A 230686-nucleotide genomic window follows, 5' to 3' on the forward strand; every position below is an offset into this window, starting at 1 on the left:
GGTAATTTTGGTAACTTTGGTATTGTTGTTCTTCTTAGGTGCAAGAAACGCAATGTTCGTTGGGGTTGCAATTCCACTTTCTATGCTGATGTCATTTATGATTCTGCAAGTGATGGGAGTAACTTTAAATACAATCGTATTGTTTGCTTTGGTTCTCGCACTGGGAATGTTAGTGGATAATGGTATTGTGGTTGTGGAAAACATTTATCGTTTCATGGACGAGGAAGGTTATCCGCCATTCAAAGCTGCAATTCATGGTGTAAGTGAAGTGGCTTGGCCAATTATCGCTTCAACAGCAACAACTTTAGCAGCCTTTGTTCCCTTGGCAATTTGGCCAGGAATATTTGGTGAGTTTATGAAGTACCTGCCCATAACTCTAATTATCGTTCTAGGTTCTTCTTTGTTCGTTGCATTGGTGATTAATCCAGTGTTAACAGCGCTTTATATGACTGTAGAGCAAAAGAAACCTAAGAAAGTAAAATCACTTATTATTGGTGTTTCATTTATTGGAGTAGGATTTTTAATTGTGATGTTGGGTTCTGTTCTTTTTGGAAATATCCTTATGCTGATTGGGATTATAATGTTGCTGAATACTTTTGTGTTCTTCCCTGGTACAGTGGTGTTTCAAGGAAAGATTCTGCCTGTTCTTGAAGGGTGGTACAAAAACTTCTTGACATTTGCGTTAAAAGGTGCAAGACCCATTTACTTTATCATCGGGACGGTTGTAATGTTAATTGGTTCAATAGCTTTGTTTTATGTGAATCAACCAAAAGTTGAGTTTTTCCCTTCAAACCAAGCTAAAATGGCGAATGTTTTCATAACGCATCCAATTGGTACGGATATCATGGAAACGAACAAGTCTGCATTGATAATTGAAGCGAAAATCAATGAAATTCTAGCTCCATACATGGAAGGAGTTGATCCTAACAATGTGCAGAAAGCAGACCTTGTTCAATCGATTATTGCACAAGTTGGAAAAGGTACAAGTGAGCAAGGAATGGACATGGGGAATACACCGCACAAAGCGAGAATCACCATTGACTTTACTGAGTTCCAATACCGAGATTCTATTAATACAACGGGTTATGTCCTTAAAAAACTACAAGACGAATTAAAAGGGATTCTTCCTGCGGATGTTCAGATTTCGATTAAGAAAAATGAGATGGGGCCACCTCAAGAATCACCAATTAATATTGAATTAACCAACCTTGCTAAAGGAGATTACAAAGCGTTAATTTTAGTAGCAACTGACGTAAAGAAATATTTGGATCGTCAAAATGTTGAAGGTGTTGATGAGCTAAAATTGAATGTTGAAGCAACTAGACCAGAGATTCCAATTATTGTGGATAGAGATCAGGTTAGAAAACTGAATTCTTCTACCACACAAGTAGGTATGGCGATTAGAAAGGCACTTTTAGGTCAAGACATTGCAACGTATACGAAAGATGAAGAGAACTACGACATGGTCATGAGGTTTAAACAAGACTCTCGTTATGACTTAGACGCGTTGTTGGATCAAAAGTTAATGTTCAGAAATAACACAGGAGATATTTTAAATATTCCTATTCGAAGTGTGATTGAAGATCCTGAAGAGAACATTTCTTACACAGGTGTTGCAAGAGAAGATCAAACTTCAAAAGTGATTATTTCTTCTGATGTTACAGAAGGATTTAATGGTAATGAGGTTGTAGCAGTCCTGAAAGAAAAAATGTTGGATTACGCTAATGATGGAAATCTTCCAAAAGACGTAAGCTTTAGTTTTACTGGTGCGCAAGATGAACAAGCTGCTGAAATGGCGTTTTTAACAAATGCTTTATTGATTGCTGTATTCTTGATTTTGCTGATTATTGTAGCGCAGTTCAACTCGTTCTCTACTCCAGCAATTATACTTTTCTCAGTTCTACTTTCCTTCATTGGAGTATTCTTAGGATTGGCATTGAGCGGTCAAACATTCGTAATTATGATGACGATGATTGGAATTATATCACTCGCCGGTGTCGTGGTAAACAACTCCATTGTATTGATTGATTACACGAATCTGCTAAGAAGAGAAGGCCGCGATAAAGCAGGTCTTGAAGAAACAGATTTAGAATCTGACGAAGAAGTTGTAGCTGCGACAATCAAAGGTGGAGAAGTACGTTTGCGTCCTGTTTTATTAACAGCGATTACAACAGTACTTGGTTTACTACCATTAGCAATCGGATTAAACATCGATTTCGTTGGATTATTAAACGAATACAAACCAAATATTTTCATTGGTGGAGACAACAACATGTTCTTCTCACCAATGGCATGGACAATCATATACGGATTAACATTCGCAACGTTCTTAACCTTGGTTATCGTTCCGGCAATGTATTTAAGTTTGTACAGATTTAAAGTTTGGATTTACAAGAAAATGAAATGGACGTTGAAAACCAACGTGTAGTTCAAGAGTTTAAGTTTATAGGTTAAAAGTTATACTCAAAAATGCGGTGCTTCGATTCGGAGTGCCGCATTTTTTTTGAAAATTATCAATTATCAATTATCAATTGTCAATTACCATTTACCAACTACTATCTCGCATAAACCATGCTGATGAAGGCAATCGAAACCTTTTGAAATCCTACTTTTTGTCCGCTTTCTCAAAACCAGTAAAATAATCTAGTTTTTTGTTTGTCATATACCATTAATTGGGTATTTTTGCACAAGAAATATTGTTATTTAGATTTAATATAAATAACTAGAAAGGAAGTTTCAACTATGATAAAAGTAACAGAATCTGCTAAAAAACAAGCCATTCGATTAATGGAAGATTCGGGTGAACCGAACAGTTTCATTCGTGTTGGTGTACAGGGTGGAGGATGCTCAGGGTTAATGTATGAGCTGAATTTCGATACCGTAGCACAAGAAGATGATAAATCATTTGAAGATAATGGTGTTCGAATTGTCGTAAATAAAAAGAGCTTTTTATACCTCGTGGGTACAACCTTAGATTATTCTGGAGGATTGAACGGGAAAGGATTTATTTTCGTAAACCCTAATGCAGACAGAACTTGTGGTTGTGGAGAAAGTTTCTCTATTTAACAATTAAAAATTTCAATGATGAGTAATACTTATACAGAAGAAGATTTAGCAAAGAATCTTGAAGAACAAGATTATAAATACGGATTTACTTCAGATTTTAAATCAGATACAATTCCTGTTGGATTAAATGAAGATGTCATTCGTTTAATTTCTTCAAAAAAAGAGGAGCCACTTTGGTTGCTTGAAAAACGTTTGCAAGCCTATCGTGCTTGGACTACAATGGTGGAGCCAGATTGGGCTCACGTAAATTATAAAAAACCAGATTTTCAAGCTATTTCATATTATTCTGCACCAGGACAGACAAAGAAATACGAAAGTTGGGATGATGTTGATCCAGAAATGAAAGAAACCATGAAAAAATTGGGGATTTCAATGGATGAACAACAACGTTTAACTGGAACTGCAGTTGATTTTGTTGTCGATTCAGTTTCTGTGGCTACTTCGTTTAAGAAGAAATTGGGTGAATTAGGAATTATTTTCTGTTCATTCTCAGAAGCGGTAGAAAATCACCCGGAATTAGTTAAGAAATACATGGGAACAGTTGTTCCGCATACCGATAATTTTTATGCTGCTTTAAATAGTGCAGTATTTACAGATGGTTCATTCTGTTATATTCCAAAAGGCGTGCGTTGCCCAATGGAACTTTCTACATACTTCAGAATTAATGAAGGTGGAACAGGTCAGTTTGAACGTACTTTAGTTATTGCAGACGAAGGTTCTTATGTTTCTTATTTAGAGGGTTGTACAGCGCCAATGCGTGATGAAAATCAATTGCACGCTGCAGTTGTTGAGTTGATTTCACTTGATGATGCTGAAATTAAATATTCAACAGTTCAAAACTGGTATCCTGGAAACAAAGAAGGGGTTGGTGGAGTTTTTAACTTCGTAACAAAACGTGGATTGTGTGAAAAGAATGCTAAAATTTCTTGGACACAAGTTGAAACGGGTTCTGCAGTAACATGGAAATATCCTTCTTGTATATTAAAAGGAGATAATTCAATTGGAGAATTTTATTCAGTAGCCGTTACAAATCACTTTCAACAAGCTGATACAGGATCAAAAATGATTCACCTAGGAAAGAATACAAGCAGTACAATTATTTCGAAAGGAATTTCTGCTGGACAATCTCAAAATACGTACAGAGGTTTAGTTCAAATTCATCCAGGAGCTGATAACGCAAGAAATCGTTCAGAATGTGATTCTTTATTATTGTCTGATAGATCGGGTGCACATACTTTCCCATATATCGAATGTAAAAACAGCACAGCGAAAATAGAGCATGAAGCAACAACTTCAAAAATTGGTGAAGACCAAATCTTCTATTGTCAGCAGAGAGGAATTAATGAGGAAAAGGCAATTGGGCTAATTGTGAACGGATACTGTAAAGAAGTATTGAACAATATGCCAATGGAATTTGCTGTTGAAGCTCAAAAACTATTGGAAATTTCATTAGAAAATTCAGTAGGATAATACAATTAGTAAAAACGTTTAATTAGAAAATTACAGTATATGTTAACAATAAAAAATCTTCAAGCTTCAGTAGAAGACGGAGCAGAAATATTAAAAGGATTAAACCTTGAGGTTAAAGCAGGAGAAGTTCATGCGATTATGGGGCCAAACGGTTCAGGGAAATCAACTTTAGCTTCAGTTTTAACGGGTAGAAACGGTTATGAAGTAACTGGAGGTTCTGTAGATTTTGATGGAGTTGATTTATTAGATCTTGATCCAGAAGACAGAGCCAAAGAAGGTTTGTTCTTGGCGTTTCAATATCCTGTTGAAATTCCTGGCGTATCGAATGTTAACTTCTTGCGTACTGCAATGAATGAAATTCGTGAATACCGCAAAGAAGATAGACTTTCAGCAAAAGATTTCTTAGCAAAAGTAAAAGTTGCAGGTAATCTTGTTGAATTAAGCGATAAACTTTCTGGAAGATCAGTTAATGTTGATTTCTCAGGAGGAGAAAAGAAAAGAAATGAGATCTTCCAAATGGCGATGCTTGAACCAAAGTTAGCTATCCTTGATGAAACAGATTCAGGATTGGATATCGATGCTTTGCGTATTGTTTCTGAAGGTGTAAATAAATTACGTACGAAAGACAATGCAATCATTTTGATTACGCATTACCAAAGATTATTAGAATATATCAAGCCAGACTTTGTTCACGTTTTAAGTGATGGAAAAATCATTAAAACAGGAGGTGCAGAATTAGCCTTAGAATTAGAAGAAAAAGGTTACGATTGGATTAATGAAGAAATTGCTCAATAATTATGGAGGTAGTTGTAGATAATAAAGTACTAGCGTTTGTTGCTGATTTTAAGAAACCGGAAACGATTTCTGATGTTAGAAAACAAGCAATGGATGCTTTAAGTGGGATGGATTTCCCTACGACACGGGTAGAAGAATGGAAGTACACACGTGTAGCGAAATACGTAAAGAAAAAATATAAGCAAGTTCAAGCTTCAGCAAATGTTGGAGAATATACAATTGCTGATTTGAATGCACATCAATTGGTATTCGTAAACGGATATTATGATGAAAGTTTATCGACAATTTTAGAGGACGACGCTGTTTCAATTCATAAAATTGATGATTTGAATGAAGAATATTACGCTGATATCGTAGATGGTACTTCAGAAAATGTTTTTTCATTGATCAATAAAGCATATCAAACTGGAGGTGTTTTTATTCAAATTAAAAAGAATAAGAAAGCAAATCACCCAATTCATTTGATGCATATTTTGGATGGAGAAGAAGTGATTGCTAATGCACGTCATTTCATTCAATCAGAAACAGGATCTAAGGCTGAAGTTGTAGCGACATATCATTCAAAAAACTCTGAAAATAGTTTTACGAATATTGTGCTTGAAGGTCATATTGAAGCCAATGCAAGTTTGACAATCAATAAATTTCAAACAGAAGCAAAGAATGTTTTACATATTTCTAATGAATTATTTATTCAGGACGAATCAAGTAATTTCTTAATCAATACGATTACAACTGGAGCTCTTTTAACGAGAAACGGATTAGATGTAATTGTTGAAGGAGAAAACTGTCATACAGAAATGAATGGCGCTTATCTTGGAACAGAAAAACAACATATCGATAACCATACGATTATTGACCAGTTATATTCTCATTGTACTTCAAGTGAAGCATACAAAGGAGTGATGGATGATAAATCTGTTGGAGTATTCAACGGAAAAGTTATCGTTCGTCAAGACGCTCAAAAAATTGCAGCTTATCAGTCCAACAAAAACATCTTGCTTTCAAAAACAGCAAGTGTGAATTCAAAACCAGAATTAGAAATTTATGCAGATGACGTTCGTTGTTCGCATGGTTCTACCATTGGTGAATTGGATGAAGAAGCGATGTTCTACTTGCAATCACGTGGTATTTCTGCGGCAAGTGCAAGACAATTGCTAATTGCAGCATTTATTGGTGACATCTTGGATAAAGTTCAGAACGAAGCGCTAAGAGCAAACATTGATAAGTTGTTTTTAGAAGATTTTGGTTGGAAGTTTTAATCCATCCATTCGAATTTGAGCAATTAATTGAAATTGTAACAAGATTTAGGATTTTTTAAATCTCTTGACTGTACAAGCTGACTTTAATTCTTTATATTTGAGTAAACAGATTTATTAACTTAAAAACACAAAACAATGGCATTTGAATTACCAAAATTACCTTACGCATTTGATGCATTAGAACCAAATATTGACGCTAAGACAATGGAAATCCACCATGGTAAACACCACCAAGGATATACAAACAACCTTAACGCTGCAATTGCAGGAACTGATTTAGAAGGTAAATCAATCGAAGAGATATTAGTTAAAGGAAAAGATAAGCCAGCAGTTAGAAATAACGGTGGTGGATTCTATAATCATAACTTGTTCTGGACAGTAATGTCTCCAAACGGAGGAGGAAATCCAACAGGTGATATTAAAGGAGCAATTGATTCTGCTTTTGGTTCATTCGAATCATTTAAAGATGAATTTGCTAAAGCTGCAGCAACAAGATTCGGTTCTGGTTGGGCATGGCTTTGTGTAAAAGATGGAAAGTTAGAAGTATGTTCTACACCAAATCAAGACAATCCAGTAATGGGAGAAGGATGTGGAGGAACTCCAGTTCTTGCACTTGACGTTTGGGAGCACGCATACTACTTGAACTACCAAAACAGAAGACCAGATTATATCAATGCATTCTTTAATGTAATTAACTGGGACGAAGTAAACAAAAGATTCAACGCAGCGAAATAATTTAGGTTTTTTGGTTTGTAGGATTGCCCTAATAGGGCATCCTAAAAAAAACCAAAAACATAATACTAAAATCCTCAATAGACTTTTCTATTGGGGATTTTTCTTTGCTTTATTTCTTCCTCTTCACCTAAATTGCACTTGTGCAATTTTCAAGCGCATTGGATGTGCTAAGTTGGCTGGGTGGAGTCGAAGCCAACTTAGTTAAAAGGCTCAATAGGAATTCCTGTTGAGCCTTTTTCTTTTCTTTTTTCTTGTTCACCTAAATTGCACTTGTGCAATTTTCAAGCGCATGGTACGGACGGTTTGCAACCGTCCACATGACTAGCGCGTCCATAAATCCAAAAACCCCAGCAGATGTATCTGCTGGGGTTTTTGTTCGTATAACCTATAACTAACTACTAAAAAAAACTTTTTTACTCTTCCAATCCTGAGCATTCAGAATGAGAAATCAACCTCACCTATTGAAACAACTGCGTCACATTCGAAGCGAACAATTTCACTGCAATTGCCAATAATATAATACCAAATACTTTCTTTAAAATTGCAACTCCTCCAGGACCAAGTAGTCTCTCGATTCTTCTGGTCAACTTCAATGTGACAAAAACAATAATCATATTGATTAATATGGCAATAAAGATATTGATCATTTCATATTCTGCACGCAGGGAGATCAATGTTGTCATAGAACCAGCACCAGCGATGATTGGAAATGCCAAAGGAACAATTCCTACACTTTTACCTTTAATTGGAGTTTCCTTAAATAACTCAATACCCATGATCATTTCTAATGCCATTGCGAAAAGAATAAATGCACCGGCAACAGCAAATGATTCTACGTTCACTCCGAAAAGCATAAGAATACTTTCTCCAGTAATTAAAAATGCAATCATGATTACCAAAGAAACCAGTGTAATACGATTTGCATGAATATCTCCAGAAGTTTCTTTAATTTTAATGATGATCGGAATTGAGCCGATTATATCAATAACCGCGAACAAAACCATCGTTGCTTTAAATATCTCTGTGAAATTAAATGCTGCGAAAAACTCGTTCATAATCAATCGTTTTTATTGTATTTTCCCTTAAAAAGTGTGCAAAGATAATGGCTTTTTATGGCATACAATAAGATTTGTATTTAATTATGAAATATATTCTTGGATGTGTTTTGAAACACCCAATAGGCTTGATGTTAATCGAATAATAGTGTTTTAAGATCAGGACTTAAAATCGCATGGTCTTGTTTTATTATAAAAATATTGGCTATTCAACTTACTCCTCATAAAACCTCAATCGATTGCGCAACTCTAAAACTTCTTCTTTCAATTGTAATTCTTTCTGTAGTAAATTAAATACTACATCTATTCCTTCGATATTTACATTGAGTTCATGGTGCAAACGAATCATTTTTTCTAAATCGCCAATTCTCGTTTCATGAATGAATTCGTCATCTTCAAGTTGTTCAATTTCTATCAAACCAACATTGTCTAATTCCTTAATGAAAGAGACTTCAACTTTATAATGAATACAAAGCGTTTTAATCAATATATAATTTTGCTTTTCCATCTTATCTTAATTTTTGAAGTTCTTTAAATAAGTCTTTTTCTTTATCACTCAATTTTGTTGGAATTTCGATTTGATAAGTAACAATTAAGTCTCCAAATTTTCCTTCTTTCTTATATATCGGAAATCCTTTTCCTTTCAATTTAACCTTTGTGTCATTTGCTGTTTCAGGAGCGATTTTTAGTTTTACTTTTCCATCAAATGTATCTACAGTGATTTCTCCACCTAAAAGTGCGGTATATAAATCAAGGCTTACTGTCGCATACAAGTTTTCTTTATCTCTCTTAAAAGATGTGTTGTTTAAAATGCTGAACCTAATGAGTAAATCTCCATTTGGACCGCCACTTGCACCTTTTGCACCTTTTCCTTTGATCCTAATGACTTGACCATTTTCAATTCCAGCTGGAATAGTTAATCTTATTTTTGAGCCATTAACAGTCAGGACTTGTTTGTGTGATTCATAAACATCTTTTAGATTCAATTCTAAATCAGCATTAAAATCTTGACCTTTAAATTGAGCTGAACTTTGTCGAGAAGAACCTCTAGCACCTCCAAACATAGATTCAAAAAAGTCCGAGAAATCTCCTTCTGAAAAACCTTGCTGAGCACCACCTTGTTGTCCTTGATATTGTCTTTGTGAAGATTGCTGCTGTCTGGCTTTTTCATATTCTTCGCCATGCATCCAGTCTTTACCATATTTATCGTACTTCTTACGATTCTCAGGATGACTCAATACTTCATTTGCTTCATTGATTTCCTTGAATTTCTTTTCAGCATCTTTATTATCAGGATTCAAATCAGGATGATATTTTCTTGCCAACTTACGATAGGCTTTCTTAATTTCCTTTTCGTTGGCTCCTTTATTTACGCCTAAAACTTTATAATAATCTACAAATTCCATTTATAGTATTTTTAATAGGATGTTCATTTAATTGATAATTACACTCCAGTATAATATCCTAAGTTAAGGTTTTAAAAGAGAATAAAAATAGATTTTCTAGTTAAATTGTTACTTCGATAGGAGATGTTGGTAAGTTTTTGATTCAAAATAATTTATGGGCTAAACAGTTGATTGTCGATGTATTTATTCGTTTCGTAAAAAGTTGAGAATATGCTCCCGATAAGCCATCGGGATTAGTGCATCTAGCTTTAGCTTCTAAAAAGTTTATGTCAATCAATAGATATTAGACAAAATGTCAAAAGTCAAAAGTCTAACATCTAATGTCTAACATCTAACATCTAAATATTTTATTCTCATTTGAACCTATAGTACTTTCAGCCCATAGTGGTTCAGTTATGATTTTTTAAGAAATGCTTTAATTTTTTTTAACATCACATTCTTTTATTGAATTGGCTTTGTCCTTACCTTAGTATCAACAAACAATTATTAATTTAAAACAAACAGACATGAGCTCAACAGAAGACAAAATTAAAGGAAATTGGAATGAATTAAAAGGTAAAGTGAAGCAGAAATATGCTAACCTTACTGATGACGATTTAAAATACCAAGAAGGGAAAGAAGACGAACTTCTAGGTAGACTTCAGAAGAAAACTGGGGAAGCGAAAGACACAATCAAAAAATATATTGATGAACTGTAGTTTTTCGATTTAATAAAAAGATTAAAGGTGAACAGAAGAGTTCACCTTTTTTTTGTGATTAAAGCTTATTTCTAAAATAAATTGGGCAGTAAATTTATTGGTCGATCCTCATTTAGGAATACAATAATGATGGTCTTAAAAGTCTGTTAATTCCTATGATGTTTCCACTTTAAAACAACTTAAGCGTAATTTTGTGGATTGAAATTAATAACCAATAATATAAAATGATATGAAAAAAACATTACTTTTTTTAAGTTTTTTAATGATTGCAACGGGTAGTATTTTTGCTCAACCAACTACTTCTTGGGATGATAATGCAGATGTGCTTTGGTACAATGCCCAAGCTTCAGATTTCACACTAACGACTGAAGCTGAATTAGCTGGTTTGTCAGTTTTAGTAGCTGGCGGAAATGATTTCTTAGGATCTACCATCTCTATTGATGGAGCTATGGATTTAAGCACTCACCTTTGGTCACCGATTGGTGTAGATGCTACAAATCCTTTTTCTGGAACTTTTGATGGAAATAATCACCCTATCAACGGAGTTTATGTTGATTTGCCAACAACTTCAATGGTTGGTTTCTTCGGTCGTGCTATTAATGCAACGATTTTGAATGTGAAATTGGAAAATCCTACAATTAAAGGAGACGACAGTGTTGGTTCATTGGCTGGAAATGTTTGGCAAAATGGAATTATTGATAATTGTCACTCAACTGGGGTAATTATTGAAGCAACTGGAGATAATGTTGGTGGATTAGTTGGAGATCTAGTTGAAAATGGATCAATATTTCAATCATCCGCTCAAGGTTCTGTAACTGGTGGTAGCCAAGTTGGTGGATTGTTAGGTTCGCCTTACAACAACAATACAATTTCAAAATCTTTTGCTACTGGAACTGTTCATGCAAATCACTTAGCTGGTGGTTTAGTTGGAGCCTCTGTAATTGGTTTCCCAGGAACACTTGAAAATGTATTTGACAATTGCTATTCACGTTCAAACGTAACCGTTGTAAATGGTTATGCTGGTGGATTTGTAGGTAGTGCAGCTGCTTTGTTGTCAATCAATAACTCTTATTCAACAGGAACTGCAATTGGACCTGAATATGATGGTGGATTTGTTGGCGGAGGAGGAAATTTCCAAACAGCTAACAATTACTGGGATACTGAATCTTCACAACATGCAAACGCTGTTGGTGATTGGCAAGGCGCTCCAGGTACGCCTGATATTACTGCTAAAACAACAACAGAAATGAAAACAGCAGCAATGGTTTCTCTTTTGAATGCTGGTGACGTAAACGGACCATGGAAGATGGATGCTAACATAAATGACGGTTATCCTTCATTTGAACAAGGGACTTCTTCTGTAACTCAATTCAGTAAGTCAAATGTTTCAATGAATGTTTATCCAAACCTATTTAACGGAAAGATAAACATCGATGCAGATGCAGACTTGAATAGCTATGTTATTTATGAAATTTCAGGAAAAGTAATCCAAGAAGGAACTTTAAAAGGAAAACAAACAACAATAAATACGCAATCAATTAATTCTGGTATTTATTTATTGATGGTAAATACATCAGAAGGAATGATTTCAAAGAAAATTGTGAAGTAATATCCATAACCAATTTAGATTTAAAAGGGTTCTTCAATCGAAGAACCCTTTTTTAATGTCCTATTTTTATGTTTTCGATGTGGTTAAGCATCAAGTATTTTTTAGAGTAACTGATTATTAAATTGATGGAGTTGCAATAATACTTCGGAACTTATAATTACAGATGAATAGGAGAAAAACTATGGATTCATCTAGAATTGCCATTCGCTAGCTGAAATTGTATGTTCGTCCTTGTAGAGTAGACGCTTGATAAGTAACTAAAAATGGGGAAATTCAATTGCTACCTTTGTAGAAACTAAAAACAATTATTTATGAAAAACTTGTTATTACTTGCTTTAAGCAGTTTATTATTTACTTCATGTTATCACAGAATTGGTGACTTAACTTTGGTGTCTAATCAGAATTATGATTCTAGTGAGGAATATGTTATGATTGCACAAAATGTTGAAGGAAAAGCAAAATCAAAAAAAGGCGATCCTTTAGAAACTGCTATTGACAATGTGGTAATAGAAAACAATGGTAACCATTTGAGGAATGCTAAAATATTTGTAAAGAAAAACGGACAAGTTATTAAGGTTGTTGGTGATGTTTATGGTGATAAAAGATACCTTGTAGATGTGGTTACTAGCGTAGTGAAAGATGTTAAGCTTGAAATAGGTGATACTGTTAGTTTTAAAAGTCATGGACGAATATTGGAAGGCAAAATATTAGGTCTTAATTCAGAAGCGGCAATAGTTGAGTTTACAAACTCTATGAAAAAGACCGTCAAAAAGGAAATTAAGTTTGCTGATTTGACCAAATTAGGAAAGTAGCGTCTCCGAGTAACCCTCATACAGTTGCCCTATACTCTTGTATGGGGCTTTTTCTTTTTAGTTCTACCCTGTTTTTAGTGAAGAATTATTTTTCGTATTGATTTTGAAGGCATTTTCCGATAAAAGTGATGCATTAATTTGATTTACTGGCGCATATTAAAACAAAAAAAAATCCAGTAATCTGATGAACAGTTTACTGGATTTTTCTGGTGGTGATGGAGGGAATCGAACCCCCGACACAAGGATTTTCAGTCCTTTGCTCTACCAACTGAGCTACATCACCATTGTTTTTACAAACAAGTTATTTGATTAGGTGGGTGCAAAGATATAAACTAATTTTATTCCGATGTCATCATTTTGAATTATTTTTTCAAAATCTTCTATTAACTTTGTAATGTGAAGGAAGAAAAGGAAAAATACTGTGTGGTTGATGCGGGGAATACACGTGTCAAAGTTGTTGATTTTGAGAATGGTGATGTAATCAGTCAAACCTCTTTTTCTATCAATGACAAGGAAAAAATAAAATCAATTATTTTTTTGAAAAAAGATACAATTAGCATTTTATCTTCGGTTTTAGAGGAGAAACAGCGTGATTGGATAGTGGAAATACTGAAACCAAATGTTGTTTTGAGTAATAAAACACCATTACCCATTAAACTTGACTCTTATAAAACTCCTGAAACGTTAGGGGCGGATAGAATAGCAAATGCCGTTGCAGCAAATCATTATTCAAAAACACCAAGCAGTTTGGTTATCGATATAGGAACTTGCATTAAGTTTGACTTTGTACACAACGGAAACTTTAAAGGAGGATCAATTTCGCCAGGCTATGCTATGCGATTAAAAGCGATGCATGAATTTACAGGCGCTTTACCCATGCTAGATTTAGAAGATAATTCTCCATTAGTTGGAGATTCTACAAAATATGCGATGCTATCTGGCGTTATTAATGGAATTCACGCAGAGATAGAAGGTTTTATCAATCAATATACTCAACAATATCAACCATTAACAATTTTTTTGACAGGTGGTGACCTCAAAAGATTTGATAAGGAATTAAAAAATAGCATCTTTGCGGATTGTAATTTGACCGTTAAAGGTTTGTATTTAATACTAAAGCACAATGTTTAGAAGTTTATTAGTTGCACTATTTATCGTTATAAGTGGAAATGCACTAGTACAAATTAACACCAATAGTCCTTACTCTTCAAGAGGACTTGGAGATGTTGGTTTCTACGGTAATGCTTATATCTCGGCGTTAGGAGGGGCAGCAACGGCTTTAACAGATTCTAGTCAAACGAATTTGTTTAACCCATCTACCTATTCGCTAACAGCAAAACAATTGCCTCTTTTCTCTATGGGGATAACTCATTTTGAAAAACGTTTTACCAATAACGGCATGGAATCAAGTGGACGTTATTCTGGAATCACGCACATGGCTTTAGTTATTCCTTTTGCAAATAGATTGGGGATTGCTGCAGGATTAAAGCCTTTAAGTAGAAGAGGATATGAAATTAATGACCACGAAGTTGTAGGCGGAGACAGTATTTTCTATGATTACACTGGAGATGGTGATATTCAAGAATTCTTGTTGGGGTTTTCAGCAAACCTTATAGATGCTAGAAAACAAAGCCTTTCAGTTGGTGTTAACGGTAAATATTATTTTGGTAAACTAAATAATATGCGCCGAACTTTTACAAAAAGCAATCTAATTGAGTCAGGTGGAATGGATATTCAATCGCTACGGGCTAACGATTTCGGAGTTGAGTTTGGATTGAATTATGATTTCCGTCCTACTTTAACACATAGTTTTCGCGTTGCAGGAGTTTTTCGTCCTAGCAAAGCAATGAACTTTGAGAAATCACAAACACGTATTCAATTCTCAAATTACCTTAACAAAGGAATTTATGATACTTTGATCAAAACAGGTGATGTGAGTGGAGATGTTTTTCTTCCTGCAAAAACAAGTTTCGGATTGACTTATACCTTTACACCTCAAAACGACTCTTCATCTAGAAGTTCTAAACTTCCTTCATTAATGGTGACAATGGAATATTCGATGGAAAATTGGTCAGATTATAAAGAAACATTTAATTCTTTAGCCCAAACTGGACAATATGTAAATTCAAATTCTTTCCGTGTTGGAGTTGAATTTGTTCGTCACAGAATTTCAGCTGACCGCTCTGCATACATCAACGTTTTTGATAAATTGAGATACAGGGTAGGAGCTTATAGTGTAAACACACCTTACGAAGTAAATGGAGAGCAATTAGTTGATCAAGGATTTACTGCTGGAATAGGTTTTCCAATTATAATGAATAGAGCAACTTCAACTTTGAACATATCAGGAAGTTACGGTGCGATGGGTCGAAATGGTGGTCCAACAGTAGTGAAAGATAGCTATTACGGATTTAATCTCGGCATAAATATTGCTCCCGGGTATGACAGGTGGTTTAGAAAATACAAACTTGATTAATATATATAAAAATGAAAATAGGAAAATTAATTTTAGGAGCTCTGTTTACTTTGAGTTTTGGGCTTGTTAACTATGCACAAGAAGGAGGTAATGAGCCGGACGAGTGTACAAGATACAAAGCAATTGCTGGGAATGCATACAAAGCAAAGGAATACGAGAAAGTAACAAGATCATACGTTAGAGCGCAGAAAGAATGTGGTACTTTAGAAATGATTTTCTACAACCCTTTTATTTATTCTGTTCAAAAATCTATGAATGATGCAACTAACGATACAACGAAAGCTGCGTATTTAGATACTTTAATCATGGTTTATGAGTCAGCACAAGAAACGCACGGGATGCAAAAAGACTGGCAAGCTTATCTTGGGTATTACTATATGATGCAAGGTACACCAGGAAACATGAAGAAAGCTGATGCTGCTTACCAAATAGGAATTCACCATGAAGCTGAAAAAGTAAACAAAGGATTTTTACAACAATATTATGTAAACCTTTATAACCTTTGGGTACAAGAGCAAGACGAAAAAGAGAAAGCGAAGTATAAGAAGAGAATTATTACTGAGTATTTCAAATTGTCTGATTACGCAAACAAAGGTGAAATGGGTGCTGAAATAATTGATTTCGTTTCTGTTTACATGAATAGAGCAGTCACTGATTGTGAGTCTATCTTACCTGAGATTACTAGCTTTATGAAAGAATTGCCACAAGAAATTGAAGCAAAGAAATCTACAGTAAAGAACTTTATGGCCTTACTTGAAAAGCAAGAATGTACAAAAAGTAAAGTTTACGCACAGTTAGTAGATACGATCATTGCAATTGATCCTTCAGTTGATGCAGTTTTAGCAAAAGCGAAATTGCAAATTAGCCAAGGAAATACAAGTGGAGCAATAACTACATTTAGAAATGCTTTAGGTATGGCTGAAAATGCAAATCAGAAAAGTGATATTGAATTTGAAATAGCAAGTGCGTATTTCCGTACTAACAATTATAATTCTGCTTATACTGCAGGTTTAGCAATTACTGGGAAAAACTCAGGAAAAGGATATGAAATAGCTGCTCAAAGTGTGAGTGCAACTTCAAATGATTGTGGAGTTTCTACTTTCGATCGTAAAGCGAATTATTACTACGCTGTTGAATTAGCAGAGAAGTCTGGAAACGGAGCTTTAATTGCTGCTATGAAAAGCAAATGTCCTTCTAAAAGTGATATCTTTAACGAAGATAAAGCAGAAGGCGAAACTGTAGAGTTAAGCTGTTGGGGGAACAGAACCTTTACAATAAAAACATACTAAAACATTGAGCAACATAACGCGCAATATAATTTTGATTCCTGTCATGATCTTCATGACGGGAATCTTTTTTTCATGTGTAAACGATTTGGATAAGGTGAAGAAGATTACCACACATCCAGAGAATCCTGACGAAACAGCTGAAATGTTGCACGTTATTATTACAGATTCAGGATATGCACAAATTGAAATTTTCGCCACTATTGCTGAAACTTATGCTGCTCCACAAAACGTTAGAAAGTTTAAAGATGGTTTGAAAGTGAATTTCTACAAAGATGATGGAACAATTGGTTCTGTATTAACTTCTTTATTTGGTGAAATTGATGATGAAACCGGAAACATTACTGTTCGTGACAGTGTGAAACTGGTTAACTTAGAACAACAGAAAATATTAGAAACTGAAGTGTTGTACTTTAATAAAAAAGGAGATTCTATTCATACCAAAAAACCTGTTGTGATTACTTCACCAGATATGATTTTAACAGGAATTGGTGCGTGGACAACACCTTTATTCGATACCGCACAATTTTATAAGCCAACGGCAAAAATATTTATTAAAGATTAGAAGATGGGAACGTACAATAAAGTAATGCAGATGTTTTGGTTGGTTGTTGGTGTTGTAACCATTATTGCTGTAACATTTTTAGGATTCAGAGATGGATTTGAAAGATGGTCTTCCTACTATATTTTTGGTTTTTTCGCAATTCTTTTGTACTTCGTTCGTCGTTATATGATGAAAAGAATGGAGAAACACCAGCAGTTTTTGAATGAGAAAAACAAAGGAAAGAGATAATTACGAATTGAAAATTATGAATTCGTGGAGGTTTGGAATGTACTACTCTCACGATTTTCATTGCGATGGTTGGCACAAAGGGAGAATTAATCAGTAGTGAGTGTGAGTAGGGAGTCTTAAGGCAAAAATATAATGTTTTGGTTTCAGACCTTTATTGGTGCTTTTATTTAGGGGGAAATAGTTTTTCTTTAGAACCAAAATTAGGACAAAGACTAATTCATACCGATTATCCGTATAACTGTCTTTTTAATTGTCGTTTATTCCTTTAAGCCTTTTTCTTTTGTTGCTTCATTCAATTCCACTTATATTTGACAAGTATTTGTATAAATAATCTTTGCTTACTTACTTTCATTCAATACTATGAATAAACTTCATGTTTAAATTCCTCCAATACTTTGTTCTTACTGCGTGTTTCCTTTTTGGAAGCAATGCCTTTGGACAATATGTTTTAAAAGGAAAAGTACTTGATGAAAGTAATCTTGGAATTCCGTATGCCGATGTCTATGTGAAGAACAATGCTGATTTACGCACCAGGGCAGATATTGAGGGGAATTATCTAATGCGCCTTGAAGTGGGAGAGTATTACATGGTTTTTTCAGCTTTGGGCTATGAAACCAGGGAACATTACATGATTGTTCGTGAGACTGAAAACATTCAAAACATTCAGCTTTTTCCAATAAAAATAAAAGATCTCGAAGAATATGATTTTTCTGTGAAAAGAAGGAATGTTGGTCGCGATATAGTGTTGCGAACAGTTGAAAAGAAAAACCAATTCGATTACAATCAATTTCCTTACACAAGTGATGTTTATATTCGAGCGAAAGATGAAAGAACACTCACTTCGAAAGGAGAAGACACCAGCGAAAAAGATCAAGAAAAACAAGAAGAAGATGCCCGATTCGATGATGTCGAAGAAATGAAAAGGAAGAAAATGCAGCAACTCAATAACCTTAATATGGTAGAAGTTGAGATGCAAAGAAGTTATGCTCCTCCCAATAAAATTAAGGAAATTAGAACAGGTTATGAAAAGAGAGGAAATGATAGAAATCTGTATTTTACCACCACAGCCAAGTCAAATTTTAATTTCTTTCAAAACACTTTATACCTCGATGATTTAAGTAAGTCGCCAATCCAATCTCCTATCTCTACCGCTGGAATCTTGTCCTATAAATATCAACTCGTTGAGAAAATTGAACGAGAATCTTTACCAACCCTGAATAAAATTCAAATTTCATCCCGAAGTAGTTCTATTTCTACATTAGAAGGATTTATCTATATCCAAGACAGCACGTGGTTGGTTGAGAAAATTGACTTCACCATTGTTAAAGGAAATCTCTATATCTATGATAATTTTTCCATTGTCCAAGATTTTGAAATTTTAGGAGATACAATGTGTGTATTGAAAAACCAATACATGAATTACAATGTAGAATATCGAAAAGAAAAATTTGTAGGAAGTACAGTTGTCAATTATAAAAACTACGATTTTAAACCAGATTTTGAAAAAGGATTCTTTGGAAATGAATTGGCTGTAACAACCCAACAGGCCTACGAAAGAGATTCTAGTTATTGGTCAAGCACACGATTAACGCCCTTAACATTAGAAGAGCAAAAATTTATTCAGCAAAGAGACAGTATTGAAAACTTATTTTCTAAATCTACTTACTTAGATTCTGTCGATTCGGTTTTCAATAAAGTGACCTTTTGGAAAGTGGCTTGGTTTGGAATTGATCATAGAAATAGAGTAAAGAAAACGCAATGGACAATTAGTTCTGTGGCTGCAATGGTAAGACCAATTTATATTGCAGGACCAAGAGTAGGGCCAGATTTTGATTTCTTTAAAAAGTGGGATAATGAGAAAACAGTGGATGTATATATGCGTGCAGATGTTGGGCTTTTGAATGGTGACGTTAAAGGATATGCCAACATCAAATATCTATACAATCCGTTCAAACAATCACGAATCGGAATTAATTTCACGCACAATTATGATTTAATTCGCTCTTTTGATGCCATAACGCAAGTATTTCTCCGTGATAACTTTATAGAACGTACTTCGACTACATTATATCATGATTTCGAAATTTTCAATGGATTGTATTTAGAATCGAATTTCACCTATATAAATCGCCGTCCTTTACCAGATGATACTAAATTTATTCGATGGTTCGACAAAGCATTAGAGAATACTGAACCACCAAAGTTCAATGCCTATAATGCGTTAATTGCTGATTTTACACTGCGTTATACTCCATTTCAAAAGTACATGAGAGAACCCAACCGAAAAGTGATTTTGGGTTCGAAATGGCCAACAATTTATGCCTATTATGAGAAAGGTGTTCCAAGTTTAATAGGAAGCGAAGTCAATCATGATTATATCCGTTTTGGATTAATGCAAACTTTCAAAGTTTTAACTTTAGGAACTTCAAAATATCACATTACCTCAGGGAAATTCTTGAATCAAAAAATTCTGCGTCCGGAAGACATGAAATATCACCGCCGAGCAGATCCTATTTGGTTCTCCAATCCGATGTATTCTTATCAAGATTTAGACTCTACTTTACCCACTATGGATTGGTATTTTGAATCGCATTATATTCATCACTTTAATGGTGCATTGATCAACAAAATTCCATTCATGAAGAAAACAAGAATCTCAACCGTTGTTGGAGGAGGTTATCTTTGGGTTCCAGAACACAAATGGACACATTATGAAATGTTTGGTGGATTAGAACGCGTATTCAAATTTTCCCGAAGAAGATTGAGAATCGGAGTTTATGCTGCATTCTCAGACGGAAATCAAATCAAACCGAGAAGTACATTTAAAATTAGTTTCGCCATTCTGGATGAACGAAGTATGAAGTTTTCTTTTTAGAATTCATCATAATATTTAGGGCGTGCCCCTGTTTATTCTTTCCCCAATGAATTTGGAAAGAATAAACAGCGTCAGGCTATCCACTGTATCTTTTTATTACCGCGAGTTTTTACTCGTGGCAATAAAAAGGATGCCGTTGCTATCCTTCACGCAAGAGGGGATTAGGATTTAAAATGAAATTAGGTAATTTTTTCGGATAAGTTCTTATTTTTGAAGTCACTAAAAAACCGATTTCTTATGAATAAAACAATTATTGCATCTGTAATGATGCTGAGTATAGGATTATTTGCCTTTGCTCAAGACCTAACTCCGAACTCTGTAAAGCTGAAAGTAAAAAGCTCAAATGGACTTTTCCAATATAGTTACTTACCTGTGTATCCTGAATATTCAGAGTACGAGGATTATTCTGTGACTTTGAAAGACGTAGATGGAAAAGAGTACACCACAAGAACAAATATTGGGGAAAAGCGTGATGTGCCTTTCTCAATGTACTATCTCGAAAATCTAACTCATGTCGTTTCTGACGGAGATTTTCATATCAATATAACTAGACTAGATACACGTATTGAGAAGCTCACTAAAAAAGAGTATTCTTCAGGTGGAGATAATGCAACTAAACGTTTTGGCTATACCATAGAGCATAAAGATAAATACGCAATTTCAATAATTGATGCTAAAGGCGATAAAGGAGTGATCTATGATACAACGCTAACGATTTTAGGCAAATCTGTATTTCCTAAAGATTATAGCGAAAAAATACATTTTAGTAATGCGGGCTTAGCTTTGAAAGGCTTAGATCAATTTATTTATAACTCACCCACGAAGGATGTCAATATTAAAAAAACCAGCAATGTGATTAAAAAGCATAATTCGGGTAAAAGACAATCCCCGCAATTTGCTAAAAAGACTTTGTACATATTAATTAATGGTGGAGTAAAAAACAAACTTAGGGGGACAATTTCGCAAGGATGGTATCTCAAAAGAATTGATGTTTTTGAAGTGAAAACCAAGGAAAAAGCCTACGAAGAAATTAACGAGGCTGCCAGTCTTGTTAATGAAGCGATTAAAATAATGAAGCAGAATTATAAAGATGAGGTTGTAACCAATTTTCACGATGAAAAAGTTTTCTTAATGATGGACCAAGCTTATATGATGCTTGAAAAATATAGAGACGAGAAGTACATTAATGCACTAACGGAAGATGTTCAAGATTTGTTTGAGATAGGAATGAACATAAACATCTTTTTCACTGCAATTGCTACGAGTAGATTCGATGAGGCCAATAATATCTTAAAAGATATAAAGGCATTTATGGAGGGAGTTTCAGATACGAGCTTGAAACGTACTGAACTTAGGGATGTAAATCATTCTATTGATGTTATGGTTTTTATTCTTGAAAGAGAAGAAAGGTTGTTTGAAAAACATAAAGACATATATAACTTCTATAAATAGAGGGTTTTATTATTGATTTTAAGAGGATAGAACTTAAGAGTTCTATCCTTTTTAAGTTTTTACGAATAAGCAAGTTCATCTATATGAATATCCCATTCTTTTAGTGCCTTCATGAAGTAGAGTTCTAAATCTTCAAAGTCATCTTTGTAGTCGTATCTATAAACAGATAAGGCAATTATTAAAGTGGATTTTTTCAAGTTAGCGCTTTCTAATTGTGATTTAATCAAGGCAATAAAAGAGTCATTTAAAATTCTTTCTGGAGCATTCTGAAAAATATGAATCAAAGTTCGTCCAATTGCAATCTCAATATTTCTTTTCTGTCTTTTGGAATAATTCCCTTTCTCTATTTCGAAATCGGCACAATTCATTACTTTAATTATCGTATCGAAATTTTTATGAAAATCTTTTTCTCTGATTTCTGGTTGGTCAATGTTTGAAGCGTCTGTTTTATTAATGTGTTTAAATAAAGAAATCACTTCTCTTTCCGTGTAATTACAATCATTTTGACTAAGGCCAATAGAACTGGAAATGAGGAAAATCGCAAGTAACAATCTCATAAGTATTATTTTAATATTGAACAAGATAATATGTTTTAGTCATTTTCCACCACCTCAACCAAGTCAAATTCTATTCGAACTCCGCTTTTAAATTTATAATGCATTTTAATAAAACCGTATTCCATGCAGAAAAGTGCTTCAAGGGTTGAAGAGTAAAAATCAACCTCTTCTAAAACATACTTCTTTTTTGAAATTAAATCGGATGAAACTTTAACTTGATAAATAGTTATTGAGTCTCCTAAAAATTTATCATTTCCAATACTTTCATATATGTATTCCTGTTTGAAATATCCTTTCCCATAAACCTTTTGGTTGGTAACAGATAGCGTATCATTTTTATTTTCTAATGCAGAATAAACAAATATCGGGTGAGCTGCATTAAATAACATGCTATACTGATTCTGTCTAGGTGGATGCATATAAAAATACCCATTTCGTTTACTTACCAAACCGCCAGATGTTGATTTTTGGACTAACCGAAATTCTCCATGCTTTTTAAAATAATCTTCATTCATTTCCTGATAAATGGCATTTGGATCAATGTAGTTTTTATATCCTTTTATATCAGTTTCGTATATATAAATCAAAGATTTTTGTTTCCAAGGTTGAAAAATCCATCTTTTATCAGGAATCCTAATTATCAATGTTTCATTCGTAATCGTATCTCCAATACTGTCAATATACAAAGCATTATAAATGTAATCTCGCTTGGTTTCGAAGTATTTGAAATTTTGCGAAAAAGCAGTAAATATTGTCAGGATAAATCCTAACCCGATTATGAATTTTGTCATTTATATTTTTAATTTTTATTCTACCCTCTATTTCTCCATCATCAAAACAACAGAAGTTTCATCAGTAAAAAAATATGCCATTTTGGTAAACCCTAACTTTGAATTAAACTCAAACTCTACATTACAAATCTTATTCTCGCTGATTTCTTTTCCCCAATTAGAACTTCCGCTGATTTTAGCTACAAAAGACGAATCAGCATTGTAAATAACATCCTCAATAATAAGTTCTCTGAATACCTCATTCATATTGTGCTCGCCATATCCAGCAACAATATTGTTTATTGTACTCCATTTATACCCTTTTATAACGGGTAAATTAATTTCTGGAAATGGTGCTATTTCTAATTTTGTAAGGGTGTAAGATCGTGGTGGATGTAAATGGAATTCAGCTGTGTTTTCATGAGCACTCGTTATGTCCCATTTGTAGAATTTAACTGTATCGACAAAAAGCTTCTTCTCTTCTTCCGTTAAAAATGCTTCACTATAATAGTGTTTGTATTTTATTTTCGTTCCGAAACTGTAGTTTCCTGGAATCACTTTTAAAGCTAAATCGAAATTGAGCGTTCTGTCCTTGTCTTTCTGAACAACCTTGTATGAAAATTCTTTTCCAGTAATAAGAATGATGTTATCGTCGTTGTATTTTGACTTTACATCAGTTCTGTTTTCAGTATTAAGTCTTTTAGCATGATTCTTTCTGATTGGTGCGCAGGAAGTGGCAGTTAGAACTATGACGAGTAAAGCGATGAGGTTATATTTCATAATTATGATTTGTCTGTTTTGAAGTAAATATTTTGCTAATTTATTTATATAATTGACTGTTGTTTGGTGGGTTTGGTTTTTTTGTGATTTTAGGAATAGGTGTTTTTCGGGTTTTGCTAGACTATTTATAACTCCCCAATCCTCAGTGCCTTCAAAACTCATTCATTATAAACCGCACAATATTCTGCTGCTTTCTAATTTCATCCATCATTGAACCACCTTTGTGGCCAGAATTCATTTCTAAATTCATTAGAATTATTGAATTAGATGAATTGTTCTCACGATATGCAGCTGCGCTTTTTACGATTTGCCAATATGGAATTTGATCATCATGAAAACCTCCTAAAAACAGCATGTTTGGATAGTTTTGTTTTCCGATATTCTGATAAGGAGAATAAGACTTGATGTTTTTGTACGCTTCTATTTCTGCAGGATTTCCCCATTCATTATATTCTACTTCTGTTAAAACATTTGAAGCATCACTCATCATAATTAGTGGATCTAAAAATGGTCGGTCAAAAATTAGCGTCCCGAAGAGTTCTGGATGATTATTTGCTACAAATCCCATGATTAAACCTCCCGCGCTGGCACCAATTCCTATCATTTGATTTCTCTCTGCATTGTATTTCGATTTTAGAAACTCAGCGCAAGCCACATAATCTGTAAAAGTATTTCTTTTTTGCAGTTCTTTTCCTTGCTTGTGCCAAGGATAGCCCAATTCTCCGCCACCTCTCACATAAGCGAAAGCCACAACATATCCCATTTTTGCAAAAGTCTGATCAAAGTCGTCAATACTTGGTTCTGTTGGGTAGCCATAAGCTCCATAAGATTTCAAAATAATTCCCTTGATGCTGTCTTTATGAACGGTTGGATTTGATAAAACCATCAAAGTGATTTCTGTTCCATCTTCAGCTTTTACTTTAAACATTTCCAGTTGTGGAGTTTCACTTCTAAAAACAACATGATGCAATAATTTTAAACTTTTGTTAGCCAAATCAACTTCATACTCTTTGAATGGCAGAAGGGGAGACGTTATAATTGTTTTAATTATGTCCTCTTCATAAATCGTTTCAGAAATTCCAACTTGTTGAATTGAATCATTCATAAAGTAATGACTAACTTCTTTTGTAGTTTTATTAATTGCTGTAATTGAATATTTATTCAACCAATATTCAGTAAAAATCAGGAAGTTTTTGGTGAGTTCGGCATCTCCAATGTTCCGCTTTGTGGTATAAATTGGTTTAGATTTTTTAGCTGTATTATTTTCATAGATTTCACTTGCTCCATTTGGAAGATTGAGAATCACATAAGATTCACCGTTATTATCAGTAACGAAATTTACGTATTGACCTTCAATTGATTCTCTAATCAATTTTGGAGTTGGAAAAGCCCTTTGTTTCGATAGAATTTGAATTTTATTATCAGATAAGCCAAACGATTCAACGATAATGCTTTGTGCTGATTTATCTTCCGAAATTTGTAAGATATACCAATGATTGTCTTCTTGATAAATCAATGAATCAATTCCAGAATTTATGTTTCGAATGCGAATTTGATAACTTCTTAATCGGTCGTTTTGCTTTGCATAAATTATGGTTGAGTCACTAAACCAATAAAAGCCATCTGTGGAATCAATTTTCGCTAATGTTTCTTGTCCTTTGGCATCGAAAATTTGAGTAGCTTGTGAATAACCTCCTTTTTCGGAATAGGCTACACCCAATAATTCTTTGTTGCTAAATTTAATATCTTCAAGCACAAAGTTGGTTTTTCCTTCTGCTAATTTGGCTACGTTTAGCAAAGTATCTTCTTTCAGATATCCGGTTTTCTTCATCATTAATAAACCCAAATCGTAATCTGTGAAGAACCTGTATTCAACCCCGTTATTTTCGAAGTAATCCTTTTTATTCTCTTGTTGAACTATCGTTGAATCTTCATAAATTTCATTGTATAAAGTATTGTTTATATAATTATAACGTCGATTGTATTTCTTGTCAATTTTATTGAGAACACTCTCCGAATACTTGTTTTCTAATTCAATATAGTTTTCCACTAGCGAGTCAGATTTATTCTCTAACCAGCTGTAATTATCCCAAAGCGTATCCTTGTGCATGATTTTAAAAGAAGTTTCAATTTTAGCAATTGGTTTTTCAAAATCCTGAATCGTTTGATTTACCAAATTATATTGTTCTTCTAAAGAAACCGTTTTTTCAAATTCAATTTTTATGTCTTTTGCTAGCGGAATATAAGTTGATGACAGCTCAATATTTCTCCATTGTTCTGGATTATAAGTTGGTGAAAACTGATAAATATGAAAAGACTTGGTTAAGTAACTCAAACTGTCTTCAGGGAAATCTTTTTTTATGTGAGCGAAATTATCCAGCTTCAAATATCTATGACATTCATATTCGCTTATTTCCTTCAAGTTGTCATAGTAGGAATGCTCCCTGGCTTGATATGTTTCAACGAAATCTAAAATGTACTTTTCTTCAAATTCAGTATATTTAACTTTCACTCGAATATCTTTTGGTGGGCCCATTAAAGGTGAAAAACCGGAGTATCTCGAGTAATCTATCTTTTCTACAAATTCATATTCAAAATTTAAAACAGTAAAGTTTCCACCTGAAATGAAGACAGTACCAACGTAATATGCCGAATTAGTTTCATCACCATAATTTGAATTGTATCTTATTTCTTCATCACTCTTAGGATGAAACTTTATAACATAGCATCTTTTACCATCAATCATTATTTGACCGTAGTTAATATAAGTGTATTCTTGGATTAATTTAGGGTCTAGAAAATCTCTTTTGTATTTTACTTTGTCTAGAGCAATAAGGTCGAAGTGGGCACCAACAGGAGAGATAAATTTTTCATATTTACTTTTATCTAAGGAACTCCTAGTTGATACGATTTTTACTTCGTCCTTCTTTGGATGTATGTAACTAGGGAAATAGACCAAATGTTTAAATACTGACATCTTTCTAAGATTCCAAGGTAAATAATCTTTATCATAGTAAAACCTCATGCCTTTTCTAGCAATATAGTTTTGAGGATATTTCGCGTAATTCATTTCAAAAATTGCCTCATTCATTAAGATCCATTCTTTGTCTTCTTTCATGATTTCACGATAGAATCCTTTCATAAAAGTGCTCTCTCTTTGATAATTCTTGTCGATATTTTTAATCGCCATTTTTACTATTTCCTCTGCTTCATAATTTTTCAACGCTTGAACAGTTACTTCTTCAAACTCGGTAACTTTTTCAGTTAAAACTATTTTTAACGGTTTTGTCAGAGACTTAGAATTTATTGATTTTCTATAAGTTTCATAGCCAATTAAAGAAATAATAATGACTTCATTAATTGATTTATCCGAAATTCTAATCTTGAATTCTCCATTTAAGTTGGTACGAGTCCGTTGTTTTTCGTTTTGTAATTGTACCATAGCAAACGGCACAGGTTCGCCATTCGTTGAATAAACTTTCCCAATAATATCTTGTCCAAAAAGTGAATTAAGGAATGTAATTTGAAATAGAAAACTGAGAAAGAATATTTTGCTTGATTTCATAGTTGGGTTACAAATAAACGAGTTCTCTAATATAAGTGAGTTATGGGATTTAGTTACTGGATTTTGGAGATTTAAAAATTATTGTTTTACAAATGGAGGTGCGTTTCAAATTGTACTGGATATTATATTTTCACTAAAAAATGGTTGTGATTTTATTGGAATTCGAATTCCATTTCCCCGCATTGTAGAGACGCACAGCAGTGTGTCTCTACAATACGGGGAAACGATTCCATGATTAAAAATAGACCAGTCCAACGAAATTTAATAACGGTTCTAAACGCTAAAAAAAAACGAATCCCACAAAAAATATTCAGTTTACCCTTTTACAATTAGAGTCAGAAATGATTTTTTTCTATGGAATTTTTTTTACTATAAATGCGAACTGTCCGAAAATAGCGGACATTTGAAATATTCTTTTAATTTTTAATGTTCTGATTTTCAACACCAATAACAAAATCTATCTCCCAAGCTTCTCCATAAAATCACAATACTCCTCAGTTGAAACCTTCAAATATCTAGGATTTCCATACAGCAAACTCACATCACTAAAGAAAAGATGATTTCTAAGCTTGTTAATTTCCTCTTCCGAAAATAAATGATGAATTGGCGGCAAAATAGTCGCTTGTCTTTCTGAATCTCTCAGGCCACCATAGCCAACGAAAATATTGGAATAATAAGTGTCATTGCACAGTCTAGATTCTAGATTTTGTCGTGCAGCGATTTTTTGATTTACAGAATCAATGGTAAAAATATATCCATCATACAATGCACTTCTTTCTATTATGCTTCCAAAAACATCTCGGTGAATTAAACCTTTTTTTGTTAAGCTGTAAATTTTATCCTGAACTGATTCTAGGTTTTTCCATCCGGAATGAATCATCAAAATACCAATCATTTCAGAACTGTAGTAGTTAGTTTCAAATCGATTAAAGAGATGAGGTTTCTTGACCATCCATTTTTTAAGTTTTACTCCTGTAATACTATCTGCTTTAGAGATATCCCCGTTCTTTTTAGATCGTGAGCGTTGATCTCTTATCATAGCGAAATGAACAGGTAAAGCACTTTTTTTCTTTTTTAGCTTATTTTTTCTGTAGATTTTCTTTAATTTTCTTTTCGAATAAGGAACATTATATTGTTCTAATGAATATTTTAAATCTCTATACAATAGGCCATTGCTGAATCCTGATTTTATTAAATAGAAATTCAATTTATTATGGAGTACGTAATTGTTTAAGATTGCTTTATCATAGTCATTTGGAAAACCACTGTATGAATTAAGTCCTTCTTGATAATAGTAATCACCCTTAACATAATCTTCATTGGCGATAAAGTATTTAGCGGAATCTATTAGTTGATAATAACGTGTGTAATCTTGGGCAAACGAAGTTTGATATATGAGAAATAAGGAGAAAATAAAAATGTTATGTTTCATAAATGAGCCTTGCTAAAATTGGTTGTTCATTATAATTAAAAACTCTTATTTGGTTACTTTTTTTTGTTGAAAATAAATTGAATCGGTTTCAAATTATAACCGTTTGGATATATTAATTCGGTTTTGTTGGTAATGTAGAGACGCACGGCCGTGCGTCTCTACATTACCAACAAAACGGTTTCCACAATGAACAAAACGATTTCCACGATAAACAAAACCGTTATCGCGTTGAAAAATTTTTAATCACAACAAACAACATATTTAACCCAAATAGAATCACGGTTCTAACGTTTACAATTTTTAATCCCACAAAAGAATCCATACCACATAAACCACATCCAAAATTAGTCAAACCCATTTCATCTCAAACCAATACCCAAAAAAAAAAGGAACGCCTTTTGGCATTCCTTTTCATTAAATATATTCTAAATCCTGATTTTGTGGAGTAGAATTTTTGTTAGCAAGGCGCTAGTTGTTTCTTTACAACTGTAAGTTGACTTTTGTCAATGTCAGTTTAAAAAACATCTAGCAACGCCGATAACGGAAATTATAATCCCAACAAAATTTCGTATGGATCTTTCCCTCCAAATATCATTCTCTCCGGATTCTCCAACATCTCTTTAACTTTCACCAAGAAACTTACAGATTCCTTACCATCGATAATTCTATGGTCATAAGAAAGTGCTAAATACATCATTGGACGAATTTCAACTTTTCCATCAATTGCAACTGGACGCTCAATAATGTTGTGCATTCCAAGAATCGCAGATTGTGGTGGGTTGATAATTGGTGTCGACATCATCGAACCAAATACACCTCCGTTGGTGATTGTAAATGTACCACCAGTCATTTCGTCTGGAGTGATTTTACCGTCACGTGCTTTAATTGCTAATCTTTTGATTTCAGCTTCTATTTCAGCTAAAGTCATTTGCTCTGCGTTACGCACAACAGGAACCATTAATCCTTTTGGAGAAGAAACTGCAATTCCGATATCTGCATAATCGTGCAAGATCATGTCTTTACCGTCGATTTGTGCATTCACAGATGGGAATAAGTTTAACGCTTCCGTTACCGCCTTAGTAAAGAAAGACATAAACCCTAAATTCACTTCATGGTGATCAGCAAATGCTTTTTTGTATTTCGTTCTCAAGTCCATGATTGGCTTCATGTCCACCTCGTTGAAAGTCGTTAACATTGCTGTTTCGCTTTTTACAGCTACTAAACGCTCTGCAACCTTACGACGCAACATTGACATTTTCTGTGGTGTCTTGTTACGCGTTCCACCCCAACCAGAAGTAGATTCAGCATCAAAACCAGCAGCCATTGCATCAACAACATCTTGTTTAGTTATGCGACCATCTTTTCCAGTTCCAGAAACTTGTTTAGAAGAAACATTGTTCTCCTTCATTATTTTTGAAGCAGCAGGAGAAGAAGTTCCTTTAGCGTAAGAATCTTTCGACTCTGCAACAGGTGTTTCTTTCTTTTCCTCTTTCTTCTCTTCTTTTTTGTCTTCTTTTACCTCTTTCGCAGGCGCTTCTTTTTTATCTTCATTTGGAGTTTCCTTTTTTGCAGGAGCTTCAGCAGAAGTATCAATTAAACATACTACTTGTCCAACAGCAACAGTTTCACCTTCTTCAGCCTTTAGGGTGATTATCCCTGCCGCTTCAGCTGGTAATTCTAAAGTCGCTTTGTCAGAATCAACTTCTGCAATAGTCTGATCTTTTTCAACGTAATCTCCATCTGCAACAAGCCACTCAGCGATCTCAACTTCTGAAATCGATTCTCCTGGGCTTGGTACTTTCATTTCTAGCATTGCCATCTGTTCTCTATAATTTTATTTAGCAGCTACTGCCGCGTATTCAAATAAGGTATCGTATAATCTTTTTAATCTTCTCAAATGGATTTCTTTTGCTCCAGCTGCTGGTGCTGCAGAAGCTAAACGTGAAACGCATTTTAAGTCAATATGTCGCAAATTCATTGCCATGAAAACCCATGCTCCCATATTTTCTGGTTCCTCTTGTCCCCAAATAATATTTTTAGCATTTTTATATTTTGCTAAAACTTCATCGATTTGTTTTTTAGGCAAAGGATAGAGTTGCTCAACACGAACGAAAGCCATGTCTTCAATTCCGCGTTCTTCTGCTTCTGCAATAAAGTCGTAATAAACTTTACCAGAACACAACACAACGTTTGTTGCAGTTTCATGAATGTTTCTTGGATCGTCATACACTTCTTTGAAGCTTCCTGACGCCAAATCTTCCAATGTAGAAACAGCTTTCGGGTAACGCAACAACATTTTCGGTGAAAACACAATTAAAGGTTTTCTGAAATTACGCTTCAATTGTCTACGCAATGCATGGTAATTATTTGCAGGCGTTGTCGGGTTGATCAATTGCATGTTCAAATCTCCACAACTTTGTAAATAACGTTCCATTCTCGCTGAAGAATGTTCTGCTCCCTGACCTTCATAGCCATGAGGCAATAACATCACCAATCCTGTTTGCACATTCCATTTATCTTCCCCAGCTGAAATAAACTGGTCAATAATAATTTGTGCACCATTCATGAAATCTCCAAATTGCGCTTCCCAAACCGTTAAACCATTTGGTTGTGCAATTGAATATCCATATTCATATCCTAAAACTCCATACTCAGAAAGTAGAGAGTTATAAATTGTCATTTCTGCTTGGTCTTTTTCTAAATGATTAAGCGTAATAATCTCCTCTTCTTCGTCTTCAGTTTTAACCACTGCATGACGGTGAGAGAAAGTTCCACGTTCAACATCTTGACCAGAAACACGAACAGGATGACCTTCTACCAATAAAGTTGCATAGGCTAACATTTCTGCCATTCCCCAATCCAATTTATCGTTTTCAATCATTTTTAATCGGTCTTTAAACAGCTTTAAAACCTTTCTGAAAATCTGTTTTCCATCTGGTAATGTTGCTATTTTCTTCCCGAGTACGATTAATTTATCCTTTGGAAATTTTGTATCGATGATTTTATCGAAATCTTCTTCCTCAGCATAATCAAAGTCTTTCCAAATTTCGTCCAAGAAGTTAGTAACGACTACCTTGTCTTCATTTTTTGAAGTTTCAAATTTAGAATCTAACTTACTTTCTAACTCCTCTTTCATAGATTCATCGAAAGCTTCATCAATTATACCTTCCTTAATCAATTGAGACTTATAAATCTCTCTTGGATTTGGATGATTTGCGATTTTTTCATACAATTTTGGCTGCGTGAACTTAGGCTCATCACCTTCGTTATGACCATATTTCCTGTATGAAAGTAAATCTATAAATATATCTTTATTAAATTTCTGTCTGTATTCTAAAGCAATGATAAAAGTTTGAGCTACTGCTTCAACATCGTCACCATTTACGTGGAATACTGGACTTAATGTTGTTTTTGCAATATCTGTACAATAAGTACTTGAACGACCATCTTTATAATTCGTCGTAAAACCAACTTGGTTATTTACAACAATATGAATTGTACCTCCGGTTTTGTAACCATCCAATTCAGACATTTGAATTACTTCATAAACTACTCCTTGAGCAGCAATTGCAGCATCTCCATGAATGATAATTGGAACAATTTCGTTTTCTGATTTTAAATAATCATCGATTTTCGCTCTTGTGATTCCTTCTACAACTGGACCAACTGCTTCTAAGTGAGAAGGGTTTGGAGCCAATGTTAATTGAAGATTTTTATCTCCAATCTCTATGCTTCTAGTTAATCCTAAGTGATATTTAACATCACCATCAAAAGTATCGTCATCATCGAATTCTTTCCCTTCGATTTCTCCGAAAAGTTCTGTAAGGTCTTTATCAAAGATATTCACTAATGTGTTCAAACGACCTCTGTGTGCCATTCCAACAACAAATTCTTTAATGTTAAGATCTGCTCCACGACGAACCATTTGATCCAATCCAGAAATCAATGACTCACCACCTTCAATAGAAAAACGTTTTTGACCAACGTATTTTTTCTGTAAAAACTGTTCGAAAAGCGTTGCTTCACTTAGTTTTCTGAAAATAGCTTTTTTGTCATCACTTGTGAATTTAGGACGGTTGTCTAACTCCAATTCATCCAAAAACCATTGCCTACGCTTTGGATTTCTGATGTAATGGAATTCTAAACCAATACTCTCACAGTATGCACTTTCCATGTGAGCCACAATGTCTTTCAATGTCGCTGGACCTAAGCCAATGCGGCTTCCAGCTTGAAAAACTGTGTTTAAATCACTTTCTGAAAGTTCGAAGTTTTCAATAGAAAGATTCGGCGCATAATGTCTCCTTTCTCTCACAGGATTAGTGTGAGTGAATAGGTGGCCTCTTCTGCGATAACCTTCTATTAGATTTATTACTTTAAATTCTTTCTGGAAATTCTCTGGAACTTCGCCACTATCTTCATAGTTGGTTTGTCCAAATTCGAATCCTTCGAAAAATTTTCTCCACCCTTCGTCTACACTGCTTGGGTCGTTTTTGTACGTGTTGTACAAGTCGTCAATTGCATTAACGTCGGCGTTACCTATATATGATACTTTGTCCATGTCATTTTTTAACATTATCCGGATTAGCAAATTTACAATATTATTAGACTTTAAACAGTAAAATCATCGAAATTGTTCAATTTATCGATGATTAGAAATTATAATAAACCCATTTTATACTGCCTTCTAAAATTCACTTTTTGAGCTGTACGCATTAAAAGCATTTTTGATAATTCAGCAACAGGATTCTCATTTTCGCTGAAGACCGCTTTCACTTTACCTTCTGGTAAGTCAGTGACATACAAAAGTTGATCTATACGATTTGGAGAAGATCTCATAATGAGTTCAATTTCATCAGATAATCTATTTCTAAAAGATTCAAATGATATCAATTCTTCTTCCTTAAATTCGATTAGGACTCCAACCTTAGCGAATTCTTTGCTTAATTGTGAAAACACCTCTGTTGCAAAATCGTTTTCGATGAACGCTTCTATTAATTCTGAATTCTCTACTTTCTTTAAGTCTTTCATCCTTAATTTTTTAGTCTTTCGTTTGAATTTTTCACTAAATGAATCATTCATCTAATGTACCAATAAGAAACGTTTATTGTGAAATATTTTGAGAAAATGTATTTGGTGGATTTGTATTTTTTCAATTTAGATTTTGTTTTAATAATGGAGAAGGGACGATTTACAAAGCATGCCAACGTTTATGTTTTTCCGATTTGCATTTATGAATGATTTTCACGCGTGGTACGGACGATTTGCAAATCGTCCCTGCGTTATGCTCATCGAAAAATGTTTAACCATTTGATTTCTTCAATCATTGGATTTTTTGATTTTTAAATTTTCACGAATTGCATTTTCGAATGATTTGGGCGATTTGCCAATCGCCCCTACATCCATCGAAAAATGATTATTCCATTTAAATAATTCGTATTTCGTAATTTCATCATTCGTAATTGACTATTTACCGAATCAAATTCACGCTCCCAACAATCTCCGCATTCTCATCATCCCTCAAAATCTTATAACTAATTTTCCAAACATAAACGCCCTCTGGGGCGAAAATCACATTGCTCGAACCATAACTCCCATCCCAACCATAATATGCATCATTACTTTCAAAAATCATTTCTCCCCAACGATTAAAAATTTCTAATTTATAATCCAACGGATCAAATCCTGTTGTGAAAATTGGTCTAAATGTTTCGTTGAATTTATTTCCATCTGGCGTAAATGTATTTGGAATAAAATAAACCAATTCTTCAAAAAACGGCAAATCTAAATTGAATGTATCTTTACAACCCAAATTGCTCGTTGCGATTAATTCTAGATCAAAAATTGCTTTTTCTTTGATAGAATTTACTGAATATTCATGCGTTGGATTGATTTCATTTGAGAAACTTTCATCACCAAAATCCCATTCGTAATTCGTTGCTCCAGTAGATTCGTTTATGAAATCTACTTTGTTGTAAATGTTGGTAATTTCTTCTGGATTTACCTTGAAATCAGCAATTGGATAATCGTCTATGCAAATGTAATCTGAAACGGTGAAATCGTCGATGCAGCCATTTGTTAATTCAACTTGCAGCGTAACATCGAAACAACCTGCATCTTTGAAAATGTAATTTACGTTGCATCCTGAAACTTGATCTACACCATTAATAGTATAAAGACACTGATTTCCAATGCCCGACGAAGTACTTATTAAATTGATTTCTTGAGGCGAGCAACCAACAGTTTGGTTTGCTGTAAACGAAATATCTGGTGAAATGATTACTTCAACATCAACTTGATCTGTGTTTACGCAGCCAAAAACAGACGTTCCAACAACGATGTAAGTTGTAAGTCCCAAACTTGGCGTAAATGGAACATTATCAATTACGCCATTATCCCATAAATAAGTATCTGCTCCGCTTCCAGAAAGTGTAGTTTCATCGCCATCACAAACTGTGTAGTCTGGACCAGCATCTACATTTGGCAAAGGATTTATCGTTACTTGAACTTGATCCGTTGTAAAACAATTCACTCTTTCTGCAGTAACAGTATAAGTTGATATTCCAACAGGTGGAGAGAAAATGAAACCATCAATTACTCCATTATTCCAAGAAATATTTGCGTTTTCAGGATTAAACGCTGTTAATGTAATTAAATCATTTTCACATGCTGCAATGTCAATTCCAGCGTTTACAATTGGTGGAATTGGATCAGTCAGCGTTATCGTGATGTTTTCGTTTGTGCTGCACGTTAAACATGTTCCTTCGATAATTGTAAAATCAGTATAATTTCCTTGCACAAGTCCCGTGATTGTAAATTCTCCAACGGCATCAGTCGTAATTGAAAATGGAGTTCCGCTGTCATAAGTTAATTCATAATTGAAATTAGGCGCCAATCCTGAAATTGTAATTGTTCCCTCATTTCCATCGCAGGTTGTTGGATTTGTGCTTGACACAGTAAAAACTGGATTAAACAATTCAATTTTTATAATTTGCGAAACATTTATCGTGTTTCCACAATCATCCGCAATGCTGTAAATTCGTGTGATTTCTTCGCCATTACACGTATTTCCGTCGGAATTATCTGAAACAAATGCGACCGTTGGGTTTGCAGTGCAGTTGTCTGCTTCGTTAGTTACCACTGCAATATCTGGAAGTGGAACATCAGCCAAACAAGCTACAAAAATCGTATCAGGATTACTCGCTGTTGGCAAAATATCGTCGTTAATTGTAATTGTTTGAATAACATCAATATTATTTCCGCATTTATCTTCAATGTTGTAAGTTCTTGTAATACTTTCTGGACAAGTATTTCCATCAGAAACATCGCTTACGTGCGTCACAATAGGAATTGCAGAACAATTGTCGGCTTCGTCAGTTATTGATAAAACATCCACAATCGGAACATCACCAATACATTGAACTGTTGTGTCGTTCGGTGGTGTTGCTGTTGGGAGGATAATTTCGCTGATTACAATTTGCTGGGTACAACTTAGAGATACCCCACAAGTATCTGCAATTTGATAAGTTCTTGTAATGGTTTCTGGACAAATAATTCCATCAGAAACTTCGCTCAACAAAGTAAAAGAAGCAGAATCAATTACTCCTCCAACTGGAATTGTTGCAGAACCTCCAGCGGAAATAAATGCATTAAAATCAGCATAAGGCGCTTGTTCTGAAATTTCGCACAAAGCTGTTAAATCTCCCGGACAAGTTATTCCTGTTATCGCCGGAGAAACTGTGATACTCATTTGATCTGAAGAAAAACAGTTTACTCTTTCAGCGGTAATGGTGTAAAAAGTTGTTCCCACTGGTTGAATAAATCCAACTCCATCAGTAATTCCGTTATTCCAAGTAATGTTGGCATTTTCAGGATTAATTGCATTTAAAATGATGGTTTCACCTTCGCAATATTGTTCATCTGGACCAGCATTAATAATGGCAGCAGTTGGGTCATTTATGTTAATTGAAACATTTTCTGTTGTGGTGCAGGCTGAACAATCAGCATCTGAAACCGTGTAGTTTGTGTAAGAGCCCGCTGGAAGTCCTGTTATTACGTAATTTCCTGCTGCGTTTGTTGTGATAGCATTTGTTACTCCAAAATCATAACTCATTTCATAATTTGTATTTGGCGATAATCCTGAAAGTGTTATTTCTCCATCCGTTCCATTACAAGAATTTGTTCCTTGTCCTGAAACAGTGAAATTGGGCGTGTAAGAATCTACAAGAATCGTATGATTCACATTTATGCTATTTCCACAATCGTCAGTAACGCTGTAAATCCTCGTAATGATTTCTCCGTTACATGAATTTCCGTCAGTACTTTCTGAAACAAAAGCAACAATTGGAATTGCAGTGCAATTGTCTGCTTCGTCTGAAACTACAGAAATATCAACCGCAGGAACATCAGTTAAACATTGAACTGTCGTTGTGACGGGATTACTTGCAGTTGGGTTTATATCATCGTTAATTGTAATGGTTTGAATAAGGTTAATATTATTTCCACAGTCATCAGCAATATTGTAAGTTCTTGTGATGATTTCTGGACAAGTATTTCCATCTGAAACTTCTCCAACAAAAGTAACCGCGGGAATTGCTGTACAGTTATCTGCTTCATCAGTTATTAAATTAATATTGGCCGGCGGAAGATCCCCAATACATTGAATTGTTAAGTCTGCAGGCGCAGTTCCTGTTGGATTTATGTCATCATTAATTGTAATGGTTTGGGTAACATCAATATTATTTCCACAGTCATCAGCAATATTATAAGTTCTGGTAATGATTTCTGGACAAGTATTTCCATCTGAAACATCGCCAACAAAAGAAACAACTGGATTAACTGTACAATTATCAGCTGCGTTGGTAATTGACGTAATATCTGCAGCAGGGAAATCACCAATACATTGAATTGTAGCATCAGCAGGTGCTGTTCCAGTCGGAGGAATATTATCATTGATTGTAATTGTTTGAGTTACATCAATATTATTTCCACAATCATCGGCAATATTGTAAGTTCTTGTAATTATTTCTGGACAAGTATTCCCATCCGAAACATCACTAACAAAAGAAACTATTGGATTTACTGTGTTATTATCAGCTTCATCGGTAATTAGAGCAATATTTGCAGGAGGAAGATTACCTATGCATTGAATAGTAATATTAGTTGGTGCTGAACCAGTTGGGTCAATATTGTCAGCTATATTGAAAATTTGCGAACAAGTTTCATTTACACCGCAACCATCTGTTACTTGGTATGTTCTCGTTATTGTTTCTTGACAACCATTCACCGTTGTAACATCACTTAAGAAAGTGAAAGAATTTATCACTGCAGCAGTTCCAAATCCAAAAGATATTGTTCCCCCTCCAGAAATAAAGGCGTTAAAATTGGCGAAAGGGGGAGGCAATAGACTAGAGCCACTAAGACTTGTTGCCGGTGGACAATTTAAAACAGTAGAGGAAACACCAATAGTTATGTTAAACGAATTTTGAACTTCACAAGATAGGCCTGTTGAGAAGCTATCATAAATATACATTAAGGTTGAAGCTGTAATTGCATCACCCGCATTAAATTGAGTTCCTGTTCCATTAATTCCCGTGTAATATGCTTGATTTCCGCTTAAACTAGAACCTGTAATCACAGGAAGGATATAGGGTACACATTGTGTAATATCAGGTAATGCATCAATACTGAGTGATTGGACATTTATGCAATATGTTGTATCATAGACACAACCAAAATTATCTGTTGCTTCATAAGTATAACAGGCGTTTCCACTTGTAGCTGGCACAACAGTAATAGGATTTGTTCCAGAAATTATTGTTGGATCTGGCTGCCAGCTTTCGGAAATAATGGTTGGTGTAAAGGTTGTGGAAGGAGGAATAATCGATGGGTCAAAATCAATAGACCAATCAAAAAAGTGTCCATTGTCAATAGTTGTGTTATCGGTAATTGTGAAGGTCCATAGTCCATTTAAATCACAACCGACCAGTGCACTCATTGGATTGTCTGATTCGTATACACCCGAAGGCAGAATTGAAGTTCCATTAGTATTACTAGCCCAAGTTCCACCTGTTGCATTGGGAGTCCAGCAGTAGTTAAACCCAATTCCTTGAGGGTATCCTGGGGCATAAGTAACACCTAAATTACTCGTACTTCCACCAAGAAATTCTTTCAAAATAACACTCTGTCCGGAGGGACATTCAATTCCAATTTCTAAATCACCAATTGTTGAATGATTCATATTCACGCAAATTGAACCTAGTTCACTAATATTTGTGAACGTTTGACCAGTAATAAAGCATTCTAAATTTACTGAGTTGACAATCGATTGGCCATTCCCGCCATTTATAAAGATTGGGGAGAAGTTAGGCTGAACACATGATTTGTCAAAGGTTACAGGAGAAACCACTCCGTTTAAAGTAGCTTGATCACCCAAGCAAATTGAATTTGGGGTTCCAACAGTACCGCTAAAATCTGGAGTTGTTGAAACATGTATTTCTTGTGTAAAGGGAGCATCATTGGCACAACCTGTTAAATCTTCAATTTCGAGATCAACAAAAAATACTCCTTCATTGCTAAAAGTATGTGATGCGATTTTACCAACTGGATTACTTCCGTCCTGAGTGTTCCAAGTAAAGATTGATGTAGCATCAGACTGTGCATAACTGTTGTTGTTTTGAGGATATGTTCCACTTCCATTAAAGTTTACAGTATTTCCTTGACAAATTCGAATAATTCCATCAGGGTCTGGACTTGGCGAGAAAGTAGCATTGGCTATAATTTGCTGACAGGAATTGACACAACCAATTGTCGCTGCCCAGCCTTGTTGCGGTGCAATAGGGTTTGATATAAATACAAATGTAAGACATCCAGAAATATTTGTTGAAGAGGCCACGATAAAATTAGGTGCAGTTGCACCTCCGTATATTCCAATTACGGGGGCAGATGTGCTATTTCCATCATATATTGTTAGATTATCCCAAATAATAAAATCTATATCAAAAAATGTAAAATCAACAGTAGCTGAACTTCCATTACCGGGACATATTGTAAAAGTAATATTTTCATTATTGGAATAATCTCCGGTAGGACCGCCAGAATCATAGAATGTTCCTGTGCAAGTAGTAACTGTTGCCCCATTAGTCATAATGAAATTTTGAGAATGAGATCTATTGATTCCAAAAATTATTACAAAAAGAAGTATAGAAAAAAAGGTTTTCATAAACTAAAATTAAAATATTTATTTGAAAAACAGTTATTTATCTTTGTTTATAAACGCTTAGTGTCCAAAATACAACATAGGAAATCTGATTGATGAGTTTGAATTAATTCAAACTGAACGCTAATAATTAAACTTCATTAGTTTTAGATTATGGTGATATTTAAACTGCTGCAACTATATCCCAGAAGCAGAATCTTTTTGATTTCTATGCTTTAGATTTTTGCCATCGTCGCCTTCGACAGGATCAGTCACCGCACTCAACGGATTACTATCTGGAAATGAAGATTTCGTTGGTGACTGAGTCCGTCGAAATCACTGCAGGTGAATAAATCCACGATTATCCAATCCAATCCAATCTAATCCAATCCAAACCCAACAAAAAATCCGCGATTTTCCGCGCTGCTTGCATCCGTGTCATCCGCGTTCCATTACAGCGCAACCCAAATCTCACTCAAATTACATAAACCTTAATTTAAAAACATTAAATTCGCAATGAAAATCTGGGAGAATGAAAGTGTTTAAATTTGGTGGTGCTTCAGTGAAAACAGCAAGTGCAGTGAAGAATGTAAAATCGATTTTAGATCAGTATAAAAACGACGATTTATTTGTTGTGGTTTCCGCAATGGGGAAAACTACAAATGCAATGGAAGGAATTGTAAAAGCACTTTACGAAAAAAACACCGATGATTTTTGTGCTCTAGTAGAAGACAGAAAAGATTTCCACTTAGATATCATGAATGGACTTTTCGATGATAATTCTCACCTGATTTTCGATGAAGTAGAAGAGATTTTTACAGAGTTAATTGCTCAAAAAGACGAACGCTTAGTTGAAAACTACAATTATCAATACGATCAAATTGTTTCGCTAGGAGAGGTGCTTTCAACCAAAATTATCGCAGCGTATTTAACTCTTTATGAAAATGATGCGTGTTGGAAAGATGCAAGAACTTTCATCAGAACAAACAATGCCTACAGAAAAGCTGAAGTGGATTGGGAGAGAACCCAAAAACTTATGGATTCTGAATTGAAATCTAAAAAATGTAGAATTTCTGTTACTCAGGGTTTCATTGGACACACCAAAGAAGGATTCACCACAACTTTAGGAAGAGAAGGATCAGATTTTACTGCTGGAATTATCGCTTATTGCACCAACGCAGAAAGTGTAACGATTTGGAAAGACGTTCCTGGAATGTTGAACGCTGATCCAAAATGGTTCGAAAACACAGTAAAACTGGATAAAATTTCATTTCGAGAAGCAATTGAATTGGCGTATTATGGCGCCTCTGTTATTCACCCAAAAACAATAAAACCGCTTCAAAATAAGAATATACCTTTATATATAAAATCATTTTTGGATCCTGAAGCGTCTGGAACCATTATCCAAACTTCAACAGAAAATGATGATTTGGTTCCCTCTTTTATATTTAAAGTAGACCAAGTATTGCTTTCCATTACACCCAAGGATTTTTCGTTTGTAGTTGAAGAAAATTTGAGCGATATTTTTAAAAAGCTAGCCTTATCGGGCGGACATATTAACGTAATGCAAAATTCTGCCGTAAGTTTTTCTGTGTGTTTGGACATCAACAAAGATGAATTGAATCATCTAGTAGAAATGTTGAGCGATGAATACGAAGTGCGCTACAACGATAATTTGGAATTGGTAACGATTCGTCATTATGATCAGCACACGATTGATAGAGTAACGAAGAATCGAGAGATTTTGATGGAGCAGAAGACGAGACAAACGGTTAGGATTGTGATGCGGAATATGGGAGTGGAAGTCGAAGGTGACGCAGATATACGCTGAGTTTTCGCAAAGTTTCGCAGAGAAAGAAAAGTAGGATTATGCCGGGATTCGCAAGAGTCTCGCCTCACCACTCACTACTCAAATCTCTCTTATTACTGCTGATAAGCCCTGCAATTTGAAAAACTCCAACACCTTATCAGCCAATACATCACTCAATTTAAAATAACTTTCAACAGTCCAACCTCCAACATGTGGAGAAAATAAAACCTTATCAGAAGCTAAAAGTGCATTGAACTCAAGATTCTCATCTCCAGAGATTGTTTTTTCAAACGAAGCACTTTCATATTCTAAAACATCTAAACAAGCTCCTTTTATTTTTCCTAAGTTTAGTCCTTTGAGTAGGGCAGAAGTGCTTACAATTTTTCCTCTAGCTAAATTGATGACATAAATTGGATTAACAAAAGTATTGAAGAAGGCCTCATCCGCCAAGAACATTGTTTCTTCGTTTTGTGGAATGTGAAATGAAATTACATCTGCTTCCATAAAGATACTTTCCATGGTTGCCGCTTGTGCATATTGATTTCCGTAATCTTTTTTGTATTTATCGTAAGCCAAAACTTTCACATCAAATCCAGCTAGTTTCTTGGCGAATGCTCCACCGTTATTTCCGTAACCGATAATTCCAACAGTTTTTCCATCGAGTTCAATTCCACGATTTCCTTCTCTGTCCCAAATTCCCTGACGAACTTCCTTATCTCCTTTTTTTAGATTATTGAATAAAGAAAGTAACATTCCTAAAGCATGTTCACCAACAGCATTTCTATTTCCTTCCGGCGCATTAAAACATTGGATGTTGTGTTTTTCGGTGTAATCTAAATCGATGTTTTCCATTCCCGCTCCACTTCTTGCAATGAATTTTAATTGCGTTCCGTGTTTCAAAAAATCTTTATTCATCGGAAAACGTGAACGAATCACAACACCATCCATTTTTGGGATTTCTGAAATGCATTTTTCACGCGTCCAAGATGTTCCATCAATACATTTGAATCCTTTTTCTGTTAAACGTTCTTCTAAAATTGGGTGAACTGTGTCTATGAATAGTACTTGCATGATGATGTTTTATTGTTCTTTTTTCGCTTCAAAAAAGAAGGTTGTTTTGCCCGAAATTTAATGATTTATATTCAATTTTAGAGCTTCACTTAATGAAAAGTCAGTTGGTGTTTTTAGGTTAGAAAATCTATTGGATTATTTATTTCTGAAACAAAAAAAAGTTGGCCAGAATTTCTTCCGACCAACTTTAATTCAAATATGATATTAATTTGAGTTATTTCTATTTATTTTTTCTCATTATAGAAAATACCTTTACTTGCTGGTTGGTCATAAAGTCCAGGCATAAAATACTTTCCTTTTTGACTGTCTTTTTTATCCAATTCAACTTCACGATTTTGCGGATGCTTTTGCAAGAATTTGTCATTTCTTTCTGCGTAAACTGTCCAAGATACTTTCAACCCTGATGTTCCTCCAGCGATAACGAAAACACCGTTGTTTAACTCTTCTTTAATATAAAGTTGAGCATATCCACCAACAGGAGTTAAGTTGTAGCTTGGGTTTTTATTAATCGCTTCATAGTAGTCAGGCATTGTGATAATCGCTTCACCATTTGCGTCAAAAACAGCGTTTCCTCTGTAAATATTTAACACTTCATTTGATTCTGTAGAGAAGTGACGTAACACTTTGTTTTCAGGATCTGTTGGGTGATCTATTTGGAAAGTTTTTGTTCCAGATGCACCAAGGTTTCCATTTGCGAAAACACCGAATGTATTAGGATCTGCGCCTAAATCATGATCTTGACCAACTACACCATTGTCTCCAATACCTAAAAGTCCTTGACCACCAACAGTTCTTAGGTTTTCACCATAAATAGCTGCATCAGAACTGCTTCCAGTACTTGCTTGGCCATGGATAGCATAAGCTGCTCCAGTTGTTTTTCCAGCTATTGCAGATCCAGTTGCAGCTGTTGAATTTGTAGTTACTTCAAATGCTCCAGCGTCTGCGGTAATAATTCTACCACTTCCCGCTCCGCCAAAATCATAAGCTTGGTCTAAAGTTCCAACTGGAGGTAGTGTAACAGTGTTACCACCTGTGATTGTTAAATTATTTCCAGTCACAGATAAAGTCTGTGCATCGGGTCCAGCTATTCCTTGTTGTCCCATAGGTCCTTGAATTCCTTGTGGTCCTTGTGATCCATTAGATCCCGAAGGTCCTTGTGGTCCTGTCATTCCTGTTGCTCCAATAGGTCCAGAGGTACCTTGAGATCCTTGTGGTCCCTGAACACCTTGTGGTCCCATATTTCCTTGAGGACCTTGTGGGCCTTGGGGTCCAGTAGCGCCAGTTGCACCATCGTTTCCATTAACACCAGGCATTCCTTGAGCACCTGTATTTCCTGTTAAACCGATTGGTCCTTGTATTCCTTGTGATCCAGTAGTACCGTTATTTCCATCTTGAGCAACTATCTGCCAAGCAGTATTGTTCCAAACATAAGAAATTCCGTTTGTGCTGTTATAATATCCGTCATTTAGTGCTGGATTGTTAGGAGCAGTTGCAAGAGTACCAATCCAGTTGATGCTGATTCCATTTGTGCCGTTTATTCCATTTGTGCCATTGATTCCTGGAGTTCCTTGGGCACCAGTATTTCCTGTTAAACCGATTGGCCCTTGAGGTCCTTGTGCACCAGTTGCTCCTGTTGCACCGTCGTTTCCGTCAGCGCCATCAAATCCTGGTATTCCTTGCGCGCCAGTATTTCCTGTTAATCCAATTGGTCCTTGCGGTCCTTGTGAACCAGTTGCTCCTGTTGCACCGTCGTTTCCATCAGCACCTGGTATTCCTTGAGCACCCGTATTTCCTGTTAAACCGATTGGTCCTTGCGGTCCTTGTGAACCAGTTGCGCCTGTTGCGCCGTCATTTCCATCAGCTCCTGGTATTCCTTGAGCACCAGTATTTCCTGTTAAACCAATTTGTCCTTGCGGTCCTTGTGAACCAGTTGCGCCTGTTGCACCGTCATTACCATCAGCACCCGGTATTCCTTGCGCGCCAGTGTTTCCTGTTAAACCGATTGGTCCTTGCGGTCCTTGCGAACCAGTTGCTCCTGTTGCACCATCGTTTCCGTCTTGCGCAATTATTTGCCAAGCAGTATTGTTCCAAACATAAGAGACTCCGTTTGTGCTGTTATAATATCCGTCATTTAAAGCAGGATTAGTAGGAGCGGTTATAAAACCACCAAGCCAATTTATTCCAACTCCATTTGTTCCATCAATTCCATTTGTACCATTTGTCCCCGAATTTCCTTGTGCACCAGTGTTTCCTGTTAAACCAATTGGTCCTTGCGGTCCTTGTGAACCAGTTGCACCAGTTGCTCCGTCGTTTCCGTTTGTACCATTTGTTCCCGGATTTCCTTGCGCACCAGTATTTCCTGTTAATCCAATCTGTCCTTGAGGTCCTTGTGAACCCGTCGCACCAGTAGCACCGTCGTTTCCATCTTGCGCAATTATTTGCCAGGCAGTTCCGTTCCACACATAAGAAACTCCGTTTGTGCTGTTATAATATCCGTCATTTAAAGCAGGATTAGTAGGAGCGGTTATAAAACCACCAAGCCAATTGATTCCAACTCCATTTATTCCATTTGTTCCATTTATTCCATCAATTCCATTTGTACCATTTGTACCATTTGTTCCCGGATTTCCTTGTGCACCAGTGTTTCCTGTTAATCCAATTGTTCCTTGAGGTCCTTGTGAACCAGTCGCACCAGTTGCTCCGTCGTTTCCGTCTTGAGCAATTATTTGCCAAGCAGTATTGTTCCAAACGTAAGAAACCCCGTTTGTGCTGTTATAATATCCGTCATTCAAAGCAGGGTTAGCAGGAGCAGTTATAAAACCACCTAGCCAATTGATTCCAACACCATTTGTTCCGTTTGTACCATTTGTTCCCGGATTTCCTTGCGCACCAGTATTTCCTGTTAATCCAATCTGTCCTTGAGGTCCTTGTGAACCAGTTGCACCAGTAGCACCGTCATTTCCATCTTGAGCAATTATTTGCCAGGCAGTATTGTTCCAAACATAAGAGACTCCGTTTGTGCTGTTATAATATCCGTCATTCAAAGCAGGGTTAGCAGGAGCAGTTATAAAACCACCTAGCCAATTGATTCCAACACCATTTGTTCCGTTTGTACCATTTGTTCCCGGATTTCCTTGTGCACCAGTGTTTCCTGTTAATCCAATTTGTCCTTGGGGTCCTTGTGAACCAGTTGCGCCAGTTGCGCCGTCATTTCCGTTCGTACCATTTGTTCCCGGATTTCCTTGCGCACCAGTGTTTCCTGTTAATCCAATTTGTCCTTGGGGTCCTTGTGGTCCTGTAGCACCAGTTGCACCGTCGTTTCCGTCAGCGCCATCAATTCCTGGTATTCCTTGAGCACCAGTATTTCCTGTTAAACCAATTTGTCCTTGAGGTCCTTGTGCGCCAGTTGCTCCTGTTGCACCATTATTTCCATTTGTACCATTTATACCGGGAATTCCTTGCGAACCTGTGTTTCCTGTTAAACCAATTGGCCCTTGATTTCCTTGAGGTCCAGTAGCGCCTGTAGCGCCGTCATTTCCGTCTGTACCATCAACACCAGCAATTCCTTGCGAACCTGTGTTTCCTGTTAAACCAATTGGTCCTTGAATCCCCTGTGGTCCAGTATTACCAGTAGCACCATCGTTTCCATCTTGAGCAACTATTTGCCAAGCAGTTCCATTCCACACATAGGAAATTCCATTTGTGCTGTTATAATATCCATCATTCAATGTTGGGGTAGCGGGAGCAGTTGTAAAACCACCAAGCCAGTTGATGCTTACTCCATTTGTACCATTAACACCCGGAGTTCCTTGAGAGCCTGTGTTTCCTGTTAAACCGATTTGACCTTGAACTCCTTGAGGTCCAGTAGCACCAGTCGCCCCATCGTTTCCATCTTGAGCAACTATTTGCCAAGCTGTTCCATTCCACACATAGGAAATTCCATTTGTGCTGTTATAATATCCGTTATTGAATGCAGGATTAGCAGGGGCAGTTGTAAGATCACCAAGCCAGTTGATGCTTATTCCATCTAAACCGTCAACCCCATCTTCACCACCTGTAGGTACTGTGTAGGTTTCACCATTTTCTAAATTAAATGTAATAGAAGCTCCTTCATTATTAATTATTTCCTTTACACCATTACCAGCTTTTTCAGAATATAAAGCATAAGGAACACTCCATATTTGTTGGGTTCCCATAGTATTGTAATTCCCACTAATATCAAGATCTACTTTTAAGAAATGTAGTCCAGTATTCCAATCAATAGAAGGGAAGTCAGCAGCACTTAGTTGAAAACCGTTTCCAATAATTAGATTAAATAATCCATTCTCATCAGTATCCGTGGTGTGTTCTTCACTGTAAATTACATTTCCGTTGGCTTGATCTTTAACAATCGTAAATCGTACCTTGATGGTTTGATTTGCTAGAGGAAGAGAAGATATATCTGATCCAGGAACCTCTATACTTGTTGTGTTATAAGCAACTGCTTGATAATTCACCCCTTGTGGTGGGGCTTGTGCAAGCGTCATTGTGGCAAATAAAAACGCTGTTAGTCCTGTTAATATTAATTTTTTCATAGTAATAAATATTATAGTGAAATTCCTAGGCTCAGCATTACACCGTGGTATAGATTTCTAGTTTTTTGATTATTTGCATCATTTTCAATATGGTTTAGTCCTATCCCGTAACGGTATTCAAGTCCAATATATAAGGTGCTTGAAATTTTTACCGTACCATTTAATATTCCCATTCCACTAAATTCATATGGAATCATTGAAGCTTCTTCTTTAATGTCTAAACGGACGTTTCCGTATTCCTGTTCACCATTTAGCATATATCCAACACCAAAAGCAATTCCTGACTGAAGTTTGAAGTCTTCGATATCGATAATGGAATACAGATAACCAATATTGAAATTCATATAATTCATTTTCCAATTCATCTGATTTCCATTGAATATTGTTTTTGCTCCAGCTTGACGGAATATAGCCTCAAGTCGAATATTGTGACGTCCATTTTCTAAGGCACCATTTATTCCAAATGCATTTAACATTACATATTTTAATGTCTCATCTTTTTGATTTTCAGAATTTTTGAAAGTAAAAGTGCTAAATTGCTTTCCTCCGATTAAATTAACAGTGTACATGTTGAAGTCTTGAGCTATAGCTGTATAGCTTAGAAGGAAGGCGAAAATTATGAATAGTTTTCTCATAAGTTAAAGTATAATTATTTTTGTTGTTCCAGTTTTACCTATTGAATCCTTTAGTTGAAGAATGTAACTTCCTGCAGGGAGATTGAAGTTAAATAGATGTGTTCCTGCAGTTGAAAGTTTGTTTTCAGAATAGATTCGACCCTGATTATCAAATAATCGGTATTTTATCTCGCCATAAATTCGTTCATCAAATTGAATAGAAAAAGATCCGTGGTTTGGATTTGGATACAAAATGAATTGCAAGCCTTTTTTGTCGTGAATAAGGTGGTTATTGGTTTGCTGAAACCCTTGACGTAACTCAATGGATAGCTCTGTAGAGTTGAAAACAGAATAGTTACTCGACTGTCCAGCAGTTTGAGTTAATCTAATTCCATTCTTCTGAACCGAGTTCCCAAAGGAGTTTAAGCTACTTCGGGCAATGCTTTGAGCGTAAGATGTTGATGCAAAGCAGAATATTGTTATTAATGATAGTAGTTTAAATCCCATGGTAGTAATATTGTAGACTAAAGTATGAATTTTTTCTAAAATGGAACAATAAAAAAACAGTAGGTTTTAAAATACTTAACTACCCTGTGAATATAGGTAAGTGAAGTGTGTTTTGTTAATTCTTGTTAACTAGGTAATTGCTCTTTACTGTTGAAATGATTTAGCAATATTTTAGCTTTTGAGTTTCCAATAATGGCTGTTAATTCTTTTTCACTCGCCGCTTTAATTTTTGAAACAGTCTTAAAATGTTTCATTAAATCTTCTTGGGTTTTGTCTCCTATTCCTTTAATTTGAATAAGCTCAGAAACCAATGCTCCTTTACTGCGGCGATTTCTGTGGTGTTCAATTCCGAATCTGTGCGCTTCGTTTCGCATGTGCTGAATCACTTTTAGACTCTCACTTTTCTTGTCAATATACAGAGGGATGTTATCTCCTGGGAAAAATATTTCTTCTAGTCTTTTCGCAATTCCTACAATTGGAATTTTTCCACGCAAACCTAGTTTTTCAAGAGCATCTAATCCTGCACTTAATTGACCTTTTCCACCATCCACAATTACAAGTTGCGGTAAATCTTGACCTTCTTCAACCATTCTTTTGTATCGGCGATAAAGTGCTTCACGCATGGATTCATAATCATCTGGACCTTCAACGGTTTTGATGTTGAAATGACGATAATCTTTTTTGCTTGGTCTTCCATTTCGAAAAACTACACATGCCGAAACTGGATTCGTTCCTTGAATATTTGAGTTATCAAAGCATTCCATGTGAACAGGCAATTCTTTCAATCTAAAATCAGATTGTATCGTTTTAAGTAGTCTTTCAACCTTTATTTCTGGGTTTTTAAGTGCTTCTTGTTTCTTTTGCTGTAACTTGAAATATTTTGCATTTCGCTGAGAAAGATCCAACAAATGTTTTTTATCTCCTCGTTGCGGAGTGAAAAATGTTAATCCATCCAATTTGAAATCCTCTGCATTTTCAATCAATATTTCTGTCGACTGACTATGGAATTTCTCACGCATATCTAACAACGCGAAAATCAATATTTCTTCGTCTGTCTCATCTAATTTCGTCTTGACTTCAACCGTAAAACCATTAATGATTGTTCCATTATTAATTACCAAGTAATTGACGAAAGCTTTGTTCTCCGATCTTTCTATGGTAATCACATCTACTTGATGAATGGTAGGAGAAACAACGGTAGATTTCGCTCTGTATTTTTCTAATGCTAGAATTTTCTGTTTCGTTTCTTGGGCCTCCTCAAAAGCAAATCGCTCAGCTGAATCTTGCATTTTGTCTTTCAACATGCGGATAACAGAAGAAATATTTCCTTTTACAATGTGTTCGATTTGATCAATATATTCATTGTAATCGGATTCTTTTTCCTTTCCAACGCAAGGAGCTTTACAATTTCCGATATGATATTCTAAACAAACTTTATATTTTCCATCATCGATTTTGCTTTGACTTAAATCATAATTGCAATTGCGCAAAGGATAAAGTTCACGCATCAATTCCAATAAAGTATTCACCACATAAACCGAAGGATAAGGTCCAAAATATTTAGAACCATCTTTAATTACTCTTCGCGTAGTAAAAACCCTTGGAAATCGTTCGTTTTTGATACAAATCCAAGGATAAGTTTTGTCGTCTTTAAGTGCAATATTGTACTTGGGTAAATACTTTTTTATGAGGTTGTTTTCCAATAACAAAGCATCCGTTTCGTTATCCACAACAATGTAATGCATGTCGTGAATCTTACGAACTAAAATTCTTGTTTTGGCTGTGTCGTGATTTTTAGTAAAATATGAATTCACCCTTTTTTTAAGGTTCTTCGCTTTCCCAATATAAATGATTTTTCCAGTATCATCAAAATACTGATATACACCAGGCTTTTCTGGTAATGTTTTAATCTTCTCGTTGAGTTTGTTTAACCTTTCTGACACTTTGTAAAGATATTGATTATATGAGAATGGGTTGTGAATTAGATTGGGACATTTTTAATTTTTTGGTATTTGAACTATTGTAGAGACCCACGGCCGTGCGTCTCTACAATAGTTCAAATTTTCGTTAGTTTTTCTTTCTTTTATATACCGGTACCGTAGAACAAGGCTCACCATACATTATACTTTTCGAAACTGGCTGTAAGTGTTTTACCAATTCAGACATCGCAAAAGCAGGATGCGCAACATCAGAACAACCTTTAATAATTAATCTTCCATCGGTATATTCTTCCAAATCTAACTTTGAGATATTTTGAAGTATTAATTGCTTCTCCACTTCAGATTTATCACCAACAAAAGCAGTAACGCCATGTTCTTGAAGTTTTGAAATTACCAACATAAAAGCCCAAGTTGGAATAATTGCATCAGCAGAGCAAAAAACACCAATCATCTTTCCTTCGTATTGATTCCAATCATTTTCCTTGACAAATTCACGAAAGTCTTTTTCTTTCAAAGCCAAGCCTTGCCATAAATTTTCTTTCAAGTCGATAGTTTCGATAGTTTCTTTTGGCTTGAAACTCGCTAAATCAAGCTGTATCAAACCACTTTGCTGAATCTTATTTACAATCTCTGCCATTTTATTTTTGTTATCTGTGCTTTCTGTGAATATAGACAAAATTAGGAGAAGTTTGTTTAAAAGAGAGTGAATCACATGGTAAGTTTTAGGAGTTAGAAAAGTTGTTTGTCTCCCGCAGATTTTCGCAGATTCCGCAGATCATTTTTTTGGTAGGGTTGGCAGGGCTGGTAGGTTTCCCGCAGAATTTCTTGTATAAATTATTCTTTTCTTGCTGGCTATCAGCACTCTTCTCACTAAACCTCTTTTTCTTCTTCTTCTACTTCTTTCTTTTTCCCTGCGAATCTCTGCACCTCTGCGTATCTCCGCGTAACTTTTCTATACCACCGGCATTCCTCTCTCCTAAAACTTTAAACCCTTTATCTTCCTTTCTTTAATTTAAATTGTGATTTTTGTATCATGGAAATAAAAAGTTGGATTCACGCAGCTCGATTAAGAACTTTGCCGCTGTCACTTTCTGGAATTATAGTAGGGAGTTTTGTTGCATACAAACAGGGCTTTTGGGATACGCGTATTTTTACTTTGGCTATATTAACTACCTTATTCCTTCAAATACTTTCCAACTTCGCCAACGATTTAGGGGATAGCTATAAAGGAGCAGACAATGAAGGACGTGTTGGACCAATGCGAGCAATTCAATCAGGAAAAATAACACAAAAAGGAATGATAATCGGCTCGGTTATAATGTCGTTACTTTCCTTGGTAACCGCAATTCCATTGATCATTATTGGTACAACAGAAATGCCATCTTCCGTACTTTGGGTTTATGTTGTACTGGCATTATTGAGCGTTCTCGCTGCTATCACTTACACGGTAGGTAAAAAAGCTTACGGCTACAGCGGAATGGGTGATGTGATGGTTTTCATCTTTTTCGGATTGGTTAGCGTGCTAGGAGTTTACACTTTATTTGCTAAAGATTTCGACTGGAGTTTACTCGGATTAGCTTACGGAATAGGGTTCTTAAGCATAGCCGTTTTGAATTTAAACAACATGCGAGATCACGAAAACGATAAATTGGTTAATAAAAGAACCATCGTTGTTGCCATGGGATTCGAGAAAGCAAAAATCTATCAAACGACATTAATTATAGGTTCATTTGTTGGAATTTTGACCTTTATATTGGTCAATCAATGGTGGTTAAGTTTAATCGCTTTATTGCCTTATATTATTCTCATAAAACACCTGACTAAAGTTTGGAAAACAAACATTCCTCAAACACTAGATCCTGAATTAAAGAAAGTGGCCTTATCTACTTTTGCGATTTCTATTCTCTTTTTAATTTCCACAGTAATATGAGTTTAAAAGCCAGTTTTGAAAAAAAAGTATTTGAATTTAAACGTCCAAGCGGAACAAGCAGAGGAGTTTTAACCAAAAAAAAAGCATGGTTCATTACTGTTTGGAATCAAGATAATCCTGATGTCAAAGGAGTAGGAGAGTGCAGCATTATCCCTGGACTTTCACCAGATTATGAAAACGATGAAGCTTACGAGAAAGTCATAAAAGCTGTCGCAGAAGATGCCGATAGTTTCTCATTAAATATTGAAGAACTCAAAGATTTTCCATCTATCTACTTCGGATTAGAAATGGCGCTCTTAGATTTAAAAAACGGAGGAAAAGGAATCTATTTCGACACACCTTTCACCCAAGGAAAACAAGCGTTGCCAATCAACGGATTAATTTGGATGGGAGATGAGGAGTTTATGCAATCTCAAATCACCCAAAAACTAGAAGAAGGATTCTCCTGCATCAAAATGAAAATTGGAGCAATAGATTTCGAAAAAGAATTAGAAATTCTAGCTGGAATCCGAAAACAAGTATCTGCAAAAGAAATAACATTAAGAGTCGATGCCAACGGAGCATTCACCCCAGAAGATGCACCAGGAAAACTAGAAAGATTAAACAAATTTGAATTACATTCAATAGAACAACCAATAAAACAAGGTCAGGTAGAAGAAATGCAAAAACTCTGCGCTAAAAACATTCTACCAATAGCATTAGATGAAGAATTAATAGGAATGAATGATTTAGAAGAAAAAAAACAGCTCCTAGACAAAGTCCAACCTCAATACATAATCCTAAAACCAAGCCTAATAGGAGGGTTCAAAGGATCAAAAGAATGGATCAAACTAGCCGAAGAAAGAAATATTCCATGGTGGATAACTAGCGCCCTAGAATCAAATGTAGGACTAGATGCAATTGCACAATTCACCAGCACATATAAAATAACTCTACCCCAAGGACTAGGAACCGGAGCACTTTACACCAACAACACACCAAGCCCATTAAAAGTAGAAAACGGAGAACTAAGAAGAGGTCGGAGGCGAGAGTGAGAGTAAGGAAGAGGAAGAGAAAGAGAGCGAAGGATTCAACAATACAGAAACAATTTATTCAACTAACCAACTAACCCAAACCAACCCAAACCAACATCCCCCCCCCCAAAAAAAAATAAAAATCTGCGAAATCCGCGAAAATCTGCGTGAACCCAGAGCCACAGGCTCCTAATAATACCTATCCAACAACCACAACAGCCCACTCAAACTCCCAGCCCCCAATTCCAACTCCCTCTTATTCACATTCTCAAAAACATCATTCGCATTATGATGAAAATCAAAATAACGCTGACTATCCGGAACAAAACCAATCAAACCAATCCCTTCAAATTCATTCTTCAACGGCCCAATATCAACCCCACCATATCCAAATTCAAAATGATGAATCAAATAAGGCTTAAACAACTTCTCAAACGAACGAATCAAATCCAAATGCTTTTGTTTTCCATCAACAGAAAATCCACGAGGCGAAAAACCACCACGATCACTTTCAATTGCCAAAATATGATGCTCTCCACTCGCTTTTACCTTCTTGGCATAAGTTTTTCCACCCATGTTTCCATTTTCCTCATTCATAAAGAAAACAACACGTAAAGTATTTTTAGGCTTATAATTTAACTCTTTTAAAATCCTTAACGCCTCCATCGAATGAACAATTCCAGCACCATCATCATGTGCGCCTTCGCCAATATCCCATGAATCCAAATGTCCACCAATTGTGATAATATTATTCGGATTTTCTGATCCTTTCAATTCTGCAATCACATTATGAGATTTTTTATCAGGTAAAACTTTGCAATCCATTTCAAAATAAAAAGTCAATTTACCTTTACTTTCATTTAATAGATTCTCTAAAGCAGTTGCATCATTTGTGGATAAAGCCGCCGCAGGAATCTTCTTCAAGCCCTCTTCATACTGCATCGTTCCCGTGTGTGGATGATCATGTTCGCTTAAACTCAAAGATCTGATGATAACAGCTTTTGCACCTAATTTTGCCGCATCAATTGCACCTAAACCTCTAATTGGATAACAAGCTCCATAAGCACTAAAAGTGGTAATCATTTTTTGATCCATCGGTTGAGAAATAAAGACGATTTTTCCTTCTACATCCTTTTTATTGGCTTTCAATAATGCGTCTCTATTTTTAAACATTACTATTTCACCTTCCATGATTCCATTTGTTGGAACAGATCCACCCAAAGCAAGAATATTAACTTTCGTGATTTTACCATCCTTAGACTGATAATAACCATTTTCCTTCGTTCCTCGCTCCCAATGTGGAACCATAACTTCTTGAAAATATACGGTATCAAAATCATATTTTTTCAGTCGGTGATATCCCCATTGAACAGCCATTTCTGCACTTACAGAGCCAGAAAGTCTTGCGCCAATGTCTTTACATAAACTGCGTAAATCTTCATAAGCATGACCATTTTCTAATGCTTCTGAATAAATCTTGCGCAGCATAACGCTATCTTCCGCATGATTATTTTCTTGCGCATTGTGAACTGTGAAAAAACTCAAAGTTATAAATAAAGTAAGGACTATTTTGAATTGCATTTTATGTGTTTTTTAGATGCTGAAATTAACAATAAAAAATACAAGGTCGTTTGTCTGATCAATGTGTAAATAACGTTTTTCTAACTAATTATTTTTTAATACATTCGTTATTAAATACTTGTGCTCTTTTTGGTTTTCTATTCGGTTATAGTATCTTGTTAATCGAATCCTTTTGATTTCATGCAGATTCACTTAACTTTGTAACGTAATTAAATTCTAGAATTGTGAAGAATAAATTGAATAAAGGACTGCATTATTTATTATTGGTTGTGCTTATGGCCTCAGCATTATATGTGTTTGTTTATTACATGTTAGCAGATGAAATTCTTGATTTACGTACTTTGCCAACAGGATTTTTAATTGCTGTAATTGTTTACATTTTAGCTCAGTTGATCAAACGTTTTCTTCAAAAGAAAATGCCTTGGTACAACTGGTTATATTACCTAGGGTTAATTGCAGTTATTGTTCCGCTACCACTTTTTTCAGTGCAAGGAAATTGGGTTTTTTCTGTAACAAGATGGGGCTCTTTGTTTTTACTCATTCCACCTCTAATTGAGTTTTTAATTTTGGTTAAATCTAAACCCTCTGTGATAAGATAAACTTATTTTCACCTACTATTTTCTATAATTACTTAAGAATTTCCTTTGTTGAATTGGACTGATTCTCGGCTTGATTTATAACGTGAACAGGGTTATTAAAACACATTTTCGTTATATAAACTGTTGTACAAATCTATACATAAAAGTGTACAGAACGAAGAAAAAGTATAGTTGGTCGAATTTATTCGTATTATCATAGTTTTTGATGCGGTTAAATTTTAGTAATTTCTTACATTGCCGCTTATTCTGAACTATTTATGGTTGACGGACTCTTAAAAAATATGAAAAAAAAGGCTTTAGTGAATCAAGTAAACTTGTCACTACTTATAGACGTAATTCATAAATTTAGTCAGGATATTATATCTGCGAAAACAGAAGAAGAAGTATTTAAGATACTTGCGAATGAAGTATCCCAACAGATGGATTTTTTAGATTGTGTTATTTATAAAGTAGACAATCACAAAAATATACTTAGACAAGTTGCGGCATACGGACCTTCAAAAATTACCAATTCAGGATTCGAAAACCCATTAGAATTGAAATTTGGTCAAGGTCATGCTGGAAAAGTCGCTCAAACCGGACAAACTCTTTTAGTTGATGATGTTACAACAAGTAAGGATTATTTTCTTGATGTTGTTCAAGCGGGTTCTGAGCTAATTGTGCCTGTAAAGATTGACAATGTTGTATATGCTGTCATAACAAGTGAACATCCTGATAAATATTTTTATAAAGAAAATCATAAAAAATTACTCGAAGTTATCACTTCCATAGCCGTTGGTGCATTGGTTAAAATTCATGAAGCCGAGGAGTTAGGAATGGTTAAAGAAAAACTTGAAGTTGTTTTAGAGAGGAAAAGTTCTGATTTAGACATGGCTATTGAAACTTTATCAACTCAATATTCCAAGCTTAAATATCAACATGATAAACAAGAATCTTTATTTCAGGAGGTTCACCATCGTGTAACTAATAATCTTCAAATTATTTCAAGTATACTTCGTTTGTACATGAATCAAGATGATCCAAAATCGATAAATTCGCTTCAAGAAGTACATAATAGAGTACAAGCAATGGCTCTTATTTATCAAAACATCTATAAATCTATGGAGGTGAATATGGTAAATATCAACTCTTATCTTTATGATTTGATTAATTATCTAAAAAGTTCATCTTCTGGTAAAACGGTTTTCATCGAAGTAGATGTTGAATTTGATCATTTCGGGTTAGACGTATTAGTGCCCTTAGGACTTTATATCACCGAAGTATATTATTATTGGTTAAAACAACTTGGTGAAACAAATGAAATTAATCTTCGAATAAAATTATTAAAAGATAAAGGTGATTTCTCTTTCTGTTTTATAATTGAAGATGATGAAGCCAAACCATTTAAAGAGAAATTAGATTTAATGGAAGCAGAGGATGTTAGTTCAACTCTAATATCAGCATTAATTGAACAATTAGAAGGGAAGTTTACACAAGGTTTTCAAGATGGAAACTTCATGAGGCTTAGGTTTAATGCATAACAATTAGCAGATAAATTAAATCAGCTGATTTTCTATTTCCTTTTTCTCAACATATGTTTTATAGAAGTATTTTAATCGCCTTTTCATAAAAACCCTACAATTGTAACTTCGATCAGTGGTTATCTCAATTGGTAAAACCATTTTCCTTTTCCTTTTTTTTATTTGTTCATATTCTAAAAAGTTTAATTTTGCAACTCATTTTACTGTTAAATAATAAACTATGAGGGTACTGTACTTTCTAATGAGTTACATTTTGAAAATCACCATTTGGGTTTATTATCCAAGGTTTAAAAATGTCAACAAACCAAAAAAACGATTTTCAAGAACAATATTCATGAGTAATCATGCTGCTTCATTTATGGACCCTTTAACTATCGTGGGGAGTCAACCACCCATTATATTTTTCATGACAAGATCTGATATTTTCAAGCCTTATCTAAAACCAATACTTTGGGCTTCGCATATGTTGCCCATCTATAGAAAGCTTGATGGTGAGGATACTAAAAAGAAAAATGAAGAGGTTTTTATAAAATGTGCTAAGATTTTAAGAGGTGGCCGTAGTTTGATTGTTTTTGCCGAAGGCTTTACGGATAATGAGTTTATACGCCGTTTAAAACCTATTAAAAAAGGGGCGGTAAGAATTGGCTTTTTATCTCTAGAAAAAATCAATTGGAAGAAGAAAATTTACCTTCAAGCTACAGGAGCAAACTATTCTGATCCTAATAAATTAGGAAGTGATTGTGTTGTCTCAAATGGAGATCCCGTTTGTTTAAACGATTACAGAAAAGCTTATGAGAAGGATCCTAATAAAACTATTTTAGATTTAACATTGCGCATGGAAGTAGAAATGCGCAATCAAATTACTGATGTTAGGAATGAGAAAATGGCGCCATTTCATGAGAATATAATGCGCATTACGAGAAAAGGAATGAATGCTGTAGATTCAGATTTTAGAATTCCGTTATTAGAAAGATGGGAATACTCTAAAAATCTTGCGAATTGGTTCAATGAACAACATGTAGAGAAAAACGAAATGCTCTTGGCGCTAAAAAAACGATTAGAAAATTATTTTTTATCCCAGAAACAAGAGAATATTGAAGAAACTCCATTATATAATGTGCTCTCAAATAATAGAAGAGAAGGAAGAGATCGTTTGTTTTTGATAACCATTTTTCCTTTCATGCTATTAGGAATGATTCACTGTTTTCTTCCTTACTATTATATTAAATCATTCGTAGAAAAATCGTTCAAGAGAAAAGTGTTTTGGAGTAGCGTGAAAATGCTGCTTGGCTTAGTTGCAATTGCTTTGTTTAATGTTCCGATAATTATTTTAATAGTAATGTCGTTTCAAATCCCTACTGTAATAGGTGTTCTTTATTTCGTTACTGTCTTGCCTATTTGTGGGTTGTTGGCTTACCGGTGGTTTGAAGTAAACAAGAAGCATAAGAAAATGAAAGTCTTGTCAAAAATGAATGTTTCTGAACTTGGTTTAGAAAGAAGCCGTATTCATGACGAAATTATAAGATTGATTCCCGTTGCTTAATAGGAGTAGAGGGGTGAGTGTAGCCTGCCAAATGAAGTCAAATTTTTAATAAACTATTGCATTTTACCACTATTTTAATGGAGACATTAAATAATTCAGCCAATCAAAATATTTAGTTGTTTTATGGGTTTGAATCTTTGTAATGAATATACTTAGGTCCATCCTTAGGGCATGTCGTCCTCTTGGTCCTAGAGTTATAGGTACCTAAATAACAGTAGTTTTTGTGGTATTATTGAAAATGGTTTGAAATTTATTTTGACTTGAAACAAGTTCACTCGTTCTATCGATTAGTTTATCTCGATTTGAAAAACAAATATTTAATTCTAATATCTTCCATTAAACAATGGTCGAACTAACTATGATAACCAATAAGGTAATAGTATTTGTGCTTCCAAGAATTTCTGTTTTGCAAAAATAGATTATACAGTCTTTAAAATCGTCTTTCTATATATCCAATGGAACAATAACGCAATTCCTGATCCCCATAATGCTCCGCCTATTATATCCGTAGGATAATGAACGCCAAGATACATTCTGCTGTAACAAACGATTAACGCCCAGAATAATAATATAGGAGTAATGAATTTTATTTTAGGTTTCAATTGCTGAATAAACATTACGGCAATTACAAATGAATTTGTTGCATGACCAGATATAAATCCATATTGACCGCCTTTGTAAAATTCACTAGGTTTCATTTCATAGAAGCGCAGTTTTTCTCCCAACGTTAAATGATGCGAAGGTCGATAACGCATAAAAGTGTGCTTAAAACCAAAATTAGCTGTAAAATCAGCAAGTCCGACCGCCGCGAAGCCAAATACAGTAAACCACAAAGCATGTTTTAGTGAGTATTTCAAATAAACAAGAACGAAAAGTAGAAGGTAAAAAGGAAACCAAATGAATTTATCACTAATCCACCACATTAACCAATCTAAAAAAGGAGAATGTGTACTGTTAATACTTATAAGTATTGTTTGCTCAATTTCCTTTAACCATTCAATCATGATCCAATGTATTCCAAATTAAATCTTTTAATTCATTCAGGTTTTGTCTTGCAACTGAAGAAATAAATATTGTTTTTAAATCAGGAAGTTGTTTTTTAATTTCTTCCATTAATTCTTCATCCAACATGTCTGATTTTGAAATAGCTAAAATTCTTTCTTTATCTAATAATTGTGGATTATATTGTCTTAGTTCATTCGATAATATTTCATATTCCTTAGCGATATCATCACTGTCTGCTGGAACAAGAAATAACAATAGAGAATTACGTTCAATGTGTCTCAAGAATCTTAATCCTAGACCTTTCCCTTCGTGAGCACCTTCGATAATTCCTGGGATATCCGCCATTACAAATGAGCGATTTCCACGGTAATCAACAATTCCTAAATTAGGTCGAAGTGTTGTAAATGGATAGTTAGCAATTTCTGGTTTTGCAGCAGAAAGAACAGAAAGTAAAGTACTTTTTCCAGCATTAGGGAAACCTACAAGACCAACGTCTGCAAGCACCTTTAATTCTAAAATTGTCCAGCCTTCTACTTCGTCTTCTCCTGGTTGTGCATAGTCAGGAGATCTATTGGTAGAACTTTTGAAATGCGTGTTTCCACGTCCACCTTTACCCCCTTTTCTTACAATTTCTTCTTGTCCATGTTCATCAATTTCAAAAAGAATTTCGTTGGTTTCCGAATCTCTAACGATAGTACCAACTGGCACATCAATATAAGCATCGTCTCCCTCTCCTCCAGTTCTTTGTTGACCTCCACCACCTTTACCGTGATCGGCTTTGGTGTGCTTCTGAAATTTCAGGTGCAGTAAGGTCCACATTTGTTTGTTTCCTCGAATGATAACATGCCCACCGCGACCACCATCACCACCATCAGGACCTCCTTTTGGGATGTGACGTTCTCTTCTCATGTGACGAGAACCTGCACCTCCTTTTCCTGAGCGGCAAAATATTTTTACGTAATCTACAAAGTTATCTGAGGCCATTCAATTAATCTTTAAGGGATTCTATTGTTTTTATAATTTCATTCGTAATCTCGTCAATTCCACCTAATCCATTGATTTTATGAAATTTATTTTGCTTACTATAGAAAACCTTTACAGGTGCAGTTTCATTATTATAAACTGAAATTCTATTTGCAATAATTTCTGGGTTGGCGTCGTCTGTTCGACCAGAATCGATTGCTCTTTTACGCAATCTTTCTTTTAATTCGTTTTCTGGAACTTCCAATGCAATCATTCCAGCGATTCTTTCTCCTTTATCTGCTAAAAATGCATCTAAAGCTTCTGCTTGTGGCTTAGTTCTTGGGAAGCCATCAAAAATAAAACCTTTTGGGCTTACATGTTTGTTGACTTCAGACTTTAGCATGTTGATCGTTACTTCATCAGGAACCAATTGTCCTTTGTCAATATATGATTTAGCTAATGTTCCTAATTCTGTTTTATTTCCAATATTAAATCTGAAAATATCGCCTGTTGAAAGGTGAATTAATCCGTATTTACTAATAATATTTGCTGACTGTGTACCCTTTCCAGCTCCTGGAGGTCCAAATAATACTAAATTTAACATATTGTCTTTATTCTTTTATCTGATAAATGTCTCTTGTATTCCTGCCTAACTCTAAATAGTCTAAACCATATCCAACAATAAATTTGTTTGGAATCTCTAAACCAACATATTTTGGAGGGTATTTCCCCTTAAATGCATCGGGCTTATATAAAAGTGTAGCAACCTCAACTGATTTAGGCGAGTTGTGGTCTATCATCGAATATAATTTACTTAAAGTAAGTCCTGAATCTACTATATCCTCTAAAATAACCACGTGTTTGTCTTTGATGTCTGTGGTCAATCCAATTAATTCATGAACTTTCCCAGTACTTGAAGTGCCTTTATAAGACGTCACTTTAACAAATGATATTTCACATTCTAAATTAATGTCCTTCATAAGGTCAGCAGCAAACATAAATGCACCATTTAAAACACCCACGAAAATTATCTCCTCGCCTTTGTAATCAGTGTTTATTCGCGCTGCTACTTTTTGTATAGACTTTTGAATTTCATTTTCAGAAATGTATAGTTCGAACTTCTTATCTTTTATTTGCACCTTTTCTAAATTTGTACTTTCCACAAAGATAATATTTTTAAAACATTTTTATTGTTCCTAAAGTTTTTTATGAAACAAGTATTATTCTCCAAAAGGCTTCTGTATCTTCGCATTGATTTTGAAAACTAGATTATGATGAAAAAACAGTGGTACGGAGAAGCATTTAAATTAGGTGTTTTAGGTGGTGGTCAGCTAGGTAGAATGATGATTCAATCAGCGATGGACTATGATGTTCATATCTATGCAATGGATTCTTCAAAGTCAGCGCCATGTGGGACTTTGGCCTATGAATTTACTGAAGGGAACATCCAATCTTATGCAGATGTTATGGCTTTTGGGAAAGATAAAGATGTGCTAACAGTAGAAATTGAACACATTAATGTTGAAGCGCTCGAAGATTTAGAAAAACAAGGCGTTAAAGTTTTTCCTCAATCACGCGTTTTAAAATTAATTCAAGATAAAGGACTGCAAAAAGATTTTTATAAAGAAAATGGAATTCCAACAGCTCCTTATCATCTAATCAATGATAAATCAGAATTAAAAAATTACACCAATCGTTTACCTTTCATTCAAAAAATGAGAAAAGGTGGCTATGACGGTAAAGGTGTGACTTCAATAAAATCTATTTCTGATTTTGAAAATGCTTTTGATGTTCCTTCATTAATAGAAGAAAAAATAAATTTCACAAAGGAACTATCTGTTTTAGTTGCTAGAAATGAAAGTGGAGAGGTGAAAACTTTTCCAGTTGTAGAATGTGAATTCAGTGAAGAATTAAATTTAGTTGAATTTCTTTTTAGTCCAGCGAATATTTTACCGGAAATTGAAAATAAAGCAACTGAATTAGCAAAAGATGTTATCGAAAAACTCGATATGGTAGGACTTTTAGCTGTAGAATTGTTCTTGACTGAAGAAGGACTTTTATTGGTGAATGAAGTAGCGCCTAGGACTCACAATAGCGGTCATCATACTATTGAATGTAATTATGTTTCTCAATTTGAACAACATCTGCGTGCTATTTTGGGACTTCCATTGGGAGATACAGCAATCAAAACAGCTGGTGTTATGATTAATTTACTGGGAGATGAAAATCATGAAGGTCCTGCCAAGTATGAAGGTATGGAAGAACTCATGAAAATGCAAGGAGTTTATGTCCATTTATATGGTAAACCTACAACAAAGCCCAATCGTAAAATGGGGCATGTTACAATCACAGGAAAAGATATTGAGGAGACAAAAGTAAAAGCGCGAAATGTTCAAAACTCAATCAAAGTTGTAACGTTTTAGGTAATTATATCACTTTTCACAGTATTTTTAGTAGATTTAGGAGTTCGACTCTTTAAAGTGTATGAAACTACAAAGATTGTTGCTTCTTATATTTGTAATTGCTACCAGTTCGTTTGTATCTGTAGCTCAGTTATACACGTTTAAAAACTTCAATTATGAGGAAGGACTAAACCTAATCTCAATTCTCACAGTTGAAGAGTCTGATGATGGCTATTTGTGGTTTGGAACAGATGGTGCTGGTTTGATCCGGTATGATGGACAAGCATTTGATTATTTAGAAGATATCCAAGGTCGGAATAACCGACATGTAAATGATATTTTCTTTCATGAAAATAGAATCTTGTTTTCGACATTGTACAGAGGAGTATTCTCATTAGAAAATAATTCCATAAATCGACTTTCTTATATTGCGCGCTTAGGAAAATGTCATGCTATATTTCAACACAATAACATTCAAATTGTTCTTCAGAATAGCGGATTAAGGACTTTTAAAGATAGTTCATTGGTTCGAGAGAAATTATTCTCTCCTGTGATTCCAGATTTGCAATACTACGGAAGTTGTAGGTTAGATGAAAAATTATTGATTTTTACCTCAGGTTTAAATTATTGGGTAAAAGAAGGTGGTATTCAGGAAATGCATGATTGGCTTGGAGTGAGTAAAGATCAATTAAAAGATTTTGTAGTTGGCTATGAAGCCACTGATAGTTTACTTTTGATTGATAAGTATTTGACAAAAATATTATCCGTTCCTTTAAAAAAAGGAGCTACAGTAAATTTAGATATAACGAATATCTCTGAGCCACTACTTTTGGCTGGTGAAGAAATAGTAAAATGGGATAAAAGAAAAGAGATAATTGCTTTTATAACAAATAAAGGACGAATTGTAACTTATGATATCAACACTTCTCAATTCCACCTAATAGAGAATAATTCTAAACTTCAAATAGTTAAACCTACCAATATTTTAATTGATAGAAATAATGATATATGGGTAACGACTTCCTCAAGTGGTGCTTATCGAGTTTCTCTTGAGCCATTCACCAAACTTAGCAGTAACAAGTTATTCGCTCAACCAGAAATTTCTTTTATTGGTAAAACATTGAACAATGATTTTATAATCACAGTAAATGGAAAAGGAACTTTTATTGGCAAAGGTCCTGTTGAAACTGATTTTGTTGAAAATGCAGACATCTATTTAACTTCTAAAGATTATATAGGAGACACACTTTTAGTATCAACTAACAAAGGTGTTTACCAAATAAGAGACAAGAAACTAGAATTATATCCACCTCTTAATTTTCTAAAAGAGGAAAGAGTAAGCTTGATAAAGAATGCCTTTGGATATCTGTGGTTTTCTGTTATTAGTCAAGGACTTTTTAGGAAGGATTTAATATCAGGGAAAGTGGACAGTTTTACTACTGCTCCAGCCTATTACTATAATGGAATTATAAATAAGGATTCTACAGCACTGTATTTTGGTACCAACTTTGGCGTAATGAAATACGACCATGCAAAAGAACAACTGCTTCCTGTTCAAAGCAAAGTTAATGGGAAGACTATGGGTGCTTATGTAGGGAATTCAATAATGGACTCCTACGGAACAATTTGGTTTAGCTTTGATGAAGGTTTAATGGGGATAACAGCAGAAAAAAAGTTTGTAGCCATTACTGAAGAGCAGTTTTTACCTTCTCTACTTATTTATACTCTTAACTCCGACAAGTTTGGTCACCTTATCATCGGAAGTAATAAAGGAATAACAGTTATAAATGTCGATAAAAACGGAAAAGCCCTTTCGAGCAAAACATACAATAAGGAGAGTGGATTTTATGGACACGAAACCCACATGCGATCCTCTTTTCAATCTGCAGATGGCTCTATTCTTTTAGGAACTCTTGGCGGAGCAGTTTTAGTTCGGCCTGAATATCTTGACAGAAGGAGTAGGTTGAGTAAACCAATTATTCACTCTCTGAAAAATAAAAACATTGAGAACTTAATTGACAATAAGAATCCAGTTACAATAAATACGGAGGATAATAACTTATTAATAGAGTTTGAGAGTGTAAATACCAAATCTACTTTTGTTACGTACAGTTACAAATTAGAAGGAGCCGATGAAGAAGAGTGGGTAAATTGGTCCAATTGGTCTCCAAAGCAAGAAGCTATTTTTAATAACCTTAAAGCGGGTAGCTACATTCTGAAAGTGAAATCTTCTATTGATGGAGCAAATGAAAGTGAAGAAAGTACGATCAGTTTTGACGTTATTATTCCATTTTACAAAAACAAATGGTTCATTATAGGTGTAATCAGCATAATTGTACTGATCAATATTAGTTTTTTAGACAGTACAAAAAATTTCAATCGTGAAAATATTATCATTTCAAGAGATGTTGTGGCAAATAAGTCAACCGCTAAAAGTTTATTGGCTTTTGGTGCTGTTGCAAATACGTTAGGTCATTTATTTGCACCTCGTGTAGATGATAGTTTACAACTTCATGATTTCAGTGCAATCGTCACTGGTGCTTTGTTAATGATGCTGTTTTTAGTCGTCACTTTTGTGAAAAGTAGCTCACGGAAAGCGGGGACTTATCTTGTTATAGGGTTTCTTATTTTATTAGCTTACAATTTGATGTTTACCTATATCTCGGATATCCATCCATTTTATTTCACATCTGCATTGTTAGTCACTTTTGTTGCTCCTTATACATTGAGAAGACTGCGTTCTGCGGTAGTTGTGAGCCTGGCCATGGGAGCAGCTTCTGTTGCCATAATTTTTTTAGTTGAAGATGCAAAATTCAATCAATATCTATTTCTTATGGGAATTGCCATTGCCTGTTTCTTGATGATTTTTAAAACATATATGCGTAATAATTCCCTTGAACAATTGATTTTCGCCTCTGGAATAGTGAATAAAGGAAATGCGCTAGTAGTTGCTTTTGATAAGAATGGGAAAATATCATTTGTTAGTGAAAATATGGAATCACTTCTTGGTGTTGATGAAACGCTGAAAGGAGAGAGTATTCTACTTTTAAATGAATATCAGCCTTCCTATAATGAAATGCATAATTTTAGTGATGATCATTTAATAAGTGAGTTCAAAGAAGGCGCAATATTCGTTACTCCTTTAATTACAGAAAAAGATGAGGTTGTTTACTATCAATGGTCTTGTAAAAAGTTTTCAGAAGAACTGCGTATTATTTTAGGTCAAGATGTTACTGAAAAAATAAACCTAGAAAACTACTATGAACTTATTGTAAAAAACGCAGATGATTTAATTTTCCAAACTGATACCAATGGAAATTTCACTTTTGTAAATGAGAAATGCTGTGAAGTTTTTGAAAGATCAAAAAGTGAATTATTAGACCTTTCAATCTTGAATGTTGTAGAACCAGCCTATCAAAAAAGAGTAAGATACTTTATTGATGCTACTTTGAAAGAACGCCAAAAAGGAAAATATAAAGAGTTTCCTATTCTAACTCCAAATGGAGAAACTAAATGGTTGGGACAAAATCTATCAACTATGACCACTCCAGGTGCGGAAAATGTTGTTAAAGGATTTTTGGGATTGGCGCGAGACATAACCAGTAAAAAGAAAGCAAACTCATTAATCAAGGAGCAGAATAAAGCCATAATGGATTCGATTAATTATGCGCGTAGAATTCAATTCAATATGCTGCCCCGTTCCTCTGAATTCGCTGATTCATTTGATGAGCATTTTATATTATATAGACCAAAAGACATCGTTTCAGGAGATTTTTTCTGGCTTAAAGAAATAGGCGATAAAACAATTCTAATTCTTTCAGATTGCACAGGTCATGGAGTTCCTGGCTCATTTATGACGCTTTTAGGAATCAATATTTTAAAACAAATAGTTGAAGAAGCTAAAATTATTGATCCTGGTGAAATTTTAAATCAACTCGATGAACATTTGTCTGAATTACTTCCAAGAGATGGTCAAAATCGAATCCAAGATGGGATGGAAGTAGTCGTTTGTTCGTTCGATAAAAATAGCGAAAAAGTAGAATACGCTTTAGCGGGAGGTCGATTCTTGATAAAAGACAACAAAGAAGGAACGATGAAAGTGGTTAAAGGTCAAATTAAGCATATTGGTGATGAGCCAGTAATAAATGATTTCATCTACGATACAGAAAGTGTTACGCTCAATGAAAATCAAATTCTGTATCTCTTTACTGATGGATTCCCAGATCAATTTGGAGGAACGAAAAATAAAAAGATAACAATCAAGAAATTCCTTGCCTTGATTGATGCGATTTCGTATCAACCTATGAACGAACAAAACTCCATTCTTCAAGAATATCACAAAGAGTGGATGGGTGATTTTGAACAAACAGATGACATGACCGTAATTGGTGTACGTGGTAGAAAATGATATTTTTCTTCCTTTTAATTTGGTGATTACTCTAAATTTTCACTAACTTAATTTAGTAACCAATAAATCACCAAATCATGCAAGAAGAATATTTGCATTATCTCTGGCGTATGAAACGCCTAAATTTCAACCAATTAAAACTCACTAACGGAGCACCAGTAAGCGTTCATGAAGTCGGATGGTATAATCTCGATGCTGGACCAGATTTTTTCAATGGAACAGTTTCTATCGATGGAATTAAATGGTCTGGTAATATCGAATTACATATAAAATCCTCAGATTGGTATGCACACAAACACCATTTAGATGAGGCTTATAATAATGTTGTTTTACATGTTGTGTTCGAACATGACAAGGAAGTATTTGTTAAAGGAATCCAACTGCCAACTATTGAACTCAAAAATCAAATTGATTTAGCACACTTAAGAAATTATGAGAAAATCATTTCAAATTCTTATAAAGTTCCTTGTTCAAATGTGGTAATGGATTATAAATTGTCCTTACTTCAGCAAATAGATGTTTCCTTTCTTCACCGCATAGAAAGAAAAGGAATTGAGCTTTTGGATTTAGTGAAAATTGAGCAACGAGATAAATATTCGATTTTATTGGCAGCCATTTTACAAGCCACTGGCGGGAGAGTGAATAAATTACCAATGCAAGAATTGGCGAGTATTTTACCTTATAAGTTAATTGCAAAAGAACAATGGGACAAAACCCGATTAGAAGCACTGGTTTTTGGCTCTGCAGGCTTCCTAAATGATGAAGTTGAGGATGAATATTATCAAGAACTAAAACAAACTTGGCGTTTTCTAAAGCACAAACACCATTTGTTAGAAATGAATAAGAGCTCATGGAAGTTTAGTGGTATCCGTCCATATAGTTTTCCTACCTTAATTTTGGCCCAAATAAATGGGTTCCTTTTACAATTTGATCTTCAAAACTTATCAGATTTGAAGGCAGAACAAATTATTTCAAAAATCAATAAACTTTCAGCAACTTATATTGATGGGTATTGGGAGAATCATTTTGTATTTGGAAAACTAAGTAAAAAACGAAAGCTAAACTTCTCAAAGTTGTTCAAACAGAATTTAATCATCAATGGTTTAGTGCCTTATTTAATTTCATTAAAACATTTGTACAGTGATTTTTCATTTAGTGATATGGCAGTTGAGTTAATGGAAAAACTTCCGTCGGAGAGCAATAATGTGATCAATTATTGGAAAGAAATAGGTTTTTCACCTCAAAATGCATTAGAAAGTCAAGGATTGTTAGAATTAAACAATGAATTTTGTAATTTTAAGAAATGTTTGTCCTGTAAAGTAGGTACAGAAAATTTAGAAAAGTAATTATGCGAAAGTTTATTCAAAAAATCGTTTTTTTCTTTGAAATGCGCTCATTTGGTGTGAGTGAATGGTGGGCGAAAAAATTAGGCGTGAGAACAACTAAAGTTCGACTTTTTTTTATCTATAGTTCCTTTATTGCTTTAGGATCTCCCTTAATCATCTATTTAGGAATGGGATGGATATTAGAAAACAAACATTTTTTTGGATTACGTAAAAAAAGAAAGTCAATTTGGGAATTATGAGTAAATCAACGGAAAAAGTTTTAATAACTGGAAGTAATGGTCTGTTAGGACAGAAATTAGTAAAATATTTTCAAGAGCACAACATCGAATTCTTAGCCACTGCACCAAACGAAAATAAATTGTCTTTCTGTCCAAATAAAAATTTTGCTATTCTGGACATTACGAACATGGTGAAAATTGAAGAGGTAATCCAATCTTTTAATCCAACACATATTATTAACACTGCTGCCATGACCAACGTGGACGCTTGTGAAGAACAAGAAACGGAATGTTTTAATGTGAATGCAATAGGTGTAGCCAATATTATTGAAGAAATCGAAGGAACAGATATTCATTTAATCCAAATATCTACAGATTTCATCTTCGATGGAAAAAAGAAATTGTATGCTGAAGAAGATACGCCAAATCCATTAAGTAATTACGGTAAATCTAAATGGAGAGGTGAAGAAGTCATTTTTGAAAGCGGATACAATAATTTCACAATTCTTAGAACATCCATCGTTTATGGAGTGGGTGAAAAATTAAATAAAGGAAATATTTTTAGTTGGGCAATTAATGAATTACGAGCAGGAAAAGATTTGAATATAGTAAATGACCAATTCAGAACTCCAACTTTTGTAGATGATCTTGTTCAAGCTTGCGCAAAAGTTGTTGATTCAAACGAGTTTGGAGTTTATAATATCGCTGGAGGTGAGTTGCTTTCAATGCATGAATACATTGTCAAAGTAGCTAATTATGTAGGTGCCGATGTTAAAAAAGTTCATGCTATCACATCAGAAAAGCTCAATCAAAAGGCACAACGTCCTATTTCATCTGGGTTAGATATTGATAAAGCCAAGACTGAATTAGATTATATTCCTACTGAATTTGTTTTAAGCTTATCTAAGATAGACCTCGACAATTAAAATAATATTTTTAAATTAGCGAATCTGACCCTTAAAAAGGTGAGGTATTCGAAAGGTTATTAATTTGAACACAAAAAAATATATTTATGAGATTAGCTAAAATTTTGGCTACCCTATTTCTGTTTTCTAGTTTTGTTTATGGACAGGATGTACCATTATCAGCAGAACTAACAACCAAAGATAAATCGCAAGCAATTGATGATGTTTCAGTTCAAATAGATGTTAAAGGGGGTAAGAAACCTTATAAATATGTTTGGAATAATGAAAACATATCAATCTATAATAAAAAATTTGACGGTTGGTCTGAAGGAGATTCCGTAATCGTTACTGTAATTGATGCAAATTTTGATTCAATTGTAGTAAAAGGATATGTGAAACCAAATAGCTTCTCTGAACATGTTAATAATGGTATGAAACCAGCTGTTTCAATATTAGATAAGATTTTATTCGCTAATGTTTGGTCAGATACCGTTAAAGTAAATGAGTTTGTATTAAAGGCTCCATTTGCGTTAGCACCAGAATCTGAAAACTATACAATAAAAGAGTGGTTAAGAAAGGATGGAGAGGTAGTGAAACACCTTGATATGATTGCCATTTTAAAAGATGGAGATAAAGAATTTCCGTTTTTCGCAATGGGTGATGGTACACTTATTTACGGTGAGCATAAAGGACAGAAGGTTGGTGCAGGAGACAAGGTTTCATTCATTAATAAAAGAGGAAATAAATCCGAAAAGATTTTAGGAAAGATAGACTATTCATCTCCTCAACCATTTTACTTTAAAAACCTCACCAATAAATCTCAAGGCATCCCATTAATTGTAGTTTGGCTTGTAGCCGGAGCGTTTTTCTTTACTTTTAAGATGGGGTTCATCCAATTTAGAGGTGTTAGACATGCAATTGATTTAGTACGCGGAAGATACGATGATCCTTCTAAAGAGGATGGAGAGGTCACACATTTTCAAGCACTTGTTACTGCACTTTCAGCAACTGTTGGACTAGGAAATATAGCCGGTGTTGCAATCGCAATTAGTATGGGAGGTCCAGGAGCAACATTCTGGATGATTCTTGCTGGACTAATTGGAATGGCTTCGAAATTCGTAGAGTGTACGCTTGGTGTTAAATATCGTATTTTAAAGGAAGACGGAGAAGTTTCAGGTGGACCTATGTATTATTTGAGTCGCGGTTTAGCAAAACGAGGTCCTGGATTTAAACAATTAGGAAAGGTTTTAGCAATTATCTTTGCAATACTTTGTGTTGGTGGATCTCTTGGTGGTGGAAACATGTTCCAAGTGAATCAAGCATTTAATCAATTGTCAGAAATTCCTGGTTGGGAAGGGTTCTCCGCTTATGGACTGTACTTCGGAATCGGAATGGCAATTCTAGTAGGAATCGTAATTGTTGGTGGAATTAAAAAAATTGCTAGCGTAACAGATAAAATTGTACCAACAATGGTTGGTATTTATGTGATTTCAGCATTGGTAATTATAGGTTTTAATTATGATAATTTAGGTCATGGTTTTAATACAATTATAACTGGAGCATTTAGTCCAGATGCAATGTATGGAGGTTTTATTGGAGTACTGATTTTAGGATTTCAACGTGCTGCATTCTCAAATGAAGCCGGAGTAGGTTCTGCACCAATTGCACACGCTGCTGCCAAAACTGATGAACCAGTGAGTGAAGGAATCGTCGCGATTTTAGAACCATTTATTGATACAGTGGTGGTTTGTACAATGACCGCTTTAGTAATTATATTTACTGGTTATGCTCAAGATCCTGAAGGTCTAGAAGGTGCCGCTTTAACTTCTGCAGCATTCTCATCTTCTTTGGGTGATTGGTCTTTATATGTCCTTTCTTTCGCTGTGGTATTGTTTGCATTCTCAACTATGATTTCTTGGTCTTATTACGGATTGAAAGCCTGGACTTATGTTTTTGGAGAAACAAAAATATCTGGATTAATCTATAAATTCATCTTCTTAGTATTTATTGTAATTGGGGCATCTGTAGGATTAGGAGAAGTAATTAAATTCTCAGACTTAATGATTCTTGGTATGGCATTCCCAAATATCCTTGGACTTTTGATTATGTCAGGAGAAGTAAAAAGAGATCTGAAAGATTATTTTGTACGTGTAAAATCAGGAGCAATTAAAAGATTTAAATAGAAATATTGACGAAAAAAAGTTGGGACAGTGATTGGATTCATTTTTCTAAACGAGCCCGTAGAGGAATTATCGTTTTGTTAATTCTATTCATCGCTATTGCAGTAGCTCCACGTTTATATTACAACTATTTCTATTCTCCTCCTCACTATGATGTTGAAGTTCGATCATTATTAGCTTCAACTAATAAGGCTGATTCAATTGAAGCGAAAGTTGCGAAAGTAACCAGTCGTTATACTCAACCTTCTGCTCTGTTCAATCCAAACGAGTATTCTTTGGAAGAATGGATGGCAATTGGATTGTCTGAAAAACAAGCGGCTTCTATTCTGAAATATTTGAAGAGTGGAGCAGTTCTCAAGATAAAATCAGATCTTAAAAAACTCTATGTTATAGACGAAGATTTGTACGTTTTATTAGAACCAAAAGTGGCTTTGCCTGATTCAATTGAAAAGCCATCCTATATTGCGTCATCAAAATATTCATCTACTAAGAATGAAAAGTCATTTGAACAAAACCAAAAAGAAACTGTAAAAGAAGAGCTCGCTCCGATTTCAATTAATACCGCCACAGCTTGGGATTTAAAGAAAATCCCAGGAATAGGACCTTACTTTGCTAAAGAAATCATCAAAGTTCGTGAGGCTTATGGCGGAATAATTTCTTACGATCAACTTTTTGATGTGTACTTAATGGATGAAGAGAAAATAGAAGCGATGAAACCTTTTCTAATTCTTGACGCAACTGATATAAAGAGATTAAATATTAATACAGCGTCAGAGAAAGAATTAAGAGATCATCCTCTGATTAGTTATGATATGGCAAAATCTATTGTTTTCTTCCGAGAAAATCACCGACCATATAAAAGAATCGATGAGGTGATTTTATCTCCCTATATTGATCATGAAAAATTTAAAGCTTTAAAACCTTATTTAAAGGTGGAATGAGAATAGAGTACTGAAGCAAATAAAAAATATACTATATTTGCAAATTGCGATTACGAAAACAAAACATAAGAACTTAAATTATATAAAAATGAACTTTGATCTAAACGAGAATCAATTAATGATTCAACAAATGGTGAGAGATTTTGCTGAGAAGGAAATTAAACCACATTTATTAGAATGGGATGAAAAAGAGCACTTTCCTGTTGATGTAATGAAAAAACTAGGTGACTTAGGTTTACTTGGAATTTATGTTCCTGAAGAGTATGGAGGAAGTGGTTTTTCCTATGATGAATACGTTACTGCACTTATTGAATTAGGAAAAGTTTGTGGTGGAATTGGTCTTTCAGTAGCAGCTCACAATTCATTGTGTACAGGTCATATTTATTATCACGGATCAGAAGAGCAGAAGAAAAGGTTTTTACCAAAATTAGCATCTGGTGAATTTATTGGAGCATGGGGTTTAACTGAGCCAAACACAGGTTCTGATGCCATGAGAATGAAAACAACTGCAGTTAAAGATGGTGACGATTGGATCATTAATGGTGCAAAAAACTGGATTACTCACGGACTTTCTGGAGATGTATCTGTAGTTTTAGTGCGTACAGGAGAATTGTTAGACAGTAAGGGAATCTCTGCATTTATCGTAGAAAAAGGAACTCCTGGTTTCTCTGCAGTGCAAATCAAAGGAAAATTAGGTGTTAGAGCAAGTGAAACAGCTGAACTTATTTTTGATAATGTTCGTGTTCCAAATGCAAATCTAATTGGTGAAGTCGGAATGGGCTTTGTTCAAGCAATGCAAATTCTTGATGGTGGACGTATTTCTATCGCAGCATTAAGTTGTGGTGTTGCTCGTGGTGCTTATGAAGCTTCAGTAAAGTACGCTAAAGAACGTGAACAATTCGGAAAACCTATCGCACAATTTCAAGGCATTAGCTTTAAATTAGCTGATATGGCAACAAACGTAAAAGCATCTGAATTATTGACATTTAATGCTGCAGCTTTGAAGAATAAAGGAGCTAAAATGACAGAGGAAGGAGCTTATGCAAAGTATTTTGCGAGTGAAACTGCTGTGATGTGTGGTAACGAAGCTGTGCAAATTATGGGTGGTTATGGTTACACAAGAGAGTATCCAGCTGAGAAGTTTTTACGTGATGCAAAGTTGATGACCATTGGTGAAGGTACCTCTGAAATTCAAAAAGTAGTTATTTCAAGAGAAATTTTGAAATAAGTATTGTTCATAAGATTTATCTTATTATCTTTGCCAACCTGTTTATAGAATTAGAAAACGAAATTAAATATAGAATATGTTAGTAGTACCTGTAAAAGAAGGAGAGAACATAGAAAGAGCTCTCAAGAAATATAAGAAGAAGTTTGAAAAAACTGGACGTATGCGCGAAATCCGTAGACGTAAAGAATTCGTTAAACCATCTATCTTAGGACGTCAAGCACGTATCAAAGCGGCTTACAAACAACGTTTACAGTCTAAAGAAATATAAAATATTCTTTAAAAGAATACGTTAAGGAGTCTAGTAATAGGCTCCTTTTTTCATTTTATATGGTTGAACAATTCATTATATATCTCAATACAGAGAAAAGAGTATCGGAACATACCAGTACTGCATACGAAAAAGATGTTAAGTCTTTTTTAGAATTTGTTGCCGTGGATAATGAAGAAGATTTAAAAGAACTGACCTACCAAAACATTAGAGCTTGGATTGTTGAATTAATAAATAACAATCATTCCAATAGAACAGTTAATAGAAAATTATCTTCTTTGCGTACGTTTTTTAAATGGGCCCAAAAGAATCATATCATTGAGGTTGATCCAATGTTAAAGGTTAGAGGTCCGAAACAAGAAAAACGATTACCTGAATTCGTAAAACAAGAAGAAATTGAAACCGAAGATCTTAATAAATTATTTCCTGATGGATTCTCGGGATTACGTGATCGTTTAATTATTGAAGTATTTTACCAAACAGGAATTCGTCTTTCAGAATTGATCAATTTAAAACAAGTTGATTTCGATAACGAAAAAATAAAAGTCCTTGGTAAAAGAAATAAAGAACGGATCATTCCTATAACCACAGCTCTTTCTGATCAAATCAAAGACTATTTAATATCTCCAGTGTATCAAGGGGCGAATATTGAATATATTTTCATTACTGACAAAGGGAATAAGTTGTATCCTAAGTTCGTTTATAGAAAAGTGAACTACTATCTTTCTTTGCTTACTAATCTATCCAAAAGAAGTCCGCATGTGTTGAGGCATACCTTTGCAACACACATGTTGAATAACGGCGCAGGACTAGAAACGCTAAAAGAGATTTTAGGACATGCCAATTTAAGTGCTACACAAGTGTATACCCACAATTCTTTTGATCAAATTTCTAAAATTTACAAACAATCACATCCAAGGGGAGGGGAAGAGTAAGTATGTTAATGGTGACGAGTAAAGTTGAAGGCATTATTCGCCTTCCAAATTCCAACTATTCAATCAGAAATTAATTACATCTCAATAGCAAGATCCCAAAAACGATATAATGTCCATTCATATTTTATAGATCTAAACCGTGGTTATTAATATTTCGCATCGTTTTTTATCTCTAATTTAAAAATAGTTCATTTTTTTTTAAAATATTTTCATGTTGCGTTTTTAGTGAAATCCTTTGTTTCACAATAGGTTAACAGTAGGTAAGGAAGAGCTTGTTAAACAAAAGAGAAAATAAATTAAAAATATTTCAAAAAAACGCTTGTCAGAGTTTATTTATTTAATACATTTGCAACCCCGAACGAGTTCAATAAGCTAGTTAGGGAGTTCTTTAAAAGGTTATAATTTACCAACAAAAGTGCCGATGTAGCTCAGCTGGCTAGAGCAGCTGATTTGTAATCAGCAGGTCGGGGGTTCGAGTCCCTCCATCGGCTCACAAACTTTATATTGGGGGGATACTCAAGCGGCCAACGAGGGCAGACTGTAAATCTGCTGATTTTATCTTCGAAGGTTCGAATCCTTCTCCCCCCACACTAAGGTTTAACTTTTATATTTTAAGCGGGAGTAGCTCAGTTGGTAGAGCGTCAGCCTTCCAAGCTGAGGGTCGCGAGTTCGAGTCTCGTCTCCCGCTCAATATAACCTTTTATTGGCTCGCTGCCGGTGTAGCTCAGGGGTAGAGTGCTTCCTTGGTAAGGAAGAGGTCACGAGTTCAATTCTCGTCATTGGCTCGAATTACACAGGGGAGTCACTCATGATTATGAGTGAATTTTCTTGTATGTACAAGAAAATAATTAGTAAGTATATTAACAAGTAACAAATAAAACATGGCTAAGGAAACATTTAATCGTTCCAAACCACACTTGAACATTGGAACAATCGGTCACGTCGATCACGGTAAGACAACATTAACTGCTGCTATTGCTGCAGTTTTGTCGGCAAAAGGTTTTTGCCAAGCACGTAGTTTTGACTCAATCGATAACGCTCCTGAGGAAAAGGAACGTGGTATTACAATCAATACATCTCACATTGAGTATGAAACTGAAAATCGTCACTACGCACACGTAGATTGTCCGGGTCACGCCGATTATGTTAAGAACATGGTTACGGGTGCTGCTCAAATGGATGGTGCGATTTTAGTTGTTGCTGCAACAGATGGACCAATGCCACAAACACGTGAGCACATTCTTTTAGGACGCCAGGTTGGTATTCCAAGAATCGTTGTTTTCATGAACAAAGTGGATTTAGTGGATGACGAAGAATTATTAGAATTGGTTGAGCTTGAAATTAGAGAGCTTTTATCATTCTATGATTATGATGGAGATAACTCTCCAGTAATTCAAGGTTCTGCTCTTGGAGCTCTTAACGGAGACGAGAAGTGGAGTGATATTGTAATGGAGCTTATGGCTGCTGTTGATACTTGGATTGAATTACCTCCTCGTGAGGTTGACAAACCATTCTTGATGCCTGTTGAAGATGTATTCTCGATCACTGGTCGTGGTACTGTTGCAACTGGTCGTATCGAAACTGGTGTTATCAACTCTGGTGAAGAGGTTGATATCCTAGGAATGGGTGATGAGAAACTTAAATCTGTAGTTACTGGAGTAGAGATGTTCCGTAAGATTTTGGATAGAGGTGAAGCTGGTGATAACGTTGGACTTCTTTTGAGAGGTATTGACAAATCAGTTATCCGTCGTGGTATGGTTGTTTGTAAACCTGGTTCTACAACACCACACGCTAAATTCAAAGCAGAGATATACGTTCTTAAGAAAGAAGAAGGTGGACGTCACACTCCATTCCATAACCGTTACCGTCCACAGTTTTACTTCCGTACAACTGATGTGACTGGTGAGATTCATTTAGGTGAAGATCGCGACATGGTTATGCCTGGTGATAACGTAACAATTACTGTTGAACTTATCGTTCCAATCGCAATGAACAAAGGTTTACGTTTTGCAATCCGTGAGGGTGGTAGAACTGTAGGTGCTGGTCAGGTGACTGAAATCATAAGCTAGAATAAAATAAATTAGAAAAAGGGGAGTTTTTTAAAACTCCCCTTTTTCCACTACGGGCGTAGCTCAGTTGGTAGAGTACTGGTCTCCAAAACCATTGGTCGTGGGTTCGAATCCTACCGCCCGTGCAAAATAGAAAGAAATTGGCAAATATTGTAGAATATCTTCAGGATACATACCATGAGTTGGCTCACAAAGTGAGCTGGCCAACATGGACAGAGTTACAGAACAATACTATTATTGTAGTAATTGGTTCTGTTGTATTTTCCTTACTTATATTTGTAATGGATTTTATCTTCGGAATAAATCCATCAACATATTTCTGGAAAGGAATTCTTGGATTAATTTATCCATAATTAATAATACGTTTTAACGGGATTACTATGGAAGAGGTTAAAAAAAGATGGTACGTTGTTCGCGCAATTAGCGGAAAAGAAAACATGGTTAAGGAATACCTTGAAATGGAAATTAATCGACAAAAGTTGAATGATTTCTTTGGTCAAATCCTTATTCCAACAGAAAAAGTGTTTCAAATAAGAAATGGTAAGAAAATTTCTAAAGAGAAAACATTTTTACCTGGTTATGTTCTGATCGAAGCTGCTCTTGTAGGAGAGGTACCTCACGTTATAAAGGGTGTTCCAAATGTAATAGGTTTTCTAGGTGCAGAAAAGCACGGAGATCCATTACCGATGAGAAAAACTGAAGTTAACCGTATCCTTGGTAAGGTTGACGAAATGTCGGAAAACGAAGAAGAAATGAAAATTCCTTTCGTTATCGGTGAATCAGTTAAGGTAGTCGATGGTCCATTCAATAATTTCAACGGTACAATCGAAGAAATTAACGAAGAGAAAAAGAAATTGAAAGTTATGGTGAAAATATTCGGTCGAAAAAACTTGGTCGAATTAAGCTATATGCAAGTAGATAAAGAGAATTAATAAGTTTATTTAACCAGTAGGAGTGGTGGTGATGATTAAAGCTTCCCATCTATACGATCACGTTAGGACTACACAAACTATATATAAATGGCTAAAGAAGTAGCAGGTTTGATCAAATTACAGATCAAAGGTGGTGCAGCAAATCCTTCTCCGCCCGTTGGTCCCGCACTTGGTGCAAAAGGGGTTAACATCATGGAGTTCTGTAAGCAGTTTAACTCAAGAACACAAGATAAGGCTGGAAAAGTATTACCTGTTGTAATCACTGTCTATGGTGATAAATCGTTTGATTTTATCATCAAAACTCCACCAGCAGCAATTCAATTATTGGATGCAGCTAAACTTAAAAAAGGTTCTGCAGAGCCTAACCGCTTAAAAGTGGCTAGTGTTTCTTGGGATCAAGTTAAAGCAATTGCTGAAGATAAAATGGCTGACCTTAATTGTTTTACAATTGAATCAGGTATGAAAATGGTTGCTGGAACAGCAAGAAGTATGGGAATCACCGTAAAAGGTACATTTCCTCAAAACTAAAAAACATTAATCATGGGACGTATTTCTAAAAAAAGAAAAGAAGCGTTATCAAAGTATGACTTTGATAAAACGTATTCGTTGACTGAAGCGTGTGATTTAGTTAAGACAATCACAAATTCAAAATTTGATGCTTCTGTTGACATCAGTATTCGTTTAGGAGTTGATCCTAGAAAAGCGAATCAAATGGTAAGAGGAACTGTAGCTTTACCTCACGGAACTGGAAAGGATATTAAAGTACTTGTACTTTGTACTCCTGACAAAGAAGAAGAAGCGAAAGAAGCAGGTGCTGATTACGTTGGTTTAGACGAGTACATTGAGAAAATTAAAGGAGGTTGGACTGATATCGATGTGATTATCACAATGCCATCTGTAATGGGTAAAGTAGGTGCCTTAGGTCGTATATTAGGACCAAGAGGTTTAATGCCTAACCCTAAAACTGGTACTGTAACAATGGATGTCGCGAAGGCAGTTCAAGAAGTTAAGGCTGGTAAAATCGATTTCCGTGTTGATAAATTCGGTATTGTTCATACTAATATTGCTAAGGTATCTTTCGATGGTAGCAAGATTAAAGACAATGCAGCAGAATTATTGAATACATTGATTAAGATGAAACCATCTGCAGCTAAGGGAATGTACATCAGAAGTATTTACATGAGTTCTACAATGAGCCCAAGTATTCAAATTGACGCTAAATCTGTTGTCGCTTAAAATTTTTAAATATGAATAGAGAAGAAAAAGCGCAGTACATAGACAATTTAACAGCAGAATTAAAAGAAGCAGGTATTTTTTACCTAGCTGATACATCTCAGTTGTCTGTAGCAAAAATCAACGATTTAAGAGCTAGATGTTTCAAAGCAAACGTTAGTCTAAGAGTAATCAAAAATACTCTTCTTGCAAAGGCTATCGATCGTATTGAAGACAGAGATCTTAGTGAATTGAAAAAAGCGCTATCAGGACCAACTGCAATTATGTATGCTGAAGTAGGTAATGCGCCTGCAAAAATTATTAAAGATTTCCGTAAGAAAACTGAAAGACCAATCCTTAAAGCAGCTTATGTTGAAGAAACAATATACATCGGTGATGAAAATCTTGATGCATTAGTTGAAATCAAAAGCAAGGATGAACTTATCGGAGATATTATCTCATTGTTACAAAGCCCAGCGAAGAATGTTATTTCTGGACTTAAAGGACAAGGTGGTAAAATCGTTGGAATCCTTAAGACGCTCTCAGAAAGAGCATAGATTAAATATTATTTATTAGAACCTTTTTTAAACAAAAAATAAAATGGCTGAATTAAAAGACATCGCTGAAACATTAGTTAACCTTACAGTAAAAGAAGTTAACGAATTAGCAACTATCCTTAAAGATGAGTACGGTATCGAACCTGCTGCTGCTGCTGTTGCAGTTGCTGGAGGAGGTGCTGCTGCAGAAGCTGCAGAAGAAAAAACTGAGTTTGACGTAATCCTTAAAGCTGCCGGTGGTAGTAAATTGGCTGTCGTAAAATTAGTTAAAGAATTAACTGGTCTTGGATTGAAAGAAGCGAAAGCAGTAGTTGATAGTGCTCCTTCTCCAATTAAGGAAGGTGTTTCTAAAGACGAAGCAGATAGCTTAAAATCTTCATTAGAAGAAGCAGGAGCTGAAGTTGAAGTTAAGTAATAACTATACTTATTATACAGTACAGGCATCCTCGATTTTCGGGATGCCTTGTCCTGTTTTTATGCATTTATACGCATCTGGTTCTTTTTTCATAACAAAATTTCGTAGTCTTGGCAACATCAAATAATATCGCTACAAGAATTAATTTCGCTTCTAGCAAAAGTGTTTTTGAATATCCTGACTTTTTGGATGTTCAACTAAAATCGTTCCGTCAGTTTTTTCAACTTGAAACGACTCCCGAGAACCGTGAAAAGGAAGGTCTTTTTAAAGTTTTTTCTGAAAACTTTCCTATAACTGATACAAGAAATCAATTTGTCCTTGAATTTTTGGACTACTTTATTGATCCGCCTCGCTACTCTATTGAAGAGTGTATAGAACGTGGATTGACGTATAGTGTCCCATTGAAGGCTAAATTGAAACTTTATTGTACTGATCCAGAACATGAAGATTTTGAAACGATAGTTCAAGATGTTTATTTAGGAACTATTCCTTACATGACTCCTAAAGGATCATTTGTAGTGAATGGAGCCGAACGTGTTATTGTATCTCAGTTGCACCGTTCACCTGGTGTTTTCTTTGGTCAATCTCGACACGCAAACGGTACAAAACTATACTCTGCAAGAATAATTCCTTTTAAAGGTTCTTGGATAGAGTTCGCAACTGACATTAATAATGTCATGTATGCATATATCGATCGTAAGAAAAAGCTTCCTGTTACAACTTTGTTCAGAGCTATTGGATACGAAAGTGATAAAGACATTTTAGAGATTTTCGACTTAGCAGACGAGATAAAAGCAACCAAAACTAATCTTAAGAAAGTTTTAGGTCGTAAGCTTGCTGCTAGAGTTCTTAAATCTTGGATCGAAGATTTCGTTGATGAGGATACAGGAGAAGTTGTATCTATTGAACGTAACGAAGTAATCTTAGATCGTGATACTGTTCTTGATAAAGACAATATCGAAGAAATCATTGAAGCAGGAACTAAAACTATCATCCTTCATAAGGAAGATGTAAATTCTGCTGATTTTACAATTATATATAACACCCTTCAAAAAGATACTGCAAACTCTGAAAAAGAAGCAGTAGAGGTAATCTATAGACAATTACGTAATGCTGAGCCGCCAGATATTGAAACTGCACGTAGTGTATTCGATAAATTGTTCTTCTCAGACACGCGTTATGATCTTGGTGAAGTAGGTCGTTTTAGAATAAACAAAAAACTTAAAATTTCTGACGATGAAGAGTCAAGAGTTTTAACAAAAAGTGATATAATTAAAATCATTAAATATCTGATTGAGTTAATTAACTCAAAAGCAGAAGTTGATGATATTGACCACCTTTCTAATCGTCGTGTTAGAACGGTAGGTGAACAATTGTATTCTCAATTTGGTGTTGGACTTGCACGTATGGCTCGTACAATTCGTGAAAGAATGAACGTTAGAGATAACGAAGTATTTACTCCAATTGACTTGATTAATGCGAAAACACTTTCGTCAGTAATTAATTCTTTCTTTGGAACGAATCAGTTGTCTCAGTTCATGGATCAAACCAATCCTCTTTCTGAAGTAACACACAAAAGACGTTTCTCTGCACTAGGACCAGGTGGTCTTTCTAGAGAGCGTGCTGGATTTGAGGTACGTGATGTTCACTACACACACTATGGTCGTCTTTGTACGATTGAAACACCAGAGGGACCAAACATTGGTTTGATTTCTTCTCTTTGTGTATTTGCGAAAGTAAATAAACTTGGTTTTATCGAAACTCCTTATAGAAAGGTAGTAAACGGTAAAGTTCAATTAGACGAAGAGCCAATTTATTTATCTGCTGAAGAAGAGGATTCAATGATGATTGCGCAAGCAAACGCTCCATTGAATGACAACGGTGAATTTATAGGTGATGTTGTTAAAGCACGTGAAGAAGGAGATTTCCCAGTTGTTGAACCAAGTCAAATTAATTTGATGGACGTTGGAGCAAATCAAATTGCTTCTATTGCGGCTTCTTCTATTCCTTTCTTGGAACATGATGATGCCAATCGTGCTTTGATGGGATCAAACATGCAGCGTCAAGCACTTCCGTTATTGAAGCCTGAATCTCCAATTGTTGGAACAGGAATCGAACGTTTAGTAGCGCGTGACTCTCGTGTATTGATTAATGCTGAAGGAAACGGAATTGTAGAATACGTAGATGCCAACCAAATTGTGATTAAATACGATCTTTCAGAAGAAGATCAAATTGTATCATTCGATGGTAGCACAAAAACATACAGTTTAACAAAATTCAAGAAAACTAACCAAGGTTCTACAATGAACTTGAAACCTATCGTAAAGAAAGGTGACACAGTTGAAGAAGGACAAGTACTTTGTGAGGGTTATGCAACGCAACAAGGTGAATTGGCTTTAGGACAAAACATGAAAGTTGCTTTCATGCCTTGGAAAGGGTATAACTTTGAGGATGCGATTGTAATTTCTGAGCGTGTAGTGCGTGAGGATGTATTTACATCTATCCACATCGATGAATATTCTTTAGAAGTGCGTGACACGAAACGTGGAATGGAAGAGCTTACAGCTGATATTCCTAACGTAAGTGAAGAAGCAACTAAAGATCTTGATGAAAACGGATTAATCCGTATTGGAGCAGAAGTTAAAGAAGGAGATATTTTGATTGGTAAGATTACACCAAAAGGTGAAACTGACCCATCTCCAGAAGAAAAACTATTGCGTGCAATCTTTGGTGATAAAGCCGGAGATGTGAAAGATGCTTCATTAAAAGCTGGACCTTCTTTAAGAGGTGTAGTTATTAATAAGAAACTTTTCTCAAGAGCAGTAAAAGACAGAAAAACTAAAGCTCAAGATAAACCAATTCTAGAAAACCTAGATACGGATTATGAAAAAGATTTAGGAGACTTAAAAGGTATTCTTGTTCAGAAATTATTGGTTATTCTAGAAGGTAAAAAATCTGCTGGTGTAACAAATAACTTTAGAGAGGAAATCATCAAAAAAGGATCTAAATTCTCTGAGAAAGCTTTAAGTATAGTTGACTATGTGATTGTAAATCCAAGTAAATGGACTGAAGAAGATGATACTAACTCAATGATTCAGCGAGTTATTCATAACTTCACTATTAAGGCCAATGATTTATTAGGAAATTACAAGCGTAAAAAATTCCATATCTCTGTAGGAGATGAGTTACCAGCTGGTATCGTTAAATTGGCTAAAGTTTACTTGGCTAAGAAACGTAAATTGAAAGTTGGTGATAAAATGGCGGGTCGTCACGGAAATAAAGGTATTGTGGCAAACATTGTTCGTCAAGAAGATATGCCTTTCCTTGATGATGGTACTCCAGTAGATATCGTGTTGAACCCATTGGGTGTACCTTCACGTATGAACTTAGGTCAGATTTATGAAACTGTTCTTGGATGGGCAGGTCAAAAACTGGGTGTTAAGTTTGCTACACCAATTTTTGATGGTGCTGAACCTTCAGAAGTTGCTGAGTACTGTGATAAAGCTGGTATTCCACGTGCAGGTAAAACTTACTTGTATGATGGTGGAACAGGAGAACGTTTCCATCAACCTGCAACTGTAGGTGTAATCTACATGTTGAAACTATCGCACATGGTAGATGATAAGATGCACTCTCGTTCAATCGGACCATACTCATTGATTACGCAACAACCACTTGGTGGTAAGGCACTCTTCGGAGGTCAGCGTTTTGGAGAGATGGAAGTTTGGGCACTTGAAGCATTCGGTGCAGCTAACATTCTACAAGAAATCTTGACTGTTAAATCTGATGATGTGAACGGAAGAGCTAAGGCTTACGAAGCAATCGTAAAAGGCGATAACATGCCGCAGCCTGGTATTCCAGAATCATTTAATGTTCTTCTTCATGAATTAAGAGGACTTGGATTGAATATCAAGATGGATTAATAGTCAAAGTTTAATTGAAAACACTTGTTTAAAATGGCGTATAAAAAAGATACTCAAAATACGGTGAAAGATTTTAATAGAATCACCATTTCATTGGCTTCTCCAGAATTAATTCTGGAGCAGTCAAGTGGAGAGGTTTTAAAGCCGGAAACGATAAACTACAGAACGTATAAACCAGAAAGAGACGGTTTGTTCTGTGAACGTATTTTTGGACCTGTTAAAGATTACGAATGTCACTGTGGTAAATACAAACGTATCCGTTATAAAGGAATCGTGTGTGACCGTTGTGGTGTTGAAGTAACAGAGAAAAAAGTTCGTCGTGAGCGCATGGGTCACATCCAATTGGTTGTTCCAGTTGCTCATATTTGGTACTTTAGATCATTGCCAAATAAGATTGGTTACCTTTTAGGTCTTCCGACTAAAAAGCTTGACCAAATTATTTATTATGAAAGATATGTCGTGATTCAGTCAGGTCTTGCAAAAAATGCTGAAGGTGAACCTTTAGATCACATGCAATTCATTACTGAAGAAGAATATTTGGATATCCTTGATGAAATTCCTCAAGACAACCAATATTTAGACGATACTGATCCAAATAAATTCATCGCTAAGATGGGAGCTGAAGCTCTTTATGACTTGTTAAAAGGTCTAGATCTTCACGAACTTTCTTACGATTTAAGACACAAAGCGAATCATGAAACTTCAATGCAACGTAAAAACGAAGCATTGAAACGTCTTCAAGTAGTTGAAGCGATGCGTGATTCTCAGGATAGAATTGAAAACCGTCCGGAATGGATGATTATTAAAGTTGTTCCTGTAACTCCACCAGAATTAAGACCATTAGTTCCATTGGATGGAGGTCGTTTTGCAACGTCTGATTTAAATGATTTATACAGAAGAGTAATTATCAGAAACAATCGTTTGAAACGATTGATTGAAATTAAAGCTCCTGAAGTAATTCTACGTAATGAAAAACGTATGCTTCAAGAATCTGTAGATTCATTGTTTGACAACTCTAGAAAATCTAGTGCTGTTAAAACTGAATCAAACAGACCTTTAAAATCTCTTTCTGATTCATTGAAAGGTAAGCAAGGACGTTTCCGTCAAAACTTACTGGGTAAACGTGTGGATTATTCAGCACGTTCAGTAATTGTTGTTGGACCTTCTTTGAAATTGCACGAATGTGGACTTCCAAAAGATATGGCGGCAGAGCTATACAAACCATTTATCATTAGAAAACTAATTGAAAGAGGGATTGTAAAAACTGTAAAATCAGCAAAGAAAATTGTTGACAAAAAAGAAGCAATCGTTTGGGATATTTTAGAAAACGTAATTAAGTCTCACCCAGTGTTACTTAACCGTGCACCAACGCTTCACCGTTTAGGTATTCAGGCTTTCCAACCAAAATTAATTGAAGGAAAAGCAATTAGACTTCACCCATTGGTTTGTACGGCATTTAACGCCGATTTCGATGGTGACCAGATGGCAGTTCACTTACCTTTAGGTAATGCTGCAATTTTGGAAGCTCAGATTTTGATGCTTTCTTCTCACAACATTTTGAACCCTGCGAATGGGGCTCCAATTGCTGTACCTTCACAGGATATGGTCTTGGGTCTTTATTATATGACTAAGGGAAGAGTTACTGATGAGGAAAAAGTAATGCAAGGAGAAGGATTAACTTTCTATTCCCCTGAAGAAGTTCAGATTGCATTGAACGAACGTCGTTTAGATTTACACGCGCACATCAAAGTTAAAACGGAAGTTTTAAACGAAGAAGGTGAACCAGTTCTTAAAATTATTGATACTACTGCTGGACGTGTTGTATTTAACGAAATGGTTCCAAGAGAAGTTGGTTACATCAATGATGTATTAACTAAAAAAGCGCTTCGTGATATTATTGGGGTTGTTTTGAAAATATCAGGAACTTCACGTACAGTTCAATTCTTGGATGATATCAAAACAGTTGGTTATGACATGGCCTTTAAAGGTGGATTGTCTTTCAACTTAGATGATATTATCATTCCAGTAGAAAAACAAATATTAGTTGATAAAGCTAAAGTTAGTGTTGCCGAGGTTATGGACAACTATAACATGGGTCTTATTACTAATAATGAAAGATACAACCAGATTATTGATATCTGGACACGTACCAATTCTCGATTAACAAATACGTTAATGGAGCAATTGAAAACAGATAAGCAAGGTTTCAACTCAATTTACATGATGTTTGATTCTGGTGCACGTGGATCTAAAGAGCAGATTCGTCAGCTTTCTGGAATGCGTGGTCTGATGGCAAAACCTCAGAAATCTGGTGCTTCAAGTCAAGAAATTATTGAAAATCCAATTCTTTCTAACTTTAAGGAAGGATTATCAATTCTTGAATACTTTATATCTACACACGGTGCTCGTAAGGGTCTTGCCGATACAGCTTTGAAAACTGCCGATGCGGGTTATTTAACGCGTCGTTTGGTTGACGTTGCTCAAGATGTTGTAGTAAATCAATTTGATTGTGGTACTTTAAGAGGTATTATTGCTGTTCCATTGAAAAAGAACGATGATGTTGTTGAACCATTATATGACAGAATTGTAGGGCGTAGTGCTGTACATGATGTATTTGATGATAACGACAACCTTATTGTTGAAGGTGGAGAGTTAATTACTGAAGATGTTGCTACGGCAATTGATAAAGCAGGTATTGACGAAGTTGAAATTCGTTCAGTACTTACTTGTGAACTAAGAAGAGGTGTATGTGCTAAGTGTTACGGTCGTAACCTTGCTACAAACAGAGAAGCTCAAATAGGAGATGCTATTGGAGTAGTTGCTGCACAATCTATTGGTGAACCAGGTACACAGTTGACACTTCGTACATTCCACGTTGGGGGTACAGCGTCTAACATTGCTGATGATAGCGACATTAAAGCGAAAGCTTCAGGTCGTTTAGAAATTGATGAGTTAAGAACAATCACTAAGATTGATAAAGACGGATCAAAACATGAAATCGTTGTAGGTCGTTCGGCTGAAATGAAAATCATTGATAAGAAAACTGGTTTGGCAGCAATGACATCTAACATTCCTTACGGAGCTGAGATGGTTGCTACAAATGAAACAGAACTTAAAAAAGGTGATATCATTTGTAAGTGGGATCCTTATAACGCAGTAATTATTTCTGAGTATAGCGGACTTATCGAATTTGATAACGTTATTGAAGGAATCACTTACCGTGAAGAGGTCGATGAGCAAACAGGATTTACTGAAAAAGTAATTACTGAAACTAGAGATAAAAAGAAAAACCCAACGATCCTTATTAAGGATAAGAAAGGTGAAATCTTAAAATCATACCCAATCCCAGTTAACGCACACGTTTCTGTAAAAGAAGGTGAAGAAATGCAACAAGGATACAGTTTGGTTAAGATTCCACGTATTGGTGGTAAAGGGGGAGATATTACAGGGGGTCTACCTCGTATTACTGAGCTTTTCGAAGCACGTAATCCTTCTAACCCAGCAGTTGTTTCTGAAATCGATGGTATTGCTAGTTACGGTAAAATCAAACGTGGTAACCGTGAGGTAATCATTGAAGCGAAAACAGGTGAAACTAAGAAATATCTTGTTCCTCTATCTAAGCACATTCTTGTTCAAGAGAACGATTTCGTTCGTGCAGGTCAATCTCTTTCTGATGGAGCAATTACTCCAAAAGATATTTTAAATATTGAGGGACCAACAGCAGTACAAGAATACTTAGTAAACGAAGTACAAGAGGTATACCGTTTACAAGGTGTGAAGATTAATGATAAACACTTCGAGGTTATCGTTCGTCAGATGATGTTGAAAGTTGAAATTACTGATGCAGGAGATACTAAATTCTTAGAAAATCAAGCAATTCATAAAGCTGATTTCATGGAAGAAAATGACCGTATATTCGGACAAATGGTTGTGATTGAAGCAGGAGATTCTCAAGAATTGAAAGCTGGTCAAATCGTTTCTTCAAGAAGATTACGTGATGAGAATACACAATTGAAACGTGAGGATTCTAAATTAGTTGAAGCACGTGAGGCAATTGCTGCAACATCTAAACCGATGTTACAGGGTATTACTCGTTCTTCATTGCAGACACAATCGTTCATCTCAGCTGCTTCTTTCCAGGAGACAACTAAGGTTCTTAACGAAGCTGCTATTGCAGGTAAGGTAGATCATTTATTAGGATTGAAAGAAAACGTTATCGTTGGACACAAAATACCAGCTGGTACTGGTGTTAGAGAGTTCCAAAATGTTAAGGTAGATTCAACTGCTAATTATGAGGAGATTTAATCTTAATTAGAACAATATATTATAGGCTATCAATTTTTATTGATAGCCTTTTTTTATTACCTTTATTATTATGGAAAACAACAACACAAAAGAAAATAAAATCAATATTGAATTACCAGAAGAAGTAGCAGAAGGAATTTATTCTAATCTAGCACTCATTAATCATTCTCCTTCTGAGTTTGTATTTGATTTCATTCAAGCTATGCCAGGAATGCCCAAAGCAAAAGTGAGATCTCGTGTAATTATGACACCTGAAAACGCTAAGAGATTACTTGTTGCATTGCAAGATAACGTTCGTAAATTCGAAGAGAATATGGGGACAATAAACATGGGCAAATCAGATATGCCTCCAATTAATTTTGGAACGCCTCCAACTGAAGCTTAAACTGATATATCATTAAAAAATAAAATATATTTATCATGAGTAAATACGATGTAACTATCATCGGGTCGGGACCTGGTGGATACGTAGCAGCTATACGATGCGCTCAATTAGGATTGAAAACAGCAATTATTGAAAAGTACGACACACTTGGTGGGACTTGTTTAAATGTTGGTTGTATTCCATCTAAAGCATTATTGGATTCAAGTGAGCATTATCACAATGCAAAAGACAACTTTGAAGAGCATGGAATTTTATTGAAAGATCTAAAGCCTGACTTTAAGAAAATGGTTGAACGAAAAAATAAAGTCGTGGACCAAACTTGTAAAGGAATCGATTTTCTAATGGACAAGAACAAAATTGATGTTCACCATGGAGTAGGTTCTTTTGTTGATAAAAATACGATTAAGGTAGTTGATAGCGAAGGAAAAGAAACTGAATTAAAATCGGATAAAATAATTATCGCTACTGGATCTAAGCCAAATTTCTTTAAAGGAATGGAGCCAGATAAAAAGAGAATTATTACTTCAACCGAAGCACTTTCATTAGGAGAAATCCCAAAAAGAATGATTGTTATTGGTGGTGGTGTAATTGGTCTTGAGTTAGGATCTGTTTATGCTCGTCTAGGAACCGAGGTTGAAGTTGTTGAATTTGCTGACTCCATTATCCCAACCATGGATGAATCTATGGGGAAAGAATTGACAAGGGTGTTGAAAAAGTTGAAAATGAAATTCAACATGAAGCACAAAGTTCAAAAAGTTGAAAACACTGGAAAAGGTGTTATCGTAACTGCACTTGATAAAAAAGACAAAGAGGTAACTTTTGAAGCTGATTACTGTTTAGTTGCGGTAGGAAGAAAACCATATACTGAAGGTTTAGGTTTAGAAAATGTAGGAATTAAAACTACTGACCGTGGTCAAATCGATGTGAATGAAAACTTACAAACTTCAGCAGATAACATTTACGCAATTGGTGATGTTGTTCGTGGAGCTATGTTAGCGCACAAAGCAGAGGAAGAAGGAACTTTTGTTGCAGAGAAAATTGCAGGACAAATTCCACATATTAATTATAATTTAATTCCAGGAGTTGTTTACACTTGGCCAGAAGTGGCGTCGGTTGGGAAAACTGAGCAAGAAGTAAGGGAATCAGGAATTGAATATAAAACTGGATCATTTCCAATGAAAGCATTGGGTAGATCAAGAGCTTCTGGAGATATTCAAGGATTAGTAAAAATCATTACCAATAAGGAAACTGATGAAATATTAGGATTCCACATGATTGGTGCGCGAGCAGCTGACTTAATTATGGAAGGTGTTGTAGCAATGGAATACCGTGCTTCTGCGGAAGATTTAGTGCGTATGTCACACCCACATCCAACGTATTCTGAAGCAATTCGTGAAGCAGCGATGGATGCAACAGGTGATCGTTCTATCCATATTTAGTCTTTGCAAGAAAACTCCAAATACTGCGTTATGCTTGTTTTTAATTGCAGTCATTTATAAAGTAAACTCGTGACAATTTAAAATTGCACAAGCCTTGTCTTTAAAGTTTTCTTATCAAAGAATTAGAAATCACGAGTTCTTGTGAACACCTTTAGAATAACTTTTTTATATTTATACGTGAATATATTAAAATGCCTCAAGTGACTTACTTGAGGCATTTTTTTCAATATCCTTTAAATGAGTAAGAACAATAATCATATCGCTTATTTCTGTCCTTCATTGAGTTGGGGTGGTTTAGAGATGAATCAATTGCGGAATGCAGAATGGATGCACAATCGCGGACATCAAGTAATGATTTTTGTTCAGGAAGAAAGCAAAATTCACCAAGAAGCTAAATCAATTGGAATAGCAGTAGACTTTGTTAGTTCACACAAGAAATATTATGATTTCGTTAAAGCTTCAAAGCTAATAAAAAAGATAAAGGAGCACAAAATAACTCATCTGATCGTTAGAGATCCAAAGGACATGAGTATTTGTGCATTGGCAAAATCTTGGTCAATAAAAAAGTTCTTCTTGGCCTATTTCATGGAAATGCAAATTGGAATACCAAAAAGAGATTTGCTTCACTCTTTAAGATACAGCAGCTATGATTTGTGGTCTTGTCCATTGCCTTGGTTGAAACAACAAGTAAATGAATTAACTAAGTTTCCTGAGAAAAAGACTGTTGTTATTCCTTCGGGTTTAGAATTGGATAAGTACTTTAACGCTCCAAATAGTCAGGTAGCAAAGCAAATGTTGGAGCTCAACATAAACAAAAAATACATTGGTTTAGTGGGTCGTTTTGATGAACAGAAAAGACAACTTTTACTTTTGGAATCATTCAATCAAATAAAAGAAAAAGTTAGCCATGATCTTGTTTTTCTTGGTGAATCTACGCATGGAGAATTAGATGATTATTTTGATAAACTAAAAGCTTTTGTCAAACAAAATAGCATCGAAGACAGGGTTCATTTTAGACCTTTTCGTTCTGATGTTGAAACATTTTATGCTGCAATTGATGTTTTTGTAATGGCAACCAAATCAGAAACTTTTGGAATGGTTACTATTGAAGCAATGGCCGCTGGTTGCAAAGTTGTTGGAAGTAATAAAGGAGGTACAGTTGAAATCCTAAATCATGGAGAATTTGGAGAGCTCTTTGAATCTGGAAACGCCATAGATTTATCCAATAAATTGTTAATTGCTATTTCTAATCAAAATTTTGATGCGAATGTCATTAAAAATGAAGCCGCAAGATACGATGCTCAAATAGTTTGTAATAAAGTAGAATCAGCACTGGAACTCTAACATTTTCCTACCTTTAAGCAAGAAACCCCAACAGAGAACGTTATGCTATTGGAATGAATCCAAGCTCAAAAATAATAATACTGCTTTTATTGCTTTTAATGGTGTCAATTGTACCATTAAGAAGTCAAACTTCTAATTTAAGATGGAAAACAATAACACCCGAAAATGACACTTTAATTATTGACAGTTTAACCATTTATCAAAATAGTTTTAAGGTTTTTTGTGGTGATTCATTACTCGATAAATCTGCTTATTATTTTGATGGAAATAGCAGAAAGTTCCTTTCTAAAACTACTTGCTTAGATACACTTCAACTAAGGTACCGAGTTTTTTCTATTGATTTTCAAAAACCTTATCAGACAATTGATACTTCTATGATTTATCAAAATGTTGGAAAAATAGATGATTTCTTCTTTAGAAGTGAAGATAAACCGTTGAACTTTTTCTCTGATGAAGGAATTAAAAAATCGGGAAGTATTTCAAGGGGAATTAGCTTCGGAAATTCACAAGACCTTTCTGTAAATTCGACATTGAACCTACAGCTTTCGGGTGAGATTTCTAATAATATGAACATCCTGGCTACTGTAACAGATGACAATTTGCCTATTCAACCGGATGGAAATACCAATCAAATACAAGAGTTTGATCAAGTTTTTATTCAACTGTACGGAAAGGAGTATAAAATAATTGCAGGAGATTTTTGGTTGAAAAAACCAACTGGTTATTTTACAAATTACAATAAAAGAGCCCAAGGTTTATATGGACAATATTCTTGGGGTGAAGAAAAAGCAAAATGGACAATTCAAGGCGCAGGTGCGCTTTCAAAAGGGAAATTCTCTAGAAATGAAATTCAAGGAATGGAAGGAAGTCAAGGACCTTACCGATTAAAAGGAAATGAAAATGAGCCATTTATAATGGTCTTATCCGGAACAGAAAAGGTTTATTTGGATGGTAGGTTGCTTGAACGTGGTCAAGAATACGATTATGTGATTAATTACAATAGCTCAGAATTAGTTTTTACCCCAAGAAATCAAATAACTAAAGACACTCGAATTGTGGTAGAATTTCAATATACAGATCAAAATTATGCACGTTCATTATTTCAAGCAAGTGCAACTTACGAAAGTGAAAAATTTGATTTCTGGCTTAATATGTTCAGTGAACAAGATGCTAAGAATCAATCCTTACAACAAAAACTCAGTAATAAGGATAAATTGCTCTTGAGTAAAATTGGGGATAGCTTAGATTTAGCAAGAACACAATCCATTGATAGTGTTGGTTTTTTAGACAACCAAGTGACTTATAAATTAATGGATTCATTGGGAATTGATTCTGTTCTGGTTTATTCTGTGAGTCCAGATTCTGCATTTTATAGGGCAACTTTCACTAACGTAGGCATAGGAAATGGGAACTATATCTTTGATCGATTTACTGCCGTTGGAAGAGTTTATAAATGGGTAGCTCCAATTGGAGGAGTTCCACAAGGGGATTTTGAACCAACAAGACTCATCGTTACTCCAAAGAAAAATGCCATGATTTCTGCTGGAATAAACTACCGTTTCAATAAGAAATGGAAAATAATGACGGAAATGAGTACCACCAACAACGATAAAAATACATTTTCTAGGGTCAATAATGAGGACAATAGAGCTTTTGCCAATAAAACTACAATTGATGGTTTGTTTAATCTAAGGAATGATTCCACTTCAATGTGGGAATTGTCTACAGGATTGGACTTTGAATACAGAACACAATATTTTAAAGAAATTGAAAGGTACCGAGGAGTAGAGTTTGATCGTGATTGGAATGTAAGGAATAGAAAATATGAAGGACAAGAAGTGTTGGCTCATATTTCAGGAGGAATTAAACACAAGAAATTTGGAGGAGTAGAACTAAAAGCTCAAAACTTCACATTGGGAGAAGAATATCAAGGAAATAGAGGTCAGCTATTGGGAGATTGGAAAAAAAATGGTTTTGAAGCTTCTCTAGATGGAAGTTATTTAAGAGCAAATGCTGACGGTAAAAACACCTATTTAAGGCATAAATCTAAACTAAGTCAAGAATTCGGTAAGATTAAAATTGGTTTTGAAGATGATCATGAACTCAATCAATTTGAATTAGGAGATACTTTATTGAGAACAAATTCTTATCAATGGTATGATTGGAAAGTTTACTTGGCCAATGCGGATACTTTACAGAATAAATTTACCGTTTTCTATCGAGAAAGATACGATTGGAAAAGTGATTCTTCACGATTAGTAAATGCTGCGAAAGGAAGAAGTGTTGGAGCTGATTATAATTGGGTAACCAATAAAACTTCATCTTTAACTACTTTGATGAGTTATAGAATGTTGGAAATTAAAGATGAAAAATTAATTGATCAACAACCAGAGAATACTTTCTTGGGTCGAATAGATTACAGATTAAATCTTTGGAAAAATGCATTAACGGCAAGTACCTTTTATGAAGTTGGATCAGGATTAGAATTGAAAAAAGAATTTCTTTATATTGAAGTGAATGCAGGTCAAGGAGTATATACTTGGATAGATTATAACGGTGATGGAGTAAAAGATTTAAACGAATTTGAAATTGCACAATATTCAGACCAAGCAAAATACATTCGTGTTTTTACACCCAGTGATGAATATGTGAGAACTTATTCAAATGAATTTAATCAAACTTTATTTTGGAGACCAGAACGCATTTGGAAAAGTAAAGGGAAAGTCTTAAAACTTTTATCAAGATTCTCGAATCAAGCAAGATTTAGGGTGAATCGAAAAATGTCAAATCAATCTACTAGAACCTATAATCCATTTGATAGAAAAATTGCAGATACTAATTTAATAAGCTTTAATTCTACCATTCGAAATACCGTATTTTTCAATAGAACAAATCCAGTTTTCGCAGCCGATTATACTTACTCGGAAACTGGTTCTAAAACATTGTTAGCAAGTGGTTTCGATGCCAGAGATGTTCGTTTTAATGCTTTGAATTTCCGATGGAACTTGTGGCGTAAATTCACCATAAACTTAGGAACTGAAGAGGGTTTAAAATCTTCTTCGGCAGATTATACATCAGGTAGAGATTTCTCAATTCAATATCACAACATCCAACCAGAGCTTATTTTTCAACCCAGTACAACTTTCCGACTTTCTTTAAAAGGAAGATATGAAGAGAAAAGCAATGGTCCTGAATTTGGAGGTGAAAAAGCATTTATAGGAGATTTAGGATTGGGTTTAAAATGGAATCAGGTTGAAAAAGGAAGCTTAAATGCAGAAGTAAAAATCGTATCAATAAATTATTCTGGCAACCAAAATAGCGCTTTGTCCTATGAAATGCTAGAATCGTTAAAACCAGGACGAAATTATACTTGGAATGTAAATTATCAACGAAACATTTCTAAAAACCTACAAATCAGTCTACAGTACAATGGTCGTCGCTCCGAAGACAGTAAGACAATTCATTCTGGTGGAGTCGAAGTTCGAGCGTTTTTCTGAGGTAATGCCAATTGATAATTAATAGCCTATGGCTAACGGATTGATAATTAAATAGTGTTATATTTGAATGTGTATTCAAATTAAACACCATGAAAAATTCACTTTTTTTATTATTCTCACTGACCATTGGAGGGCTTTTCGGACAGCAAACTCCCGAATTTTCATTCGAACTGTATTTTGAAGATGCTATAGGGAATAAGGATACAATTACTTTAGGGTATGATGAATTAGCGACAAATGGAATCGACGCTCCTTTCGGAGAGGTCGACAAACTTAATGATGCATGGAATACTACTTTGGAAGCAAGGGTTGGTGATAAAACATATTCAGGTTTAAATACATCCTCAGTTTGGATCAATTCAAACTCATATTTGTCAAAAAAACAAATTTTGAATTCTTACTGTCAGGATATTGATTACCCTGAAAGAATTTCTATTCAATTTACCACGGACAATTATCCAATAAAAATAAAATGGGATAAAAAAATCTTCGATGAAGATTGCCAAAAATATTCCTTTCTATTTGGACAAGATGATCACTATCATTTTGATGCTACTGGATTCTTAATGTTAAGAAGTGCTGATAGTTTAGTTATAGATTCGTCTTTTGTCTTTCTTGGCCGAGAATTGGCGAGTTATGAAACGAATGGAAATATTATAGGTGTTCTTCAATTTGTGTTTCATCGATATTATAATTTGAATATTGAAGTGAATCAAATAGATCTTCCAAATGTATTCCCTAACCCAATAAATGGTGATTATATTAAAGTAATGTTTGAAGGGCAATATGAAATAAAAGATATGACAGGAAAAATTATACAAAAAGGTATAATTGAAAATGACAGGATTCTCTTTCACAACCACCAAAATGGTATTTTCAACTTGTTACTATTTAACAAGAGTAAATCTTACAACCTAAAAATTATTAAATTATGAAAGCAATAAACTTTATTTTTAGATTAATATGTTTAGCTTCAGTTAATTTGCTTTATGGGTAAACCAACTTATTTTGCCCTACTGTTTTTCCTGAAAACGAGTCAAGTTCAACGCGCTCTGCAACATGTGATGACTTGTCTGGAATGTATAACAATTATTATGGGAGGTACCAATTTTCTGAAGATATTTATGATATTAGAAATATAATAGAAATTCCAATTGATGTTCATATTTGGCAGAAGGATAATTCTACAGGTAACTATATTGATAACGTTTTCAATAGAACAGTAATTGAGGATGCAATGGTTAAAATTAATGAAATATTTACAGATATAACTACTCCATCTGATGTAATTCCAGGAGTGGTGAACTATGAAAGTTCGAAAATTATAATCACTCTAGGTAATATTTTTTTTAATCAAAACACTTCTTGTTGGAGTGCAGGCGATATTGCTGGACCTTCAACAGGTGAATATTTGAATTCAGAAGCTAATATCTTACATCCTGGATCAAGCAAAAATTTCAAAATTCATTTTACTGGAGCTTCTCCAGCATGGTCGGGTTTTGGACGGTTCCCTTCATTTACCCAAGATCATGAGCATTATGTCGTAACTTATAACTCTCTCCCGATGTTTGGTAATGATGTAAATGTGCCTAATGCCTTAGCAGTACATCTAGCCCATGAACTTGGTCATAACTTAGATTTGTATCACACTTATCAAACATCTTTTGACGCTTGTAATGAAAATAATCCAGATTATTTAGATGATGTTTTTGGATCTGGAATTAATAAAGTATGTCCTCATGACGCTGGTTGGGAATGTATTACAACATCACCTCTCAATTCATGTACCAATAATATTATGGGTGGGTCAAGCGGCGCAAAATATATTTCACCGAATCAAGTCCATAGAATGCACAGAGCTCTTTCCATGGGTTCTATTAGGAATTATGCAAAGGTTCATAGTTTTGATGAAAATTTGATATTAGAAGTAAATCAAGATGAAACATGGGATTTTAGTGTTAAACTCTTTAATAGTTTAAGAATTAAATCAGGTAATACTTTGATTATTAGGTGTGAAATTCAATTTGTTCCCGAGGCGAAACTTATAATTGAACAAGGTGCAAAAGTTATTTTGGACGGTGGAACATTGACAAATGAAAAGTTCCAAAGTCAATACTGGCAAGGAATCCAAGTTTACGGAACATCAAACCAACACCAATATCCAGTCAATAACCCTACCCATCAAGGAATGTTAGAAATTAAAAACGGCGGAACTATAGAAAATGCTCATAAAGCAGTTACCAATTGGAAAGAAGGTTCTTGGAATGAAATTGGTGGTGTGATTAAGTCAACTGACGGATTTTTTAGAAATAATAGAAGAGGGGTTGAGTTTATGGTGTATCAAAATTTCCACCCATCTAACTCAAGCATAAAGAGAGACAACACTTCTAGTTTTACAGACACAGACTTTTTGACAGATGATGATTTTATTGAAGGACATCCTCAGCAACCACATGTTTCTATGTGGAAAGTCCAAGGTATAAACTTTACAAATTGTCATTTTGCAAATAATGTTACCTCAAGTAAATCATTGAGCAGCTCTCCAAATGAAGGTATTACTGCGCTTGACGCTAGTTTTAGAGTTCTTCCAAGGTGTGATTCTCCTCCGTTACCAGTAGGTCAATCGTGTCCATCAGGTTCATTGTTAAGGTCAAGTTTTAGTGGTCTTGAGTTTGCAGTTCAAATTGCAGGAGCGGGTATTACAGATGCAGTAACCGTAACACAGGCAGATTTTACTAATAATAATATGGGAATTTATGTTGATGAATTTGACAATATCAATCTTAACAGAAATGACTTTATCATCGGCAATAGTGGTTATTTAAATAGTGTGTATCCAGGAAATGGAATTACGCTTGATAACTCGACAGGTTTTATAGTTGAAGAAAACTCAGTGTTAAGTAATATGAATGGAGGTAAAACATCTGGAATAGTGGTGATAAATAGTGGTTCAGCTAATAATCAAGTGTATAAAAACAGCCTAAACAATCTTTATTTGGGTACGCAAGCCAGTAAAATTAATCGAAAATTAGATTTGCATTTAAATACGGGTCTTCAATTTTTATGTAATGATTATGTTCAAAATAGAACAGCAATTTCCGTTAGCTATCCATCTCCAGGCAACGGCATTAGATATTATCAAGGAGAGTTTTACCCAAAAACCTCTGCTGGAAATACATTCCTGCTTAATAATATGGATATAACAAATAATACCAATAGTCATTTTAATTACTATCATTCAGGAGGAAATACGCTACCAAATGTCGTTACAGGGCCAGTTGATCCTATTCCAAATAGTGCGTTAAATGCTTGTCCAACAAGTTTTACAAGTGGGATCTCTATGTTTAGTCAGCTCGTAACAGAATTGTCAGATTATGAAATCGAACTAGCAAATCATAAAACAGCTTACAATATTCTCAATTACAATTATGTCTCTTTAATTGATAATGGAAATACAGAGATATTTCAAGGACAAATTGAAAACAACTGGTCTAGCGATGCTTGGATTTTGAGAAATGAGTTGATGCAAGAATCTCCTTATTTATCATCCGAAGCCTTATTAACTGCAGCTGGTGAGAATATTTTACCAAACGCCATGTTGTTAGAAGTGCTTTTAGCTAATCCTGATGCAACAAGAGGTGAGGATTTCATTAATAAATTAAATGAAGTTACAGGTAATGCCTTGCCAGAATACATGCTTAACTATGTCAGAAATAACTGGGATACTGAAACAGTGAGAACTACTTTGGAAGGTGAGATGATGTCTTATCAGGCTAAAATTGCATCAGCAAATAGTTTTATCAAGTATTTAGAGAAATCTAAAGAGGAACATACTTATGCAGAAAGACACAACACTGTTTTAATGGGAGAAGGAGTTTCTAATAAAATAGGATTAATGGACTTCTTTATTGAGAACAGTGAGTGGTCTAGAGCAGATTCTGTATTGCAAGCACTTAATAGCGACGAAAGTTTAGAGGGCGACCTAGGTTTGCTTGACGATTTTGATAACTATATCACTTTCAGATCTAGTCTTGGTGAAAGAAGTGTTGCAGAACTTGATTCATCAGAAATTAGTTATTTGGAAACTTTAGCTGAGAAAGGTAGTAGAGCATCGGGTTATGCTGAAAATATTTTATGTTTCTTCTATGATATTTGTTACGAGAAGGAAATACCAGAAGGTGGGTCAATGGCAAAAATGTTAACAATTCCAGCTCCATCAGGTAACGAACCATCTTTAGAAGAGATAATGTACAACATCACAGTTTATCCAAACCCAGCAAGTGATTTCACAAGCATCAAATGGGAAGTTTATGATGAACTGAATAATGCCCACTACAAAATCTTCGATTTGAATGGTCGCGAAATGGGGTCAGGAGCAATTGAGAAAAATGAAGGTGAAAAAGTTGTTGACACAAGAAGTCTTACCAACGGAGTTTATATTATCAATATCTACAACGACGGAATTATGAAAATGAATTCTAAGTTGATTGTGAGTAAAGAGAAGTAAACAATAGCTTTTAGCTTTATGAGAAATGCACATTCCTTAATTGGGATGTGCTTTTTGTTTTAGGCAAAATTATGAATGCTATATCGGATGTTTTTATCAATTCCAGCTCAAAATCAAATCGAAAAAGGAAGTTTAAATGCCGAAGTAAAAATAGTATCTATAAATTATTCGGGACCTCAAAACAGCGCTTTGTCCTATGAAATGCTAGAATCGTTAAAACCAGGACGAAATTATACTTGGAATGTAAATTATCAACGAAACATTTCTAAAAACCTACAAATCAGTTTGCAGTATAACGGTAGACAGTCAGAAAACAGCAAAACTATTCATTCTGGTGGGGTAGAAGTAAGAGCATTCTTTTAAATTCCTTGGATTATTGAAAAAAGTTTTTTAGCTTAGCTTACGACAATTAGAAATAAAGGATTTTCTTTTCGCAAAAATAAATTGCAACCTTATTTTAATTGTCACGTTAAAAAAGAGACCCTACTCAATTTATTACTACGATTATGAAGAATTCAAGTTTTAACGCTTTGGCATTTATATTATTATTGTTTAGCTTCTTCTTTTTTACTAAAGAAGTAAAAGCTTCGCACGTTGCAGGGGGATATATTCAAATAGAATGTACTGGTGTGCCAGGAGTTTATAATGTGAGTTTAGTACTTTACCGGGATTGTTCAGGTGTTAATTTAGGAAATAACGCAAATATTAACTTTACTAATACTTGCGGTCTGAACAACATCAATGTTAATCTTACTAGAGTTTCTCAAACGGAAGTTTCTCAGGTTTGTATCCAACAAGCTGGAAATACTACCTGTAATAATGGACCGCTACCGGGTTATGAAGAACATGTTTTTGAAGGAACCGTTAATCTTGGTGATTGTGATACTTGGACCGCTAATTATAATCTTTGTTGTAGAAATACAGTGATTAATCTTGTAAATGATGATCCTTTTAATGTTTCAACACAAATAAATACAGCCACAGATAATTGTAATGATACACCAAGTATAACTGCTCAGCCAGAACCTTATGTTTGTATAAATCAGCCTGTTTCTTACAACTTAGGAGCCTTTGAACCAAACGGTGATTCAATAGTATATTCTTTAGTTGATGCCGTTCAGGGGATAAATAATCCAGTACCTTATACACCAGGTTATACCGGTGCAATTCCAATTACCGGTGCTGCAATAGATCCGGTTTCTGGAACCATTACTTTCACACCTACAATCGTTGGAGCTTTTGTTATCGTTATTCGAATGATTGAATACAATTCCAATGGAGATATTGTTACCATTACAGATTATGAATATCAGACTTATGTTGAGAACTGTAACAATCAAACTCCTCAACCTCCTGCTGCTGGTGTTACTAATGTTACGGGAAGTATTGTTCAAAATGGTCCAAATGATTTAACACTTTGTCAAGGTAATAATGGATGTTTTGATATTATTTTTAATGACCCAGATGGAACCAATGCTTTAACGGTTCAATCTAATATAGCGCAAGTACTTCCTGGAGCAACAGTTACGACATCAGGCTCTAATCCTTTAACATTAACCATTTGTTGGACACCAACAGTAACCCAAGGAACAGAAACTTTAAACTTTTTAGTTCAAGATGACGCTTGTCCAATTGTGGGTCAGAATAATTATGCTGTTACCATTAATGTTGTAGACCCTGGAATAACATCCGTTATTACAACTACAGAATTGTGTTTAGGAACTGATTTAGGAACTGCTACGATTTCCATGACAGGTGGTAATCCACCATTTGTTTATACTATTTCAGGAACTCAAACAGGAACAAATTCCACAGGTTTATTTGATAATCTACCACCTGGTAACTATAATTATACCGTAAATTCTGGCGGAGGTTGTGATGTTAATGGAACTTTTGTGATTGATCCTGGAGCTCCTCTTCCAGTCACAACTTCTTCAATTAATTTAACGTGTAATTCTTCTGGAGATGGATCAGCAACCATTACACCTTCAGGCGGTATTGCTCCTTTTACTTATGATTGGTCTCAAGGTGGAACTCCATTAACACAAAATACGCAAACGATTTCAGGTTTAACAGCAGGAACCTATGATGTTACTTTAACAGATAATATTGGGTGTACAACAGATGAGATAATAACAATCACTGAACCAACCGTTTTAACTGGAACTTTATTGCCAACTCCAGCAAATTGCAATGGAAGTTCGGATGGTGAAATCAATGTAAATACTGTTTCAGGAGGAACTTCTCCTTATGGATTCAGTTTGAACGGAGGAACTTCTCAATCAGGAACAAGCTTTAATGGTTTAACAGCTGGAAGTTATGAAGTTGAAATTTCTGATGACCATGGTTGTAGTTTAACATTAACGAGTGTTGTTACAGAACCAACAGCATTACTTATTAATATTGATATTAGCGAAGATGCAACTTGTGGTGCAAACTCAGGTTCAATCAATCTTTCTGCAACAGGAGGAATCTCTCCTTATACGTATTCCATCGGTGGAGCAAATCAGTCAACTGGCGTATTTACAAACTTAGCACCAAATACATATACGGTAACAGTAACTGATGGAAATGGATGTTCAAATTCTACAACAGTAACTATTGCAGATGTTATTGTTCCAACAGCAATTATAGATAATCAAATAAATTTAAGTTGTTTCGGAGGAAATAATGGGCAAGTAATTATTGGGACAACTAATGCAGTTGCTCCAATTACTTATTCTTTAAATGGTGGAACGCCTCAAGCATCAAATTCATTTGCTGGTTTAACTGCTGGAACTTATACAGTAGAAATGATTGATGGAAACGGATGTTTTGCAACGACAAATGTTACAATTACTCAGCCAGCTGTTATGAATTATACTACAACTCCAACCAACGCGTCTTGTCAAGGCGATTGTAATGGACAAATCGTTGTTGCTGCCTCTGGAGGAACTGCTCCTTATACTTTTTCAAGTAATAATGGAGTTTCATTTGGACCCAGTGCAACTTTAAATAATTTATGTGCTGGAAATATTCAAATCGTTGTAAGCGACCTCAATGGTTGTCTTGCTAATTCAGTAGTGAATATCGCAGAACCAACAGGATTAACCGCAACATTAACAGGAACAGACCCGGATTGTAATTTAGGTACAGATGGTGAAATTCAAGTAGCAGCATCGGGAGGAACATCACCGTATTTATATAGTGTAAACAATGGGACACCTCAGTCAAGTAATTTACTTACTGGTTTGAGTGCTGGAGTTTATAGTGTACTTGTGGAAGATGCAAACGGTTGTCAATACACAATTTCGCAAACGTTGTTTAACCCTCCAGGAATAACTCTTAATCAATTGTCAAATACTTCATCAAATTGTGGGAATAATGACGGTGAGTTAGAAGTTGGAGCGGTTGGAACAAATGGACCTTTTCAATATTCTATTAATGGTTCGGTAAATCAAGCAAGTGGAATATTTCCAAATATTACGGGAGGAAGTTACCAAGTTATAGTGACTAACACAATTGGATGTCAAGATTCATCTTTTTTTGGAATCAATGATATTCAAATGACAGGTACTTTAGTCAGCACAACAGATATTTCATGTTTCCAAGGTAGCGATGGTGCAGTGGAAGTAATAAATGTTGGTGGTGCATTGCCTATCGTATTCGAATTAGATAATAATGGTGCAACACAATCTACAGGAGTTTTCACAGGACTTTCTGCAGGTGGACATATTGCTACAATTGTGGATAACGGACTTTGTGTATTCACTATTCCTTTTACATTAATTCAGCCTGATAAAATTAATTTTGATGGAACTATTCAGAATGTAGATTGTAATGGAGCATCCACTGGACAAATAGCCTTAATAAATGTAGTTGGCGGAACAGGACTTTACGAATACAGTATTGATAATGGAAACACCTATCAACCTACAAGTACCTTCACTGGTTTGGCAGCAGGAACTCATACAATTACTGTTAGAGATGATGAAGGATGTACGGTTGATAAAGACTTCATAGTTCAAGAATCTTCATTAATAACGTTTACTGAAACGGTATTTGATTTGAATTGTAATAATGACAATACGGGTGTTATTCAATTGGCCGCTTCTAATGGTAATCCTGGATATACTTACAGTAACGACAATGGAATTAGCTTCCAAAATTCTTCAAGTTTCTTAGGGTTGTCAGCAGGTGCTTATACTATGTTTGTGCAAGATAATTTAGGTTGTCAAGTGTCAAGAAGTATCGTCGTGAATGAACCAGCACCAATTACTGCAACTTATGCTCTTCAAGATGCAACGTGTTTCGGAGTGTGTGATGGCGAAATTCAAATTACTGCGAACGGCGGAACACCTGGTTATACTTACAGTATTGACAATGGAATAAACACTACTGTAAATAATACAATTACAGGTATTTGTGCAAGTAGTTTTGATATTATAATTAAAGACGCCAATGGTTGTGTTAATACTACTAATCAAGCCATTAATGAACCTTCGCAAGTGGCATTTACAAGTGTTGAAACGCCTTCAACTTGTGAAGATCCAAACGGTGAAATTTCAATAACTGCAACAGGTGGAACGCCAGCCTATACTTATAGCATCAACAATGGAGCGTCATTTGTCGCTGGAAATTCTTTTACTGGATTATTAGCTGGAACTTTCAACTTAGTTGTTGAAGATAATAATGGTTGTCCTGCTACTGGAACGCAAATAGTAACCAATGAAGCGTCACCAACTATTTCAATGGCATTAGGAACTGATCCTTCTTGTAATGGAGGAGCAAATGGTCAAGTTATCGTTACAGCAATTGGCGGAACTGGAGGTTTGTTTTATTCAATTAACAGTGGCGCTCCTCAAGCGAGTGCAACTTTAACTGGATTAACTGCCGGGTCTTATAGTGTAACTGTAGAGGATGCAAATGGTTGTACAGATACAGAAACAGTTGTTTTGGGAGAGCCGACACCATTAACCTTTACATCAGTTCCAACAACATTGGCATGTTTCCAGAATTCTTCAGGAAGTATAGCTGTTACTGCATCTGGTGGAACTCCAGTTTACCAGTATTCGTTTAACGGAGGTTCAACTTTCAATGCTTCATCTTCAAATAACTTTATTGCGGCAGGCACTTACAATATTGTAGTTAAGGATGCTAATAATTGTCAGATTACTGGAACAGAAACAGTAACAGAGCCAACACAATTGGTGCTAGATAATGCGACAGTTACAGATGCGAATTGTAAAAGTGCTTGTGATGGTGAAATTCAATTGTCAGTTTCTGGCGGAATGGCTCCTTACACTTATGACTGGTTGCAAGGAGTTGCAGGTGTAAATGATGATTTGGCTACGCAATTGTGTGCTGGAACTTATGACTTTGTTATTGAAGATGACAACGGATGTCAAGTGATTGACAATGCTTTTGTAGATGAACCAGATTCAGTAATTCTTACAGACATATTTGAGACAAACATTACTTGTAATGGGGATTGTGACGGAGAAATTGAAGTAATTTCAGCTACTGCAACAGAATTCTCAATAGATGGAGGTACTACTTTCCAAACTGGAAATGTTTTTAGTAATATCTGTGCAAATGTTTACAATCTTGTTGCTAAGGATGCAGATGGTTGTTTGGTTGAACGTACAGTAGATATTTGGGAAGCAAATCAAATATCATTGGAATTAACAGATGATACTACCGTTTGTAATAACTTTAATTTCAAATTAGTGGGTACAGGATTGGGTGGAATTCAGCCTTACACATATCAGTGGAGTAACGGTGGTTCACTTACAGATACTTTAGATATTGTAGCTGCGCAAACAGATTCTTATTCGCTTGCAATATTTGACTTTAATGGGTGTACTGTACCCGCTGAAAATGTTACAGTGACTGTTATTCCATTGCTTGACATGAATATCGTTACAGATACTACAATTTGTCGAGAAGGAGTTGCTACAATTTCAGCGCAAGGAATTGATGGCTTACCAGCTTACGCGTATACTTGGAGCTCTGGTCAAACGACAAGCTCAATTGATGTTACTCCATCAGTCAATACTACTTATACAGCAACAGTTACTGATCAATGTGGTGACCAAGTTTCAATGGATGTAATCGTTGAATTATACCCTACACCAAGTGCTAATCTTGTCGCAGATAAGCTGAGTGGTTGTGTACCTTTAGATGTAAACTTCTTAAATATTACAAACCCAAGTGACGTTGGTTCAAATTGTGTTTGGACAATCAACGAGCAAACATTTAATGGTTGTACAGGTATTAATTACACTTTTACGGAGGGCGGTTGTTATGATGTTAACTTACAAATAGAATCACCATTTGGTTGCATGGGCGATACTACTTTCTTCGATTATATTTGTGTTGATGAATATCCAACAGCAAGTTTTAATTACTCACCAGATGCACCAACGACTATAAATAATATTGTTGACTTTACGAATACATCTGAAGGAGCAACAAATTATGAATGGACTTTCGAGAAAGAAGGTACTTCAAGTTTGATAAGCCCAACAATCACTTTCAGTAATATTGAGATTGGACAAGAAGTTACCGTTTGTTTAATTGCGACTTCCAGATTCGGATGTGAAGATGAAGTTTGTGATGACATCTTGTTTAAAGATGAGTTTATAGTTTATGTTCCTAACTCATTTACTCCTGATGGAGATAAATATAATCCAATGTTTAGCCCAAGATTTCCGCCAGATAGCGACATCATAGAATATCGCATGCAAATCTACAACAGATGGGGCGAAATCATGTTTGAGTCTTTTGATAGCCAAGTGGGATGGAGAGGAACTTATGGAACTGGTTCATCAAACATTGTAAAGGAAGGAACATATATTTGGAAAATTCAGATTGTTGAAGGAAGAGATTTAAAACAAAGAGAATTTATTGGTCATGTTACTTTATTGAAGTAAAACAAATAGAAATATCGAGATAAATTATAAATTATACCTACCTGCATCTAAATAAAGAAATTTCATTCATTCTCAGTAGTAGAAAAATCTACTGAGCATGAATGATAGGATTTATTGATAGAATTTATGATGCAAAAATGCTACTATATAATACTCTTTGCGCTTCTCTTATTTCAGAGTGGTTTTGCACAAGATGCCGCTATAACGACTGGAACTAGTCCTTTAAATGGCTGTAATCTTACCGCTACGGAAGATGTTAAACTCATCATTCTGAATAATTCGTCACTTGTAATTCCTTCAGGAAGTATTACAGTTAAATATACGGTAAATGGAAGTATTCCAATTGCTGAGGTTTTAACAACAAATTTATCTGGAGGAGCAACTTGGAATTTTACATTCAATGCAAAAGCAAATTTATCTAATTGTGGTGCATATACCTTGAAGACTTGGATAGAATATGCTGCAGATATTAATCTTATTAACGATACATTGGTTTGGTCAGTTCAAAATGATTGTACTGTTGTTCCTGGCCAAGTAGTGAATGACGAATTAGTTTGCCATGGAAATAATTCGAATACGCTCAACTTTATTAATTCACAAAATGGAAGTATTAGCAATTGGGTGTTCTCTGAAAACAATGGAGCTTCATGGAATCAAATTACGAATTCAACTTCAAATCACACATTTAATAATTTAATAACTGATACAAAATTCGCTGTCGCAATAGATGGTGGATTTTGTCCAAATGATACATCAAGCGCAGCAACAATTACGGTTCAACCCTTGCCGTTTTTAGGAACATTGTACGGTCAAGATTCACTTTGTGCGAGTAATCCAACTGGTGTTGTAGCACTTTCTGGAGCTTCGGGATCGATATTGGATTGGGAAAACAGTACCGATAACGGTAATACTTGGACGACAAGTGGAAATAATTCTACCCTTGAAAGCTTTTCAAATTTAAGCGGAACAACTTGGTTTCGAGCAATTATTGAGGATGGAATTTGTCCAAATGTTTACTCCGATACTTTTGTAGTACACATCGTTGAAGAAACGAATGCGGGTATTCTGGAAACAGACACTTTGATTTGTCAAGATGAGGTGGTAGATTTAACTTTAGGAACTTCGATTGGTGATGTAAGTCAATGGGAGAAGTCTGCTGATGGAATAACATGGACGACTATTTTACAAAGTAATCCAGTTTTTTCATACAACACAGGTGTTTTAACTAACCCAACTCATTATAGAGTATCGGTGAAAAACGGTATTTGTCCAGCCGAACTCTCCAATAGTATAATTGTTGATGTGCAAGACAATCCGTTTGGTGGCTCAGTTGCTGGCACAGATTCAGTTTGTGCTTCAGCAGCGAATGGAGTAATCGCATTAAATGGTAATTCAGGTGGAGTTATAGAATGGAGTTCATCAATCGATCAAGGACAAAACTGGATAATATTTCCATCAACGAACACCGTTTTGAATTATACGAATTTATCACAATCAATTTTATATAGGGCCTTAATAAATGGTGGAGCTTGTCCAAATATTTATTCTGACACAGCAGAAATAACCGTAATTGATGTTTCAAATGCTGGAAGTTTATTTGCGGATACTTCCATTTGTGAAGGAGAAGAATTAACACTATCTCAAATCAATATAAACGGTGCAATTGTTTCTTGGCAAAGTTCTCCAGACTTTACGAACTGGTCAAACATTAACAATACGGATAGCACTTATTTTATTAACTCATTAAGTGCATCTGGTCATTACCGTGTGATAGTTAAAAATGATATTTGTCCCAGTGATACTTCTAATTCCATTTTTGTAGAACTATTGTCTCTTCCGATAGCAGATGCAGGAATTGATGTTGAAATTACTTCGGGAGAATCTGCACAATTAAATGGAAGTGGCGGTCAATTTGGAATTTGGGAACCCGGTACAACTTTGAATGATTCAATAATTTATGACCCACTAGCAAATCCATTGAAAACAACAGAGTATTCTTTATTTGTGATTGGTAATAACGGATGTTTTGCTGCTGATCAAATGAGTGTTATCGTAAATGATCCAATTCCAGCTATTGAAATAACTAATCTTTTGACACCAAATAATGATGGGTTTAATGATTTTTGGTTTATTAAAGGGATTTCTTTTTATACAAATACAGAAGTTGAAGTTTACAATCTTTATGGTCAACAAGTTTATGTCAATAAGGATTATAAAAACAATTGGAATGGTGAATATAAAGGAAAGAGATTACCAGATGGAACTTACTTTTACTTTGTGAAGATAAAAGATGAGGTGATTAAAGGAGACTTAACAATTTTAGGAAATGACTAAATTAAGCACGCTTTTCTTAATGTTGAGTTTGGTATCTACTATTATAGTTGATGCACAACAGCTTCCATTCTATAATCATTCAATTATAAATCCTGTTGTTTACAATCCTGCTTATGCCGGTGAATCTGGAGATGTTAATGCGTATTTAACAAGAGGACAAAGATACATGGGACACGGTTCAGGAGCTGTCAACAATGCTTTGTCTTTAGAAGGAATGTCATTTATTCCCAATTCTGGATTTGGATTATTTATCGGTCAGCAATCTATTGGAGTTTATGACCAATTGAGTGCTCAATTAAGTTATTCTTATCATTTAAAATTGAATGAAAATCAGAAACTTAGTTTTGGATTAGCGGGTGGAGTTTTAGATAATAAAATTAATTTGGGTGAATTAAATATCATGCATGAAGATGATCCATTTCTCGTGGGAATGAAAAGATTTAAACCAACTTACGATTTTAATTTCGGAATCGCTTATGCTTTTGATAAGTTGAAACTTGGACTTTCAATTCCCCAACTTATTGGTCAGAAAGTAAGATTTAACAGACAAAATACCAGAGGATATTATTCTTTGTCTAGGCAATTAATGGTAACCGCTTCTTATGATGTGATTCTTAAAAACATCCCAAAAGTGAAGTTGGTTCCTTATTTAAAAATGCAATACACCAATGGAGCTCCAATTCAATATGACATTACTGCACAATTCGAGTATGAAAATGTAGGCTGGTTTTCAACTACCTATAAATCGGATTACGCTGTGCAATTTAATCTCGGAATACATGTGAAAAAGAACTTTCATGTAGGATATAGTTATGAATTAGTAGTGGGTTCGCTTAGGAATAATTACGCTGGAACAAATCATGAATTTCTATTGGGTTATACTTTTAAAAGTGGAGTAAGTAACGAAAAAATGATTCGAGCTGAGAAAGCAAATATCGACTTGCAAAAAGAAAATGAAAAGCTAAAACACAAGATTGATCTTCAGGAAGAAGAGCTAAAAAGTAATGAAGAGAATTACAAAAAACGTTTGAGAGCGCTTTTGTCAAATAGAAAAGATGCAAAATTCGAAGATAGTATGGCGATTGAGCAAGAAATGTTGACTTCTGATGATTTCAAGGGCACGGAAGATCGTTTCTTTATTGAAATGGACGGGTCTGAATCACCTGCTGGATATTATGTTGTGGTTGGTGTTTTTGCTATTCAAGACAATGTTGAAAAGAAAATTAAAAAAGTAAAACCATTATTTCCTGATGCTTATCAGGTAAATAATGAAAAGAACGCTTACAGTTATGCCATTATAAAATATTCAACCAACAAACAAGAAGCTTATCTAAATCTAAAAAAATACCGTAGCCAAACGCAGGATGAAGTTTGGTTGTTTAGTTATAAAATAGAAAAGTAAAATAATGAATATGAATAATAATCGCTTCACATTAGTTCTGTTGGGAGTCTTTTTATTAATTGGTTTGCCAACCTTGAGAGCACAATTTGATTTTGTCTATAACGACTCTATTTTAGTTGTGAAAAACAATGACACCATTTCTATGGCATGGTCTGGCGGTATGAGTCATCCACAATTTTCAACAATGGATATTGATTTTGATGGGAAGGAAGAACTCGTGTCTTTTGAACCAGAAAACGGAATGATCTTCGTCTACGAAAAATCATTAGTCAACGGATTGATTGTTTATAATTATATGCATGATAAAAGTAAACTTTTTCCTGCTGATGTAAGATACAGAATGAAATTGGTCGATTTTAATGGAGATGGCAAAAAAGATTTATTCACCTATGGTGTCGGTGGAATAAAAGTATATAAAAATACCGGCGATGCAAGCAACGGTTTGTCATGGGATTTATATCAAGATCCAATTATGACAGTCACCAATGGTGCATTGGTGAATTTATATTCTGCTTCTAATGAAATTCCAGCTTTTGTAGACATCGATGGTGACGGAGATATCGATGTGCTTACTTTTCATTCCTATATTTCTAGAGTCGAATGGCATAAAAACTTATCTATGGAAACTTATGGTCATTCTGATTCTTTAATTTTTGAATTAGAACAAGCATGTTGGGGAGATTTTATGGAAGACCCATCAGGAAATACAATTGACCTAAATAGTACTTTTGCTCCATGTGGAACATCTTTTAAGGTGATTGAAGAAGGTGGTCCTCGTCATTCTGGAGGTTCAATCTTGGCCCTGGATATAAATGGTTCTGGATTAAAAGACCTCATCATTGGGGATGTTTCTTACAATAACCTAACAATGTTGGTAAATGGTGGAACTACTCCAAATGATAATGCGTTAATGGTGAGTTTTGACGACACTTATCCGAGTACTGATGTTCCAGTCAATTTATCTAATTTTTTAACTGCTTATTACGAAGATGTAGACAATGATGGAATCAAGGATTTAATTGTTTCTACCACATCAAAGGGCGGTTCCGAAAACACAAAAGGCGTTTGGCTTTACAAAAATAAAGGAGCGAATGATCATCCAGATTTCCAATTCGTTGAAGAAGATTTTCTACAAAACGAAATGATTGACAATGGTAAAGGATCTATTCCTGTAATTGTTGATGTGAACAATGATGGATTAAAGGACTTATTGGTAGCCAATCACTATAATTTCCATGCTACACAAGGTAATTCCTCTCGCATGAATTATTATGAAAATATTGGCTCGCCTCAACAACCAGAATTCAAATTGATGAATGAAAATTGGGAGAATTTTCAAAATAGCGGTTTCTCTGGTAGAGTGAGTCCCTCTTTTGCAGATTTAGATGGAGATAATGATCAAGATATGATTGTTGGATTGAGCAATGGTAAACTTTACTTTTATGAAAATAGTGGAGGTACAGGAGCTATGGCTTTTAGTATTCCTCAGGTTCAATTAAAGGATAATAATGGCAATTTTATTACTGTTCCAAATTATTCTACTCCTGAGTTGTTTGATTTGGATAATGATGGATTAACAGATTTAATTATTGGACAAGGAAATGGGCCGCTTTTGTATTACAGAAACATTGGCACAGCGAATAATTATTCTTTTGAATTATCAAATCCTGATTTAGGAATGGTAGACCTTTCTACTGTCAGCTACCAGCAAACTATAGGAGTTCCTCGTTTTGTTCGAGAAAACGGAATTACCTATTTATTTACGGGTTCTCGCTCAGGTAATATTTCACTTTATTCGCGTATTGACGGATTTTTAGCACCTGGATTTTCTTTTCAATTGATCTCTGACAATTACGCAGGAATTAATACAAAAAGTTTTTCAGCACCATTCATAGCAAATATGAGAGATGATGATTCTTATGACCTATTTGTCGGAAATGAAGTGGGAGGATTGTGGAGTTTTAGACCTGGAGATACAGCTTCTCTTGATTTATCAAATGAAATTATGCAAACTCCTGTTGAGTTAATTATTTATCCGAATCCATCAAAAGGAGAGTTTGCGCTAGAACTATCAAATCTCAATGGACAAACTTATAATTATCGTGTGCTAGACCCGTTGGGTAGAATGATTAATTCAGGACATAATATAAATGAATCTAAACTTAATGTTCAATTACTTTATCCAGAATCTGGGATGTATTTTATCGAAGTAATTATTGTAAATAGTAATCTTAGAATAGTTAAGAAATTGTTGGTTAAGTAAATGTGGCTTCATTTTAATTGTCATTTCGCTATGTAAGGGAGGTCAATCCCTTTTTACTGGTTTAAAAGCGACCTCGTTTTCTCAGAGTCAACATCTACAATAAGGAGTAGTGAAAAAGGAGATTCTCAGTCGTTTTACTCCATCCGGAATGACAATGTAGGTTTGTTGGGGTGGTAGAAAGATGCAAAAGCGAAGCTTTTGCATCTTTCTACCAAAAAACGACTCAACTAATTGTCATTCCGACAATGCACAGCATTGAGGAATCCCTTTTTACTGGTTTAAAAAGTGACTTCGTTTCCTTAGAGTCAACATCTACAATAAGGAGTAATCAAAAAAATAGATTCTCAATCGTTTCACTCCAACTGCCTTCCTAGACACCGCGACGTGGAATCTGTTTTGAAGCCTTTTTTCATAGATATTTATATTTTGTTGAATTTTAAACCCTGGCTAAGAATTACGACTTAGCTTAATAAAACAATCTTTTTGCCCCTGACCAAATTAATCATTGTCATCCTGAAGCGAAAACATAAAAAATTATTTTTGTGTTTTGCGAAGGATCTCTTTATTTGATGAATTAGAGTTAAACTCAAAATATCAATCATAAAAAAAATGCTGTCTCATCACGAGACAGCATTTCATTCTTAATACAACTTATTCTTTTACTTCAATACTTTAAATGTCTTTACACTATTGGCAGATTGGACATTTACAAAGTAAACACCACTGCTCAGATCTGAAACATTAATTGCAAATTCACTTGATGTGATTTTTGAAGAATATACTATTTTACCTGTTGCAGTAACTAATTCTACAGATACAAGCAATCCATTCTCATTTGATATTTTTAAAACATCATTTACTGGGTTTGGATATACAGATACTCCATTGAAATCATTTTCATCAAGTCCAACACTAGTTACCGATGTACAAGCAGAAGTGTCAATGCATGGGCCATCAGTAATGATTACTGCATAATCTCCATTCACTGTTGCGGTGAATGAAGCGTTTGTCTCGCCAATAATATTTGTATTCGAGCTACAATCCATCCATTGGTAACTTAAACCAGCAGCATTTGCTGTAATGACCACTCCATTTGCAGTTACAGATACGTCAATATTACATTCTGGATATGTTTTACCAGAAAGTGCAACCAATTTATCGTTAGAACCTGTTGTCGATATCACAAGGTTTCCAGCTTGATTAAGATTTGCAATTGGTCCGTTTAATCGAACATAAACCTTTGTCGAAGCAACTGAGCCACCAGTTTGTGTTAAAGTTAAATTCGACATGTAAGGACCAGCTAATGTATTTGAAATTTCAAAGTTTGCAGGTGCAGTTACCGTGATGTCACTGGTAAGGTTTGTACCCGTTATATTTAATGAATCAGCAGTGGAAGGTGTTCCAATAATGTGAATTAATCCACTAATTGCTGATTTTGATGAGCTTATAATTGAACCAAAATTCATACGTACAACAGGAGTCGAAGTTGTATAATACCATGTCGCGTCACTCGTATAATAAATAAATGATGTTTGAGGTGCACTTTTTCCGGCAGTCGCAACGGAAAAATCTGATTCAAAACTCTTCACTGAAATAATATATGTTTCTCCTGCAATAAGATTTATTGGAGAACTGAATACTAAAGTTTGATAAGTACCTTCATCTCCTACAGCTACTGTATAAGGAAGAGTTTCGCCATTGATGACTGGGTCTAAATTATCATCAAGAATTTCTCCGAAAACCAAGCTACCTGGTGTGATTAAACTACCAAATTGAAAGTCAACACCAGTTATACCTGCATTTGCATTTGGAATAAATATGTTTCCAATCTGAATTGCAGATGCTGGAGTTTGTGTAGAACCTGATGTTTCGCTATAAACGGTACCAGTTTCTGCTACGGTTGAACTATCTCTAGCAAATATTGATGTACCCACAGAGAATTTATAAGGTTCTAAAATGTTGTTCGATGGATTGTCATCTATATTATTGTAGGAAATAGAATAATTCATCTGATAATCGCCAATAGAACCAGGTGAAAAGGTAGTTGAAACCACAACTGAATCACTAGCACCTGAAACAATTGTTGCTGGAGTTGAAGTTCCCGTATATGTACCGTTTATTGATTCTGCTGCCGTAAATACTACATTTAATTGATCTTGTGAACCAATGTTGTTTAGTGCTGCAGAAGCTTCGATTGGTGCAACTTGTGACAACGGAATCTGGTGATAATAAAGTATATCTCCAAGTGTTGTCGTTCCATAAAGATAGTTTGAAACCGAGATGTCATGATCAGACAATGTGGTAACATTTACATCATCAACTTGCCAAGCATATCCTGAACCAGCTGTATTGCTTGGGTTGCTGCTTTCCCAACGAAATCTGAATTTTACAGTAGGAGATTGATTAACATTGAAGTTTCTTGTAACAATCATTTCTGTTGCACTTGTATTGGCAGGAATTGTTGGATTAATATCTATAGTTTGTTGCCAAGTCGTTCCGCCATCTAAACTAACTTCTACATATGTTTTGTCATAATTAAATGCACGGTATGCTTGTTCGAATTTAAGCGTAACAATACTTTCCGATGAGCAGTTGATACTGTTGGTCATTGTTATCCATGAATTTTGTGGACTAACAGAGTTAGCAAGTAGGTAACCAATTCCTTCGAAGAAGGCAAAACCATTTGTTACTGTTGTAGAAGTAATTGTTGAGAAAAAAGTAGGGTTTTGAAAATCAGCTTCTACACCAATTTGCCAAGCTCCTTGACTTCCATTTCCACCAAATGTCCAATCAGTTGCTGTAGAAAAATCACTCGACCATATCGAAGTACCTAAAGCTTTTGGGGTATTGATGTTTGAAGTGGTTAATTTATCCGCTTTTTTGATTGTTTCGAAAGTCGGAGCTTTTTGTAATGCTTGTGAAAAAGCAAAACTCGATGCCGCAACAAATGCAACAATTAATTGAATTCTTTTCATAAGTGTGTTTTTAGTGTTCGTTCAAACTTAAGGAATATTTTACTCATCTCTAGTAAAGTATAGATTTTTTTATTGTTGAATTGACTTTTTATTATTGCTTATCTATTGTTTTGTCGAAAAAGGTAACTGTCTATATAGCAAGATATCTTTTGAAATCTAAAAATAAATATAACAAATAAAGCTGTCTCATTTCGAGACAGCTTTATGTATTTTAAATCACTTTTATACCAGTTATTTTATCACTTTAAATGTCTTGGTGCTATTCGCAGATCTTACATTTACAAAGTAAATACCGCTGCTAATGTGCGCAACATTTATTTCGAACTCAGTTGAAGAGATTTTAGAAGTGTAGACTATTCTTCCAGCCGCAGTTACTAATTCAACAGATTCAAGTAGGCCATTTTCATTCGTTATTTTTAAAACATTTTGAACTGGGTTAGGATAAACTGAAACTCCTGAGAATTCATTTTCATTAAGTCCAACTCCCACAACAAAATTACAAGCAGAAGTATCAACACAAGCTCCGTCAGTTATAATTACAGCGTAACTTCCATCTATTCCAAATCCACTGAATACTTGGTCTGTCTCACCAGCAATCTCTGTGCTGTCAGCACAGTCGATCCATTGGTAGCTTAATCCCGAAGCGTTTGCAGTAATGGTTTGACCAGATACTGTAACTGATACATCTGTGTTACAAAATGGCCCAACACCACAAGGGAATATTTGATATCCTGAATAATATGGAGAGCTACTGTCAAATTGTTTCCCAATACCCGTTAAGTAAAATGCTCCTACCGGAGTCGCTGTTCCTGCTAGCGGTGAAGTCGCTGTTATTCTAACCCGGAATGTGGATGTCCCATTCGTTACTTCAACATTTCCATTGTTTGGCCAATTTGCTTCTCCGTTTATAAGGTTTAATCCTTGTAATTCTATAAACTGACTTTCAGTTACTTCATTTATGTTGTTCACTATTGTTGGTGTTTGCAGAGCTGCTCCTTGAGATAGAACAGTTATCGTGCTCGGTACAATCTGCAATAATCCGTAGTATTGTTCAATTTGACCTTCAACGTTTATTTCATCACCTTCCAGAGGCACATAACCATTTAAGTCTGTAATGTTATAAACGCTGATTCCATCGTTGTTGCTGTCTATCAAAGTAAGATCGTAACCACTATTGCTAAAGTTTCCGCAATGAAGAACACCTGTTAAACTAACAAAGTCACCAACTGATGTTCCTTCTCCATTTGCATTAGTATTCGTTACAGATCCAATGGAAGAGACTAAATAATCATAAGTCTGTCCTTGAAGTGAAATCAATTTATCTATTGCTCCTGCAGAAGAAATTACAATATCACCGGCTTGAGCCAAATTGATAATTGGGCCGTTCAAACGGATATAGACTTTTGTTGTAGCGGCAGTTCCATTAATATTTGCGATTGTTAAAGAGGAGGAGTATGGTCCAGCTAATGTAGTTGAAACCTCAAAATTGGTTGGTGCTGTTACAGTAATGTCTCCTGTTAAGTTAAACCCTTCAAGGTTAAATGAATCTGCTGGAGAAGGCGCTCCTAATAACTGATCGAATCCTGAAATTGAAGTTTCAGATGAAAGTGTCGCTGGAGCAAAATTCATTCTAACTACTGGTGTAGCCGTTGTGTAATACCATGTAGCATCAGAAAGGTAGTAGATGAAAGAGGTTTGTGGAGCACTTTTACCCGCTGTGGCTAGAGAAAAATCTGAACTTGTGCTTTTTACTACAACGACATAAGTTTCGCCAGCAATTAAATTTACAGCACTGTCAAATTTTAAGGTTTTATGTGTTCCTTCATCTCCAATTGCCATAGTGTAAGGTGCTGTTTCACTATTCGGAATCACTGTAAGGTTATCGTCATATAATTGTCCATAAACCAAAGATCCAGGATTAATAGTGTTTCCAAATTGAAAATCTATTGCGGTTAAATTTGCATTTTGGTTCATTATGAACGCGTTTCCTGCTTCCATTCCATTGAGCGGTGTCATTGTTGCTCCACTCGTTTGTCCATAAACAGTTCCTAAAGCAGTTTGGGTTGAGCTATCTCTAGCATAAATTGCTTCTCCCACGGAAAACTTATAGGATTCTACTGTATTGTTTAAAGGATAATCATCTGTATTGTTATAAGAAATGGAATAGTCTAATTGATAATCGCCAATTGTACTGGGAGTAAAATTAGTTGTAACTGCCACTGAATCTTCGCCATTGGTTAAAATTCCAACTGGAGCTGTGCTGCCTATGTAAATTCCATTTACTGATTCTGTTGCAGTAAAAACCACATTGGTTTGATCTTGTGATCCTCTGTTTTTTAAGACTGCAGAAGACTCAATTCCTGTGGTTTGGCTGAAAGGAATTTGATGGTAATATAATGTTTCGCCAAGAGTAGTAGATCCGTAAATATGCTTAGTAATTGCAATGTCGTGATCAGATAAAGCGGCGATTTTCACATCATCAATTTGCCATGCATAACCTGAGCCTGTAGTGGCTGTGCTTGTGTTTTCCCAACGAAATCTAAATTTTACTGTTGTTGATTGGTTAACAGTAAAGTTTCGAATAACAGTGGTTTCGGCTGTAGATGAGTTTGCTGCAATGTTTTGATTAATATCCGTTGTCTGTTCCCAAGTTACTCCATCATCTAAACTTACTTCAACATAAGTCATGTCGGAATTGAATGCGCGATAAGCTTGTTGAAACTCGAAGCTAATAATATTGTCGCTTGAACAATTTACGCTATTGGTCATCTCAATCCATGCATTTTGCGAAGTTACAGTTCCCGTCAGTAGGAATTGGATGCCTGTAAAATAGGCAATTCCGTTAGCTACAGTAGTCGACTGAATAAACGTGTAATATTGTGGCGAAGGCATTGATGCAGTAGTTCCTAAGACCCATGCTCCCTGAGCGCCGTTTCCTCCTATAGTCCATTCAGTAGCTGCTGAAAAATCACTGGACCATATCGTAGTACCAAGTGCTTTGGCAGTTCCGTTGTTATTATTAGAGTTAATTGATTTATCCGCTTTTTTGATTGTTTCGAAAGTCGGAGCTTTTTGTAATGCTTGTGAAAAAGCAAAACTCGATGCCGCAATAAATGCAACAATTAATTGAATTCTTTTCATAAGTGTGTTTTTAGTGTTCCTTCAAACATAAGGAATATATTTTTCTTTCCCCAAGTATCAAATAGTTTATTCTTTTTTAAGGAGATTTATTGGCCTCATAAATAGTTGAAAATATGCGCTTTAGTACGACTAGCGTTAGGTTCTAATATACTTTGTATCAAATAATAGATTTTAGAAGTTAGACAAAAGACAAAAAGTCAAATCTCTAAATTCTAACCTTTAAATAAAAGACTAGTTATAGAATTTACATTCTCATTTGAACCTGTTTTACTTTTAGTCTATAGGGGTCGTGTTTTGTTGAGAAAAGGACTTTCTTATTAACATTGGTAATATTCTCCCACATTTTACCACTCTATTCTTTTTCCTTATATTTGCTGCTATTAGTTGGCTTGGGTAAAAATAAATGTAACTTTTATCTGCGGTTAAACGTAAATAGTTTTCAACACTTGTTTTAAAGTGGTAAAAAGTGGTAAATTTTCCATTATTTTTACGCATTATAAAGTACATGGCAGGATTAGTAGGAGAATATGAAGTGAAATTGGATGCCAAAGGGCGTTTCTTATTTCCATCTCATTTGAGAAGGCAACTTTCTCCTGCTGCCCAAGAAAGTTTTATGTTGAACAAAGGTTTTGAAGAGTGCTTAACGCTCTACCCAATGAATGAATGGGAGAAGTTGAGTGAATCGCTTTCTAAAATCAATTTGTTTAAACCAAAGAATCGAATGTTCTACAGATTGTTTCATCAAGGTGCAAAAGATGTATCGCTTGATAAAACAGGACGTGTTTTGATTCCAACGTCACACATGGAGCGCGTCGGTCTAGGTAAGGAAGCAATGCTTATAGCTTACAATGACCGAATAGAAATTTGGGATAAAACTGCATACTTCGAAATGATCGAAGGTAGCATGTCAGATTTTGCTGATTTAGCAGATGAGGTAATGGGTAATATGGAAGATGGAGGAGAATAAAGACCAATACGAATACCACGTTCCGGTAATGCTTCAAGAATGCCTTGATGGTTTGGATATTAATCCAGATGGCATTTATCTTGATTTAACTTTTGGAGGTGGTGGACACGCACGTGAAATGTTTAAATTACTTTCTGATAAAGGAAAGCTAATTGTTTTTGACCAGGATGCAGACGCCAAGAAAAATGCTTGGACTGCACCAAATTTCCATTTTGTAGCTTCTAACTTTTCATTCATGAAAAACCAATTGCGTATGCTGGGTATTTCAAAAGTGGATGGAATCTTGGCAGATCTTGGCGTGTCTTCTCATCAATTCAATATTCCTGAAAGAGGATTCAGTATTCGCTCTGACGAAAAGTTGGACATGAGAATGAATCAAAGAAGTGGCGAATCGGCTTACGATGTGGTCAATGAATATTCTGAGGAACAGTTAGTAACAATGGTTGGGAAATATGGTGAAGTGAAATCTCCTCGCCGCATTGCGCAAGCTATTTGTTTAAAACGTCAATCTACTCCAATTGCTACAACTGGTCAATTAATAGCAGTGTTAGAACCAATTGCTCCAAAATTCAAAGAAAATAAATTTTATGCTCAAGTTTTTCAAGCCATTCGCATCGAAGTTAACGATGAAATGAATGTATTGGAGAGAATGCTAGAGCAAACAGCAGAAGTTTTAAAACCAGGAGGAAGATTAGTGGTAATGTCTTATCACTCATTGGAAGACCGATTGGTGAAGAACTATATAAAAAGCGGAAGTTTTACCGGGAAAATTGAGAAAGACTTTTTCGGAAATATTTTAAAGCCATTCAAAGGGATTACAAGAAAACCATCTGTGGCTGATGAAGAAGAGTTAGAAAAAAATTCTAGAGCGAGAAGCGCTAAGTTGAGGGTTGCAGAGAGAAATGAAGGGGAATAATTACATATCAGATACGCCGTCCAAAGCGAAAACGAAAAAGAAGAAAAAGAAAAGTCGTTTCGCTGCAGCAAGTAAAAAGCAATCACAATCATTGGTGCAAATCATGAATGGTGACTTTTTAACTAAGGACTTCGTGATGAATAATTTCAACTACATCTTCTTCGTGATTTTCTTGATGATTTTAACTGTTTCGAAAGGATATTATGTTAACCAATTGTCAAATGATATTGCAAAAGAAGAAAAGGCGGTTGGAGATATCACAGCTGATTATGTTGAAACGAAAGCAAAATTGGAAGAGTTGACAAGAAGGACTAAAATGATTGAAAAATTGAAGCCTTTGGGATTGAAAGAGACAATTAATCCAACAAAAGTAATTCGAATTAAAAAAGATAAAAAATAAGTTTAGAAAAGATGAAATTGCCAAAAACAGTCATAATAAGAACGTATCTGATCTACTTTTTAGTAGTCATTGCTATGCTTGTGGTAATTGGTAGAACCTTTTCTATTATCATGGATGGCCGTGATAATATTTTCACAACTACTTCAGATAAATTACAACAACGTTCAGCTATTGTTGAGCCACGCAGAGGAGAAATTTTAGATATTCACCTCAATCCATTGGTTACTTCTGTTTCATTTTACGATATCTATATGGATCCTGTTACGGTGAAAGAAGATATATGGACAAAAGGTGTGGGTGGACTTAGTGTTGGGTTGTCAAAAATTTTTAAAGATAAATCTGCTCGCGAATATGAAGAATACCTTCGTGAAGCCAGAGCAAGAAAAAGAAGATATGTCTTGATTCAAAAGAAAGTAACCAATGAAGTGAGAAAGCAACTTCGTGAATTACCAATTTTTGAAAAAGGAAGATACAAAGGTGGAATCATTGATAACAATGCAACGATTATTCGTAAACGTCCAAACGATGATTTACTAGCACGTACTTTAGGATACGTAAAAAACAACAAGAACGATACTTTATTGGTTGGAATTGAAGGAGCTTACAATAAATACCTATCAGGACAAAATGGAGTTGTTGTTGAACAATTGATTTCTAACTCATGGAAACCAACAGGAACAATCGTTCGTGAAGCAATAAACGGATATGATGTTGTTACTTCTATTGATAAAGATATTCAAGAAGTAGCGCATACGGAACTTGAAAATCAGTTAAAAACGAAAGGTGGACGCTACGGATGTGCGATTGTAATGGATGTAAAAACAGGCTTTGTAAAAGCAATGGTAAATCTTCAAAAGACCAGTTCTGGAAATTACGCTGAAATTTATAATCACGCTATCGGAACAAGAGAAGTTCCGGGCTCTACAATGAAATTGGCTTCTTTAATGGCGGCGTTAGAAGACGGTAAAATCAAAATGACGGATACCGTGAATGCGGTGGGAAGATATGAGTTTTATGATAGAAGCTTGCGTGATTCGCGTCCTTGGGGTTATGGAAAAATTACCATCAAAGAAGCGTTCGAACATTCTTCTAATGTGATTTCAAAAGTGATTTTCAATAGCTATAGAAGTGAACCGCAACGTTACATCGATAGAATGAAACAGTTTGGTTTGACGGACAGAACGGGGATTAATATTTTGGGAGAAGTAGACCCTTCTTACTCAAAACCTGGAAGTTCTCAATGGTGGGGTGGATCTTTAGGTTGGATGGCAATTGGATATGAATTTCAATTAACGCCTCTTGAACTGCTTGCATTTTACAACGCTGTGGCAAATGACGGGAAATACATGAAGCCACAATTTGTCACTAAAGTGATCAATAACAGAAAAGTCATTCAAGAATTTGAACCAATTGTAGTACATGAAAAAATCAGTAGTCAAGCGACAATCGATGTGATGAAAGAAGCACTTGAAGGAGTTATGATTAACGGAACAGGGAAAAGATTAAGCTCTACTTTCTTTAAAATCGCCGGTAAAACTGGAACTGCTCAAATTGCAAACAGAAACAAAGGTTATGGTGCCGAAGGAGAGAAGAAATACATTGCCTCTTTCGCAGGATTTTTTCCTTCTGATGATCCAATGTATTCATGTATCGTTGTAATTGCAGCGCCAACTGATGATATTTATGGAGCTTCTGTTTCTGGAACTGTTTTCTCTGCAATCGCAAATAAAGTTTATGCATCAAGTTACAATTACCATAAAGCGGTAAACGAAAAACCATCCATCGCAAGTGTTCCTTATGTTCAAAACGGAAGCCGATATGATATCAATACGGTGCTGAATCGCTTTGAGGTAAAAAAGGAATTTAAAGGAAATCAAAGTTGGGTAAAAACGAGAACAGCAAACGGAAATGCGGTTGCTTTTTCTGATTACGCGATTAAAAAGAACAGGATTCCAGATGTTAAAGGAATGGGGTTAAGCGATGCAATGTATTTATTAGAAAAACAAGGAATGGTAGTCCATTCGCAGGGATACGGAACTGTGGTGAGTCAATCATTAGCAGCGGGCACAAAATCAGCCCCGGGTGGACTCGTCGAATTGAAATTAAAACAGAATTAGAAAGTGAAAAGTGTACGCGACATATTATATGGGAGTTCCATAAAAGAAGTAGTGGGAACAACTGCAATTGAGATTGAACAACTTGTTTTTGACTCTAGAGAAGTCAGTGATAATGATCTGTTCGTGGCTATAAAAGGCGCTGCGGTGGATGGTCATAATTTTATCAATAAAGCAATTGAAAAAGGTGCTTCAACTATTATTTGTGAGGATAAACCAAACGAATTGAAAGAAGGAATCAATTACATTGTTGTCAATGATGCACACAAAACACTTTCAGTTTTAGCGAATAATTTCTATGATCAACCCTCAAAGAAGATTAAGCTAATCGGAATTACAGGAACAAACGGAAAGACCACTACAACGACTTTGTTGTACAATCTTTTTATGAAAATGGGAATTCCAGTTGGACTGATTTCTACTGTCGTAAATAAGATAAACGATGTTTCAATTCCAACGGAAAGAACAACGCCAGATGCAGTGAGTTTGAATAAACTACTTTCTGAAATGGTTGAAGCTGGATGTGAATACTGTTTTATGGAAGTAAGTTCACATGCAATTCACCAACACAGAACAAGCAATTTGCACTTTGCAGGTGGAGCGTTTACGAATATTACGCATGAACATTTAGATTACCACAATACATTCAAAGAATACATCAACGTTAAGAAAAAATTCTTTGATGAATTGCCTTCTTCAGCTTTTGCTATTACAAATGCAGATGATAAAAATGGAGACGTAATGCTTCAAAATACGAAAGCACATAAAGTGACTTACGGTTTAAAAAGTGTTGCGGAATACAAAGCGAAAGTTTTGGAAAATAACTTTGCTGGATTGGTACTTTCCATTAACGGAACAGAATTATACACGCAGTTAATTGGAGATTTTAACGCATACAATCTTCTTTTGGTTTATGCGATTGCAGATCAATTGGTCGATAATCAATTGGAAGTAATGCGTGTGATGTCAGAATTAAAATCTGTTGAGGGTCGCTTCGAATATTTTAAAAGTGAAACAGGTGTAATCGGAATTGTAGATTATGCACATACACCAGATGCGTTAGAAAATGTTTTAAAAACGATTAAAAACATCCGTACAGGAAACGAAACAGTTTTTTCATTGGTAGGATGTGGTGGAGATCGCGATAAAACAAAGCGTCCAACAATGGCGGCAATTGGTTGCGAATTTAGCGATAAACTGATTTTAACTTCTGATAATCCAAGAACGGAAAATCCTGAAACTATCATTGAAGAAATGATGGTGGGAGTGGGTGGAGAACATTTCAAGAAAACCATCAGCATTACCAATAGAAAAGAGGCCATAAAAACAGCTTGTAGCATGGCTGAACCAGGTGATATTATTTTAATCGCTGGAAAAGGTCATGAAACATACCAAGAAATTAACGGAGTAAAACATGACTTCGATGATTTAGAAATATTGAAAGAATTACTAATCAAATTTGAGAAATAATGTTGTACTATTTATTTAATTACTTAGATACATTCGATTTTCCAGGAGCGGGATTGTTTCATTACATTTCGTTTAGATCGGGAATGGCACTAATCATGTCGTTAATTATCTCTATCCTTTTTGGAAATAAACTGATTAACCTTTTGCGTAAAATGCAAATGGGCGAAAATGTTAGAGATCTGGGATTAAAAGGACAAAAAGAAAAAGAAGGAACACCAACAATGGGTGGACTAATTATAATTGGTGCAATCTTAATTCCTACGCTGCTTTTTGCAAAACTGCACAATGTCTATGTTTTAACAATGATTATTGCTACAGTTTGGCTAGGAGTAATTGGTTTTCTTGATGATTACTTGAAAGTTCTAAAGAAAAATAAAGAGGGTTTAGCTGGTCGATTTAAAGTAGTTGGACAAATTGGTGTTGGAATCATCGTTGGTGCAATGTTGTACTTTCATCCAGATGTAAAAGTGCACAAAGAAGTTTCAGCGCAATATGAATTGAAATCAGGGGAGACTTTTGTGACAGATTCTCATAGAAACGCACCTGGTGAGAATGCACAATGGATTGAAACACGTGATATGACAACGACAATTCCATTTGTGAAAAACAATGAAATCAATTACAACTGGTTCTTGGGTGAAGACTCAACTTCTTGGGGTTGGTTGATCTTTATTCCTATCGTAATCTTTATTGTGATCGCCGTTTCAAATGGTGCAAATATGACGGATGGACTCGATGGGTTAGCTACCGGAACCTCCGCAATCATAGGAATCGCTTTGGCAGTATTGGCCTACGTCAGTGCCCACGTTCAATTCGCCGATTATCTCGATGTCATGTACATTCCTCATGCCGAGGAACTCGTGATTTTTATCTCCGCATTTGTTGGAGCTTGTATCGGATTCCTTTGGTACAACGCTTATCCAGCAAAAGTATTCATGGGAGATACTGGAAGTTTAGCAATCGGTGGAATTATCGCAGTATTTGCAATCGCTATTCGTAAAGAATTATTGATTCCTGTTTTATGTGGAGTTTTCTTAATCGAAAATTTATCTGTAATCATGCAAGTCGGCTGGTTCAAATTAACAAAGAAAAGATTTGGTGAAGGAAGAAGGATATTCTTAATGGCACCACTGCATCATCATTATCAGAAAAAAGGAATGCACGAAGCAAAAATCGTTGCGCGTTTCTGGATTGTCGGAATTTTATTGGCTGTAATTACCATCGTTACTTTGAAACTGAGATAAGTGGAAACGAATAAACAACATATCGTGATTTTGGGTGCTGGCGAAAGTGGAGTCGGTGCTGCACTTTTGGCGAAAGCGAAAGGATATGATGTATTCGTAAGTGACGCAGGAAAAATTAAAGATAAATACAAAACTGAACTTGAGGAAAATGCAATTGCATGGGAAGAAGGCGGACATACAATGTCAAAAGTTTTATCAGCGGATGAAATTATTAAAAGTCCTGGAATTCCTAACAGCAGTGCATTAATTAAAGAAATCCATAAAGTTGGACTAAAGCCAATTTGTGATATTGAATTCGCTGCCAGATATACTTCTGCCAAGTTGATTGCAATTACAGGAAGTAACGGTAAAACAACAACTACGCATTTAATTCACCATGTTTTTGAAGGTGGGGGACTGAAAGTAGAAATGGCTGGAAACGTTGGAATTAGTTTAGCGAGAAGCGTAATTAAAGACGAAGCGGATTATTACATAATAGAATTGAGTTCTTTTCAATTGGAAGATATGTACGATTTCAAAGCTGATATCGCAATTCTGTTGAATATCACGCCAGATCATTTAGATCGCTATAATGAAAGTATTACAGAATACGGAGAAGCGAAAATGAGAATTATCCAAAATCAATCTGCAGATGATGTTTTTATCTACAATGCAGATGATAAAGAGATTAAAAAGCAATTGAAAACGCATAAGATTAATGCGAAAACACTTCCTTTTTCACTGATAGATAATTCAGTTGAAGGAGGATTTTATAATGACGAAGATAAAACAATAACAATAAAAAATAAATTAACTATGTCGATTCATGATTTGGCCCTAAAAGGCAAGCACAATGTTCAAAATTCTCTGGTGGCTGGTATCTCTGGGAGATTGGTTGAATTACGTAAAGATAATATCCGTGAAAGTTTAGCTGATTTCACGAATGTTGAACACCGTTTAGAATTTGTTGCCAAAGTAAACGGTATAGAATTCATCAACGATTCAAAAGCGACTAATATCAACTCTACTTGGTATGCATTAGAAAGTATGTATAATCCAACAGTTTGGATAGTTGGTGGAGTAGATAAAGGAAATGATTATGAGGAGTTAATTCCTTTAGTGCAAGAGAAGGTAAAAGCAATCATTTGTCTTGGGAAAAATAATTCAAAAATCATTGAAGCATTCACTGGAATTGTAGATACGATTATTGAAACGCAATCACCTATTGAAGCAGTTAGATACGGATACCAATTCGCCAAAAAAGACGAAACTGTATTGCTTTCACCAGCTTGTGCAAGTTTCGATTTGTTTGAAAATTATGAAGACCGTGGTCAGCAGTTTAAAAACGCTGTTCGTTCACTATAAAATTCGAAATGATGCGCAATTCAGTTGAAGATTTAATAAGAGAAGCCCGCGGAAATGCAGTTGAAGATTTTAAACTTCGCTTCATGCAAAAGTGGTATGACACAACACCTTGTTTTCATTGGAGAGAATTAAATCTTTCTAGTGAATTAAAAGATCTTGTCTTGTCAGAAAATCCTTCTATTTGGCTATTTAATTATAACGAAAATGAATTGGATTTAGACGACAAGCATTGGGCGAAAAATGAACTCCACAAGGTTTTGGTTTTCGATTGGATAAATGACGGAATCGCTCCATTAAATGAGAATGAACAAAGTTCATGGTTAAAAAATAACATTGCAACAGCTATGCAAATGTTTGATATCGACCAGGAAGATTTGATTTTGTGTTACAGTGAGGGGAAAGCTTCATTTTCTAAAGAATGGAGAATCCATTTTGAAAACCGGCTCAAAGTTTAGAGGTAGGGAAAAGTTTTGTTGTTGAATAGAGTTATCAAGTAGAAAAAAGTTATCAAGTTATCAAGTTGAAAAAGTTATCAAGTTGAAAAAAGTTATCAAGTTATCAAGTAGAAAAAAGTTGTCAAGTTATAGAGTTATCAAGTAGAAAAAAGTTGTCAAGTTGAAAAGTTATAGAGTTGTCAAGTTTAGAGTGAAAAAAGTTGAAAATTTTTAAAGTAGAGGATAGTTATAAGGTCTAAATAAGGCGTGAATTTATAAAGTTGATAATAGAGAAGCGTAAAGTTAAAGAAGTAAAAGATTTAAAGTAAATAAGTATAAGTGCAAAATATATTCAAATATCTAAAAGGAGACAGGGTAATCTGGATCGTCACCATTCTATTTTTGGGATTATCCATGGTGAGTGTCTACAGCTTTGTTCCCATTCTTGTGAAAACAGAAGGAGGGACGCCATTTAGCTATTTGTTTAAGCATACCATATATATTGTTATTGGGTTTTTGACAATGTATTGGGTTCATCGACAGGACCCTAAATACATTGAAAAACTGTCTAAATTTATTTTTATTATTGCCATTGCCCTTCTGGTCTTCACTTTCTTCTTCGGCGTACGTGTCAATGATGCATCGCGTTGGGTAAGGGTTCCAATCATTGGACTTACCTTTCAAAGTTCTGATTTTGCCAAGCTTGCATTAGTAATCTTGCTCTCTCGTCGTTTGGTCAGTAATCGTGATTATTTTGATTCATGGAAGAAAAGTCTCTTCTCTGTAGTTGGTCCGATTTTATTAATTTGTGGATTAATTGCCAAAGACAACTTCTCAACCGCAGCCATAATTTTTATGGTGAGTTTGCTTTTGTTGTTCGTAGGAAAATTTCCAATGAGCAAAATATTTACTGTCATTGGAAGTGGAATAGTTTTAGCTGGAGCACTTGTTTTGACTCATATTGCTCTTCCAGCTGCTAACCTTTTACCGCGTTTTGATACTTGGGTAAATCGTTTCTTTAAAGCGTATGGTAGTGAAGGTGCTTCTGTAGAAAATATGCAAGCCATTAATGCGAAATTAGCCATTCATAACGGTGGATATACGGGTGTTGGTGTTGGTGATGGAGACCTAAAGCATTACACACCTGAAGCCTATGCCGACTTCTATTATTCTTCATTCGTTGAGGAATTTGGATTAATTAGTGCCATATTTTTAATCTTTTTGTACTTGATTTTATTTTACCGTATCTTGAGAATCGGATTGAACGCTAAAAACTTATTTGATACGTATTTATCTATAGGAATTGGATTGTTGTTATTGTCCCAAGCCATGGTAAACATGTTTGTTTGTACGGGAATTATGCCTGTCACCGGTCAAAATATGCCTTTCCTAGCAATGGGAGGATCAGCCATGGTAATGAGTTGCGTTTCTTTGGGTATTGTATTGAGCATTGCGCACAAGAATAATCCTAAAGGTGAATCTTTAAATTCAAACTTAAAATCGGAATAAGATGAGCATCAAAAAGGTAATCATTTCGGGCGGTGGAACAGGCGGACATATATTTCCAGCTATTGCCATCGCTAATCGCATTAAGAAAGAATATCCAGAAGCTGAAATTTTGTTTATTGGAGCTGAAGGAAGAATGGAAATGACGCGTGTTCCTGCTGCAGGCTATAAAATCGTTGGTTTATGGATCAGCGGATTTCAACGCAGAATTACAGCAAAGAATTTATCATTGCCTTTTAAAGTTTTGGCTTCTTTAATGAAGGCCAGAAAAATCATTAAGAATTTTAATCCTGATGTGGTCATTGGAGTAGGTGGCTATGCAAGTGCTCCAACTTTGAAGATTGCCAGTATGTTGAATATTCCAACAATTATTCAAGAACAGAATTCTTATCCTGGTAAAACAAATAAATTTCTATCTAAAAAAGCAACAAAAATTTGTGTAGCTTATACTGGATTAGAAGAGTTTTTCCCTGCTCATAAAATTGAAATCACTGGAAATCCTGTAAGGGCAGAAGTGGTTCAAATTGAAGGATTAAAAGACAAAGGAATTGCACATTTTAAATTAGATCCAAACAAGCAAACTGTTTTAGTTGTTGGAGGAAGTTTAGGAGCGAAAACACTTAACGAAAGTTTTGTGGATAAAATAAAATTGCTTCAAGAAAACAATGTGCAGTTGATTTGGCAATCCGGAAGTTATCAATACGATGAAATGCTTGCCAGAACCAAAGATCTCGATATGACAGGAATTGTGCTCACGAAATTCATCAATGAAATGGAAATGGCGTATGCTGTTGCAGACATTATCATTTCTCGTGCAGGTGCAATAGCGATTTCAGAATTGTGCATTATTGGTAAGCCGATTGTTTTGGTTCCTTCTCCTCATGTAGCAGAAGATCACCAAACAAAAAACGCAATGGCTTTAGTTAAAGACAATGCTGCGATTTTAATAAAAGATGTTGAAGCAAGAGAGAAATTAGTTCCACGTTTATTAGAATTAATTAATAATCCGGAAGAACAAAAAGAATTGGCAACAAACATTCAAAAGAAAGCAATTGCTAATGCAGATGAACGAATTGTAAATGTGATAAAAAGTATATTAGCGTAATGAGATTAAATTATTCAAATATCTATTTTATTGGAATCGGAGGAATCGGAATGTCTGCGCTTGCACGCTATTTTAATGCTAAAGAAATTCGTGTTGCTGGTTATGACAAAACAGAAACTCCGCTAACCAAGCAACTTTATTACGAAGGAATCGATATTCATTATAACGACCTTGGAAAAGATGTAAAATTAGTAGTCGGAGATCCATCTTCAACATTAATCGTAATTACACCGGCTGTTCCTGCAAATATGGAGGAATTACAATATTTAAAAGAACAAGGATTTACCATTAAAAAAAGAGCAGAAGTGTTAGGAAACATAACTGCTGATTTCACAACTTTAGCAGTCGCTGGAACTCATGGTAAAACAACAACTTCTACCTTGCTTGCACATGTTCTTACCTCAACTGAGCATAAATGCAACGCTTTTTTAGGTGGAATTAGTGCTAATTTTAATTCAAATTTATTAATTGAAACTTCTAGTCAAATAATGGTTGTTGAAGCAGATGAATATGACAGAAGTTTTCATCAATTAAAGCCTTTTTCATCCATTATAACTTCTACAGATGCTGATCATTTAGATATTTATAAAAGTAAAGAAGCATTAGTTCAAGCATTTGAAGAATACGGAAATTTGATTGCGCCAAAAGGAAAGTTAATTGTGCATCATTCAGTTGATGTTTGTCAAGATTTACCAAGAATTACTTACGGAGTAGAAACCAAAGTTAAAACAGATTATAAAGGAAGTGGCTTGAAAATGGAAAACGGTCAATTCATGATGACCGTGGAAACACCAACAAAAATTTTTAAGAATGTTGTTTTAGGCCTGCCAGGAATTCACAATGCTGAAAATGCACTTTCTGTAATTGCAATGTGTGAATCAATCGGGATTAAAATGGAGGAAATTCAACCTGCTTTGGAAAGCTTTAAAGGTGTGAAAAGAAGATTTGAATTAGTAGCCCAAAAAGAAAACCTCATTTATATTGATGATTATGCTCATCATCCAACGGCGATAAATAGTTTACTAGATTCTGTAAGATTAATCTACAAAGATTTACCAATTCATGTTGTTTTTCAACCCCACTTGTTTTCTCGTACACAAGATTTTATGAATGAATTTGCAGCTTCTCTGAGTAAGGCAGATAATGTAATTTTATTGCCTATTTATCCAGCCAGAGAAGAGCCAATTGAAGGTGTAACAAGTGAAGCCTTGTCTGAAATGATGTCTGTTAAATCTCAGGTTTTATCTCCTGAAGAAGCTTTGAAAGCATTATCAAAAATAAATAAAGGAGTGATCTTAACAGTGGGTGCTGGAAATATTGATCGACTTGTAGAACCAATTGCTGAAATGATTTTATGATTAAATTCCTCAAAATAGCGCTTTTAATATTCATCTTCGGAGGAACAGTATTTTTGTTGATTGCTGCCAATGAGAAGATTGCAGAACAACGTTTACAAAGTCCTATAATTGAATTAAATGTTCAAGACGGAATTACTTTGTTGACAGAAGAAGAGCTTTTGAATGAATTACGCGTTTTGCATTTATTTCGAGATAGTTTACAAAAATCGGAATTAAAAATCGAAGCAATTGAAAGCTATTTAGAAGAAATGAATGAGGTTTTAACCGCTGATGTTTATATGCAATTAGACAATAAGTGGCACATTGATGTAAAAACAAGAAGGCCAATTGCAAGGGTTATTGCCAGCGGAGTTGATGATTTTTATATTGACAATGATTATGAGTTAATGAGACTTTCACCCTATGCAAAACCAAAAATACTTGCATTCACAGGTTTAGAACAACTCATTAGTAGTAAGCTGGGTTACGACGAAATAATTAACAATGATAGTTTGAAAACTATCTGTAAGATGGATCAGATCTATCGTATTTCAAACTATGTTTGTAAGGATGCTTTTTATAATGCACAAATTGTTCAGGTTCATTACACGAAAAAGGACGGTTTTATTATGATTCCAAGAGTAGGTGAACACAAGATCATTTTTGGAGCAGCAGATTCAGATGAGATGGTTGCAGATAAGTTTAAAAAACTAACCACCTTTTATGAAGAAGTTATACCGTACGAAGGTTGGAGTAAATATGAATCAATCAATTTGAAGTTTAAAGATCAAATTGTTGCCAAGAAAAAAGAATAGGATGTCAGAAATAATTGTAGGAATCGATATTGGAACAACAAAAATAGCTTGTTTTGTTGGACGCAAAAATGAACATGGAAAGATCGAAATTCTTTCTATGGGAAAAACCGAATCTCATGGGGTAACGCGTGGAATGGTTTCCAATATTGAAAAAACAGTTAATTCTATAAGAGAAGCTGTTAATCAAGCGCAAGAACAAGTCGAAGGCGAATTAACAATTGGCTTGGTGAATGTCGGAATCGCTGGTCAGCACATTAAAAGTTTACAACACCGCGGAATTTACACACGTAATTCAACGCATGAAGAAATATCTCAAGCGGATATTGATGCTTTGATTGATGACATGTACAAATTAGTGATGGAGCCGGGTGAAGAAATTATTCACGTACTTCCTCAAGAATATATCGTTGATGGTGAACAAGGAATTATTGATCCTATTGGAATGTCTGGTGTTAGAATGGAAGCAAATTTCCATATTATCGCGGGTAGAATTGCAGCAGCCAAAAACATTCAAAAATGTATTCATAAAGCAGATCTTGAAGTAGATGAAACTATTTTAGAGCCTTTAGCAAGTGCTGCGGCTGTTCTTTCAGATGAAGAAAGAGAAGCAGGTGTTGTTTTGGTAGATATAGGTGGTGGTACAACTGATATTGCAATTTTCCATGGTGGAATTATTCGTCATACTGCAGTTATTCCTTTTGGAGGAAATGTAATTACGGATGACATCAAAGAAGGATGCACAATTTTACAACGTCAAGCAGAATCTTTAAAAGTGAAGTTTGGTAGTGCCTTAGCAAGTGAAAGTCAAGAAAATGAAGTAGTTTGCATTCCTGGATTAAGGGGACGCGAGCCTAAAGAAATATCCATTAAAAGTTTGTCTGGAATTATTCAGGCGCGAATGGAAGAAATTATTGAACACATCTATTACGAAATTAAAAATTCAGGATATGAGAAACGTCTCATTGGTGGAATCGTTGTAACAGGTGGTGGAGCAGAATTAAACAATATTAATCAATTGTTTGAATACGTTACGGGAATGAATTCTCGTATTGGTTATCCTAACGAACATTTAGGACAATCTGCTACCAAAGAAGAATTAACAAGCCCAATGTACGCAACAGGAGTTGGACTTGTGTTGAAAGGTTTTGAATCGAATGAACGCAACAAACGCTCAATTGCAGCGGTGAAAGGCCATTCGAAAAAAACAAAAGGATCATTTTTCGACAAGCTTCTTGAAAAAGGAAAAAGCTGGTTTGAGGAAGATGTAGAATAATTAATTAGCAACCGATAAAAATAAATAATATGGAATTTGATATCCCAAAAGATCACTCGTCAATCATCAAAGTAATTGGTGTTGGTGGTGGAGGAAGCAACGCGGTGAATCACATGTATAACCAGGGTTTTGATGGAGTAGACTTCATTGTTTGTAACACTGATCGTCAAGCACTCGATATTTCCCCTGTACCATATAAAATTCAGCTAGGACCTTCATTAACTGAAGGAAGAGGAGCTGGTTCTATTCCGGAAATAGGAATGAATGCAGCCATTGAAAATATTGAAGACATTAGAGAATTATTGTCAAACAATACAAAAATGGTTTTTGTTACTGCTGGAATGGGGGGTGGTACCGGTACTGGTGCAGCGCCTGTTATTGCAAAGGTAGCAAGAGAATTAGGAATCTTAACTGTAGGTATCGTAACTGTTCCTTTCAATTTTGAAGGAAGAAAACGTCGCCAACAAGCAGAAGAAGGATTGGAAACTATGCGTCAATCTGTTGATACTTTATTGGTAATCAACAACGAAAGATTACGTGAAATTTCTGGAAACTTAACGCTTGGAAATGCATTTGCGCAAGCAGATGATGTTTTAGCTACTGCGGCAAAAGGAATTGCTGATGTGATTTCTGTAACTGGAGCTATCAACGTTGATTTCAATGATGTAAACACAGTAATGAAAGACAGTGGAGTTGCTGTCATGGGTTCTGCGGTTGCTGAAGGAGATAATCGTGCAATGGAAGCTGTTCAAGCAGCATTGTCTTCTCCTTTATTGAATGATAATGATATTTCTGGAGCTGAATACGTATTGTTGAACATTACTTACGGTTCTAAAGAAGTGTTGATGGATGAAATTTCTGACATCACTGATTATATTCAAGACGAAGCAGGTTCAACTGCAGATGTTATTTGGGGACATGGTTATGATGAAACACTTGGTGAAAGCTTAAGTGTAACTATCATCGCTACTGGCTTTAATCATACTCCAGTAACTGGATTCGAAAAAGCACCTGAAAAAAAAATTCAAATCCTAGAGGAGGAGAATAAAAAAGAAATTTCAACGCCTTTGGTTTCTGCAATTGCACAAAATCAATACAAAGCACCAAAGGTTGAAGAACCATATATAAAGTCTAAAGAGGAAGAAGAAGTTGTTGATAAAATTGAAGAACCATCTGCACCAACCATGAATTGGGAAGTGAAGACTGTTGTTCCAACTCCATCAACTCCTTCGCCAACACCTCAGCCTACTTCATCAGAACAGAAGCCAGAAGAAGCAAAAAAAGCTACTGAAACAACTGAGAAGAAGGAAAGCGTTAAACGTTTTTTCTTAGATGATGAAATGGATGAAGAAACTGCCTTTGAAGGGAATGTAACTTCGCATGAATTAACGCAAGAAGAACAACAAAGACGTACACAAGAGCGTTTGGAGCGTATTCGTAATTATACTTCACACTTAAATAGTGCAGAAGGTTTGAGCGAATTAGAACGTGAGCCAGCTTTCAAAAGAAGAAAAATTAACTTGGACGAAAATGTAAGTTCTTCAAATGACACAACTTCAAGATATGAAGTTTCTGACCCAAAGAATAGCGATAACAATACAACGTTACGTGGTACGAATTCATTCCTACACGATAACGTAGATTAATAAAGAAACAATGAGTTTAACAGATCAAATAAACCAAGATATCAAGGACGCAATGCGCGCCAAAGACAAAGAGAAATTGGGTGCTTTACGTGATATCAAAGCAAAACTTTTAAACGAAGCAACTTCAGGAAAAGGAGATGTGGATGAAGCAAAAGAGAATCAAATTATCATCAAGTTGCACAAGCAGCGTATGGATTCATACAACGTTTATGTTGAGCAAGGAAGAGAAGATTTAGCAGAAACAGAAATGTTTGAAGCGAAAATCATTGAAAACTATATGCCAAAAATGATGGATGAAGCAGAAATTAGAACTTTAGTAATTGAAGCAATTGCTAAATCTGGAGCTTCAGGCCCTCAAGATATGGGTAAAGTTATGGGTCCTCTGTCAGCTAAACTTGCTGGAAAAGCAGACGGTAAATTGATTTCAACAATTGTAAAAGAGGAATTAAATAAATAGCCAATTACTTGTTAATATAAAATCGGTTATGAAAAGACCTCTACTTTTTTTGAAAGTAGAGGTCTTTTTCGTTCTAATATTTTTTCTTGAACAGTTCCCTCTTTTTTGAACAGACCACCAAAAATCAGCTACCGCGAGATTTTATCTCTTGGTCTGATTTGCTAATACATCTTTTATGGTTCAGTTTTTGCACTTTAAAAACGCAACACACTGTATATAATATAAATAAGTCTAGTTATCCTGAGGTCGTGACGCAACCATTCCTTATATTTGGAGTTTGCAATGTGCAAAGCTAGCGGATACAAATATTTGCAATGCCCTCGGTACCTTAACCATTAGTCAATGTTTTAAATTTTAATAATATGAAGTCTTACATTTCGCAACTTTCTTTTGTATTGATCTTGGTCTTGACGTTTTCTAGTCCTTTCACTTCTTATGGACAATTGATAGATAACGCAAATGGAAAGGTATTCACCAACCGACCGTTTTTTAATGAAGATGTTATTCGAATGAAAGGAATTAAATCTATTTCAGGAAAGGAAATTCATTATAAATTAGGAGATAAACCAAGAGACACGGAATATTTCAAATCTTATATTTTTAATGAAAAAGGCCAGTTAACTCAGCAATTTGAAAGTGTTGAATTAACAATTGAGGCCGACACATTAATTACCTATTTTGATTATGATGACAACGGTAATATCTTAGCTATTCGTCAACGTGATAATTATGGGAATTACGCATACTTCTATGAATATGACGAAAAAGGAAGAGTAACTAACGAAGAATACCGACGTGAATTATCATCTTTCCCTATCAAAACACCTGACTTTATTCTTGGTAAAAGATTTATTGCTTCTTCTGAAAGATCAACTTATGAAGATTTTGACGGAGTCCAAAAAAGAACTTTTTACAACAATGATTTTCCTTACAAAAGCATTATCACTCAATACAATAAAAAGGGTTTAATAATCGAAGAAGTCGAAAGACTAGAAAGAATGCCCGGTTCTAAAACTACCCAATACCATTACAATAGAAAAAGTGAAATAGACAGTATCACAGTGCGTTCGAGTATTGTTGGTTTTCAAAATAGATCTTTCGTCTATGGATATGACAAACTGGGAAATTTAGTGAAGAAAGAAGAATTCAAAAACGGAGATTACGTTATGCAATACCAAGTTTTGTATGATGAAGAAACATTGCTCATCGATGATGTATTGGTGCAACACATTTCCTCAGACTTTATAAAAGTACTTGAATTGAGAAGGTATGCTTATCATTAATCGTCCTTGCTTCAAACAATCACAAGTTATTCCTTAAATAATAAAAACGTTTTTCTATGACTACTCATATAAGCGGGAATTTAAATATCATTCATAACAGAATTGTCAAAGCTTGTGAGAATTCTAAACGTAATCCGAAAGAGGTGCGTTTACTTTTGGCAACAAAAACTGTTGATTCCAATAAAATCCTTTTTGCACTAGAACAAGGCGAATTACTCATCGGTGAAAACAAAGTCCAAGAGCTTACAGAAAAATGTACAGCTATAAAATCGTTGCATCCTGAAGTTCATTTTATAGGTCATTTGCAAAGTAATAAAATCAAAGAAGTTCTAAAATGGGTGAGTTGTATTGAGACAATCGATAATCTTGATTTAGCAGAAAAACTACACCAAAGACTAACGTTTGAGAAAAAGGAAATAGATATTTATATCCAAGTAAACACTTCTTACGAGGAAAGTAAATTCGGTGTCGCTCCGGAAGAAGCAATTGAATTAATTAAAAACGTTGCTTAATTTGATAATATTCATATTAAAGGATTAATGACGATTGGATTATTTAGCGCAGAACCAGAGAAAGTTAGAAAATGCTTTAAACTCTTAAAGAGTATTCAATCGGAAGGTATAGCACTTAATTTACCAAACGTTGAGTTAAAAGAACTATCCATGGGAATGAGCGGAGATCTAGAAATTGCAATTCAAGAAGGTGCTACAATTATTAGAGTTGGTACCGCTATCTTTGGTGAAAGAATTTATCCTGATAGCTATTATTGGGATGAAGAGAAGAGTTAATCTAAAAATATCCACCTTTTTAATCTGCGTTACATTGAGCGGTGTAGAATTATCATTTTTTGCCAGATCTTTTTGGTATTAAAACTAAATTAGTATTTATTGATTCAAATTTTCACTTGAAATAGTAGTTAGAACTATAAACAAGGGCTCTATATGAAATACTGTGGGTAATCAATTTTAATCCTTTAAAAAATTAATAGTGCTAGTACGAATTTAACTGTAACCTACACGAGTTGTATTTTAAAGTATTTTTCCAAATCATCATTTTATTTTTACTGGAAAGTATATGGATATCTTTAATTCAGTTGGTTAGTCCCGTCGGGACGACATATTAACAGCCAAGGACGTAAGTCCTTGGTTTAAAACAAATAGATATAAAACAAAACCCAACAAAATCGGCCTAATTGCATGCAATTAGGCCGATTTTGTTGGGTTTTGTTTCGGTTTGTATCGTTTGGCGGATGGACTTACGTCCATCCCTATTAATATGCCGTCCCTCTGGGACTTATAACGATAAGTAATTAATTAACAGGGGGTTATAAAATTAAGTGAAAAGTATTTTAATAGAAAGTTTCCATCTAAATAAAAGTAGAACCAAATTAACAATCGTTTAGCTTCAATTAAAACCATAGATTTTAAATCTACCCACACAAAATCATATAGAACTATAAACTTGTTAGCACCAATTCTCTAAATCAGCTATTTTTATTTTTTTTCGATTCTCATTCGATTTATAAGTGTCTTAAAATAGCAATTAATCAATTTTCTCCTTTTCTTAGTAGACTTTATTAGCAGCATCCAAAAGTGATTGCTTTGGTATTTTAATGTCGTATAAAATAAAACGATTTTGATGAATGAAATAAAATCTGCCTTAATTCCTTTGATTGAAAATCAAGAATGGAAGAAGTTGAAAAGTCAAGTTGAAAAGCTCGAGCCTTATGATGTTGCAGAGCTTTTTGAAGAACTTTCAGAACGTGATAAGATCATTGTTTTTCGTTTACTCAACAACGAACAAACCAAGGATGTCTTTAAAATGCTTTCTCATGAAAAGCAACAAGAGATAATTGACGGATTAGCCGAAAACGCTAATAAAATCACTCGCCTTCTAAATGATATTGAGCCAGATGATAGGACTGCATTTCTCGCTGAATTGCCTGGAGAAGTTGCACAGAAATTAATTCAACAACTTTCTCCTGAACAAAGAGCAATTACCAATCAATTGCTAGGGTATCCAAAAGACAGTATTGGTCGACTAATGACCACGGAATATGTTGCTGTTCGACCAGAGTTTACTGTCGAGGAAACATTTCAGCATATCCGAAAATTTGGACATGATTCGGAAACTTTAAATGTGATTTATGTCGTTGATGAAAACTGGAAGCTTATTGATGATTTACGCATCAAAGAATTGATATTAGCCGATCCAAATCAAATTGTTGACGATCTTATTAATCATAATTTCAAAGCGCTAAAAGCAACTGATGATCAGGAAGAAGCAATTAAGAAATTTAAAAATTATGATAGAGTTGCACTTCCGGTTTTAAGTGAAGAAGGTGTGCTTATTGGTATTGTTACCTTCGATGATATCATGGATATTGCAGATAATGAATCTTCTGAAGATTTCCATAAATTCGGAGCAATTCGTAGTGCCATCTCTAATCCATTAAAAGCGCGCGTTTTTGAATTGTACAAAAATCGAGTGGTCTGGTTATTGGCATTGGTTTTTATGAATTTATTTTCTGGAGCAGCTTTAGAGAGTTTTGAAAATGTGATTCAATCTGTCGTTGCATTGGTGTTTTTCCTTCCGCTTTTAATTGATAGTGGTGGAAATGCAGGTTCGCAAACGGCAACACTAATGATTCGATCTTTGGCTATGGGAGATGTAAAAATCTCTGACTGGTACAAACTAATTGGAAAGGAATTAGTGGTTTCATTATTTCTAGGAGTCACAATGGCTGCTGGAGTTTCCTTAGTCGCTAGTTTTCGAGCGCCAGAAGTAATAGGTGTTGTTGCGATAACAATGGTTTTGACTGTCTTAATGGGAAGTATCGTTGGATTATTATTGCCATTTATCTTTACCAAGCTCAAACTCGATCCAGCAACTGCAAGCGCACCATTAATTACATCCATTGCTGATATTAGTGGCGTTCTAATTTACTTTAGTATTGCTAGTTGGTGGTTTGGATTTTAATCATTTGTAACAAAGTCAGGGTAAAACTTCAAGTTTCTTGTATAGAATTACGATTAAACGAAATGCTCTGAATGTATTTATCTTTAACCCAAGAAATAAATATCACTTTAATGATATTTTCCCACATTCGCATTTTAGTTATTTTTAATAAGATTTATTACCTTGTTCAAAATTACGATTATGAAAAAGATACTAGTACCTACAGATTTCTCTGAATTTGCTTTGAATGCTGCAAAATTAGCTGCTAGCATTGCTAAAAAGTTCGATGCACGAATCTATTTCCTTCATGTTGTATCAATGCCTCAATATGAAACAGGAATTATCCCTGGTCAGTCGAGTCAAGACGTTGCAGAAGGATTGTTCATCTTAAAAAAGGTGAAGATGGATTTTCAAAAATTGATAAGTCAAGATTTTCTAAAAGATGTAAATTTCGCAACTGCAATACAGTATGATGGAGTTTATGAATCTGTCGTGAGTCAAGCCAAAAAGCATGATATAGACTTAATTGTCATGGGAACACATGGTTCCTCCGGATATGTAAATGATTTCTTTATCGGTAGCAATACAGATAAGATCGTCCGACTTTCTGAAACGCCAGTCTTAACGATAAGAGATGAAGTGGTAAACCCAAAATTCGATAAACTTGTTTTCGCAAGTGACTTTGGTGATGGTGTTGGACAATCTTTTAGAAGAATAGCTGATATAGCAGACAAGCTTAAGTCGACTGTTGAGTTAGTACGTATCATTACAAGAGATGATTTCTACTTCTCAGGGCCAATGCTAGATGCTATGGATTTGTTCGCAAAAGAACACGGATTGTCAAACTACAACTGTCATGTTTATGCCGCTGAAAGTGTTCAACTAGGTATTAATGAATTTGCTCAACGTAAAAATGCAGACATGGTTACTACAATTACGCATGGAAGAAGAGGTTTAGCAAGACTATTTAATGGTTCAGTAACGAGTGATATCATGAAATCTAGTCCACTTCCTGTCTTATCTATCCGGGCCGAGAAAAAATAATTCATTGATTATATGGAGCTTGCAGAAAAGATTGAAAATATTTCATTTTTTTTCAGGTTATCCTTGTTTTAGATGAAATAAAATCTCTATATTTGCACTCGCAGTTGAGGAAATGATTTGTAATAACAAATGAAAATTTCAACTTTAGATTTTAACCAGAATATAATTATAAAGAATATATTCCTCCTTAGCTCAGTTGGTTAGAGCATCTGACTGTTAATCAGAGGGTCCTAGGTTCGAGTCCTAGAGGAGGAGCAAAATTGAGCTTATCGTTTTAACGGTAAGCTCTTTTTGTTTTAAAGAGGATTGTGTTTGGTTGGAGCGGTTGCAGCCATCCAAACAACGGATCAAACGACAATCCAAATCAATAGACCATCCATACGCAGTCAAAACAACCATTCAGTCAGCCGGCACAAACAATCACAAATAATAAAGAGCTTTGTGATGAATGTTTCTGAATTATGTCTTCATGGAAATATCAACCACACAAGCCCTAATTTGAAGTTTATGAATTATCGCTTTACAAAAACCTCTCTACCAAATGGGGATAGAAAACCAAAATCCCAATTAAAACAGCAAAAAGGGCAGCTATTAAAACTGCCCCAGCGCTTATATCTTTTATAATTTTGATTTTTTGATTTGACTCTGTTGAATACAGATCACAGATTTTCTCAATGGCGGAATTAATAATTTCCAATGACATTACTAATCCGCTGACTAAGAAAAGCGAAATCCAATCCTGAATTGAGATACTTAAGGAAAAGCCAAGTATAACAACCAATAAAAATGCTAGAATATGAATTTTGAAGTTACGTTCTGAACGCAACATCTGAAATAATCCACGAAACGCATGGTTAAAACCAAACATGTACTTGATATGTTTTTTACTGCTAAAAAGTGTCCTCAATAAAAGTAATCATATTTGAATCTTTGATTAGAAAATTTATAAGACAAGTCTTGTGAAATTTTTAACTATCAGGAGTCCCAACTGTAAACGTCGGGATGCGATGCCCTGCGTTGTGCAGAGCCTGCCGAATTATGCTTGCCGTAGTAAGCATAACGCAGTACAGTATTTTGCGTTTCCTTGCAAAGACTAGTTAATAAAAGTATCAGAAGGATCAACAGCTTCTACCCTTATTACTTCTGGAGCGGCTCTTTTTACAGCCTCTTCGAGTCCAGCTTTCATAGTCATTGCACTCATCGAACAATCGCGACATGCACCTAATAATCTTACACGAACGACTTTATCTTCAGTAATTTCAACCAATTCCATATCACCGCCATCTTGTTCTAAAAATGGACGCAACTGGTCTAATGCTTCGTTTACTGTGTCTTCTAATGTTTTGGACATGTTACCTTATTTTGTTATCTCTACAAACTTACGAACTAATTCATCAAATGCCTCAGAAACAACCGTGTTTTGTTGCATTACTGCCGGACGACCAATGTCTCCTGACTCACGAACACTTTGTACCAATGGAATATGACCCAAGAAACGTTGATTCATTCCTTTTGCCAAGTTTTTAACTCCGTCTCTTCCAAAAATGTAATATTTATAGTCTGGCAATTCCTCTGGTGTAAACCAAGCCATATTTTCAATTAAGCCTAAAACAGGTACTTTAATAGTATCTAATTGGAACATATTCACTCCTTTTCTAGCATCTGCCAAAGCAACCTCTTGTGGTGTGGAAACGATAATCGCTCCATCTAAAGGAATGTTTTGAACCAATGATAAATGAATATCTCCTGTTCCTGGTGGCAAATCGATTAATAAATAATCCAATTCTCCCCAATGTGTATCTGTAAACATTTGCGTTAATGCTTTTGCTGCCATCGGTCCACGCCATACAACTGCATCATCTTGTTCAGTGAAAAAACCAATAGACATGATTCCAATTCCATAAGACATTACAGGAGTCATCTTCGTTTCTCCGTCAACCTCAATAGAATTAGGTCTTTCTCCAACAACATCAAACATTGTTGGCATAGAAGGTCCATAAATATCAGCGTCTACAATCCCAACTTTATAACCTGCTTTTGCTAGTCCTCCAGCTAAATTCGCAGTAATAGTTGATTTACCAACCCCACCTTTTCCAGATGCAATGGCAACAATGTGTTTAACCTCTGGTAAAACTTTTCTGCGTGATCCCTTGGCTTCAGCAGACATTCCCTGAACGCTTGTTTCTACTTCTATATCGTCTCCTAAGATTCTTTTCAAAGTGAAATTTACCGCTTCTTGCATTCTTTTTCTAGCATGCATTGCTGGATTCACCACTTTAACAGAAAGAGTGATTTTATTCCCATCAATCTTTAAATCATCAATTAAATTTTGGGATACTATATCTTTTTTAAGGTCGGGCTCTATAACATTACCTAATGCATCTAAAACTTTATCTCTTGTAATTTCCATAACTCTAAGTTTGTTCCTCAAAAGTATTGATTTATTCTATTTCCTCAGTTTTAAAATGAACTTTTATGTTTAAAAAAGACATAAGTCATTTTAGGCATGAACTCTTTGAATCTTCAATTGTAATGTATTAGTAATGCTTATTTTTGTATTCTAAAATGTGCAGGTTAAGTATTAAAAAGTATAGAGGAATAAAAAACTTTTAAACAATAATAAAAGAAAGGAGTAAGCGTTATGAGTGAAATGGTTTTTGGAATAAGAAAAAATTCCCGTAAATCATCAAGTTTGGCGCTATTATTGCAGCTTGATACTCAAAATAATTTAGCGAAAGACTTTTGTATTGTTAAAAAGAATTAATTTACATATCTTTGCTGCACTCTTTAGCTAAAGCAATATTAAAAATAAAAATATGGAATATTCAAATATCAGGTTTGATAGAAATACAAGTAACGTTGATTTCTATAAAACATTACAGAAAAAAGTGAGAAAGCACTTTAAAGACACGAACGCTTCCAAATATGGGAACGCTTCAATGGTTTTTAAATCGATTTTCATGCTTGCTTTATATCTTGTTCCATTTATAATGATCCTTACTGTCGTAGATAGTGTATGGTTGTCATTTCTAATGTGGATTTTGATGGCATTGGGAATGTCAGGAATTGGACTATCAATTATGCATGATGCCAATCATGGGGCTTATTCAAAAAATAAATTCGTGAACAATTTCATGGGAGACTTAATCTCAGTAGTTGGTGGTAGCGATGCAATGTGGAGAATTCAGCACAATGTTCTGCACCATACTTATACTAATGTGTCAGGAATGGATGAAGATATTGATCCAGGAGCTGTACTTAGATTTAGCCCGCACGAAGAAAGAAAACCTTTTCATAAGTACCAACATTATTATGCTTGGTTCCTTTACGGAATGATGACAATTCTTTGGTGTACTGTTAAAGATTTTAAGCAAGCTATACGTTATAAAAAACTTGGATTAACAAAAACTGAAGGTGCTAGTTTCTCTAGAATCATTTCTAAAATTGTAGTCCACAAAGTTCTTTATCATGCTATCTTCTTAGTGTTACCATTAATTTTCTCACCAATTTCATGGTATTTTATTGTTTTAGGATTCCTTTTGATGCACTTTATAACAGGAGTAATTTTGGGACTTATCTTCCAATCAGCTCACGTTGTTCCTACTTCAAATTATCCATTGCCAGATGAAACAGGTAATATTAAAGCAGACTGGGCAGTAAGCCAATTAATCAACACTTGTAATTTTGCTCCAGATAGTAAAATTCTTTCATGGTATGTTGGTGGATTGAACTTCCAAGTGGAGCACCACTTGTTCCCAAACATCTGTCACGTTCATTACAAGAAGATTTCTAAAATTGTTCGTGAAACAGCAGAAGAGTTTAACTTGCCTTACAATTCAGAAAAAACTTTCGGTTCTGCCATTAAGAGTCACGCAATGATGTTGAAAAAATTAGGTAGTCAAGACCAATTATAAGCTATCAATATGAATTTGGAAACGTTTCGAGATTATTGTCTTCAAAAGGACCATGTCGACGAAGCGTTTCCTTTTGATGATTCTACTTTGGTTTTTAGGATCAATAAAAAAATGTTTGCACTCTTAAGTTTAAAGGATGAAAGAAGTAATTCTTGTAATCTTAAATGTGATCCAGATCGCGCTTTAGAATTAAGAGCCGATTTCATGGGGATTCTTCCTGGTTATCACATGAGTAAAAAACATTGGAACACCATATCGTTTAATGAAGATGTATCCGATCAATTGATTTACGAATTAATTGATAACTCTTATGATCTCGTCTTTAAATCATTTTCAAAAAAAGTTCAAAAAGAATTAAGTGAATGAGTGTAAGAATAGATAAATTTATTTGGTTTACTCGCTTGTGTAAAACACGTTCAATAGCCACAGAACTAGTTAAAAAAGGGAAAGTCAAATTGAATGGTGAAGGAATTAAGCCAGCACGAGAAGTAAAAGTTGGAGATGTTATCGGCATTGTAAAACACACCTCTCTTTTTACTTATAAAATAAAATCTCTTCTTAAAAATAGAGTAGGAGCAAAACTTGTTGAAGATCACTTAATCGATGTTACTCCTTTAGAAGAAATCGAAAAGTTCAAAGCCTATCAATCTGCTCAAAGTGCATATCGCGGACATGGAACCGGAAAGCCAACTAAAAAAGAACGCCGTGTATTGGATTCATTTCTTCATTGGGATGATGAAGACGAAGATGATGTTTAGCGGTGGTCTAACAATCAAAAAAATATTTTTAAAAACAGCAATCGATTACAAATTTCGTGTGATGAATAATCTCGAAATTTAGTATATTTGCATTTAATAAATTTTAAAGAATAATGGAAAATTTCATTGACACACCAATTAATCAAACTGCTTCTAAAGTACAAGTAAAGCAGTTTTTTACTGGAGTTTACACGTATATGTTCATGGCACTTGTTGTTTCAGGTGTGGTTTCATGGTATTTAGCTAGTTCTGGACTATTCATGAAATGGTTTATCAATATGGAAACAGGTTCTGTTAGTCCATTGTTTTATGTGGTAGCTTTTTCACCTTTAGGATTAGTATTTTTGATTCAGGCAAAATACAAAAGCTTTTCTTTAGGTGCTTTAGTTGGACTTTTTGTTCTCTATTCTTCACTTATTGGAGCAAGTTTGTCATCTATATTTTTCGTGTACAGCATGGGAGATATCGCGATTACATTCTTCGTTACGGCAGGTGCATTTGGAGCAATGGCGATTCTAGGATTCACAACATCAGTAGATTTATCGAAAATGGGAAGCCTTTTGTATATGGCATTCATCGGAATATTTATCGCTGCAATCGTAAACATGTTCATGAACAGTGAGTGGTTAGCGTACTTAATATCTATTGTTGGAGTATTTGTTTTTACAGGGCTAACAGCTTGGGAAATGCAACGCCTAAAAGCAATTGCACTGGACACAGAGATTTCAGAAGAAGATAAGCAAAAAGCAAGCTTAATGGGTGGATTGACACTTTATATTTTGTTCATCAACTTGTTTATATCATTACTACACTTATTAGGTGGTAGAGACTAAATTGGAATAGAAAGTTACTCAATCGGTGCTTTCAAAGACATCTTTTAATTCAAAACCCTCCAAAGTTTGTTCAGCATTAGCTAACCAATTTTGGAGGGTTTTGTTTTTCCTATTTTTATACCATAGCAAGTTTGAGATGTTTAGTGCAAAAGAAAACGTTGATTGATCCGTCGTTTGGACGGTTGCGAACCATCCCTGCTAAACACAAAACTCACTACTCACTACTGACTTTATGTAATTCTAATAGTTGAATGAATTCACTTTTATCAGGTGCTGTGAGATTCCTAATATCTTGGTCTCTGATGAAATTGAAAACTTCCTCAATGTTTGTTGAATTAACTGAAAGACAACTGAAGTCTTCCTCCCAAATAGCCTGTGCTTGTGTTTCTAATTTCGCGTTAATAAAGTCAGCACTTACTTTTTGAATTTGGTTTACAATTTCCTGAACTGATTTCTCAGGATTGAGATTGAATAAACAATTCAAATGGGTTGATGAACAATTAATGATTCTAACAGAAGAACCCATCTTTATGAAAGTATCTTCAACAATCTGATTTACTTCTTCTCTAAAATAAGGCTGAATAACTGGGTTTTCATCTTTGGCAGTTATCAAACAATGTATCCATGCATGACAGTGAACTTGGTCTTCGAAATCCATAATATTTTGATTTTAAGGGTTAGTGATGACTAAGTTATGGTTTTTTATCCAAATTCAAAAGGGAAGGGTTAATTTAATTTTGGTGTGCTCAATCCTCGCATCAGGTTATTGTGTTCTGTTTTTAAGATAATGATGACAAAAACTAAACGTAATATTATTTGGTTCTACCACGAATTTAGTGGAATATCGCATGCCATTGAGAATAAAGCTTAAAGACTTTTCTAGTAATTTACTTTTTTAAAATCCTCGATTATCACAAAACTCCACAGGTGAAAAAATCCGAGATCATCTACTTCGACTTCACTCTGCACAAGCGCGTTGCTTGCAGTTCTTTCGCGGTGACTGAGCATGCGCTGCATTGAGCTTGTCGAAATGTCGAAGGCCCGCGTTCTATTACAGCGCAACCAAAAAGATCAACCAAAGCTCTTGGGTTTTTCATTTTGCATAAAGCTTGTTATTTCAATAAACCATTAAAATCAGGGTAGAACCAGTTTAATAAATGATTTTGCGATTTAAAGGGGTAGCCCTATTATTCTATTAATTGAACAATGTCAGATGGTTTTGACAGGAGAAATACTATATCAAGCAATGCGTCCTGTCAGGAGAGCTCTTTTTAATAGTATCAAATAGAAGCCTAAAAATCAGTAGACCAAAATAAATTAACCCAAGCTGAATTTAAAACCCATTAGTATTCTAAAGAAAATTGTAATTGATTTCGTCCTCAATACTCCTTACTCAAAACGCTCTACTGTGATCGTAATGCCTGCATTACAATCAATGTGGCGCCTCGTTTTTCTTCAATAAAATCTTTTACTTTAACCTTGATTTCTTCATTCTTTTTGAAAGTCGAATAAGCTTCAAAAAATGATTTGTTTTCATCGCAACTCTTACCTATTTCAGCATTTATAAACTCTTGAGCTTCTGGAAATTTCTTATGAATTGGGCCGAAAATAACAGGTAAACCAAATGAAGCAGGTTCAAGTATGTTGTGTAATCCTGTTCCAAATCCTCCGCCAACATAAGCAATGTTTCCATATCTATAGGCATCCGCTAATACGCCAATACAATCGAGAATGAGAACCTGTGTATGGCGTTTTAACGATTCCCCTTGCTGAATATTCGTGTACAATTGATAATTTACCTTTAATCGGTCTTCAATTTGCTGAATGTGCGGCCTATTTACTTCATGCGGTGCAATAATGACCTTCGTATTGATTTTGTAATCGTTTATGTAAGGAATAATCATTTCCTCATCTGCTGGCCATGAACTTCCCATCACAAAGATGTATTCGTTTTCTGCCCAAGGTGCAATAATCTCATTTTGCTTTTCTTCAGCAGCTCTTTGTGCAACGCGATCATAACGTGTATCTCCAGAAACAGTAACGTTGTTAATTCCAACCTTAGACAATAAAGATTTACTCAATTCATATTGCACGAAAATATGATCAAATAGGAAAAGTGCATTTCTGAACGTTCCACCATACCATTTAAAGAAACGGTGATTTTTGCGAAAAGAAGCACTGACTGAATAGATTTTTGCACCACTCTTTTTTGCGGCTTTTAGGTGATTCACCCAAATTTCATATTTAATAAAAAACACCTTGGAGGGATGAAAATGCTTCATGAACTTCCTAGCATTCTTTTTGGTGTCAAGTGGCAGATAACAAGTGAAGTCTCCAACAGATTTATCTTTGACATTCTCATATCCAGACGGACTAAAAAAAGTGATTAAAATGAAATCTTTGGGATGCTCTTTCTTCCAAGCTTCCATAATTGGTTTGCCTTGATCATATTCCCCTAAAGAAGCACAATGAAACCAAATTACATTCTCATTTTCGAGATCTGGAATATTCTTCCAAAAATTTTTACGTCCGTTGACCCATTTTTTGGCTTTTGGATGAAATAGAGATCCAATTCTTAATAAAAAGCCGTAAAAATATATGCCGAATGTGTAAAGCATATAAATTAGTTGAAGTAGTAATCTTTAACTTGACGTTTGTAAATTGGAATTAACCAACCAATTCTTAATCCAAACATTTGTTCAATACGCAAATCTTTACTTACTTTTTCATTGGGATGGTCCCAAAATATATCTCTTTGATTTACTGTGTATCCTTGTTGTAAATATACTCCACCATAAAAGTTGAAAATACCCCGATTGGCCATATAACTATAACCAATAAACTGGGATGTATTCGCACCTATTGTCAATCTATCATACCCCTTTAAATATTCACCTTGTAGTTGTGGGACTTCGTCTTCCTGTGTTTCAATTCTTAATTTATGCCATAAATATCCTGCCGTAAGTTGTATCATAATTCCAGAATTTGCATTCGATTTCCAAATGGGGAATATCTTACTAACTGATGCATTTACGTTAAATCCTCTATTCATTAATAGAACAATCGCTGGTGTTCCAGAAGTATTAATTATTTGACCTTTGTCATCCATTAAGTTCTGAATTATTCCGTCAATATTTACGTCGTTCCCAAAAAAGAAATTTCCATCCACTCCATAAATCCAATTTTTTTTGGTTTTATATCCTGCGTGAGTTCCTAAAGCATTGGTAAAACCATAGCGATCTTTCAAGTCTCCACCTGTCCAGTTTGGACCGTAATGGATTCCAACATAAGGAGTCGAAATTGCTTCTGTAACATCTCTTTGTGCATTTACTATTAATCCAAGCATAAAAGCCAGTATTAAAAAGAGTTGTTTTGTTATTGAAAATATTTTATTATTCATTGTGTGTTTTTCTATTTACAAAAGTATAAAGAACGAGCAAATTATCGGTTCAATATTATTTAAACTTTAATAATGGTTTACAGGTTTAAAATCAATCGTGGAAACTAATACTTCCTATTCTTTGTTTATTCCCTGATCTTCCATAAATCATTAGTTTTTTCGTTTGTGTAAATGGTCGTGCCAATAGAGGAACGAACAATAAGTCGGTTTCTTCTTTTCCGATAGTACTTTTTCTATTTATGTATCCGTCTTCTAGTCTTAAACTCACATGTGCAATTGTGTTTTTTCCAGAATTAAATTGTGCTGCAATTGGAAGGTCACCATTTTGGTTGTAAGCACCATCTTCATTATAATTTAATTGATTGTCATTAAAAAATAGATGTAGCTGTTCTGGACTTAAATAGGCTGCATTCGATAAATGATAACCGCCGTCATTTATAGATCTTTGATATTTTGGAATTATCCTGTCCCAATCCATTTCACCTTTTAAGTTGAGTTTAAAAACAATTATGTCGTTACTCCAAAAATAGGAGTCAACTGTATTGGTTGCTCCTGGAACATCTGCGCTGCCATATCTATATTCTAATGCATTAAACTCTACAATTCCAATGTATCCATTATCTGTGGATTGAAAATCAATGAGGTCGAATCCAGCATATTCATTTTTGATAGTGCTTTGGTCATTTAAAAAGTTTAAACTGAATCCTGAAATTGATGTTTTTATTTCATTTGAAAATGAAGTGTATTTTTTGTTGCTGATTTTTCCTTCGTTGTTTATTGTTGCAGTAAAAACACCTTCCACTTTTCCATCTATAAATGGAGAATATAATCCACTTAAAAGAATTTGATCACCAGTATTGTAAAGACCAATTTCAGTATAAAATATCCCTTTATCTTCTAAAGTTTCATATTTGAATGCTTGATTGGCTAACTTTCCAATGGTTATGGATTTAAAATAATTTTGTTTATTAATCCAACTGTTAGCAAGAGAAGATTCAGAATAATGTCCAGAAATGATAAATTGAGTATGCTCATCTTTAATATAAAAATCTAAAAACTCATATTCTTTTGTAGGAAATGGATAGATGAAATTACCACTTTGAGGCAATGGTGAGCCCACTTTGAAATTCAAATATTTTATGCTTCTGTAATTTTCTGGAGATCCTTGATGAACATAAATCATTGAAGCATATTTCTTATTCTCACTGCTTACCAAAGTTATTTGTGATAGATCTATTTCATTATGAAAAGCAAAATAATCCTGTAATGAAAAACCATGATTCGATTTTCCTTGGGAGGACAGATCAATGAAGTGATAATATATCTTCTGCTCCTTCTTCATAAAAGTGGTTTGCACAGAAATACCTAGTGCATTGTCTCCCAAAACAGTATAGTGTGTCAGACTAGACTTCTTTCCATTTCCATAGAAAGTAATTGGGTGGGTTGCTGGTATTTTATAATCGGTGATATAGCTGAATGAATATTTTGAACTGTTTCTAGAGAAGATATTGAAAAACGAAAGTTCATTTTGTACGCAAAGTAAATTGTTTGATTTCGTTTTTATGAAATCCTCAATGTTAGCTCCTGACTTTTGTTTATCACCAAAGAAAATTGAAATATCATTATAATCAGCGATCACTTGACCGAAAGATAATCTCCCCAAAAAGCTGAAGATGATAAGAACGATAAAATGTTGAAGAGTATTTTGCATTTCTAATATTGAGAACTCTAAATTTAGTCTCGTTAACGAATATACTATTCTCAAATTACATTCAACGCTGTTTCTCTACCAAAAATGAAAAAAGTGCCCAAACTCAGTTTGAACACGTTTCTATAATTGATTTGTTTTTTTTGATGTTAAATCGAGCAGCAACCATTTGACTAAGGTGAAAACCATTAAAACTTTCAATTTAACTATTATTTGGCTTCGCTTTCCAGAAAGATCCTTCAATCAATAAAATCAAAGATTTATTTTGATTAAAGGATGACATAGTAAGGATGGATTTGGGTGAAAAAAGTAGAAAAAAAGTCGATGCATAGCATCAACTTTTTTTCTACTTTTTTCAAATGACCTCCCTGATAAGATTGTCATCCCTCGAATAAATTCTTTTACAACAAGTTGATAAAAGAATTTATTCGAGGGATCTTGTTGGTATGAAAGGAATATCCTTTTTTATTTTAGAAAATTCATTATTCTAAAATTTTAAGATTTCTCAATATCCTTAAGTATTTGATTAGAAAACTTAAAAGATAAGGCTTGTGAAGTTTTAAATTGTAGGAGTTTATTTTTATAAATGTTGCCTTCGACGCCTTCGACAAGCTAGTCAACGAAGTCAACGAGATTCCCTTTTGAAAGCAGAGAAATATTCTAAAATCAATAAAACTCCAATGTCATCTCGATACTTCCAAGTATTTGATTAGAAAACTTCAAAGACAAGGCTTGTGAAGTTTTAAATTGTAGGAGTTTATTTTTATAAATGACTACAATTTAAAACAAGCATAACGCAGTATTTGGAGTTTTCTAACAAATACTAAACTCCGGTATAGTTCTGTGGAGTAATCGCTTTCAACTCTTTCTTAATTTCATCCGAAACATTCAACGTATCCACAAATGCATGAACAGTATTTTTCGTTACTTTCTCATTTTTACGTGTCAATCCTTTTAAAGCTTCATAAGGTTTTGGAAAACCTTCTCTTCTCAAAATCGTTTGAATTGCTTCTGCAACAACTGCCCAGTTATTTTCTAAATCAGCATCAATTGCAGCTTCGTTAATCAATAATTTTTCGAGTCCAGCCAATGTCGATTTGAATGCAATTAAAGAATGACTTAATGGAACACCAACATTTCTTAAAACTGTTGAATCCGTTAAATCTCTTTGTAATCTTGAAATTGGTAATTTACTTGATAAATGTTCCAAAAGCGCGGTTGAAAGTCCTAAGTTTCCTTCAGAATTTTCAAAATCAATTGGATTTACTTTGTGCGGCATTGCACTCGACCCAACTTCTCCTTCTTTCAATTTTTGCTTAAAATAATCCATTGAAATGTAAGTCCACATATCGCGATCTAAATCAATCAAAATACTATTGATACGTTTCATCGCATCAAATAGTGCTGCTAAATTATCGTAATGCTCAATTTGAGTTGTGGTTTGACTTCTTGATAATCCCAAATGTTCACTCACAAAATGATTTGCAAATGCTACCCAATTATCATTAGGAAAAGCAACATGATGTGCATTTAAGTTTCCTGTTGCTCCACCAAATTTAGCTGAAAAAGGAACTGCTTTCAATTGTGCAATTTGAATAGAAAGTCTTTCATGAAAAACCAAAATCTCTTTTCCAAGACGCGTTGGAGAAGCAGGTTGACCATGTGTTTTTGCCAACATAGGAATGTTCTTCCAATCTGCTGAATATTTTTCTAACAATGACAATACATCATCTAATGCAGGCAAATAAACTTCATTAACTGCCTCCATCATTGATAAAGGAACAGCAGTGTTGTTGATGTCCTGTGATGTTAATCCAAAATGAACAAATTCCAAGTGCTTCGATAATCCAAGTGCTTCCAATTTTTCTTTTACGAAATATTCAACCGCCTTAACGTCATGATTCGTTGTTCTTTCCGTTTTCTTAATTACAAGCGCATCCTCTTCAGTGAAGTTTTTGTAAATCAAACGCAAATCATCAAACTTGTCTTTAGGAAAATCTGCCAATGGCGCAACTCCAGAATTTACCATTGCGATAAAGTACTCAATCTCTACCAAAACCCTGTATTTTATCAATCCAAATTCTGAAAAGTAAGGGCTTAGTTCTTCAACTTTTCTTCGGTATCTTCCATCAATTGGAGAAATTGCAGTGAGTGTATTTAATTCCATTGCGCTATTATTAAAATATTCAATATTAAAAAATGCAAAGATACTAAATTAGTGTGAATTCAGGTAAAATGGTGCTAAGCTATATTCTTTCGCATTTATGCAGAGCCTAAATCCTAAAGCCATAATTGTTAAATCATTTAGTTTTGTATTGGTTTGTCTTACTTTGGTGAGATTATACGTTCCTACTTTATGGAAAATCTGTGTTTAATAATGCTTATTGGTCTTATTCTCTTTTCCTGTAGAAAAGAACGTACCTTCTTATCATTCAAAAAGTATGGAGTATTACTCTATATACAGTAGACCACATTGTTAATATTAAACAAATGCAAGAAATTAATTAAGCATCAGGGTCTTATATGAAAGGGGGAGAAAATATTTTAAAATTCACAGATGTCTCCCACTCTGGACTTGGAGCTCTAACCAACTTAAATGAAAAGTTTACCCATAAATCTACGCTCACAGCATTAGGTATAGACCCAAATCTTTGGCCAAGTGACGGTTCACATTCGTTAAATATGCAAGGTTTAGGGTTTATGTTTAATAATTACCTTGATTTATCTTAATTTACGGTGAAATAAGATTAGAGATGTATATGAATAGATATTTGTGTACTTAGAAAAAATATATTTTTCTTTGGAAGCTAGCGTGATAGCCTATATTTGTTTTTTAAATTAAACACGGAATTATGAAAAATATCATTGCTTTCTTAACAATACTTACCATTTTTAGTTCTTATGGACAGACAGTTAGTTTAGACTCCAGTTATGTAATAAATGGAATTAATAAATTAGAAATTGCCGCAGGGTCTGATGACCAAAGTCTTTTATCTGCAATTCAACCTGATAATAAAGTTTTGATATGTGGTGCTACTTATAGTCAATCACTAAATAATACTTATCCGTTTGTGAGTAGATATTTGCCAAATGGTGATTTGGATTCAGCTTTTAATTCAACAGGAATAAACATAGTAAGTTCATTAGCAACTTGCTTTCCTTATTCAATGGTTTTACAAGACGATGGAAAAATTGTTTTAGCGGGTCAATATTATTCTCAAGGAAATGTAAGAGGAATTGTTATTCGGTTTAATGAAAATGGTAGTTTAGATTCAACTTTTAACCAAACTGGTTATAATGATATTTCTTATTCTTCAAAGGATTATTATGGTAGAACAGTCACTATTCAAGGTGATAAAATTATTTTAGCCGGTTATATTCATAAGAGTAATACAAATTATGATTTTTTTGCCGCACGATTTTTATCCAACGGAATTATTGATAGCACTTTTGGAATAAATGGTGTGGTAGAAAAGGATTTTGGTGGAGTAGATGTATGCAGAGGAGTTACCGTACAGCCTGATAATAAAATTATTTTAACGGGATATGAAGAAAATTCTTTCTCCCCTAATATTATACGTTTATTAGAAAATGGAAGCGAAGATGTTCCTTTTAGTAATGAACTCGCTTTAAATACGCAGTATATATATGCTATGCCTTATCAGAGCTTAGTTCAAGAAGATTCGAAAATAATCAATGTAGGTTTTTCTTTTGACACGTTAACCGGCAAGATAAATACTTATGCTACAAGACTACTTCCAACAGGTGAAAAAGACGCTTCTTTTGGGGTTAATGGGGAATTTATGATTAATATTTCAGGTGAGGATACGTATGGGATATATAGTGCTTTCTATGGAGATAATAAGTTAGTTATTGTTGGAAACTCTGGCGATGCGGCTACAAATAAAATGAAATTGTTTGCTATAGGTTTAAATAGTGATGGGTCTATAGATTCTGCATTTATGAATAATGGAATTTATACGGATTTAATAAGTACTGATTACGAACTTCTAAATGCAGTGCATTCAAACGATAATGGTAAAATAATTGCCACAGGTTATTATGATGAAGGTGGTAATTGGAATAAACCTGTTATTGTTCAATTTAAAGTAAATGAATTAGCTGGTAATGTGATAGAAGATTTTAAAAATGATATCCGAATTTCATTAGGACCAAATCCGTTAGGAGACGAATACTTGAATATTGTCAATAATAGCGAGCATAAATTGACTTACACTATTTATAACGCTATGGGAGAAACAATAATGGAGGCCAATGAAATTGATAAGCAAACCAATAGAGAGATTAGGCTAGATTTAAGTAAAGGGATTTATTTCGTTAAGTTTTATTCATCAGAAAAAAAAGTATCTAAAACGATTAGTCTTATTAAGCAATAAAAACCTTGCATTGGTTAGGAAAATGATTCGCGAATTTTCGGATTTTTATAGAGTGGTATATATTGCTTTATTCCAGATGAATATCGAGGTTTAACATGAAAAACTTACTTGGCTCCATATGAAATACTTAGGGTAATCAATTTTAATCCTTCGAAAAATTAATAGTTCTACTACGAATTTAACTGTAACCTGCACGAGTTGTATTTTAAAGTATTTATCAAAATAATTATTTACTTTTTACAAGTAAGCATATGGTGGTCTGTATTTCAATTGGTTAGTCCAGGCGGGACGGCATATTAATAGCCAAGGACGTTAGTCCTTGGTTTAAAACAAATAGATATAATACAAAATCGACCTAATTGCATGCAATTAGGTCGATTTTGTTGGGTTTTGTTTCGGTTTGTATCGTTTGGCGGATGGACTTACGTCCATCCCTATTAATATGCCGTCCCTCTGGGAATTATAATGATAAATACTTAAGCAACAGGTGTTTATAAAATTAAGCGAATTAGATTTTTAATAGAAAGTATCCATTTAAATAAAAGTAGAACTAAATAAACAATCGTTTATCTTCAATTAAAACCATAGATTTTAAAACTACTCACACAAAATCATATAGAACCACTTACTTGTAATTCGCTTTTAATTATAGAAAGTTCGGATAGCTTATAATCATAAAACTCTTTTTTCTCTACTTCGTCAGGTTCACTTCGACAAGCTCTGCAAAAGTGTGTAAATAATACACCGAATGCTATCTTAAAAAACTATTGAATACCTAAGTAGTTTTCTACTCTAATTTTGATCTTCTAATTAGGGCATCATAAAATTTATACTTCTTACATTTGGGGAATAATTTAAAATCTTTAATGAAATTCTTCAAACATTTCGCTTTAGGCATACGAAGCTATTGGAAAGCTATTGGGTTTATCAAAACACATAAGCTGTATTGGTACATGCCAATTCCAGCACTTTTAATGTTACTCATTTATTATGTTGGAAGTCAATTCGCTTCTTGGCAAGCCGATTGGTCAGCTGAAGAAGGGTGTTTGGCATGTGGAAATATGAATGAGACAATTTGGTTTCTCTTGAAAATGTTGTTGAGTATTTCAATAGGTTTAATCTTAATGAAATTTGCCAAATACATAGTCGTTGTTTTACTTTCTCCTATGTTATCAATCATTTCGCAGGTCGTAGAAAAGAAGCTGACCAATAATAAATATCCATTCAGTTTACAACAAACCTTGCACGATGTAAAACGAGGTTTGCGGATTGCCATGAGAAACGTAATGTGGGAGTATGTCTTTTTTCTGCTCATTCTTATTGTCTCTGCATTAGGTTGGGATGAAGTGCATAAATCACCATTTTTCTATCTCACTTTTGCTATTGGGTTCTTTTATTATGGATTTAGTTTTATCGATTATATCAATGAAAGAAGAAGATTAGACATCGATCAAAGTATTCATTTCATTAGAAATCACAGAGGCTTGGCAATCGCCATTGGAAGTATTTATTCTATATTTATTTTAGTTCCAGTAGATTTAGGTGAAATGGTTAATTACACGGGCTTTTTAGATCATCCTTTTGAGACCATTGGAACAAGTATATTTCAATTTTCACTTTGGATGCTGGCTTCAATTGCTCCTATATTAACTATAGTGGCCGCCACAATTGCAATGCATGATTTGGTCGATTTAAGCTCAAATATATATGCCAACAATGATGAAATTGAATTAAAATCCGTTGATAATGAATTGGATGAGTAGAAAACAGGATTATTCTATTTATAAAAACGTCTTCTCTTCATACATTTTTTTATCTTTGGTTTGGAATATCGAAATCTTTTTATGTTTATAGAAAGATTGATAATTCCGAATAAAATATTAGATATTTAACACTATTATTACTTATGAAACTGATTTATACACTTTTGTTTTCCTCTTTCATTTTTATCTCCCATGCAGAAACTGCTGAGTTAAATTGTGAGGTTTTACCCCCTGATTCTACTTCTTCTATAATTGACAGAACAACTTCATTATACTTTTTGGAAGAAGGTAAAAAAGAATTCTCTCGTGGAAAAACCAGAGATGCATTAAGAAGATTTCGGGAGGCATATGTTAGAGATCAATACAGTTCAAAAGCGGCTTATTGGATAGGGGAATCGCATTATAAAATGGATAATTTTGGATATGCATTAAAGTATGCTAGAATTGCTGAAGGTTTAACAAGTGGGGTAGATGGAGATTTACTTTACTTAATGGGTAAATCATATCACCGTCAGAATAACATTGATTCCGCTGCAATGAATTACGTGAAAGCTCAAGGCTTACTTTCCAATGCCAAGAATAAAGTATACAACATCGATGGTTTATTAGACGAGTTAAAGTTTGCTGATTCGGTTTCTAAACTTGAATCTTTGTTTGAAAGAAATCTGTTAAATGACAAAGTCAACTCTGGCTATGATGACTACAACATGGTAATTTCCAATGATGGGAAAGAAGCATTTTTTGTTTCAAGAAGACCAGATACCAAAGGGGGCAATGTGAATCCTGATGACCAGCGCTATTTTGAAGATATTTATTATTCAAAATGGAATGATACAACTAACAATTGGGGAAATTCTACCAATGATTTAGGGAGACTAAATACCGAAGGTTTCGATGCGATTAGTCACATTGTTGCTGATGGATCAGAAGTTTATCTTACAGTTAATACTTCTGTTGCGGATGTTAGAAATCAAACCAGAAGTTCTGATATCTGTGTTGCTAAGAAATCAAAAGAAGACCGATGGAACTCTCCAAGAGCAATTCAAAATAAATCCATAAACACTTCATTTTTTGATGGTGCACCAACTTTAACACAAGATGGAAATACGATGTACTTTATGAGTGATAGAGATGGTGAGAGATCACAGTCAGATATTTATGTTGTCTATAAAGTAGGAAGAGATTGGGGGACAGCTCAAAAATTACCTATGACTGTAAATACTAAAAACAATGAAACAACGCCATTCATTACTCCAGATGGTCGCTTTTTGTTTTTCTCATCAGAAGGACACAAAGGAATGGGAGGTTATGATATTTACGTTACTGAAAACAAAGGAAACGAATGGACTAAACCAATCAATCTAGGAGCTGATTTTAATACCGTAAATGATGACCTTTTCTTTAAATACTATGAACAACTGAAAAAAGCAGTAGTGTCAACTTATAGAATTCAAGGTGATAAATCTAGTTTAGATATTTATGAAATAATAATCGAGAATTGGAGAATACCAACTTCCAAATAATTACGAATTTTAAAACCAAGTTACCGCGAGTTTGTACCTCGTGGTCTTGGTCTCTAATTCGTAATTCCTCTAATTCGTAATTATCTACTCCACAATTGTCAGCTTCGCAAATTTCAAAATCAATGTCTTCTGTCCAACTCTTGGAAAGAAAACCGTTGCTTTTTGATCTGATCCAGCACCCACCAAAGCGGTTACTTTTCCTTTTCCAAAACGGTCATGTTCAACGTTGAATCCTACTTTTAAATTATCGGTTGTTCCGCCGCCACTTTTTGCTGGAGCAGAAGTCGCTTCTTTCATTGTTTTAAGATTGCGTTTTCCGCCACCCATCATTCCAAAACCTTGTGTTCTTTCTTCGGATGGTCTTTGATAACCACTTAGTGATTTCCCACCAGAACGACCCCTTGTTTCATTTTCATGACTTACGAATTTTTTATCTACTTCGTCAATGAATCTACTTGGTTCCGCAGTAACTAACTGCCCCCAGCGGTATCTGCTCACTACATAAGACAATGTACACGTCTTTTCAGCTCTTGTAACGGCAACATAGAATAAACGACGTTCTTCTTCCAATTCTGTCCTGGAAGTCAACGAAAGTTGAGAAGGAAATAAATTTTCCTCTAGTCCTACAATAAACACATGCGGAAACTCTAATCCTTTCGATGCGTGAATGGTCATTAATGTAATCGTGTTTTTGTCTTCTTCGGTTGCTTTATCTGCATCGGTTAATAAAGCAACATCAATTAAGAAATCACTTAAAGTTCCTATTTCGTCTTTCTCTTCTTGTTGAACAGAAAATTCCTTAATCCCGGCCAATAACTCCTGAATGTTTTCATAGCGCGTTACACCTTCAGGTGATTTATCGTCATAAAGGTCTTTCAAAATTCCAGAAGACTGTGCAACATTATTTGCCAAATCATAAGCTGGAGAAGTTTCCATTTGAGCTGAATAACTTTGAATCTTCAATGCAAATTGAGCCATCTTATTTCTCGCTCCAGAACTAATTGAAACAGGATACCTTTGAAAATCAGAAATCACATCCCAAAGAGAAACATCATATTGACGAGCAGCTAAAATTACACTGTCCATTGACGTTTTACCAATTCCCCTTTTCGGATAATTGATCACACGCTTCAATGCTTCTTCATCTTTGGGATTTGCCGATAGCCTGAAATAAGCAATTAAATCTTTAATTTCCTTTCTTTGGTAAAACGAAAGACCTCCATATATTTTATAAGGTAAATTCAGTTTTCTTAAGGACTCCTCAAAAGACCTTGATTGTGCATTTGTTCTGTATAAAATCGCGAAATCTTTATAATCTGCTCCTTCCCCTTGTTTAATATCGAAAATCTTATTCGTAATCACACGACCTTCCTCGTTATCTGTTAAGCAACGGATAATATTAATTTTTCCACCTTCAGCATTAGAAGTCCAAACATCTTTCTGAATCTGATCTTTGTTTCGTTTAATTATACTGTTTGCAGCATTCACAATATTGCTCGTACTTCTATAATTTTGTTCCAGCTTAAACATTTTAAAATCTGGATAATCTTTCTTGAAATTCAGAATGTTTTCGATGTTCGCTCCACGGAATGAATAAATACTTTGCGCATCATCTCCAACAACACAAATATTTTCATAAACCGCTGCCAATTTTTTCACAATTAAATATTGCGAGTAGTTTGTATCTTGGTACTCATCAACCAATGCATATTTGAATTTCTGTTGATAAAAATGCAAGACATCTGGAAAGTCTCTTAACAAAACATTTGTTTGATATAATAAATCATCAAAGTCCATTGCACCAGCTTGAAAACATCTTTTAGCATATTCCTTATAAATTCTAAAGATTTCTGGTTTTCTTGACATTCTGTCCTCAGAAACAATTTCCACATTTGCTTCATAAGCATTCGGAGAAATAAGATTATTCTTAGCGCTAGAAATTCGAGATTGAACAGCGTTGGATTTATAGACTTTTTCATCTAATCCAAACTCTTTTACAATAGACTTAATTAAGCTTCTTGAATCTTGCGTATCATAGATTGTGAAATTAGACGGATAACCTAATTTATCAGCATTGTATCTCAATATACGTGCAAAAACAGAGTGAAATGTTCCCATTGTGATATTCATGGATTCATTTCCACCAACAATAGAATTTATACGTTCCTTCATTTCCTTAGCCGCCTTATTGGTAAAGGTAAGTGCCAGAATACTAAACGAGTCAACACCGTTTCTTAAAAGATGAGCAATACGGTAGGTGAGGACCCTAGTTTTTCCAGAACCTGCTCCTGCAATCACCATCATTGGTCCATCAATATGTTCAACAGCTTGTCGTTGACTCTCATTTAATCCGTCTAAATAATCCATAAGAACAAAGATAAAAATAACCTTTGATGTTGTGAGCGTTTTATATTTCTTTTATTTCTGCTGTAAGATTTTTAAGATAAAAAAGCTACCTCGAGCTCGCTCGTGGTATTTCTTAAAAAATCCCCTCTATTTTTTAATTTATTCCAAATAATAATTATATTTGCCTTGCTAAAAATATAAACTTTATAGTTTTTATAATTTCTTTACACCACAAACAAATCAAATAAAAACTTTTTCTGTACCCAAAAACAGAAAGTAAAAGCCTGAAAAGGCAAAACAAAGAAATTTAATCAACACCTCTTTGTTAAAAATAAGGAAGTTTTCTTCATTATCTATTGGATTCTAAATTAATATATTTATTTTTGCAACCCTTAAAGTCGTTTTGAGGGAGTATTTATTGTAAAAATTTAATGTAAAAATATGCCAACTATACAACAGTTAGTGCGCAAGGGAAGAACTGCGCCGGTCAAAAAGAGCAAGTCAGCAGCACTTGATTCTTGTCCGCAGCGTAAAGGAGTATGTGTGCGTGTGTACACCACTACACCTAAGAAGCCTAACTCAGCTATGAGAAAAGTAGCCAGAGTACGTTTAACAAATGGTAAAGAAGTCAATGCTTACATCGGTGGAGAGGGTCACAACCTTCAAGAGCACTCGATGGTATTGGTTCGAGGAGGAAGAGTAAAAGACCTTCCTGGTGTTCGATATCATATCGTTCGTGGTGCAGAAGATACCGCGGGTGTTGAAGGTAGAACACAACGTCGTTCTAAGTATGGTACTAAAAGACCTAAAAAATAAAACGTAAGTCATGAGAAGAAAAAAGGCCAAAAAAATTGAGATCCTTCCAGATCCAAAATTTAATGACGTACAAGTAACTAAGTTTGTAAATAACTTAATGCTTGACGGTAAGAAAAACACTTCTTTCAAAATCTTTTATGATGCAATTGACATCGTTGAAAGTAAATTGGAAGACCAAGTAGGTTTGGACGTGTTTAAAAAAGCAATCGAAAACATTACTCCTAGTGTAGAAGTAAGAAGTAGACGTGTTGGTGGGGCAACTTTCCAAATACCTACTCCTGTTCGTGAAGGAAGAAAACAATCATTAGCTATGAAGTGGATGATTACTTTCTCTCGTAAGCGTAACGAGAAAACAATGGCTCAGCGTTTAGCAAATGAGTTTATTGCAGCTTCTAAAGAAGAAGGTGGTGCTTACAAGAAAAAAGAAGATACTTTAAGAATGGCTGAGGCCAATAAAGCATTCTCTCATTTCAGATTCTAAATTGAAGTTATGGCAAAAAGAGATTTAAAATATACAAGAAACATCGGAATTATGGCGCACGTAGATGCTGGGAAAACCACAACTACGGAGCGTATTCTTTATTATACAGGAATTAGCCATAAAATAGGTGAGGTTCATGATGGTGCAGCCGTTATGGATTGGATGGAGCAAGAGCAAGAAAGAGGTATTACCATTACTTCTGCTGCAACAACTGCTTCATGGACTTATTTAGACAAAGAATATAAGCTTAATATTATTGATACACCAGGTCACGTTGATTTTACTGTAGAGGTAGAGCGTTCATTGCGTGTTTTGGATGGTGCAGTTGCATTATTTTGTGCTGCATCAGGTGTTGAACCACAATCGGAAACGGTTTGGAGACAAGCTGATAAGTACGGTGTGCCAAGAATTGGTTTCGTAAATAAAATGGACCGTGCAGGTGCAGATTTTTTAGGAACTGTAAAGCAAATTAAGGAAAGATTAGGAGGTACGCCAGTTCCTCTTCAATTACCAATTGGTTTTGAAGAAACATTTAAAGGTGTTGTTGACCTTATTGTAAACAAAGCATTTGTTTGGAATGAGGAAGATTTAGGAATGACTTGGACAGAAGTTCCTATCCCAGAGGATATGTTGGAGCAAGTTGAGGAATACAGAAACTACCTTATTGAAACTGTAGCTGAGTCTGATGATGCTTTGATGGAGAAGTTTTTCGAAGATCCAGAATCAATTTCTGAAGAAGAAATGATGATTGCGATTAGAAAATCTACAATAAGCATGGCAATTACCCCAATCATGTGTGGTTCTGCATTCAAAAATAAAGGTGTTCAAACACTTTTAGATGCGGTTATGGCATTCTTGCCTTCACCTTTGGATGTTGAAGCAATCGAAGGAACTAACCCAAATACTGGGGAGATGGAGAAGAGAAGACCAACTATTGAAGAGCCAATGTCAGCATTAGCATTCAAAATTGCTACTGATCCATTCGTAGGTCGTTTATGTTTCATTAGAACTTACTCAGGACAAATTCCTGCTGGTTCTTATGTATTCAATACACGTACTAACAAAAAAGAGCGTATCTCTCGTTTGTTCCAAATGCACTCAAGTAAACAAAATTCAATAGAAATGTTGGATTGTGGTGATATCGGAGCAGCAGTTGGATTTAAAGATATTCGTACTGGTGATACTTTATGTGATGAAAAACATCCTATCGTATTGGAGTCAATGTCTTTCCCAGTTCCAGTTATTGGTATCGCTATCGAGCCTAAAACAAAGGCTGATGTTGATAAACTTTCAATTGGTTTGAATAAATTAGCTGAAGAGGATCCAACATTCCAAATTACATCAAATGATGACTCAGGACAAACGATTATCTCAGGAATGGGAGAATTGCACCTTGAGGTTCTTATTGAGCGTTTAAAGCGTGAGTTTAAAGTTGAGGTGAACGAAGGTGAACCACAAGTTTCTTACAAAGAACAAATTTCTGCTGAAGTAGAACATAGAGAGACATACAAAAAGCAATCTGGTGGTCGTGGTAAATTTGCTGACATTGTTGTTAGAATTAGCCCACAGACGGACGATGAAAAAACAGGTTTAGAATTCATTAATAGCATTAAAGGTGGTAACGTTCCTCGTGAATACATTCCATCAGTTCAAAAAGGTTTTGAAACTGCTATGAAAAATGGTGTTCTAGCTGGTTATCCTATGGATTCTTTAAAAGTAGAATTGTTAGACGGATCTTTCCACGCAGTCGATTCAGATTCTCTATCGTTTGAGGTAGCAGCAAAAATGGCTTATCGTCATGCTGTTCCTAAAACAAAGCCACAACTTCTTGAGCCAATTATGAAGCTTGAAGTTGTTACTCCAGAAGAAAATATGGGGGATGTTGTAGCGGATTTAAATAGAAGACGTGGACAAATGCAAGGAATGGATGATCGTTCAGGAGCAAAAGTTGTGAAAGCAATCGTTCCACTTTCAGAAATGTTTGGATATGTTACTACTTTGAGAACACTTTCATCAGGTCGTGCTAACTCAACAATGGAGTTTTCACACTACGATGTTTGTCCAAAGAACATTGCGGACGAAGTTGTCGCAAAAATTAAAGGAAATGTCAACGCTTAATCTATAAGTAATGAGTCAGAAAATTAGAATAAAATTAAAGTCATACGATTACAACTTGGTTGACAAGTCAGCTGAGAAAATCGTTAAAACAGTAAAAACAACTGGAGCTGTTGTTAGTGGACCAATTCCTCTTCCAACGCACAAGAGAATTTATACTGTATTAAAGTCACCACACGTTAACAAAAAAGCACGTGAGCAGTTCGAATTATGTTCTTACAAGAGATTGTTAGATATCTATAGTTCGTCTTCAAAAACTGTTGATGCTCTAATGCGTTTAGAGTTACCAAGTGGTGTTGATGTAGAAATTAAAGTTTAATTATAATTAAGAAAGAATGCCAGGAATTATTGGAAGAAAAGTCGGAATGACTAGTGTCTACAGTGTCGAGGGTAAGGCAACACCATGCACAGTGATAGAAGCTGGTCCTTGTGTAGTAACACAGGTTAAAACAAGTGACAGAGATGGTTATGATGCCATCCAACTTGGTTTTGGAGAGCGTAAAGAAAAAAACACTCCTAATGCCTTGAAAGGTCACTTTAAAAAAGCAAATACTACTCCTAAGAGTGATTTAGTTGAGTTCGATGGTTTCGAGCAAGACTTAAAAGCTGGAGAAGTAGTTAATGCAGCAATGTTTGTCGAAGGTGAGTTAGTTAATATCTCAGGAACTTCAAAAGGTAAAGGTTTCCAAGGTGTTGTAAAACGTCACGGATTTCATGGATCTGAAACTTCTCACGGTCAAAAGAGCATGAGAAGAGCTCCAGGATCTATCGGGATGGCTTCAACGCCAGGTCGAGTTTTCAAAGGGAAGAAAATGGCGGGTCAAATGGGTAACCATAGAGTTACTATTGAAAACCTTGAGGTAATTAAGGTTCTTGCCGACAAAAACATTATAGTAGTTAAAGGTTCTATCCCAGGAGCTAAAGGTTCAACAGTAATAATTGAGAAGTAATGGAAGCAAAAGTATTAGATACAAAAGGTAAAGCTACTTCAGACAAAGTAACATTGTCTGATTCAATTTACGGAATTGAACCAAATGACCACGCAATTTACTTAGATGTAAAGCAATACTTGGCGAATCAACGTCAAGGAACGCACAAGTCTAAAGAAAGAGCTGACATCACTGGAAGTACTAGAAAAATTAAAAAGCAAAAAGGAACAGGTACAGCACGTGCTGGTTCTATTAAGAGTCCAATCTTTAGAGGTGGAGGTCGTGCTTTTGGACCACGTCCAAGAAACTACCGTTTCAAACTTAACATTAAGTTGAAAAGAGTAGCGAGAAGATCTGCATTGTCTCTTAAGGCGAAAGAAGAGAATATTTTAATTCTTGATGGACTTAAGTTTGACACACCAAAAACAAAAGAGTTTTTATCAGTTTTGACAGCGTTGAAATTGGAGAATGAGAAAGTATTGTTTGTTGTTGGAAATGAAAGCGATAATGCTTACAAATCAGCAAAAAACCTTAAGAACACTAAAATTGTTTCTGCTGACTCACTTAACACTTACGATGTGTTGAATGCAAGAAAAGTTGTAATTGCAAAAGATGCAGTTGACGTAATTGAAAAGATTTTAAACTAATTGGTGATGAACACAATTATTAAAAAACCTCTTATTACAGAAAAGGCTACTATGGATAGCGAAATGAACAATCGTTTCACTTTCGTAGTAGACCATAGAGCTAATAAGATTGAAATTAAAAAGGCCGTCGAGAACATGTATGGCGTATCAGTGGAAGCTGTTCGCACCATGAATTATGGCGGTGGAAAACCCTCTGTTAAATTTACTAACAAAGGTATCGTTGAGCAGCGCAGTAGCAAATTCAAAAAAGCTATTGTAACTGTTGCAGAAGGAGAGACGATTGATCTGTTTACTAATGTTTAATTAATTAAAAGAAATGAGTCTTAAAAAATTCAAGCCTACAACTCCAGGGCAGAGACACAAACTCATCAGTGATTATTCTGAAATTACGACGTCAAGTCCAGAAAAGTCCCTACTAGCTTCTAGAAAGAAGTCAGGTGGACGTAACAATTCTGGTCGTATGACAATGCGTTATATCGGAGGTGGTCACAAGCAGAAGTACCGTATTATCGACTTTAAAAGAGATAAAGCGGATATTCCTGCTACAGTTAAAAGTATTGAGTACGATCCAAATCGTACAGCAAATATTGCTTTACTTTTCTACAAAGATGGTGAGAAGCGTTACATTATTGCGCCGGAGGGATTAGAAGTTGGGGACACTGTTTTGTCTGGAAAGAATGCTACACCTAATACAGGTAATGCGATGTATATCGCTGACATTCCTCTAGGAACAACTGTTCATAATGTTGAGATGACACCTGGAAAAGGTGGTGTTATAGCACGTGGTGCTGGAACATCTGCTCAACTTATAGCTAGAGAAGGTAAATTTGGTATTTTAAAAATGCCATCAAGTGAAGTTCGTATGATCTTAACTACTTGTTTAGCTTCTATCGGTGCGGTATCGAACCACAATCACAGTTTGTCTGTTTCTGGTAAAGCGGGTCGTTCAAGATGGTTAGGCCGTCGTCCTCGTGTTAGAGGGGTAGTGATGAATCCTGTAGATCACCCAATGGGTGGTGGTGAAGGTCGTCACTCAGGTGGACATCCAAGATCGCGTAATGGTATTCCTGCAAAAGGATACAAAACACGTTCTGCTAAGAAATATTCAGATAAGTTTATCATCGAGAAAAGAAAGAAATAGGATATGAGTAGGTCATTAAAGAAACCACCATTTGTGCACTATAAGTTAGTGCAAAAAGTGGAAACAGCACAGTCCTCAAAATCTAAGAGTGTAATTAAAACTTGGTCTCGTGCCTCTACAATTACTCCTGATTTTGTTGGATTCACAATAGCAGTACACAATGGTAATAAATTTATACCAGTGTTTTGTACTGAGAATATGGTAGGGCATAAATTTGGAGAATTCGCACCAACGCGTAGCTTCAGAGGACATGGCGGTAATAAAAAAGACAAAAGAAGATAACTAAAACTTCAGATCATGGGTGCTAGAAAAAGAATTAAAGCCGATAAAAGAAAGGAAGAAAATAAGTTGATCGCTTTTGCATCACTTAATAATTCCCCTATTGCTCCAAGAAAAATGAGATTAGTTGCTGATCTTGTTCGTGGAGTAGAAGTAAATAAGGCGCTAAATATACTACAACATAATCCAAAGGAAGCTTCAAAAAGCCTCTCAACGTTATTGCGTTCAGCAATTGCAAACTGGGAAGCGAAAAACGAAGATAAAAGCTTGGAAGATGAAGAGTTAATTGTGAAAACTATTGAAGTTTCACAAGCCGGAATGTTGAAGAGAATTCAACCAAGGGCTCAAGGTAGAGCGAATAGAATTAGAAAACGATCCAACCACGTACGTATAGTTGTGGACGGAGTTAAAAATTAGGAAATGGGACAAAAAACTAATCCAATAGGAAATAGATTAGGTTACATCCACGGTTGGGATTCCAACTGGTACGGAGGATCTAACTATGCGGATAAAATTGTTGAGGACGATAAGATTAGAAAATACTTAAATGCCCGTTTATCACGTGCTAGTATTTCTAAAATTATTATCGAAAGAACTTTAAAGTTGGTTACAGTTACTATCAATACTTCACGTCCAGGAGTGATTATTGGTAAAGGTGGTCAAGAGGTAGATAAGCTGAAAGAAGAGTTAAAGAAGTTGACAAACAAAGAAATCCAAATCAATATATTTGAGATCAAACGTCCAGAATTGGATGCTCATTTAGTTGCGGATAACATTGCACGTCAAATCGAAGCACGTATCTCTTTCAGAAGAGCTATCAAAATGTCAGTTGCTTCTACTATGAGAATGGGTGCAGAAGGAATCAAAGTTAAGATATCTGGTCGTTTGAACGGAGCTGAAATGGCACGTGACGAGATGTATAAAGATGGAAGAACTCCATTGCATACATTTAGAGCAGATATTGATTATGCATTAGCTGAAGCTCACACAACTTACGGTCGTATCGGTATTAAGGTATGGATTTGTAAAGGTGAGATCTTTGGTAAACGTGATCTTTCACCTAACATTGGGCTTGAGTCTCAAAAGAAAGGTGGTCGCCGTGGCGGTCCTAAGAGAAAGAAAAAATAATTAATACTTAAAAAGTACTGAAAGATGTTATCACCAAAGAAAACCAAATTTAGAAAAGCGCAGAAGGGAAGAAACACAGGAATTGCTCATAGAGGAAGTACTGTTGCTTTTGGATCTTTTGGACTAAAAACCTTGGAACCAGCATGGATTACATCCAGACAAATCGAAGCTTCACGTATCGCCGTTACTCGATTCATGAAGAGAGAAGGTAAAGTTTGGATTCGTATTTTTCCAGATAAGCCTGTTACGTCTAAACCTGCAGAGGTGCGTATGGGTAAAGGGAAAGGTGCACCAAGTCACTGGGTTGCTGTTGTTAAGCCAGGACGTATTTTATTTGAAGCAGATGGAGTGTCTTACGAAACAGCAAAAGAAGCTCTTCGTTTAGCAGCACAAAAGCTTCCTGTAAAATGTAAATTCGTTACACGTAACGATTATGTAGTTCCAGGAAAATAATAAAACAAATGAAACAAGAAGAAATCACTCAATTGTCCCTAAACGATCTTAAAGATCGTCTTGACACAACAACTGAAAAAATTGGTAAAATATCGTTGACACATAAAGTGTCTCCTTTAGAGAATCCAATGCAAATTAAGTCGCTGAGAAAGACAATCGCAAGATTGAATACGGAATTGACTAAAAGAAACAAGCAAGCTTAAGCTCGCAATTTAGAAAATGCCTTGATATGGAAAATCAACATTTAAGAAAAGAAAGAACTGGTGTTGTAACTAGTGATTTGATGGAGAAATCTATCGTAATTACAGTTGAACGAAAAGTAAAACACCTGAAATATGGTAAATTTATTAAAAAATCTACTAAATTTGTAGCCCACGACGAAAAAAACGACTGTAACATAGGTGATACAGTTCGTATACGTGAGTGCCGACCTTTGTCTAAGACAAAGAATTGGAGATTAGTAGAAATTTTAGAAAGAGCCAAATAATCATTAAGAAATGATACAACAAGAATCAAGACTTGCAGTAGCCGACAATAGTGGCGCTAAAGAAGTATTGTGTATCCGAGTTCTCGGAGGTACAAAACGTCGTTACGCTTCTATTGGAGATAAAATAGTGGTTTCTGTCAAGAGCGCAATGCCCTCTGGTAATGTCAAAAAAGGACAAGTAGCTACGGCTGTGGTAGTAAGAACGAAAAAAGAAATCCGTCGTCCTGATGGGTCTTATATTCGATTCGATGATAATGCTGTTGTTATATTAAACACAGCAAATGAAATGAGAGGAACTCGTATTTTTGGACCAGTAGCAAGAGAGCTACGTGATAAGAATTACATGAAGATTGTTTCATTAGCACCTGAAGTGCTTTAAAACTTTAAGATCATGCAAAAGAAATTACACATAAAAGTAGGTGACACCGTAAAAGTTATTAGCGGTGAGCATCGTGGTCAGGACGGAAAAGTCCTATCAATAGACAGAAATAAAGAGCGCGTGCTTGTGGAAGGTGTCAACGTTGTAAAACGTCACACTAAACCAGATGCAGCGAACCCTCAAGGTGGTATTGTGGAGAAAGAAGCGGGACTCCATATATCCAACCTCATGCTTGTTTTCAATAACGAACCAACGAGAATTGGTCGTAAGAAAAACAAGGATGGAAAGCTAGTTCGATTCGCTAAGAAATCAGGAGAAGAAATTAAGTAATGAGTTATACACCAAGACTTAGAAAGCAGTACAAAGAGGAAGTAGTTCCTGCTTTGCAAGAACAGTTCGGTTTCAAATCTGTAATGCGTGTACCAAGAATTGAGAAAATTATTTTATCTCAAGGTATTGGAGAAGCAGTTGCTGATAAGAAAATCATTGATGGAGCAATCGAAGATATTACTGCAATTACAGGACAAAGACCTATTGCGACAGTTTCAAAGAAAGACGTTTCTAACTTTAAGTTAAGAAAAGGAATGCCAATTGGAACTAAAGTTACTCTTCGTGGAGATAACATGTATGAATTTTTAGATAGACTGATTTCAGTTGCTCTTCCTCGTACACGTGACTTCAAAGGAGTACCGGCAAGAGGTTTTGATGGACGTGGTAATTTTAATATGGGAGTTAAAGAACATATTATTTTCCCGGAAATCGATATCGATAAAGTAAATAAAATTTTAGGAATGGATATTACATTTGTTACTTCAGCAGATACTGACGAAGAAGCAAAAGCGTTATTAGACGCGTTCAAATTTCCGTTTACAAAAAAGTAAGAAAATGGCAAAAGAATCAATGAAAGCGCGTGAGCGCAAAAGAGAAGCGATGGTCGCTAAGTATGCTGATAAGCGTAAAGCGCTTAAGGATGCTGGTGACTGGGAAGGTCTTCAAAAATTGCCAGCTAATTCATCAAAAGTTAGATTGCACAATCGTTGCAACCTAACTGGTCGTCCAAGAGGTTATATGAGACAATTTGGACTTTCAAGGGTGACTTTTAGAGAAATGGCTCTTTCTGGTAAAATACCAGGAATTAAAAAAGCAAGTTGGTAATCTTATAGTTTAGAAAATATGAATACAGATCCAATAGCAGATTTTTTAACTCGCATCAGAAATGCGAGCAGTGTAACTAAGAAAGTTGTTGAAATGCCATCTTCAAACACTAAGGTAGCAATGGCGAAAATTCTTTTTGAAAAAGGATATATCGCTAACTATAAAGTTGAAGAGGACGATAAACAAGGAGTAATTAAGATTGCACTTAAATATAATCCATCGACGAGAGTACCTGCAATTACGAAATTGCAACGTGTATCATCTCCAGGATTAAGAAAGTATAGTAATTCAAAAGAATTGCCACGTGTATTAAACGGTTTGGGAATCGCAATTATATCTACATCAAAAGGTTTGATGACAGATAAAGAAGCGAGAGTACAAAAAGTTGGTGGTGAAGTTCTTTGTTACGTTTATTAATTTTAAAAGTAGTAATAAGCAATGTCAAGGATAGGTAAATCCCCAGTAAGTATCCCGAGTGGAGTAGAAATTAAAATGGATGGACAACTCGTGACAGTGAAAGGCCCTAAAGGTGAGATAACTCATCTATTAGATCCAGAAATCACTGCTCAAATCGAGAATGATACGATCACATTTAACCGCGCATCAGACGCCCCAGCAACACGTGCTAAACACGGTCTTTCAAGATCTTTGGTTAGTAATATGGTTCAAGGAGTATCGGAAGGGTTTAAGAAGGTATTAGAAGTAATAGGAGTTGGTTTTAGAGCTGAGGCTCAAGGTCAAATGCTGACAATGTCAGTAGGGCATTCTCACCCTATTGTTTTCGAAATTCCGCAAGAAGTTAAGGTATCTGCAGAAACCGCAAAAGGTAAACCACCAGTTGTGACTTTAGAGTCATTTGATAAACAACTGTTAGGACACGTAGCAGCCAAAGTTCGTTCCTTCCGTAAACCTGAACCATACAAAGGAAAAGGTATCCGCTTCCAAGGGGAGTATGTAAGAAGAAAAGCAGGTAAAGCCGCAGGTAAATAACCTTAAACTTAAGAAAAAATGGCATTTAGTAAAATAGCTAGAAGAGCTAAAATTAAAAAACGTATCCGTAAGAATTTGACGGGTACTGAGACACTTCCAAGATTGACTGTGTACAGAAGTAATAAGCAAATTTACGCACAGGTAATCAACGACTTGAAAGGAGAGACTTTAGTTTCTGCTTCATCTCAAGGACAAAAAGAATGTGAAAACCTTCCGAAGATCGATCAAGCAAAATATGTTGGTAAATTAATTGCTGAAAAAGCGATTAAAGCGAACATTGAAGCTGTGAAATTTGACCGTAATGGTTATTTATATCATGGTAGAGTAAAATCACTTGCTGATGGAGCAAGAGAAGGCGGACTAAAACTTTAAGAAAATGGCAGCAAATATTAATAATCGCGTTAAACCAGCTGACTTAGAACTTGTAGACAAGTTAGTAGGAATTAATAGAGTTACAAAGGTAACTAAAGGTGGGCGTACGTTCAGTTTCTCTGCAATCGTAGTGGTTGGTAATGAAAACGGAATTGTAGGTCAAGGATTAGGTAAAGCAAATGAAGTAACTGAAGCAATTTCTAAAGGAATTGATGATGCGAAAAAGAACTTAATTCGTGTTCCAATCATTAACAATACTGTGCCACACACACAGAAAGGTAAATTTAGTGGAGCAAGAGTTTTACTCAAGCCAGCATCAGAAGGTACAGGTGTTATTGCAGGAGGTGCAATGCGTGCTGTATTAGAAAGCGCTGGAATCCATAATGTTTTGGCAAAATCGCAAGGTTCATCAAACCCACAAAACGTAGTTAAAGCAACAATCGATGCATTGTCTCAAATGAGAGACGCATTCTCTGTAGCTAAACAACGTGGTATTACCATGGATCAAGTGTTTAACGGTTAATATAATTTATAATGGCAAAGACAGTAAAAATTAAACTTGTAAGAAGTGCTATTAACCGAACACAACGTCAAAAAGACACGGTAAAAGCATTAGGATTAAGAAGAATGAATCATACAATCGAAAAGGAAGCAACTCCTCAAGTTATGGGTATGATCGCTAAAGTTCAACACTTAGTTGAAGTAGTTGAGTAAAACATAAAAACTGAAAAGCAATGAGTTTAAATAATTTAAAACCAGCTAAGGGTTCTACACATCACCAGCGCCGAATCGGAAGAGGACAAGGTTCAGGATATGGAGGAACTGCTACGCGTGGTCATAAAGGTGCTAAATCAAGATCTGGTTATAGTAAGAAAGTCGGATTTGAAGGTGGACAGATGCCACTTCAAAGACGTGTACCTAAATATGGTTTTACGAATATTAATAGAGTAGAATACAAAGCAGTTAATCTGGATGTAATTCAAACTTTAGTAGATCGTAAAAATCTTACAGAAATCAATCCTGAAGTACTACGTCAAAATGGGCTATTAGGAAATAGAGAATTAGTTAAAATCCTTGGAAGAGGTGAACTAAAAGCAAAAATTAGCGTTTCTGCTCACAAGTTTTCGACTACTGCGAAAGCAGAAATTGAGTCGAAAGGTGGTGATTGTTCAGAAATCTAATTAAATTTGCAAACTATTTTACCCAGATGAAGAAACTAATAGAGAATATAAGTAATATTTGGAAAGTTGAAGAGCTAAGGAAAAGGTTATTAATAACCTTTTCTTTAATTCTCGTTTTCCGAATCGGATCGTTTATTGTTTTACCAGGTGTTGATAGTTCTAAGCTGGCAACAGATGGAGCTGACGCAGGTACTATTGAAGGCCTTTTAGGTTTGCTTTCTGGAGGAGGATTTACTAATGCCTCTTTTCTGGCGTTGGGAATTATGCCTTACATTTCTGCCTCTATTATTATGCAGTTAATGGGAATGGCTGTTCCAGCGGTTCAAAAGATGCAACAGGAAGGTGAAAGTGGTCGTAAACGTATAAATAATTATACGCGTATCTTGACCATTATCATTTGTGCTGTTCAAGCGCCTGGGTATTTATCACTTTATGTTGCAGGTAAGAATGCAATTCCTGAAGCATTTATTAATTCACCTTTGTGGTGGACACAATCTGTATTAGTACTTGTTGCTGGTGCAATGTTCGCTGTTTGGTTAGGTGAAAGAATAACTGACAAAGGAGTTGGTAATGGTATTTCATTATTAATTACAGTAGGGATTATCGCTCGACTGCCACAATCATTTGTTGCAGAAACAGCACAACACTCTTTCTTAATTGTAATAATTGAAGTTATTGTTTTCATGCTTATTGTAATGGTTACCGTATTAATTGTTCAAGGTGTTCGAAAGATCCCAATGAATTATGCAAAACGTGTAGCTGGTGCAAGAGGTGGAGCAGTGGATGCGCAAGGTGCACGTTCTTATTTACCAATTAAGGTAAATGCTTCTGGTGTAATGCCAATCATCTTTGCTCAGGCAATTATGACGGTTCCTGTAATGTTTATCGAAAAGCAGTTCGGAATTTTCGGATTGTGGTACAATCTTGTATTGTTTATCTTAATTATCGTGTTCACGTATTTCTATACAGCGATAATGATAAATCCTAAGAAGATGGCTGACGATATGAAAAGAAATGGAGGATTTATCCCTGGCGTAAGACCTGGTGATGAGACTGCTAGTTACATCGATAATTTAGTGTCTAAGATAACACTTCCTGGATCTGTATTTTTAGCGTTAATTGCTATTATACCTGCAATTGCAGTACAGTTCGGAGTAGGTGATGGATTTGCACTCTTCTTTGGTGGAACATCTCTATTGATTATGGTGGGAGTTGTTTTGGATACTTTACAACAAATAGAATCCTATTTACTAAACCGTCACTATGATGGATTAATGGAAGGAACTAAAATTAGAGGACGTCGTACGCAAGGCGAAATGTCTGGAATGTAATTTATACTATAATAAATGGCTAAACAGCAATCAATAGAACAAGACGGTACGATTATAGAGTCATTATCAAACGCAATGTTTAGAGTTGAGTTAGAAAATGGTCACATAATCACCGCGCACATATCGGGAAAGATGAGGATGTATTACATCAAGATTCTACCTGGAGATCGTGTCAAAGTAGAAATGTCTCCTTATGATCTAACAAAAGGGAGAATCACATTTAGATATAAATAAGTGAGCGTTTGAAACGCATAAATAGAAAGTAAAATGAAAGTAAGAGCTTCAGTAAAAAAGCGATCGGAAGATTGTAAAATCGTAAAACGAAAAGGAAGAGTTTACGTTATAAACAAAAAAAATCCGAAGTTAAAACAACGACAAGGATAAGATAATTGTAAAAGTTATGGCGAGAATTGCAGGAATAGATCTACCAAAAAATAAGAGAGGTGTTATTGGATTAACATATATCTTCGGTATAGGACGTAGCATGTCAAAAGAGATTTTAAAAGCTAATAGTATTGACGAGAACATCAAAGTTCAAGACTGGGATGATGACCAAATTGGTCTTATTCGTACTACTATTAACGAAATTAAAGTTGAGGGTGCATTGCGTTCAGAGGTTCAATTAAACATCAAACGTTTAATGGATATAGGTTGTTATAGAGGTGTTAGACATAGATCTGGATTACCTTTAAGAGGACAACGTACTAAGAACAACTCTAGAACAAGAAAAGGTAGAAGAAAAACTGTTGCAAACAAGAAAAAAGCAACTAAATAATTAGTATTTAATATGGCAAAGTCTAATCAAAAGAAGAAGAAAAATGTTAAAGTAGATGCTATTGGTGAAGCGCATATCCAAGCTACCTTCAACAATGTCATTATTTCTTTAACCAATGCACAAGGTCAAGTTATTTCTTGGTCATCTGCAGGAAAAATGGGCTTCAAAGGATCTAAAAAGAACACTCCTTATGCTGCACAAGTGGCTGCAGAAGAGTGTGCTAGAGAAGCGCATGACTTCGGATTACGTAAGGTAAAAGTATTTGTAAAAGGGCCTGGTTCTGGAAGAGAATCAGCGATCCGTGCAATACACAACTCAGGAATTGAGGTAACAGAAATTAATGATGTTACTCCATTACCACACAATGGTTGTCGTCCTCCGAAACGTAGAAGAGTATAATTTTATAAACAACAAGAGGAGTCACACTGGCGAAGGAAGATGCCTTAATTCCCGGTGCCTCACAATAACAATTTGAAATGGCAAGATATACAGGACCAAAGTCGAAAATTGCTCGTAGATTTAGAGAACCAATTTTTGGCCCAGACAAAGCACTGGAAAAAAGAAGTTATGGACCGGGACAACACGGACCAAACAAAAGAAGAGGAAAACAATCTGAGTACTCTATTCAGTTAACTGAAAAGCAAAAAGCAAAATACACGTATGGTATTTTGGAGCGTCAGTTTTTGAATTTATTTAAAAAAGCCTCAGCAATGAAGGGAATTACAGGTGAAAACTTGTTGATTCTTTGTGAGTCACGTTTAGACAATACAGTTTACCGTTTAGGAATTGCTCCTACGCGTAGTGCTGCACGTCAATTTGTTTCTCACAGACACATTACTGTAAACGGTAATTTAGTGAACATACCTTCTTATACTCTTCGTGATGGAGATGTAGTAGGTGTACGTGAGAAATCTAAATCTTTAGAAGCAATTACAAATTCAATTGCATCGAAGTCTACTAATTATGATTGGTTGAACTGGGATTCTGGAAGTATGTCTGGAACAGTTATGAGCACTCCTTCAAGAGAAATGATTCCTGAAAATATTAAGGAACAACTGATTGTAGAATTATATTCTAAATAAAAATTAATTTATTATTATGGCTATTTTAGATTTTCAAAAGCCGGACAAGGTGATCATGATTGAGTCTAACGAACACGAAGGTCAATTCGAGTTTCGTCCGTTAGAACCAGGTTATGGTATCACTGTTGGAAACGCTTTAAGACGTATATTACTTTCCTCACTAGAAGGCTTTGCAATATCATCAATTCGAATTGAAGGTGTGGATCATGAGTTTTCTACAATCAAAGGTGTAGTAGAAGATGTAACTGAGATCGTTTTGAACTTAAAACAAGTACGTTTTAAGCAACAAATCGAAGATCAAGACGAAGAAACTGTTATTATTTCTGTAGGAGGTCAAGACACTTTCACAGCGGGTGATATCGGGAAATTTACAACAGCATTTCAAGTATTGAACCCAGATATGGTTCTTTGTAACATGGATGCTTCTGTTAAATTGGATATTGAACTGAAAATTATTAAGGGAAGAGGTTATGTTCCTGCTGAAGAGAATAAAACAGCTAACGCGCCTTTTGGAACAATTTTTATTGACTCGATTTTTACACCTATTAAGAATGTAAAATTCACAGTTGAAAACTTCCGTGTAGAGCAAAAAACAGATTATGAAAAATTAATCTTTGACATCTTAACGGATGGCTCTATTCATCCTAAAGATGCTTTGCAAGAAGCTGCAAAAATCCTTATCCATCACTTTATGTTGTTCTCTGATGAGCGCATAACGTTGGATAGTGAAATCAAATCTGAAACTGAAGAGTTCGATGAGACTTCATTACACATGCGTCAGTTGTTGAAATCAAAATTAGTTGACTTGGACTTATCAGTTCGTGCACTAAACTGTTTGAAAGCTGCTGATGTAGATACCTTAGGAGATTTGGTAGTCTATAATAAAAACGACTTATTGAAGTTCAGAAACTTCGGTAAAAAATCCCTTACAGAACTTGAGGATCTTGTTGATGCTAAAGGATTGTCGTTCGGAATGAATACGTCTAAGTACAAATTAGACAAAGAGTAAAAACTGAAATAAGACTTTAAAATGAGACACGGTAAGAAAAATAATAGTTTAAGTAGAACTTCTGCCCATAGAAAAGCAATGCTTTCTAACATGGCGTGTTCACTTATTGAGCACAAAAGAATTAATACAACCGTAGCAAAAGCAAAAGCACTTCGTGTGTACATTGAACCTTTGTTAACGAAATCAAAAACAGATTCTACACACTCTCGTCGTATAGTATTCAAATACTTACAAAGTAAAGAAGCTACGACAGAATTGTTTAGAGAAGTTGCACCAAAAATTGCTGATAGACCAGGAGGATATTTACGTATCATCCGTATTGGAAACCGTTTAGGTGACAATGCTGAAATGTGTATGGTAGAATTGGTTGACTTTAATGATTTGATGACTAAAGAACCAGCTGAAAAGAAAACTCGTCGTTCACGAAGAGGTGGTGGTTCATCTGATACTGCTGAAAATACTGAAGAGAAATCAACAGATGCTTCAACAGAGAAAGAAGAAAAGCCTAAAGCTAAAAAAGCGGCTCCTAAAACTGCAAAGAAAGCAGATGATAAAAAGGACGCTCCAAAAGCTGAAGCTAAAAAAGAAGCTCCTAAAAAAGAGGAGAAAAAAGAAGATAAGAAAGACGATAAATAGGTAGCATATACTTATTAAGTTAAAATTATTAAGAGGCTGTCTGAACTTTTCGGCAGCCTCTTTTTTTATTTTGTCCTGAATACTAATGTTTATTGATTCAGGTTTATACCAATTTATTCCGCAATTTTGCAGTTAGAAAATAGAATATATGAGTCACAAATCTGGTTTTGTTAATATAGTGGGAAGTCCAAACGTAGGTAAATCTACGTTGATGAATCGCCTTTTAGGGGAGAAGCTTTCTATTGTTACCTCCAAAGCCCAAACCACGCGTCACCGTATTCGTGGAATTTTAAATCATGAGGATTATCAAATCGTATTCTCAGATACACCTGGAGTAGTTAATGCAGCTTATGAGTTGCATCAATCAATGATGAGATATGTTAGTTCTTCACTTAGTGATGCTGATGTATTGTTATTCATTACTGATGTTTTTGAAGACACAATGAATCATGTAGAAACATTGGAAAAGATTAAAGAACTAAAGGTTCCTGTAATCTGTCTTGTCAATAAAATGGATTTAAGAGATCAAAAAGTTGTAGCAGATAGATTAGCACATTGGCAAAAAGAATTGCCGAATGCTACCGTTTTACCTGTTTCTGCTTTGCATAATTTTAATGTTGATCCAATCATGGAATTGATATTAGAGAAATTACCAGAATCTCCAGCATTTTTTGATAAAGAAGCCATCTCGGATCGTCCAATGCGTTTCTTTATCTCTGAAATAATTCGGGAGAAGATATTTTTAAATTTGAAAAAAGAAGTTCCTTACGCATGTGAAGTTGAAGTAACTGAATACATCGAGGAAGAAAATATTATAAGAATTAGAGCCAATATCATTGTAGAAAGAGATTCTCAAAAAGGAATCTTGATTGGCGCTAAAGGAAGACAATTGAAATATATTGGTATTGATAGCCGTAAAGACATCGAAAAATTTGTCGATAAACACGTCTTCCTTGAAACTTTCGTTAAAGTCGATAAAGATTGGCGCAGTAACGAAGGGAAACTTAAAAAATACGGATACTAATTATGAGTAATATAGTAGCAATTGTTGGTAGACCAAATGTTGGGAAATCAACTTTATTTAATCGTTTAACAGAATCTCAAAACGCCATTACGGAAGAAATGAGTGGTGTTACTCGAGATAGAATTTACGGTAAAGGTGAATGGATAGGTTATGAATATTCTGTTATCGATACCGGAGGTTATGTAAAAGGGTCAGATGACATATTCGAAAAGGAAATTCGCAAACAAGTTGAATTAGCAATTGACGAAGCAAATGTGATCATTTTCGTAGTTGATGTAACAACTGGAGTAACAGATTTAGATGATAAAGTAGCAAAATTATTGCGTTCTTCTAAAAAGAAAGTATTCTTAGCTGCCAACAAAGTTGATAATACTGGAAGAGTAGGATTGTCTTCTGAATTTTGGTCGTTGGGTGTTGGAGAAGTTTATGATATCGCTGCAGCTAGTGGATCAGGAACAGGTGAATTGTTAGATGACATTGTAAAGGAGTTTCAATCTAAAACAATTGAGTCTGACAGTGATTTACCTCGTTTTGCCATTGTAGGGAAACCTAATGTAGGGAAATCATCTTTAGCTAATGCATTAATTGGTGAAGAAAGAAATATCGTAACACCAATTTCTGGAACAACTCGTGACTCTGTGAATACACGTTATTCTGCATTTGGTTTCGAATTCATATTAATCGATACTGCAGGAATTAGAAAGCGTGCTAAAGTACATGAAGATATTGAGTATTATTCTGTTCTTCGTTCTGTAAGAACTATTGAAAGTGCTGATGTTTGTATCTTTATGATAGATGCAACGGAAGGAATTCAAAAGCAAGATTTGAACATCTTCTATATGTGTGAGAAAAACCATAAAGGAGTAGTTGTTCTTGTAAATAAATGGGATTTAATCGAAGACAAAGGAACACAATCAATCAAAGAAGCTGAGGACGCAATCCGTGAGCAACTTGCGCCGTTTAATGATGTTCCTATTGTATTTACTTCTGCAATTACAAAACAACGTATTCACAAAGCGCTAGAGGTAGCAATGAAGGTTTACAACAATAGAATTAAGAAAATACAAACCTCTGTGTTGAATGAGGTAATGCAAAAAGAAATTTCACATTTCCCACCACCATCTTTAAAAGGGAAGTATGTCAATATTAAATATATAACTCAGTTGCCAACTCATGCTCCGGCATTTGCCTTTTATAGTAACTTGCCGCAATATATTCCTGATAGCTATAAACGTTTCTTGGAAAACAAAATTAGAGGTCATTTCGATTTCGAAGGTGTTCCGGTGAGGATTTTTATGAGAAAGAAATAATATTATTTGAAATTAAATAAAAAGGCTAAGTAAGAAATTACTTAGCCTTTTTTGATATAAACCATAATTAAAACTGCTAACATAACGGCAGATTTTCAGAAAGGGTTGTAAAAAAATGAAGTAATTCTAAAAACTGTAAACCGTTCTTCGTATATTCATCCAAGAAAAAAAAGAATATGCCGTTTAATGCAATTTTTGGGTGGATAATTAAAAAGCGAATACATCAAATTGATTTATTTAGAATGCATCCTGCTGAAGTTCAGAAGGAGTGGTTCGAACGTCTTATTTTAAATGGTAGAAAAACGATTTTCGGCAAGAAATACAGCTTTGACGATATCAATCATTATGACGATTTCAGAAAACTTGTTCCACTACAAGATTACGATGATGTAAAAGAATGGGTTGAAAGGGAAGTAACAGGAGAAGAAGATGTGCTATGGCCTGGTGAAACACAATGGTTTGCAAAGTCTTCAGGAACAACTTCAGACCGAAGTAAATTTATTCCCGTAACCAAAGACTCATTAGAGGAATGTCATTATAAAGGTGGTAAAGACCTTTTGGCAATTTATTATTCTCAATTCCCTAATACAAAATTATACAAAGGAAAGCATCTTGTTGTTGGGGGAACAGCTGAGCAGAATAAGCTAAGACCAGATAGTTATACTGGTGATTTGTCATCGATTATATTAAAGAACTTGCCTTGGTGGGTTGAAATAAAAAGAATTCCATCTCGTGAAACTGCATTAATGAGCGAATGGGAAGAGAAAATTGAGAAACTTGCTGAAGAAACAATGTATGAGGATGTTTCTAGTATTTCGGGTGTTCCTAGTTGGACATTGGTTTTGTTGAATCGAATTTTAGAAAAAGCTGGAAAAACTGATATCAGAGAAGTTTGGCCAAACCTTGAGTTATTCATGCATGGTGGTGTAAGTTTTAAACCTTATGAGAAAGAATTTAATAGAATAATTCCGCATGATGATATGCATTATATTGAATCCTATAATGCGTCAGAAGGATTTTTTGGAATTCAAGATGAAATAGATGGAGATTTATTATTGATGCTGGATTACGGAATCTTCTTTGAATTTATTCCTATGACTGATTATAAAGGAACTCAGTCGGAAACCGTAATAAGTTTGAGTGAAGTGAAGTTGAATAAGAATTATGCTATTGTAATTTCAACAAATGGCGGACTTTGGCGTTATATTTTAGGAGACACAGTAAAATTTACGAGTACAAAGCCTTATCGAATCAAAGTTTCAGGCAGAACGAAACATTATATTAATGTCTTTGGAGAGGAGGTTATCGTGGACAATACAGATAATGCGATAAGGATAGCATGTGAAGAAACGAATGCATTATTAAAAGATTATACTGCTTGTCCTATTTATATGGAAGAAGGAAAGCAAGGCGGGCACGAATGGATTATAGAGTTTAATAAAGATCCAGATAATTTGCAGGTATTTGCACAGATTTTGGATCAAAATTTAAGATTATTAAACTCAGATTACGACGCTAAACGAACGAAAGATTTAAGTTTAAAATTTCCAACTGTTCATAAAGCAAGAGAAAACTTATTTGATGATTGGTTAAAAAGTAAAGGGAAGTTAGGTGGTCAACATAAAGTTCCAAGATTATCAAATGATAGAAAAATATTAGACGAAATTCTTAACCTGAAACCTAGCACTATTTTTGAAGTTAAGGAAATATGAAAACACTGATTCTCTTCTTACCTTTAGTATTTATTATTTCTGGAAATTGTTTTGGACAAACTTTCACATGGAAATTAGAACATACTTATGTCAATAAGAACATAGAGGCTTGGGATATCACTCCGCTTGAGGAGCTTATTGTTTCAGAGCAAGGAACATTGCACAAACTTGATACAAATTTCAAAGTAGCATTTACACAAAGCAGAAAAGAGTTCGGGACCATCTCTAAAATTGATGCCCGACATTCTCTTAAAACAATGCTTTTTTCTGAAAATCAACAAATGATTGGTTTTGTAGACAACACACTTTCTTTTCAAGACGGGAAAATTGATTTAGCATTGCTTAATATTGGATATGGAACACATGTTTGTTATTCTGATCAGACAAGTCGCTTCTGGGTATTTGATGAGCAAAACGCACGCTTAGTTCGATTTGAAGGTATAAAATCAAGTGTAGCACAATCAGAGATTTCTAATTTAATGGCCATAACTTATAACGATATGCCTACATCATTAATTGAAAGTCAGAATCAGCTTTTTCTGTTTTACGAAGGACAAGATATTTTTGTGTTTGACTACTACGGAAGTTTATTGCGTAAATATTTTCATGAAGACGCCATTCAAATTTATCCAACCGAAAAATACCTTTACATTTTAAAGAAGAGCACTATAGTTAGACTCAATAGGAAAACGGATCAGGAAGAATCTATCGCTTTACCAATAAGAGGAATTGAGGATCTTCGTGTGTTTGGAAATGAAGTCTACTTCAAAGATAAAAAAGGAGTAAGTAAATATTCTTTGATACCAATTAAATAGAATTTTTTAAAGAGGTTTTATTTTTAATTAAATATAAAAAGGGATTATTCACACCAAGTAAACTCTATATTTAAAACAATATTAGTATTTTAGTCCATCAATTAAACAAGTTAAATTATGCATATCGCAGTTGCAGGAAATATAGGGTCAGGGAAGACAACTTTAACAGAGTTATTGTCCAAGCATTATGGTTGGGAAACGCATTATGAAAATGTATCTCAAAATCCATATTTGAATGATTTTTATGAAGACATGCAACGTTGGTCTTTCAATCTACAGGTTTATTATTTGAATAGTAGATTTACGCAGATTCAAGAGATTCAGCAGACGGATAAAGTGGTTATACAGGACAGAACTATTTATGAGGATGCATATATATTTGCACCAAATCTTCATTCAATGGGATTGATGACAACAAGAGATTTCGAAAACTACTTTTCTTTATTCAACTTGATTGAATCATTTGTTTCGTCTCCAGATTTATTGATTTATCTAAGAGCAAGCGTTCCAACTTTGGTCAACCAAATCCAAAAAAGAGGACGTGAATATGAAGAGTCAATTCGTTTAGATTATTTGAAACGCTTGAACGAAAGATACGAAGCATGGATCAGTACTTACGATAAAGGAAAAATGATCATTGTGGATGTGGACAACAATAACTATCATGAAAATCCAGAAGATTTAGGGAAGATTATTTCTGGTATAGATGCGGAGATTAATGGGTTGTTTTAGCTGGATCAGCTTTAAGCCATAGGCTGTAAGCTATATGCGATGATGTATGTGGAAAAAAAAATAATATTCTTTAATGGATCAAAATCAATATTTTTTATTTTGCCTAAAGCCTAAAGCCTAAAGCCTAAAGCCTAAAGCCTAAAGCCTAAAGCCTAAAGCCATAGAACTTACATAATCTGATCATCAAAAGACTTCACCAACTTAGAAATTTCTAATATCATCTGAACTTTCTTTTCTTCTTCGGCTTTTTCCTCATTGTGCTTTTCAGCAAATTCTCTCAAGATAATTTCAGCATCTAAAATATGGTGCTCTTCGAATGGACCTTCCATGTTTTCAATAATAGTCAAACACTCTAAAGCTACTGCGAAGTCATACTGAACAGCAAGAGAAACGAAGTCTACTATGTATTCTGAGTAATCAACCTTACTGTTCCAAATAGTCGATAACAAAGGGATATGGATTTCATTGTATTCTTCATTCAACAAAACATCCATTATAGTTTGTGCGCTAGAAGTCGACTTTATATCTCCAATAAAAGTGATTATTTCTTGTTCTATATTGGCCGTTACACCTTTATTCCAAAGGTCAACAATTGGCAAAATAACATTGTCATCACCATTTACTTTCAAAGCTTTTAAACCATCAATGATTTTCTTTTCGTCACCTGTATTGATGTCTTTAAGAATTGATTTAATCTTTGCTCTTTGTTCTTCTGCTCTTTCTGCTGATGCCATTTTAATATGTTTTTTACAAAGTTAAGGATAAGTAAACTTTATACCCCATTTTCCTAACGACTTATTCAAGTTCTTCCAGATAGTTTTGGATTTATCTTTATATTTACGTGATAGCTATTACTTTTAATGAAATCTAAAAGTTAAGTAATCCAATTTTATTCACTTTCAATAACAACAAAATGGCAAAATCTTCAACAGAGTTAAGATACGGAAATGATATCAATGCATTAGTGTTGAGAGTGGTATTGGGTTTGTCCATGTTTTATGGTCACGGTTTCGGGAAAATGAAAGTACTTTTTGGAGATGGTGAAATACAATTTGCTGATCCGTTGGGAATGGGAGTAACACTTTCATTGATTTTAGCTGTATTTGCGGAGGTTGTTTGCTCTTTCTTAATAGTTGGTGGACTGCTGACTCGTTATGCAGTGATACCTTTAATAATTACAATGGCAGTTGCTGTTTTTGTAGTGAACAGCGGTCAAATTTTTGGAAAAATTGAATTGCCATTAATTTACTTAGCTGGCTTTGTTGCGCTATTTTTTATTGGGCCAGGTCGTTTTTCATTAGACTACCTTATCAGAAAATAGAGTCGAGTAAATTTTAATAAAATAATTATGAAAGTTAAAACGGATAATGCCAATTACTATGGCATTGGAATTATGCAACACAAGCGCGGCTATAATATTGGAACTTTGTGGAGGTCGGCCTATATTTTAGGAGCTTCTTATATTTTTACGATTGGTAAAAGTTACAAGAAACAGACATCTGATGTGTTGAAATCTTGGAGAGAAATTCCATTATTTCATTATGAGGATTTTGATGATTTCTACAAACATATTCCTTACAACAGTAAGTTAGTAGGTGTTGAGTTAGATGAGCGCGCAGAAATGTTATCTGAATACACGCATACTCCACGTGCTGTATACTTATTAGGAGCTGAAGACAATGGTTTGCCGCCAGATGTTTTAGACAGGTGTCATGAATTGATTCAGTTGCCAGGAACAAACTCCTTGAATGTTGCCGTTGCAGGAAGTATTGTAATGCACGACAGAGTTTCTAAAATCCCTACAAAATTGCCATAAAAAAACCGTCCAAACTTTACGTCAGGACGGTTTTTAAAATATTGTTTACAAAGATTACTCTTCGATCACTTCAAATTTGAATTCTGCAGAAACTTCTTTGTGAAGATTTGCTATTCCAGTATAAGTTCCAATTTCTTTAATTGGCTCTTCTACAATTTTCAAAGATCTTCTGTCTACTTCAACACCTTCAGCTTTTAACATTTCAGCTAACTGAATTGTGTTAACAGAACCGAAAATACGTCCATTTTCTCCAACTTTTGCTCCAATCTTGATAGTAATACCTTCGATTTTCTTAGCAACTGCTGCAGCTTCTTCTTTGATTTTATCTTCTTTATGAGAACGTTGTCTCAAAACTTCTTCATGTGCTTTTTTAGTTGACTTAGTTGCAACTGCTCCATATCCTTGAGGAATTAAAAAGTTAAGCGCATATCCAGGTTTTACTTCAACGATATCGTCTTTGTAACCTAGTTTATCAACATTTTTCTTTAATATGATTTCCATAATTGTCTTTTTAATGTGTTAATAAATGGGCTTATCTTAATTGATCTCCAACGTATGGAAGGATCGCTATGTGACGAGCACGTTTAACAGCCTTGTTCACTCTACTTTGAAACTTAGAAGAAGTTCCAGTGATACGACGTGGTAAAATCTTACCTTGTTCGTTTAAGAGTTTCAATAAAAAGTTTGCGTCTTTGTAATCAACGAATTTAATTCCGCTTTTCTGAAAACGACAGTATTTGTCCTTTTTAATGTCAATGTTTACCGGCGATAAATATCTTACATCTTGTGCCATAATTGCAATTTTTTTTGGTTCTTTACTTTAATTACTTTGCTTCAGCCTTTGCAGGTTTCGCATTTTTCATTCTTGACTTTCTTTTCTCAGCCCACTCTTTGTGATGCTTGTCCATTTTAACAGTTAAGAAACGCATTACACGTTCGTCACGTTTGTAAGTCACCTCTAATTCAGATACTAGGTTTCCTTCTCCTTCATATTCTAAAAGAAAGTAAAATCCTGTTGTTTTTTTCTGAATTGGATAAGCCAATTTTTTCAAGCCCCAAGACTCAGAATTAGTTAGTTTTCCGCCAAGAGATTTAATCTCTTCTTCAAACTTCTTTACTGCTTCCTTTGTCTGATCTTCTGACAAAACGGGAGTTAAAATGAAAACAGTCTCGTAGTTATTCATAATATTATGTTTTATAATTAAGGCGACAAAGATAGATAAAAATCCTTTAATCCTATCGTTTTTAGTTAAAATGTTGGATGAGTTGAAATTGTGTTGTTAAGTGTGGTAATTCTGAATCATAAATGAGGAGCTATGAATTTTGCCATTCATGTTATATTGGTGAAGTTTTAAGGGTGATGAGTTTCTTAACTAGTACTTATAATAAGGCAAATATTATTTTTTGCATTTGTCACTTTTAAGCAAATCTATTTGATTTTATTTAATGGTAATCGGATTAAATTTAATTGAAAGTAGGAGGTACTTATGTTTGAATTTCAAACCTATAGCTACTTTAAAAACTGATTGTTTCGAACTTCGTGAAATTAGAAACAACATAAAGTAGATTGTACTACTTCATAATTATGATTTTATCATTACTTTTATGATAAGCTAACCAAATCCTTATTGTTTTGGAAGTGAGGTTAGCATAAATTTTAACAATCTATTTGAATTAATAAATCATAAGAACTGTAAAGTTTAAGATTTAACAAAAGGAGTAATATTATGCGGAAAAAATTCGTAGTCATTAGCACAGTGTTATTAATTATTACACTTGCTCTCTCTATTTACCTAAGTAGAAACTGGTACGTAGCCTTTGGTCTGTTTTTTATATTAACCGTCATGGGTTATATCGACATGATACAAACCAGGCATTCTATTCGTCGAATTTATCCTTTATTGGGGCGCTTGCGTTATGTGATGGAAGAGTTGAGACCGAAAATGTACCAATACTTTATTGAATCAGATATTGATGGTCGTCCATTTAATCGTTTAGATCGTTCTTCAATTTATCAACGCGCTAAAAATGTTAGAGATACTATTCCATTTGGAACTCAGTTAGATTTATATGCTGAGGGTTATGAATGGATGTGTCATTCTGTTGCACCGCGGGCTTTTGATACATTAAATCAAGATCCTAGGGTGAAAATGGGGAATAAGGATTGTAAGCAGCCTTATTCTGCTAGTATATTAAATGTTTCTGCGATGAGTTTTGGTTCTCTAAGCGCAAATGCTGTTGAGGCATTGAATGGAGGGGCTAAACTTGGTAACTTTGCACATAATACAGGAGAGGGAGGTTTAAGTGATTACCATTTAAAGCACGGAGGAGATGTCATTTGGCAAATCGGAACTGGATATTTTGGCTGTCGTGATGAAAATGGAAACTTCAATCCAGAATTATTTTCTAAGAAATCACAGCACCCCAATGTTAAAATGGTTGAATTAAAACTTTCTCAAGGTGCAAAACCTGGTCACGGTGGAATTCTACCTGCCTCTAAAAACTCTGAGGAGATTGCTAGAATTCGTCACATTAAACCACATACTGTTGTTTCTTCACCACCTTTCCATTCTGCATTTGATACTCCGTTGGAGATGATTAAATTTATTAAGGAATTGCGAGATTTATCGGGAGGTAAGCCTGTAGGATTTAAATTATGTATTGGACATAAAAGTGAATTTATTGCGATTTGTAAAGCAATGATTCACTTAGATATTTATCCAGATTATATTGCTGTTGATGGAGGTGAAGGTGGAACAGGTGCTGCTCCGCCAGAGTTTAGTAACTATGTTGGTGCACCAATGATTGATGGTCTAGACTTCGTTCATAATATCTTAAATGGATTAGGGATACGTCAACACATTAAGATTATAGCTTCTGGTAAAATCACTTCGGCATTTCACGTAGCTAGAGCAATGGCGCTTGGTGCTGATGCTTGTTATCAAGCACGTGCAATGATGATGGCCTTAGGTTGTATTCAAGCTTTAATTTGTAATACGAACGAATGTCCAACAGGAATTACTACTCAGAAAAAAGAATTGACTGTTGGTTTAGTCGTAAAAGATAAAAAGACACGTGTTGCTGAGTATCACAAGAAAATGCTGAAGAACTATGTAGAGCTTTTAGGAGCATCTGGACTAGATGAAACTAAAAACATTACGAGATCTCATATATATCGTCGTGTTTCTCTGAATGAGATGATCACTTATGAAGAACTTTTCCCTTCTATTGATTCTGGATCAATGTTAGAAGATGCTGGTATTCCAACAAAGTATAAATTAGACTTTGCTAATGCGGATATGGGATGTTGGGGAATAAAATTTCATAAATTACAGTAGCTGGGGCTTCTGTAATTTGTGAAATTTTCAATATTGAGGGTGAGTTTTGAGTATTGAGGCGAGATCAATTGAAGAGTGAGCTTTGGAAATTTATAATATTGGGATTTTCTTTAATTAGAAAATCCCTTTTTTGTTCTATAGGGTTTTAGAAATATAAAGTATTGAACCGATTTACTTCCTGACTGTACAAAGTGTTGTTAAGTGCTAATTTTATGTTAGCTACTTTTAAATATAACACACATTTATTATGTACAGATTGTTCCAGCTTACCTTATTGATTTCTATTTCCTTTTCAGGCTATTCTCAAAAAGATAAAAATGAGATTGTTTTTATAGATTCCTTAGGAAATAAAATTGAATCTAATGAATCCTATTTTGTTTTCAAACTGAATAATAGAACTGACTCAATAAAGCTTGATCACTTGTATGGTGGCGATTATTTCCGTATTTTTCCGATTAACTCAGTTCCTCAAGATTCAAATAGTAGTTCTTCATTTGTTCAAACTTATCACTCAACAGACCTTATTAGGTCGTGCAGAAAGGAGAAGATTGAGATTGTTGATTCCATAGATATTAATCAAGATGGTATTAAGGAATTATTCTTGCACCGTAAATGGAATTGTTCTGCAAATCCACCAGTTCCTAGTCCTTATGGTGTCGGGAATAGCTGGCAGAATTATAGTCAATATGAAGTGTGGGATATTCAATCAAAGAAAAGAATATTTGAAGTGAAAAATGTTAGTGAAGGATTTGCTGTTGTCTCTACAAGCGTTGTGAGAAGTTCTGGCTACAGCTTTAAAGTTGAAATAGACAAAAGTGGCTCAATTTTTATTTCGGATTTAACAGGGAGGGATATTGATTTCGAAATGGGAGAATACGTTTTTGATAGAGAGACGGGGAGGTATAGAAAGGATTGAATTGTATAATATATTTTATGACCTCTTTTTGCAACCAATGTCACTCAACTTCCTCCTATAAAATCCGTAATTTTACACCGTGGAAGTAATCAAAAAAATCATACGATTTCCTTTTATTGTTTTGATTCGATTGTATCAATACATCATCAGTCCGATATTTCCTGCGAATTGTCGGTATAATCCAACTTGTTCGCAATATTCTGTTGATGCAATTAAAGAATGGGGAGTGCTGAAAGGTGGTTGGATGGCAATAAAGCGAATTGGTTCTTGTCATCCGTGGGGTGGTTTTGGAGATGATCCTGTTCCGAAGAAAGAATCTAAAGATTCATAAATTGTTTGCGGTTGTTTGCGGTTGTTTGCGCTGTATTGGAACGCGGATGACACGGATGCAAGCAGCGCGGATAAAAGCGGATTTTTTATTGTAACAAACTATCGTTTGTGAATTTGTTTTATTTGGGCGTAAAAAAGATGTTTTTAAAAATCCGTGTAAATCTGCGTTCGGAGATCCGCGTCATCCGCGTTCCGTCATGAGTAACACCCACGCCAACCAATTCGTAATTAAAAGATTCTTATTCCGATAGCTATCGGAATGTAATTAATTTCCGTTCTTTATGGAATTGGTACTTTCTTTGCATCCCAAGGAATTCAAAACGATAATACACTTTAATAACACATCATGAATATTCAACGTCTCGTTATTCTATTTTTCATTCTTTTTACATTCAATACTTACAGTCAAGAAGACAATCGGCTACAAAAAGTGGATAGTCTATTAGAAATTAGGCAACCCAATGCAGCCCAAGCAGAATTGTGGAATGCAATTGAAAAAGCTAAAATCGAGAAAGACCATTCAACGCTTTTAAAAGCATATCCTTATTTTTTAAGAATCGTTGGTCCTTTGGATAAAGATGAACGTGCAGCATTATATTTCAAAATATTAGAAAGTACAAAAACGCTACCTGCTCCATCAAATTCGATTGCTCAATTGCAAATGATTCAGCAAATGACTTATAATAATTATCAATGGATGAGTTATGGCTATTTGAAAATCTACGACTCTTTAAATTTGAGTGAAGACACAGTGCGACATAATTTCATTTTGGAAAATATCAAAACATTAGAAAGTAGATTAAATGATTTATCTAAATATGATTTCAAACCATTTCAAGAAGTTTTATTGAAAGAAAATGACAGTCTTTTCATCTTAAATTCAGTTTCTGATTATGTCGGATATCAACTAATTAACCTTTATGAATCTTCAATTATTCAAAATGGTGGAACTTTAAAAAATGCGAGTTCCGATAAAAATGAATGGTATTCAAAATCATCTGATTTTACAAAATTAAATCTCAATTCAGACGAATTGTCTGGTGCAGTATTGAATATTTTTCAATATATAGAAAAACACAATGCCAATCAATCGGATTATTTGAGTTCAGCTGTTCACCAAAGATTACATTATTTGAAAAGGACTTTCAATAACGAAGAAGCGATCAACAATGCATGGAAAGAACAGTTTGACTTTTTCAAAACCACTTCAGCGCGTTCGAAATTTATGTTTGAATTGGCGAGAATTAATTACATAAAAGGGAGTGGCTATCATTTTCAGGACAATCCAGATGTTGAGGAATTAATAAAAGAAGCTTACGATGATTTAAAGGCTGAATTAAAGAAGTTTCCAAATAATGATTTTAAACACGAAATAGCTTCTTTAATTTCAATCATAGAAAATAAATACATCAGTATTTCTGCACCGAATATTTATGGATTGGATAAAAAGATTCCATTTAAAATTCAACATAGAAATTATTCGAATCAAATTCTGCGGATCTATAAATTGGAAGATTTTGATCCTTTGAAAAGTAGTAATCTTAGAAATTATGCTGTTGAGAATAAACTAACTTTAGTAAGAACAATAAATTTAGATTTAAAGAATTCGGAATTATTCCAAGAAAGAAGTACTGAAATGTTTTTGGAGGAAATATCAACTCCAGGACAATACTTTATTGTGGCAACAAATGATGAGAAGTCTCTAAGTGAATTAGCAGCTGACACTAAAATTTGGAATGCAGCAAAGATTTACCATACTCAATTGACGATTGCAGAAATGAGTGTAACCTCAACTTCTATTAATAACGAATATACTGTTTTGGTGATTGATGAAAAAACAGGAAAACCAATCGAAAATGCTGAAGTGAAATTGTATTATTCCGATTATAGAAAAAACAGAGATTTAATAGAATTTAAAAAGGGAAAGACAGATGAAAATGGACTTTTCATTCATTCAACTGGCGATAAAAACAGGATTTCTTATACTGTGGAATACAAGAATTCTTTGCTTTTTGGAAATGATTATGTAAGATCTTCAAGTGAAGAAAATGAAATAAGTCGAGTTGAACTTTTAACAGATAGGTCAATTTATCGTCCAGGGCAAACAGTTTACTTTAAAGGAATAGCTTATCACGGAAAGGACAATGAATTTAAGACTTTAGCAAAGAAAAAAATTGTAGTTACTTTAAAAGATGCTAATTATCAGGAGGTTTTTAAAGAAACATTTACAACCAACGAATTTGGAAGTATCGATGGAAATATTCAACTGCCGAAATCCACATCATTGGGTAATTTCACATTGAGTGCAACTGATGAATCTAATAGTGGTTTTGCTTATTCAATAGCTCAATTCTCAGTTGAAGAATACAAGCGTCCTACTTTCGAAGTGGAATTAAATCAACCCAAAGAAGAAGCTAAATTGAATGATACAGTTTTAATTTCTGGAAATGCGAAAGCTTATGCAGGTTATGGAATTTCGAATGCTCAGGTAAGCTACACGATTTACAGAAAATGGAATCGCTATTGGAGATATTATAATGCTCCATCTTCTGGAGATTTATTGAAAGAGGATACAGTGAAAACAGACCAAAAAGGAGATTTTACAATAGACTTTTTTGCTGAGGTAGATCCAAATGCTGTTAAGAATGCCTATTACACTTATGAAGTAAAAGTTAAAGTTACTGACATTTCTGGTGAGACGCATGAAGAAACTTTATCACTTAATTTAAGTAAAGTAGGTTTGTCAATTCAAGTAAATGCGCCAACTAAATTCTTTACCCACGATTCTGAATTTGCAGTAATTGATGTGGTTAATTTATCAGGCGAAAAACAAAAAGGATATTCAGGAAAAGTTGAGGTTTATAAGATAGTTTCTTCTGAACAGTTTTTAGAGCGTATTTGGGAAAATACGGAAGTAACAAAATTTGATAAAAAAGATTTTTCTATGCTATTTCCAAATATGAAATGGAATGCTTTTGAAGATAATTCAAGCAAAGAAGAATTGATTAAAACACTTTCTTTTAATTCGGGAGATTCTTTAAAGTTAAACGATTGGATTAACAATGAACAAGGAAATTATGTGTTGAAGTTTCATTCAATAACTAAGGAGGGTGACACCATAAAAGCAGAACACAACTTAGAGGTAATTGATGTAAAAGCAAAAGAATTGCCATCTCATGAAGCGCTTTGGACTTTCGTTTCTTCTGATGTTGTGAAAGTTGGAAATGATGTTGATTTTCAAGTGGGCTCTTCATTCGACAATGCAAAAGCTTTGGTTTCATTCTACAGAAAAGATGAATTGGTCAGCAGAGAATGGGTGGATTTGAAAAATAGATTTTCGAAATGTTATACCATTCAAGAAAAGGATAGAGGTGTTTTGACTTATGATGTTGTGCTTTTTAATAATGGAGTTTTCTATAAAGCAACGAATAATATTCAAGTTCCATTCAGCAATAAAGAATTGAAAATTAAAACTTCAACTTTTAGAGATTTGTTAGAACCTGGTCAAAAAGAACAATGGAGCTTTACCATTCAAGACGAAAACCAAGAATTTGTAAAAGCTGAATTGGCCGCAACTTTATATGATGCTTCTTTGGATCAATTTAGAGGTCATTCTTGGAATTTGTTTCCTTATTATGGAAGAGGTCAATATGTAAATTGGTCGTATGATTGGAGTAGACAAATTACAAATAATGGTTCTTATGGATTGGACTGGGAATTGAGAAACATGCTGAACCAAGATAATTTGAGGTATAAATATGTTGAAGCAAAAACTGCAATAAGAATTATTCGTGATTATGATCGAGCTTTTAGTCAGAAAGTAACACGAGAAGATATTTCCATGAGTCCAAGTAGGTCAAATAATGTCGTTTCTTCTCAAGAGTCAGCGGATGGTGCCGAAATGGAAAGTGATGCGCTATCTTCTGGAGGGTCAGAAGCTGAAGTATTGCCTAATGGGAAAAGTGAAAGTTCTACATCAAAGCCAATCAATCCAAGATCTAACTTCAATGAAACTGCTTTTTTCTATCCAACGATTTATTCTAACGATTCAAATGAATACGTGTTGAATTTCACATTGCCAGAATCTTTAACGCAATGGAAATTGTTGATGTTAGGTCACAACCAAGAAATGCAAATTGGAACTTTTCAAAAGGAAATTATCGCGCAGAAAGAATTAATGGTAACGGCTAACGCTCCAAGATTTGTGAGACAAGGTGATGCCATAGATTTTTCTGCAAAAGTGGTGAACTTAACAAAAGAAGAGCAAACTGTTGAAGTATTGCTGATTTTTGAAAACCCAATAAATCAAGAAAGATTGAATTTAATTGGACGTCAACCTTTGAGTAAAATGGTGACGATTCCTGCCGGAGAATCTGAAGAAGTAACTTGGAATTTGAATATTGGAAATCAAGAAGTGATTCAATATACAATTACGGCTTCGAACGAAAACTTTAGCGATGGAGAGAAAAATGTGATTCCGGTTTTAAGTAATCGTGTTTTAATTACAGAAACAGATCATGTTTTATTGACGAAGCCAGGGAGAACATCACACGAATTTGATTCCTTTAAAAATCAGAATTCAACGACTTTAGATAATAAATCATTTACGATTGAATACACAGATAACTTAGCTTGGAATGCTGTGATGGCCTTACCGTATTTAAGTAAACAAAATGACCAAAGCATAACTTCACTTGTGAATAGCTATTATGCGAATGCAATTGCAGAAGACATTGTAAAAAGTAATCCGCAAATTCAGACGATTTTTAATCAATGGAAATCTAAATCTCCGGATGCTTTATTGTCGGAATTAGAGAAGAACGAAGAATTAAAAACGATTCTTTTGAAAGAAACTCCGTGGGTGATGGAAGCCAAAAGTGAAACTGAGCAGCGCCGCAGAATTGCACAATTATTTGAATTGAATCAATTGGCGGATAATCAGCAGAATATTTTGAATGAAATCAAGAAAAACCAAAATTTTGATGGAGGATTTGCTTGGTTTGGTGGTGGAAGATCAAATGTTTATATCACTCAGAATTTACTGACTCGTTTTGGAAATTTAGATCGATTAGGAATTTCAGTTTCAAATTCAACCGAGTTAATTCAGAAAGCAGAAAGCTTCCTGGCGAATCACCATGTGAAGAATTATGAAGAATACATAAAAGACAAGAAAGGGTACACTTTATCGTCTATGGATGTGTATTGGTTGTATTCTAGAACATTCTTCAAGAATGAAAACAGTAAATCTATTGATGAAGTTGAGAATTTCTATAAAGAGAAGCTTAAAAAAGATTGGACGAAATTCAATCCTTATTTACAGGCGATGATAGGAATTTACTTCAAAAGTGAAAACATCAATGACAAAGCGCAATTGGTTTATGCCTCGTTAAAAGACAGAGCGAAGAAAAACACAAAACTAGGAATGTATTGGGTGGAGAATTCAGGTTATTACTGGTATCAAAATAACATTGCAAGTCAAGCGATGATTATTTCATTTTTCAAAACAATGGACGCTCCAGAAAATAGGATGGACGATATGCGCTTGTGGTTAATTCTCAACAAAGAAAGTAACGCATGGGAAACTGGAGTTGCGACAGCAGATGCTGTTTACGCGATTCTATCAACAGGAAAAGACTATCTGAATACTTCAAAACAACCAATTATTAAAGTAGGAAATCAGAAGTTCGTTTATACTTCGACAACTCAAAAAGATGAGGTAGAAGTAGAGTGGACGCCTGGATTAGGTCAAGTGAAAAATAAATGGACGGGAACTGAAATTAATCCAAGTTTAGGAACAGTTGAAATTGAAAGATTTTCAGAAGGTCCGGGAGTTTTAAATATGTATTGGCAATACACAGATGAATTGTCAAAAATCAAAAGCAGTCAGAACAAATCGATGGAAATTCAAAAAACATACCGACGAATTGTTGCTGGAGCAAAAGACGAAAAAGGAATTGTAGATTCAACATTTACTGTAGGTGATAAAATCGAAATTGAATTGATTGTAACTGTAGATAGAGATTTAGAATTTGTCCATATCAAAGATTTACGTCCAGCAGGAATTGAACCTACTTTATCGACAAGTGGATATAATTATGGTAGAGGTTTGTCTTATTACCAAAGCCCAAAAGATGTATCGATGGAATATTTTATAGATAGAATGCCGAAGGGAACGTATAAATTTACTTATACGGTTTATGCTACGCATAGTGGGAACTTTAACAGTGGTTTTGCGGAAATTCAGTGTCATTATGCACCGAAATTTTCAGGGAATAGTGGAGTAATGGATGTGAGGATTGGGAGGTAGGGATTTATAGTTTTCACAAAAGGTAGAGACGCACGGCCTTTGGTCTCTACCTTTTGTGAAAAACCCAATCATTCATCCTTCAACCGATCATAATTCCAATTTTTAGGATTAAAACGGATATAGTATTTTATACTTTGATATTCGTCATCATCTCTAATCACATGGTCATGATAATTGGGTTGAAAAAAATGATTATTTCGATTGTATTTGGGGATGTTTAATTGCTGTTCATCGATATAGTCATCAATTTTGGTATTGACTGACGATTTGAATCCTGCAATAAACGATGAAATGGATTGAGGTAATCGAATAGGGCGATTTCGTTTGATTTTCAAGTGCCGAAACTTTTCATGATTTTGTTGATAATCTTCCCTTTTCGGTGGCCTTTTAATTTTTAAATCATTTCTTTTACCTGATTGATTAATTTCAACTATTGCGTGAATGTGATTAGGCATAATGATATCTTCATGTTGAATCAATTCACTTCTTATTTGAAATGACTTCAACCATTCTTCTTTTACAATTTCACCAAATTCCGAAAGAATCATTCTATTGTTTTTTATTTCACCTAGATTACAAACCCTATTCTGTGTAATAATAGTAATGAAATAATATCCATTGGCAGAATAATTCCAATTGAGTTTTCGATGAGAGGCGACTCTGTATCTCTTTTTATATTTTTCTGACATCGTCCAGTTTTTTTATAATGAATGATTACAAAACTGAAAACGATAACCTCAATATTTATTGATTTTGATTTAAGTGGTCATGCGGTTTGTTTTGTGAAAACAATTTTTGTTTGTAATGAAGATAGAAATTTAATTTTAAACAATTTTTGATTTAATGGTTTTTTATTTCGATGATTTGGTGAATGTTGTTTAAAATGGACGCGTGTGGAAATTGTTGCGTTTTGTTTTGTTGGATCATTTAGAGACGCACGGCCGTGCGTCTCTAAATGATCCAACGTCATCCATAATCCAATGTCACCCAAAATAAACGTCATCTATAATCCAACGTCACCCAAAATAAAACGTCACCCGTGATTCAACATCAACCATAATCCAACACCTAAATAATAGTTGTTTTAATATTATCTATTTAAAAATTTAGACTCGTCTAAATAAATTACATATATTTGTCAAAAATATAAATTTAAGAATATGAAATATAATTTACGTCTAGTTGTTTTCTCATTGATTTTGTCGCTCTGTTCAGGGGCGCTATTTTCACAAACGAACATTATGGGAGTTGTGCAAAGTAAAGATGCTGAACGATTAGCATGGATTGACATCGTAGTTGATGGAATGAATAAAGGAGCGACCACTAATGCTGCTGGGGAGTTTACAATCTCAGGTTTGTCTAAAGGTTCTTACAATTTAATTTCTCGTTCAACAGATTTTGAGAATGATACTGTAAGAGTTGTTTTGAAAAGCAACGATCCTGTGCGTGTGACATTTAATTTAAAATCAATTACCACTAATTTTGATGAGGTTGTTGTTTCGGGAACGATGCGAAGTGTTCGTAAATCCGATAGTCCAGTTCCAATTGAAGTATATTCCAAAGAGTTTTTTAGATCAAATCCAGCTCCCTCAATTTTTGAATCTTTGGCACAGGTGAATGGAGTAAAACCAACCATTAATTGTAGTGTTTGTAATACTGGAGATATTCATATCAATGGATTGGAAGGTCCATACACTATGATTTTAATTGATGGAATGCCTATCGTGAGTGGTTTGTCGACTGTTTATGGATTAAACGGAATTCCTCAAGCTTTAATAGAACGTGTTGAAATCGTAAAAGGTCCAGCTTCAACTTTATATGGTTCGGAAGCAGTCGGTGGATTAATTAACGTAATTACAAAATCTCCAGATCAAGCTCCTTTACTTTCTGCTGAAGCTTTTGGAACTTCTTGGGGAGAAATTAATGCTGATTTAGGTTACCGCGCAAGATTAGGGGACAAAGTTTCAACTTTAATCGGTGTGAATTATTTCAATTACAGTAATCCAATAGATAATAACAACGATGGATTTACAGATGTTACTTTACAAGATCGTTTCTCAATTTTCAATAAATGGAATTTCAAGAGAAAGGAAGGACGCGTTTTTAACTTAGCTGCACGTTACGTTTATGAAGACAGATGGGGAGGACAAATGAATTGGACGCCAGAATACAGAGGCTCAGATTCTATTTACGCTGAAACAATTTACACGAGTCGTTGGGAACTTTTAGGAACTTATCAATTACCGATTAAAGAAAAAGTGATGTTTATGTTTAGTGCAAATGGACATGATCAAGATTCCCGTTACGGAACAGATGTTTACAATGCAGTTCAAAACATCGGATTTGGTCAGTTCACTTGGGATAAGAAAATCCAAAGACATGATTTATTAGTTGGAGCTTCAATGCGCTATACATTCTACGATGATAATTCTATTGCTACGGAAGATATAGTTGATGGTGAAGTGATTACTGATCCTTCAGAAATTTATTTACCTGGGATTTTTATTCAAGATGAATGGAAGTTTGCACCACAACAGACATTGTTGGTTGGGATGCGTTATGACTATAATTCACTGCACGGAAATATTTTCACACCAAGAATCAATTACAAATGGACTTCAAGAAATAAGTTAAACACTTTGCGTTTAAGCGCAGGTTCTGGTTACCGGGTTGCCAATGTTTTTACAGAAGATCATGCGGCATTGACAGGGGCAAGAGATGTTGTTTTCTTGTCAGAATTAAATCCTGAAACTTCTTGGAATGGAAACATTAACTATGTTAGAAAATTCAGTTTTGATAACGGATTATTCTTGAATTTCGATGCTTCGGTTTTCTATACTTACTTCAACAATAAGATTATTCCAGATTACGAAACAGATCCAAACTTGATCATTTATGACAACTTGGATGGTTATGCAGAATCGAAAGGAATTTCATTGAATATGGATATTCGTTACAAAAATTTCGATGCGAGATTAGGAGGAACAGTAATGGATGTTTCAAGTGTTGAAAAAGATGTGCGCATCAGACAGGAATTTCAAGAAAGATATACTGTTACATGGAATGTTGGATATAGTTTTCCTAAAGTAGGGATGAAAGTGGAATATACAGGTTACATGTATGGACCAATGTTGTTGCCTTTGATTAGTGATTTAGATCCACGAATGGGAGAATCAAAAGCTTACAGTATTCAGAATATTCAAGTGACTAAAACATTTAAAAATGGATTAGAAATTTTTGGAGGAGTGAAGAATTTATTGAACTGGACACCAAACAAAGGAAATCCGTTTATTTTGGCAAGAGCAGATGATCCATTTGATAATAATGTTCAATATGACCCAAGTGGAAATATATTGGCAACTCCAGATAATCCTTATGCACTGAAATTTGATCCCGATTATATTTACGGTCCGAATCAGGGGGTTAGAGGATTTGTTGGATTGCGTTATACCATTAAGTAATATTAGTTTAGCGCATCACTATCTTCGTTGCATCCATTTTTGAAAGCAGTCATTGACAAAAGTCAACTCCTTGGATTTCAAAATTAAATGCGCCTATATATTGAAAGCTCTAATTCAAATATTCTATAATAACTAAGAGTAAATTGGAAAAATGAAAAATTTGATTCTTTTAATTTTTTTATTGCCTTTCATTTCAATGGCACAGCTGAATTCATATTCCGCTAATGATTTAGACAGTTTGCAGTATGTTGAAGAACGACCAATTGTGTTTTTTATCAATACCGATTGGTGTTCAATCTGTTTAGCGATGGAGAATAAGGTTTTGAAAAGTAAATCAATTGTCAAGGAATTAAATGAGAATTATTATCTCGTCATTTTGAATGCTGAAAGTAAAGAAGATATTGTTTATAAAGGAAAGCGATATGTTTTTGAATCAAGCGGAGTAGATGAAGGAAAGCATCAATTGGCAATGCAATTAGCGAAAAAGGACGGGACAGTTAGTTTCCCGAGTACTGTTATTATGATTGGAAACTCCGTGATTTATAAAAACAATAGTTACATGAGTAAAGAGGACTTCTTGAAGGTTTTGAAATTGGTTGTTAAGTAGGGAAGCATTGAGATGCGTTTGATCAACCACCAATTTCGGATTGTAACACTGTAACAATAATGAAGCAAACTCTGGCAGCGTCCATCTGTTTTGTGTTAACGTTAATAAATTAGGACCTGTCAGAGTTTTTTTTCATAAGTTTTATGGTTTTATACAAGCCTGTTCCAGATAATGGGACAGGCTTTTTCGGTAATAACTACATAGAGATATCTTTCATGAGATAGATTTAACGGTGTAAATCGAAAATTATTAATTTATGATTTAATAAATATTTTTATAACTTTTATTAGCTATAATCAAAAATCAGTAACCCTATTTCTAATTATGTTTGTGATATAATAGACACGAAACCAATTCTGGTCTTATAAAACAAAATGATATGAAAAAGTATTTGATGATTTTTAGCGTGCTACTATTTGTTTCTTGTAATGAAACTAGTAATGAGGAAATTGAACTTGAAGCTGCGGAAAAAGAAAGCTTGGTTAAACAAAGAACGATTGACTCGATGACAATTATAAATTTGGAAAAACAAAAAGCAGAAGCCGCTTCGGAAAATACAACTGTAATTGTTGTTTCAGAAGAGGAAGAAAAAAAGAAAATGAACAACAAGACAAAAGGAGCTTTAATTGGTGCTGGAGTTGGCGCGGTTGCGGGAGCAGCAACTGGAGCAGCTGTTAGCGAAAAGAAAGGTAAAGGTGCTATTGTTGGCGGTGTTATAGGTGGCGCAGCAGGTGCTGGTGCAGGATATGGTGTTGGTGCTGGAAAAGATAAAAAAGAAGCAGAGAAAAAATAGTGACTTATTTTATATAAGTTGATATTTTGAAGTATCAGTTATATTTTATTGAACTCATCTTGGTTTTTAACTAAGGTGAGTTTTTGTTTTGTGACGGATGTGAAACGTATTTTTGAGATCTTAAAGAATCGCCTCTAAACATTCAATTCAATCTTTATTTAGTAAATTAGTTGCTTGAAAAAGAACCAAACTAGCGAAATTTGAGCTGTTAATCTAAATGAGTTTATCTTCAGTAACATATAATAAATCACAAAGCAATAAATTATAATTTTTATGAATTTCACAGCAATAGACTTCGAAACAGCAACCAGTAAAAGAACTTCTGCTTGTGCAGTTGGGATTGTTTCCGTTGAAAATGGAGTTATTATAGATGAATATTACGTACTTATTCAGCCACCAAATAACGAATACAATTGGCATAATATTCAAGTGCATGGCATCACAGAAAGGCACACCATAAATGCACCGACATTTGACCAAGTATTTCCTGAAATTAAAAGAAGATTGCAAGGAAAAACAATTGTTGCACACAACGAATCTTTTGATCGAAGTGTATTACAAAAAACGATGGTCGAGAATGGTTTCAACTATTCAGAACTCAGTATTTCTGAAAGGTGGGAGTGCACGATGAAATTATGTAAAGCAAATAACCGCTATCCATCCGGTAAACTTAACGAGTGTTGTCTAGTTGATAATATTGAATTAATCCACCACGAAGCGCTTTCTGATGCTAGAGCTTGTGCAGAACTCTATTTAAGAAGATAGATTTTCGTATGCTTATCCTGAGTTAAACAATCTATTTTTTCCTTCCATTGACTTTACTTTTCAAATTATGACAAACTCACTTCATTCAAATATCCACATTCAACAAGTTTCCGATTTTCAAGAACTCGTTTCAACTTCATTTCAAGGAGGTATAAATGCAATATGTTGGAATAGAAAACTGATTGGTGATTTTTCAGAAATTGTTCAAAAAATAGAACTAAATGAAAATATGGTTGAGATTACTCAAGAAGAACTCCGAGAACTTCAGTTGAGTAAACAAGGTCAGCTGGCGAGAGAAATTTTAATCAATGATTTTAATTTATTGAAAGCACAAGGCGCATCTCCCGTTCTTAATATTATCAATAATTACGAAAGAGATGATTCCTATCCGTTTTTCCCAACCGATGTTTATTCATTTCATGTTGATCGTTCCCCGATTCCATCAGCTACTTTTTTATGCACTTATTTTGGTGAATCAAGTGAGATAATACCGAATTCAGAAGCTACACAAAAAGTGCTCATTCCAGAAATCCGAGCTGAACTCAAAAAGCTACACGGCGGAAAAGAGGACGGTTTTGAAGTGTTTTTAAGTGAATATTTCTTCGATTTACATTATCAAGCGAAACCTGATGGAAATGCGATCAGTTTGGGAATTGGGAATTTGTGGAAATTAGCAATTGATCATCCGCAGAGTAAGGTTTTGCCTTGTCTTCATAGAGCACCGAAGGAGAAAGAAGGGGAGAAGCGGTTGATGATTATTTGTTGATGGTTTTGTTTTTGGTTTTTGGTTTTGTAGAGACGCACGGCCGTGCGTCTCTACAAAACCAAAAACCAAACAAAACGATCATTCCAACAAAACGATCATTCCAACAAAACGATCATTCCAACAAAACGATCATTCCAACAAAACGATCATTCCAACAAAACGATCATTCCAACAAAATAATCATTGCAAACAAAACGATAATTCCATACCAAAAAAATCAAAACCCTTCATAATTCAACATTCATCATTTTGAAAAAAGAATTTCATCAACAGTATTAAATGAAATCGCATGATAATTTGGTCTCGCTTCCTTATAAACTTCTCTTCCCCATTCCAAAGTTTCCTCTGAACTAGCTAAAGTCGTGTACAACGGTTCCAAGTATTTTCTTCTTCCTACTTTGGTTAAGAAAGCTTTCATTTCTGGACGAATTTCTTTGTAGTCGTTTTTGATTCCAAGTACATACCATTCTGACATGATTTCAGAATTCCCGCTGTTTTTGAAATTCAATTGTTTGTCAAGCGCAATCATTTTATCTTTTTCTAATTCTCCATTAAATCCTCTGATAAAAGCCATCCATTCTTGCGTAGTTTTGTCTTTTCTCTTTAAATCTTTTGGTAAATTTTTTCCTTCTTTAATGTCTGAAGCAAGTTGTTCTGCAATCTCGAATTTCTTTGATTCAACCTTTACGATGTTGTCTGGAATTCCAGCTCCATAAATCCATTCTTCTGTATTGAAGCCCATTTCAGATAGTTCTGGAAGGTTTTTGTTTAAGTAATTTACAAAATCTTCTGTCGTTAAAGTTTCAAATTTATGTGCATTAAAATAACCATTGATAAATACATCAAACTTTTCTCTACCTACTTTAGATTCAATTGTCTTTAAGAAAAACGAACCTTTTCCATAAGCAATATCCGTCATTCCGTCATCAGGATTCCTATTGTCTAAGTTTAGTTTCAAATGTGTATCCTTTTGATTTCCTTCTTTATTCATTTCTGAAATGGTATTCTTCAATTCTTGGAGTTCAATAATCGCAAGCATATCAGCCACTTCTTTTCCATAAACTTCTTCCATGATTCTGTTCTCGAAATAAACAGTGAATCCTTCATTCAGCCAAAAGTCGTCCCATGAAGCATTCGTCACTAAATTTCCTGACCAAGAATGTGCTAATTCATGTGCAATTGTACTTACTAAACTTCCGTCTCCAGCAATTAAAGTTGGCGTAACGAAAGTTAATCTCGGATTTTCCATTCCACCAAAAGGGAACGAGTAAGGCAATACCACAACGTCATAAATGTCCCAAAGGTAATCTCCGTAAAGGCCTTCAGCTGCATCAATCATTTTTGGAATGTCCTTAAATTCTTTTTCAGCAGCATCAATCATGTGCGGTTCTGCATAAACTCCACTGTTGTCGCTCAATTTTCTGTATTCTAATTCTCCAACCGTCAATGCTAATAAATAAGAGGGAATTGGTTGTTTCATTTCAAAATGATAAACCCCACTTTCATTTAATTCTGTAGGATTTGTAGCGCTCATCAAAGGCAACATTCCTTCAGGAACTTTTACCGTTGCTGAATAAGTAATTCTATTTTCAGGTGTATCTTGAACCGGAATCCATGATCTTGTCAAAATCGCTTGACCTTGTGTATATAGGAATGGATATTTTCCACTTCCAGTTAGTTCTGGAGCTAACCAACCCAAAGCTTCTGCGCTTGGAGAAGTAGAATAATAGATGTTAACGAATAAGTCACCAATGTCTAAATCAACAATCAGTGGTGAACCTAATAATGAATCGTATTCGCCTATTTCAAATCTTGCATCATATTCATTGTTTTTATCTCCTAAGGTTACTTTTTCAATATTCAAATCTTTTATATCGAAATATACCTTTTTGAATCCTGCATTTTTTACTCTATGTCTAGCAATACCCTCAATGATTTTTTTGTCAACATCCAGCGACAATTCAAGATTAAGATGAAGCGTTTTAACTTCGTCTAATTTACTGTAACTGTGATTTGTGACCGTAACTTCTGATGTCTTAATTTCAACTTCTTTTTGTTCTTTCTTTTGTTCTTGATTACAAGAGAATAAAGCGAGAGCAGCCAATACTGGGAAAATCTTTTTAATCATACTTTTTTGAGTTTACAAAGTGTAAAAATATGATTATTTCTGAGGATATCCTTAATTGTTCCGTCAATCCACTTATTTGCTGTGCTTAATGGCTGACTAAAATTTCTCTTCTTGGTTTATTGTTTTGATAAAGGCTAATGAATTTTGAAGGTTTATACCCAGTAACAGATTTGAAAACGGAGTTAAATTTCTTCTTATTCGAAAATCCGGCTTCATCTGCCAAGGCACTTATTTTATACTTCCTAAATTCCGGGTTTTTCTCAATTTTGTTGATGATACATATAATCATCGCTTTATTCATATAGGCTTCGAAACTTGCTCCTTTATGAGTGTGGGTTAAATTATTGAGATGTGCATCTGTAGTCCCTAGCTTTTTCGCTATTAAAGGCAATGAACGACAATCTTCCGAAAAGGTGTCTTTTTGAGCGTGTTTTTCTAAAAGCTTGAGAATTTTTTGATCTTCTTCTGTTATGTTCTCACTATTTATCAAAACTTCATCATCGTCATTCTCCGTAATTTCATTCTTGTGAGCTTCGAAGTTGTCCATTAAAAGATTGAAACGCTTTACGTCCTTGTTTTTTATGTTTTTGTATTTAATGAAGATTGCAATAACAAGAATCGTTAACCCAATAATAGTTATTAGTATCCAGTTTTTGTCACTTGATGCAGTTTTTGCTTTTGAAACTTTTTCAATAATTCCTCCAACAGATTTATCTTGACTTTCCATGTGTTGGTTGTAGGATTCTAGAAATTTTTCATTGTAAAAGGAATACTTATCAAAATCATCTACTGTCTTGTAGTACTTTGTTAATAAAGGATATACTTCGATCTTAAGATGAGTGAATTGAGAATTCTCCGCAATTTCCTCTGTTTTAGTTAGATAGGAATATGCTGAGTCTAAAATATCCATCATGAGAAAACTTTTCCCTAATCCCAGTAAAACTTGACTTTCTAAGGCAACGTTACTGGCTTGAAGTCCTGATGAATGTTTAATTGCTAATCTGTATTCTTTGATCGCTTTTTCATATTTTTCAAGGCCTATGTATGCAGCACCCTTTAAATTTGAAACGTTGGTTAAATAGAATTGTTTAGTTTCTTTTTTATTGATTTTGTGGAATTCTCTAGCTGCTAATTTGATCTCTTCTAAGGTTGTTGTGAAATTATTTTTATCGAGCTCGTAGCTTGCAGATTCAAGATGAATTGATCCCATAAACTTGTAGCGGTCTTGATCATTTTTTATTTTCTTACCCGCTTTAATTCCTTTTTTAAGATATACTTCTCCGTAATCGAATAAGCCTAAAAGTCTGTATTGTGATGAAAGTAAACCACAAAAACGAGCTTGTTGTTGATGTAATTTCTTTTCTGAGGAAAACTTCTCTCCCTCGATTGCAGTTTGAAGTGCTTTTTCTGTTTCGCCTTTTTGGAGTAAAAGCATAGATTTAAGAAAAATAGATTTTGACTTATTTTCTTTGATCGTTGAAACGTTATTTAATGAATCAATTAAATAAATTGCTTTGTCAACATCTTTCTTTGAAATTTCAGAGTAGATTTTTATATACAAACTGTCAAATTCTGACTGTTGTTTAGCTAAATCCAGCTGAGCATTTATTAAAAATGAAGAGCATAGCGTTAGAATGAATAAAAGTTTTTGTTTCATAAAAATAGTTTGACTTTTCCAATTAAAGTCGGAGTATTGAGTAATACCTTTGTTATATCAATAGTACGTTTTTTCACAAGACCGACTTTAAATCTAGTGATTTTCAAACTATTTATCAAGTGTATTTAAAACTAAATTCTTTTACAAATTTCATGAAAGGACGTTCAAGAAAGTTTTATTCAATATTTTAGATTGACGTCAATAACCAGATGGGAATAACAGCTTTTATTGAAATAAAAGCTTGTTAGCATAGAAGGAAAACTGCATTACTCAAACTAAATTAACGTATTTTGGGTTGAGCTCAATAATTTTAATTATTTTCACGACCCAAATACTAATGAAACAATATGAGTTTAGACACAAGTGTTAAGAGAGAGATGATGGGACACCCGATGGGATTGTTCATTTTATTTTTTACAGAAATGTGGGAACGATTCTCATACTATGGAATGCGAGGTATTCTTACCTTGTATGTAGCCGCTTCGGCTACCGCTGCAGATCCAGGTTTAGGATGGAGCAGTAAAGATGCAATTTGGTTGTATGGATGGTACACAATGTTCGTTTATGTTGCATCAATTCCAGGGGGTTGGATTGCCGATAAATTTCTCGGACAGAAGAAAACAGTATTGTATGGTGGACTTTTGCTTTGTGTTGGACACGGAGTTCTTGCAATTCCTCAAGATTGGGCATTTTTCACAGGACTTGGACTAATTATTTTAGGAGTTGGTGGATTAAAGCCAAACATTTCTACAATGGTTGGTGGTTTATATGAAGATGGCGACATCAGAAGAGACAGTGGATTTACAATTTTCTATATAGGAATTAACATTGGTGCATTCTTAGCAAGTATTTCTGTTGGATTAGTTGCTTATTACTACGGATGGCATTATGGTTTCGGTTTAGCTGGAATTGGAATGTTGTTAGGTCAAGCAGTTTACATCTGGGGACAAAAATACCTTGTAGGAATTGGAGAATTTAGTGGTGGAGACAAAGTGAGCGCTGCTGAAAAAGAAGCTGCAAAACGTCCATTATCTAAAATTGAAAAAGACAGAATTATCGTTCTATTGATTTCATTCTTAATCGTAATTGTTTTTTGGGGAGCTTTCGAGCAAGCTGGAGGATTAATGAACTTGTACACGGATATGAAAATTGATAGAAATATCGGTTTAAGTTGGATGGAAGAAATTCCTGCAGCAGTATTCCAATCATTGAACGCTGGTTACATCATTATATTCGGTACTGCAATTGGTGGATTCTGGGTGTGGTGGAAGAAAAAAGGACGTGAATCTTCATCTCTTTTCAAAATGGCCATTGGTACAATCATTATGGGATTAGGGTATGTATTTATGATGTTCGCATCGAAAGAAGCAAGTTCTGAAACTTTCGGAAAGGCAGCAATGTTCTGGATTTTCCTTGCTTATTTATTCCACACAATTGGTGAACTTTCTACTTCGCCAGTTTCACTTTCTTTCATTACTAAATTAGCGCCGTTAAAATACGCTTCTATTATGATGGGTATTTACTTCGCTGCAACTGGTTTCGGAAATAAGTTAGCTGGAAGTATTGGAGAGTCTTCACAATTAACTCCTTACAGCGCAGAAGTTGTTTATGAAAAAGACCAAATGATTCCATTCATGAAGATGGATACCATGAAGGTTAAAAATGAAGCGAATAAAGTTGTTCAGGTAATTGATTATCCAATCAATGAAGACAAGAACTTTGAGATAAAAAGTTATGTCTATTTGCAAGGTGACCAAATTCAATTTACAGAATTTCAAGGAACTAGAGAATTGAACGCTATTTTTAAGTTGGATGAAGACAGAAAACAAGAATTGAAAGGAATTTTGGCTGAGCACAATGCAACGCAAGAAACGCCTTATCATGCAAGACTTGTTTTTGAAAAAGATTCTGATTTCGCTAAAGAAATTGAAAATAAAGGTGACGGTAAAAACTATGGTGTTTCATTCGTTTTAGAAGAAGAACAAAGCGAACAGGAATACAATACTTTCATGTGGCTTACTATTTTCACAGTTAGTTTTGGTTTGTTGCTGATCTTATTAATTAAGAGATTGAAAAAGTTAACGCACGGTGCGGAAGACAAAGAGGTTGAAGGCCTTGAAGCGGAAGGTTATGAAATAGCAGATACTGAAATAAAAGACTAATTACAAAAAACAATTATGGCAGAAGCAGTTGACAGATCTCAGCATGATGAGTTCTTTAAAAGTAAAGTATTAGGTCACCCAGCAGGGTTGTTCGTTCTTTTCTTTACGGAAATGTGGGAAAGATTCTCTTTCTATGGAATGAGAGTTTTATTGATTAACTTCCTTACAATGGCGGTTATTGGTAGTAATCCAGGTTGGGAATGGTCTGCAGAAAATGCAGGTGCTCTTTTCGGAACTTATGCGGGTTTACTTTACTTAACGCCAATTTTGGGTGGTGTAATTGCCGATAAATTCGTGGGTTATCGCTGGGCAGTTCTGATTGGTTGTGTTATAATGACTCTGGGGCACGCTTCAATGGCTTTGGAAACAGAATTCTCTCTTTACATGGGATTAGCATTGCTAGTTTTAGGAACAGGATTCTTTAAGCCAAATATCACCTCAATTATTTCTGAAATGTACACCTATCTTCCTGAAAAGAAAGATGGTGCTTACACGATTTTCTACATGGGAGTTAACGCTGGTGCATTCTTCGGGATGATGCTTTGTGGTTACCTTGCAGAACGTGTTGGTTGGTCTTGGGGATTCGGATTAGCAGGAGTATTTATGTTATTTGGAACAATCCAGTTCTATTTAGCGAAACCTCTTTTTGGAAAAATTGGTGCTCCACCAGTTCGTCAATCGAAAGAGGAAAAAGCTGCTGAAGTAAAAGATTATAAAGAAAATAAATTTACGATAGTAGATAAAATCTTAATCGTTGTTACAGCAATTATTGGATTACTTTATTTAATCAACGATCCAGTTTCTAAAATTGGTGGTATCAATTTACTACCAGAAGAATTCTTACTTTCAAAAGATACGCTGTCAGGTTCGTTGGTGATTATCATAGGTGGTGTTCTTTTGTTCTTATATTTAATCATAACAAGAATTATCCGTTATGAAAAAATTGTAAGAGATAAAATGATTGCAGTGATCATATTTGCATTCTTTACTGTATTGTTCTTTATTCCATTCGAGCAAGCAGCAACATCAATGGTTATTTTCGCCAGAGATTACACGGATAGGGTGCTTACAGGGAATTCAGCATTGATATTTAATGTAGTAAATACTTTATTGACGGTTATTCCTTTGATGATTATTACTTGGGTTCTTTATTTATTGAATAAAAAATCATTCGCTAAGATTCCAGGAAGTAACATTGTTCTAGCAATTTGTTTTGCCCTTGTTTGGGGAATTGTTGTTTGGATGTTAGTTCAGGATTTCTCAACTAAATCATACGCTGTAACCTACCAAGCTGTGGAAACAGAGCAAATTATCGACGGTAAATCAATAAAAGAATATGTGCCAATCACCGAAGCTCGTCCATTACAAGCTGGCGAAGTAAGTGAAACACAAACGTTAAGTGTTTCGTCAAGCAGTGAATTAACAGTTGGACAACCTGTTGCAGCTCACCTTGAATTAGGGAAATACCAATATTTGGATGCGCAAACACAAGAGCAATTAGCACTTGATTATACTGATAAAGGTCTAGAATCTACTATTGTCTTAGGTGAAGTTTCTGAAATCAAAGAAAACCAAGTTGAAATTACAGTTTCATGGTTTAGTATTTTGAACTCGTTCTTCATTATTGCATTTGCATCTTTCTTCTCGAAATGGTGGGAAAGTAAATACAATCCATCAGCTGCAATGAAATACTCTTTAGGATTGATCTTAGTTGGAGTTGGATTCGCAATTCTAGCTTATGGTTCAAGCTTTATTCCACCAGGAGCAGAAGCAGGAATGGTGCGAGTAAGTATGGTATGGCTGGTCTTGGCGTATCTATTCCACACCATTGGAGAACTCTGTTTATCTCCCGTTGGACTGTCCTACGTGAGTAAATTAGTTCCACCAAGGATGATAGCATTAATGTTTGGTATGTGGTATTTAGCCATTGCTATTGGAAATAAAACTGCAGCTTCTATGGGAGGTATGGTTGAACAAATTCAAGAAGAATATAGCTTGTCTGCTTTCTTCTTAATCTTCACCGCAATTCCAGTTGTAGCAGGAATTCTTATTGCATTATTGAATCCATTATTGAAGAAGTTAATGCACGGAGTAAAATAATCTTTGCAAGAAAACTCCAAATAAGATCAGTATTGATTTATTGAAATAATATTAAAATATAAAATGCCGTTCCATGATTATTATGGAACGGCATTTTTTTTGAATAAGAATTAAGAATCGTTGCGAATTAACTTTTTCAATTTCTAAATTTGTAGGAATATTAGAACAACATTTTTTAAAAAGAGTAAACCATGGAAACAATTGAATTCAACCTCGAAGGAGAATATATAGAATTACTACAACTATTAAAAGCAACTGGAATAGCTCAAACAGGAGGCCATGCAAAGATGATTGTCGATGATGGAGGTGTTGTGAGAGATGGTGAAGTGGAAACGCGTAAACGGGCGAAACTACGTGTTGGCGATGTTATTGAAATCGAAGGAAATCTTAAAATAATTATTAATGTTTAACGTTTTGATTATGTTTGTTTTACTGGAGTAGTTTGCTGCTTTAGTAGAACGGATTACGCCGATTTTCGATTGCTGATTCAAAGTGGTTTTTTTCTTTATTAAATGATAAAATCAACTACTTGTCTGGAGAAGAAAATACAATAATTTCCATTTTTTGAGGATAAATATATACAGAATCATTAGGTGAATTAAAGTGAGTATTCCATACGCCAGCTATATATGCTATTGAAGGATCATACCATTCTGGTGAGGACGCTATGACATCTGAATCTATCACATATTGTTCGATTACTTCATTATTATTTATTACAAAGAATGAGGTAAGCGTGTTCGAAAAAACTAGCTTTTTATTATTCTTAACTGTCAATTTCATGTCTAGCAGAAACTCCTTTTGATCCGACCATTGATGATTAGGAAAGTTTAATTGGCTATAGTTAATGTATATTTTATCAGCCGAATTAGTGCTTAACAGCTCTTTTATCGTTGTTTTTTTATATATGCCTTCAATACTTTCGACTTGTTGGGCAATGTCTTGAGTTATATCTTTGTAAGACTTGTTTTTTGGCGAACAACCAATAAAATGAAATAGAATAACGAATGCAAATAGACCTGTTTTCATAATTCCCTATTTAATAAAATTCATTGTCAACGAACCATCCTAAAAACATCCCTACCGCATTAAGCATTACAAAACCCCTATCGCATTAACAGTTATCTTTTTTTTTCTCTGCGTATCTCTGCCCCTCTGCGAAACTCTGCGGCACCTTACCCATTTAACTCCTACCTCTTCGACCTTTGCATTGGATTTTCATTAATCCTACTTTCTTTAAACATCTTAAATCTTGTCGGTTCAACTTTTCTTGGCCAACTGTTATTGCTGATATCTGTATCTGCTGTTTCTAAAAATGGATCTAAGATAAAGGCACTTACTTCTTTATCGAAATACAATACTTTTGAAACTTGGAAATTGTGTCTTCTCCATATTTCTGCGGGAATTCTGATTACTTCTTCTGAACCATCAATGAATTCAGCTTTGATAATCAATGGCATTACTAATCCTCCGATATTACTGAAATTCAATTCGTAGAAATGCATTCCGCTATTTAATAAATCCTTGTCTTCTTGACTTAATGTTCCTTGCAGCTTTTCGAAATCTTCATTGTCAGCTGATTCTATTGCAAAGGGATCTTGTGTGTTATAATAATCTGCTAATGCTGGTTTTCTTTCTAATCTTGTTTTGTTCGTGTCCGCTTGGTTGCGCTGAGTTCCGATAAATTCTGAACCTCTTTCTGATTCATTTTTTTCGACTTGCTTCTCAATTTGTGGATTCCCAGTATTCATTTGGAACCATTTCACGTCTGTCATTGCAATATCCACATGGTCGGTAGAGTAGAACCAACCTCTCCAAAACCAATCCAAATCAACTCCAGAAGCGTCTTCCATTGTGCGGAAGAAATCTGCTGGTGTTGGGTGTTTGAATGCCCAACGATTCGCATATACTTTAAAGGCATGATCGAATAATTCACGTCCCATTATTGTTTCACGAAGGATATTTAATGCTGTTGCTGGTTTTCCATAAGCGTTGTTTCCAAATTGCCAAATCGATTCAGAATTGGTCATGATTGGAGAAATATATTCTTTGTCTCCGCCCATGTAATCGCTAATCATATAGGCTGGACCTCTTCTTGAAGGATAATTGCGTTCCCATTTCTGCTCTGCAACATATTGTAGAAAAGTATTTAATCCTTCGTCCATCCAAGTCCATTGGCGTTCATCAGAATTAATAATCATCGGGAAAAAGTTATGTCCAACTTCGTGAATAATCACAGACATCATTCCATATTTAGTACGTGGAGGGTAAGTTCCATCTTTTTCTGGTCGGCCATAGTTGAAACAAATCATCGGGTATTCCATTCCAATTGCTGCTGCATGAACAGAAATTGCTACAGGATATGGATAAGCAATTGTGTGATCAGAATAAACTTCTAAAGTATGTGCCACAACTTCTGTGGAATACTTTTCCCAAAGTGGATTACCTTCTTTTGGATAATAGGACATTGCTAAAGTAGTTTTGTCTTCTATTTTCACTGGCATCACATCCCATATAAATTTTCTTGAAGAAGCAAAAGCAAAATCACGCACGTTTTCAGCTTTGAATTTCCAAACCTTCGTTTTCTTAGATTTTGTCTTTTCATTTTCCGTGGCTTCTTCTTGTGTGACGATTATTGTCGGCTTTGAAAAGTCTTTTTTTGCAGCTGCTAAACGTTCTCTTTGCTTGCTTGTCAATACTTGAGATTCATTTTGTAAAACTCCTGTTGCAGCGATAACGTGATCATCTGGAACTTTAATTTCAACATTGTAATCTCCAAATGGCAGAGTGAATTCACCTCGACCTAAAAATTGCTTATTCTGCCATCCTTCTACATCATTGTAAACACACATTCTAGGAAAAAACTTCGCTATAGTATAAAGGTAGTTTTCATCTTCTGGGAAGTATTCATATCCTGCTCGACCACCAATTTTCATTCTGTCGTTAATATTGTACCACCATTTTAAATCAAAACTAATTGACTTTCCTGGCTGTAACGGTTCTTTTAAATCAATGCGCAACATGGTTTTGTTAATGGCGTAATCCATATCTTCTCCATTCGTAGCTTTGATATAATCGATTTTATATCCTCCATCGAATACAAACATTTTACTGTGCACTTTCGCAAGCGTATTGAAATCTTCCATTCTTTCCACTTGAATAAGCTTAGAATCGGAACCTTGGGCGCGCATATTTTGATCCAATTGTAACCACAAATAATCCAATCGATCTGGCGAATTGTTTATATAAGTGATACGCTCTTTTCCATGAATTGTTTGCTTTTCATCATCCAATTCGATCTTGATGTCATAATTCGCTTGTTGTTGGTAATACTCATGTCCTGGAGCTCCAGAAGCGGTTCTGTATACATTTGGTGTCGCTAATTCTTGTTTCAACTGTCGAAACTTATTCATGTTGATGTTTTCTGGATTGTCATGTCCTTGACTCCAGCTATTCAAACATGTAAATGCGAAGATAATTGCGAAAAATATTCTCATAGTTCTATCGTTCTTTTTGATCTTGTGTTCAGAAAAGTAACAAATTGTTTCCCTTCTGGTTTAAATAAAGTAAGCTTGTTTTGTTGTAACGGAAAAAAGTTCATCAATAAATCATATTGAACTTCAATCGTTTTAGGTTTTTCCATTTTACGTGATGTCAAGAAGATCACCACTTGGTCGTTGTCGTTAATTTTTATTCCAACTAAATCCAATTGAAGCGGATTCCCTTTGACCATAATTTGAAATCCTTTTGAAATTTCTTGTTCAATCATCGAGAGATATATCGGTTTACCAACACATTCTTCCAAGCGAGGAATAGAAATCCCTTGATCTGCAAGATAATCTTCCAAATCGTGTCCGGTAACTTCTAATGAGATTTCAAATTGTTCTGTTTTCTCATTGTATTGCATTTCAGCAAATGAGAAATAAAATTCATGCGCACTCAATTGAAATGAGAACGTGAAAATTATCGAGATTAAAAGAAGTCGTAAAGTCATAGGACTGGCGAATTTACCTAAAATTTTTTGAATAATGACGTGTATTTAATGATGAATTATAAATCAGCCAGTGGTCGGACAAGTTGATGAAGGATGAATGTTGGAATGATTCCCGAGATGATAAAGTTAGCGGATTACGGAATAATTATATTTGTTCATCTTTTACTCCTGTTCACGTCTCGTGAACAAGCCAATTTTGTGAACGATAACGTTTTTTAATAATTCGCAATTCGTAATTGACAAATTCGTAATTAATTAAACCTTACATTTGATTAATAAGAACTAAAACAATTCTCCAAAATGAAGTCGATAGCAGTTTTACTCAGCATTTCCGTTTTAATGATTTTTACTAGTTGTAAAAAATGCAACAATGATGATCCTACTGCAAGGGTTGTAAATAATGGAACTTCCGCAGTGAGCTTACAGATTACTTCATCTGTTGGAAATGTAATTTCAATTACAGGATTGGAGAAGGGTTTAATATCTTCTGAAAAAAGTTATTCTACGGGAGTTGCGACTATAAGCGGAACTATTGAAGGAATCCAATTGTCAGAATCCGTTGATATGTCAGAATGTTATGCTTACGATATCACCATTACTAGCGAAAATAAACTCTCAGTTTTTTCACAGGATAAAAATTAAGTATTAAAACAATAATTCTATTTATAGCACTGTCGCATGAATGGTGGCTTGCCGAAGTCCAGCTCATGAAACGCTATAAGTAGATTCCATAATCATATACCTTAATTGATCGTACAAATTTGTCAAACAACTGTCAAAGCGCTTCTCCATTTATCTTTGTAAAATCAAATCAATTCCCGAAAGCGCACTCTGCGTCCCGACAACTTTACGCGACTGCGTTATTCTTCTTCTTCTTCTTCTTCTTCTTCTTCTTTGCGTCCCGACAGCTGTACGGGACTCTGCCCTCCGCGAATCTCCTCGTAATTCTTTCTTCTTTTTCTCTGCGCTACTCTTCCCTTAATCACTCAACATCGTTGTCACATAAATGTCACATAGTTTAGTAAATTCTTAAAAAATGTAAAATAGCAATTCCACTTTGGAAATAAATCCATAATTTAAGCTTACGAACTAAAACAAACAATTATGAGTAAGAGAATTTCAGACAAAATGGAGAAGCTATTGAACAATCAAATGACAATGGAAGCTTATCAATCACAAGTATATTTATCTTATGGTTCTTGGGCAGAAGTTAACGGATACCCAGGAATAGCAACTTTTTTATACGGACACATGCAGGAAGAACGTGAGCACATGTTCAAATTATTAAAATACATCAACGAAAGAGGAGGAGCGACAAAAATTGAAGCAATTAAAGCTGCTCCAGCCAATCCAAAAGATTTAGGAGATTGTTTCCAAAAGATTTTACAACACGAAATTGACAATTCAAAAGAAATTGATAAAATCGTAAATCTTGCATACGAGGAAAAGGATTGGTCTACATTTAGTTTCGGACAATGGTTCGTTCAAGAGCAAATTGAAGAAGAAGCTTTAATTAATGACGTAATCGATAAATATAACTTGGCTGCTGGAGATGGAAAAGGAGGGAACTCTAATCTTTATGACATGGACAAAGATTTGGCAACCGCATCTCAAGAAGGTGATATGCCAAGGGAGGAAAAGATATAAAAGAAAAGATATAAAAAAAAATGCGCATCAGATTAACTGATGCGCAATTTTTTTTTATAAAACGAATGCTTACATTATAGCATCTAATTTACTTTTCAACTGCTCCTTAGGAACTGCTCCAATTGATTTGTCAGCAACTTCACCATTTTTGATAAACAAAACTGTTGGGATGTTACGTACTCCAAATTTAGCTGAAACTCCAGGGTTTGCGTCTACATCAACTTTTCCGATAAGTGCTTTTCCTTCATATTCACCGTGCATTTCATCGATAATTGGCCCGATTAATCTACATGGTCCACACCATTCTGCCCAAAAGTCAATTAAAACTGGTTTGTCTGACTTCATTACTAACTCATCAAAATTCGCATCTGTTATTTCTACTGCCATAGTTGTATTTTTTATTTGTTATTGTTCTTTTGAATATTCAATTTATAAATATAAACCTTCATCCTCGATTTATCAAACTTTTTGCCAACTCTAATTTAAAGACAGATTGGCACAAAATCGATTAAGAAAGCGACATTAACTGTCTATAAGTCCCATTTTACGCAATAAGAAGCTTGCATTCATGTTCTTTGCTACACCGTTACGAATGCAATAATCAAAGGAAATATCATCGCCATTTATTTCTGTGTCAAAGTATTTGTTGACCACACTTGTATAAACATTCGCCAAGTTTGTCAATGACAAATCATGTGTTGCAATAATTCCTCGTGCTTCTAATTGATTTAATTTCTGTAAGAATTTCGCCGAACCTTCTTCTTTGTCTTTTGAATTTGTCCCTTTCAAAATTTCATCTAATATGATAAAAACGTTTTCGCCACGTTCTATTGCATCAACGATAAAGCGCAAACGCAATAATTCAGCATGGAAGTATGAAGTTTCATCTTTCAAATCATCACTTGTTCGCATGCTGGAATATAAATGCATGTCAGGGAAAACGAACTTCTCAGCGAAAACATGAAATCCTGCTCTGGCTAACATTAAATTTACTCCAATGCTTCTTAAGAATGTACTTTTTCCTGCCATGTTGGGCCCTGTAACAATTGCGAATTGTTGAATTGAAGAAAGCGTAAAATCGTTACTCACCAATTTCTGTAAAGGAATTATCGGGTGACCTAATTTAATCAATTCAATTGCCCCATCTTTTTTATCTGTCAATGAAGGAGCAGTTGTGTTTTTCTCAAAATTGTATCTGAAAATGGCTCCACTGATCAAAGCTTCCATTTCATAAACGATTTCTTCCCATCGTTCCACGTGTGATGCATATTGATTGTTCCATTTTTCCATGCTAATCAACAAACGAAAATCCCAAGCGAAGAAGAAGTTCAAGACAATTGCCACAAGAATATTATTTCTGAATTCCGCCTGTTTTACTAATTTAGAAAGTTCAGTTAATCCTTGTTTACCATTGTTTTCAGCTTGGAACAATTCTTTATGATAATCCTTCATTAACTTTGATGAGAAATTTTCTTGTTCCATTCTCATCAATTGATTGCGCATCGCAGCTACTCTAAATCCAACTTTTGAAAGTGATTGATGCAATTGATTTGTGGTTTTTAAAGATTGTCGAATTGGAATAAAAATAATAATAGCAGCAATTGCAAAGTGAATTCCACCGATAAAATCAAAATAATAAGCCGCAAAAGCTACAAAGGCCAATATTGGAGAAACTATTTTCATAATTTTCATCCAAGATTTAACAGGGTATTTTTCTTTCGCTAAATCAGCAATACTTACTTCAGTTGCTTCTTTGTTCAATGTACTTCCGTGAGCCAAATAATCTTGATACCATTCTTTTTTGTCCTTCAATTCATCAGTCGCTTCTGCACTTTCTAATGGTGTTTCAATTCCATTTAAAAGGCGTTTAACCAATGCTTTTTCTCCTTTTTTGGTTACTGTTCTGTTGAATAATTGAAAGAAACTTCCTTTCCCAAAAATATCCATGTCATAACTAAATGGATGTTGCGGATTTATATATTCTTCGCCATCATCAAAGCTTGAAAAATCATGGTGACTTCCCTTGATCTCATTTTCATTGATGCGAATAAGTGCTTTTACGTAATTTAATCGGTCTTTGTTTTCCGCGCTTTTCCTAACGAAAATCAAGAATAAAATAACCGTAGCCACAATTCCTAAAGCAGAATAACCGCCATAAGGATAAGTGAAATAAGCTAAAATTCCGATGGATAAGAATGAAATCAAGCGCACCGCAACCCAGATGCGCGAACGTTTTGTGTATTTTTTTAGCTCAATAGTTAATTCTTCTATTCTCTTTTTATAAAATGCTGTTGAATAATTCTCTTTTGTCATTTCCTTATTAACTCTATTTAATTTCTGCTTTTAAACAGTTATTTTGGTACTAAATTATAAATAAGTTCAAAAGAATAAGTTTTAGCTGCTCCGTGTTTCCAAACAGAGACTAAATCCTAACTTTGCACCCATGAATAAAGGCATTCTGTATATGATACTTTCGGGACTGTGCTACATTATAGTCAATGTCCTGGTCAAAATTCTCGGACAAGGTCCAGATCAAACCATCATATCAGGTTTACAAAAATACCCAATCCCTGAAATAATCCTATTCAGATCCATCATAACATTTTCGATTTGTTTGGCGGTCATCAAAGCCAAAGGAATTCCATTGTTCGGACACAACAAAAAATGGCTGGTCATAAGAGGAGTAACAGGAACCATCGCGCTGACATTATATTTCTACACCTTAAATAATTTACCGATTGCTATAGCAGCGACAATTCAATATTTAAGTCCGATTTTCACGGTATTGCTGGCTATTTTTATTCTGAAAGAAAAAGTAAAACCCATTCAAGGCTTGTTTTTCCTCATCGCATTTCTAGGAATTGTCTTTATCAGTTTCTCTAAATACTTTAGTGAAGACAACTCCATTTCGAACATAAATCCGTGGTGGATTGTAGTTGGAATCTGTTCTGCTGCCTTTGCTGGAATGGCGTACAATGCAATCGCAAAATGTCGATACACCGATGCGCCAATTACAGTTGTCTTCTATTTCCCATTAATCGCGATTCCTATCATGGCAGTCCTCACCGCTTTCGATTATGTTGTTCCACAGGGAAAAGAATGGGGAGTCATTTTGGTGATTGGAGTTTTTACGCATATCGCACAAATTTTTGCTACGAAATCATTGCACGCTGCAAATACTGCTACGGTAACACCATTTAAGTATTTGGGTTCTATTTATGCTTTTGTACTCGGATTGTTTTTGTTTGATGAGGTGATTTCTTTGTACGCTGTTGTAGGGATGTTGTTGATTATTGTTGGGGTTTTGGGGAATACTATTGTGAGAGGGCTGGTTTTGAAGGAGGAGAAGGTTGGGAAGGTGGAGTGATTGTGTAACCTATTTAGCATACTTTAGTTACACATTTTTTGAAATAGGTTACAAGTATTTGTTCTATTATTGCAGCTTTATTCAAATATAATATTAATTTTGTGTAACCTATTTAGTATACTTTAGTTACACATTTTTTGAAATAGGTTACAGAATTTTATCTTTTTAAGATGTTAAGTACAGATGATAAAGTAGAGAGAAAAATAAAGCAACTCAAGCAAGGTGCAATTATTTTCACGGAGGATTTTCAAGACTTGGGAAGTCCTGGAGCTATAAAAATAGCTTTACATCGCTTAACTAAAAAAGGATTAATAAGCGACCTAGCACGCGGTATTTATGCAAAGCCCACATATAGTAAATTATTAAATAAAGATGTACTTCCTTCTCTAGAAGAAATTGCCATGGCTATAGCCAAAAGAGACAAGGCGCGCATATTACCAACGGGCGTTTATGCGCAAAATGTATTGGGCTTATCTACGCAAGTGCCTTTAAAATTAGTTTACTTAACTGATGGTTCACCCAGAAAAATAAATATTGGAAATCGTACGATACAATTTAAGAAAACTACAGCAAAAAACTTATCTTTAAAAGGTGAGATAAGTAAGTTAGTGGTTCAAGCGCTTAAAGAAATAGGTAAAGACAACGCCACGGAATTAGAACTAGAAAAAATAGATAGATTATTACAAAAGGAGAATAAGAAAAATCTTAAACATGACATTGCTTTGGCTCCGCAGTGGATATCGGAAATCATATCAAAATCACTATAATGTCAGAACAAACATTTTATAACCTAAGTACACAAGGAAAACTTCAAGTTTTTAAAGAAGTGTCAGATGAGAAAAATCTGCCCATGTTCGCAATTGAAAAAGATTGGTGGGTTGTGCAAACTTTAGATATTATTTTTCAATTAGACATTGCAGAACATATTTTATTTAAAGGCGGAACGTCACTCAGCAAAGCTTGGCACGTAGTAAATCGATTTTCGGAAGATATAGATTTGGTGCTTAATAAAGAGTTTTTAGGTTTTCCTTCGGGACTCATAAGTAAAACTCAGGTTAAAAAACTAAGAGCACGTTCTTTTGAATTTGTGACAACTACCTTTTACAAAGCATTACAAGAAGGATTTAAAGAGCGAGGTTTTAAAAATGTCACTTTTGATTTTGATAATTTGGGAGATGGTGATCAAGACCCGGTTTCTATTTTGATTTATTATCCGGCAGTTACTGAACATGCTGATTATATATTGCCAAGAGTGAAAGTAGAGTTGGGTAGCCGCTCATTAATAGATCCATTTACCCATTGTAATGTTGTATCATTTGTTGGAGAACAATTTCCAAATCTTCCTTTTGCGGATCTTCCTATAAGTATACCTTGTGTTAATCCGGAGCGAACTTATTTAGAGAAATTATTTCTATTACACGAAGAATTTAAAAAGCCTCAAGAAAAAATACGTGTAGAACGATTGAGTAGACATTTGTATGATATTGCCAAAATCTATAAAAGCGAACATCAACCTAAAGTCTGTAATCAAGAATTAATTGTTTCAATTATAAAACACAGAGAACGTTTTAATGGCATGAGAGGAGTAGATTATGACACCTTGTTTCCGCCAAATCTTAATCCATTACCTCCTATCAATTTCATGAAAGCGTGGGAAGATGATTATAAAACTATGCAAGCGAATATGATTACTGAGGAAAGTCCTAGTTTTGAGGGTTTATTAGAATTAGTTCGCAAAGCAATGCAAGAATATAACGCTTTGAAATTTGAATAAAGAATCAATTTTTAAACTGTACAATACAATCATCTAATCCAAACTCCTGTAACGTTTTCAATTATTTTTGTAACGTTTTGTAGTACGTTTTCGTTACAAAAATTTACAAAACCATTACAAAAGTGGGTATTTCCATTTTGGAAACAACCACTTAGCGCATAGTCAATACAACGCATGTTTACCAAAACAAAATTCCTAATTAGCTATTCCTAACAAAAGCAAATATCCCAACACCAAAAAGCTTTCTACCTTTTTATCAATTTAACCACATTTCCAAATTGGTCACCTACACGCAAAAAGTAGAATCCAGATTTGTAATTACTGAGATCTAATTCTGTATTGAGAAGTACAACTTTATCCTTCGCCAGTAATCTTCCACTTTGATCGAAAATCATATAGTTTTCACCAAGTAATTCATTCGTTACTTCAAGCGTAATTGATGCACTTGTCGGATTTGGAAATACTGATATATCATTGGTCATTGAAATAAATTCTTCAATACTTAGCACGTCAATGTAGCCGTTATAGATAGTATGAAAAGTTTCATTTGTGATTATCGGAAGATTAAAATCAAAATAGATATCTGCTTCATTGTAAATCACACTTCCATAAGGTAAGTTCGGAACTTGATCAACTCTAAAAGTAGCAAATCCATTACTTTCTGGTTCGTTAGTCGTGCTGTCAGGCAATAAAATGTTGTTAAAAGTCCATTCTAATACATTGCCATTCAATAGTTCGAATGAGTAATTGTGACTAGAAACTCCTGGTGTAACAGTAAATAAATTCAATTGTGAATCCAACGTATCACGAATTATAACTGTGAAAGCTGTGTCCGTTCCAGTATTTTGGAATCTAATCAAATACTCTAATTGATCACCTCTAGAAATTCGATTTTCATCTGTCAAGCCTAAAGGAAAACCTTTTTTATCATTGGGATCATAGCTTCCTGTTAATTGCAAACAGTTAATGTCAATAAATGGATCTGCGTCGTCCAAAGGATATAGGTTAACAATATTAGGTGTCCAATTCAGAATATCACCACATAATTCAATATGCGCGCTTGGATTAGAATTTCCAGGATGTAAAGGATGTTGCGGAACATTTATAATCCACGTTTGTCCTGTTGCTGGAAATACATATAAATGAGATTCTCCACCTGTTAAAATCAATGAATCAGCGAATGTCAAAACAGTATCTTTAAAAATCAAAACTGGAGCATAACATTGCATATCACCTGATCCAAGAGCTCCAGAATTAGTCACTTCAAAGTAGAGAGAATCATTTTGACACCAACCATCAACGCTAATGCTTGATTGATCATAAGGCAATGTGCAATGTATTGGCAATTGACCATTTGGGTTATAATTCAAAGGTAATCCAGGCAGCGTGTCCAAACTGCAGGGTTCAATTGGGAATAATTCCGCAGTATTACATATTGTTTGGCCCATAATAGCTTGACAATCTACCGTCGTTGCGATAACTATATTTTCTATTTGACCAGGATAAAAATCGCCAATCTCAAATTTAAAAGCATTGTTTCCTAGTGCAGTGTATGGATGTGAAGCACTTGTTAATATCAGCGTAGTGTCTAACTGAACTTCAACAAAAGCATTTGACATAATTTCGGTCGCTGTAATCTCATTTTTTGTCTGAACAAAAACTGTAGCAGGAAAACATGGACGCGCTACTGGAGTAAGAATCGAAATATCAGGCCCTGCGCAAGGAATTGTGCTGAGCATACCAATAGGAGGAGATTGAACTAGAATACTCGGATCAGTGACAGTGAAAGTCACTGAAGGTGAACAAGTAGGTATCCAAGTTGTAGTTGTATCCACAGTTGCTGTATATGTGCCAATTGGAAGGCTATCAATATACCATACTCCTAGATTATCTGTTTGAACAACATAATTACCAGGATTAACTACAACCGTTAAGTTTTCAATTCCTAATTCAAGATTATCCACTGTGCAATTTTGATTAAAGTCTTGAAAAACATTACCTGAATGTCCCAGTAAAGTAGGATTTAAATCGAAGCCCCAGCCAAATAGATAACCATCATCTCCTCCCCAATTATCTTGAACAATGATTGTCCAATCACCATTTAAAGGGCACCCTATAAAGTTAGAGAAGCTTGTTTCTGGAAGGTAAACTCCATTTGGATTTACGGAGTTACCTTGAGTTAAGGTCGTTGGAATAGGGTTTGTTAAATAATCGGTAGCCATATCGCCGAAAGTATTGAAGACAGAGCTAAAGCAATAATCCCATCCAATCCCAGGGCCCGAATTTGATAAATCGATAGGATCACCTAGATACATACCACCACCACCAAATCCTCCTGAGAAAAATCCTCCAGCAGAATAAGAATTAACTAAAGGTATTATAGTTCCGTTTGGGCATTTTAATCCAATTTCTAAATCACCAAGAAAGCTGTGTTCAATATTCATGCATACCGATTCCAAGTCAGCAGCTGATGTGATTTGAACTCCTGGAAATCCTGTTACTGTTAAATCAGATGTATATTGATTTCCATTTCCATCCGGAAGGAAAGTTAAGGTATTATCGTAAAATGAACCATTTTGCGAAAACGCCAAAGTGGAACAAATAAGTAGTGTAAAGCTAGAGAGTATCTTAAATAATTTCATAGTAGTCTGATTTTGTATCAAATGCTGAACAAATGTAATGAAACTTGAAAAAACTTCATCATTTAATTCATTAATAAAGGAAAGATTGATCTTCTTAAATCAGATGAGTAACAAATTAATTCCCAACTCAAAAAAGAACATTCCAATATAACCCGCTCTTTTACTTGCAAAAAAGACTGAACCTTTTAATTTTACACTATAATTGAAACTAACAAATATTACATGAAACAGCTTATTGGACTTTTTGCTTTGCTTTTTTTATTTATCGGTTGCAAAAAAGACGTGGAGCAAAATTTTACGTTACAAAAATCAAGGTTAAAAAAGTCTTTCTTTGAAACTCAAAAGACACTATTGGAAAGAGTGAATGTCAAAGTAGAAAACTACCAAGATGATGTTAATTTCTTTAATAATTTGCCAGCACAATTTGCGCTTGAAGATTGTCAAATGACATGGAAGTCGTTGTACAATGAGTTCTTGATTTTGAGTCCATACCGATATTTTTCTGGAAATTTGGATGCTGGTTTTAAGCAAAATCAGAATAATTTTGATCTTTCAAGCATCAATTATGAATATATCGATTACTCGGTGAATCAGCCAAATGGCGGTATTGTTAGTGATACGATCAATTATCCGACGATTAATCAAGTTAATCTTATTTCATGGCATCAAGTGGGTGGAGAAAAGAATGTTACACTTGGTTTTCATGCAGCTGAGTTTTTATTGTGGGGTGAAGATCTTTCTTTATCTGCTCCGGGGATGCGAACAAATATTGACTATCAGCAAATTAATACAGTAAATAAAAGACGAAAAGACTTCTTTGTGGAGACTTCAACTCTTTTGACTTCCATGATTAAGGAGGTGAAAAATGATGCTGTTTATAAAGCAAGCCTTCTGTCGATGAATGAAGACGAAGCTTTTGCCGCTATCTTGAAGGGCTATATGCGATTTATAAAGGAAGATTTGGTAAACAGAACTTTATTAAAACCATTAGGCAGCTTGGATGCCAAAGATGAATTGAGTGATTTTTCAGACAATACAATTGAGAATATTAAATCAAAATTAAAAGGATTGAGATTGGCATTAGATGGTTCTGAATTGTTTGCCGTTTCAGAAGAGTCATGGTATTTTATGATAGATTTTATTACCGATGTAGATGAGGTTGCAGCGAAAGAAATCATATCTTCATTAGATAACGCAGAAGGATTGATTAATCAGATAAATGTTGATTTCGATCAAGCATTGCAAAATCCGATGATGAGAGAAAAACTCAAAAATATAGCGGTTGAATTAAATAATATTCATGCAGTTCTAGAAAGAATAGTCGCCGAAAACACAACTGTGGGATAGCAGCTTATTGCCTTTGTAAATAGCTTTCATCAATTTCAATTACAAATAAAATGTAATTCCTAAGTCAAACGTCGTGGTGAACAAGTTTTCCCTTTGAATTTGATAAAACACATCTTCACTATTGAAAACATCGCTGTCTTTATTGTCAATGAATGAATCCGGTTTAGAATTTACCACCACAGTGTATCTAAAGCCAGTGTAAAACGACATGAAGTTGGAAATAGGAATTCTTAATTTAAATCCCGTTTGGGCATAAATTCCGAAAACATTGTTCCATTCAAGTGCTGTTTCGTAATAATCTGTATTCGACCAACGATTGTCATCGCCTGAATTGGTGAATTCATTTAAGGAATAACCGTAATTTCCGTTTCTCATGGATGAAAGAGAGATTCCAACAGAGAAATCATAAGAGAATCCAATTCCAGACGAACCTTGTTTGCTGGCAAATTCGAAAGAAGGACCGAAGTATAAATTCCTATACTTTAAAGACTCAAATCTTAGATAAGTAGTGTCCCCTGGACTTTTACTCCCTTTTCCTGCATACAACGAAGTGTAATTGGACGGCATTGACAATTCATAATTTTTGAAAGCTGCAAAAACACCCAAACTAAAACGTTTCGACATAGCACGATAATAATTGAAATTCACACCATAGTCTAACCAATCTTTGGTTTCCACCATTTCATCACCAGAAGTCTTAAATTCCGTTTCTTTAAATGAACCTGAAACCAATGGTACATTTCCAACTACGCTAAAATCAAAGTGATTTTTTTTATTCATAAAACCGCCTTGTGCAAGCACGAAGGTCGAGCTCAATAAAATGAGATATATTAATGTTGATTTAATCATTTTTAGGGAAAGTAATAAGTATGGATTCAAGAAATGAATTTTGGATAATGCGCTTGTTGAATGGATTGTTGAGTCTATTGTAAATCAACCCCTCGGTTGTTCCATTTTTAGAGTCAAAATAAAGTGAAGCGAAAATTGCTTTATTTCCTGAGTAGAAAAATTCCGGAATAACGTAAGGCAGAGTAACGCCAAACAGTCCAATTAAATAAAAGGATTTGTATCTCGGTTCATACGCGTGTTCATAAATAGAAATTCCTACAATTTCAGATGATGAAGTATTTAATTGAATGGCCAGCTCATCCGAGAATGGTGAATCTACAGCTTTACTATAATTATTGTAATGGTAGTTTTGAATGAGAATAGCGTTGATTAAATAGTTGAGATTGTAATTATCTGTCGATGAAAATTCATTAACATCAATTCCAGTTTCCTTTTTGACTATCTCAAAAGCACCTTGAACAATCTCTTTGCTATCATTTTCACGAATCTCTTCAAGCTTCTTGTTTTTGAAGTTTACTAGACTAAAGTCGGCAATAGCAATAGATGAAGGATTAATATTTGCATTCACTTCTTTTATAGAATCTGATTTATATACCTTGAATTTCTCTTGAAATGCTTGACTTTTTACTAAGTCTGGAATGATAAATAAATGATAATTTGATGAATCAACTCCTTTTGATTTTAATTCTTGAGTTTCAATATCTAGTAATTCAGTTTCTCTATTATCTAGTGAATCCTTTAATTGAAAATCTTTAATTTCTGATAACAATCCTGTTTCTTGAAAGCTTTCCAATTTGAATTCAGCAGACTTAGAAGCAATGCGAATTAAATCATCATACATTCTTGCAATAGCTTTACTTTCAGGATAAGTATTCGTTAAATCTTTAAGCGTTCGAAGTCCAAGTGATATTTGTGCTTCTCTGGATTGCATGCTTAAAAAACGCATAAAAACGGCTCCTTTACTGTCAGAAATCTCGTAGGCATTGTATTTCTCAAACTGAATATTTCCTACAATTTGATTGATGTATCCCCACCAAGCAGAAGCTTTCAATTTATCTAGAAAATCCGAAGAATATCCTAATTTCTCCAATACATAAATTTCATAAATTGCGTTGCTAAAGTTGGCTTCCAAAACATTTAAAACAATAGATTCTTGACGAGCGATATGAACAATATTTTTAAAATCATCTTTATCGTTTAAAAAGGTCAGTTTAGAAGGAGCTTCAACATTTTTAGACAATTGCTCAACTCTTTTTACGAGTAAAGGAAATTCCTTTTCATAACTATATTCTTTTGGATTTTTCTTTTGCAATAGAAAGAACTTCGATTCAGGAATATAAGTGTATTCATTATTAAAATATTTAGTATCGAAAGAATGTTCGTAGAAAGGTCTGTTTTGATATTTTAGAACATCAAAAGCACTCAAGATTTCAGCTTCAGAATAAGGCTGTTTTGCTTTTACCAAATCAAATGCTTGTTGGTCTAGTGCTAATTCATTTTCTACAGAAAAACTAGACAATTCACTAATCATGTTGTCCAAAGAAACTTTGCTTTCTGTTTTGTTATACAAAGGCTGAAGGTCACTTTTTAGAATTTCAACTTCTCGGGCAAGAAAGAACATTAATTGCGCTTCATTGCTTAATTTACTGATCAGACCCGAAGTAACAAATAGATTCAATGAATCTGAAAATGTTGCTACAGTATTGCTTCGTACTAAATAAACCGAATAGTTTTCAGGGGTTAATTTCTTTAATAAATCAGTGGCGTAATTCGAAACAGGATCACCATAAACAATCATGTTTGAGGAATAAATTTGATCTAAATAAAAAGCTTTTGCATCCTTTTTTATTCCTCTAATCCAAGGACTGTCTTGCGGAATAAAAAAGCGAGATTTGTGCTGTTCTAAAAATGATGGAGTATTTCCGCTTGAATAAAGAAAGGAATTTTCTCCGGTTTTATTCTGTCCAAAAACATTTGTTACCATGAACAGTAAAAAGATGATTACTATGCGCATTTAATAAGGTTTATTCTTGAGGGTTCTTGTTTCAATAAGTATTCAACAAAACTAATATAATTTATAAAATGCGGAAGAGAAAGTTGTGGTGATCATTGAAGTAAAACAATACTTGTTTGTTTACTAGTGTATTGTAAAAAGTTTTCAATATATTTATATCTTGAAACAAGCACTACGAACATTTTAAAAAATAGAATTATGAAGTCTATTCCATCCTTTTCAGGAATTAAAACCATATTATTTACTCTATTCATTGGTTTTAGTTTTTCATTTTATGCAAACAACCATATTCCAACAAAATCTTATTTCGATCATCTTTCGGAAGTGAATAAAGAATGGAGTCATCACAAAGAAGCTGCTCCAGAAGGATTAATTTCATTTAATTCAGATTTAGATAGAATTCAATTGCATCTTAATTTGGTAATCGATCATTTGAAAACAAATTCTCCTTCAAATTTTAATTCAGATCAAATTTCCAATAGATTGACTTTATTAGACAAGCTGCAAGATTATGCTGACAATAAAGTTTTTCCAATCAATAAATATCATTCGATAAGAACACCTTATTTTGTTGATCATTTAGGAACTAATTGTGCTGTTGGACAAATGATTTATGTTTCTGGAAATGAAGATTTGGTTGCCAAAATCAGCAAAGAACATAATTATGATTACTTAAAGGACACTCTAACAGAAGGAGTTGTGGAATGGGCCAAAGAATTTGGTTTTACGTTAGATGAATTAAAATGGATTCAGCCGGCATATCCGCCAACTC

Annotated in this window: 185 protein-coding genes, 7 tRNA genes and 1 pseudogene (2 of these 193 only partly in view); 143 read left to right on the top strand and 50 right to left on the bottom strand. The window is 34.8% G+C overall.

Annotated features, from left to right (window positions below; genetic code table 11):
* The 6 genes from ERX46_RS13770 to ERX46_RS13795 form a co-directional block, all read left to right on the top strand.
* Positions 1–2428, top strand: partial view of an efflux RND transporter permease subunit gene (locus tag ERX46_RS13770; RefSeq protein ID WP_130094457.1) — the 3' portion only. 1049 nt of this gene lie to the left of the window's left edge; only the last 2428 of its 3477 coding nucleotides appear in the window; its start codon lies beyond the left edge, outside the window; the stop codon is at positions 2426–2428.
* A gap of 314 nt (positions 2429–2742) precedes the next feature.
* On the top strand, positions 2743–3066 hold the full coding sequence (locus tag ERX46_RS13775) for a HesB/IscA family protein (RefSeq protein WP_130094458.1): 324 nt from the start codon (positions 2743–2745) through the stop codon (positions 3064–3066).
* Positions 3067–3084: 18 nt separating this feature from the next.
* Positions 3085–4536, top strand: a complete 1452-nt coding sequence (gene sufB, locus ERX46_RS13780) for a Fe-S cluster assembly protein SufB (RefSeq protein ID WP_130094459.1) — start codon at positions 3085–3087, stop codon at positions 4534–4536.
* A 39-nt stretch (positions 4537–4575) separates the two neighbouring features.
* Positions 4576–5331, top strand: coding sequence for a Fe-S cluster assembly ATPase SufC (gene sufC, locus ERX46_RS13785; RefSeq protein WP_130094460.1), 756 nt, complete (start codon positions 4576–4578; stop codon positions 5329–5331).
* 2 nt (positions 5332–5333) lie between these two features.
* Positions 5334–6590: a Fe-S cluster assembly protein SufD gene (gene sufD, locus ERX46_RS13790; protein ID WP_130094461.1), complete on the top strand. Its 1257-nt coding sequence runs from the start codon at positions 5334–5336 to the stop codon at positions 6588–6590.
* Positions 6591–6725: 135 nt separating this feature from the next.
* Positions 6726–7325 (top strand): superoxide dismutase, encoded by a 600-nt coding sequence (locus tag ERX46_RS13795; RefSeq protein ID WP_130094462.1) that lies wholly within the window; start codon positions 6726–6728, stop codon positions 7323–7325.
* Between the two features lie 458 nt (positions 7326–7783).
* On the opposite strand, the gene ERX46_RS13800 is transcribed toward ERX46_RS13795, so the two are convergent.
* From ERX46_RS13800 to ERX46_RS13810, 3 genes are all read right to left on the bottom strand, one after another.
* A complete protein-coding gene (locus ERX46_RS13800; RefSeq protein ID WP_130094463.1) occupies positions 7784–8380 on the bottom strand; it encodes a MarC family protein in 597 nt (198 codons plus the stop codon).
* Between the two features lie 214 nt (positions 8381–8594).
* Positions 8595–8888, bottom strand: coding sequence for a chaperone modulator CbpM (locus ERX46_RS13805; protein WP_130094464.1), 294 nt, complete (start codon positions 8886–8888; stop codon positions 8595–8597).
* Position 8889: 1 nt separating this feature from the next.
* Positions 8890–9786: a DnaJ C-terminal domain-containing protein gene (locus tag ERX46_RS13810; RefSeq protein WP_130094465.1), complete on the bottom strand. Its 897-nt coding sequence runs from the start codon at positions 9784–9786 to the stop codon at positions 8890–8892.
* Positions 9787–10292: 506 nt separating this feature from the next.
* On the opposite strand from ERX46_RS13810, the gene ERX46_RS13815 reads away from it, so the two are divergent.
* From ERX46_RS13815 to ERX46_RS13825, 3 genes are all read left to right on the top strand, one after another.
* Positions 10293–10484 carry a CsbD family protein gene (locus ERX46_RS13815; protein WP_130094466.1) on the top strand — a complete coding sequence of 64 codons (192 nt, stop codon included), beginning with the start codon at positions 10293–10295 and terminating at the stop codon, positions 10482–10484.
* 229 nt (positions 10485–10713) lie between these two features.
* A complete protein-coding gene (locus ERX46_RS13820) occupies positions 10714–12093 on the top strand; it encodes a T9SS type A sorting domain-containing protein (protein ID WP_130094467.1) in 1380 nt (459 codons plus the stop codon).
* A 311-nt stretch (positions 12094–12404) separates the two neighbouring features.
* Positions 12405–12905: a hypothetical protein gene (locus ERX46_RS13825; protein ID WP_130094468.1), complete on the top strand. Its 501-nt coding sequence runs from the start codon at positions 12405–12407 to the stop codon at positions 12903–12905.
* A gap of 207 nt (positions 12906–13112) precedes the next feature.
* On the opposite strand, the gene ERX46_RS13830 is transcribed toward ERX46_RS13825, so the two are convergent.
* Positions 13113–13188 (bottom strand) — tRNA-Phe (locus ERX46_RS13830).
* A 113-nt stretch (positions 13189–13301) separates the two neighbouring features.
* Here ERX46_RS13830 and ERX46_RS13835 point away from each other — a divergent pair.
* The 7 genes from ERX46_RS13835 (at position 13302) to ERX46_RS13865 (ending at position 21787) form a co-directional block, all read left to right on the top strand.
* Positions 13302–14036 (top strand): type III pantothenate kinase, encoded by a 735-nt coding sequence (locus tag ERX46_RS13835; protein WP_130094469.1) that lies wholly within the window; start codon positions 13302–13304, stop codon positions 14034–14036.
* A complete protein-coding gene (locus tag ERX46_RS13840) occupies positions 14029–15381 on the top strand; it encodes a hypothetical protein (RefSeq protein ID WP_130094470.1) in 1353 nt (450 codons plus the stop codon). The genes ERX46_RS13835 and ERX46_RS13840 overlap by 8 nt, the downstream gene beginning before the upstream one ends.
* Before the next feature lie 11 nt (positions 15382–15392).
* The gene (locus tag ERX46_RS13845) at positions 15393–16670 is read left to right on the top strand and encodes a hypothetical protein (RefSeq protein ID WP_130094471.1); all 1278 of its coding nucleotides are present in this window, start codon (positions 15393–15395) and stop codon (positions 16668–16670) included.
* A 4-nt stretch (positions 16671–16674) separates the two neighbouring features.
* Complete coding sequence (gene lptC / locus ERX46_RS13850; protein WP_130094472.1) at positions 16675–17232, top strand: LPS export ABC transporter periplasmic protein LptC; 558 nt, start codon at positions 16675–16677, stop codon at positions 17230–17232.
* Positions 17233–17235: 3 nt separating this feature from the next.
* On the top strand, positions 17236–17460 hold the full coding sequence (locus ERX46_RS13855) for a hypothetical protein (RefSeq protein ID WP_130094473.1): 225 nt from the start codon (positions 17236–17238) through the stop codon (positions 17458–17460).
* Between the two features lie 373 nt (positions 17461–17833).
* Positions 17834–20335: a DUF5686 family protein gene (locus ERX46_RS13860; protein ID WP_130094474.1), complete on the top strand. Its 2502-nt coding sequence runs from the start codon at positions 17834–17836 to the stop codon at positions 20333–20335.
* 237 nt (positions 20336–20572) lie between these two features.
* The gene (locus ERX46_RS13865) at positions 20573–21787 is read left to right on the top strand and encodes a hypothetical protein (RefSeq protein WP_130094475.1); all 1215 of its coding nucleotides are present in this window, start codon (positions 20573–20575) and stop codon (positions 21785–21787) included.
* Positions 21788–21846: 59 nt separating this feature from the next.
* On the opposite strand, the gene ERX46_RS13870 is transcribed toward ERX46_RS13865, so the two are convergent.
* The 9 genes from ERX46_RS13870 to ERX46_RS13910 form a co-directional block, all read right to left on the bottom strand.
* The gene (locus ERX46_RS13870) at positions 21847–22344 is read right to left on the bottom strand and encodes a hypothetical protein (protein WP_130094476.1); all 498 of its coding nucleotides are present in this window, start codon (positions 22342–22344) and stop codon (positions 21847–21849) included.
* Positions 22345–22379: 35 nt separating this feature from the next.
* Positions 22380–23135 (bottom strand): hypothetical protein, encoded by a 756-nt coding sequence (locus tag ERX46_RS13875; protein WP_130094477.1) that lies wholly within the window; start codon positions 23133–23135, stop codon positions 22380–22382.
* Between the two features lie 27 nt (positions 23136–23162).
* Positions 23163–23894, bottom strand: a complete 732-nt coding sequence (locus ERX46_RS13880; protein WP_130094478.1) for a hypothetical protein — start codon at positions 23892–23894, stop codon at positions 23163–23165.
* 151 nt (positions 23895–24045) lie between these two features.
* The gene (locus tag ERX46_RS13885) at positions 24046–27459 is read right to left on the bottom strand and encodes a prolyl oligopeptidase family serine peptidase (RefSeq protein WP_130094479.1); all 3414 of its coding nucleotides are present in this window, start codon (positions 27457–27459) and stop codon (positions 24046–24048) included.
* A 457-nt stretch (positions 27460–27916) separates the two neighbouring features.
* Positions 27917–28891: a hypothetical protein gene (locus tag ERX46_RS13890; protein ID WP_130094480.1), complete on the bottom strand. Its 975-nt coding sequence runs from the start codon at positions 28889–28891 to the stop codon at positions 27917–27919.
* A gap of 547 nt (positions 28892–29438) precedes the next feature.
* Entirely contained in the window at positions 29439–30710 is a 1272-nt protein-coding gene (gene odhB / locus ERX46_RS13895; RefSeq protein ID WP_130094481.1) for a 2-oxoglutarate dehydrogenase complex dihydrolipoyllysine-residue succinyltransferase, read from the bottom strand.
* A 15-nt stretch (positions 30711–30725) separates the two neighbouring features.
* On the bottom strand, positions 30726–33449 hold the full coding sequence (locus ERX46_RS13900; RefSeq protein ID WP_130094482.1) for a 2-oxoglutarate dehydrogenase E1 component: 2724 nt from the start codon (positions 33447–33449) through the stop codon (positions 30726–30728).
* A gap of 98 nt (positions 33450–33547) precedes the next feature.
* Entirely contained in the window at positions 33548–33919 is a 372-nt protein-coding gene (locus tag ERX46_RS13905; RefSeq protein ID WP_130094483.1) for a hypothetical protein, read from the bottom strand.
* Between the two features lie 439 nt (positions 33920–34358).
* Positions 34359–40109: an HYR-like domain-containing protein gene (locus ERX46_RS13910; RefSeq protein ID WP_130094484.1), complete on the bottom strand. Its 5751-nt coding sequence runs from the start codon at positions 40107–40109 to the stop codon at positions 34359–34361.
* A 508-nt stretch (positions 40110–40617) separates the two neighbouring features.
* On the opposite strand from ERX46_RS13910, the gene ERX46_RS13915 reads away from it, so the two are divergent.
* Entirely contained in the window at positions 40618–41916 is a 1299-nt protein-coding gene (locus ERX46_RS13915; protein ID WP_130094485.1) for an aspartate kinase, read from the top strand.
* A gap of 78 nt (positions 41917–41994) precedes the next feature.
* Here the strand turns inward: ERX46_RS13915 and ERX46_RS13920 are convergent, their stop codons facing one another.
* From ERX46_RS13920 to ERX46_RS13945, 6 genes are all read right to left on the bottom strand, one after another.
* Positions 41995–42966, bottom strand: a complete 972-nt coding sequence (locus ERX46_RS13920) for an NAD(P)-dependent oxidoreductase (protein WP_130094486.1) — start codon at positions 42964–42966, stop codon at positions 41995–41997.
* Positions 42967–43190: 224 nt separating this feature from the next.
* Complete coding sequence (locus ERX46_RS13925; protein WP_130094487.1) at positions 43191–47540, bottom strand: collagen-like domain-containing protein; 4350 nt, start codon at positions 47538–47540, stop codon at positions 43191–43193.
* 11 nt (positions 47541–47551) lie between these two features.
* Positions 47552–48175 carry a hypothetical protein gene (locus ERX46_RS13930; RefSeq protein ID WP_130094488.1) on the bottom strand — a complete coding sequence of 208 codons (624 nt, stop codon included), beginning with the start codon at positions 48173–48175 and terminating at the stop codon, positions 47552–47554.
* Between the two features lie 3 nt (positions 48176–48178).
* Entirely contained in the window at positions 48179–48661 is a 483-nt protein-coding gene (locus ERX46_RS13935; RefSeq protein ID WP_130094489.1) for a T9SS type A sorting domain-containing protein, read from the bottom strand.
* 125 nt (positions 48662–48786) lie between these two features.
* A complete protein-coding gene (uvrC, locus tag ERX46_RS13940) occupies positions 48787–50604 on the bottom strand; it encodes an excinuclease ABC subunit UvrC (protein ID WP_130094490.1) in 1818 nt (605 codons plus the stop codon).
* Between the two features lie 124 nt (positions 50605–50728).
* Positions 50729–51238, bottom strand: coding sequence for a DUF2480 family protein (locus tag ERX46_RS13945; protein WP_130094491.1), 510 nt, complete (start codon positions 51236–51238; stop codon positions 50729–50731).
* Positions 51239–51634: 396 nt separating this feature from the next.
* On the opposite strand from ERX46_RS13945, the gene menA reads away from it, so the two are divergent.
* Together menA and ERX46_RS13955 are read left to right on the top strand one after the other, a co-directional pair.
* Positions 51635–52531 carry a 1,4-dihydroxy-2-naphthoate octaprenyltransferase gene (gene menA, locus ERX46_RS13950; RefSeq protein ID WP_130094492.1) on the top strand — a complete coding sequence of 299 codons (897 nt, stop codon included), beginning with the start codon at positions 51635–51637 and terminating at the stop codon, positions 52529–52531.
* Complete coding sequence (locus ERX46_RS13955) at positions 52528–53565, top strand: o-succinylbenzoate synthase (RefSeq protein WP_130094493.1); 1038 nt, start codon at positions 52528–52530, stop codon at positions 53563–53565. The genes menA and ERX46_RS13955 overlap by 4 nt, the downstream gene beginning before the upstream one ends.
* A 168-nt stretch (positions 53566–53733) precedes the next feature.
* On the opposite strand, the gene ERX46_RS13960 is transcribed toward ERX46_RS13955, so the two are convergent.
* Positions 53734–55125 carry a M20/M25/M40 family metallo-hydrolase gene (locus ERX46_RS13960; protein WP_130094494.1) on the bottom strand — a complete coding sequence of 464 codons (1392 nt, stop codon included), beginning with the start codon at positions 55123–55125 and terminating at the stop codon, positions 53734–53736.
* A 224-nt stretch (positions 55126–55349) separates the two neighbouring features.
* Here ERX46_RS13960 and ERX46_RS13965 point away from each other — a divergent pair, with 224 nt between their 5' ends.
* The 3 genes from ERX46_RS13965 (at position 55350) to ERX46_RS13975 (ending at position 58787) form a co-directional block, all read left to right on the top strand.
* Entirely contained in the window at positions 55350–55724 is a 375-nt protein-coding gene (locus ERX46_RS13965) for a hypothetical protein (protein ID WP_130094495.1), read from the top strand.
* Between the two features lie 281 nt (positions 55725–56005).
* Positions 56006–57244 carry a histidine kinase dimerization/phosphoacceptor domain -containing protein gene (locus ERX46_RS13970; protein WP_165366240.1) on the top strand — a complete coding sequence of 413 codons (1239 nt, stop codon included), beginning with the start codon at positions 56006–56008 and terminating at the stop codon, positions 57242–57244.
* A 220-nt stretch (positions 57245–57464) separates the two neighbouring features.
* Entirely contained in the window at positions 57465–58787 is a 1323-nt protein-coding gene (locus ERX46_RS13975; RefSeq protein WP_130094497.1) for a 1-acyl-sn-glycerol-3-phosphate acyltransferase, read from the top strand.
* 419 nt (positions 58788–59206) lie between these two features.
* Here ERX46_RS13975 and ERX46_RS13980 read toward each other — a convergent pair whose 3' ends face one another.
* From ERX46_RS13980 to hpt, 4 genes are read right to left on the bottom strand one after another with little or no spacing between them, the layout of a single operon-like run.
* Positions 59207–59791, bottom strand: a complete 585-nt coding sequence (locus ERX46_RS13980; protein ID WP_130094498.1) for a phosphatase PAP2 family protein — start codon at positions 59789–59791, stop codon at positions 59207–59209.
* Positions 59784–60776: a GTPase ObgE gene (gene obgE / locus ERX46_RS13985; RefSeq protein WP_130094499.1), complete on the bottom strand. Its 993-nt coding sequence runs from the start codon at positions 60774–60776 to the stop codon at positions 59784–59786. Before obgE ends, ERX46_RS13980 begins: the two co-directional genes overlap by 8 nt.
* 4 nt (positions 60777–60780) lie before the next feature.
* Positions 60781–61359, bottom strand: coding sequence for an adenylate kinase (locus ERX46_RS17845; RefSeq protein WP_130094500.1), 579 nt, complete (start codon positions 61357–61359; stop codon positions 60781–60783).
* A 7-nt stretch (positions 61360–61366) separates the two neighbouring features.
* On the bottom strand, positions 61367–61918 hold the full coding sequence (hpt, locus tag ERX46_RS17850; RefSeq protein ID WP_317127200.1) for a hypoxanthine phosphoribosyltransferase: 552 nt from the start codon (positions 61916–61918) through the stop codon (positions 61367–61369).
* 108 nt (positions 61919–62026) lie between these two features.
* Between hpt and ERX46_RS14000 the strand changes: the two genes are divergently transcribed.
* The 35 genes from ERX46_RS14000 to ERX46_RS14165 all read left to right on the top strand — a co-directional run bounded on the left by ERX46_RS14000 (position 62027) and on the right by ERX46_RS14165 (position 113084).
* On the top strand, positions 62027–63178 hold the full coding sequence (locus ERX46_RS14000; protein ID WP_207214181.1) for a 5-(carboxyamino)imidazole ribonucleotide synthase: 1152 nt from the start codon (positions 62027–62029) through the stop codon (positions 63176–63178).
* Positions 63179–63239: 61 nt separating this feature from the next.
* A complete protein-coding gene (locus ERX46_RS14005; RefSeq protein WP_130094502.1) occupies positions 63240–67565 on the top strand; it encodes a SpoIIE family protein phosphatase in 4326 nt (1441 codons plus the stop codon).
* A gap of 77 nt (positions 67566–67642) precedes the next feature.
* Positions 67643–68911, top strand: coding sequence for a DUF2851 family protein (locus ERX46_RS14010; protein WP_130094503.1), 1269 nt, complete (start codon positions 67643–67645; stop codon positions 68909–68911).
* A 2-nt stretch (positions 68912–68913) separates the two neighbouring features.
* The gene (locus tag ERX46_RS17605; RefSeq protein WP_207214182.1) at positions 68914–69150 is read left to right on the top strand and encodes a PspC family transcriptional regulator; all 237 of its coding nucleotides are present in this window, start codon (positions 68914–68916) and stop codon (positions 69148–69150) included.
* Positions 69147–70055, top strand: a complete 909-nt coding sequence (locus ERX46_RS14015; protein ID WP_130094504.1) for an SDR family oxidoreductase — start codon at positions 69147–69149, stop codon at positions 70053–70055. Before ERX46_RS17605 ends, ERX46_RS14015 begins: the two co-directional genes overlap by 4 nt.
* Positions 70056–70141: 86 nt before the next feature.
* A complete protein-coding gene (locus tag ERX46_RS14020; protein ID WP_130094505.1) occupies positions 70142–72217 on the top strand; it encodes an alanine/glycine:cation symporter family protein in 2076 nt (691 codons plus the stop codon).
* Between the two features lie 5 nt (positions 72218–72222).
* Positions 72223–73155 carry a helix-hairpin-helix domain-containing protein gene (locus tag ERX46_RS14025; RefSeq protein WP_130094506.1) on the top strand — a complete coding sequence of 311 codons (933 nt, stop codon included), beginning with the start codon at positions 72223–72225 and terminating at the stop codon, positions 73153–73155.
* Between the two features lie 88 nt (positions 73156–73243).
* On the top strand, positions 73244–74383 hold the full coding sequence (locus ERX46_RS14030) for an acyl-CoA dehydrogenase family protein (RefSeq protein ID WP_130094507.1): 1140 nt from the start codon (positions 73244–73246) through the stop codon (positions 74381–74383).
* Positions 74384–74459: 76 nt separating this feature from the next.
* Positions 74460–74651: a 30S ribosomal protein S21 gene (gene rpsU, locus ERX46_RS14035; protein WP_107038390.1), complete on the top strand. Its 192-nt coding sequence runs from the start codon at positions 74460–74462 to the stop codon at positions 74649–74651.
* A gap of 59 nt (positions 74652–74710) precedes the next feature.
* Positions 74711–75586 carry a tyrosine-type recombinase/integrase gene (locus ERX46_RS14040; RefSeq protein ID WP_130094508.1) on the top strand — a complete coding sequence of 292 codons (876 nt, stop codon included), beginning with the start codon at positions 74711–74713 and terminating at the stop codon, positions 75584–75586.
* Between the two features lie 417 nt (positions 75587–76003).
* Positions 76004–76077, top strand: a tRNA-Thr gene (locus tag ERX46_RS14045).
* A gap of 15 nt (positions 76078–76092) precedes the next feature.
* Positions 76093–76174 (top strand) — tRNA-Tyr (locus ERX46_RS14050).
* 27 nt (positions 76175–76201) lie between these two features.
* Positions 76202–76274: transfer RNA gene (locus ERX46_RS14055), tRNA-Gly, on the top strand.
* A gap of 25 nt (positions 76275–76299) precedes the next feature.
* Positions 76300–76371 (top strand) — tRNA-Thr (locus ERX46_RS14060).
* A 96-nt stretch (positions 76372–76467) separates the two neighbouring features.
* Positions 76468–77655 (top strand): elongation factor Tu, encoded by a 1188-nt coding sequence (gene tuf, locus ERX46_RS14065; protein WP_130094509.1) that lies wholly within the window; start codon positions 76468–76470, stop codon positions 77653–77655.
* 52 nt (positions 77656–77707) lie between these two features.
* Positions 77708–77780: transfer RNA gene (locus tag ERX46_RS14070), tRNA-Trp, on the top strand.
* A 15-nt stretch (positions 77781–77795) separates the two neighbouring features.
* Positions 77796–78008 carry a preprotein translocase subunit SecE gene (gene secE / locus ERX46_RS14075; protein WP_130094510.1) on the top strand — a complete coding sequence of 71 codons (213 nt, stop codon included), beginning with the start codon at positions 77796–77798 and terminating at the stop codon, positions 78006–78008.
* A 27-nt stretch (positions 78009–78035) separates the two neighbouring features.
* Positions 78036–78587: a transcription termination/antitermination protein NusG gene (gene nusG / locus ERX46_RS14080; RefSeq protein WP_130094511.1), complete on the top strand. Its 552-nt coding sequence runs from the start codon at positions 78036–78038 to the stop codon at positions 78585–78587.
* A gap of 87 nt (positions 78588–78674) precedes the next feature.
* Positions 78675–79115, top strand: coding sequence for a 50S ribosomal protein L11 (rplK, locus tag ERX46_RS14085; RefSeq protein WP_130094512.1), 441 nt, complete (start codon positions 78675–78677; stop codon positions 79113–79115).
* A 12-nt stretch (positions 79116–79127) separates the two neighbouring features.
* Positions 79128–79823 carry a 50S ribosomal protein L1 gene (rplA, locus tag ERX46_RS14090; protein ID WP_130094513.1) on the top strand — a complete coding sequence of 232 codons (696 nt, stop codon included), beginning with the start codon at positions 79128–79130 and terminating at the stop codon, positions 79821–79823.
* Between the two features lie 11 nt (positions 79824–79834).
* The gene (gene rplJ / locus ERX46_RS14095) at positions 79835–80356 is read left to right on the top strand and encodes a 50S ribosomal protein L10 (protein ID WP_130094514.1); all 522 of its coding nucleotides are present in this window, start codon (positions 79835–79837) and stop codon (positions 80354–80356) included.
* Positions 80357–80399: 43 nt separating this feature from the next.
* Positions 80400–80771, top strand: a complete 372-nt coding sequence (rplL, locus tag ERX46_RS14100; RefSeq protein ID WP_130094515.1) for a 50S ribosomal protein L7/L12 — start codon at positions 80400–80402, stop codon at positions 80769–80771.
* Positions 80772–80881: 110 nt separating this feature from the next.
* Positions 80882–84694 (top strand): DNA-directed RNA polymerase subunit beta, encoded by a 3813-nt coding sequence (gene rpoB / locus ERX46_RS14105; RefSeq protein WP_130094516.1) that lies wholly within the window; start codon positions 80882–80884, stop codon positions 84692–84694.
* Positions 84695–84727: 33 nt separating this feature from the next.
* Entirely contained in the window at positions 84728–88999 is a 4272-nt protein-coding gene (gene rpoC, locus ERX46_RS14110) for a DNA-directed RNA polymerase subunit beta' (protein ID WP_130094517.1), read from the top strand.
* A 70-nt stretch (positions 89000–89069) separates the two neighbouring features.
* Positions 89070–89384, top strand: a complete 315-nt coding sequence (locus ERX46_RS14115) for a DUF3467 domain-containing protein (protein WP_130094518.1) — start codon at positions 89070–89072, stop codon at positions 89382–89384.
* 35 nt (positions 89385–89419) lie between these two features.
* Complete coding sequence (gene lpdA, locus ERX46_RS14120; protein WP_130094519.1) at positions 89420–90823, top strand: dihydrolipoyl dehydrogenase; 1404 nt, start codon at positions 89420–89422, stop codon at positions 90821–90823.
* A gap of 237 nt (positions 90824–91060) precedes the next feature.
* The gene (locus ERX46_RS14125; protein WP_130094520.1) at positions 91061–92167 is read left to right on the top strand and encodes a glycosyltransferase; all 1107 of its coding nucleotides are present in this window, start codon (positions 91061–91063) and stop codon (positions 92165–92167) included.
* A 98-nt stretch (positions 92168–92265) separates the two neighbouring features.
* Positions 92266–95664: a hypothetical protein gene (locus tag ERX46_RS14130; protein WP_130094521.1), complete on the top strand. Its 3399-nt coding sequence runs from the start codon at positions 92266–92268 to the stop codon at positions 95662–95664.
* Positions 95665–95753: 89 nt separating this feature from the next.
* Positions 95754–96599 (top strand): T9SS type A sorting domain-containing protein, encoded by an 846-nt coding sequence (locus ERX46_RS14135; protein ID WP_130094522.1) that lies wholly within the window; start codon positions 95754–95756, stop codon positions 96597–96599.
* Positions 96600–96742: 143 nt separating this feature from the next.
* The gene (locus ERX46_RS14140; RefSeq protein ID WP_130094523.1) at positions 96743–100171 is read left to right on the top strand and encodes a zinc-dependent metalloprotease; all 3429 of its coding nucleotides are present in this window, start codon (positions 96743–96745) and stop codon (positions 100169–100171) included.
* An 87-nt stretch (positions 100172–100258) separates the two neighbouring features.
* Positions 100259–100534: a hypothetical protein gene (locus tag ERX46_RS14145; protein ID WP_130094524.1), complete on the top strand. Its 276-nt coding sequence runs from the start codon at positions 100259–100261 to the stop codon at positions 100532–100534.
* A gap of 143 nt (positions 100535–100677) precedes the next feature.
* Complete coding sequence (locus ERX46_RS14150; RefSeq protein ID WP_130094525.1) at positions 100678–107085, top strand: T9SS type B sorting domain-containing protein; 6408 nt, start codon at positions 100678–100680, stop codon at positions 107083–107085.
* A gap of 126 nt (positions 107086–107211) precedes the next feature.
* Positions 107212–109419, top strand: a complete 2208-nt coding sequence (locus ERX46_RS14155; protein WP_130094526.1) for a gliding motility-associated C-terminal domain-containing protein — start codon at positions 107212–107214, stop codon at positions 109417–109419.
* Positions 109412–110821 (top strand): PorP/SprF family type IX secretion system membrane protein, encoded by a 1410-nt coding sequence (locus ERX46_RS14160; protein WP_130094527.1) that lies wholly within the window; start codon positions 109412–109414, stop codon positions 110819–110821. The genes ERX46_RS14155 and ERX46_RS14160 overlap by 8 nt, the downstream gene beginning before the upstream one ends.
* A gap of 10 nt (positions 110822–110831) precedes the next feature.
* On the top strand, positions 110832–113084 hold the full coding sequence (locus ERX46_RS14165) for a T9SS type A sorting domain-containing protein (protein WP_165366241.1): 2253 nt from the start codon (positions 110832–110834) through the stop codon (positions 113082–113084).
* 659 nt (positions 113085–113743) lie between these two features.
* Here the strand turns inward: ERX46_RS14165 and ERX46_RS14170 are convergent.
* Both ERX46_RS14170 and ERX46_RS14175 read right to left on the bottom strand, forming a co-directional pair.
* Positions 113744–116059 carry a T9SS type A sorting domain-containing protein gene (locus tag ERX46_RS14170; RefSeq protein WP_130094529.1) on the bottom strand — a complete coding sequence of 772 codons (2316 nt, stop codon included), beginning with the start codon at positions 116057–116059 and terminating at the stop codon, positions 113744–113746.
* Positions 116060–116290: 231 nt separating this feature from the next.
* Positions 116291–119200 (bottom strand): T9SS type A sorting domain-containing protein, encoded by a 2910-nt coding sequence (locus ERX46_RS14175; RefSeq protein WP_130094530.1) that lies wholly within the window; start codon positions 119198–119200, stop codon positions 116291–116293.
* A 505-nt stretch (positions 119201–119705) separates the two neighbouring features.
* Here ERX46_RS14175 and mraZ point away from each other — a divergent pair.
* From mraZ to ERX46_RS14275, 20 genes and pseudogenes are all read left to right on the top strand, one after another.
* On the top strand, positions 119706–120167 hold the full coding sequence (gene mraZ / locus ERX46_RS14180; RefSeq protein ID WP_130094531.1) for a division/cell wall cluster transcriptional repressor MraZ: 462 nt from the start codon (positions 119706–119708) through the stop codon (positions 120165–120167).
* The gene (gene rsmH, locus ERX46_RS14185) at positions 120154–121083 is read left to right on the top strand and encodes a 16S rRNA (cytosine(1402)-N(4))-methyltransferase RsmH (protein ID WP_130094532.1); all 930 of its coding nucleotides are present in this window, start codon (positions 120154–120156) and stop codon (positions 121081–121083) included. Before mraZ ends, rsmH begins: the two co-directional genes overlap by 14 nt.
* Positions 121070–121483: an FtsL-like putative cell division protein gene (locus tag ERX46_RS14190; RefSeq protein WP_130094533.1), complete on the top strand. Its 414-nt coding sequence runs from the start codon at positions 121070–121072 to the stop codon at positions 121481–121483. The genes rsmH and ERX46_RS14190 overlap by 14 nt, the downstream gene beginning before the upstream one ends.
* 11 nt (positions 121484–121494) lie before the next feature.
* Positions 121495–123600, top strand: a complete 2106-nt coding sequence (locus ERX46_RS14195) for a penicillin-binding protein (RefSeq protein WP_130094534.1) — start codon at positions 121495–121497, stop codon at positions 123598–123600.
* Between the two features lie 3 nt (positions 123601–123603).
* Entirely contained in the window at positions 123604–125067 is a 1464-nt protein-coding gene (locus tag ERX46_RS14200) for a UDP-N-acetylmuramoyl-L-alanyl-D-glutamate--2,6-diaminopimelate ligase (RefSeq protein ID WP_130094535.1), read from the top strand.
* The gene (gene mraY, locus ERX46_RS14205) at positions 125067–126311 is read left to right on the top strand and encodes a phospho-N-acetylmuramoyl-pentapeptide-transferase (protein ID WP_130094536.1); all 1245 of its coding nucleotides are present in this window, start codon (positions 125067–125069) and stop codon (positions 126309–126311) included. The genes ERX46_RS14200 and mraY overlap by 1 nt, the downstream gene beginning before the upstream one ends.
* The gene (gene murD, locus ERX46_RS14210) at positions 126312–127655 is read left to right on the top strand and encodes a UDP-N-acetylmuramoyl-L-alanine--D-glutamate ligase (protein WP_130094537.1); all 1344 of its coding nucleotides are present in this window, start codon (positions 126312–126314) and stop codon (positions 127653–127655) included.
* 11 nt (positions 127656–127666) lie between these two features.
* On the top strand, positions 127667–128110 hold the full coding sequence (locus tag ERX46_RS14215) for a hypothetical protein (protein ID WP_130094538.1): 444 nt from the start codon (positions 127667–127669) through the stop codon (positions 128108–128110).
* Between the two features lie 318 nt (positions 128111–128428).
* Positions 128429–129598: an FtsW/RodA/SpoVE family cell cycle protein gene (locus ERX46_RS14220; RefSeq protein ID WP_130094539.1), complete on the top strand. Its 1170-nt coding sequence runs from the start codon at positions 128429–128431 to the stop codon at positions 129596–129598.
* Position 129599: 1 nt separating this feature from the next.
* Positions 129600–130700 (top strand): undecaprenyldiphospho-muramoylpentapeptide beta-N-acetylglucosaminyltransferase, encoded by a 1101-nt coding sequence (murG, locus tag ERX46_RS14225; RefSeq protein ID WP_130094540.1) that lies wholly within the window; start codon positions 129600–129602, stop codon positions 130698–130700.
* Entirely contained in the window at positions 130700–132058 is a 1359-nt protein-coding gene (murC, locus tag ERX46_RS14230) for a UDP-N-acetylmuramate--L-alanine ligase (RefSeq protein ID WP_130094541.1), read from the top strand. Before murG ends, murC begins: the two co-directional genes overlap by 1 nt.
* Complete coding sequence (locus tag ERX46_RS14235) at positions 132055–132852, top strand: cell division protein FtsQ/DivIB (RefSeq protein WP_130094542.1); 798 nt, start codon at positions 132055–132057, stop codon at positions 132850–132852. Before murC ends, ERX46_RS14235 begins: the two co-directional genes overlap by 4 nt.
* Before the next feature lies 1 nt (position 132853).
* Positions 132854–134125: a cell division protein FtsA gene (gene ftsA, locus ERX46_RS14240; RefSeq protein WP_130094543.1), complete on the top strand. Its 1272-nt coding sequence runs from the start codon at positions 132854–132856 to the stop codon at positions 134123–134125.
* Between the two features lie 29 nt (positions 134126–134154).
* Positions 134155–135771, top strand: a complete 1617-nt coding sequence (gene ftsZ, locus ERX46_RS14245) for a cell division protein FtsZ (RefSeq protein ID WP_130094544.1) — start codon at positions 134155–134157, stop codon at positions 135769–135771.
* A 10-nt stretch (positions 135772–135781) separates the two neighbouring features.
* Positions 135782–136228, top strand: coding sequence for a GatB/YqeY domain-containing protein (locus ERX46_RS14250; protein WP_130094545.1), 447 nt, complete (start codon positions 135782–135784; stop codon positions 136226–136228).
* A gap of 362 nt (positions 136229–136590) precedes the next feature.
* Positions 136591–137511, top strand: coding sequence for a hypothetical protein (locus tag ERX46_RS14255; protein WP_130094546.1), 921 nt, complete (start codon positions 136591–136593; stop codon positions 137509–137511).
* Positions 137512–137567: 56 nt separating this feature from the next.
* A pseudogene (locus ERX46_RS14260) lies at positions 137568–138299 on the top strand (YggS family pyridoxal phosphate-dependent enzyme).
* Positions 138300–139149: 850 nt separating this feature from the next.
* The gene (gene mgtE / locus ERX46_RS14265; RefSeq protein WP_130094547.1) at positions 139150–140490 is read left to right on the top strand and encodes a magnesium transporter; all 1341 of its coding nucleotides are present in this window, start codon (positions 139150–139152) and stop codon (positions 140488–140490) included.
* Positions 140491–140670: 180 nt separating this feature from the next.
* Positions 140671–141513 (top strand): universal stress protein, encoded by an 843-nt coding sequence (locus tag ERX46_RS14270; RefSeq protein ID WP_130094548.1) that lies wholly within the window; start codon positions 140671–140673, stop codon positions 141511–141513.
* 181 nt (positions 141514–141694) lie between these two features.
* A tRNA-Asn gene (locus ERX46_RS14275) sits at positions 141695–141768 on the top strand.
* A gap of 265 nt (positions 141769–142033) precedes the next feature.
* Here ERX46_RS14275 and ERX46_RS14280 read toward each other — a convergent pair.
* The 3 genes from ERX46_RS14280 to ERX46_RS14290 form a co-directional block, all read right to left on the bottom strand.
* Positions 142034–142381, bottom strand: a complete 348-nt coding sequence (locus ERX46_RS14280) for a diacylglycerol kinase family protein (protein WP_130094549.1) — start codon at positions 142379–142381, stop codon at positions 142034–142036.
* A gap of 225 nt (positions 142382–142606) precedes the next feature.
* Complete coding sequence (locus tag ERX46_RS14285) at positions 142607–142864, bottom strand: NifU family protein (protein WP_130094550.1); 258 nt, start codon at positions 142862–142864, stop codon at positions 142607–142609.
* A 6-nt stretch (positions 142865–142870) separates the two neighbouring features.
* Positions 142871–143923, bottom strand: a complete 1053-nt coding sequence (locus ERX46_RS14290; RefSeq protein ID WP_242494585.1) for an Mrp/NBP35 family ATP-binding protein — start codon at positions 143921–143923, stop codon at positions 142871–142873.
* A gap of 406 nt (positions 143924–144329) precedes the next feature.
* Between ERX46_RS14290 and ERX46_RS14295 the strand changes: the two genes are divergently transcribed.
* The 4 genes from ERX46_RS14295 (at position 144330) to ERX46_RS14310 (ending at position 147018) form a co-directional block, all read left to right on the top strand.
* On the top strand, positions 144330–145427 hold the full coding sequence (locus ERX46_RS14295; protein ID WP_165366243.1) for a fatty acid desaturase family protein: 1098 nt from the start codon (positions 144330–144332) through the stop codon (positions 145425–145427).
* Positions 145428–145436: 9 nt separating this feature from the next.
* Positions 145437–145793, top strand: coding sequence for an MmcQ/YjbR family DNA-binding protein (locus ERX46_RS14300; protein ID WP_130094551.1), 357 nt, complete (start codon positions 145437–145439; stop codon positions 145791–145793).
* The gene (locus ERX46_RS14305) at positions 145790–146185 is read left to right on the top strand and encodes an RNA-binding S4 domain-containing protein (RefSeq protein WP_130094552.1); all 396 of its coding nucleotides are present in this window, start codon (positions 145790–145792) and stop codon (positions 146183–146185) included. Before ERX46_RS14300 ends, ERX46_RS14305 begins: the two co-directional genes overlap by 4 nt.
* 113 nt (positions 146186–146298) lie before the next feature.
* Positions 146299–147018, top strand: coding sequence for a Bax inhibitor-1/YccA family protein (locus tag ERX46_RS14310; RefSeq protein WP_130094553.1), 720 nt, complete (start codon positions 146299–146301; stop codon positions 147016–147018).
* 214 nt (positions 147019–147232) lie between these two features.
* Here ERX46_RS14310 and ERX46_RS14315 read toward each other — a convergent pair whose 3' ends face one another.
* From ERX46_RS14315 to purB, 5 genes are all read right to left on the bottom strand, one after another.
* Entirely contained in the window at positions 147233–147676 is a 444-nt protein-coding gene (locus tag ERX46_RS14315; protein WP_130094554.1) for a transposase, read from the bottom strand.
* 745 nt (positions 147677–148421) lie between these two features.
* The gene (locus ERX46_RS14320) at positions 148422–149636 is read right to left on the bottom strand and encodes a 3-deoxy-D-manno-octulosonic acid transferase (protein WP_130094555.1); all 1215 of its coding nucleotides are present in this window, start codon (positions 149634–149636) and stop codon (positions 148422–148424) included.
* Positions 149637–149641: 5 nt separating this feature from the next.
* Entirely contained in the window at positions 149642–150418 is a 777-nt protein-coding gene (locus ERX46_RS14325) for a hypothetical protein (RefSeq protein WP_130094556.1), read from the bottom strand.
* 91 nt (positions 150419–150509) lie between these two features.
* Positions 150510–152129 (bottom strand): hypothetical protein, encoded by a 1620-nt coding sequence (locus tag ERX46_RS14330; RefSeq protein WP_130094557.1) that lies wholly within the window; start codon positions 152127–152129, stop codon positions 150510–150512.
* Between the two features lie 820 nt (positions 152130–152949).
* Positions 152950–154293 (bottom strand): adenylosuccinate lyase, encoded by a 1344-nt coding sequence (gene purB / locus ERX46_RS14335; RefSeq protein WP_130094558.1) that lies wholly within the window; start codon positions 154291–154293, stop codon positions 152950–152952.
* A gap of 356 nt (positions 154294–154649) precedes the next feature.
* On the opposite strand from purB, the gene ERX46_RS14340 reads away from it, so the two are divergent.
* The 4 genes from ERX46_RS14340 (at position 154650) to ERX46_RS14355 (ending at position 159809) form a co-directional block, all read left to right on the top strand.
* Entirely contained in the window at positions 154650–154856 is a 207-nt protein-coding gene (locus ERX46_RS14340; RefSeq protein WP_130094559.1) for a hypothetical protein, read from the top strand.
* 122 nt (positions 154857–154978) lie between these two features.
* Complete coding sequence (locus ERX46_RS14345; RefSeq protein ID WP_130094560.1) at positions 154979–156523, top strand: T9SS type A sorting domain-containing protein; 1545 nt, start codon at positions 154979–154981, stop codon at positions 156521–156523.
* A gap of 866 nt (positions 156524–157389) precedes the next feature.
* Complete coding sequence (locus ERX46_RS14350; protein ID WP_130094561.1) at positions 157390–158286, top strand: EI24 domain-containing protein; 897 nt, start codon at positions 157390–157392, stop codon at positions 158284–158286.
* Positions 158287–158429: 143 nt separating this feature from the next.
* Positions 158430–159809 carry a PD40 domain-containing protein gene (locus ERX46_RS14355; RefSeq protein WP_130094562.1) on the top strand — a complete coding sequence of 460 codons (1380 nt, stop codon included), beginning with the start codon at positions 158430–158432 and terminating at the stop codon, positions 159807–159809.
* 84 nt (positions 159810–159893) lie between these two features.
* Here the strand turns inward: ERX46_RS14355 and ERX46_RS14360 are convergent, their stop codons facing one another.
* The gene (locus ERX46_RS14360) at positions 159894–162176 is read right to left on the bottom strand and encodes an ATP-dependent helicase (RefSeq protein ID WP_130094563.1); all 2283 of its coding nucleotides are present in this window, start codon (positions 162174–162176) and stop codon (positions 159894–159896) included.
* Between the two features lie 420 nt (positions 162177–162596).
* Between ERX46_RS14360 and rpsL the strand changes: the two genes are divergently transcribed.
* The 37 genes from rpsL (at position 162597) to ERX46_RS14545 (ending at position 185134) form a co-directional block, all read left to right on the top strand.
* Positions 162597–162971, top strand: coding sequence for a 30S ribosomal protein S12 (rpsL, locus tag ERX46_RS14365; RefSeq protein ID WP_107038330.1), 375 nt, complete (start codon positions 162597–162599; stop codon positions 162969–162971).
* A gap of 10 nt (positions 162972–162981) precedes the next feature.
* A complete protein-coding gene (gene rpsG, locus ERX46_RS14370; protein ID WP_130094564.1) occupies positions 162982–163452 on the top strand; it encodes a 30S ribosomal protein S7 in 471 nt (156 codons plus the stop codon).
* Between the two features lie 9 nt (positions 163453–163461).
* On the top strand, positions 163462–165570 hold the full coding sequence (fusA, locus tag ERX46_RS14375; RefSeq protein ID WP_130094565.1) for an elongation factor G: 2109 nt from the start codon (positions 163462–163464) through the stop codon (positions 165568–165570).
* 10 nt (positions 165571–165580) lie between these two features.
* The gene (rpsJ, locus tag ERX46_RS14380; protein ID WP_107038327.1) at positions 165581–165886 is read left to right on the top strand and encodes a 30S ribosomal protein S10; all 306 of its coding nucleotides are present in this window, start codon (positions 165581–165583) and stop codon (positions 165884–165886) included.
* 16 nt (positions 165887–165902) lie between these two features.
* A complete protein-coding gene (gene rplC / locus ERX46_RS14385; protein ID WP_130094566.1) occupies positions 165903–166517 on the top strand; it encodes a 50S ribosomal protein L3 in 615 nt (204 codons plus the stop codon).
* Complete coding sequence (gene rplD, locus ERX46_RS14390; RefSeq protein WP_130094567.1) at positions 166517–167143, top strand: 50S ribosomal protein L4; 627 nt, start codon at positions 166517–166519, stop codon at positions 167141–167143. The genes rplC and rplD overlap by 1 nt, the downstream gene beginning before the upstream one ends.
* A 6-nt stretch (positions 167144–167149) precedes the next feature.
* Positions 167150–167446, top strand: coding sequence for a 50S ribosomal protein L23 (gene rplW, locus ERX46_RS14395; protein WP_130094568.1), 297 nt, complete (start codon positions 167150–167152; stop codon positions 167444–167446).
* 13 nt (positions 167447–167459) lie between these two features.
* Complete coding sequence (rplB, locus tag ERX46_RS14400; RefSeq protein ID WP_130094569.1) at positions 167460–168284, top strand: 50S ribosomal protein L2; 825 nt, start codon at positions 167460–167462, stop codon at positions 168282–168284.
* Positions 168285–168287: 3 nt separating this feature from the next.
* A complete protein-coding gene (rpsS, locus tag ERX46_RS14405) occupies positions 168288–168566 on the top strand; it encodes a 30S ribosomal protein S19 (RefSeq protein ID WP_130094570.1) in 279 nt (92 codons plus the stop codon).
* A 15-nt stretch (positions 168567–168581) separates the two neighbouring features.
* Positions 168582–168980 (top strand): 50S ribosomal protein L22, encoded by a 399-nt coding sequence (gene rplV, locus ERX46_RS14410; protein ID WP_130094571.1) that lies wholly within the window; start codon positions 168582–168584, stop codon positions 168978–168980.
* Between the two features lie 3 nt (positions 168981–168983).
* Positions 168984–169691, top strand: coding sequence for a 30S ribosomal protein S3 (gene rpsC / locus ERX46_RS14415; protein ID WP_130094572.1), 708 nt, complete (start codon positions 168984–168986; stop codon positions 169689–169691).
* A gap of 24 nt (positions 169692–169715) precedes the next feature.
* Complete coding sequence (rplP, locus tag ERX46_RS14420) at positions 169716–170144, top strand: 50S ribosomal protein L16 (RefSeq protein WP_130094573.1); 429 nt, start codon at positions 169716–169718, stop codon at positions 170142–170144.
* An 8-nt stretch (positions 170145–170152) separates the two neighbouring features.
* The gene (gene rpmC / locus ERX46_RS14425; protein ID WP_130094574.1) at positions 170153–170347 is read left to right on the top strand and encodes a 50S ribosomal protein L29; all 195 of its coding nucleotides are present in this window, start codon (positions 170153–170155) and stop codon (positions 170345–170347) included.
* Positions 170348–170373: 26 nt separating this feature from the next.
* On the top strand, positions 170374–170631 hold the full coding sequence (gene rpsQ, locus ERX46_RS14430) for a 30S ribosomal protein S17 (RefSeq protein WP_109359105.1): 258 nt from the start codon (positions 170374–170376) through the stop codon (positions 170629–170631).
* Positions 170632–170641: 10 nt separating this feature from the next.
* A complete protein-coding gene (rplN, locus tag ERX46_RS14435) occupies positions 170642–171010 on the top strand; it encodes a 50S ribosomal protein L14 (protein WP_130094575.1) in 369 nt (122 codons plus the stop codon).
* Between the two features lie 12 nt (positions 171011–171022).
* The gene (rplX, locus tag ERX46_RS14440; protein WP_130094576.1) at positions 171023–171340 is read left to right on the top strand and encodes a 50S ribosomal protein L24; all 318 of its coding nucleotides are present in this window, start codon (positions 171023–171025) and stop codon (positions 171338–171340) included.
* Positions 171340–171891, top strand: a complete 552-nt coding sequence (gene rplE, locus ERX46_RS14445; protein WP_130094577.1) for a 50S ribosomal protein L5 — start codon at positions 171340–171342, stop codon at positions 171889–171891. The genes rplX and rplE overlap by 1 nt, the downstream gene beginning before the upstream one ends.
* 4 nt (positions 171892–171895) lie before the next feature.
* A complete protein-coding gene (gene rpsN, locus ERX46_RS14450; protein WP_130094578.1) occupies positions 171896–172165 on the top strand; it encodes a 30S ribosomal protein S14 in 270 nt (89 codons plus the stop codon).
* An 18-nt stretch (positions 172166–172183) separates the two neighbouring features.
* A complete protein-coding gene (gene rpsH / locus ERX46_RS14455) occupies positions 172184–172582 on the top strand; it encodes a 30S ribosomal protein S8 (RefSeq protein WP_130094579.1) in 399 nt (132 codons plus the stop codon).
* Positions 172583–172603: 21 nt separating this feature from the next.
* Complete coding sequence (gene rplF, locus ERX46_RS14460) at positions 172604–173155, top strand: 50S ribosomal protein L6 (RefSeq protein WP_130094580.1); 552 nt, start codon at positions 172604–172606, stop codon at positions 173153–173155.
* An 18-nt stretch (positions 173156–173173) separates the two neighbouring features.
* Entirely contained in the window at positions 173174–173527 is a 354-nt protein-coding gene (gene rplR / locus ERX46_RS14465; RefSeq protein ID WP_130094581.1) for a 50S ribosomal protein L18, read from the top strand.
* Between the two features lie 4 nt (positions 173528–173531).
* Positions 173532–174050 (top strand): 30S ribosomal protein S5, encoded by a 519-nt coding sequence (gene rpsE / locus ERX46_RS14470; protein WP_130094582.1) that lies wholly within the window; start codon positions 173532–173534, stop codon positions 174048–174050.
* An 11-nt stretch (positions 174051–174061) separates the two neighbouring features.
* Positions 174062–174241: a 50S ribosomal protein L30 gene (rpmD, locus tag ERX46_RS14475; RefSeq protein ID WP_130094583.1), complete on the top strand. Its 180-nt coding sequence runs from the start codon at positions 174062–174064 to the stop codon at positions 174239–174241.
* A gap of 20 nt (positions 174242–174261) precedes the next feature.
* The gene (rplO, locus tag ERX46_RS14480) at positions 174262–174708 is read left to right on the top strand and encodes a 50S ribosomal protein L15 (RefSeq protein WP_130094584.1); all 447 of its coding nucleotides are present in this window, start codon (positions 174262–174264) and stop codon (positions 174706–174708) included.
* A 26-nt stretch (positions 174709–174734) separates the two neighbouring features.
* Positions 174735–176039: a preprotein translocase subunit SecY gene (gene secY / locus ERX46_RS14485; RefSeq protein WP_130094585.1), complete on the top strand. Its 1305-nt coding sequence runs from the start codon at positions 174735–174737 to the stop codon at positions 176037–176039.
* Between the two features lie 15 nt (positions 176040–176054).
* The gene (infA, locus tag ERX46_RS14490) at positions 176055–176273 is read left to right on the top strand and encodes a translation initiation factor IF-1 (RefSeq protein ID WP_101334173.1); all 219 of its coding nucleotides are present in this window, start codon (positions 176055–176057) and stop codon (positions 176271–176273) included.
* Between the two features lie 33 nt (positions 176274–176306).
* On the top strand, positions 176307–176423 hold the full coding sequence (ykgO, locus tag ERX46_RS14495; protein WP_109359093.1) for a type B 50S ribosomal protein L36: 117 nt from the start codon (positions 176307–176309) through the stop codon (positions 176421–176423).
* Positions 176424–176439: 16 nt separating this feature from the next.
* Entirely contained in the window at positions 176440–176814 is a 375-nt protein-coding gene (gene rpsM, locus ERX46_RS14500) for a 30S ribosomal protein S13 (protein WP_130094586.1), read from the top strand.
* A 12-nt stretch (positions 176815–176826) separates the two neighbouring features.
* Positions 176827–177213 (top strand): 30S ribosomal protein S11, encoded by a 387-nt coding sequence (gene rpsK / locus ERX46_RS14505; protein WP_107038305.1) that lies wholly within the window; start codon positions 176827–176829, stop codon positions 177211–177213.
* Between the two features lie 77 nt (positions 177214–177290).
* Positions 177291–177896, top strand: a complete 606-nt coding sequence (gene rpsD, locus ERX46_RS14510; protein WP_130094587.1) for a 30S ribosomal protein S4 — start codon at positions 177291–177293, stop codon at positions 177894–177896.
* A 16-nt stretch (positions 177897–177912) separates the two neighbouring features.
* Entirely contained in the window at positions 177913–178905 is a 993-nt protein-coding gene (locus ERX46_RS14515) for a DNA-directed RNA polymerase subunit alpha (protein ID WP_130094588.1), read from the top strand.
* A 21-nt stretch (positions 178906–178926) separates the two neighbouring features.
* Positions 178927–179541 (top strand): 50S ribosomal protein L17, encoded by a 615-nt coding sequence (rplQ, locus tag ERX46_RS14520; protein ID WP_130094589.1) that lies wholly within the window; start codon positions 178927–178929, stop codon positions 179539–179541.
* A gap of 148 nt (positions 179542–179689) precedes the next feature.
* The gene (gene era, locus ERX46_RS14525; RefSeq protein ID WP_130094590.1) at positions 179690–180565 is read left to right on the top strand and encodes a GTPase Era; all 876 of its coding nucleotides are present in this window, start codon (positions 179690–179692) and stop codon (positions 180563–180565) included.
* A 2-nt stretch (positions 180566–180567) separates the two neighbouring features.
* Positions 180568–181875 carry a ribosome biogenesis GTPase Der gene (gene der, locus ERX46_RS14530; RefSeq protein WP_130094591.1) on the top strand — a complete coding sequence of 436 codons (1308 nt, stop codon included), beginning with the start codon at positions 180568–180570 and terminating at the stop codon, positions 181873–181875.
* A 176-nt stretch (positions 181876–182051) separates the two neighbouring features.
* Positions 182052–183587 carry a GH3 auxin-responsive promoter family protein gene (locus ERX46_RS14535; protein WP_130094592.1) on the top strand — a complete coding sequence of 512 codons (1536 nt, stop codon included), beginning with the start codon at positions 182052–182054 and terminating at the stop codon, positions 183585–183587.
* A complete protein-coding gene (locus ERX46_RS14540; protein WP_130094593.1) occupies positions 183584–184402 on the top strand; it encodes a hypothetical protein in 819 nt (272 codons plus the stop codon). Before ERX46_RS14535 ends, ERX46_RS14540 begins: the two co-directional genes overlap by 4 nt.
* 117 nt (positions 184403–184519) lie before the next feature.
* Entirely contained in the window at positions 184520–185134 is a 615-nt protein-coding gene (locus tag ERX46_RS14545) for a deoxynucleoside kinase (protein ID WP_130094594.1), read from the top strand.
* Positions 185135–185301: 167 nt separating this feature from the next.
* On the opposite strand, the gene ERX46_RS14550 is transcribed toward ERX46_RS14545, so the two are convergent.
* A complete protein-coding gene (locus ERX46_RS14550; RefSeq protein WP_130094595.1) occupies positions 185302–185868 on the bottom strand; it encodes a hypothetical protein in 567 nt (188 codons plus the stop codon).
* Between the two features lie 179 nt (positions 185869–186047).
* Here ERX46_RS14550 and ERX46_RS14555 point away from each other — a divergent pair, with 179 nt between their 5' ends.
* Both ERX46_RS14555 and ERX46_RS14560 read left to right on the top strand, forming a co-directional pair.
* Complete coding sequence (locus ERX46_RS14555) at positions 186048–186455, top strand: DoxX family protein (protein ID WP_130094596.1); 408 nt, start codon at positions 186048–186050, stop codon at positions 186453–186455.
* 27 nt (positions 186456–186482) lie between these two features.
* Complete coding sequence (locus ERX46_RS14560) at positions 186483–186950, top strand: RNA methyltransferase (protein WP_130094597.1); 468 nt, start codon at positions 186483–186485, stop codon at positions 186948–186950.
* A gap of 54 nt (positions 186951–187004) precedes the next feature.
* Here the strand turns inward: ERX46_RS14560 and rplI are convergent, their stop codons facing one another.
* The 3 genes from rplI to rpsF are packed head-to-tail and all read right to left on the bottom strand — an operon-like array spanning position 187005 to position 188134.
* The gene (gene rplI, locus ERX46_RS14565; protein ID WP_130094598.1) at positions 187005–187451 is read right to left on the bottom strand and encodes a 50S ribosomal protein L9; all 447 of its coding nucleotides are present in this window, start codon (positions 187449–187451) and stop codon (positions 187005–187007) included.
* A gap of 31 nt (positions 187452–187482) precedes the next feature.
* Positions 187483–187743, bottom strand: coding sequence for a 30S ribosomal protein S18 (rpsR, locus tag ERX46_RS14570; protein WP_130094599.1), 261 nt, complete (start codon positions 187741–187743; stop codon positions 187483–187485).
* A gap of 31 nt (positions 187744–187774) precedes the next feature.
* Positions 187775–188134 carry a 30S ribosomal protein S6 gene (rpsF, locus tag ERX46_RS14575; protein ID WP_107038292.1) on the bottom strand — a complete coding sequence of 120 codons (360 nt, stop codon included), beginning with the start codon at positions 188132–188134 and terminating at the stop codon, positions 187775–187777.
* Between the two features lie 543 nt (positions 188135–188677).
* Here rpsF and ERX46_RS14580 point away from each other — a divergent pair.
* The 4 genes from ERX46_RS14580 to ERX46_RS14595 all read left to right on the top strand — a co-directional run bounded on the left by ERX46_RS14580 (position 188678) and on the right by ERX46_RS14595 (position 197841).
* Positions 188678–190288, top strand: a complete 1611-nt coding sequence (locus tag ERX46_RS14580) for an FMN-binding glutamate synthase family protein (protein ID WP_130094600.1) — start codon at positions 188678–188680, stop codon at positions 190286–190288.
* A gap of 247 nt (positions 190289–190535) precedes the next feature.
* A complete protein-coding gene (locus ERX46_RS14585) occupies positions 190536–191204 on the top strand; it encodes a hypothetical protein (protein ID WP_130094601.1) in 669 nt (222 codons plus the stop codon).
* 79 nt (positions 191205–191283) lie between these two features.
* A complete protein-coding gene (yidD, locus tag ERX46_RS14590; RefSeq protein WP_394345121.1) occupies positions 191284–191535 on the top strand; it encodes a membrane protein insertion efficiency factor YidD in 252 nt (83 codons plus the stop codon).
* Positions 191536–191880: 345 nt separating this feature from the next.
* Positions 191881–197841, top strand: coding sequence for an alpha-2-macroglobulin family protein (locus ERX46_RS14595; RefSeq protein ID WP_130094602.1), 5961 nt, complete (start codon positions 191881–191883; stop codon positions 197839–197841).
* A 68-nt stretch (positions 197842–197909) separates the two neighbouring features.
* On the opposite strand, the gene ERX46_RS14600 is transcribed toward ERX46_RS14595, so the two are convergent.
* Positions 197910–198530: a transposase gene (locus tag ERX46_RS14600; protein ID WP_130094603.1), complete on the bottom strand. Its 621-nt coding sequence runs from the start codon at positions 198528–198530 to the stop codon at positions 197910–197912.
* 471 nt (positions 198531–199001) lie between these two features.
* On the opposite strand from ERX46_RS14600, the gene ERX46_RS14605 reads away from it, so the two are divergent.
* The 5 genes from ERX46_RS14605 (at position 199002) to ERX46_RS14625 (ending at position 204233) form a co-directional block, all read left to right on the top strand.
* Positions 199002–201302: a TonB-dependent receptor gene (locus ERX46_RS14605; RefSeq protein ID WP_130094604.1), complete on the top strand. Its 2301-nt coding sequence runs from the start codon at positions 199002–199004 to the stop codon at positions 201300–201302.
* A 151-nt stretch (positions 201303–201453) separates the two neighbouring features.
* Positions 201454–201909 (top strand): thioredoxin family protein, encoded by a 456-nt coding sequence (locus tag ERX46_RS14610; protein ID WP_130094605.1) that lies wholly within the window; start codon positions 201454–201456, stop codon positions 201907–201909.
* 379 nt (positions 201910–202288) lie between these two features.
* Positions 202289–202702 carry a YMGG-like glycine zipper-containing protein gene (locus ERX46_RS14615; RefSeq protein WP_130094606.1) on the top strand — a complete coding sequence of 138 codons (414 nt, stop codon included), beginning with the start codon at positions 202289–202291 and terminating at the stop codon, positions 202700–202702.
* A gap of 273 nt (positions 202703–202975) precedes the next feature.
* Positions 202976–203467, top strand: coding sequence for a 3'-5' exonuclease (locus ERX46_RS14620; protein ID WP_130094607.1), 492 nt, complete (start codon positions 202976–202978; stop codon positions 203465–203467).
* A 67-nt stretch (positions 203468–203534) separates the two neighbouring features.
* Positions 203535–204233 carry a hypothetical protein gene (locus ERX46_RS14625; protein ID WP_130094608.1) on the top strand — a complete coding sequence of 233 codons (699 nt, stop codon included), beginning with the start codon at positions 203535–203537 and terminating at the stop codon, positions 204231–204233.
* Between the two features lie 244 nt (positions 204234–204477).
* On the opposite strand, the gene ERX46_RS14630 is transcribed toward ERX46_RS14625, so the two are convergent.
* Entirely contained in the window at positions 204478–206361 is a 1884-nt protein-coding gene (locus ERX46_RS14630; RefSeq protein WP_130094609.1) for a M1 family metallopeptidase, read from the bottom strand.
* Positions 206362–206446: 85 nt separating this feature from the next.
* The gene (locus tag ERX46_RS14635; RefSeq protein WP_130094610.1) at positions 206447–208018 is read right to left on the bottom strand and encodes an AraC family transcriptional regulator; all 1572 of its coding nucleotides are present in this window, start codon (positions 208016–208018) and stop codon (positions 206447–206449) included.
* Positions 208019–208365: 347 nt separating this feature from the next.
* Here ERX46_RS14635 and ERX46_RS14640 point away from each other — a divergent pair, with 347 nt between their 5' ends.
* From ERX46_RS14640 to ERX46_RS14650, 3 genes are all read left to right on the top strand, one after another.
* Positions 208366–210180, top strand: coding sequence for a peptide MFS transporter (locus tag ERX46_RS14640; protein WP_130094611.1), 1815 nt, complete (start codon positions 208366–208368; stop codon positions 210178–210180).
* A gap of 15 nt (positions 210181–210195) precedes the next feature.
* On the top strand, positions 210196–212280 hold the full coding sequence (locus tag ERX46_RS14645) for a peptide MFS transporter (protein WP_130094612.1): 2085 nt from the start codon (positions 210196–210198) through the stop codon (positions 212278–212280).
* A gap of 191 nt (positions 212281–212471) precedes the next feature.
* Positions 212472–212690, top strand: coding sequence for an RNA-binding S4 domain-containing protein (locus ERX46_RS14650; protein ID WP_130094613.1), 219 nt, complete (start codon positions 212472–212474; stop codon positions 212688–212690).
* A 115-nt stretch (positions 212691–212805) separates the two neighbouring features.
* On the opposite strand, the gene ERX46_RS14655 is transcribed toward ERX46_RS14650, so the two are convergent.
* The 3 genes from ERX46_RS14655 to ERX46_RS14665 all read right to left on the bottom strand — a co-directional run bounded on the left by ERX46_RS14655 (position 212806) and on the right by ERX46_RS14665 (position 216274).
* Positions 212806–213309, bottom strand: a complete 504-nt coding sequence (locus tag ERX46_RS14655; protein WP_130094614.1) for a hypothetical protein — start codon at positions 213307–213309, stop codon at positions 212806–212808.
* A 161-nt stretch (positions 213310–213470) separates the two neighbouring features.
* Positions 213471–215777 carry a M1 family metallopeptidase gene (locus tag ERX46_RS14660; RefSeq protein ID WP_165366245.1) on the bottom strand — a complete coding sequence of 769 codons (2307 nt, stop codon included), beginning with the start codon at positions 215775–215777 and terminating at the stop codon, positions 213471–213473.
* Entirely contained in the window at positions 215774–216274 is a 501-nt protein-coding gene (locus ERX46_RS14665; RefSeq protein ID WP_130094615.1) for a DUF6702 family protein, read from the bottom strand. The genes ERX46_RS14660 and ERX46_RS14665 overlap by 4 nt, the downstream gene beginning before the upstream one ends.
* Positions 216275–216574: 300 nt before the next feature.
* Here ERX46_RS14665 and ERX46_RS14670 point away from each other — a divergent pair, with 300 nt between their 5' ends.
* Positions 216575–216916, top strand: coding sequence for a hypothetical protein (locus ERX46_RS14670; RefSeq protein WP_130094616.1), 342 nt, complete (start codon positions 216575–216577; stop codon positions 216914–216916).
* Between the two features lie 462 nt (positions 216917–217378).
* Positions 217379–217921, top strand: coding sequence for a ferritin (locus ERX46_RS14675; RefSeq protein WP_207214183.1), 543 nt, complete (start codon positions 217379–217381; stop codon positions 217919–217921).
* 69 nt (positions 217922–217990) lie between these two features.
* Here ERX46_RS14675 and trxA read toward each other — a convergent pair whose 3' ends face one another.
* Positions 217991–218308, bottom strand: coding sequence for a thioredoxin (gene trxA / locus ERX46_RS14680; RefSeq protein WP_130094618.1), 318 nt, complete (start codon positions 218306–218308; stop codon positions 217991–217993).
* A gap of 135 nt (positions 218309–218443) precedes the next feature.
* Entirely contained in the window at positions 218444–220234 is a 1791-nt protein-coding gene (locus tag ERX46_RS14685; protein WP_130094619.1) for a MutS-related protein, read from the bottom strand.
* A 130-nt stretch (positions 220235–220364) separates the two neighbouring features.
* Here ERX46_RS14685 and ERX46_RS14690 point away from each other — a divergent pair, with 130 nt between their 5' ends.
* The 3 genes from ERX46_RS14690 (at position 220365) to ERX46_RS14700 (ending at position 223062) form a co-directional block, all read left to right on the top strand.
* Positions 220365–221288 (top strand): DMT family transporter, encoded by a 924-nt coding sequence (locus ERX46_RS14690; protein ID WP_130094620.1) that lies wholly within the window; start codon positions 220365–220367, stop codon positions 221286–221288.
* Between the two features lie 170 nt (positions 221289–221458).
* Positions 221459–222055 (top strand): DUF6088 family protein, encoded by a 597-nt coding sequence (locus ERX46_RS14695; RefSeq protein WP_130094621.1) that lies wholly within the window; start codon positions 221459–221461, stop codon positions 222053–222055.
* On the top strand, positions 222055–223062 hold the full coding sequence (locus ERX46_RS14700; protein ID WP_207214184.1) for a nucleotidyl transferase AbiEii/AbiGii toxin family protein: 1008 nt from the start codon (positions 222055–222057) through the stop codon (positions 223060–223062). Before ERX46_RS14695 ends, ERX46_RS14700 begins: the two co-directional genes overlap by 1 nt.
* A 245-nt stretch (positions 223063–223307) precedes the next feature.
* Here ERX46_RS14700 and ERX46_RS14705 read toward each other — a convergent pair whose 3' ends face one another.
* Positions 223308–225704 (bottom strand): DUF7619 domain-containing protein, encoded by a 2397-nt coding sequence (locus ERX46_RS14705; RefSeq protein ID WP_130094622.1) that lies wholly within the window; start codon positions 225702–225704, stop codon positions 223308–223310.
* A gap of 222 nt (positions 225705–225926) precedes the next feature.
* Here ERX46_RS14705 and ERX46_RS14710 point away from each other — a divergent pair, with 222 nt between their 5' ends.
* Positions 225927–227051: an imelysin family protein gene (locus ERX46_RS14710; RefSeq protein WP_130094623.1), complete on the top strand. Its 1125-nt coding sequence runs from the start codon at positions 225927–225929 to the stop codon at positions 227049–227051.
* Positions 227052–227090: 39 nt separating this feature from the next.
* Here the strand turns inward: ERX46_RS14710 and ERX46_RS14715 are convergent, their stop codons facing one another.
* Together ERX46_RS14715 and ERX46_RS14720 are read right to left on the bottom strand one after the other, a co-directional pair.
* The gene (locus tag ERX46_RS14715; protein WP_130094624.1) at positions 227091–227831 is read right to left on the bottom strand and encodes a hypothetical protein; all 741 of its coding nucleotides are present in this window, start codon (positions 227829–227831) and stop codon (positions 227091–227093) included.
* Positions 227832–227892: 61 nt separating this feature from the next.
* Positions 227893–229914, bottom strand: coding sequence for a hypothetical protein (locus ERX46_RS14720; protein ID WP_130094625.1), 2022 nt, complete (start codon positions 229912–229914; stop codon positions 227893–227895).
* 198 nt (positions 229915–230112) lie between these two features.
* On the opposite strand from ERX46_RS14720, the gene ERX46_RS14725 reads away from it, so the two are divergent.
* Positions 230113–230686, top strand: partial view of a T9SS type A sorting domain-containing protein gene (locus ERX46_RS14725; RefSeq protein ID WP_130094626.1) — the 5' end (the start) only. It continues 1283 nt past the right edge of the window; the window shows 574 of its 1857 coding nt (coding positions 1–574); the start codon lies at positions 230113–230115; its stop codon lies off the right edge, out of view.

It is taken from the genome of Brumimicrobium glaciale, from assembly GCF_004152935.1.
GTDB lineage: Bacteria > Bacteroidota > Bacteroidia > Flavobacteriales_D > Crocinitomicaceae > Brumimicrobium > Brumimicrobium glaciale.

Bases quoted from the DNA above. Each gene is read 5' to 3' on its own strand.
- ERX46_RS14685 (WP_130094619.1), bottom strand. From the start codon at position 220,234: ATGACAAAAGAGAATTATTCAACAGCATTTTATAAAAAGAGAATAGAA.
- ERX46_RS14290 (WP_242494585.1), bottom strand. From the start codon at position 143,923: ATGGAAATTACAAGAGATAAAGTTTTAGATGCATTAGGTAATGTTATA.
- ERX46_RS14360 (WP_130094563.1), bottom strand. From the start codon at position 162,176: ATGGATTATTTAGACGGATTAAATGAGAGTCAACGACAAGCTGTTGAA.
- ERX46_RS14555 (WP_130094596.1), top strand. From the start codon at position 186,048: ATGGCAAAATCTTCAACAGAGTTAAGATACGGAAATGATATCAATGCA.
- ERX46_RS13870 (WP_130094476.1), bottom strand. From the start codon at position 22,344: ATGAGATTGTTACTTGCGATTTTCCTCATTTCCAGTTCTATTGGCCTT.
- ERX46_RS14250 (WP_130094545.1), top strand. From the start codon at position 135,782: ATGAGTTTAACAGATCAAATAAACCAAGATATCAAGGACGCAATGCGC.
- ERX46_RS14215 (WP_130094538.1), top strand. From the start codon at position 127,667: ATGCGCAATTCAGTTGAAGATTTAATAAGAGAAGCCCGCGGAAATGCA.
- rpsG (WP_130094564.1), top strand. From the start codon at position 162,982: ATGAGAAGAAAAAAGGCCAAAAAAATTGAGATCCTTCCAGATCCAAAA.
- ERX46_RS14345 (WP_130094560.1), top strand. From the start codon at position 154,979: ATGAAAAATATCATTGCTTTCTTAACAATACTTACCATTTTTAGTTCT.
- rpsD (WP_130094587.1), top strand. From the start codon at position 177,291: ATGGCAAGATATACAGGACCAAAGTCGAAAATTGCTCGTAGATTTAGA.
- sufB (WP_130094459.1), top strand. From the start codon at position 3,085: ATGAGTAATACTTATACAGAAGAAGATTTAGCAAAGAATCTTGAAGAA.
- ERX46_RS14015 (WP_130094504.1), top strand. From the start codon at position 69,147: ATGAGTAAATCAACGGAAAAAGTTTTAATAACTGGAAGTAATGGTCTG.
- ERX46_RS14710 (WP_130094623.1), top strand. From the start codon at position 225,927: ATGAAACAGCTTATTGGACTTTTTGCTTTGCTTTTTTTATTTATCGGT.
- rpsS (WP_130094570.1), top strand. From the start codon at position 168,288: ATGAGTAGGTCATTAAAGAAACCACCATTTGTGCACTATAAGTTAGTG.
- rplP (WP_130094573.1), top strand. From the start codon at position 169,716: ATGTTATCACCAAAGAAAACCAAATTTAGAAAAGCGCAGAAGGGAAGA.
- rpsJ (WP_107038327.1), top strand. From the start codon at position 165,581: ATGAGTCAGAAAATTAGAATAAAATTAAAGTCATACGATTACAACTTG.
- ERX46_RS14315 (WP_130094554.1), bottom strand. From the start codon at position 147,676: ATGGATTTCGAAGACCAAGTTCACTGTCATGCATGGATACATTGTTTG.
- rpsH (WP_130094579.1), top strand. From the start codon at position 172,184: ATGAATACAGATCCAATAGCAGATTTTTTAACTCGCATCAGAAATGCG.
- ERX46_RS13890 (WP_130094480.1), bottom strand. From the start codon at position 28,891: ATGAAACATAACATTTTTATTTTCTCCTTATTTCTCATATATCAAACT.
- murC (WP_130094541.1), top strand. From the start codon at position 130,700: ATGAGATTAAATTATTCAAATATCTATTTTATTGGAATCGGAGGAATC.
- mgtE (WP_130094547.1), top strand. From the start codon at position 139,150: ATGAATGAAATAAAATCTGCCTTAATTCCTTTGATTGAAAATCAAGAA.
- odhB (WP_130094481.1), bottom strand. From the start codon at position 30,710: ATGGCAATGCTAGAAATGAAAGTACCAAGCCCAGGAGAATCGATTTCA.
- ERX46_RS13885 (WP_130094479.1), bottom strand. From the start codon at position 27,459: ATGAAATCAAGCAAAATATTCTTTCTCAGTTTTCTATTTCAAATTACA.
- der (WP_130094591.1), top strand. From the start codon at position 180,568: ATGAGTAATATAGTAGCAATTGTTGGTAGACCAAATGTTGGGAAATCA.
- rpoC (WP_130094517.1), top strand. From the start codon at position 84,728: ATGGCGTATAAAAAAGATACTCAAAATACGGTGAAAGATTTTAATAGA.
- ERX46_RS14125 (WP_130094520.1), top strand. From the start codon at position 91,061: ATGAGTAAGAACAATAATCATATCGCTTATTTCTGTCCTTCATTGAGT.
- ERX46_RS13915 (WP_130094485.1), top strand. From the start codon at position 40,618: ATGAAAGTGTTTAAATTTGGTGGTGCTTCAGTGAAAACAGCAAGTGCA.
- ERX46_RS13945 (WP_130094491.1), bottom strand. From the start codon at position 51,238: ATGGCAGAGATTGTAAATAAGATTCAGCAAAGTGGTTTGATACAGCTT.
- rplW (WP_130094568.1), top strand. From the start codon at position 167,150: ATGAACACAATTATTAAAAAACCTCTTATTACAGAAAAGGCTACTATG.
- rplK (WP_130094512.1), top strand. From the start codon at position 78,675: ATGGCTAAAGAAGTAGCAGGTTTGATCAAATTACAGATCAAAGGTGGT.
- ERX46_RS14610 (WP_130094605.1), top strand. From the start codon at position 201,454: ATGAAAAATTTGATTCTTTTAATTTTTTTATTGCCTTTCATTTCAATG.
- rpsN (WP_130094578.1), top strand. From the start codon at position 171,896: ATGGCAAAAGAATCAATGAAAGCGCGTGAGCGCAAAAGAGAAGCGATG.
- ERX46_RS13815 (WP_130094466.1), top strand. From the start codon at position 10,293: ATGAGCTCAACAGAAGACAAAATTAAAGGAAATTGGAATGAATTAAAA.
- ERX46_RS14310 (WP_130094553.1), top strand. From the start codon at position 146,299: ATGGAAAATTTCATTGACACACCAATTAATCAAACTGCTTCTAAAGTA.
- ftsA (WP_130094543.1), top strand. From the start codon at position 132,854: ATGTCAGAAATAATTGTAGGAATCGATATTGGAACAACAAAAATAGCT.
- rpsC (WP_130094572.1), top strand. From the start codon at position 168,984: ATGGGACAAAAAACTAATCCAATAGGAAATAGATTAGGTTACATCCAC.
- rsmH (WP_130094532.1), top strand. From the start codon at position 120,154: ATGGAGGAGAATAAAGACCAATACGAATACCACGTTCCGGTAATGCTT.
- ERX46_RS14540 (WP_130094593.1), top strand. From the start codon at position 183,584: ATGAAAACACTGATTCTCTTCTTACCTTTAGTATTTATTATTTCTGGA.
- sufD (WP_130094461.1), top strand. From the start codon at position 5,334: ATGGAGGTAGTTGTAGATAATAAAGTACTAGCGTTTGTTGCTGATTTT.
- ERX46_RS14625 (WP_130094608.1), top strand. From the start codon at position 203,535: ATGACAAACTCACTTCATTCAAATATCCACATTCAACAAGTTTCCGAT.
- ERX46_RS14535 (WP_130094592.1), top strand. From the start codon at position 182,052: ATGCCGTTTAATGCAATTTTTGGGTGGATAATTAAAAAGCGAATACAT.
- rpsK (WP_107038305.1), top strand. From the start codon at position 176,827: ATGGCAAAGTCTAATCAAAAGAAGAAGAAAAATGTTAAAGTAGATGCT.
- ERX46_RS14630 (WP_130094609.1), bottom strand. From the start codon at position 206,361: ATGATTAAAAAGATTTTCCCAGTATTGGCTGCTCTCGCTTTATTCTCT.
- ERX46_RS14325 (WP_130094556.1), bottom strand. From the start codon at position 150,418: ATGAATAATAAAATATTTTCAATAACAAAACAACTCTTTTTAATACTG.
- rpsU (WP_107038390.1), top strand. From the start codon at position 74,460: ATGTTAGTAGTACCTGTAAAAGAAGGAGAGAACATAGAAAGAGCTCTC.
- ERX46_RS14545 (WP_130094594.1), top strand. From the start codon at position 184,520: ATGCATATCGCAGTTGCAGGAAATATAGGGTCAGGGAAGACAACTTTA.
- ERX46_RS14650 (WP_130094613.1), top strand. From the start codon at position 212,472: ATGGAAACAATTGAATTCAACCTCGAAGGAGAATATATAGAATTACTA.
- ERX46_RS14560 (WP_130094597.1), top strand. From the start codon at position 186,483: ATGAAAGTTAAAACGGATAATGCCAATTACTATGGCATTGGAATTATG.
- ERX46_RS14700 (WP_207214184.1), top strand. From the start codon at position 222,055: ATGTCAGAACAAACATTTTATAACCTAAGTACACAAGGAAAACTTCAA.
- rpmD (WP_130094583.1), top strand. From the start codon at position 174,062: ATGGCAAAGACAGTAAAAATTAAACTTGTAAGAAGTGCTATTAACCGA.
- rplA (WP_130094513.1), top strand. From the start codon at position 79,128: ATGGGACGTATTTCTAAAAAAAGAAAAGAAGCGTTATCAAAGTATGAC.
- ERX46_RS17845 (WP_130094500.1), bottom strand. From the start codon at position 61,359: ATGTTAAATTTAGTATTATTTGGACCTCCAGGAGCTGGAAAGGGTACA.
- ERX46_RS14010 (WP_130094503.1), top strand. From the start codon at position 67,643: ATGCAAGAAGAATATTTGCATTATCTCTGGCGTATGAAACGCCTAAAT.
- purB (WP_130094558.1), bottom strand. From the start codon at position 154,293: ATGGAATTAAATACACTCACTGCAATTTCTCCAATTGATGGAAGATAC.
- ERX46_RS14655 (WP_130094614.1), bottom strand. From the start codon at position 213,309: ATGAAAACAGGTCTATTTGCATTCGTTATTCTATTTCATTTTATTGGT.
- rpsQ (WP_109359105.1), top strand. From the start codon at position 170,374: ATGGAAAATCAACATTTAAGAAAAGAAAGAACTGGTGTTGTAACTAGT.
- ERX46_RS13930 (WP_130094488.1), bottom strand. From the start codon at position 48,175: ATGAGAAAACTATTCATAATTTTCGCCTTCCTTCTAAGCTATACAGCT.
- ERX46_RS14115 (WP_130094518.1), top strand. From the start codon at position 89,070: ATGGAAAACAACAACACAAAAGAAAATAAAATCAATATTGAATTACCA.
- ERX46_RS13865 (WP_130094475.1), top strand. From the start codon at position 20,573: ATGAATAAAACAATTATTGCATCTGTAATGATGCTGAGTATAGGATTA.
- rplR (WP_130094581.1), top strand. From the start codon at position 173,174: ATGGCATTTAGTAAAATAGCTAGAAGAGCTAAAATTAAAAAACGTATC.
- ERX46_RS14285 (WP_130094550.1), bottom strand. From the start codon at position 142,864: ATGTCCAAAACATTAGAAGACACAGTAAACGAAGCATTAGACCAGTTG.
- ERX46_RS14295 (WP_165366243.1), top strand. From the start codon at position 144,330: ATGGAATATTCAAATATCAGGTTTGATAGAAATACAAGTAACGTTGAT.
- mraY (WP_130094536.1), top strand. From the start codon at position 125,067: ATGTTGTACTATTTATTTAATTACTTAGATACATTCGATTTTCCAGGA.
- rplF (WP_130094580.1), top strand. From the start codon at position 172,604: ATGTCAAGGATAGGTAAATCCCCAGTAAGTATCCCGAGTGGAGTAGAA.
- ERX46_RS14020 (WP_130094505.1), top strand. From the start codon at position 70,142: ATGAGATTAGCTAAAATTTTGGCTACCCTATTTCTGTTTTCTAGTTTT.
- ERX46_RS14305 (WP_130094552.1), top strand. From the start codon at position 145,790: ATGAGTGTAAGAATAGATAAATTTATTTGGTTTACTCGCTTGTGTAAA.
- ERX46_RS14330 (WP_130094557.1), bottom strand. From the start codon at position 152,129: ATGCAAAATACTCTTCAACATTTTATCGTTCTTATCATCTTCAGCTTT.
- ERX46_RS14195 (WP_130094534.1), top strand. From the start codon at position 121,495: ATGAAATTGCCAAAAACAGTCATAATAAGAACGTATCTGATCTACTTT.
- ERX46_RS14235 (WP_130094542.1), top strand. From the start codon at position 132,055: ATGATTAAATTCCTCAAAATAGCGCTTTTAATATTCATCTTCGGAGGA.
- ERX46_RS13855 (WP_130094473.1), top strand. From the start codon at position 17,236: ATGGGAACGTACAATAAAGTAATGCAGATGTTTTGGTTGGTTGTTGGT.
- ERX46_RS13925 (WP_130094487.1), bottom strand. From the start codon at position 47,540: ATGAAAAAATTAATATTAACAGGACTAACAGCGTTTTTATTTGCCACA.
- rplV (WP_130094571.1), top strand. From the start codon at position 168,582: ATGGGTGCTAGAAAAAGAATTAAAGCCGATAAAAGAAAGGAAGAAAAT.
- ERX46_RS14645 (WP_130094612.1), top strand. From the start codon at position 210,196: ATGGCAGAAGCAGTTGACAGATCTCAGCATGATGAGTTCTTTAAAAGT.
- ERX46_RS13820 (WP_130094467.1), top strand. From the start codon at position 10,714: ATGAAAAAAACATTACTTTTTTTAAGTTTTTTAATGATTGCAACGGGT.
- ERX46_RS13920 (WP_130094486.1), bottom strand. From the start codon at position 42,966: ATGCAAGTACTATTCATAGACACAGTTCACCCAATTTTAGAAGAACGT.
- ERX46_RS14175 (WP_130094530.1), bottom strand. From the start codon at position 119,200: ATGAAAAGAATTCAATTAATTGTTGCATTTATTGCGGCATCGAGTTTT.
- ERX46_RS14665 (WP_130094615.1), bottom strand. From the start codon at position 216,274: ATGACTTTACGACTTCTTTTAATCTCGATAATTTTCACGTTCTCATTT.
- ERX46_RS14705 (WP_130094622.1), bottom strand. From the start codon at position 225,704: ATGAAATTATTTAAGATACTCTCTAGCTTTACACTACTTATTTGTTCC.
- ERX46_RS13880 (WP_130094478.1), bottom strand. From the start codon at position 23,894: ATGAAATATAACCTCATCGCTTTACTCGTCATAGTTCTAACTGCCACT.
- lpdA (WP_130094519.1), top strand. From the start codon at position 89,420: ATGAGTAAATACGATGTAACTATCATCGGGTCGGGACCTGGTGGATAC.
- ERX46_RS14300 (WP_130094551.1), top strand. From the start codon at position 145,437: ATGAATTTGGAAACGTTTCGAGATTATTGTCTTCAAAAGGACCATGTC.
- era (WP_130094590.1), top strand. From the start codon at position 179,690: ATGAGTCACAAATCTGGTTTTGTTAATATAGTGGGAAGTCCAAACGTA.
- ERX46_RS14320 (WP_130094555.1), bottom strand. From the start codon at position 149,636: ATGCTTTACACATTCGGCATATATTTTTACGGCTTTTTATTAAGAATT.
- ERX46_RS13960 (WP_130094494.1), bottom strand. From the start codon at position 55,125: ATGCAATTCAAAATAGTCCTTACTTTATTTATAACTTTGAGTTTTTTC.
- ERX46_RS13810 (WP_130094465.1), bottom strand. From the start codon at position 9,786: ATGGAATTTGTAGATTATTATAAAGTTTTAGGCGTAAATAAAGGAGCC.
- ERX46_RS14150 (WP_130094525.1), top strand. From the start codon at position 100,678: ATGAAGAATTCAAGTTTTAACGCTTTGGCATTTATATTATTATTGTTT.
- ERX46_RS13875 (WP_130094477.1), bottom strand. From the start codon at position 23,135: ATGACAAAATTCATAATCGGGTTAGGATTTATCCTGACAATATTTACT.
- ERX46_RS13935 (WP_130094489.1), bottom strand. From the start codon at position 48,661: ATGGGATTTAAACTACTATCATTAATAACAATATTCTGCTTTGCATCA.
- ERX46_RS14675 (WP_207214183.1), top strand. From the start codon at position 217,379: ATGAGTAAGAGAATTTCAGACAAAATGGAGAAGCTATTGAACAATCAA.
- ERX46_RS14355 (WP_130094562.1), top strand. From the start codon at position 158,430: ATGAAACTGATTTATACACTTTTGTTTTCCTCTTTCATTTTTATCTCC.
- ERX46_RS14160 (WP_130094527.1), top strand. From the start codon at position 109,412: ATGACTAAATTAAGCACGCTTTTCTTAATGTTGAGTTTGGTATCTACT.
- ERX46_RS13905 (WP_130094483.1), bottom strand. From the start codon at position 33,919: ATGAAAGACTTAAAGAAAGTAGAGAATTCAGAATTAATAGAAGCGTTC.
- rpsL (WP_107038330.1), top strand. From the start codon at position 162,597: ATGCCAACTATACAACAGTTAGTGCGCAAGGGAAGAACTGCGCCGGTC.
- nusG (WP_130094511.1), top strand. From the start codon at position 78,036: ATGGAAGAGGTTAAAAAAAGATGGTACGTTGTTCGCGCAATTAGCGGA.
- ERX46_RS14340 (WP_130094559.1), top strand. From the start codon at position 154,650: ATGAAAGGGGGAGAAAATATTTTAAAATTCACAGATGTCTCCCACTCT.
- rplL (WP_130094515.1), top strand. From the start codon at position 80,400: ATGGCTGAATTAAAAGACATCGCTGAAACATTAGTTAACCTTACAGTA.
- ERX46_RS14155 (WP_130094526.1), top strand. From the start codon at position 107,212: ATGATGCAAAAATGCTACTATATAATACTCTTTGCGCTTCTCTTATTT.
- ERX46_RS14595 (WP_130094602.1), top strand. From the start codon at position 191,881: ATGAATATTCAACGTCTCGTTATTCTATTTTTCATTCTTTTTACATTC.
- ERX46_RS13980 (WP_130094498.1), bottom strand. From the start codon at position 59,791: ATGATTGAATGGTTAAAGGAAATTGAGCAAACAATACTTATAAGTATT.
- rpsF (WP_107038292.1), bottom strand. From the start codon at position 188,134: ATGAATAACTACGAGACTGTTTTCATTTTAACTCCCGTTTTGTCAGAA.
- ERX46_RS14615 (WP_130094606.1), top strand. From the start codon at position 202,289: ATGAAAAAGTATTTGATGATTTTTAGCGTGCTACTATTTGTTTCTTGT.
- ERX46_RS14690 (WP_130094620.1), top strand. From the start codon at position 220,365: ATGAATAAAGGCATTCTGTATATGATACTTTCGGGACTGTGCTACATT.
- ERX46_RS14720 (WP_130094625.1), bottom strand. From the start codon at position 229,914: ATGCGCATAGTAATCATCTTTTTACTGTTCATGGTAACAAATGTTTTT.
- ykgO (WP_109359093.1), top strand. From the start codon at position 176,307: ATGAAAGTAAGAGCTTCAGTAAAAAAGCGATCGGAAGATTGTAAAATC.
- menA (WP_130094492.1), top strand. From the start codon at position 51,635: ATGGAAATAAAAAGTTGGATTCACGCAGCTCGATTAAGAACTTTGCCG.
- ERX46_RS14190 (WP_130094533.1), top strand. From the start codon at position 121,070: ATGAAGGGGAATAATTACATATCAGATACGCCGTCCAAAGCGAAAACG.
- ERX46_RS14030 (WP_130094507.1), top strand. From the start codon at position 73,244: ATGAACTTTGATCTAAACGAGAATCAATTAATGATTCAACAAATGGTG.
- rplI (WP_130094598.1), bottom strand. From the start codon at position 187,451: ATGGAAATCATATTAAAGAAAAATGTTGATAAACTAGGTTACAAAGAC.
- ERX46_RS14280 (WP_130094549.1), bottom strand. From the start codon at position 142,381: ATGTTTGGTTTTAACCATGCGTTTCGTGGATTATTTCAGATGTTGCGT.
- infA (WP_101334173.1), top strand. From the start codon at position 176,055: ATGGCTAAACAGCAATCAATAGAACAAGACGGTACGATTATAGAGTCA.
- rplX (WP_130094576.1), top strand. From the start codon at position 171,023: ATGCAAAAGAAATTACACATAAAAGTAGGTGACACCGTAAAAGTTATT.
- ERX46_RS14640 (WP_130094611.1), top strand. From the start codon at position 208,366: ATGAGTTTAGACACAAGTGTTAAGAGAGAGATGATGGGACACCCGATG.
- ERX46_RS14715 (WP_130094624.1), bottom strand. From the start codon at position 227,831: ATGAATAAAAAAAATCACTTTGATTTTAGCGTAGTTGGAAATGTACCA.
- ftsZ (WP_130094544.1), top strand. From the start codon at position 134,155: ATGGAATTTGATATCCCAAAAGATCACTCGTCAATCATCAAAGTAATT.
- rpsM (WP_130094586.1), top strand. From the start codon at position 176,440: ATGGCGAGAATTGCAGGAATAGATCTACCAAAAAATAAGAGAGGTGTT.
- ERX46_RS14255 (WP_130094546.1), top strand. From the start codon at position 136,591: ATGAAGTCTTACATTTCGCAACTTTCTTTTGTATTGATCTTGGTCTTG.
- ERX46_RS13900 (WP_130094482.1), bottom strand. From the start codon at position 33,449: ATGGACAAAGTATCATATATAGGTAACGCCGACGTTAATGCAATTGAC.
- mraZ (WP_130094531.1), top strand. From the start codon at position 119,706: ATGGCAGGATTAGTAGGAGAATATGAAGTGAAATTGGATGCCAAAGGG.
- rplN (WP_130094575.1), top strand. From the start codon at position 170,642: ATGATACAACAAGAATCAAGACTTGCAGTAGCCGACAATAGTGGCGCT.
- ERX46_RS14270 (WP_130094548.1), top strand. From the start codon at position 140,671: ATGAAAAAGATACTAGTACCTACAGATTTCTCTGAATTTGCTTTGAAT.
- ERX46_RS14580 (WP_130094600.1), top strand. From the start codon at position 188,678: ATGCGGAAAAAATTCGTAGTCATTAGCACAGTGTTATTAATTATTACA.
- ERX46_RS13840 (WP_130094470.1), top strand. From the start codon at position 14,029: ATGTTTAGAAGTTTATTAGTTGCACTATTTATCGTTATAAGTGGAAAT.
- murG (WP_130094540.1), top strand. From the start codon at position 129,600: ATGAGCATCAAAAAGGTAATCATTTCGGGCGGTGGAACAGGCGGACAT.
- rplJ (WP_130094514.1), top strand. From the start codon at position 79,835: ATGAATAGAGAAGAAAAAGCGCAGTACATAGACAATTTAACAGCAGAA.
- ERX46_RS13955 (WP_130094493.1), top strand. From the start codon at position 52,528: ATGAGTTTAAAAGCCAGTTTTGAAAAAAAAGTATTTGAATTTAAACGT.
- ERX46_RS13825 (WP_130094468.1), top strand. From the start codon at position 12,405: ATGAAAAACTTGTTATTACTTGCTTTAAGCAGTTTATTATTTACTTCA.
- sufC (WP_130094460.1), top strand. From the start codon at position 4,576: ATGTTAACAATAAAAAATCTTCAAGCTTCAGTAGAAGACGGAGCAGAA.
- ERX46_RS14515 (WP_130094588.1), top strand. From the start codon at position 177,913: ATGGCTATTTTAGATTTTCAAAAGCCGGACAAGGTGATCATGATTGAG.
- ERX46_RS13775 (WP_130094458.1), top strand. From the start codon at position 2,743: ATGATAAAAGTAACAGAATCTGCTAAAAAACAAGCCATTCGATTAATG.
- obgE (WP_130094499.1), bottom strand. From the start codon at position 60,776: ATGGCCTCAGATAACTTTGTAGATTACGTAAAAATATTTTGCCGCTCA.
- rplB (WP_130094569.1), top strand. From the start codon at position 167,460: ATGAGTCTTAAAAAATTCAAGCCTACAACTCCAGGGCAGAGACACAAA.
- ERX46_RS14040 (WP_130094508.1), top strand. From the start codon at position 74,711: ATGGTTGAACAATTCATTATATATCTCAATACAGAGAAAAGAGTATCG.
- secY (WP_130094585.1), top strand. From the start codon at position 174,735: ATGAAGAAACTAATAGAGAATATAAGTAATATTTGGAAAGTTGAAGAG.
- ERX46_RS13805 (WP_130094464.1), bottom strand. From the start codon at position 8,888: ATGGAAAAGCAAAATTATATATTGATTAAAACGCTTTGTATTCATTAT.
- ERX46_RS14130 (WP_130094521.1), top strand. From the start codon at position 92,266: ATGGTGTCAATTGTACCATTAAGAAGTCAAACTTCTAATTTAAGATGG.
- ERX46_RS14635 (WP_130094610.1), bottom strand. From the start codon at position 208,018: ATGAAACAAAAACTTTTATTCATTCTAACGCTATGCTCTTCATTTTTA.
- ERX46_RS14005 (WP_130094502.1), top strand. From the start codon at position 63,240: ATGAAACTACAAAGATTGTTGCTTCTTATATTTGTAATTGCTACCAGT.
- rpmC (WP_130094574.1), top strand. From the start codon at position 170,153: ATGAAACAAGAAGAAATCACTCAATTGTCCCTAAACGATCTTAAAGAT.
- trxA (WP_130094618.1), bottom strand. From the start codon at position 218,308: ATGGCAGTAGAAATAACAGATGCGAATTTTGATGAGTTAGTAATGAAG.
- ERX46_RS14170 (WP_130094529.1), bottom strand. From the start codon at position 116,059: ATGAAAAGAATTCAATTAATTGTTGCATTTGTTGCGGCATCGAGTTTT.
- ERX46_RS13795 (WP_130094462.1), top strand. From the start codon at position 6,726: ATGGCATTTGAATTACCAAAATTACCTTACGCATTTGATGCATTAGAA.
- ERX46_RS14660 (WP_165366245.1), bottom strand. From the start codon at position 215,777: ATGAGAATATTTTTCGCAATTATCTTCGCATTTACATGTTTGAATAGC.
- rplC (WP_130094566.1), top strand. From the start codon at position 165,903: ATGCCAGGAATTATTGGAAGAAAAGTCGGAATGACTAGTGTCTACAGT.
- ERX46_RS14620 (WP_130094607.1), top strand. From the start codon at position 202,976: ATGAATTTCACAGCAATAGACTTCGAAACAGCAACCAGTAAAAGAACT.
- ERX46_RS13860 (WP_130094474.1), top strand. From the start codon at position 17,834: ATGTTTAAATTCCTCCAATACTTTGTTCTTACTGCGTGTTTCCTTTTT.
- rplQ (WP_130094589.1), top strand. From the start codon at position 178,927: ATGAGACACGGTAAGAAAAATAATAGTTTAAGTAGAACTTCTGCCCAT.
- fusA (WP_130094565.1), top strand. From the start codon at position 163,462: ATGGCAAAAAGAGATTTAAAATATACAAGAAACATCGGAATTATGGCG.
- rplD (WP_130094567.1), top strand. From the start codon at position 166,517: ATGGAAGCAAAAGTATTAGATACAAAAGGTAAAGCTACTTCAGACAAA.
- ERX46_RS14145 (WP_130094524.1), top strand. From the start codon at position 100,259: ATGTTTTTATCAATTCCAGCTCAAAATCAAATCGAAAAAGGAAGTTTA.
- ERX46_RS14550 (WP_130094595.1), bottom strand. From the start codon at position 185,868: ATGGCATCAGCAGAAAGAGCAGAAGAACAAAGAGCAAAGATTAAATCA.
- ERX46_RS14585 (WP_130094601.1), top strand. From the start codon at position 190,536: ATGTACAGATTGTTCCAGCTTACCTTATTGATTTCTATTTCCTTTTCA.
- ERX46_RS14605 (WP_130094604.1), top strand. From the start codon at position 199,002: ATGAAATATAATTTACGTCTAGTTGTTTTCTCATTGATTTTGTCGCTC.
- ERX46_RS14350 (WP_130094561.1), top strand. From the start codon at position 157,390: ATGAAATTCTTCAAACATTTCGCTTTAGGCATACGAAGCTATTGGAAA.
- ERX46_RS14600 (WP_130094603.1), bottom strand. From the start codon at position 198,530: ATGTCAGAAAAATATAAAAAGAGATACAGAGTCGCCTCTCATCGAAAA.
- ERX46_RS13845 (WP_130094471.1), top strand. From the start codon at position 15,393: ATGAAAATAGGAAAATTAATTTTAGGAGCTCTGTTTACTTTGAGTTTT.
- ERX46_RS13970 (WP_165366240.1), top strand. From the start codon at position 56,006: ATGAAAAAAAAGGCTTTAGTGAATCAAGTAAACTTGTCACTACTTATA.
- ERX46_RS13910 (WP_130094484.1), bottom strand. From the start codon at position 40,109: ATGAAAACCTTTTTTTCTATACTTCTTTTTGTAATAATTTTTGGAATC.
- ERX46_RS13800 (WP_130094463.1), bottom strand. From the start codon at position 8,380: ATGAACGAGTTTTTCGCAGCATTTAATTTCACAGAGATATTTAAAGCA.
- ERX46_RS14165 (WP_165366241.1), top strand. From the start codon at position 110,832: ATGAATAATAATCGCTTCACATTAGTTCTGTTGGGAGTCTTTTTATTA.
- ERX46_RS14000 (WP_207214181.1), top strand. From the start codon at position 62,027: ATGATGAAAAAACAGTGGTACGGAGAAGCATTTAAATTAGGTGTTTTA.
- ERX46_RS13975 (WP_130094497.1), top strand. From the start codon at position 57,465: ATGAGGGTACTGTACTTTCTAATGAGTTACATTTTGAAAATCACCATT.
- ERX46_RS14695 (WP_130094621.1), top strand. From the start codon at position 221,459: ATGTTAAGTACAGATGATAAAGTAGAGAGAAAAATAAAGCAACTCAAG.
- ERX46_RS14135 (WP_130094522.1), top strand. From the start codon at position 95,754: ATGAAAAATTCACTTTTTTTATTATTCTCACTGACCATTGGAGGGCTT.
- rplE (WP_130094577.1), top strand. From the start codon at position 171,340: ATGAGTTATACACCAAGACTTAGAAAGCAGTACAAAGAGGAAGTAGTT.
- ERX46_RS14670 (WP_130094616.1), top strand. From the start codon at position 216,575: ATGAAGTCGATAGCAGTTTTACTCAGCATTTCCGTTTTAATGATTTTT.
- ERX46_RS14140 (WP_130094523.1), top strand. From the start codon at position 96,743: ATGTATAACAATTATTATGGGAGGTACCAATTTTCTGAAGATATTTAT.
- rpsR (WP_130094599.1), bottom strand. From the start codon at position 187,743: ATGGCACAAGATGTAAGATATTTATCGCCGGTAAACATTGACATTAAA.
- ERX46_RS17605 (WP_207214182.1), top strand. From the start codon at position 68,914: ATGCGAAAGTTTATTCAAAAAATCGTTTTTTTCTTTGAAATGCGCTCA.
- rpsE (WP_130094582.1), top strand. From the start codon at position 173,532: ATGGCAGCAAATATTAATAATCGCGTTAAACCAGCTGACTTAGAACTT.
- tuf (WP_130094509.1), top strand. From the start codon at position 76,468: ATGGCTAAGGAAACATTTAATCGTTCCAAACCACACTTGAACATTGGA.
- rplO (WP_130094584.1), top strand. From the start codon at position 174,262: ATGAGTTTAAATAATTTAAAACCAGCTAAGGGTTCTACACATCACCAG.